This window comes from Bacillus sp. ISL-34, assembly GCF_018613325.1.
Classification (GTDB): Bacteria; Bacillota; Bacilli; order Bacillales; family DSM-1321; genus Peribacillus.
In genome coordinates, this window is the sequence record NZ_JAGGQJ010000003.1 from 1 (window position 1) to 208,497 (window position 208,497).

At 40.7% G+C, this 208,497-nt stretch carries 204 protein-coding genes, 1 tRNA gene, 8 pseudogenes and 2 riboswitches; of the genes and pseudogenes, 66 read left to right on the top strand and 147 right to left on the bottom strand.

The window, feature by feature from the left end; all coding sequences use genetic code 11:
- Nucleotides 1-215: 215 nt before the first annotated feature.
- Nucleotides 216-1,790, bottom strand: coding sequence for a peptide chain release factor 3 (locus J7E52_RS02640; RefSeq protein ID WP_076366909.1), 1,575 nt, complete (start codon nt 1,788-1,790; stop codon nt 216-218).
- An 876-nt stretch (nt 1,791-2,666) separates the two neighbouring features.
- Here J7E52_RS02640 and J7E52_RS02645 point away from each other — a divergent pair.
- The gene (locus J7E52_RS02645) at nt 2,667-2,870 is read left to right on the top strand and encodes a cold-shock protein (RefSeq protein ID WP_061462203.1); all 204 of its coding nucleotides are present in this window, start codon (nt 2,667-2,669) and stop codon (nt 2,868-2,870) included.
- A 100-nt stretch (nt 2,871-2,970) separates the two neighbouring features.
- Here the strand turns inward: J7E52_RS02645 and J7E52_RS02650 are convergent, their stop codons facing one another.
- The 3 genes from J7E52_RS02650 to J7E52_RS02660 are packed head-to-tail and all read right to left on the bottom strand — an operon-like array spanning nt 2,971 to nt 6,192.
- Entirely contained in the window at nt 2,971-4,938 is a 1,968-nt protein-coding gene (locus J7E52_RS02650) for a DUF6449 domain-containing protein (protein WP_214743590.1), read from the bottom strand.
- Nucleotides 4,913-5,812, bottom strand: a complete 900-nt coding sequence (locus J7E52_RS02655) for an ABC transporter ATP-binding protein (RefSeq protein WP_214743591.1) — start codon at nt 5,810-5,812, stop codon at nt 4,913-4,915. Before J7E52_RS02655 ends, J7E52_RS02650 begins: the two co-directional genes overlap by 26 nt.
- The gene (locus tag J7E52_RS02660; protein WP_214743592.1) at nt 5,809-6,192 is read right to left on the bottom strand and encodes a GntR family transcriptional regulator; all 384 of its coding nucleotides are present in this window, start codon (nt 6,190-6,192) and stop codon (nt 5,809-5,811) included. Before J7E52_RS02660 ends, J7E52_RS02655 begins: the two co-directional genes overlap by 4 nt.
- 189 nt (nt 6,193-6,381) lie before the next feature.
- Between J7E52_RS02660 and J7E52_RS02665 the strand changes: the two genes are divergently transcribed.
- Nucleotides 6,382-6,798, top strand: coding sequence for an organic hydroperoxide resistance protein (locus J7E52_RS02665; protein ID WP_286197391.1), 417 nt, complete (start codon nt 6,382-6,384; stop codon nt 6,796-6,798).
- A 54-nt stretch (nt 6,799-6,852) separates the two neighbouring features.
- Here the strand turns inward: J7E52_RS02665 and J7E52_RS02670 are convergent, their stop codons facing one another.
- Nucleotides 6,853-8,169, bottom strand: a complete 1,317-nt coding sequence (locus J7E52_RS02670) for an MFS transporter (RefSeq protein WP_214743594.1) — start codon at nt 8,167-8,169, stop codon at nt 6,853-6,855.
- A gap of 174 nt (nt 8,170-8,343) precedes the next feature.
- Between J7E52_RS02670 and J7E52_RS02675 the strand changes: the two genes are divergently transcribed.
- Complete coding sequence (locus J7E52_RS02675) at nt 8,344-9,165, top strand: glycerophosphodiester phosphodiesterase (RefSeq protein ID WP_214743595.1); 822 nt, start codon at nt 8,344-8,346, stop codon at nt 9,163-9,165.
- 295 nt (nt 9,166-9,460) lie between these two features.
- Here the strand turns inward: J7E52_RS02675 and J7E52_RS02680 are convergent, their stop codons facing one another.
- Nucleotides 9,461-9,928: a hypothetical protein gene (locus J7E52_RS02680; RefSeq protein WP_214743596.1), complete on the bottom strand. Its 468-nt coding sequence runs from the start codon at nt 9,926-9,928 to the stop codon at nt 9,461-9,463.
- Nucleotides 9,929-10,232: 304 nt separating this feature from the next.
- On the opposite strand from J7E52_RS02680, the gene J7E52_RS02685 reads away from it, so the two are divergent.
- Together J7E52_RS02685 and yidC are read left to right on the top strand one after the other, a co-directional pair.
- Nucleotides 10,233-10,520, top strand: a complete 288-nt coding sequence (locus J7E52_RS02685; RefSeq protein WP_048687259.1) for a hypothetical protein — start codon at nt 10,233-10,235, stop codon at nt 10,518-10,520.
- 28 nt (nt 10,521-10,548) lie between these two features.
- Entirely contained in the window at nt 10,549-11,334 is a 786-nt protein-coding gene (gene yidC, locus J7E52_RS02690) for a membrane protein insertase YidC (protein WP_286197393.1), read from the top strand.
- Between the two features lie 93 nt (nt 11,335-11,427).
- Here yidC and cphA read toward each other — a convergent pair whose 3' ends face one another.
- Nucleotides 11,428-14,049, bottom strand: coding sequence for a cyanophycin synthetase (cphA, locus tag J7E52_RS02695; protein WP_214743597.1), 2,622 nt, complete (start codon nt 14,047-14,049; stop codon nt 11,428-11,430).
- The gene (locus J7E52_RS02700; RefSeq protein ID WP_214743598.1) at nt 14,046-14,861 is read right to left on the bottom strand and encodes a cyanophycinase; all 816 of its coding nucleotides are present in this window, start codon (nt 14,859-14,861) and stop codon (nt 14,046-14,048) included. Before J7E52_RS02700 ends, cphA begins: the two co-directional genes overlap by 4 nt.
- Before the next feature lie 185 nt (nt 14,862-15,046).
- On the opposite strand from J7E52_RS02700, the gene J7E52_RS02705 reads away from it, so the two are divergent.
- Nucleotides 15,047-15,469, top strand: coding sequence for a pyridoxamine 5'-phosphate oxidase family protein (locus tag J7E52_RS02705; RefSeq protein ID WP_214743599.1), 423 nt, complete (start codon nt 15,047-15,049; stop codon nt 15,467-15,469).
- Between the two features lie 206 nt (nt 15,470-15,675).
- Here J7E52_RS02705 and J7E52_RS02710 read toward each other — a convergent pair whose 3' ends face one another.
- The 9 genes from J7E52_RS02710 to J7E52_RS02750 all read right to left on the bottom strand — a co-directional run bounded on the left by J7E52_RS02710 (nt 15,676) and on the right by J7E52_RS02750 (nt 23,230).
- Nucleotides 15,676-15,816: a hypothetical protein gene (locus J7E52_RS02710; RefSeq protein WP_214743600.1), complete on the bottom strand. Its 141-nt coding sequence runs from the start codon at nt 15,814-15,816 to the stop codon at nt 15,676-15,678.
- 193 nt (nt 15,817-16,009) lie between these two features.
- Nucleotides 16,010-17,056: a M42 family metallopeptidase gene (locus tag J7E52_RS02715; RefSeq protein WP_214743601.1), complete on the bottom strand. Its 1,047-nt coding sequence runs from the start codon at nt 17,054-17,056 to the stop codon at nt 16,010-16,012.
- 92 nt (nt 17,057-17,148) lie between these two features.
- Nucleotides 17,149-17,286 carry a hypothetical protein gene (locus tag J7E52_RS02720; protein ID WP_214743602.1) on the bottom strand — a complete coding sequence of 46 codons (138 nt, stop codon included), beginning with the start codon at nt 17,284-17,286 and terminating at the stop codon, nt 17,149-17,151.
- A 32-nt stretch (nt 17,287-17,318) separates the two neighbouring features.
- Nucleotides 17,319-17,507: a hypothetical protein gene (locus J7E52_RS02725; protein ID WP_095390035.1), complete on the bottom strand. Its 189-nt coding sequence runs from the start codon at nt 17,505-17,507 to the stop codon at nt 17,319-17,321.
- Between the two features lie 104 nt (nt 17,508-17,611).
- Complete coding sequence (opp4A, locus tag J7E52_RS02730) at nt 17,612-19,378, bottom strand: oligopeptide ABC transporter substrate-binding protein (RefSeq protein ID WP_214743603.1); 1,767 nt, start codon at nt 19,376-19,378, stop codon at nt 17,612-17,614.
- Nucleotides 19,379-19,397: 19 nt separating this feature from the next.
- The gene (locus J7E52_RS02735) at nt 19,398-20,297 is read right to left on the bottom strand and encodes an ABC transporter permease (protein WP_396020236.1); all 900 of its coding nucleotides are present in this window, start codon (nt 20,295-20,297) and stop codon (nt 19,398-19,400) included.
- Nucleotides 20,298-20,319: 22 nt separating this feature from the next.
- Nucleotides 20,320-21,285 (bottom strand): oligopeptide ABC transporter permease, encoded by a 966-nt coding sequence (gene opp4B / locus J7E52_RS02740; RefSeq protein WP_214743605.1) that lies wholly within the window; start codon nt 21,283-21,285, stop codon nt 20,320-20,322.
- 15 nt (nt 21,286-21,300) lie between these two features.
- Nucleotides 21,301-22,227: an ABC transporter ATP-binding protein gene (locus J7E52_RS02745; RefSeq protein WP_137018949.1), complete on the bottom strand. Its 927-nt coding sequence runs from the start codon at nt 22,225-22,227 to the stop codon at nt 21,301-21,303.
- A complete protein-coding gene (locus tag J7E52_RS02750) occupies nt 22,205-23,230 on the bottom strand; it encodes an ABC transporter ATP-binding protein (protein ID WP_214743606.1) in 1,026 nt (341 codons plus the stop codon). Before J7E52_RS02750 ends, J7E52_RS02745 begins: the two co-directional genes overlap by 23 nt.
- Before the next feature lie 493 nt (nt 23,231-23,723).
- Between J7E52_RS02750 and J7E52_RS02755 the strand changes: the two genes are divergently transcribed.
- Nucleotides 23,724-24,359, top strand: coding sequence for a Bax inhibitor-1/YccA family protein (locus J7E52_RS02755; protein ID WP_214743607.1), 636 nt, complete (start codon nt 23,724-23,726; stop codon nt 24,357-24,359).
- 188 nt (nt 24,360-24,547) lie between these two features.
- Here J7E52_RS02755 and J7E52_RS02760 read toward each other — a convergent pair whose 3' ends face one another.
- The 3 genes from J7E52_RS02760 to J7E52_RS02770 all read right to left on the bottom strand — a co-directional run bounded on the left by J7E52_RS02760 (nt 24,548) and on the right by J7E52_RS02770 (nt 26,318).
- Nucleotides 24,548-25,090 carry an acyl-CoA thioesterase gene (locus tag J7E52_RS02760; RefSeq protein WP_214743608.1) on the bottom strand — a complete coding sequence of 181 codons (543 nt, stop codon included), beginning with the start codon at nt 25,088-25,090 and terminating at the stop codon, nt 24,548-24,550.
- A gap of 131 nt (nt 25,091-25,221) precedes the next feature.
- Nucleotides 25,222-25,761, bottom strand: coding sequence for a M15 family metallopeptidase (locus J7E52_RS02765; RefSeq protein WP_396020231.1), 540 nt, complete (start codon nt 25,759-25,761; stop codon nt 25,222-25,224).
- A gap of 74 nt (nt 25,762-25,835) precedes the next feature.
- Nucleotides 25,836-26,318: a DinB family protein gene (locus J7E52_RS02770; protein ID WP_214743609.1), complete on the bottom strand. Its 483-nt coding sequence runs from the start codon at nt 26,316-26,318 to the stop codon at nt 25,836-25,838.
- A gap of 216 nt (nt 26,319-26,534) precedes the next feature.
- Here J7E52_RS02770 and J7E52_RS02775 point away from each other — a divergent pair, with 216 nt between their 5' ends.
- Nucleotides 26,535-28,352, top strand: coding sequence for an ABC transporter ATP-binding protein (locus J7E52_RS02775; RefSeq protein WP_286197395.1), 1,818 nt, complete (start codon nt 26,535-26,537; stop codon nt 28,350-28,352).
- 50 nt (nt 28,353-28,402) lie between these two features.
- On the opposite strand, the gene J7E52_RS02780 is transcribed toward J7E52_RS02775, so the two are convergent.
- A complete protein-coding gene (locus tag J7E52_RS02780; protein ID WP_214743610.1) occupies nt 28,403-29,104 on the bottom strand; it encodes a DUF459 domain-containing protein in 702 nt (233 codons plus the stop codon).
- Nucleotides 29,105-29,324: 220 nt separating this feature from the next.
- Here J7E52_RS02780 and J7E52_RS02785 point away from each other — a divergent pair, with 220 nt between their 5' ends.
- Nucleotides 29,325-29,831, top strand: a complete 507-nt coding sequence (locus tag J7E52_RS02785; protein WP_214743611.1) for a GNAT family N-acetyltransferase — start codon at nt 29,325-29,327, stop codon at nt 29,829-29,831.
- A gap of 68 nt (nt 29,832-29,899) precedes the next feature.
- Here J7E52_RS02785 and J7E52_RS02790 read toward each other — a convergent pair whose 3' ends face one another.
- Nucleotides 29,900-30,094 carry an aspartyl-phosphate phosphatase Spo0E family protein gene (locus J7E52_RS02790; protein WP_214743612.1) on the bottom strand — a complete coding sequence of 65 codons (195 nt, stop codon included), beginning with the start codon at nt 30,092-30,094 and terminating at the stop codon, nt 29,900-29,902.
- Between the two features lie 254 nt (nt 30,095-30,348).
- Nucleotides 30,349-30,537 carry a Fur-regulated basic protein FbpA gene (locus tag J7E52_RS02795; RefSeq protein WP_034314291.1) on the bottom strand — a complete coding sequence of 63 codons (189 nt, stop codon included), beginning with the start codon at nt 30,535-30,537 and terminating at the stop codon, nt 30,349-30,351.
- Nucleotides 30,538-30,712: 175 nt separating this feature from the next.
- A riboswitch (SAM riboswitch) is annotated at nt 30,713-30,817 on the bottom strand.
- 158 nt (nt 30,818-30,975) lie between these two features.
- Nucleotides 30,976-31,079, top strand: a riboswitch (TPP riboswitch).
- An 89-nt stretch (nt 31,080-31,168) separates the two neighbouring features.
- Here J7E52_RS02795 and tenA point away from each other — a divergent pair.
- The 5 genes from tenA to thiE are packed head-to-tail and all read left to right on the top strand — an operon-like array spanning nt 31,169 to nt 34,595.
- Complete coding sequence (gene tenA, locus J7E52_RS02800; protein WP_214743613.1) at nt 31,169-31,858, top strand: thiaminase II; 690 nt, start codon at nt 31,169-31,171, stop codon at nt 31,856-31,858.
- A gap of 15 nt (nt 31,859-31,873) precedes the next feature.
- Nucleotides 31,874-32,395 (top strand): energy coupling factor transporter S component ThiW, encoded by a 522-nt coding sequence (thiW, locus tag J7E52_RS02805; protein WP_063232144.1) that lies wholly within the window; start codon nt 31,874-31,876, stop codon nt 32,393-32,395.
- On the top strand, nt 32,364-33,170 hold the full coding sequence (gene thiD, locus J7E52_RS02810) for a bifunctional hydroxymethylpyrimidine kinase/phosphomethylpyrimidine kinase (RefSeq protein WP_214743614.1): 807 nt from the start codon (nt 32,364-32,366) through the stop codon (nt 33,168-33,170). The genes thiW and thiD overlap by 32 nt, the downstream gene beginning before the upstream one ends.
- Nucleotides 33,167-33,982, top strand: a complete 816-nt coding sequence (gene thiM, locus J7E52_RS02815) for a hydroxyethylthiazole kinase (protein WP_214743615.1) — start codon at nt 33,167-33,169, stop codon at nt 33,980-33,982. Before thiD ends, thiM begins: the two co-directional genes overlap by 4 nt.
- A complete protein-coding gene (thiE, locus tag J7E52_RS02820; protein ID WP_214743616.1) occupies nt 33,963-34,595 on the top strand; it encodes a thiamine phosphate synthase in 633 nt (210 codons plus the stop codon). Before thiM ends, thiE begins: the two co-directional genes overlap by 20 nt.
- Before the next feature lie 38 nt (nt 34,596-34,633).
- Here the strand turns inward: thiE and J7E52_RS02825 are convergent, their stop codons facing one another.
- Nucleotides 34,634-35,839, bottom strand: a complete 1,206-nt coding sequence (locus J7E52_RS02825) for an MFS transporter (RefSeq protein ID WP_214743617.1) — start codon at nt 35,837-35,839, stop codon at nt 34,634-34,636.
- A gap of 271 nt (nt 35,840-36,110) precedes the next feature.
- Between J7E52_RS02825 and J7E52_RS02830 the strand changes: the two genes are divergently transcribed.
- Both J7E52_RS02830 and J7E52_RS02835 read left to right on the top strand, forming a co-directional pair.
- Nucleotides 36,111-37,598 (top strand): aldehyde dehydrogenase family protein, encoded by a 1,488-nt coding sequence (locus tag J7E52_RS02830; protein ID WP_214743618.1) that lies wholly within the window; start codon nt 36,111-36,113, stop codon nt 37,596-37,598.
- Between the two features lie 342 nt (nt 37,599-37,940).
- On the top strand, nt 37,941-39,173 hold the full coding sequence (locus tag J7E52_RS02835) for an aminopeptidase (RefSeq protein ID WP_214743750.1): 1,233 nt from the start codon (nt 37,941-37,943) through the stop codon (nt 39,171-39,173).
- Between the two features lie 60 nt (nt 39,174-39,233).
- On the opposite strand, the pseudogene J7E52_RS02840 reads toward J7E52_RS02835, so the two are convergent.
- From J7E52_RS02840 to J7E52_RS02850, 3 genes and pseudogenes are all read right to left on the bottom strand, one after another.
- Nucleotides 39,234-39,443: pseudogene (locus J7E52_RS02840) on the bottom strand (tyrosine-type recombinase/integrase); the annotation flags it as partial.
- 357 nt (nt 39,444-39,800) lie between these two features.
- Nucleotides 39,801-40,367 (bottom strand): hypothetical protein, encoded by a 567-nt coding sequence (locus J7E52_RS02845; protein WP_214743619.1) that lies wholly within the window; start codon nt 40,365-40,367, stop codon nt 39,801-39,803.
- A 129-nt stretch (nt 40,368-40,496) separates the two neighbouring features.
- Nucleotides 40,497-40,988: a hypothetical protein gene (locus J7E52_RS02850; RefSeq protein WP_214743620.1), complete on the bottom strand. Its 492-nt coding sequence runs from the start codon at nt 40,986-40,988 to the stop codon at nt 40,497-40,499.
- 47 nt (nt 40,989-41,035) lie between these two features.
- Here J7E52_RS02850 and J7E52_RS02855 point away from each other — a divergent pair, with 47 nt between their 5' ends.
- The gene (locus J7E52_RS02855) at nt 41,036-41,203 is read left to right on the top strand and encodes a hypothetical protein (RefSeq protein WP_214743621.1); all 168 of its coding nucleotides are present in this window, start codon (nt 41,036-41,038) and stop codon (nt 41,201-41,203) included.
- Nucleotides 41,204-41,329: 126 nt separating this feature from the next.
- Here the strand turns inward: J7E52_RS02855 and cspC are convergent, their stop codons facing one another.
- Nucleotides 41,330-41,530, bottom strand: coding sequence for a cold shock protein CspC (cspC, locus tag J7E52_RS02860; protein ID WP_034314312.1), 201 nt, complete (start codon nt 41,528-41,530; stop codon nt 41,330-41,332).
- Nucleotides 41,531-41,817: 287 nt separating this feature from the next.
- Here cspC and J7E52_RS02865 point away from each other — a divergent pair, with 287 nt between their 5' ends.
- A complete protein-coding gene (locus J7E52_RS02865) occupies nt 41,818-42,078 on the top strand; it encodes a hypothetical protein (protein WP_101224047.1) in 261 nt (86 codons plus the stop codon).
- 34 nt (nt 42,079-42,112) lie between these two features.
- Here J7E52_RS02865 and J7E52_RS02870 read toward each other — a convergent pair whose 3' ends face one another.
- The 3 genes from J7E52_RS02870 to J7E52_RS02880 form a co-directional block, all read right to left on the bottom strand.
- Nucleotides 42,113-42,700, bottom strand: coding sequence for a YdcF family protein (locus J7E52_RS02870; protein ID WP_214743751.1), 588 nt, complete (start codon nt 42,698-42,700; stop codon nt 42,113-42,115).
- A 111-nt stretch (nt 42,701-42,811) separates the two neighbouring features.
- On the bottom strand, nt 42,812-43,597 hold the full coding sequence (locus J7E52_RS02875) for a serine hydrolase (protein ID WP_214743622.1): 786 nt from the start codon (nt 43,595-43,597) through the stop codon (nt 42,812-42,814).
- Nucleotides 43,598-43,769: 172 nt separating this feature from the next.
- Entirely contained in the window at nt 43,770-43,937 is a 168-nt protein-coding gene (locus tag J7E52_RS02880; protein WP_214743623.1) for a YezD family protein, read from the bottom strand.
- Nucleotides 43,938-44,441: 504 nt separating this feature from the next.
- Here J7E52_RS02880 and J7E52_RS02885 point away from each other — a divergent pair.
- Nucleotides 44,442-45,830 carry an amino acid permease gene (locus J7E52_RS02885; RefSeq protein WP_214743624.1) on the top strand — a complete coding sequence of 463 codons (1,389 nt, stop codon included), beginning with the start codon at nt 44,442-44,444 and terminating at the stop codon, nt 45,828-45,830.
- A gap of 40 nt (nt 45,831-45,870) precedes the next feature.
- On the opposite strand, the gene J7E52_RS02890 is transcribed toward J7E52_RS02885, so the two are convergent.
- From J7E52_RS02890 to J7E52_RS02990, 20 genes and pseudogenes are all read right to left on the bottom strand, one after another.
- Complete coding sequence (locus J7E52_RS02890; RefSeq protein WP_214743625.1) at nt 45,871-46,845, bottom strand: aldose 1-epimerase; 975 nt, start codon at nt 46,843-46,845, stop codon at nt 45,871-45,873.
- Between the two features lie 222 nt (nt 46,846-47,067).
- Nucleotides 47,068-47,367: a YxcD family protein gene (locus J7E52_RS02895; RefSeq protein WP_214743626.1), complete on the bottom strand. Its 300-nt coding sequence runs from the start codon at nt 47,365-47,367 to the stop codon at nt 47,068-47,070.
- A complete protein-coding gene (locus tag J7E52_RS02900; RefSeq protein ID WP_214743752.1) occupies nt 47,355-47,789 on the bottom strand; it encodes a hypothetical protein in 435 nt (144 codons plus the stop codon). Before J7E52_RS02900 ends, J7E52_RS02895 begins: the two co-directional genes overlap by 13 nt.
- A 198-nt stretch (nt 47,790-47,987) precedes the next feature.
- Entirely contained in the window at nt 47,988-49,367 is a 1,380-nt protein-coding gene (locus J7E52_RS02905; RefSeq protein WP_214743627.1) for a C40 family peptidase, read from the bottom strand.
- 514 nt (nt 49,368-49,881) lie between these two features.
- On the bottom strand, nt 49,882-50,946 hold the full coding sequence (locus J7E52_RS02910) for a sulfate/molybdate ABC transporter ATP-binding protein (RefSeq protein WP_214743628.1): 1,065 nt from the start codon (nt 50,944-50,946) through the stop codon (nt 49,882-49,884).
- 10 nt (nt 50,947-50,956) lie between these two features.
- Entirely contained in the window at nt 50,957-51,841 is an 885-nt protein-coding gene (gene cysW, locus J7E52_RS02915) for a sulfate ABC transporter permease subunit CysW (RefSeq protein WP_214743753.1), read from the bottom strand.
- A gap of 10 nt (nt 51,842-51,851) precedes the next feature.
- Nucleotides 51,852-52,691, bottom strand: a complete 840-nt coding sequence (cysT, locus tag J7E52_RS02920) for a sulfate ABC transporter permease subunit CysT (protein ID WP_214743629.1) — start codon at nt 52,689-52,691, stop codon at nt 51,852-51,854.
- A gap of 68 nt (nt 52,692-52,759) precedes the next feature.
- Nucleotides 52,760-53,788, bottom strand: coding sequence for a sulfate ABC transporter substrate-binding protein (locus tag J7E52_RS02925; protein WP_214743630.1), 1,029 nt, complete (start codon nt 53,786-53,788; stop codon nt 52,760-52,762).
- 262 nt (nt 53,789-54,050) lie between these two features.
- Nucleotides 54,051-54,701 carry a nicotinate (nicotinamide) nucleotide adenylyltransferase gene (gene nadD, locus J7E52_RS02930; protein WP_214743631.1) on the bottom strand — a complete coding sequence of 217 codons (651 nt, stop codon included), beginning with the start codon at nt 54,699-54,701 and terminating at the stop codon, nt 54,051-54,053.
- Nucleotides 54,702-54,767: 66 nt separating this feature from the next.
- On the bottom strand, nt 54,768-55,343 hold the full coding sequence (locus tag J7E52_RS02935; RefSeq protein WP_309476846.1) for a cyclase family protein: 576 nt from the start codon (nt 55,341-55,343) through the stop codon (nt 54,768-54,770).
- 23 nt (nt 55,344-55,366) lie between these two features.
- The gene (kynA, locus tag J7E52_RS02940) at nt 55,367-56,212 is read right to left on the bottom strand and encodes a tryptophan 2,3-dioxygenase (protein ID WP_214743632.1); all 846 of its coding nucleotides are present in this window, start codon (nt 56,210-56,212) and stop codon (nt 55,367-55,369) included.
- Between the two features lie 17 nt (nt 56,213-56,229).
- A complete protein-coding gene (locus tag J7E52_RS02945) occupies nt 56,230-57,579 on the bottom strand; it encodes an amino acid permease (RefSeq protein ID WP_214743633.1) in 1,350 nt (449 codons plus the stop codon).
- A gap of 14 nt (nt 57,580-57,593) precedes the next feature.
- Nucleotides 57,594-58,862 carry a kynureninase gene (gene kynU, locus J7E52_RS02950; RefSeq protein ID WP_214743754.1) on the bottom strand — a complete coding sequence of 423 codons (1,269 nt, stop codon included), beginning with the start codon at nt 58,860-58,862 and terminating at the stop codon, nt 57,594-57,596.
- A 50-nt stretch (nt 58,863-58,912) separates the two neighbouring features.
- A pseudogene (locus tag J7E52_RS26790) lies at nt 58,913-60,427 on the bottom strand (carboxylesterase/lipase family protein).
- Between the two features lie 230 nt (nt 60,428-60,657).
- Nucleotides 60,658-61,071, bottom strand: coding sequence for a MerR family transcriptional regulator (locus J7E52_RS02965; protein WP_214743635.1), 414 nt, complete (start codon nt 61,069-61,071; stop codon nt 60,658-60,660).
- Nucleotides 61,072-61,153: 82 nt separating this feature from the next.
- Nucleotides 61,154-62,794 (bottom strand): SulP family inorganic anion transporter, encoded by a 1,641-nt coding sequence (locus J7E52_RS02970; RefSeq protein WP_214743636.1) that lies wholly within the window; start codon nt 62,792-62,794, stop codon nt 61,154-61,156.
- A gap of 511 nt (nt 62,795-63,305) precedes the next feature.
- Nucleotides 63,306-64,715, bottom strand: coding sequence for a GH1 family beta-glucosidase (locus J7E52_RS02975; protein WP_214743637.1), 1,410 nt, complete (start codon nt 64,713-64,715; stop codon nt 63,306-63,308).
- Between the two features lie 259 nt (nt 64,716-64,974).
- On the bottom strand, nt 64,975-66,096 hold the full coding sequence (locus J7E52_RS02980; RefSeq protein ID WP_214743638.1) for an NADH-dependent flavin oxidoreductase: 1,122 nt from the start codon (nt 66,094-66,096) through the stop codon (nt 64,975-64,977).
- Between the two features lie 21 nt (nt 66,097-66,117).
- Complete coding sequence (locus tag J7E52_RS02985; RefSeq protein ID WP_214743639.1) at nt 66,118-66,426, bottom strand: iron-sulfur cluster assembly accessory protein; 309 nt, start codon at nt 66,424-66,426, stop codon at nt 66,118-66,120.
- 81 nt (nt 66,427-66,507) lie between these two features.
- Nucleotides 66,508-67,506 carry a Gfo/Idh/MocA family protein gene (locus J7E52_RS02990; protein ID WP_214743640.1) on the bottom strand — a complete coding sequence of 333 codons (999 nt, stop codon included), beginning with the start codon at nt 67,504-67,506 and terminating at the stop codon, nt 66,508-66,510.
- A 205-nt stretch (nt 67,507-67,711) separates the two neighbouring features.
- On the opposite strand from J7E52_RS02990, the gene J7E52_RS02995 reads away from it, so the two are divergent.
- A complete protein-coding gene (locus J7E52_RS02995; protein WP_214743641.1) occupies nt 67,712-68,497 on the top strand; it encodes an SDR family oxidoreductase in 786 nt (261 codons plus the stop codon).
- Nucleotides 68,498-68,548: 51 nt separating this feature from the next.
- Here J7E52_RS02995 and J7E52_RS03000 read toward each other — a convergent pair whose 3' ends face one another.
- Nucleotides 68,549-69,781 carry a multidrug effflux MFS transporter gene (locus J7E52_RS03000; RefSeq protein WP_396020234.1) on the bottom strand — a complete coding sequence of 411 codons (1,233 nt, stop codon included), beginning with the start codon at nt 69,779-69,781 and terminating at the stop codon, nt 68,549-68,551.
- A gap of 723 nt (nt 69,782-70,504) precedes the next feature.
- Nucleotides 70,505-71,482 (bottom strand): 2-hydroxyacid dehydrogenase, encoded by a 978-nt coding sequence (locus J7E52_RS03005; RefSeq protein ID WP_214743642.1) that lies wholly within the window; start codon nt 71,480-71,482, stop codon nt 70,505-70,507.
- Nucleotides 71,483-71,806: 324 nt separating this feature from the next.
- On the opposite strand from J7E52_RS03005, the gene J7E52_RS03010 reads away from it, so the two are divergent.
- A complete protein-coding gene (locus J7E52_RS03010; RefSeq protein WP_214743643.1) occupies nt 71,807-72,778 on the top strand; it encodes an MBL fold metallo-hydrolase in 972 nt (323 codons plus the stop codon).
- Nucleotides 72,779-73,012: 234 nt separating this feature from the next.
- Nucleotides 73,013-74,215, top strand: coding sequence for a M14 family zinc carboxypeptidase (locus tag J7E52_RS03015; protein WP_214743644.1), 1,203 nt, complete (start codon nt 73,013-73,015; stop codon nt 74,213-74,215).
- Here the strand turns inward: J7E52_RS03015 and J7E52_RS03020 are convergent, their stop codons facing one another.
- The 3 genes from J7E52_RS03020 to J7E52_RS03030 form a co-directional block, all read right to left on the bottom strand.
- Nucleotides 74,216-74,380 carry a hypothetical protein gene (locus J7E52_RS03020; RefSeq protein ID WP_214743645.1) on the bottom strand — a complete coding sequence of 55 codons (165 nt, stop codon included), beginning with the start codon at nt 74,378-74,380 and terminating at the stop codon, nt 74,216-74,218.
- Entirely contained in the window at nt 74,371-75,342 is a 972-nt protein-coding gene (locus J7E52_RS03025) for a TRM11 family SAM-dependent methyltransferase (protein WP_214743646.1), read from the bottom strand. Before J7E52_RS03025 ends, J7E52_RS03020 begins: the two co-directional genes overlap by 10 nt.
- A 143-nt stretch (nt 75,343-75,485) precedes the next feature.
- Nucleotides 75,486-76,580, bottom strand: a complete 1,095-nt coding sequence (locus J7E52_RS03030) for a CotH kinase family protein (protein WP_214743647.1) — start codon at nt 76,578-76,580, stop codon at nt 75,486-75,488.
- A gap of 149 nt (nt 76,581-76,729) precedes the next feature.
- Between J7E52_RS03030 and J7E52_RS27345 the strand changes: the two are divergent.
- Nucleotides 76,730-76,783 (top strand): annotated as a pseudogene (locus tag J7E52_RS27345) (hypothetical protein); the annotation flags it as partial.
- A 22-nt stretch (nt 76,784-76,805) separates the two neighbouring features.
- Nucleotides 76,806-77,219, top strand: a complete 414-nt coding sequence (locus J7E52_RS03035) for a hypothetical protein (RefSeq protein WP_214743648.1) — start codon at nt 76,806-76,808, stop codon at nt 77,217-77,219.
- 843 nt (nt 77,220-78,062) lie between these two features.
- On the opposite strand, the gene J7E52_RS03040 is transcribed toward J7E52_RS03035, so the two are convergent.
- From J7E52_RS03040 to J7E52_RS03050, 3 genes are read right to left on the bottom strand one after another with little or no spacing between them, the layout of a single operon-like run.
- The gene (locus J7E52_RS03040; RefSeq protein WP_048682993.1) at nt 78,063-78,374 is read right to left on the bottom strand and encodes a DUF3870 domain-containing protein; all 312 of its coding nucleotides are present in this window, start codon (nt 78,372-78,374) and stop codon (nt 78,063-78,065) included.
- A 23-nt stretch (nt 78,375-78,397) separates the two neighbouring features.
- The gene (locus J7E52_RS03045) at nt 78,398-79,603 is read right to left on the bottom strand and encodes an acyl-CoA dehydrogenase family protein (RefSeq protein ID WP_214743757.1); all 1,206 of its coding nucleotides are present in this window, start codon (nt 79,601-79,603) and stop codon (nt 78,398-78,400) included.
- 14 nt (nt 79,604-79,617) lie between these two features.
- Nucleotides 79,618-80,805, bottom strand: a complete 1,188-nt coding sequence (locus tag J7E52_RS03050; RefSeq protein WP_214743649.1) for a CaiB/BaiF CoA transferase family protein — start codon at nt 80,803-80,805, stop codon at nt 79,618-79,620.
- Between the two features lie 449 nt (nt 80,806-81,254).
- On the opposite strand from J7E52_RS03050, the gene J7E52_RS03055 reads away from it, so the two are divergent.
- Nucleotides 81,255-82,193: a DHH family phosphoesterase gene (locus tag J7E52_RS03055; RefSeq protein WP_214743650.1), complete on the top strand. Its 939-nt coding sequence runs from the start codon at nt 81,255-81,257 to the stop codon at nt 82,191-82,193.
- Nucleotides 82,194-82,315: 122 nt separating this feature from the next.
- Here the strand turns inward: J7E52_RS03055 and J7E52_RS03060 are convergent, their stop codons facing one another.
- The 4 genes from J7E52_RS03060 to J7E52_RS03075 form a co-directional block, all read right to left on the bottom strand.
- On the bottom strand, nt 82,316-83,332 hold the full coding sequence (locus tag J7E52_RS03060) for an aliphatic sulfonate ABC transporter substrate-binding protein (protein ID WP_214743651.1): 1,017 nt from the start codon (nt 83,330-83,332) through the stop codon (nt 82,316-82,318).
- Nucleotides 83,333-83,373: 41 nt separating this feature from the next.
- Complete coding sequence (locus tag J7E52_RS03065; protein ID WP_214743652.1) at nt 83,374-84,126, bottom strand: ABC transporter permease; 753 nt, start codon at nt 84,124-84,126, stop codon at nt 83,374-83,376.
- Nucleotides 84,059-84,901 (bottom strand): ABC transporter ATP-binding protein, encoded by an 843-nt coding sequence (locus tag J7E52_RS03070; RefSeq protein WP_214743653.1) that lies wholly within the window; start codon nt 84,899-84,901, stop codon nt 84,059-84,061. Before J7E52_RS03070 ends, J7E52_RS03065 begins: the two co-directional genes overlap by 68 nt.
- A 285-nt stretch (nt 84,902-85,186) precedes the next feature.
- Complete coding sequence (locus J7E52_RS03075; protein ID WP_214743654.1) at nt 85,187-87,289, bottom strand: YhgE/Pip domain-containing protein; 2,103 nt, start codon at nt 87,287-87,289, stop codon at nt 85,187-85,189.
- 312 nt (nt 87,290-87,601) lie between these two features.
- Between J7E52_RS03075 and J7E52_RS03080 the strand changes: the two genes are divergently transcribed.
- Nucleotides 87,602-88,291, top strand: coding sequence for a DUF421 domain-containing protein (locus J7E52_RS03080; protein ID WP_214743655.1), 690 nt, complete (start codon nt 87,602-87,604; stop codon nt 88,289-88,291).
- A gap of 268 nt (nt 88,292-88,559) precedes the next feature.
- Here the strand turns inward: J7E52_RS03080 and J7E52_RS03085 are convergent, their stop codons facing one another.
- The 11 genes and pseudogenes from J7E52_RS03085 to J7E52_RS03135 form a co-directional block, all read right to left on the bottom strand.
- Nucleotides 88,560-89,084, bottom strand: a complete 525-nt coding sequence (locus J7E52_RS03085) for a type 1 glutamine amidotransferase domain-containing protein (RefSeq protein ID WP_214743656.1) — start codon at nt 89,082-89,084, stop codon at nt 88,560-88,562.
- A gap of 109 nt (nt 89,085-89,193) precedes the next feature.
- Nucleotides 89,194-89,931: a tRNA pseudouridine(38-40) synthase TruA gene (truA, locus tag J7E52_RS03090; RefSeq protein WP_214743657.1), complete on the bottom strand. Its 738-nt coding sequence runs from the start codon at nt 89,929-89,931 to the stop codon at nt 89,194-89,196.
- Nucleotides 89,932-91,269: 1,338 nt separating this feature from the next.
- On the bottom strand, nt 91,270-91,827 hold the full coding sequence (locus J7E52_RS03095) for a DUF5381 family protein (protein ID WP_214743658.1): 558 nt from the start codon (nt 91,825-91,827) through the stop codon (nt 91,270-91,272).
- Between the two features lie 13 nt (nt 91,828-91,840).
- On the bottom strand, nt 91,841-92,638 hold the full coding sequence (locus J7E52_RS03100; protein ID WP_214743659.1) for a hypothetical protein: 798 nt from the start codon (nt 92,636-92,638) through the stop codon (nt 91,841-91,843).
- A 9-nt stretch (nt 92,639-92,647) separates the two neighbouring features.
- On the bottom strand, nt 92,648-93,895 hold the full coding sequence (locus J7E52_RS03105) for a glycine zipper domain-containing protein (RefSeq protein ID WP_214743660.1): 1,248 nt from the start codon (nt 93,893-93,895) through the stop codon (nt 92,648-92,650).
- 262 nt (nt 93,896-94,157) lie between these two features.
- Entirely contained in the window at nt 94,158-94,325 is a 168-nt protein-coding gene (locus J7E52_RS03110; protein ID WP_214743661.1) for a hypothetical protein, read from the bottom strand.
- 35 nt (nt 94,326-94,360) lie between these two features.
- Entirely contained in the window at nt 94,361-94,663 is a 303-nt protein-coding gene (locus J7E52_RS03115) for a WXG100 family type VII secretion target (protein ID WP_214743662.1), read from the bottom strand.
- A 426-nt stretch (nt 94,664-95,089) separates the two neighbouring features.
- Nucleotides 95,090-95,236: pseudogene (locus J7E52_RS03120) on the bottom strand (MFS transporter); the annotation flags it as partial.
- 41 nt (nt 95,237-95,277) lie between these two features.
- Complete coding sequence (locus J7E52_RS03125) at nt 95,278-95,553, bottom strand: MerR family transcriptional regulator (RefSeq protein ID WP_214743663.1); 276 nt, start codon at nt 95,551-95,553, stop codon at nt 95,278-95,280.
- Nucleotides 95,554-95,676: 123 nt separating this feature from the next.
- Nucleotides 95,677-96,234, bottom strand: coding sequence for a hypothetical protein (locus J7E52_RS03130; RefSeq protein ID WP_214743664.1), 558 nt, complete (start codon nt 96,232-96,234; stop codon nt 95,677-95,679).
- A gap of 687 nt (nt 96,235-96,921) precedes the next feature.
- Nucleotides 96,922-96,993: transfer RNA gene (locus J7E52_RS03135), tRNA-Val, on the bottom strand.
- Between the two features lie 211 nt (nt 96,994-97,204).
- Here J7E52_RS03135 and J7E52_RS03140 point away from each other — a divergent pair.
- Nucleotides 97,205-97,426: a hypothetical protein gene (locus J7E52_RS03140; RefSeq protein WP_076367067.1), complete on the top strand. Its 222-nt coding sequence runs from the start codon at nt 97,205-97,207 to the stop codon at nt 97,424-97,426.
- A 17-nt stretch (nt 97,427-97,443) separates the two neighbouring features.
- Here the strand turns inward: J7E52_RS03140 and J7E52_RS03145 are convergent, their stop codons facing one another.
- A complete protein-coding gene (locus J7E52_RS03145; RefSeq protein WP_101224089.1) occupies nt 97,444-98,001 on the bottom strand; it encodes a phosphatidylglycerophosphatase A family protein in 558 nt (185 codons plus the stop codon).
- 192 nt (nt 98,002-98,193) lie between these two features.
- Here J7E52_RS03145 and J7E52_RS03150 point away from each other — a divergent pair, with 192 nt between their 5' ends.
- From J7E52_RS03150 to J7E52_RS03170, 5 genes are all read left to right on the top strand, one after another.
- On the top strand, nt 98,194-98,916 hold the full coding sequence (locus tag J7E52_RS03150; RefSeq protein WP_101224090.1) for an alpha/beta hydrolase: 723 nt from the start codon (nt 98,194-98,196) through the stop codon (nt 98,914-98,916).
- An 80-nt stretch (nt 98,917-98,996) separates the two neighbouring features.
- Complete coding sequence (locus tag J7E52_RS03155) at nt 98,997-99,512, top strand: YjcG family protein (protein WP_101224091.1); 516 nt, start codon at nt 98,997-98,999, stop codon at nt 99,510-99,512.
- 4 nt (nt 99,513-99,516) lie between these two features.
- Nucleotides 99,517-99,945: a GNAT family N-acetyltransferase gene (locus J7E52_RS03160; protein WP_214743665.1), complete on the top strand. Its 429-nt coding sequence runs from the start codon at nt 99,517-99,519 to the stop codon at nt 99,943-99,945.
- A 159-nt stretch (nt 99,946-100,104) separates the two neighbouring features.
- Nucleotides 100,105-100,368 carry a hypothetical protein gene (locus J7E52_RS03165; protein WP_214743666.1) on the top strand — a complete coding sequence of 88 codons (264 nt, stop codon included), beginning with the start codon at nt 100,105-100,107 and terminating at the stop codon, nt 100,366-100,368.
- A 233-nt stretch (nt 100,369-100,601) separates the two neighbouring features.
- Complete coding sequence (locus J7E52_RS03170) at nt 100,602-101,090, top strand: spore coat protein (RefSeq protein WP_214743667.1); 489 nt, start codon at nt 100,602-100,604, stop codon at nt 101,088-101,090.
- Nucleotides 101,091-101,145: 55 nt separating this feature from the next.
- Here the strand turns inward: J7E52_RS03170 and J7E52_RS03175 are convergent, their stop codons facing one another.
- Nucleotides 101,146-101,433: a hypothetical protein gene (locus J7E52_RS03175; RefSeq protein WP_214743668.1), complete on the bottom strand. Its 288-nt coding sequence runs from the start codon at nt 101,431-101,433 to the stop codon at nt 101,146-101,148.
- 148 nt (nt 101,434-101,581) lie between these two features.
- Between J7E52_RS03175 and J7E52_RS03180 the strand changes: the two genes are divergently transcribed.
- Nucleotides 101,582-103,855: an ATP-dependent helicase gene (locus J7E52_RS03180; RefSeq protein ID WP_214743669.1), complete on the top strand. Its 2,274-nt coding sequence runs from the start codon at nt 101,582-101,584 to the stop codon at nt 103,853-103,855.
- Between the two features lie 360 nt (nt 103,856-104,215).
- On the opposite strand, the gene spoVIF is transcribed toward J7E52_RS03180, so the two are convergent.
- From spoVIF to mgtE, 11 genes and pseudogenes are all read right to left on the bottom strand, one after another.
- Nucleotides 104,216-104,470: a sporulation-specific transcription regulator SpoVIF gene (gene spoVIF, locus J7E52_RS03185; protein WP_034314458.1), complete on the bottom strand. Its 255-nt coding sequence runs from the start codon at nt 104,468-104,470 to the stop codon at nt 104,216-104,218.
- Nucleotides 104,471-104,583: 113 nt separating this feature from the next.
- A pseudogene (locus J7E52_RS03190) lies at nt 104,584-104,688 on the bottom strand (YjcZ family sporulation protein); the annotation flags it as partial.
- A 147-nt stretch (nt 104,689-104,835) separates the two neighbouring features.
- Nucleotides 104,836-105,192, bottom strand: a complete 357-nt coding sequence (spoVAE, locus tag J7E52_RS03195; protein WP_214743670.1) for a stage V sporulation protein AE — start codon at nt 105,190-105,192, stop codon at nt 104,836-104,838.
- 16 nt (nt 105,193-105,208) lie between these two features.
- On the bottom strand, nt 105,209-106,234 hold the full coding sequence (spoVAD, locus tag J7E52_RS03200; RefSeq protein WP_214743671.1) for a stage V sporulation protein AD: 1,026 nt from the start codon (nt 106,232-106,234) through the stop codon (nt 105,209-105,211).
- Nucleotides 106,235-106,237: 3 nt separating this feature from the next.
- Nucleotides 106,238-106,708 (bottom strand): stage V sporulation protein AC, encoded by a 471-nt coding sequence (gene spoVAC / locus J7E52_RS03205; protein WP_214743672.1) that lies wholly within the window; start codon nt 106,706-106,708, stop codon nt 106,238-106,240.
- Nucleotides 106,709-106,725: 17 nt separating this feature from the next.
- Entirely contained in the window at nt 106,726-107,223 is a 498-nt protein-coding gene (locus J7E52_RS03210) for a YhcN/YlaJ family sporulation lipoprotein (RefSeq protein WP_214743673.1), read from the bottom strand.
- 290 nt (nt 107,224-107,513) lie between these two features.
- Complete coding sequence (locus tag J7E52_RS03215; RefSeq protein WP_214743674.1) at nt 107,514-107,879, bottom strand: DUF1360 domain-containing protein; 366 nt, start codon at nt 107,877-107,879, stop codon at nt 107,514-107,516.
- 14 nt (nt 107,880-107,893) lie between these two features.
- The gene (locus J7E52_RS03220; RefSeq protein ID WP_214743675.1) at nt 107,894-108,466 is read right to left on the bottom strand and encodes a hypothetical protein; all 573 of its coding nucleotides are present in this window, start codon (nt 108,464-108,466) and stop codon (nt 107,894-107,896) included.
- 11 nt (nt 108,467-108,477) lie between these two features.
- Entirely contained in the window at nt 108,478-108,792 is a 315-nt protein-coding gene (locus J7E52_RS03225) for a hypothetical protein (RefSeq protein WP_214743676.1), read from the bottom strand.
- Nucleotides 108,793-109,086: 294 nt separating this feature from the next.
- On the bottom strand, nt 109,087-109,860 hold the full coding sequence (gene fabI / locus J7E52_RS03230; RefSeq protein ID WP_214743677.1) for an enoyl-ACP reductase FabI: 774 nt from the start codon (nt 109,858-109,860) through the stop codon (nt 109,087-109,089).
- Between the two features lie 125 nt (nt 109,861-109,985).
- Nucleotides 109,986-111,356, bottom strand: coding sequence for a magnesium transporter (gene mgtE, locus J7E52_RS03235; RefSeq protein WP_214743758.1), 1,371 nt, complete (start codon nt 111,354-111,356; stop codon nt 109,986-109,988).
- 122 nt (nt 111,357-111,478) lie between these two features.
- On the opposite strand from mgtE, the gene prpE reads away from it, so the two are divergent.
- Complete coding sequence (prpE, locus tag J7E52_RS03240; RefSeq protein ID WP_214743678.1) at nt 111,479-112,222, top strand: bis(5'-nucleosyl)-tetraphosphatase PrpE; 744 nt, start codon at nt 111,479-111,481, stop codon at nt 112,220-112,222.
- An 82-nt stretch (nt 112,223-112,304) separates the two neighbouring features.
- On the opposite strand, the gene J7E52_RS03245 is transcribed toward prpE, so the two are convergent.
- From J7E52_RS03245 to yjbM, 3 genes are read right to left on the bottom strand one after another with little or no spacing between them, the layout of a single operon-like run.
- Nucleotides 112,305-113,210 carry an RluA family pseudouridine synthase gene (locus tag J7E52_RS03245; protein ID WP_214743679.1) on the bottom strand — a complete coding sequence of 302 codons (906 nt, stop codon included), beginning with the start codon at nt 113,208-113,210 and terminating at the stop codon, nt 112,305-112,307.
- A gap of 17 nt (nt 113,211-113,227) precedes the next feature.
- Nucleotides 113,228-114,022, bottom strand: coding sequence for an NAD kinase (locus J7E52_RS03250; RefSeq protein ID WP_214743680.1), 795 nt, complete (start codon nt 114,020-114,022; stop codon nt 113,228-113,230).
- Nucleotides 114,023-114,071: 49 nt separating this feature from the next.
- Nucleotides 114,072-114,692, bottom strand: coding sequence for a GTP diphosphokinase (gene yjbM, locus J7E52_RS03255; RefSeq protein ID WP_250648634.1), 621 nt, complete (start codon nt 114,690-114,692; stop codon nt 114,072-114,074).
- Nucleotides 114,693-115,011: 319 nt separating this feature from the next.
- Between yjbM and J7E52_RS03260 the strand changes: the two genes are divergently transcribed.
- The 4 genes from J7E52_RS03260 to J7E52_RS03275 all read left to right on the top strand — a co-directional run bounded on the left by J7E52_RS03260 (nt 115,012) and on the right by J7E52_RS03275 (nt 117,805).
- Nucleotides 115,012-115,590 carry a CYTH domain-containing protein gene (locus J7E52_RS03260; protein WP_214743682.1) on the top strand — a complete coding sequence of 193 codons (579 nt, stop codon included), beginning with the start codon at nt 115,012-115,014 and terminating at the stop codon, nt 115,588-115,590.
- A gap of 22 nt (nt 115,591-115,612) precedes the next feature.
- Entirely contained in the window at nt 115,613-116,278 is a 666-nt protein-coding gene (locus J7E52_RS03265) for a lytic transglycosylase domain-containing protein (protein WP_309476848.1), read from the top strand.
- A gap of 232 nt (nt 116,279-116,510) precedes the next feature.
- Entirely contained in the window at nt 116,511-116,915 is a 405-nt protein-coding gene (locus tag J7E52_RS03270) for a globin domain-containing protein (protein ID WP_048686552.1), read from the top strand.
- Nucleotides 116,912-117,805 carry a ClpXP adapter SpxH family protein gene (locus J7E52_RS03275; protein ID WP_141993150.1) on the top strand — a complete coding sequence of 298 codons (894 nt, stop codon included), beginning with the start codon at nt 116,912-116,914 and terminating at the stop codon, nt 117,803-117,805. Before J7E52_RS03270 ends, J7E52_RS03275 begins: the two co-directional genes overlap by 4 nt.
- Nucleotides 117,806-118,727: 922 nt before the next feature.
- Here J7E52_RS03275 and pepF read toward each other — a convergent pair.
- From pepF to J7E52_RS03305, 6 genes are all read right to left on the bottom strand, one after another.
- Nucleotides 118,728-120,545, bottom strand: a complete 1,818-nt coding sequence (pepF, locus tag J7E52_RS03280) for an oligoendopeptidase F (RefSeq protein WP_214743683.1) — start codon at nt 120,543-120,545, stop codon at nt 118,728-118,730.
- A 187-nt stretch (nt 120,546-120,732) separates the two neighbouring features.
- On the bottom strand, nt 120,733-121,941 hold the full coding sequence (locus J7E52_RS03285) for a competence protein CoiA (RefSeq protein WP_214743684.1): 1,209 nt from the start codon (nt 121,939-121,941) through the stop codon (nt 120,733-120,735).
- Nucleotides 121,942-122,039: 98 nt separating this feature from the next.
- Nucleotides 122,040-123,548: a cardiolipin synthase gene (cls, locus tag J7E52_RS03290; protein ID WP_214743685.1), complete on the bottom strand. Its 1,509-nt coding sequence runs from the start codon at nt 123,546-123,548 to the stop codon at nt 122,040-122,042.
- Nucleotides 123,549-123,661: 113 nt separating this feature from the next.
- Nucleotides 123,662-124,330 carry an adaptor protein MecA gene (gene mecA, locus J7E52_RS03295; protein WP_214743686.1) on the bottom strand — a complete coding sequence of 223 codons (669 nt, stop codon included), beginning with the start codon at nt 124,328-124,330 and terminating at the stop codon, nt 123,662-123,664.
- Between the two features lie 490 nt (nt 124,331-124,820).
- Nucleotides 124,821-125,216 carry a transcriptional regulator SpxA gene (spxA, locus tag J7E52_RS03300; RefSeq protein ID WP_034314502.1) on the bottom strand — a complete coding sequence of 132 codons (396 nt, stop codon included), beginning with the start codon at nt 125,214-125,216 and terminating at the stop codon, nt 124,821-124,823.
- A gap of 1,194 nt (nt 125,217-126,410) precedes the next feature.
- On the bottom strand, nt 126,411-126,992 hold the full coding sequence (locus tag J7E52_RS03305) for a GNAT family N-acetyltransferase (protein WP_214743687.1): 582 nt from the start codon (nt 126,990-126,992) through the stop codon (nt 126,411-126,413).
- Nucleotides 126,993-127,088: 96 nt separating this feature from the next.
- On the opposite strand from J7E52_RS03305, the gene J7E52_RS03310 reads away from it, so the two are divergent.
- Nucleotides 127,089-127,277: a hypothetical protein gene (locus J7E52_RS03310; RefSeq protein WP_101224111.1), complete on the top strand. Its 189-nt coding sequence runs from the start codon at nt 127,089-127,091 to the stop codon at nt 127,275-127,277.
- 51 nt (nt 127,278-127,328) lie between these two features.
- On the opposite strand, the gene J7E52_RS03315 is transcribed toward J7E52_RS03310, so the two are convergent.
- A complete protein-coding gene (locus J7E52_RS03315) occupies nt 127,329-128,474 on the bottom strand; it encodes a putative glycoside hydrolase (protein ID WP_286197420.1) in 1,146 nt (381 codons plus the stop codon).
- Between the two features lie 541 nt (nt 128,475-129,015).
- Between J7E52_RS03315 and trpS the strand changes: the two genes are divergently transcribed.
- A complete protein-coding gene (gene trpS / locus J7E52_RS03320) occupies nt 129,016-130,002 on the top strand; it encodes a tryptophan--tRNA ligase (RefSeq protein ID WP_214743689.1) in 987 nt (328 codons plus the stop codon).
- A 33-nt stretch (nt 130,003-130,035) separates the two neighbouring features.
- Here trpS and J7E52_RS03325 read toward each other — a convergent pair whose 3' ends face one another.
- The 4 genes from J7E52_RS03325 to J7E52_RS03340 form a co-directional block, all read right to left on the bottom strand.
- Complete coding sequence (locus J7E52_RS03325; protein ID WP_034314514.1) at nt 130,036-130,791, bottom strand: YjbA family protein; 756 nt, start codon at nt 130,789-130,791, stop codon at nt 130,036-130,038.
- A 108-nt stretch (nt 130,792-130,899) separates the two neighbouring features.
- Nucleotides 130,900-131,730: a DUF2268 domain-containing putative Zn-dependent protease gene (locus J7E52_RS03330; RefSeq protein ID WP_214743690.1), complete on the bottom strand. Its 831-nt coding sequence runs from the start codon at nt 131,728-131,730 to the stop codon at nt 130,900-130,902.
- Between the two features lie 77 nt (nt 131,731-131,807).
- Complete coding sequence (fabF, locus tag J7E52_RS03335; protein ID WP_214743691.1) at nt 131,808-133,046, bottom strand: beta-ketoacyl-ACP synthase II; 1,239 nt, start codon at nt 133,044-133,046, stop codon at nt 131,808-131,810.
- 51 nt (nt 133,047-133,097) lie between these two features.
- The gene (locus J7E52_RS03340) at nt 133,098-134,033 is read right to left on the bottom strand and encodes a beta-ketoacyl-ACP synthase III (RefSeq protein ID WP_214743692.1); all 936 of its coding nucleotides are present in this window, start codon (nt 134,031-134,033) and stop codon (nt 133,098-133,100) included.
- 200 nt (nt 134,034-134,233) lie between these two features.
- Between J7E52_RS03340 and J7E52_RS03345 the strand changes: the two genes are divergently transcribed.
- Nucleotides 134,234-134,455 (top strand): hypothetical protein, encoded by a 222-nt coding sequence (locus J7E52_RS03345; protein ID WP_214743693.1) that lies wholly within the window; start codon nt 134,234-134,236, stop codon nt 134,453-134,455.
- A gap of 42 nt (nt 134,456-134,497) precedes the next feature.
- Here the strand turns inward: J7E52_RS03345 and J7E52_RS03350 are convergent, their stop codons facing one another.
- The 3 genes from J7E52_RS03350 to J7E52_RS03360 all read right to left on the bottom strand — a co-directional run bounded on the left by J7E52_RS03350 (nt 134,498) and on the right by J7E52_RS03360 (nt 136,558).
- Complete coding sequence (locus tag J7E52_RS03350; protein WP_034314525.1) at nt 134,498-134,680, bottom strand: ComZ family protein; 183 nt, start codon at nt 134,678-134,680, stop codon at nt 134,498-134,500.
- 219 nt (nt 134,681-134,899) lie between these two features.
- The gene (locus J7E52_RS03355; protein WP_214743694.1) at nt 134,900-135,733 is read right to left on the bottom strand and encodes a Rossmann-fold NAD(P)-binding domain-containing protein; all 834 of its coding nucleotides are present in this window, start codon (nt 135,731-135,733) and stop codon (nt 134,900-134,902) included.
- A 102-nt stretch (nt 135,734-135,835) separates the two neighbouring features.
- The gene (locus J7E52_RS03360) at nt 135,836-136,558 is read right to left on the bottom strand and encodes an alpha/beta fold hydrolase (RefSeq protein WP_214743695.1); all 723 of its coding nucleotides are present in this window, start codon (nt 136,556-136,558) and stop codon (nt 135,836-135,838) included.
- Between the two features lie 297 nt (nt 136,559-136,855).
- On the opposite strand from J7E52_RS03360, the gene J7E52_RS03365 reads away from it, so the two are divergent.
- Entirely contained in the window at nt 136,856-137,047 is a 192-nt protein-coding gene (locus J7E52_RS03365) for a YjzD family protein (RefSeq protein WP_048686917.1), read from the top strand.
- 82 nt (nt 137,048-137,129) lie between these two features.
- Here J7E52_RS03365 and clpB read toward each other — a convergent pair whose 3' ends face one another.
- The 5 genes from clpB to J7E52_RS03390 all read right to left on the bottom strand — a co-directional run bounded on the left by clpB (nt 137,130) and on the right by J7E52_RS03390 (nt 143,849).
- The gene (gene clpB, locus J7E52_RS03370; protein ID WP_214743696.1) at nt 137,130-139,724 is read right to left on the bottom strand and encodes an ATP-dependent chaperone ClpB; all 2,595 of its coding nucleotides are present in this window, start codon (nt 139,722-139,724) and stop codon (nt 137,130-137,132) included.
- A gap of 213 nt (nt 139,725-139,937) precedes the next feature.
- Nucleotides 139,938-141,140 carry an FAD-dependent monooxygenase gene (locus tag J7E52_RS03375; protein WP_286197408.1) on the bottom strand — a complete coding sequence of 401 codons (1,203 nt, stop codon included), beginning with the start codon at nt 141,138-141,140 and terminating at the stop codon, nt 139,938-139,940.
- Nucleotides 141,141-141,265: 125 nt separating this feature from the next.
- On the bottom strand, nt 141,266-142,378 hold the full coding sequence (locus J7E52_RS03380; protein WP_214743697.1) for a cupin domain-containing protein: 1,113 nt from the start codon (nt 142,376-142,378) through the stop codon (nt 141,266-141,268).
- Between the two features lie 30 nt (nt 142,379-142,408).
- Nucleotides 142,409-142,900 (bottom strand): DinB family protein, encoded by a 492-nt coding sequence (locus tag J7E52_RS03385; RefSeq protein WP_214743698.1) that lies wholly within the window; start codon nt 142,898-142,900, stop codon nt 142,409-142,411.
- Nucleotide 142,901: 1 nt separating this feature from the next.
- On the bottom strand, nt 142,902-143,849 hold the full coding sequence (locus J7E52_RS03390) for a fumarylacetoacetate hydrolase family protein (protein WP_214743699.1): 948 nt from the start codon (nt 143,847-143,849) through the stop codon (nt 142,902-142,904).
- A gap of 374 nt (nt 143,850-144,223) precedes the next feature.
- Between J7E52_RS03390 and J7E52_RS03395 the strand changes: the two genes are divergently transcribed.
- A complete protein-coding gene (locus tag J7E52_RS03395) occupies nt 144,224-144,982 on the top strand; it encodes an IclR family transcriptional regulator (protein WP_214743700.1) in 759 nt (252 codons plus the stop codon).
- A gap of 54 nt (nt 144,983-145,036) precedes the next feature.
- Here J7E52_RS03395 and J7E52_RS03400 read toward each other — a convergent pair whose 3' ends face one another.
- From J7E52_RS03400 to argC, 8 genes are all read right to left on the bottom strand, one after another.
- Nucleotides 145,037-145,216, bottom strand: coding sequence for a YjzC family protein (locus J7E52_RS03400; RefSeq protein ID WP_034314546.1), 180 nt, complete (start codon nt 145,214-145,216; stop codon nt 145,037-145,039).
- Nucleotides 145,217-145,342: 126 nt separating this feature from the next.
- The gene (gene argF / locus J7E52_RS03405; protein ID WP_214743701.1) at nt 145,343-146,302 is read right to left on the bottom strand and encodes an ornithine carbamoyltransferase; all 960 of its coding nucleotides are present in this window, start codon (nt 146,300-146,302) and stop codon (nt 145,343-145,345) included.
- Nucleotides 146,299-149,418 carry a carbamoyl-phosphate synthase (glutamine-hydrolyzing) large subunit gene (locus J7E52_RS03410; RefSeq protein ID WP_214743702.1) on the bottom strand — a complete coding sequence of 1,040 codons (3,120 nt, stop codon included), beginning with the start codon at nt 149,416-149,418 and terminating at the stop codon, nt 146,299-146,301. The genes argF and J7E52_RS03410 overlap by 4 nt, the downstream gene beginning before the upstream one ends.
- Nucleotides 149,411-150,493 (bottom strand): carbamoyl phosphate synthase small subunit, encoded by a 1,083-nt coding sequence (locus J7E52_RS03415; RefSeq protein WP_214743703.1) that lies wholly within the window; start codon nt 150,491-150,493, stop codon nt 149,411-149,413. The genes J7E52_RS03410 and J7E52_RS03415 overlap by 8 nt, the downstream gene beginning before the upstream one ends.
- Before the next feature lie 81 nt (nt 150,494-150,574).
- Nucleotides 150,575-151,726, bottom strand: coding sequence for an acetylornithine transaminase (locus J7E52_RS03420; protein ID WP_214743704.1), 1,152 nt, complete (start codon nt 151,724-151,726; stop codon nt 150,575-150,577).
- Nucleotides 151,723-152,496, bottom strand: a complete 774-nt coding sequence (argB, locus tag J7E52_RS03425; protein WP_214743705.1) for an acetylglutamate kinase — start codon at nt 152,494-152,496, stop codon at nt 151,723-151,725. The genes J7E52_RS03420 and argB overlap by 4 nt, the downstream gene beginning before the upstream one ends.
- Nucleotides 152,497-152,507: 11 nt before the next feature.
- Nucleotides 152,508-153,740, bottom strand: a complete 1,233-nt coding sequence (argJ, locus tag J7E52_RS03430; protein ID WP_214743706.1) for a bifunctional ornithine acetyltransferase/N-acetylglutamate synthase — start codon at nt 153,738-153,740, stop codon at nt 152,508-152,510.
- Between the two features lie 16 nt (nt 153,741-153,756).
- On the bottom strand, nt 153,757-154,794 hold the full coding sequence (gene argC / locus J7E52_RS03435; protein WP_214743707.1) for an N-acetyl-gamma-glutamyl-phosphate reductase: 1,038 nt from the start codon (nt 154,792-154,794) through the stop codon (nt 153,757-153,759).
- A gap of 232 nt (nt 154,795-155,026) precedes the next feature.
- Between argC and J7E52_RS03440 the strand changes: the two genes are divergently transcribed.
- Nucleotides 155,027-155,716 (top strand): Crp/Fnr family transcriptional regulator, encoded by a 690-nt coding sequence (locus tag J7E52_RS03440; protein ID WP_214743708.1) that lies wholly within the window; start codon nt 155,027-155,029, stop codon nt 155,714-155,716.
- Between the two features lie 244 nt (nt 155,717-155,960).
- Here the strand turns inward: J7E52_RS03440 and moaA are convergent, their stop codons facing one another.
- From moaA to J7E52_RS03455, 3 genes are all read right to left on the bottom strand, one after another.
- Nucleotides 155,961-156,974, bottom strand: a complete 1,014-nt coding sequence (gene moaA, locus J7E52_RS03445; protein WP_214743709.1) for a GTP 3',8-cyclase MoaA — start codon at nt 156,972-156,974, stop codon at nt 155,961-155,963.
- Between the two features lie 109 nt (nt 156,975-157,083).
- Nucleotides 157,084-157,392 (bottom strand): metal-sulfur cluster assembly factor, encoded by a 309-nt coding sequence (locus J7E52_RS03450; protein ID WP_034314562.1) that lies wholly within the window; start codon nt 157,390-157,392, stop codon nt 157,084-157,086.
- A 97-nt stretch (nt 157,393-157,489) separates the two neighbouring features.
- Nucleotides 157,490-158,278: an alpha/beta fold hydrolase gene (locus tag J7E52_RS03455; RefSeq protein ID WP_214743710.1), complete on the bottom strand. Its 789-nt coding sequence runs from the start codon at nt 158,276-158,278 to the stop codon at nt 157,490-157,492.
- A gap of 229 nt (nt 158,279-158,507) precedes the next feature.
- Here J7E52_RS03455 and J7E52_RS03460 point away from each other — a divergent pair, with 229 nt between their 5' ends.
- The 3 genes from J7E52_RS03460 (at nt 158,508) to J7E52_RS03470 (ending at nt 159,770) form a co-directional block, all read left to right on the top strand.
- The gene (locus J7E52_RS03460) at nt 158,508-159,323 is read left to right on the top strand and encodes a Cof-type HAD-IIB family hydrolase (RefSeq protein ID WP_214743711.1); all 816 of its coding nucleotides are present in this window, start codon (nt 158,508-158,510) and stop codon (nt 159,321-159,323) included.
- A 103-nt stretch (nt 159,324-159,426) separates the two neighbouring features.
- A complete protein-coding gene (locus J7E52_RS03465) occupies nt 159,427-159,579 on the top strand; it encodes a hypothetical protein (RefSeq protein ID WP_164468789.1) in 153 nt (50 codons plus the stop codon).
- Nucleotides 159,579-159,770, top strand: a complete 192-nt coding sequence (locus tag J7E52_RS03470; protein ID WP_214743712.1) for a DUF3813 domain-containing protein — start codon at nt 159,579-159,581, stop codon at nt 159,768-159,770. The genes J7E52_RS03465 and J7E52_RS03470 overlap by 1 nt, the downstream gene beginning before the upstream one ends.
- A 47-nt stretch (nt 159,771-159,817) precedes the next feature.
- Here the strand turns inward: J7E52_RS03470 and J7E52_RS03475 are convergent.
- A pseudogene (locus J7E52_RS03475) lies at nt 159,818-160,066 on the bottom strand (KGG domain-containing protein); the annotation flags it as partial.
- 136 nt (nt 160,067-160,202) lie between these two features.
- The gene (locus J7E52_RS03480) at nt 160,203-161,045 is read right to left on the bottom strand and encodes a YitT family protein (RefSeq protein ID WP_214743714.1); all 843 of its coding nucleotides are present in this window, start codon (nt 161,043-161,045) and stop codon (nt 160,203-160,205) included.
- A gap of 157 nt (nt 161,046-161,202) precedes the next feature.
- Here J7E52_RS03480 and J7E52_RS03485 point away from each other — a divergent pair, with 157 nt between their 5' ends.
- The 5 genes and pseudogenes from J7E52_RS03485 to J7E52_RS03505 all read left to right on the top strand — a co-directional run.
- Nucleotides 161,203-162,069 carry a DegV family protein gene (locus tag J7E52_RS03485; RefSeq protein WP_214743715.1) on the top strand — a complete coding sequence of 289 codons (867 nt, stop codon included), beginning with the start codon at nt 161,203-161,205 and terminating at the stop codon, nt 162,067-162,069.
- Nucleotides 162,070-162,137: 68 nt separating this feature from the next.
- Nucleotides 162,138-162,269: a DUF3941 domain-containing protein gene (locus J7E52_RS03490; protein WP_072272565.1), complete on the top strand. Its 132-nt coding sequence runs from the start codon at nt 162,138-162,140 to the stop codon at nt 162,267-162,269.
- A 103-nt stretch (nt 162,270-162,372) separates the two neighbouring features.
- Nucleotides 162,373-162,864 (top strand): YajQ family cyclic di-GMP-binding protein, encoded by a 492-nt coding sequence (locus J7E52_RS03495; RefSeq protein WP_063232211.1) that lies wholly within the window; start codon nt 162,373-162,375, stop codon nt 162,862-162,864.
- 239 nt (nt 162,865-163,103) lie between these two features.
- Nucleotides 163,104-163,979, top strand: coding sequence for an SDR family oxidoreductase (locus J7E52_RS03500; RefSeq protein ID WP_214743716.1), 876 nt, complete (start codon nt 163,104-163,106; stop codon nt 163,977-163,979).
- A gap of 127 nt (nt 163,980-164,106) precedes the next feature.
- A pseudogene (locus tag J7E52_RS03505) lies at nt 164,107-164,596 on the top strand (MBL fold metallo-hydrolase); the annotation flags it as partial.
- A gap of 91 nt (nt 164,597-164,687) precedes the next feature.
- Here J7E52_RS03505 and J7E52_RS03510 read toward each other — a convergent pair.
- The 4 genes from J7E52_RS03510 to J7E52_RS03525 all read right to left on the bottom strand — a co-directional run bounded on the left by J7E52_RS03510 (nt 164,688) and on the right by J7E52_RS03525 (nt 170,718).
- Nucleotides 164,688-165,731, bottom strand: a complete 1,044-nt coding sequence (locus J7E52_RS03510) for a LacI family DNA-binding transcriptional regulator (protein ID WP_214743717.1) — start codon at nt 165,729-165,731, stop codon at nt 164,688-164,690.
- 321 nt (nt 165,732-166,052) lie between these two features.
- A complete protein-coding gene (locus J7E52_RS03515; protein ID WP_214743718.1) occupies nt 166,053-167,702 on the bottom strand; it encodes a glycoside hydrolase family 13 protein in 1,650 nt (549 codons plus the stop codon).
- A gap of 79 nt (nt 167,703-167,781) precedes the next feature.
- Nucleotides 167,782-169,317: an alpha-amylase family glycosyl hydrolase gene (locus J7E52_RS03520; RefSeq protein ID WP_214743719.1), complete on the bottom strand. Its 1,536-nt coding sequence runs from the start codon at nt 169,315-169,317 to the stop codon at nt 167,782-167,784.
- Nucleotides 169,318-169,467: 150 nt separating this feature from the next.
- Nucleotides 169,468-170,718, bottom strand: coding sequence for an extracellular solute-binding protein (locus J7E52_RS03525; protein ID WP_214743720.1), 1,251 nt, complete (start codon nt 170,716-170,718; stop codon nt 169,468-169,470).
- A gap of 364 nt (nt 170,719-171,082) precedes the next feature.
- Between J7E52_RS03525 and J7E52_RS03530 the strand changes: the two genes are divergently transcribed.
- On the top strand, nt 171,083-172,834 hold the full coding sequence (locus J7E52_RS03530) for a glycoside hydrolase family 13 protein (RefSeq protein WP_214743721.1): 1,752 nt from the start codon (nt 171,083-171,085) through the stop codon (nt 172,832-172,834).
- Between the two features lie 43 nt (nt 172,835-172,877).
- Here J7E52_RS03530 and asnB read toward each other — a convergent pair whose 3' ends face one another.
- Nucleotides 172,878-174,725 carry an asparagine synthase (glutamine-hydrolyzing) gene (asnB, locus tag J7E52_RS03535; protein ID WP_214743722.1) on the bottom strand — a complete coding sequence of 616 codons (1,848 nt, stop codon included), beginning with the start codon at nt 174,723-174,725 and terminating at the stop codon, nt 172,878-172,880.
- A 283-nt stretch (nt 174,726-175,008) separates the two neighbouring features.
- Between asnB and J7E52_RS03540 the strand changes: the two genes are divergently transcribed.
- Nucleotides 175,009-175,575, top strand: a complete 567-nt coding sequence (locus J7E52_RS03540) for a DUF2777 domain-containing protein (protein WP_214743723.1) — start codon at nt 175,009-175,011, stop codon at nt 175,573-175,575.
- Between the two features lie 57 nt (nt 175,576-175,632).
- Here the strand turns inward: J7E52_RS03540 and J7E52_RS03545 are convergent, their stop codons facing one another.
- The 4 genes and pseudogenes from J7E52_RS03545 to J7E52_RS03560 form a co-directional block, all read right to left on the bottom strand.
- Complete coding sequence (locus tag J7E52_RS03545; RefSeq protein ID WP_214743724.1) at nt 175,633-175,974, bottom strand: YisL family protein; 342 nt, start codon at nt 175,972-175,974, stop codon at nt 175,633-175,635.
- Nucleotides 175,975-176,108: 134 nt separating this feature from the next.
- The gene (locus J7E52_RS03550) at nt 176,109-177,290 is read right to left on the bottom strand and encodes a DUF418 domain-containing protein (RefSeq protein ID WP_214743725.1); all 1,182 of its coding nucleotides are present in this window, start codon (nt 177,288-177,290) and stop codon (nt 176,109-176,111) included.
- A gap of 40 nt (nt 177,291-177,330) precedes the next feature.
- Entirely contained in the window at nt 177,331-178,605 is a 1,275-nt protein-coding gene (locus J7E52_RS03555) for an MFS transporter (protein ID WP_214743726.1), read from the bottom strand.
- A gap of 302 nt (nt 178,606-178,907) precedes the next feature.
- Nucleotides 178,908-180,500, bottom strand: a pseudogene (locus J7E52_RS03560) (long-chain-fatty-acid--CoA ligase).
- Nucleotides 180,501-180,724: 224 nt separating this feature from the next.
- Here J7E52_RS03560 and J7E52_RS03565 point away from each other — a divergent pair.
- From J7E52_RS03565 to J7E52_RS03590, 6 genes are all read left to right on the top strand, one after another.
- On the top strand, nt 180,725-180,946 hold the full coding sequence (locus J7E52_RS03565; protein WP_034315507.1) for a spore germination protein: 222 nt from the start codon (nt 180,725-180,727) through the stop codon (nt 180,944-180,946).
- Nucleotides 180,947-180,967: 21 nt separating this feature from the next.
- The gene (locus tag J7E52_RS03570) at nt 180,968-181,174 is read left to right on the top strand and encodes a spore germination protein GerPB (protein ID WP_214743727.1); all 207 of its coding nucleotides are present in this window, start codon (nt 180,968-180,970) and stop codon (nt 181,172-181,174) included.
- A gap of 79 nt (nt 181,175-181,253) precedes the next feature.
- Complete coding sequence (gene gerPC / locus J7E52_RS03575) at nt 181,254-181,865, top strand: spore germination protein GerPC (protein ID WP_214743728.1); 612 nt, start codon at nt 181,254-181,256, stop codon at nt 181,863-181,865.
- Nucleotides 181,855-182,034, top strand: a complete 180-nt coding sequence (locus J7E52_RS03580) for a hypothetical protein (RefSeq protein WP_034314611.1) — start codon at nt 181,855-181,857, stop codon at nt 182,032-182,034. Before gerPC ends, J7E52_RS03580 begins: the two co-directional genes overlap by 11 nt.
- A 5-nt stretch (nt 182,035-182,039) precedes the next feature.
- Entirely contained in the window at nt 182,040-182,447 is a 408-nt protein-coding gene (locus J7E52_RS03585) for a spore germination protein GerPE (RefSeq protein WP_214743729.1), read from the top strand.
- 21 nt (nt 182,448-182,468) lie between these two features.
- Nucleotides 182,469-182,687 carry a spore germination protein gene (locus J7E52_RS03590; RefSeq protein WP_095392665.1) on the top strand — a complete coding sequence of 73 codons (219 nt, stop codon included), beginning with the start codon at nt 182,469-182,471 and terminating at the stop codon, nt 182,685-182,687.
- Between the two features lie 45 nt (nt 182,688-182,732).
- Here the strand turns inward: J7E52_RS03590 and trpB are convergent, their stop codons facing one another.
- The 5 genes from trpB to J7E52_RS03615 all read right to left on the bottom strand — a co-directional run bounded on the left by trpB (nt 182,733) and on the right by J7E52_RS03615 (nt 192,650).
- On the bottom strand, nt 182,733-183,896 hold the full coding sequence (gene trpB, locus J7E52_RS03595) for a tryptophan synthase subunit beta (protein ID WP_214743730.1): 1,164 nt from the start codon (nt 183,894-183,896) through the stop codon (nt 182,733-182,735).
- 127 nt (nt 183,897-184,023) lie between these two features.
- A complete protein-coding gene (addA, locus tag J7E52_RS03600; protein WP_214743731.1) occupies nt 184,024-187,758 on the bottom strand; it encodes a helicase-exonuclease AddAB subunit AddA in 3,735 nt (1,244 codons plus the stop codon).
- Nucleotides 187,751-191,248 carry a helicase-exonuclease AddAB subunit AddB gene (gene addB, locus J7E52_RS03605; protein WP_214743732.1) on the bottom strand — a complete coding sequence of 1,166 codons (3,498 nt, stop codon included), beginning with the start codon at nt 191,246-191,248 and terminating at the stop codon, nt 187,751-187,753. Before addB ends, addA begins: the two co-directional genes overlap by 8 nt.
- Before the next feature lie 190 nt (nt 191,249-191,438).
- Nucleotides 191,439-192,002, bottom strand: a complete 564-nt coding sequence (lepB, locus tag J7E52_RS03610) for a signal peptidase I (protein ID WP_214743733.1) — start codon at nt 192,000-192,002, stop codon at nt 191,439-191,441.
- Nucleotides 192,003-192,035: 33 nt separating this feature from the next.
- Nucleotides 192,036-192,650, bottom strand: a complete 615-nt coding sequence (locus J7E52_RS03615) for a TVP38/TMEM64 family protein (RefSeq protein ID WP_048680052.1) — start codon at nt 192,648-192,650, stop codon at nt 192,036-192,038.
- Nucleotides 192,651-192,939: 289 nt separating this feature from the next.
- Here J7E52_RS03615 and J7E52_RS03620 point away from each other — a divergent pair, with 289 nt between their 5' ends.
- The 3 genes from J7E52_RS03620 (at nt 192,940) to J7E52_RS03630 (ending at nt 195,242) form a co-directional block, all read left to right on the top strand.
- On the top strand, nt 192,940-193,311 hold the full coding sequence (locus J7E52_RS03620) for a YhjD family protein (protein ID WP_214743761.1): 372 nt from the start codon (nt 192,940-192,942) through the stop codon (nt 193,309-193,311).
- A 1,254-nt stretch (nt 193,312-194,565) separates the two neighbouring features.
- On the top strand, nt 194,566-194,919 hold the full coding sequence (locus J7E52_RS27265) for a ComEC/Rec2 family competence protein (RefSeq protein WP_396020235.1): 354 nt from the start codon (nt 194,566-194,568) through the stop codon (nt 194,917-194,919).
- 104 nt (nt 194,920-195,023) lie between these two features.
- Nucleotides 195,024-195,242, top strand: a complete 219-nt coding sequence (locus tag J7E52_RS03630; RefSeq protein WP_214743735.1) for a DUF3006 domain-containing protein — start codon at nt 195,024-195,026, stop codon at nt 195,240-195,242.
- Nucleotides 195,243-195,315: 73 nt separating this feature from the next.
- Here the strand turns inward: J7E52_RS03630 and J7E52_RS03635 are convergent, their stop codons facing one another.
- Complete coding sequence (locus J7E52_RS03635; protein WP_214743736.1) at nt 195,316-195,879, bottom strand: competence protein ComK; 564 nt, start codon at nt 195,877-195,879, stop codon at nt 195,316-195,318.
- Between the two features lie 316 nt (nt 195,880-196,195).
- On the opposite strand from J7E52_RS03635, the gene J7E52_RS03640 reads away from it, so the two are divergent.
- Nucleotides 196,196-196,432: an IDEAL domain-containing protein gene (locus J7E52_RS03640; RefSeq protein ID WP_137017118.1), complete on the top strand. Its 237-nt coding sequence runs from the start codon at nt 196,196-196,198 to the stop codon at nt 196,430-196,432.
- A gap of 68 nt (nt 196,433-196,500) precedes the next feature.
- Here the strand turns inward: J7E52_RS03640 and J7E52_RS03645 are convergent, their stop codons facing one another.
- The 7 genes from J7E52_RS03645 to J7E52_RS03675 form a co-directional block, all read right to left on the bottom strand.
- Entirely contained in the window at nt 196,501-197,310 is an 810-nt protein-coding gene (locus tag J7E52_RS03645; RefSeq protein ID WP_214743737.1) for a YitT family protein, read from the bottom strand.
- A 141-nt stretch (nt 197,311-197,451) separates the two neighbouring features.
- Nucleotides 197,452-198,717: a M48 family metallopeptidase gene (locus J7E52_RS03650; RefSeq protein ID WP_214743738.1), complete on the bottom strand. Its 1,266-nt coding sequence runs from the start codon at nt 198,715-198,717 to the stop codon at nt 197,452-197,454.
- 374 nt (nt 198,718-199,091) lie between these two features.
- Nucleotides 199,092-199,760, bottom strand: a complete 669-nt coding sequence (locus J7E52_RS03655) for a LuxR C-terminal-related transcriptional regulator (protein ID WP_214743739.1) — start codon at nt 199,758-199,760, stop codon at nt 199,092-199,094.
- 182 nt (nt 199,761-199,942) lie between these two features.
- Nucleotides 199,943-200,470 (bottom strand): HD domain-containing protein, encoded by a 528-nt coding sequence (locus J7E52_RS03660; protein WP_034314654.1) that lies wholly within the window; start codon nt 200,468-200,470, stop codon nt 199,943-199,945.
- A 175-nt stretch (nt 200,471-200,645) separates the two neighbouring features.
- The gene (locus tag J7E52_RS03665) at nt 200,646-202,190 is read right to left on the bottom strand and encodes a fatty acid--CoA ligase family protein (RefSeq protein WP_214743740.1); all 1,545 of its coding nucleotides are present in this window, start codon (nt 202,188-202,190) and stop codon (nt 200,646-200,648) included.
- Between the two features lie 179 nt (nt 202,191-202,369).
- Nucleotides 202,370-203,359, bottom strand: a complete 990-nt coding sequence (lplA, locus tag J7E52_RS03670) for a lipoate--protein ligase (RefSeq protein ID WP_214743741.1) — start codon at nt 203,357-203,359, stop codon at nt 202,370-202,372.
- A gap of 41 nt (nt 203,360-203,400) precedes the next feature.
- A complete protein-coding gene (locus tag J7E52_RS03675) occupies nt 203,401-204,135 on the bottom strand; it encodes an MBL fold metallo-hydrolase (RefSeq protein WP_214743742.1) in 735 nt (244 codons plus the stop codon).
- Between the two features lie 165 nt (nt 204,136-204,300).
- On the opposite strand from J7E52_RS03675, the gene yhfH reads away from it, so the two are divergent.
- Nucleotides 204,301-204,429: a protein YhfH gene (gene yhfH / locus J7E52_RS03680; RefSeq protein WP_065310849.1), complete on the top strand. Its 129-nt coding sequence runs from the start codon at nt 204,301-204,303 to the stop codon at nt 204,427-204,429.
- 157 nt (nt 204,430-204,586) lie between these two features.
- Here yhfH and J7E52_RS03685 read toward each other — a convergent pair whose 3' ends face one another.
- From J7E52_RS03685 to hemE, 3 genes are all read right to left on the bottom strand, one after another.
- Nucleotides 204,587-205,162 (bottom strand): TetR/AcrR family transcriptional regulator, encoded by a 576-nt coding sequence (locus J7E52_RS03685; RefSeq protein ID WP_214743743.1) that lies wholly within the window; start codon nt 205,160-205,162, stop codon nt 204,587-204,589.
- A gap of 285 nt (nt 205,163-205,447) precedes the next feature.
- Nucleotides 205,448-206,383 (bottom strand): ferrochelatase, encoded by a 936-nt coding sequence (hemH, locus tag J7E52_RS03690; protein ID WP_214743744.1) that lies wholly within the window; start codon nt 206,381-206,383, stop codon nt 205,448-205,450.
- 79 nt (nt 206,384-206,462) lie between these two features.
- Entirely contained in the window at nt 206,463-207,506 is a 1,044-nt protein-coding gene (gene hemE, locus J7E52_RS03695; RefSeq protein ID WP_214743745.1) for a uroporphyrinogen decarboxylase, read from the bottom strand.
- A 271-nt stretch (nt 207,507-207,777) separates the two neighbouring features.
- On the opposite strand from hemE, the gene J7E52_RS03700 reads away from it, so the two are divergent.
- Complete coding sequence (locus J7E52_RS03700) at nt 207,778-208,293, top strand: antibiotic biosynthesis monooxygenase family protein (RefSeq protein ID WP_214743746.1); 516 nt, start codon at nt 207,778-207,780, stop codon at nt 208,291-208,293.
- Nucleotides 208,294-208,497: the final 204 nt, after the last annotated feature.

Sequence of the window (208,497 nt, forward strand, 5' to 3'; positions counted from 1 at the left end):
GGCGATGCTTACTTTCGCTGCATTAATTTAAAGAAGATGGCCAATTGGACATGGCAAGGTCCAAAAATGGCCTAACATAGAGGGCTCGTAGAGCCCTAATCTCTCAACCTTGGGCCAAAATTCAAAGGAAATTTCAAAAGGGGCTCGGAATTTTTTAATTCCGAACCCCTTTTGTCTACAAACTGAAGCCCGTGTATATAACACGGGCTTCTCCATTATTTCAAATCCATTGGATTATATAATTCCACATCAGGATTTTTATCTTGGAACCAACGAAGTGCAAACTCATTTTCAAATAAGAATGCATATTTATCAAACCGGTCTTTAACAAGGATGCTTCTTGAGCTATGAAGATTTTCATCAAGCTTTTCATCTTCAGCCCAGCGTGTAATCTTGCTGCCCATGCGCTCCATCACGACTTCAACATTGTACTCGTTCCTCATTCGATGCTCGAATACTTCGAATTGAAGCTGCCCAACCGCACCAAGCAGATATTCTTCCATCCGAACCGTTTTGAAGAGCTGAATTGCCCCTTCTTGTACAAGTTGGTTAATTCCTTTATGGAAATGTTTCTGTTTCATGACGTTTTTAGCTGTTACCCTCATGAATAGTTCCGGTGTAAACTGAGGCAGCCTTTCAAACTGAAACATGTCTTTGCTTGTTGTAATCGTATCGCCAATTTGGTAGTTACCGGTATCATATAAACCGATGATATCTCCGCTTACCGCTTCATTTACTGTGTTCCGATCATCAGCCATGAATTGAGTAGAAGAAGAAAGGTTGATCGGTTTCCCTGTCCTGCTCAAGTTGACGCTCATTCCGCGCTCGAATTTACCGGAGCAAATGCGAAGGAAAGCGATCCGGTCACGGTGTTTTGGGTTCATATTAGCCTGGATCTTGAAAATGAAACCAGAAAAATCATTACTGACAGGATCCATTTCACCTGATGTTGTCATCCGTGCTTGTGGGGCTGGTGCGAATTTCAGATAAGCATCCAAAAACGTCTGAACACCGAATGTCGTTAAAGCACTCCCGAAAAATACGGGACTAAGTTTTCCATTCGCAATGTTTTCTTCAGAGAATTGGTTACCCGCTTCCGTCAACAGCATGATTTCTTCCAAAGTTTGCTCATATAACTGGGAATCCTTAAGTTTATGATCCACTTCGAGTTCACCTTCGTCATTCAATGGAAGGAAACGCTCTTCCCCTTCAGTTTTGAACTGCTCAATCCGATTATTAAACCTGTCGTAAATTCCCACGAAGTCTTTTCCCATCCCAATCGGCCAGTTCATTGGATATGTTTCTATACCTAATACCTCTTCGAGTTCGGCAAGCAATTCTAGCGGCGTTTTACCTTGTCGGTCCATTTTATTGATAAAAGTGAAAATCGGGATACCCCTCATCCTGCATACTTTGAATAATTTAACCGTCTGATCCTCGATACCTTTTGCCGAGTCGATGATCATCACGGCGCTATCAACAGCCATCAGTGTACGATATGTGTCTTCACTGAAATCTTGGTGACCTGGTGTATCGAGAATATTGACACGGAAATCATCATAATCGAATTGCATGACTGAAGATGTAACGGAAATTCCCCGTTGCTTTTCAATCTCCATCCAGTCACTTGTTGCATACTTCCCTGTTTTTCTAGCTTTAACTGTTCCGGCATCACGGATCGCGCCGCCAAACAGCAATAATTTTTCTGTTAAAGTCGTTTTCCCGGCATCCGGGTGAGAGATGATTGCGAAGGTCCGTCGGGATTGAACCTCGTCTTTTAAAGTAGTCATAAAATGTTCCTTTCATAATTGGAGTCATCAAAAAAAAATTTATTGGGGGTTCATTTGTATTTTTTACATTGGAATGGCAACCTTTCTTTGTATGCAAAAATCATGATCATACACAATATATGTAAGAAGAAATATATCATAAGGCTTAAGCATTGGCTACTCTGCATTCATTTCAATCAACCTTTCTATTTTAACACGATATGAAGGAAAGATGTAGAGGTGAATGAATCACCATGGCAAAACAAAAGACGCTTAATCAGCGCCCCTTATCTTAATCCATATGGTTATCGTTCTTTATTCATGCTTTAAGTTATTTACCTTGCAGTTTTAATCGCATTTTGATTCCGTTTGTTCTTCCAGCGTTTTTTTACTTCCTTGAATATGATTGGAGCAGCAAAAATGAGGGCCCTTTTTAATAATTTCTTCATTCTTCATCAGTCCTTTCTTTCTTATCCTATACCCGATTATTTTCGTGAAAAACTTTAATGCCACATTGTTTTCCTAATCATCAACCATAAAAGCTTTTCCTATTGGACATATCATCCCCGTCAAATTTCAATCCAGGAAACTCCTGTGCGACAATACCGTTATACTTCCCCTTACAAAACCTGTCTAATATTATTTTCCCAAATGGGAATGTATAAATTACTTCCATTTGTTTTATCCTTTATAAAGATGGGTATACACTAAAAAACTGGAAATTTCTCGAGAGGTTAGTGGGTTATTTTTTCCTGTAGGCTTTCACATATTATCAAGCATCTTCGTATGATAATTTTAACTTGAATGTGGGTGCTGGATAATGTGTGAAATTGATTTTTCCATCACGGTAAAATCATCACCATTAATATTTTTTTACTTTTTAGGAGGATTCATCGAATGACAGTAACAGGTAAAGTGAAATGGTTCAATAGTGACAAAGGATTTGGATTCATCGAAGTACCAAACGAAGACGATGTTTTCGTACATTTTTCCGCTATTCAAGGAGAAGGTTTCAAAAGTCTTGATGAAGGTCAAGAGGTTGAATTTGAAATCGAAGAAGGAAACCGCGGACCTCAAGCTAAAAACGTCGTAAAACTCTAAAGCATAGATACACAAACATAATTGATAGAAAATGCAAAAGGATGCCGCCCATATTGGGCGGCATCCTTTCCTTTATATGTGTACAAGCCGCATATTCACGTTATCTTTCATTAAAATGATCGAAAATGAAGCCGGGAACATGTTCGCCAGAAAAACTCTTGATATCCACATCTCTGCTTTCTTTATAATAAAAGGCAGCTGAATACTCCCCGCCCCAATCGATCTGGGCATTATCAATGGCCGTCTCGATTTCCGAAGCGGTCTTAATTTTCAAGCGATTTGGCTGTTGTTCAATCTGCTGTGCAATTTCACTTTCAGAATACGAATGATAAACCTTCGAATCGGTCTTCGCAACTAGGATATAAGAGATATCATCAACCATTAACCGCGCTTTTTCCGATTGTCCGGTACTTTCCATCCATTTTGAAAACTGAGTATATGAAGAGTCCCAATTCATATAAATGGTTTGGTCATTATTCAAGAGAATGTCGATGGAGGCATAATCACCAAAAGAAGATGTCATTTGGTCGAACGATTGATTATTCAAATCCTCCGACAATGCCTTTACAGCAGCTTCCAGCTGTTGAAAGTCCGTGATCGTTATTGATTTGTCCACTTGTCCGCTCGCCGTTATCTTGATTTTAGATACGTCTTCAGCAGAAACATTCAATAACTCATTAACCATTTTTTTATATTCATTCGACTCATAAATTTTCGCCAATAGCGGCTTGTATGAGTCGTAGTTTTGCAAATGATACTCCCTTGCTAACCGTTTTCCATTCTTGAGTTCATACATTAGAAATACGGATTGTCCATCATTCATTTCACCAATGGAAACCTTTTTACCCTTATCGATAATTTCCTGATGCAATAACCTAATCGCTTCTAAATTTTCCTTCTCTTTAAGGTAATTGGAAGCGTTATCCGACGTGTCATCATCTTCAAAAAACAAAGGAGAATTGCCAATATAAATTTGGCTAATCATCTTTTTATCAGGAATCTTGGCCTTATACTGAAGGGGATCTAATTTTATAATGAGTGCCAGCACAATGATAGCCCCTATAAATGCTACATAACCTTTCAGGTTGATCCGTATTCGCCAAGTCTTTTGCAGGACCATTTCCCCTAAATAATATCCAAGCAAAGAACCGACTGTATATCCGAAGAAAATCCACCCAGGTTCGCCTGTCGTTTCGCTAAAATAAAGCCCTGTAAACAGCATCACGCATAATGTCAGGCCGAATTTAAATAACGGCTTAATCTTCGGGTAAACAAATGCCTGCGATACATGCTCTAGTTTTCTCCTCTCATAGAGAAAAAGAGAACTAATCAGAAAAAGAAAGGTAAATATACTATAAATTAAAGTATTAACAGAGAAAAAACTGATTTTTTCCATCTCCGTTGCTGCTAATAAGGGGGAGATGCCCTTCATATTGGCGGTTAGATAATAATCTGCAGAAAATCCTGCTACCAAAAACTTCACATTTGCTGCAAACAAAATAAACAGCCCCACCGGCAAAGCAAGAAAAATATAGGTCAGCAATCCTTGAAAGGCTGATAATCCCGTCACCATTCCAATTAAAACGGCAACAGAAAAGATCAAAGCATCCAAAATAAATGTAGTCCCCATCCAAGACCATATATCCGGCATGGTATATAGCCTTTCTATATCAATTGCCGAGTGGAATAATATCAATATTGAACCTGTAAGTAAAATCGGCAAACCCATGAAGCCAATTCCCGTCCCAATCATATGAATGTAGATGCTGCGTCTAGTAATCGGTAAACTATGAATAAAGTCTGAGGCTTGTTTCATTTGTAAAAAGCGAAAAAGGAAGATGGCAAGTAATACTGGAATAACGATGACCAAGACAAACTGTATCATCTGCTGACAGGAAAAAAGGTTTTCGAATTCCAAATATTCATTGTTCTCATTCAAGACAATCGCTAACATTTCCAGAGGCAGCGCAAATATGAGGCCGACGAGATACAGGAACCCAATCCAGCCAGTGCTTCTGAAAATATAGATGATCAGTTCTCTATTAAACCAGGTTATTCTGGATGACATAACCAATATCCCCCATTTCATAAATGAATATCTCCTCTAGAGTAAGGGGGAGAATGTCTAATATTTCTGGCTGAAACTGATTAAAGTGCGATTTAATGATGGATTCTTTACCTTTAACGATGCAAACGATCACGCTGCCGCGTCTTTCCTTGTTAAGAATTTGAATTCCGCGGTATAAACCGTGGGGAATTTTATGTTTAAAGGCGATTTGCACCTTGTGTACATCCGCTTTTAGGTCATTCAAATCCTTTTGGATCACAAGCTCACCTCTATGCAAAATCCCTACATGATCGGCTAAATCTTCAATTTCCCGGAGATTATGGGACGAAAGTAAAATCGTCATATCCCTCTCCGATACATCCTGAATCAATAACTGCCTCACATTTTTACGCATGACCGGATCTAACCCATCAAACGGTTCATCCAGGATGAGAACTTCCGGCATCGTCGAGAGTGCGAGCCAAAAAGCAACCTGTCTTTGCATCCCCTTCGATAGTTTATGTATTTTATTTTGTACGGGTATCGGGAATACTTCCTGTAATTGATAGAAACGTTCTTGATTCCATTCACTATAAATATGGCTATAAAAACCTGCCATTTGCATGATCGTATAGTTAGCCAGGAAATAAGGCGTATCAGGAAGGAAGAAACAACGATTTTTCACTTCACGGTTTTCAAACACATATGATCGATCAATTAGAACTTCACCTGCATCCTGTATCAGATTGCCTGAAAGCATTTTTAATAAAGTCGTTTTCCCCGCCCCATTTGAACCTAATAACCCGAATATGGAGCCTTTTTGTATGACCAAGGTGACGTTTTTGATCGCTTCTTTCCCTTCATATAATTTACTCACTTGTTTTATTTCAATCATGAATCTCCCCCCTTTGCCAATGGACTGATTTCCTTTATCAATCTATAAATTTCATGTTTATCGATTCCGATATAAAGAGCTTCAGCGAGTACCTTTGAAAGCTCGTTTCTGATCTTTTCTTCTTTCAATGAATTTTTCAAGGATTTAGGAGGTGCCACGAAATTCCCTTTGCCTGGTAATGTATATATAAACCCGTCAGATTCAAGCTGCTTGTACGCTTTCTGGATCGTATTTGGATTGATGGTCAATTCCTGAGCCAATATTCGTATGGATGGGAGCTGATTATGTTCCTGTAAAACTTCATTAATCATGAGTTCCTTTAACTTATCCATCAATTGCTCATATATCGGCTTTCCATTTTGAACATCCAACTCAAACATCAAAAACCCTCCTTGCATGGGTGTATTACATCTCCTAATACAGTACATTATAAAACAATATCTTCCAATTTAAAACCAATTTAAAACCATTTTCAAACTATACTCTCCATAAACTCGCTTTCATTTTGTTTAACAAGACTTACAGGAGGGAACTAATGATAGTAAGAATAGACAAAGGAGTTGTTTTCATTGAAACCATTATATACAGCTACAGTTTCCGTACAGGGTGGTCGTGAAGGACATGTTAAATCAGAGGACGGGATTCTGGATTTCGATGTGAGGTCACCGAAGGAATTAGGAGGTTCCGGTGAGCGCGCTACAAACCCTGAACAGTTATTCGCAGCCGGTTACGCGGCTTGTTTTGACAGCGCCTTGAATCTTGTTCTGCAAAAAGAAAAGAAAAAAGTCGATACATCCGTGACGGCAAATGTCACGATCGGTAAAGATGAGGAAGACGGTGGATTTAAATTGGCTGTAAGATTGGATGTTTCGATTCCCGACCTAAGCAGGGAAGAAGCTGAAGACTTCGCCAAAAAGGCACATATGACCTGCCCCTATTCAAAAGCAACTCGCGGGAACGTCGATGTCACCTTGATTATGGTATAAAGATTATGCAAGGGAATGGATGCGGCATTAAGGCCGGCTCCATTCCCTTTTTGCTTATTTCACTTCTTCCAATCGCTTCATTTTTAATAGAAAGCCCAGACCTATTACCGCCATGATGATCAATGACCCCAATGCCATCCTGCTCGCCAATGTACCGAGGTCATGGAATACCAACGTTATCGTTCCATATAAAAGCGGACCGATTATTGAAGAGACTTTTCCTGAGAATGCAAATAGTCCAAAGAATTGCCCCCTCTTCTCATCTGGGGTCAATTCAATGATATATGTCCGTGATGTCACCCACATCGAACCTAGCGAGATGCCGAACATACTCCCTGCAACCCAGAACCAAAGAGCGGTTTGTGCGAAGACCGCTATAAATAAAGCAACCAAGAGCAGAACTCCCACATATGTCACAGCTAGCCGCGGTCCCTTGGACTGAGTGATGTATCCAAACAGAAACGATCCGGCAATGCTCGATACTGTCGAAACCAAGTAAAGCAAAATGAATCCGCTTGAGGAAAATCCAACAACAGTCTTGGCATATATGGCCATCATGCCGATAGTGGTCGCAATTGCATCATTCAAAAAGAAATAAGCAATCATGAATGTAAAAACCGATCGATAGGATTGCATCTCTTTAAATGTTGATTTAATTTCCTTATAACCGGATAAAAAAGGTTGTTTCGCTTTTTGCTGTTTTGGAGCCTCCTTTAAAAAGAAGAATAAGGGAAGGGAAAAAACCAGAAATAAAATGGCCGTGGGAATAAAGGCTTCATGTGAACTCCCTTTACTTATGAATGGATAGATCGACAGGCCCACTAACGTTCCAAGGTAACCTACCGCCACGCCAAATCCTGATATAAGCGGCAATTGCTGTTTCGTGCCTAAATCACTCATCATCGTATCATAGAAAACAAGACTCGAATGATAGAAAAACTTTGCTATCACAAATAAAAGAATGACGATCGCTAAGGAAATTGGAATGCCAAGAAGCTTCCCATCGAACGGCACCCCTCCAAATACCCCCATTAAAAATGTACATACAACAGAAATGAGTGTGAAAATTATAATGTATTTTTTCATTTTTCCCGTTCGATCGATCATGACACCGAACAGCGGGGAAAACAAAACAAGAAACAAACTGGCAATCGCATTTGCGTAGGAGATGAAGGTACTCGCAATCTGATCAAGAACGGCATTTTCCCCAATCTGTTCCTGGAGGAAGAATGGAAAGAAAATCGTATTGATATTAGAAGAAAAAATCGTATTGGCAAAATCGTAAAACGCCCAAGAGAGAATGGGCAGGGAAAAATATAAACCAAAATTCCCCCTCCATTTTTTAGACTTCGGTTTCACCTGCAATTCCATCTGCTTTCCCCCCTTATTGATACTTAAATTATATGTATTCCATACCTTTCCAATAAATCCTTTAAGTCGGGATTATAACATTGTGTAAAACATGATTTTTTCCTGCCTAACATGTAAAATTGTGAAATGAGGCTGTCCTAATTTTAATTAATGTGCCTAAAAGGAGTGTGTAAAATGATTGCATTTTTTCTTATTATCTTGGTAACCATACTTGTCCTGTTCGCTATCTATTCTAAGCGAACAAAGGGTGTTTTCCCTGAGGACTTCATAATGCAGCATTCCCCCCTTAAAATTGGACATCGCGGTGCATCTGGATATTGCCCCGAAAATACAATGGCATCTTATTATAAAGCAATTGAATTGGGAGCTGATTACCTGGAAGTGGATATCCATCTTAGTAAAGATGATGTACTTGTGGTTCATCATGATCCCACTTTGGATCGAACTACAAACGGCAAAGGAAACATCCGTGATTACACGGCTGCCGAATTAAAGGAACTGGATGCAGGAAGCTGGTATCATTCTCGTTATAAAAACGAAAGGATTCCTTTACTAAGTGAGGTATTGGAGAATTTCGGTTCTGAAGTTGGAATCTTAATCGAATTAAAACATCCTTCTGCTTATCCCGGCATTGAACAGAAACTTGCAGAGGAATTAGGAAAATTCCAAGAATATTCAACAAGTAAAAATAGGATAATGGTTCATTCGTTCGATATGGAATCCATGAAAAGGTTTCATCAATTAATGCCGGACATACAAGTGGGCGTTTTGATAAAACGGCGAATTAATGACCAAAAGTTAAAAGAGATTGCCGAGTTTGCATCATTTTTGAATCCGAAGCAAACGATTTTGACTACGAAGCTGCAAATGCGAATCCAAAAGCACGGGATGAAAGTATATACATGGACCGTCAACAATAAAAAACAAATCCGCATGTTCAAAAAGATGCAGTTAGATGGGATCATTTCCGATTTTCCAGATTATTTCTTTGATTGAAACTTTGAAAGAGTTTGCTTACTATTTTTTCTTTAAAACGCTACAGTTGATTTTAGAAATCCGCTCCCCCTTTCCGCCGACTATCTGCCAAGCCTCATCAAAGCAAGCATCTAGCGGGGTCTCGACTAGCCAGTTATTCGGCAGGAGTGCCGCTAATTTCTTTGAGGCTTACATCCATATAAAACTAGGTCTTCTATTTATAATCATGGTTCGGGGTGATACCATTTTGAACCTCCTTTTTTTTCGGCCCCTTTTTGTCCACAAACTGAACAATCCGCTAATGCGGATTGTTATTTTAATAACAATGAAAGAATTGTATCTCATGCGCGTCCGTTCCATAATAGGCCCATCGCTGTTGACTTCGTCTCCATCGATAACCTGCCACGGAATTATAGCCGACATATGTGGGATAAAACCAAAATGATCGGCCATTTTTAAGCCAAACATACGTATGTTTGTATAAACACCCTTTCATTGAGCCAGTGTCCATTGCCTTATACATTCCATCGTGAAGTTGTGGAGTGAATAATGGCGGAGCTATATGAGGCGGACCTCCTCCGTGCGGCGGCCGTGGCGGCGGCTGGCCCCCTCCGTAGGACGGACCAGGCGGGCCAGGAGGAGTCCTTGCATTCTTTAGCTGGTTTTCAGATGGATATGGCACTGCCAAGAAATCATTATCCATGTTTTGGAGATGTGCATTTTGATATATATTTTCTGTACCGTTATAGTGGTTCTGTTGATCGAATGAATCGTATGGTTTCATACTTTTTCACCTCATAATTGAACTTCCTTTTATCCGTATGTAGACGATCGACCATGTGTGCATCTTCGTTCCGAATTACTGGCCCTTTTCTGGGTTCTACAGAATCTTTAATCGGAAAATAATGCATCAGAAAATATTCCCTGTTTATTTTTTGAAAAAATCCCTATATTTTTTAGCTTTCTTGCACTAGAATTTGATATAGTGTTCTTAATGATTTAAACTCAATAAGATCATAAGTCATTTCTGGCCCTGAATCATTTTTGAAGGCCAAATTTTCTTATCTTAGAAAAAACGAGGGATTCCTATGTGGGAATTATTATTAGAATTCGATTATCAGACCGTTCGCCATGCGGTATGGGCAGGTTACTTATTTACCTTTGTCTTTCCACTGGCTGCGTTTTACTTCTTAAATAAAAAGCAATCGCTCTTGAACGACAAATACCAAGCTTCCGTTCATACAGATAAAAGTAAGTCCCCTGTTCATGCGGGCAGCATTTTTGACTGGCGCGGTGCACAGCGCTTTTTCACATTTATCCGGCAAAAGGATTCACCAGATGATTCCGATGAGCCAAGCCTCCTTCTCGTTGTTTAACCACTAACAATTTGAGGAGGAAATTAAATTGAAGAAGAAAAACATGTTTCTAATTGCCATCCTATTTCTGGCAACGACCCTATTGACAGGATGCTCAGCAGCAACGAGCGGTCCATTTCATACTGCTTTAGTTAACCCGATGACAAAAATGCTGGAATTTAATGCTGATTTATTTAATGGCAACTATGGTTTAAGCATCATCATGATGACATTTTTGATTCGCCTTGTCTTGCTTCCACTGACTGCCAAGCAATACAAAACACAGCTCAGCATGAAAACGAAGATGAATGGGCTGAAACCGGAAATGGCTGCAATCCAGCAGAAAATCAAAGAGACGAAAGATCCAGCTAAACAAAAGGCCCTTCAACAGGAAATGATGCAGCTTTACCAAAAGCATGGAGTCAATCCTTTAAACATGGGGTGTTTGCCGCTCTTAATTCAAATGCCGATTCTAATGGGCTTTTATTATGCGATTCAAGGCTCACATGAAATTGCGACCCATAGTTTCCTTTGGTACAGCCTTGGCCAGCCGAATATTGCCATGGCGATTATTGCTGGTGTCATTTATTACTTCCAATCGGTCATTTCCATGAGACAAATGCCGGAGGAACAGCAGAAACAAATGAAGATGATGAGCCTGCTCTCACCAGCAATGATTTTATTCATTTCTTTCTCCGCACCTGCTGCATTGCCGCTATATTGGTCAATCGGTGGTATATTCATGATTGTTCAGTCCATCGTGCTTCAGCGAATATATAAAAAAGACCATGCCGTTGTCCCTGCTGCAAATGAAACGGTTATGAAAAAAAGCTAATCCATTTGGATTAGCTTTTTTTTACACTTCACTGAATTCGTGATATTTGCTTGCCTTGATGGAAAGTGAATTTTCAGGGCGAAATGCACTTTTTTATTTCTTCGGCAATAGATTTGTTGAAACCTTTTCGAAAAACCTCTCTACATATTCAAAATCCGTGTAAAAGAACAATAATAGGTCACCAGGTTGTGATGTTTCCCAGGCTTTTACGAATGCATCCAATTCATTAGGTTCGATGAATGTCCGATCTTTATGTAACCCTGCTTCAATCGCAGCTTCCTGAAGCAGCCCGGCTACTTCGAGCGGCTCCCTTCCCCGCAAATCATCGTCTTCTTTAATGATGAACAGATCAGAATTCATGGCCGCCACCTTGGAGAGCCTGATAAGCTCTTCATCAATACGGTCCCCAGGTCCTGCCAAAACAGTGATAAGACGATTTTTGTGATAGGCACTGACCGTTTCGAATATGGCCTTCAAACCTGCTTCATTATGGGCATAGTCGATGATGATCGTGCGCTCTTTCAACTTTTTTAAATTGAAACGTCCTTTGGACAAATTCGTATCAGGCATAAATGTGGCAGCCTTCCTTCTTAGTTCTTCCATGGAAATGCCTTGTGTTCCGGCTGCGGCTAACGCCTGAAGTAAATTGGCGATATTATGACGTGCCGTGCCGGAAATCGTTATTGGAATCTTGGTGCAATCCATAAATTGATGGATGACACCATCAGATGAATGACAGATAACACCTTGTTCATTGACGTACCAAACTTTACATCCCCCATTTATCGCAGCCTTTACGTGAGGCTGGGTGGCATCAGTAGAGGTGTAAATGACCTCTCCATCTGTATAAGCGTTCATGGCAGCTACATTCAGATCATCTGCATTCAGCACACAATAGCCTGTCTTCATTACGACTTCGGCTACCAGCCTCTTTAATTTAATGAGATCATCCAAAGTATCGATTCCATCACGGCCAAGGTGATCTTCACTTACATTGGTAATGATCCCCACATCACATTTACGAAAAGCAAGACCTTCACGCAGAATTCCTCCCCGGGCCGTTTCCAATACGGCTACATCAACTTCAGGATGGGCCAATACCATTCTTGCACTGACAGGGCCACTGCAGTCACCTTGATCCAATACCTCATCGCCGATATATACTCCATCGGAATTCGTCATACCCACCTTTGTTTTTTCATTAGAAAGAAAATAATGAACCAACCGGGTCGTTGTCGTCTTTCCATTTGTTCCGGTCACTGCGATGATCGGTATAGCCGCCTCTTCCCGAGACGGAAATAAATAATCGACAATGGCTTTGCCTACATCCCTTTTTTTTCCTTCGCTCGGATAATGATGCATTCGAATTCCCGGTGCAGCATTCACTTCAATAATCGCAGTCCGTGAATGTTCGATTGGTTTTGATATATCCTCACAGATAAAATCGATTCCGGCTATATCCAAACCGATCGCTTTCGCGGCAGCAACCGACATTTTCTTAATGGTGGGATGAACCTGGTCCGTTACATCGATTGCCTTTCCACCAGTCGAAAGATTTGCATTGCCGACAACTTGAACCAATTCCCCTTGATTAGGAATCGTATCGAGCGTCCGGTTCGACTTTTCCAAGTAACACGTCACAGTATGTGTTAGTGGGATTTTTGACATCGGCTTCTCATGTCCTTCTCCCCGCAAATCATTATAATTTTCCTTTTCTATCAATTTGCGTATCGTTTCCTTACCGTTGCCAATAACATAGGGAGGAAGCCTCAAACTAGCGGCGATAAGTTCACCGTTGACTATCAGTAACCGATAATCATGTCCTTCAATATGCCGTTCGACAATGTACTTCTCCACATGCGACTCCAAACAATTGATTACATTGAATAGTTCATCTTTATTTTTGATATGGGTGATGACACCCTGCCCCTGTCTCCCATTATACGGTTTAATGACGAGCGGAAAACCCAGCCTGTCCGCCGAGGCAAAGATATCTTCAATGGAATGGGCAACTTCCCCTTCAGGTACAGGGAGTCCACACCCTCTTAAAATTGATTTGGTCAATGATTTATCACATGAATTCTCAACGGCAATATTCGAAGTCTGGCTAGAAATTGTCGCCTGGACATACTTCTGCCTTGTACCGGTTCCTAAACGCAGTAAGCTTTCATCACCTATTCTCTCGACAGGGATATCTTTTGCTTGTGCAGCCTTAAAAATGGCTTCGGTACTTGGCCCCAGTTTATTTTTATAATATAACTGCTCTATTTGTTTTACATAAGATTGTAGATTTATATGTTTTTCACCATTCAGGATGGCTTCCACGATATCTTTTGCTGCTAAAAAAGCTTGAAGACCTGAGTGAGGCTCCTGATAATCAAAGGTCACATAATAAAAACCCTTCTTTTCCATCATTATCGTTTTTCCACGAATGGCTTCGATTCCGGCCAAGTTTTGAAGCTCTATCGTCATATGCTCCAATATATGTCCCATCCATGTTCCTTTTCTCAGCCTTTCGGCGAAACCGCCTCGATACCCTTTTGAACATGTATGACTTCCCAAGTTCGGGAGCGCATTTAACAATTTTTCATTGAATCCAGGTATTGAATCAGATGGTTTCTGTTCCAGTTCCCCTATATCCAATTCAATGCAAATCGTCGGTGTATAAGCAAAATAATTAGGTCCTTTTAAATAACGGACTCGATTGATTATCATTGTTGGATCCCCTTTTTCATCAACAATTTCCTTGTAAGCAGGTCAAAACGGTATCCCCTGGTTAGTGCATGAAGGTTAAATCCCGAAAGAGTCAACTCTTCACTGCCATTATCAGAAGATGTGATATTGATATAATCACTGGTGCTGCCATCAAGAACCAATACTTGATGTTGGCCAACTACTTCAAAATGACCATCTTTAACTAAAATTGCTGTGTTTTCATCAATGCCAATACCCATAATTTCCTTATTCCCCGCTATCGCACTTAACAGGCGGTCAAAGCGGCCACGCTGGGAAAAATGTTGATCGATTATCAAACCGTCAAGGAAGCCGAAACCTACCCCAATCTCAACCTTTAACTTATTGTCATTCAGCATCGTGTCGGCAGCAATGATCATATGCTTACCTAAAATGGAAGCTCCAGCACTTGTCCCTGCTATCACCATTCCTTTATGCCAGGCTTTAGAAAGGGCATCGTGGAATTTGGTTTTTCCAATAAGTTCAGACAATCGGCTTTGGTTTCCCCCTGAAATGAAGATGGCGGAAAAAGATAGCAGCTGTTCACAAATTGCCGGGTCTTCTGCATCCTGCCTGGAATCCAGCTTGATCACTTCCACCCTGTCCACGCCTAAATCCCTGAAAATCTTGATATACTCTGTACTCACTTCCTCAGGAATTTCACTCGCTGTAGGCAATATCCCTATTCCGCCATTACTATTACGGGTTGCAAGCTCGACAAATTTATTTAATACTTCACCTTCAAGGCACTTATCCTCTGCCCCGCCAATGATAAGTAATTCACCACAGTTCATTCATCATACTCACCTTTACAAATGGATTAACATCATGAAAATGCTCAAAACAGAACACATAATGACTAGTATGGCAACTTCTATCAGTCTTCATTCAAAAAAATGGCAAACTGCAGAATTTTGTTTAACTTAATGAAAAGAGAGGAAAAGTAATAGGTAAAAAAAAATAAAAGGAGTGTGCAAAAATGAGCCAAAACCAAATAAAAGAAAAAGTATTGAACATCATCCGTGATCATAAAATAGGAGTTTTATCTTCAGTTGAAAACAACAAACCACATTCACGCTATATGACATTTTTTAACGATGATTTAACTTTATACACACCAACGAGTGGAAAAACGGAAAAGGTTGATGAAATTGAAAAGAATCCTAATGTCCATATTCTGATCGGCTATGATAATGAAGGATTGGGCGACTCTTACCTGGAAATCTCAGGTACCTCAAAAATAAACGATTCGCAGGAACTGAAGGATAAATTATGGAATGAATCATTTGAAGATTGGTTCGAAGGGCCGAAAGATCCAAATTATTTAATCCTGCAAATTAAGCCGGAAAGCATTCGGTTGATGAACAACAACGGTGAACCTCCACAAGAATTATCATTATAAATCTTTATTTTTTGTTCTTCACGAGTATTATGCCAAATCACGAGTAAAGCACCAAAATTCGAGTATTAAGCTAAATCACGAGTTAAACACCAAAATTTACGAGTAAAACGACCAAATTCACGAGTAAATCACCAAAACTCACTAGTAAATGACTGAAATTCACGAGTAATCCGCCGAAACTTACGAGTATTACGCCAAATCACGAATTAGACACCAAAATTTACGAGTAAAACGACCGAATTCACGAATAAAACGTCCAAATTCACGAATAAAGCACAATAACTCACGAGTAAATGACCGAATTCACGCGTAATTCGCTGAAACTTAAGAGTATTACGCCAAATCACGAGTTAAACACCAAAATTTATGAGTAAAGCATCATAACTCACGAGTATTTGACCAAAATTCACGAGTAAATCACCATAACTCACGAGTATTACACTAAAAACACATGACTATACTAAAAAAATATCGCTAAAAAATATAAAAAACAGTTAAAAGCCCGCACTACTATGATAGGAGTGCGGGCTTTTTTCACGATTATACCAATTCTGATTGGATATAATGCAAAATCAGATTGGCTGTATGCTTTAATGAAGAGACATGTGTACGCTCGAAGGCATGTGAAGCATCGATCCCCGGTCCGATCAGCCCATGAACGACATCATATCCTGCCCGGATCGCAGCGGAAGCGTCCGATCCATAATATGGATATATATCGACGCGGTAGTCGACAGCATTTGCTTGGGCAAGTGAGACTAGATGCTGACGTAATTTATAATGATAAGGACCCGAGGAGTCTTTTGCGCAAATGGAAACGCTGAATTCATCCGTCGATTGTCCATCACCGATCGCGCCCATATCGACAGCTAGATATTCGACTGTTTTCTCAGGGATATTGGAATTACCGCCATAGCCGATTTCTTCATTGTTTGAAATCAGGAAATGGGTCGTATATGCAACTTTTATCTTTCCTGCGGAAATGAGGTCAATGATATGGAGGAGGATGCCAACGCTAGCTTTATCATCCAAATGCCTTGATTTCAAAAAGCCTGTATCCGTCACTTCCACTCTTGGTTCAAAGGAGACAAAATCTCCAACAGAAATGCCTATGGCCTCGGTTTCCGCTTTAGTTTTCACGATAGCATCTATCCGGACCTCAATTGTCTCATCATCACGCTTGGCATCCCCGGCATTTTTATATACATGGACAGAGGTCTGATTGATTAAAATGGTGCCGGTGATAATGGTGCCATCAGCCGTATGGATTTTACAATACTCCCCTTCCACTGAATTCCAGCGGAAACCGCCGATCATTGTCAATTTAAGGCGGCCATTCGATTTGATTTCCTTTACCATGGCCCCCAGAGTATCGACATGGGCAGTCAGCAAACGATGTTTGCCATCATCTTCGCCTTTTAATGAAGCAAGCAATGCCCCTTTATTCGTGATCTTGTAAGGAACCTTCCTCTGCTCCATGAAATCGGCCGCGTATTTAATGGCTTGCTCCGTATAGCCGGAGGGGCTGGGTATGGACACCAATTCTTTTATGTAAGATACGATTTCCTTTTCTTCGATCACACTCATGCATATCTCTCCTTTCCTCTTAGTTCATTATATCTTTTCGTGGCAACTTTTAACATATTAAAAGACCGCCAAAAGGCGGTCCTTTAATCGATTTAACTCATAAAAGCCAGGACAGGCAAGATGGCCATAACTAATGTTGAAATTCCATATAACGCTAAATTCTCCATATTCACTCTTCTTTTCCACTTATCGCGCCATACCTTGTATCTGTCCATATCTTCGTTCCTCATAAAAAAAACCTCCTTCATGATGAAAGTTCAACTTACTTCAACTGTCTTTGTTTGTTGGACATTTCCTTCATATATTCCAAGAAGGCAATTCTCTTTTCGTCTGGATAGGCTGCAATGTCTGCAATGATTTCCTCTTCGAGAGGTTTCAGTAAACGGCCAACCGATTCAGTAAACAATATTTCTAACTCTCTCTTTGTTTCATTAGGATTTCTCACTTCCATCAATATCACCCTTCCAATTACTTACTATTATCTATATAACCTTTATCCACTCCATTGAAACGCAAAAAAAATCGACCGCCATAAAGGCAGCCGATAGTCATCAATTATTTGGTTACCCCGACATTATGCCATTGATATTGGCGGGCTGCAAGAAAATCATAACCTGTAACGCGTTCATTCACTCCTTTCAATTGATAACGGAATAATGTCGGAATGACCGGAACCTCTTCATGGATCAATTCCTGCCACTCATTATACGTATCGATTCGATATTGATCATCGAAGGCTTCCTCTGAAATCCCTTTAGCAAGAAGCTCATCATTTTTTTCATTCACCCAGCGGGTATAGTTAAATTCTGCAGACCTTGACCATATACCTGATGGATCCGGATCGGAAGCGACACCCCATGCAGCTGAATAAACATCAACTTCGTCATTATCCTTTTTCAGGAGGTCGTAGAATGAATTGAACTCATGCAGCTTACCATCCAGTAATTCTACATCTAATCCCACTTGTTCCCACTGTTGGATATAATACCTTGCCAGTGGCTCAGAAACATCGGAACCGCTCATGGAAGCAAAATTGATTTTGAACTCTTTTCCATCTGCATCCTCACGAATGCCATCGTTATTCGTATCTACAAAACCTGCTTCATCCAAAAGTTCCTTAGCTTTTTCAGGATTATATTCATATGGTTTTAGGTCTTTATTGTTATATTTAAAGTTCGGGGTAATGACAGAGTTGGCAGGGAAGCGAAGGCCCTTGAACATCTTTTCGCCAACTTCTTCATTATTGATGGCATATGCCATTGCCTGACGAAGGCGTTTGTCTTCGAATTTTGGATTATCATCCATAACATTTTCTTCTTTTTCCTTATCATAATGACCGAAATTGAAACCAATATAGGAATAAGCCAATTCAACTTTCCCCAATAATTCGACATTGTCCAATTCCTTGGCCTGTTCATATTGTTCAGGCAGGACCTCCGCTACATCGAGGTCACCATTGTCTAGTGATTTAACGACTACAGACGGATTCACGACTTTTAATGTGACACTGTCCAATTTAGGCGCACCGCGGTAATAATCTTTATTCGCTTCGAATTCGACCGCTTCCCCTTGAACGATTTTCTTCACTTTGAATGGTCCAAAGCCAATCGGGTTTTTGCGGATTTTATCCGAAGATTCCAACTCTGCAATCGGAACATCTTTTAAGTATTCTTTATGAAGCGGGTATGACCATAATCCGGTCGTGACGGATGGATTCGCTTTTTTGAAAGTGAAAGTGATTTTCTTGCCATCGACTTTAATGCCTGAAATCTTGTCCGCTTTCCCTTCATGATACTCTTCCATACCCTCGATTAAAGCCATTTGTTCATCATAGCGTACACCTTTGTACTCCTTGTTTCCAATCACAAGATATGCATATTCCAAATCGGCACCTGTCACAGGCTTTCCATCATGCCAATTTACATTATCCTTAATCGTCAGCGTAAACGTTTTATGATCGTCCGAAAGCTCATAGGAAGCGGCGCCTTCATTCGTATAAACATAGTTTTCATCTGTATCCAATAAATCTTCATCATCCAGGAATGTGATGATTTGGTGATCCGGTTCTCCTTGATAGAAAACTTTATTCAAGATTCCTTCAAACGGTGTGTTGGATACCAAACCATATGTCAAATGGCCGCCTTCAATCGGCTCTCCTTGATTCGTCGTCTTTGTCGGGAATTTAGAGGTATCGACCTGTTCGACATCTTTCCCTTTTTTCTCTTTCGTTGACGATTTCTCCGTATCATCCGAACATGCAGCAAGCAGTAGAGACGAAATGGCCAATGCACTTAATACCTTACTGTAGCTTTTGATTTTCATATCATACACTCCCCTTTTTTTATGCTCTTCTTTGTCTTGCATCGGCTGCGCGTTTTAACGCTTGACCAACGAAATTTATACTCAGCATCAACACCAAAATCATGAGTGATGCGGGTACCCATATCCACCACTTGTTTTCCAGAACATCTGGATTACGAGCATAACTGATGAGCGTACCTAAACTCGGTGTGCTCTCCGGAAGACCGAACCCTAAGAAAGTCAAACTGGATTCTAAGCCAATATTGCCAGCAAGGTTCAAAATGAAGTTAACGATGATCAGGGAACTGACATTGGGCAGAAGCTGAAACAGGATGATTTTCCAATGTGGCGTCCCGAGTGTCTGTGAGGCGTGGATATAATCCAGCTCACGCTCTGACAAAGCCTTTGAACGAATCAGCCGGGCCTTTCCTGTCCATAAAAACATCGTCATGATTAAAATGAAAACATATACATTGAAGATCGGTACAATCGTGACTACAACGATGATGAACATCAATTGCGGCAGGGCAATCACGAAATCGATAACGCGCATGATCACATTATCGGTTGCCCCGCCAAAGTAGCCAGCCAGAAGCCCTAATGATAAACCGATGATAGCCGTGAATAATGTAATGAATAAACTGATCGTGAATGAATTTCTGGTACCTATTATCAGTTGTCCGAATACGTCCCGGCCGCCATAATCGGTTCCAAGCCAATAGTCTGAAGATGGTTCCATATAAATGGAGAGAAAATCGACCTTGGCTATTTCCTTGGCATCCATGAAGAAAGACGCACCGTAAACAAAAAGTAATATGGCTGCCAATATAATCAACGAGCCCATGGCAAGCTTGTCTTTCTTGATTTCCTGCCAGATGATTTTGATTCCTGAAGGGCTCACATCTTTAACTTGTATGTTCTTTCCGGTTTCTACTTTCATTTCCATACGACTCACCCCGCTCCTATTCTATCCGTATGCGCGGATCGACCGCACTAAGTATGATGTCCGAAAGAAGAGTGCCAAGCAGAGTGGCAAATCCCGTCATCATGACGATGGCCGTGACAACACTGAAATCCCGCAGACTGACTGAACTAAGGAAAAGCTGCCCAAGTCCCGGATAACTGAAAATGGTCTCGATTATGACCGCGCCGCCGATCAATCCGGTAATTTCATAACCTAAGAATGCTGCTATCGGTAAAAAGGAATTTCTCAGGATATGCCGTGAATATACTTTTGATTCAGGCACTCCCTTTGAACGCGCAGTCCTTACGAAATCCTTGATTTTATTATCGATGATTTCATTTCGCAAATATTGGATCGTACTTGTTGTTGCAATTAAAGCTGTACTTAAAGCTGGTAAAATCAAATGATTGATTTTGCTTACAACATAGGCAAATGTTCCTTCATCCACTTTTGAATCGACACTGCCGCCAGACGGGAACCAATCCAGGGCAAATCCGAAAACGAATAACATGATTAAAGCAAAAATGAAAATCGGCGTGCCAAACCCTACATAGCTATAACCCGTAACGGTTTTATCCACCCAGGTATCGTTATACCTTCCGCTAAGTATGCCTAATGGAATCGCAAGCATATATGTAAAGATCAGCGTGACCAACGCCAGGAACACCGTGTTCCAAAGCCTGTCTTCGATAACATCCATGACGGGCGTCTTATGTGTATAGGAAATACCGAAATCGCCCTGTACTGCATTGGATGCCCACCTTAAATATTGTTGGTACCAAGGGTCATTCAAGCCCAGTTCTTCCCTGATCCTATCAAGCTCGGCTGGATTGGCCCTAGGGTTGATTTCCTGACCTGACAGTGCATCTCCCGGCATTGCTTTTGCCATCATGAAAACGATGATGCTCAATAAAAAGAGCTGCGGGATCATAACTAATAAACGTCTTAGGATAAACTTCCACATATTCCTTCCACCTCCTTATTGTAATGCGACTCTATGTGTCGATGAGATTGGCTTCAAATCGTAAGCACGTCCATTCTCATCGAAATATTTTGAGTAGGTAGACTCATATTCCGAGGTGAGTTTTTTTCTAAGCTGCACTTTATCTTCGCGAACTTCCGGCTCTAAATCCGGAATGGCGGCAATCAGGCGCTTCGTGTATATATGTTGGGGATTTTCATAGATTTCCTCGCTTTTGCCTTCCTCTACCAATCTACCGCGATACATAACGCCCATCCGGTCACACATATGCCGGATTACACCTAAGTCATGACCGACAAATAAATAAGTCAAATTGAACTCCTGTTGGAGATCCTGAAGAAAATTCAATACCTGTGCCTGAACGGAAACATCCAGTGCTGACACCGGTTCATCCGCAATGATCAGTTTAGGTTTCAATGTCAAAGATCTGGCAATCCCAATCCGCTGGCGCTGCCCCCCTGAAAATTCATGAGGATACTTGTGAATCGACTCCGGACTGAGTCCGACTTTGTCCAAGAAGTCCTGGACGATTTTCTTTTCCTCTGAAGGGGATAACCGTTCGAAGTTCCTCAGCGGTTCGGCAATGATGTCCAGTACCCTCTTCTTGGGATTCAATGATGAATACGGGTCTTGGAAAATCATTTGGATATCTTTTCTAAATGGTTTAATTTCTTTTCTACTTAAAGATGCTAAATCCCTGCCTTCAAACAGGATTTGTCCGGATGTGACATCATTCAGCTTGACCACTGCCTTGCCTGTCGTGGACTTGCCGCTTCCGGATTCCCCGACTAAACCATATGTTTCCCCTTGCTGCAACTCAAAGGAAACACCGTCCACGGCCTTTACGTGATCAACCACCCTTCTGAAAAAACCGCCCCTTATTGGAAAATGCACTTTCAGATTATCTAATTTGAGTAATGTCATGGGCCGATGCATCTCCTTCAGCTTGAAAATAAAATTCTTTATGGCAGGTACAGCGCACAAAATGATCGTTGCCCACTTCGTGAAGTCGGGGCGTCTCTTCATGCGCATGTTTAGGTATCCAAGGAATCCTATCTTGGAAGCGACATCCTATCCGATCCATTTTCGCTATCGATGGAACGATTCCTTCGATAACATGCAAACGGTTTTTCTCGTTTGCAGCCGAAGGTATCGAATTTAATAACGACCTCGTATATGGATGCAGCGGATTGTTGAATATCTCTTTAACACTTCCCGTTTCCACTACCTGACCTGCATACATGACAACGATCCTGTCAGCGACCTCTGCTACGACACTAAGATCATGTGTAATTAAGATGATCCCCATTTTTGTCCTGCTTTGGATATCCTTCAGCAGATCAAGTATCTGTGCTTGAATCGTAACATCCAGTGCCGTCGTGGGTTCATCGGCAATGACCAGTGCAGGGTTGCAAGCAATGGCAATCGATATCATTGCCCTTTGCCGCATTCCGCCCGAGAGCTCATGCGGATATTGCTTGTACGTCCGTTCAGGATATGGAATTCCCACTTGTGTTAAAAGTTCGATCGTTCTGTTCTTTTTTTCAGCACTCGAGAGTTCAGTATGATAATCAAGATTCTCCTCGATTTGTTTTCCGATGGTCATGAGCGGGTTCAAAGCCGTTAAAGGTTCCTGGAATATCATACCCAATTCCTTTCCACGGACTTTATTCATTTGCACATCATTCAACTTTAGTAGATTTTGACCTTTATAATTGATGTTTCCTTCGGATTTAGTTCTCTGCTTATTATGTAATTGCATGATAGATAAGGCCAAGGCACTCTTTCCACAACCTGATTCTCCAACAACTGCTACAATTTCATTTTCATTCACAGTAAACGAAACATCATCCACCGCTGCATGATATTTGTTACCGATTCGAAATGAGGTAGTTAGGTTCTCTATTTGTAAAATAGCTTTCTTCATCCTTGCTCCCCCTAAACTATTTTATCGGGAAAATAATTAATCTTCTGATAATTATTTAAAATTTTAATCAATTTTTTACATTTATACAATAGTTTTTATAGAAAATAATCACATTTTTTTCAAATTTTATAACTTTAGGAATAATTTTCTGAAATAAAAAATCGTTTCCTTTATAACTGTTATACAGTAAAGTTTTGAAGTCCGATTAAATATATGGAATCAATAATTTAAAATTTGTTATTTCGAGATAACTATTTTAAAGTTCATGCCTATTTATTGACCTTGTCGTTTTACGTACCGCGGGATGGTTCTGTTTGAAATATTTTAATATTTCAGAAAAATTAGTATATTTGTAAGAATATCATAAAAAAGGTAATTACTTCATATATATTTCAATACTTTAAAAAAAACACCAAATTTTCATGTATTGCAATGAAACCTTTTTAAAACAGATTCGTAGAAAACGGTAGAAAATAAATGATGAGGTGATGGAATGTATTCACAGACTGTACAAACATATATGCCGTCCGTCATGCGGACGTTCGCTTTATCACTTGCCGTTTCCGTTTTAGGGATGGCTCTCGGCACTCTTGTTCCGCCATCGTTGTTTCTTCCCTTAGCGATACTTGAGATCGCCATGTTGATTGGAGCATTCATATTGCGGAGGAAAAAAGCCATTGGATACACATTTTTGTATAGTTTCACGTTGATTTCTGGAATTACGACCTATCCGATCATCGCACACTACCTAGCTGCCGCAGGAGCAAATGTGGTGATCCTGGCAGGTGTTACGACGACTGTCGTATTTGGAGGACTGGCGGTTTATGCCACAACCACCAAAAGGGACCTTTCCTTCTTGGGAGGAATGTTATTTGCGGCCTTGCTAGCTTTAGTGGTCATTAGCATTTTCAACATTTTCTCTCCATTAAGCTCTACAGCCATGCTGGTCTTTTCCTTTATCGGGATTTTAGTTTTCAGTGGTTATATTTTATATGATTTCAATCGAATGAAGCATTACGGGGTAACAGCCGAAGAAGTACCGCTCATGGCCTTGAATCTATATCTTGATTTCATTAACCTATTCATTAACATCTTGCGCTTCTTTGGTATTTTAGCAAGCGATGACTAAAAGGCTGATAGAATCAAACCAAACAATAGAAAAAGACGCTTGGACTTATCCAAGCGTCTTTTCACGTTTCTTTCCCATACGGATAGGCTGTAAGATATTTCCCCAAAACCCCTGGCGATTAATAAAAGACCAAATCACAATGAATTTGGTCTCAATCATTAATAAGAACGGCTGAAGGGATCCGTATCTTATTTATATAATCCTGGATTTGATTGATCGGTCCATGGCAGTTTCACACCGAAAGTACTTGCAATGTACTGTGTATCTTCCCTTCTTTTTTTCCTTATTTGGGCCCGTTGTTTTGCTGATTCATTTAAATTCATTTCCATCTCTGTTTCAGGAACCAAACGCGGAACCGGAATTGGTTTACCTTCTTCATTAATGGCAACAAATGTCAAGAAGGAAATGACGCATAAATTCCGATCTCCTGTAACTAAATCCTCTGCAATCACCTTTACGATGATTTCCATTGATGTTCTGCCCGTATAAGTCACGAAGCTTTCAAGGCAAACTGCATTTCCTTCGTGAATAGGGTGCAGGAAATCGACAGAATCAGTTGATGCCGTAACGACGTTGCTTCGCGCATGACGCATGGCAGATATAGCCGCTACATCATCAATGTATGCCATTAATTTGCCTCCGAACATCGTACCAATATTATTTGTATCCGGCGGGAGGACAAGGCTTGTTTTTATGACCAAAGAGTCCCGGCAATGCTTTGTTTCTTCCATGGTGACTGCACTCCTTTATGTCTGATTTCTCACTAGTCCACTTTATCGAATTCTTACCTGTAAAGCAATTCACATGCTTATTTTCCTGCTTTTAGTCAAAATTATGCGGCTGATAATGAAGCCAACCACTTTCACTGCCCTTTTGGTTGCTTGCCTTGCTGCAGCTCACGCAGGCTCAAGCCAAATGTCATTTGTAAATGCGGATAATCCTTGAACCCTGCCCAATCCCCTCCCCAATCGAAACCTAACCCTTTTGCGATGGTTACGACTTCCATCCAATCCGACTTTCCATTATCGTTGCCGTCATAACTCATATCCCAAATGGCCTCGCCTTGTTTGTTAAGGAGGGCAAAATCTATCGCCAAACCGAAATTATGCAGCGACTCGCCGCCTCTTGCATTCGTTACTATGTTGCCCGAGTCTGATCGGCCCTTTTCATAGAGTTCATTTTGCTCGGCTAAAGACCGGAACCCCGCCGTAATGATAATCGGAATGCCTTTGTCATTAGCCAGTTGAATGAGCTCGTCTTTTTTTTCGGCGACGATCGGATTCAGCTCGTCAGTCAGTTCGATTTCATCTAGATCAGGAGGAAGCATATACTTGAACAAGAGCCCAAGCAACAATCCAAAAAAGCCCAATACCAAACATGTCCTTACCCAAGTGGCTTTCACTGAAAAATCCTTCCTTTACGAATAACTGTCTGAAAGTGAAAAACTCAACCAAAGACGGATGAGTTTTTCTTCTATTATAACTTTGCTTTCAATTCTTCAATTTGCAATAAATGCCGTTTTTCATGTAGTCCCACGAACGGGATCCATTGCTTCAAGCTTAAATCTTTAAACAAAGGGTGTGGAAAAGACTTTTGTTCGAGATCACTTTCCTTTGCATGGTCAACGACCTGTACAAAAGCTTTTCGGGATTCGGACAATTTTTCCTTAACCTCACTCAAAGTTTGGTATGATTCTGACGGAATGACAAATGGCGGGGCCTGGACCTTCACTTCACGATTTAAAGTAAGCTCGATCGGTTTATCCACAGCAGGAATGCTATCGTCGCTTTCCAATTTATCGGAAATGCTCTTTGTTATGGCCCGTTCCATTAAATATAAATGATCCAATACCTGGGTGATGCTCCATCGTCCTGTTTCAGGATGTGCGTTCAGCTGCTCATCCGATAGTCCGTTGACCGCATTTAAAAGCTCTTCCCTGATTTTTTCATTTTCATTCATTTTTAGCATCTCCTCTTATAAGCCTCGCTAATCTCCTTTAATTATTCCATGTCCTATAGGAAAGTGTAAAATAATATTACTTTTTGGCAGAAAAGAACCGATTAAAAGTTGTCTATTTTTTGAAAAGCTCTATGATAGTCATTAAGGTAAAATTCGCCTAATTCAAATGACTTTCAAAAAAATTCATCATGGATAGTCTAAATAGGAGTGATCGCTATGAGTGGAGGACATATTCCATTCAGCCACAAAGGCCGCAGTGCCATGCATGCAATACCCTCAAAAGGAAGCATATGGTTGATGCTCAAACAAATGTTCAATCGGGTACCAGCCAAATGGAAGTTTTGCACTTTGATTTTATGTATTATGCTTTTCATTTCATTGCTTGAGTTCTCCATTCCACAGTTGACGCAGTTTACGATTGATAAAGTCATTCCCGAAAAAAGATATGATTTGTTAATCTGGATTGGCGCAGGAATTCTTTGTGCTGCCATCTTATTGGCTTTACTGAACTACTTTAATAGCTATATCGTTTCCAAGGTCGGTCAAAAGGCTATAATGGATATACGGAATAGCATGTATGACCATATTCAAACATTGGATATGAAATTCTTCGACAAAAACCGTACCGGTGACTTAATGTCCCGGTTGACCAATGATGTCAATCTACTGCAGCAGCTCATCTCTTCGAGCATGCTTCAAGTCTTGACAGACACGGTGACTTTCATTGCCGTGGCGGTATATATGCTTTTCATTAACTGGAAGCTGACCATTGTCCTTCTGTTTACTTTCCCGTTCATGTTCTATATCACAAGGGTATTCGGGAAACGCATCAGGATGTCATTTAGATCTGTGCAAAGTTCCGCAGGAGATGTCAGCAACCAGTTACAGGATTCCATTTCAGGAATGCGGCTCATTCAATCTTTTACAAATGAAGAATTCGAATCAAGGCGGTTTGCCGAGCGTAATCAGGAAAATATGGCTGCAAACATTAAGTCCGTTCGGCTACGTTCCATGTTCGGTCCGATTATTGATTTATTGAACAATATCGGTCTTGTAGCAGTCATTGTGTTCGGTGCTTGGCAAGTGATGGAGGGTGAATTCACAATAGGATTAATCGTGGCCTTCCTCGCCTATTTGAGGTTACTGCAGAGTCCCGTTCGCAATTTTAGCCGGGTCATCAGCATTGTCCAGCAATCAGCCGCCGCCTTTGAGCGGATTACTGAAATATTGGAAACACGACCTGAAATAAGTGACAAGGAAAATGCCATTGAACTCCCTTCCATAAAAAAGAAAATAGAATTTCAATGTGTTGATTTTGCTTATGATGAGAGTGTTCCTGTACTCAGCAATTTAAACCTGACCATGAAAGCCGGTCAAGTAACCGCACTGGTCGGCTCCTCTGGTGCAGGAAAATCGACCATCACAAGCCTTTTGATCCGATTTTATGATCCGCAAGATGGAACAATTAAAATGGATGGCCATGATATCAAAGATGTCTCGTTGAAATCATTACGGGGACAAATGGGAATCGTCTCCCAGGATATCATTTTATTCAACGGTTCAATCCGGGATAACATCGTGTATGGCAAACTTGATGCTACAGATGATGAAATCATCGAATCCGCCAAAGCGGCAAATGCGCATGACTTTATCAGTTCCTTTCCTGATGGTTATGATTCTCAAATTGGAGAGCGCGGAGTCAAGCTTTCGGGCGGTCAAAAACAGCGCATTGCCATTGCCAGGGCACTTTTGAAAAATCCGCAAATCATCATTCTCGATGAAGCAACGGCGGCCTTGGATACAGAATCCGAACATTTGATCCAGGAAGCATTGTCACGTTTATTGATAAACCGGACTTCAATAGTCATTGCACACCGTTTATCGACCATTCATGATGCCGATCAAATTATCGTTCTGGAAAAAGGGCAGGTTCATGAAAAAGGAACACATGAACAGTTATTGCAAAACAACGGCAGATACAAGCAGCTCCATGACTTACAGTTCCCTCAACTAAAAGCGATATCAAATTCCTAGCGGCTTAGCAGGCAAAAATGCACAGAAGGCCTTCCTGTGCATTTTTGCTTTCATTTGAAATCATAACTTTCCAAAACCCGATTCGCTATGAGCTGATACCCTTTTTCATTCGGATGTAATTTATCACTGAAATACTCTGTTTTCTTTTTATCTTCAAAAAGATCATTCGTAGGAATGAATAACATCCTTTTATCTTTATCCGCTATTTCCTTTATTGACTGGTTATAATCGCGAATGTGCTTTTCAAGTTTTTGTTTGTCTTTAATTGGGTTATATAGTCCCACTACCAGAATATCCGCTTTATCGTTTGCCTTTATCAGTGTGGACGTGATCTTTTTCAGATGGCTGATATACTCCCGTTTACCCTCATTGATTTTTCGGTCACTTATTTTCTCCAAGTCCCCTCCATTACTATTGATCAAGTCATTCGTTCCAATATAAACGATGAAAGTATCGGCTTCATCAAGTTTCGTTTTAATGCGGTAATCATCAAGCTGTTTCATCACCCCATCCGTTTCCTGGCCTTTTATGCCGTAATTCCAAAAACTCACTTTTTGTTCCGATTCCGGATTATTCAATTCATCCTCCAGGCCTTCTATATATCCTTCCCCGTCCTTATCCCCTTTTCCATAGGTTAACGAATCTCCAAAAGCCATAACCCTTTGCACATCTTCCGACTCCGAGGCCTGAAATTCATATGCAGCAAAACATATAACTAGTACTATAATCAATAAACCTGCCAATTTTTTCATTTAGTTCTCCTCTGTCTTTTTTACTAGAAGTATTTAATCTTTTACATACCCAAAAAATCTGCAGCCTTAACATAAAAAAAGAATTGTCAGATAAAGAGCAAAGAGTGTATGATAATATAAAACTTTCAATGGATTGGGTGTCATTCACCGTCCCTTAAACAAAAAACGGGATTACCCTTCATTCTGGAGATTGAATAAATGATAGTTAGGAGTTTAAATCATGGAAGAGCACATAGAGTTTAGAGAGGCAGAACTATCTGATCTACCCAGAATTGTTGAAATATATAATTCGACAATTGCTTCAAGAATGGTCACAGCTGATACGGAACCTGTATCCGTCCAATCGAGGGTTAAATGGTTTGAGGAACATCATTCAGAAAGTAGACCGCTATATATCATTACTATAGAAGGAAAAACTGCTGGATGGATGAGCTTTCAATCCTTCTATGGCCGACCTGCATATAATTCCACTGCCGAAATCAGCATTTATATTGATGATTATTTCCGGGGAAAAGGAATTGGACAAATTTCGATTAAAAAGGCCATTGAATTGAGTCCAAAATTAGGTGTTAAGACTTTATTGGGTTTCATTTTCGCCCACAATATACCAAGTCTTAAGCTTTTTTCCAAATTCGGGTTTGAAGAATGGGCACATTTACCTCAAGTTGCCGAGCTGGATGGCATTGAGCGGGATTTGATCATTCTTGGTAAACGTGTCGATATTTAATATAATTCTTTAAAGCTATTGCCTTGAGCAGTAGCTTTTTCAGTTTAATACAGGCCGAATTGGCTAATTTAAAAATACCTGTATGCTTTTTGGAGTGGAAAATATTCAGAATCTCTTTTACTTGCTAACGCATTTAATAGCATATCCAATTCTTGACTGGCTTGAACAGTTAGCAGACTTGTTAAGCCGTAAATCGCTGCCAACTTGATCATTTCCTGTCTCTTCTCTTCTACTTTTTCTATAGTAACCTTACGGTAAGGCATTATATGGCCATCTCCCATTTATTCAATATTTTTACACTTTCATCATAATGAAACTACTAGTTAAAATCAACTATTTTTCAGAAATTAAATGTGTTATTTTAGAGGCAAAATGTGACAAAATACCTATTTTATTCTTTAGTTATGAATATTCTGTGTCATTTTCTCTTAAACGCAAAAAAAGCATCCACTAGTGTTGACTGCGAATGCTTACATCATATCCCTTATCCAGAACCAAAAATATAGTCCATCGCTTACTATGTCATCCATTCAGAAGGTGACTCGTTATTAGGTCTATTTATAACAATCTTATATTCATCTTCAAGCACTTTTAATGGGGCATCATAAAGGTGCCTTTCATCAGAGGTTTTGTATACTCCATTGGCTAATAACTCTTCAATAAGCTTTGCCTTCCTCTGTTCTATCCTCTTAAATAATTCTGCCATGTAAATGGCTCCTTTCCTAGTCATCCTAGAGCCTGCTTCTAGTTAGCTAAACTTTATCAACTTGTTTGATTTTCACCAAATTATATATACCTTTTCTATTATGTCACTAAACTTTATTTCCAAAAATAAAAGCCCCTTCTAATTCAAGAAGAGGCTGACAGTGTCCGTACGGCTCTTCTTATCTTCCAAGCATATGCTTGTTGGATTTAGCACAGTTCCCAAAACGGGTCCGCTGCCGAGGTTTCTTTGGGCCAAGTCCCTCCACCTCTCTGGATAAGAATTCGATATATAAATGATGTAGAAATGATTCTATCCTAATAATCATCAAAAGTCAATTACCTGGTTCTCCCTTTTTTCCTGGACATAAAGTGATGCCTCTTTCAAATACGGGTTGCATTTTCTTGTCTTTCTGATATGATGTCAGTAATTACATACAATTCACACCACTAGGGGAGTCTTTTTAAGACTGAGATGGAATTAGTTCCGGACCCTTTGAACCTGAACCGGCTCATACCGGCGGAGGGAAGTGGATGATATCGTCCATTTACAGACTATATCCATCTACCCCGTTCCGTATTCAGGAACGGGGTTTTTCATTATCGAGGGGAACCATTCTAAAGGAGGATGAACAATGGAGAATACTAAAATAGAAACATTCAGTGATAGACTTCATGCACGGGCAAAAGAGATTTGGAAAAGGAACCATTCACATCCCTTTGTCCAGGCAATTGGAAACGGCACGCTTCCTGAAAAGAAATTTGCCTATTACCTGAAGCAGGACTATATCTATCTCATGGATTATTCCAAGCTCTTTGCTTTAGGCGTCATCAAAGCTCATAACATCGAAACCATGGCAAAGTTTGCGAGTATTTTAAATGAAACCCTTCAAGTGGAAATGGATATCCACCGGCATTATGCTTCCGAATTCGGGATCAGTTCCAAGGAATTGGAAGCCACGGAACCTACTCCAACCACTCTAGCCTATACAGGTTACATGCTAAATGCAGCTCAGCATGGGACTTTGGCAGACTTGATTGCCTGTCTCCTGCCATGCGCATGGGATTATTATGAAATCGGTTTGCTATTAAAAGAACAAAATGGAGCAGCATTGGAAAACAATCGCTACGCAGATTGGATAAGTTCCTATTCATCTCCTGAATTCGGGGAAGCACACAAATGGCTGATCGCTTTGTTGGAAGAATTGACGGAAGGCATGCCTGAAAAGGAACTTCTTAGATTAGAAAAGCACTTTTTGGTTACTTCCCGATATGAATATTTATTCTGGGATATGGTTCAAAATGAGCAGGATTGGCCGCTGTAGGTCGTTGACATGATGATGAATCCTATCAAGAAACTGACGTTGACTGCCATGATCACGGCTATAACCACGCTGACCAGTTCATTTATTTTCATCCCTGCAGGATTTGCAAAGGTCTTTCCTATTCAGCATCTGGCAAATGTCCTGACTGCCGTTCTATTGGGGCCTGCTTATGCTGTGACACAAGCTTTTTTAGTTTCCATCATTAGAAACATGTCTGGTACCGGTTCAATTTTCGCCTTTCCCGGCAGCATGATCGGTGCACTTTTGGCTGCCATCCTTTATCGAAAAACACAAAGCTTAAAATTCGCTTGTTTAGGGGAAGTGATCGGGACAGGCATTCTCGGTTCCCTAGCCTGTTATCCACTTGCAATCCTCCTATTGGGAGAAAAAGCCGCTCTTTTTGGTTTTTTACCGGCTTTTATGCTTAGTTCATTCGCAGGTGCGATTTTAGCTTTCATATTACTTAAAATACTTCTAAAAAATAATTATATGAAGGGGTTTTTTTATGAAAACAGCATTAACCATCGCAGGCTCTGATTCAGGGGGCGGTGCTGGAATACAAGCGGATTTAAAAACATTTTCTGCACATGGGGTCTTTGGAATGTCTGCCATCACAGCCGTAACCGCACAAAATACAATGGAAGTCCGGTCAGTACAGCCAATTGAAACAGCTATCATATCGGATCAAATTGCAGCTATCTTTGAAGATATTCCTGTCGATGCAGTAAAAATAGGCATGCTTGGATCAAAAGAAATCGTGGAAACAGTCGCTGCGTCCCTTAAAACCTTCTTGCCTGCCATCGTCATCCTTGACCCAGTCATGATTTCCAAAAGCGGCCACCATTTGCTCGACGAAAAAGCTGTCTCTGCCTTAAAAATGGATTTGCTTCCGCTTGCAACACTTGTAACACCAAATGTACCTGAAGCGGAAGTACTTACTGGCTTGTCGATTCGGACGAAACAAGATTTCTACAGGGCATGCATTTCGATACAAGAAATGGGTCCCAAAGCCGTTTTACTTAAAGGAGGCCATGCAGCAGGCAATCCAAATGATCTTTTTTATGATGGGACTGACTTCCACTGGATCAAGGGAGAGCGCATTCATACAAAAAACACTCATGGTACGGGCTGTACCCTATCATCCGCCATTACATCAAACCTGGCAAATGGACTGCCATTGCAAGAGTCGATCGAACAGGCCAAGACCTATATTTCTGAGGCGATACGCAATAGTTTTTCAATCGGTAAAGGTCATGGGCCTGTCCATCATTTTCATTCATATTCAAAAAAAGAACGGAGTGACTTAATATGAAGGTTTCTGCAGCCGATTTATTCGTGAAGGTAAGAGAAAGAAAACCACTCGTTCACCAAATCACCAACTTTGTTACGGTCAACGACTGTGCAAATGCCACCCTTGCCATCGGTGGTTCACCAGTGATGACATCGAGCCCAAGAGAAGTGGCGGATATGGTCAAATTAGCAGATGCATTGGTCCTGAATTTCGGTACGATCGATGATAAAGCTTTGGAAGCAATGGAGATTGCCGGCAAGACGGCAAACGCCCTGGATATCCCGGTCATTTTGGACCCGGTGGGAGTTGGTGCCACCTCCTATCGTACAGAGCAGGTCAAAGTGCTCCTAAGTAAGGTTACTTTCCAAATCATTCGCGGAAATGCGAGTGAGATCCTTTCATTGATGGGCGGGGATACCGTTACACGCGGGGTGGATTCAGGGGAGCTTGCGGTTAGCAATGCAGAGCTGGCTGCTCGAGCGGCAAAGAAATTGAATTGTATCGTCGTGGTCAGCGGAGCGAAGGATGCGGTCAGCGATGGAAAACATACGTCCATCATTGATAACGGGAACCTCCTATTAACTAATGTTACAGGTACCGGTTGCATGTCCACTGCTCTTATCGGCACTTTTTCCGGAATCACCGATGATTTCTATTCTGCGGCAATTGCCGGTATCTCAACCATGAGCATTTCAGGGGAACTAGCTGCCGCAAACCTTCAAAAGGATGAAGGAACAGGAACGTTTCGTATACGGTTAATCGATGCAATATCAAGAATTAATAAGGAAATCTGGATGCATGAGGTGAAAATAAATGAAGAATTCCCAAATTGATTTAAGCCTGTATTTAGTTACTGAAGAGTCCATAGCAATAGAAGAATTGACCAAAATCATTGCAGAATCGGTTTCAGGAGGAGTCTCGATCGTACAACTTAGAGAGAAAAACAATTCCTCCCTCTCCTTTTATAATAAAGCTTCTGCATTAAAACAGTTATTGAACGAGCTGTCCATTCCCCTTATCATCAATGACCGGGTGGATATAGCCCTTGCTGTTGCAGCGGACGGAATTCATATTGGGCAAGATGACCTTCCACTGCCTGTCGTCAAAAAAATGGTTCCTGAAGATATGATTGTCGGTGTATCTGTCTCCACTCTTGAAGAAGCTCTCGAAGCCGAACGAAATGGAGCGGATTATATCGGAGTCGGTTCCGTTTTCCCTACAAAGACCAAACAAGATGCCACCCTAATGGCAATTGAGGATCTGGAGGAAATTTGCCGCAGCGTATCAATTCCCGCCGTAGCCATCGGGGGTATCACTGCCGATAACATTTCCGCCCTTTCTGATAGCGGGCTGTCCGGCACCGCAGTCGTATCGGCCATCATGAATGCAGATAGTCCAAAGACTGCCTCCGAATCCCTTTTAAAAATAATAAAAGACTTCAAATAACGAAAAGAGGGGACTGACTACAGTCCCCTTCCTTTTGTTTACGTCAAAACGGTATTCTTTGTTTCCTTCCCAAAAGCTACGGCAACGGCCCCCACTAGAATAGCAATTGTAAATAGGGTGAAAATCGATGAAATCGGGGTGCCGGCAGCAACTAAATACCCTACAAGCAACGGTCCCAGGACACCGCCGATCCTGCCGATCCCTGCGGCTAAACCAGCACCTGTACCGCGAACTGCTGTTGGATACTGCTCAGGAGTATACGCATAAAGCGCACCCCATGCCCCTAGGTTGAAGAAAGATAGGAACATTCCGGAAACTATCAGCAGTGCCAGCCCTTCTGCCGATCCAAAGAAAAAGGCACTGACGGCCGTTCCAATTAAGTATGTGATCAAAACGAATTTTCGTCCCAACTTCTCTATCAGCCATGCAGCTGAAAAATAGCCCGGAAGCTGTGCAAGCGTCATGATCAAAACATATTCAAAGCTTTGAATCATACTGAATCCTTTTAGGACCATCACACTTGGCAGCCATAAAAACATCCCATAATAAGAAAAGACCACACAAAACCATAGAATCCACAATACAAGGGTCTGACGGGAGTATTCCTTTTTCCAGACACTTTTCATATTGCTTAATACAGATGGTCTCTGCTTTTTTTCAAGTTCCGTATACTTCGGTGAATCCGGCAGTTTCAAGCGCAGATAAAGCGCATATAAAGCAGGCACGGCGCTCAATAACAATGCAACCCGCCAACCATAAGCCGGAATGATGAAATAGGATATGAGTGCTGCCAAAATCCAGCCAACCGCCCAAAAACTTTCAAGAAGGACGACCACCCTTCCCCTTTTACTCGCTTCAACACTTTCAGAGACCAATGTCGAGGCAACCGGAAGTTCTCCTCCAAGTCCCATTCCAATCAAAAATCGCAATATCAAGAACAAGCTGAGCGTACTGACTGCTGCAGACAGGCCACTTGCGATTGAAAACAATAATAATGTAATGATAAAGACATTCTTCCGTCCGACCCTGTCGGCCATCGCACCAAAGAATACGGCTCCAACAGCCATTCCTATGGAGTTTATGCTCCCAATCCAGCCAACCTGCTCACTGGTTAAGTTCCAGTCCTGTTTCAAAGCAACTATAATGAAAGAAAGCATACCGACATCAAGTGCATCGAACATCCATCCAAGACCCGCAACACCAAGTAACTTACGCTGCGATATCATTTTTGCATCATTTCCCATATATTCCTCCTGAAGAACTTTAGACCTTCTTGTTATTTTATCCTTATTCATTTTAACTATTAACTTTCATTTTTGCTATAGTAATTACACATGTCATGACAAAAAAATACTTCATTTTTAAAATAATGAAGAAATCTTGGATATTCTGTCGAATGTTATAGATTGAATATTCCCTTTTTTTCATTTATCATAAAAATTGGCATAAATCATAGCGTTAACAATAAGTCATCATGTTTTGCCCAAGATAATCATTTTATTCAGGAGGGTAATTATGACAAATCTAACGTTAGAAGTAAGTGGAAAGCTGCAAAAATTTTTAACAGGACCAAAAAAGCTCTATATTAATGGTCAGTTTGTGGAAAGTGCTTCAAAAAAAACCTTCTCCACTCCTAATCCTGCAACAGGACAAAAACTTGCCGATGTTTATGAAGCTGATAAAGAAGATATCGACTTAGCCGTCAAAGCTGCACGCAAAGCATTCGATGAAGGTCCTTGGTCAAGGATGAGCGCAGCTGCACGCAGCAGACTTATGTATAAACTAGCCGATTTAATGGAAGAAAATAAAACTGAACTTGCTCAATTGGAAACGTTGGATAATGGGAAACCAATCAATGAAACGACCAATGCCGACATTCCTTTAGCCATAGAACATATGAGATATTTTGCTGGCTGGTCCACCAAGATTGTCGGACAGACCATTCCGGTAAGCGGTAATTACTTTAACTACACAAAACACGAGGCTGTTGGTGTTGTCGGCCAAATCATCCCATGGAACTTTCCGCTTCTTATGGCGATGTGGAAGCTCGGAGCGGCACTTGCTACAGGTTGTACGGTCATATTAAAGCCTGCTGAGCAAACACCGCTTTCCGCTCTTTACCTGGCTGAATTATTGGATGAAGCCGGCTTCCCTGATGGAGTCGTCAATATCGTTCCCGGTTTTGGTGAAACCGCCGGACAAGCACTTGTCGACCATCCGCAAGTAAATAAAATTGCATTTACCGGTTCGACCGAAGTTGGAAAATTGATCATGCGCTCCGCTTCATATTCATTGAAACGGGTCACATTGGAACTCGGAGGGAAATCGCCAAACATCATCCTGCCTGATGCTGATTTCTCAAAAGCCATCCCTGGAGCTTTGAATGGGGTCATGTTTAACCAAGGTCAGGTATGCTGTGCCGGTTCAAGGGTTTATATTCAAAAGAAGCATTATGATAATGTTGTTGCCGATATGGCCAGCCATGCAAAAAACATCAAACAAGGGATAGGTCTAGATCCAAGCACACAAATTGGACCGCTTGTTTCCGAGGAGCAGCAGAATCGGGTAATGGGCTATATTGAAAAAGGGAAAAACGAGGGTGCTGAAGTTCTTGTCGGCGGAAATAAGCCGGGTGAACAAGGCTACTTTGTTTCTCCTACTATATTCGCCGGTGTTGAAGAGGATATGACGATTGCCAAAGAAGAGATTTTCGGGCCGGTCATAGCGGCAATGCCATTCGAGGATTTAGATGATGTCATTAACCGTGCAAATGCCAGTGAATATGGATTGGCTGCAGGCTTATGGACAAGCGATATAGCCAATGCCCATTATGTTGCTGGAAAACTCCGTGCCGGTACAGTATGGGTGAACTGTTATAACGCTTTCGACGCAGCTTCCCCGTTCGGCGGCTACAAACAATCCGGAATCGGGCGTGAAATGGGATCTTATGCACTGGACAACTATTCTGAAGTGAAAAGCGTCTGGATTAATTTGGGTAAATGATTTTTTGACTATTAGGAAAGAGGGTCTCAACGAGGCCCTCTTTCTTTCAGTCCATTGATTCACTGTACCAAATAAGTTATTCAACTATTCAAACCTTTTCAATAATCTTTCCTTCTTTAGTTTTGGTAAAATGCAAGATAGACAAAATAGCTGCTGGAGCTTGAGGACTTATGTGTGCAAACGAGATTGCAGGTGTTGATGCAAAACTGATGTGAAGTGAATTCAGCTCCTTGCCGGTTATCATGAAACGATTAGTTTTCAAATTCGGTGTAAAAAGTTTCTTTTTTATATGACAATAAGTACAATTATAAATGTAGAAAATGGAAAAGGAGTTTTAAAATGATGAGTGATTTTCAAACGAATTTAGAAAAATATGCAGAACTTGCCGTAAAAGTCGGCGTAAACATCCAACAAGATCAAACCCTTGTCGTAAACACAACATTAGAGGGCGCTGACCTTGTGCGTCTCATTGTAAAGAAAGCATATGAAAACGGAGCGCGCAATGTCATCGTTAATTGGAATGACGATATCGTTTCACGTACCAAATATGAACTGGCTCCGGATGAGGTGTTCCACGAGTATCCAAAATGGCGCGCAGAAGAAACGATCGAACTTGCCGAAAACGGAGCTGCCTATCTATCCGTCATCTCCTCCAGCCCTGACTTATTGAAAGGTGTAAATCCTGAAAGGATTGCCAACTTCCAAAAAGCATCAGGGACTGCTCTAAAGAAGTGGCGTCAGTATATGCAATCCGATAAAGTGAGCTGGTCCATCGTTGCCGTCCCTTCAAAGGCTTGGGCTGATAAAGTATTCCCAGAAGAGGCAGAAGGAAAACGAGTTGATTTGCTATGGGAAGCCATTTTCAAGGCAGTTCGTGTTGATGTGAAGGATCCTGTAGAAGCCTGGAAAAAACACGATGATACCCTGCATGAAAAGGTTGATTATTTAAATGATAAGCATTACCAAAAATTGCATTATACGGCTCCTGGAACCGACTTGACAATCGAGTTACCCGACAAACACCTTTGGGTCGGAGCAGGAAGCGTTAACGTACAAGGTCATGAATTCATGGCTAACATGCCAACCGAAGAAGTGTTTACAGTTCCATTGAAAACAGGCGTTAACGGTACGGTTTCCAGTACGAAACCACTTAGTTACGGCGGCAACATCATCAATAATTTTTCCGTGACCTTTAAGGAAGGACGGATCATTGAAGTTAAAGCTGAAGAAGGGGAAGAAATCCTAAAGCAATTGGTTGAAACGGATGAAGGTTCACACTATCTTGGTGAAGTGGCACTTGTTCCATTCAACTCACCGATTTCCCAATCGAATGTTTTATTCTTCAATACATTATTCGATGAAAATGCATCAAACCATCTCGCTATCGGCAGCTCCTATGCTTTCTGCATTGAAGGCGGAAAAAACATGAGTCCAGAAGAGCTTGCAGAAAATGGATTGAATGAAAGCCTTACACATGTCGATTTCATGATTGGATCGGAAAAAATGAACATCGACGGCATCAAACAGGACGGCACTTCAGAACCTGTCTTCCGTAATGGGGATTGGGCGTTTTAATTAAAGCGTTGATATAGAGGGGTTTTGAAGGTCTAAAACCTTGAGTGGTCACAGTATTGGTCACAGTTCTTTATGAAACAAATTATCAAGTTCATCAGCCACGTGTTTCTGCATACTAGGAAGCACGTGGCTATACTTGTCTAGCGTAATTTGAATGGATGTATGTCCAACTCGCTCTGAAATAACTTTTACATTCACATTTTGTTTAATTAACATCGTAACATATGTATGCCTTAAATCATGAAAACGGATTGTAGGTAACCCTAGCTTTATCGCCTAAGTTTTCAACATCATCATTTAATCTCTAAACCCTTATCCTGAATTTTGTTAGGGAGACTGTACCACCGAGTATTTCCCTTTTTCATTATTTTCACCTTGACTAATAGAAGTTACCAATTTAAAAAAGACCTTGTCCGCATTACTCTATGACAAGGTCTTCACATTTACTTATGATACGGTTCAAACTATCTCTATTTGAATTCTTTAATGAAAGATATTCTACAAACGACAAATCCTGACTTACTATCTTTTTAAAAAGACTAGGTAATAATATTTCTAGGTAAGTAATCAAGCATTCTCATCATTTTTAGAGCTATTATATTTTACATAGCTTGAATCATCTTAAAATTACTTAGTCGAGTCTTGTTCATAATTGATATTGTATTCTTGGGCAAGATTCTTCATCTCTACATGATACTCAGTTATCACATTTTTATATTCTTGCCCTTTGGCATTTGATTGATTTATAAGTTCCGTATCCTTCTTTTCCAAGCCCTCTTTTTCAAGCATTAAAGCCTCATAATATATACCTGTAGCTTCTTCAATTTTAGCTTTTAACGGCTTTAATTCTTCAACTTCTACAACTAGTGATTTTGCTTTACTTAATGCTTTTTTATAGGTGGGTATAACCTTGTTTGCAAGTACCTCATATAATTCTTCATCGTTATGATAATTTTCACCTGATACAGTTGCTAATACTTGATTTGCTTCTGTTTCATAACTTACTATTTCTTGTATATCCTTGTTTATAAAATTAACAATTTCTTTTTGTTTATCCTCAAAAGATTGCTTGTTTCCATTTGTGGCTTCAGTTTTAGTCTTTTCTTTTTCGGATTGATTTTCCAAAGAAGAGTTCTCACTACAACCTACAAGTAACAAAGAAATTGTAAATATGATTAAAATGAATTTTTTCAAAAGTACCTGTCCTCTCTTAGTTCTAAGATTTTATTAAAGCTGGATCGTTTTTTATAAATGCGTCCCGACGTTTTAAGTATCCCACCTCATTTGTCATTAATAAATAGCTCCTTTCAAACTAATTATTTTTTATTCTTTTTCAAAACTTAATCCCAGCTTAATTCCTATCAATAATCGAAGGTCCAGAATAATTTCTTTCCCAATCTTAGCCTCTCCACCTGCTCTGAATGCTGAAGCACCAGCTGTTCCCTTTATTGTATAGTCAGTAAAAGGCAGCGGAAAGATTCCTGAAACTTCACCTTCAGCCACTGCCGCTTTTGCCCCAAACCCGATAGAACTATTATCTATTCCAGCGTAAGCATTCGCTTTAAGAATTTCCCCTTTAGCTTCTACCCCGGTACTGCCTACGTAATCAATTTCCTTATCAAGCTGCGATTTCACTTTTGCAATATCAACGGCTCCATCAGCTTTTACAACAGGAAGAATACTTTTACCGCCTACACTGGCTTGAGCCTCTGCCATTCCAATATCTTGGTTAAAACTGCTATCAATTAGTGGGATCAGTGCCGTACATAGCCTGATATTTAAACCTAATAAATCATTGGAATATCTTGAACACATTTTTCATTCCCAAATATGTTATACTATTATTAAAGAGGGTGGCTAAATTGAAAAGCAATAAGTTTAATACTGGTGAAACAGTAACCATTCAGGATACTAATGAATCAGTAACCATTAATAAATGGGCATATGTAAAAAACATGAAGAGATATTCTTATACTGTTAAAGAACTTCCAACTACTTTTTTCTTTGAAGAAGAATTAAAAAAAGCTTAATGTCATGTCCCTAAAACCCTACTCAGTTCAGAGTGGGATTTTTTTTCGCCTTCATTTTTTAGCACAGTAAAAAACAGACTCCCATCGAGGAAGTCTGTTCATATCGGTTACGATTTAATTTTAAAATTAAGCTTTTTGAACGTTAGCAGCTTGAGCTCCACGAGCACCTTGCTCAACTTCGAAAGTTACTTTTTGACCTTCGTCTAAAGATTTGAAGCCTTCGCTTTGGATAGCTGAGAAATGTACGAATACGTCGTCTCCGTTTTCACGTTCGATAAATCCAAAACCTTTTTCTGCATTAAACCATTTAACTGTACCTTGTTCCATTTTTGTTGCCTCCTAGTGCATAACACACATTGTATTACTATTTTCAATCATTTGGAAAATAACGAGTATCCTCTTCCACAACCAAAAACAATTCTTTATTAGATTAACATGAAATGATGCAGATAGCAAATTATCCAGTGATATTTTAAAAACGGCTTCACATTCTTTTTGCCTTCCTATTTTCTTGATTTATCCAATTTAATGATTCAGATATTAAATTATGGGTATATCAGAGTAATAAGAAACAGTGCGATTTTCACTTAAGAATTATCAACAAGGAGGTCACAATGAAATATTACAAAGTTTCTAATAGCGGTTTTGACAGTAAAGTTATTGTAGCCTATAGCGGGTATGAGGCACTCGGATATTATTTAATGGAAATCGATGATCAACTTGGTTTTGTTGATGATATAGATGTGGAAGAAGTGGATGCTGATGAACGAGTCGAGATTTCCTATACCGGGTATCCCGTTTATAAAACACTTAAGGAGCTATATCAAGAGAAAGATTTTTGGGAAGTTCCTAATGTTGTCGTGGAAGTCGAATAATGAAAGCATCCCCCATCTTTAGGAGAATTCGAATTCACCTCCCAATCAACTCGGTCAAATAGTATTTGGTAATTGCCAGATATTCACGGGTATATGATTTCAACAGTGACACTTTTGGTGTCTTTGCCGGTATTCCTTTCATGTCCAAGCCTTCTTTTTTTGCTATTTCGACTGCCCGGTAGATATGAAAGTCATTACTAACGATCAATCCTGAAGAGGCTGTATCAGGAATGAGTTCTTTTGAGAAAACAATATTTTCGTGAGTTGTCGTAGATTTGTCTTCCATCATGATGCGTGCTTCTTCAATTCCCTGGGCGATTAGCTCCTGTTGCATTGCTTTTGCTTCCGATATTTCTTCTCCCGGTCCTTTGCCGCCTGATACAATGACCACTGTATGTTTATTCGCCGACAAATATTCTGCAGCTTTGTCAATCCGGTATTGTAAGGATAATGATGGAACCGAACCTTTGACCCTTGCTCCAAGAATTATGAGATAATCGGCATTTTCCGGAATTTGCTGGGTAATGCTATCTTGAATTTTCATGTGTAAAAACCCAAAATACCCCAGTACTGCAATGACGCTAATTACACAAAATTTCTTTAAAGTTTTTCCCCGATTCATTTTCCTTTCATTATATAACATGCCTTCCCACTAACTCCCTCATAACTAAGATCGAAGAGCGGGAAATCATGAAAGACTTCCCTCTCTTCCAAAAATATTGAATTCAACAGTTTATTCTGCAACCATATCATCATATATCAATTTTCCAATTTTACTGATTACTTGACGGCTTTCTTCTTCTGATTTCATATCTTCAGTAAGAACAGCAGCATAAACAGTTTGTGTTTCTGACCGAATGATTGCACAATCATGGGCAACTCCACGAATTCCGCCCGTTTTGCTCGCGACCTTGACCCCTCTGCCCATCAGTGATGGAAGTTTATCCCTTAATTGCTGATTGTCAAATACACGCAAGATTCTTTCCTGGCTTTCTTTCGTTAAAAAGTTGCCTGTATGTATGGCTTTTAAGCAGGTTATCGTATCTTCCGCCGATATGGTATTGTCGTGCCCTTCTTTTAATGCCTTAAAATCCTGCATTTTTCGTTCAAGGACAGTATTTTTTAAACCAAGTTCCTTGATGCATTGATTGATTTCCTCAAAGCCCAGCAGGTTCATCATCATATTCGTGGATGTATTGTCGGAAACGGTTATCATCAATGTCAATAAATCCTCTACGGTTAAAAATACCTTGTTCGATAAGACATGCAAGACTCCGGATCCCCCAGTCACTTCATTAGGCGGAATGGTCACTGGTTGATTCAAATAGATTTTCTTTTGTTCACTTTGACGATAACCTTCGATGATCATTGGTATTTTGATCAAACTCGCTGATTGAAAGGATTCATTCTCGTGATATCCAATCGTGTCCCCAAGACCATTTTCAATTTTATATGCGATTCTCCCATTAAATGTTTCAACTAATGCCAAGATATCATGTTCTATAGTTTGTAAGGTCATCTATCCCCTGTTCCTCCCTTATATATCTTTTAATCCCTATACTAAAACCCCTTATACCCTAACTTATTCTACCATGTTAAAAGCAGTACAATCTTCTTATAAATTCCAAATTGAATAAATTTTTGTATAAAAAATGAGCCTTCATATCGAAGGCCCCCTTAATAACTGTTATTCATCTGGCTTTAACGGCCCGGCCCTTCGCTAATGGGAATCGTTTCTTCTCGGTTGTATCCACCTGTGTGATTTCACCATCATGTACGGTTATTAAAACTGATCCATATTGCAGATCTTCCAAGCTTGAAATGATATGCCTGATTTTCAATTCTTCTTTCTTTTCCATGATATCTCCCCTTCACTACTGGTAATAAAGCTTCGTTTCATGCCTAATATTAAAAAAGCACATGCGCGCTTCCCACTTTCAATGTTTTCTTGAGGAACTTGGTTTACCTATCATATCCTCATCACTTTACTTTCCGAATAAGAATAACCAGTTAATAGGAATTCCATATTCCCCCCCTCACTATAAATAAAAGGCACCCGCCATCTAAGAGATTAGATGTAAGGGTGCCTTTAGTTGACTAATCGGCAATATTCAGGAGTTGCTTTTGTTATAGAAAAATACGATTCAAGTTACAAACCATATTATTCTTACCAATTAACTTGGTATTTACTAATATAATCCAATTTCCTCCTATTGTCAATTGCGTTTTTAAATTTTCTGATTAGTCTGCGTTTTATATTTTACTTATTTACCACTTTACCAAACTAAACTATTTGAGATATACTATTTTAGTATAAGTTATCGGTATAAACACACTTTGTATTTAAGAAAGGTTCGATATAAATGGTAAATAAAAAATGGGGTTTATTGATTTTGACCACATTCGTAATTGGAAATATGGTCGGCGGCGGAATTTTCATGCTCCCTGCTCAATTAGCACAGGTATCCAGTCCATTAGGGGCCACATTGGCATGGATTGTTACTGGACTGGGAGTTTTTCTAATAGCTTTGGTGTTTGGTAACCTGGCAGTCCGGAAACCGGATTTGAAGGCTGGACCGCAAAGTTATGCTCAATCATTATTTAAATCTCCTGCAAAAGGAAGGGTTTCAGGGTATAGCATGGCTTGGGGCTATTGGGCTGCGAATTGGGCTGCGACAGCTTCTGTCATCATTTCATTTGCTGGTTACCTATCAACGTTTTTCCCGGTGATGCATAGTGCGAAAGTGATTTATACAGCGGGTTCGTTTCAACTTGAACTAGGTAAAGCATTAACGTTTGCCGTATGTTCCATTGCACTATGGGGGATTCAGGCAATCTTGGTAAGAAGTTTTAACAGTGCTGGGAAAATGAATCTTTTTGCTACAGTTACCAAAGTGCTTGGATTCTTATTTTTCATCATTATCACGATATTCATCTTCGATACTTCCAATCTAGGAAACGGAGCTGAATTTTATGATAAGGCGGGTTCAGCCGTCTCTTTAGGTGATCAAGTGAATGCTGCTGCAATTTCAACATTATGGGCCTTTATCGGAATTGAAGCTGCCGTCATGCTTTCAAACCGTGCCAAGTCACAAAATGATGTAAAGAAAGCGACGATTCTTGGCTTACTTATCGCTGTTGCCATTTACATCGGCATTACTTTATTGACGATGGGAGCGATATCACAAGATGATTTGAAAATATCGCAAAAACCACTTGTTGACGCACTACAAGCAGTAGTTGGTTCAAGCGGCACGTATATAATGGCTGCTCTTGCCGTCATTTCCTTATTGGGATCGACAATCGGATGGATTGTCGTTGCATCTGAGGTTCCATACCAGGCAGCGAAATCGGATTTGTTTCCGGCCTATTTTGCGAAAGCAAACAAAAATGGCACACCCGTCCGTTCTATGACAATAACAAATATCATGACACAGATATTCTTATTCTCCACTATTTCTGGTACGATTTTGGAGGCTTATAAATTTTCTATGATCGTCGCTACACTCGCTTACTTGATCCCGTATCTTGCATCCGTTCTATATCAATTGAAATTGGTCATGACTGGGGAAACCTATGACATCATGAAAGGCTCAAGGGTACGTGATGGAATCATCACCATCCTGGCGTTAATCTACTCGCTCTGGGTCATCAGGACAGGTACAGCCGATATGAATACATTCATACTTGGCATAGCCTTATATGTATTCGGAATCGTCTTATACCCACTTTGGATGAGAAAAAAAGCATAAACTTAAACACCTTGGCATTAATAAGTGCCAAGGTGTTTTTTTATATATCCTTGATTGCCAATCTAGTTCTCAGCTGAACCGTTTCCCCTGATCTTAACTCCCTCAATCCAGTCAATTTTGGAGACAAATCCAAATTAGGAGCATTCGTTACCCATGTATATGGTTCAGGACAGACGAACCCCTCCTGGTTGAACAATACCCAAAACTTAAAATGTTGATCGCCATGATAGATGACCTGTATGCCAGCCTGTTGGTCAGTGAGAATGCACTCGTTTTCGAGAGATCTTTCCTCATCATAGCCAAATAGATCATCAAACTGCCGGCCCTCCAAGCTAAAGCCGTTTTGGAGTTCCAATGTATTGGCCGTTTCATGAATTGCACCAGTGGGCAATGACCTTTCATTCAACTCCCAATGTTTATTGACGGGAAGAGATATTCTGCAATCCTCCAATTTCCCCCCTGATCCAAATGGAAAATTGAATACAGTATGATAACCTGCTCCCCAAGGAAAGGGTTCAATGTCCTTGTTCGTGATTTCCAATTGTATATCCAATGTTTCAGCCCTTAAAGATAAAGACATATTCACAGTGATATTTTGTGGAAAGCTACCTTTTAAATCAAAATCTCTGCTTGAAAACTCAGTATTAATGACGATTTCTTCCCCATTCACTTCCTTTTTGCAGACTTGCCAAGGCTTGTCATGTAAAAAACCATGAATATGATTGAATTTTTCCGTTTCATTGACCGGAAACCTATACACAGTCCCCTTATATGTAAATTGGCCATCTTCAATTCGATTAGGAGGAAACAGGATTGGCATTCCGTATAAAATGGGAGCTTTTTTATACTCTTCCACACTAACCGGAGTTCGCAGCACCTCAATATCCATATGCTTGTACTTCAACGAAAGCAGATTGCTTCCTAAAGATGGCGCAAGTATCGCTTCCACTTTTTCATTGCCGAACTTTATGGCCTTTTCATTTAAAAAAGTGATATCTTCTATGTAACCTGTCACTTATTCTCCTCCTTTGACTTGAACATATATCCATCCTACTTCCACCGACCATTTTTTGCAACAAATGGAAAATATACTTCATTATAATATATTTGTGTTGGTAATCTAGCATTTTGCTTAGTTTGCTTTACTATTTTTCTCTTTTATCCTTTTCCATAGCACCTAATCGACTTGTACCTTATTAAATAAAAAAAAGGATGCCGTTACGGCATCCTTTTTTACTTATCTATTACTTTCATTTACTAAAGCCACTATGCCTTCTTCATCATCCAGAACAAGTTCAATTCCCGAGTATGGATCTTTATTCATGTATTCATCAAGCCATAAGCGAAGCGCTTCTATCAAGTTGATGGTAATTAACACTTGTTTCCGGCCATCGACGAACGCTTCCGCCGAAAAGCCATAATCATCATCATACATTAACTCCACTTCTACCTCATTAGGTTGTACCTGCTTTTTACGGGCAATGTAAACACAAACCGCATTGATGATATCCTGTTCGGAAATCCTTAGCCTCTCCATGGATTTGTATCCTCTTTCTTCTTCTTATCTTTGAAATATGTGAATATTTTACGGATTACAACGATCAATACCACAACCGCCAACACGTTGATTAATAGACCAAGTATAGAACCAAGCATTCCCATATTGGCGAATAGGCTACCAAAAAGTAAACCTGCCAGTCCACCTAGCATAAGTCCTTTCATTAAGCCGCCTTTTGTGAATGTGTTTCCAGTCTTAGCTTTATTGGCAGTAGTAGCATCGGATTTCTTCGTTTCTTTATTTTGGAAATTCGAATTATTATTGGTGTTGCTGTTAAAGCTTCTTTTTCCGGACTTGTATCCCCTTGCATCGACTGACTCCGTATGATCCTGGAATACATAAGTGCCGACTGGCGAGAATGCTAGTGTAATTGTAAGTAATGCAGCCATAAATTTTTTCATCATGTTTTTTTGCCTCCGTTTAATAGTATGGAATGTTGTTTCATTATATCTTTACCCAGATTACTGAAAGTCCACATCACCTATCCTTGTTTAATCTTATAGTATATACGTTTAATTTCAAAATAAGTTTCATTTTTTTCGATTTTTTTCAAAAAAAAAAGGCAGGGGCATTTACTCCCCTGCCTACTTAAAGAACGATTAGTTTACACGAACTACACGTCCGTTGAATACACCTGCCCAATATCCGCTTTCCATATTGGCGATTGCAACACCTGTTGAACTTTGGGAACCGATAAATTTGCCGCCGCCGACATAAATTCCGACATGCCCATCAGTTTTATAGGTATTGAAGAACACTAAATCTCCAGGTTGTATTTGACTCTTGGATACTTGACGTCCTGCATTTTTCAATGCATCCGTACTGGCTGGAAGGTTCACACCAGCTTGTTTATAAGCCCATGCAACGAACCCTGAACAATCGAATAGACCGTTAGCGATATCGGATGCCGTTCTTCCGCCACCAAATTTATATGTGGAGTTACCGATATATTTATAACCTGCTGTAATGGCAGAGCCTGTATTTGCACTGCTTGGCTTGCTTGATGTTTCAGTTTTACTTGCTGCAGGTTTAGCAGCAGCACTGCTTTTAGATGAATTTGAAGATGATTCACCTTTAGAAGAACCTTTTGCCGACGATTCGCCTTTAGACGAACTTGATGATTCTTCGCTAGAAGAGCTTGATGGTTCTTGGCTAGAAGAATTTGAAGAATTCACTTCTTCAGCAGCACGGTCAAGATCTGCTTTTTCTGATGCCTTACGTTCTTCTTCTTTTTTGATATTTTCACGAATGGATGCTATTTGTGCTTCCAAACCAGCATCTTTATTTTCTAAAGATTGTTTTAGGGCCTCTGTTTCCGATTCTTTCTTTTCGATCTTAGCCTTCATATTGACAGTTTCAGCTTTTTGATCTTTAATTTGAGATTGCATGCCTTTAAGCTCTACTTCCATATCCTTAAGGCTTTGCAATTTTTTCTCAACGGTCGCTTGTTTTTTTTCTAAGTCAGCTTTATCCGCTTCCTGCTCGCTAAGGATTTGTTGGTCAGCTTCCACGATAGTGGCTACCGCGCCAACACGGTTAACGAATTCACCAAAACTTTTAGAACCTAAAACAACTTCTAGGTACTCAACGTCCCCGCCGCTTTCTTGGAATGAAAGCGCGCGCTCTTTCAAGACTTCCTCGCGTTTTGCGATTCTTTCTTCCAAGGCTTTAATTTCTTTCTTTAAAGAATCTATGTCTTTTTCGGTGTCTTTAATTTCTTGTTTAGTATCTTTGATTTTTTGGTCATTTTCTTTCATTGCCGATTCGATCTGGGCAATTTGGGCATTCATTTTCGTTTGTTCTTTTTTCAATTCCTGAATAACTTGTTCTGCCTCTGAAATATCTGATTGTACTCCTGTACGTTGCGATTGAATATTCGTGATAGATTCTTCAGCTTTTACAGACGGTATGGCAAAAGCGCTTCCTAATCCAAGCATAATTGTCGTGTTCAATACGATAAGTTTTTTCTTCAAACTCATTTCCCCTGCTTTCCTCCCCTTGCATTTCCATCGACCCACTTCTTTTTCTCTATGAAAAATACTTAGTCAAAATAAATTGCTGGGAACTCTTCTCTATTTTTTTTACTCTTTATGTAATCTTCTAAGGTTGAGATAATATTAAATACATTTCTTAAACTCTACTATGTTTTCATCTAAGTCGTAGTATATCATCAGATTTTGTCAAATACGTAATAACAATATTACATTTATATTTCAATTTTAACATTAACCATAAAAATTCGACTTTTTCACGTGATAAAACATCCAATATCTTACATAACCACCTTCGTATTTTGATGCAAGACTTTCTATCTAGTGTTTAGCACCAAGGGACCATAGACTATTGGCAGGCAAAAACCAACCACTTGCAAATGCATGGAAGCCCTCTTGTAACAGATTGCAGCCCTTTTACCTTGCATACAGGAAGGTACGCTTGCGTCCCCATTAAAAAAACCGCTCATTAGCGGTTTTTCCGTCAATATTCGACTCACCCTTAAATTCCAGCCATAAAGTCGACAAAAACTTTCAATTCTTTTGGTCGGACGAATACCCTTTCCCCTTTGCTTATTTTCAGATTCAAATATTGTTCTTTCATCAGTTCGATTTCCAGCGGTTCATTTGTATCCTGACGAAAGACTTCTATCCGGACAATAGGGCCAATTGTATGGATGTGGTCAATTATGGATGCGATCGAATCCTTTTCTGATGGTTCTCTTTCTATGATAAAGTTATGATTCCTTACATAACCAGTACCCGCTCCATCTTCACTGCCCTGGGCATTCATTTCTACATTACCAGTAACCAATTTCCCTTGATGGACATTTCCCTTGAAAAGATTGACACTGCCGAGAAAATCATAAACGAATGGATTTTCAGGGTGATCATATACTTCTTCAGGTGTTCCAATCTGTTCAATTTTCCCTTCATTCATGATTACGACCCGATCAGCGACATCCATCGCCTCTTCTTGATCATGCGTCACGAACACACTCGTAACATTGAATTCATCGTGAAGTCTTCTTAGCCAACGCCGAAGTTCTTTGCGAACCTTGGCATCCAATGCCCCGAATGGTTCATCAAGCAAAAGGATATTCGGTTCAACGGCAAGTGCCCTTGCCAATGCGACACGCTGGCGCTGGCCGCCTGATAATTGCGATGGATAACGATCTTTATATCCTTCCAGCTTGACGAGTTGAAGCAATTCGGTAACCTTTTGTGCAATAACTTCTTTACTGGGCCTTATTTTTCTAGGTCGGACCTTTAATCCATAGGCAATATTATCAAAAATGGTCATATTACGAAAAAGGGCATAATGCTGAAAGACGAAACCCACATTTCGATCTTTTACATTTTTATGCGTGTAATTCTCTTCATTAAAAAGGATCTTTCCGTTCTCTGCCTGTTCAAGACCCGCGATGATACGCAGTAATGACGTTTTTCCCGATCCTGAAGGGCCAAGAAGGGCGACAAGTTCACCGCTCTTTATTTCCAAATCGATGTTTTGGAGTGCTTGATAGGCCCCATAATATTTTGTAACATTTTCGATGATGATACTCATTTCATTCCTCCTAACTCGCTTTGGTTGATTTAAAGTCAGTTTTCCATTCTATGAAGCTTTTAATGATCAAGGTTATGATTGCAAAAATGGACATCAGGGATGCAACGGCAAAAGCGGCCGAAAATTGATATTCATTGTATAAAATTTCAATATGAAGCGGCATCGTATTGGTCATGCCCCGTATATGGCCCGATACGACCGATACAGCTCCAAACTCCCCGATTATCCTTGCATTGCAAAGGATGACTCCATATAGAAGTCCCCATTTTATATTAGGAAGCGTCACATACCAAAATGTCTTGAACCCTCCCGCACCCAGCGTGAGTGAGGCCTCTTCTTCAGACGTTCCCTGACTTTGCATGAGCGGGATCAATTCGCGCGCAATGAATGGGAAGGTAATGAAAATGGAGGCGATGACAATCCCTGGTATAGAAAAGATCACTTTAATGTCAAGAAATTGCAGCAGTGGACCAAGTGTTCCATGTAAGCCAAACAGAAGGACAAAAATCAGCCCAGCAATGACGGGTGAAACGGAAAAAGGCAAATCTATCAATGTTATTAAGAAGTTTTTTCCCTTAAAATCATATTTTGTTATGGTCCACGCGGCAACCACTCCAAATATGGCATTGAGTGGCAAGGTGATGAGGACAACGATCAATGTTAACTTAATCGCAGCCACGGCATCAGGATGGGCAATGGCAGCAAAATAAGCTTCGGCACCTTTTTCTAAGGCCTTTACAAAGATTGCGATTAATGGGACAACTAAAAACAAAGTGAGAAATAGCAATACAATGGAAATAAGGACCCACTGTATGGATTTAGGCTCTTTCGTTGCGTTTCCCGTAATAATGACCGGGTGATTCGCTTTTGCAACCACTGAATTATCATGTTCCATCATATCCCTCCTATTTCCCTGAAAATCTTTTGCCGGTCCACCATTGTAAGATATTGATGGTAAACAAAATTATAAATGTAATGATGAGCATGACGGCTGCAACAGCTGTTGCACCTTCATAATCATACTGTTCAAGCTTTGTCATGATGATCAGCGGTGAAATCTCCGTTTTAAACGGCATATTTCCGGCAATGAAGACAACGGATCCATACTCTCCAAGTGCCCTCGCAAAAGAAAGTGCAAAACCCGTCAATATCGCTGGAATCAATTCCGGAAAGATAATTTTAATGAATGTCTGCATTCGATTAGCCCCTAAAGAGGCAGATGCTTCTTCCATCCCTTTTTCAATATTTTCAAGCACCGGTTGAACCATCCGCACTACGAATGGCAGACCGATAAATATAAGGGAGATGATGATCCCTGCGGGAGTGAAAGCGACTTTAAAGCTGAAAAATTGTCCGATCCATCCGTTCGGTGAGTACAAGGTGGTCAACGTAATTCCTGCCACGGCAGTCGGGAGGGCAAAAGGCAAATCAACCAGTCCATCGATGATCCGTTTGCCGGGAAACTCATAACGAGTAAGCACCCAGGCAATTAACACACCAAAAACCGCGTTCACAAAGGCCGCAGTTAACGCTGTCATGAAACTCAATTTATAAGAAGCGAGAACCCTTGGTTCAGTTACGGTCGCCCAAAAATCCTGGAACCCCATTGAAAATGTGTTTAGAAAAACCATCGATAACGGGATCAATACGATGATGGAGAGATACAGCAGCGTAAAACCCATCGTCAACCCGAAACCGGGTATGGTCCTCTTTTTCGTCTGTTTGCCTTCAGTCACTATATTCATCGCTTCTCCTCAGCCCTTTTATCTGATTTATGAAGGAGAAGATGTTAAAGCCATCTTCTCCTTCATGCTTATTGCGGTTGATAAATCTCGTCAAATGTGCCACCATCATTAAAATGTGTTTCCTGTGCTTTTTTCCAACCTCCAAACGTATCATCAACAGTCACCATATCGATATTGGCAAATTGGCCTTCATATTCAGCGAGAACCTTCTCATCCCTTGGGCGATAGAAGTTTTTCGCGGCAATTTCCTGACCGGCATCCGTATAGAGGTATTCCAGGTAGGCTTCAGCCACTTCCTTTGTTCCTTTTTTCTCGACCACCTCATCGACAACAGCTACCGGTGGCTCTGCCAATATACTGATTGAAGGATTGACGATTTCATATTTGTCATTACCGAATTCTTCCAGTGTTAAATAGGCTTCATTCTCCCAAGCGATTAGTACGTCACCAATTCCCCTTTCCACAAAAGTGGTCGTTGCACCGCGGGCCCCTGAATCCAGGACTTCAACATTCTGATAAAGTTTTTTCATGAAATCCTTCACTTTTGTTTCGTCATTATCGAAATTCTTCTCCGCATAAGCCCAGGCAGCCAGGTAATTCCACCTTGCCCCTCCGCTTGTCTTTGGATTTGGCGTAATGACTGACATATCCTTTTTAATCAAATCATCCCAATCTTTAATGCCTTTAGGGTTTTCTTTTTTCACCAAAAACACAATGGTTGATGTGTATGGTGTCGAGTTCTCCGGTAAACGTTTTTGCCAATCCTTCGCTAATAGGTTACTAGCTTCATAAATGGCATCAATATCATAAGCCAATGCCAATGTAACGACATCCGCCTCCAATCCATCAATAACTGCCCTGCCCTGTTTACCAGATCCGCCATGTGATTGTTGAATCGTTACATCCTGACCGGATTCTTCTTTCCAGTGCTTCACGAACGCTTCATTGAATTCCTGGTACAATTCCCTTGTCGGATCATATGACACATTCAAAAGCTCGACTGACTTTGATGTCCCGTCCCCTTTCGTTTTTTCCGAGTTGCATCCCGCAATTACACCGAATGCTAAAATCAAACTTATCAACATTAGCTTTTTCATGAGCTTCCCCCTTTTTTTACAACAAAAAAAGGCATGCTATTTCCCATCTAATATTCAGGAGATAGTATGCCTTCAGTTCTCTGATCAGCAAGTATTGTTTTGTATATCATTACCATAAAACAAAGTTAACCTAGTTGTCAACTAGGTATTGCATGTCCTTTTATTTAAATTCATTCACGTTTTGCAAATCAAAGTATTTACCAAACGAAAAGGGCTCGATCCAACGGTGAGATCGAGCCCTTTTTAACCTGGCTAACGCTTATTAATTTGATGCTTTTTGATACAGCTTATTATCCACGATATACTGATAACACTGATCAGGCAGTAAATATCTTGGTTCCCCGCCCATCGCGAATTCATCCCTTATATATGTAGAACTGATTTCCATGGAAAGACCTTTATCGATAAGGTGAAATGTATTGCCATCATCATAATTCCTTAGCAATGGACTTTTGGATATGATTTTCAGCATATCGATCCCATCCCGTGCCATGACGATGAATTTATGATTCGCAATCAATTTTTCCCTGAATTTCCATCTTAAGTGTACCGGTAACTCCTGATTATCAATATCTTCAAGTAAATCTGCACCCATTATGAAATAAACTTCGTCGTTTGGGAATCGTGATTTAAAATATTCCATCGTATACCAAGTATATTGTTTACTCGTTCCGGCTCGTTCATTAATTTCATAATCACTGACTTCGAATAGCGGGTTCCCCCCTATTGCCAGCTTGAGCATTTCCCAACGGTGATCATTGCTCGTTTTCATCTGTTTATCGATACGGCCATTTGAGCAAGGTAAAAAAATCACCTTATCCAGCTTAGCACGATGCGCAATGGTGGATGCTGTCCATAAATGCACATTCGTGACTGGATCGAAGGAAGATCCATAAACTCCAATTTTGCCCATCCTAATATCCCCCTCATCAGCCTTTCTTTTTCACCACGGCCCTGACCGGGCTCCCGTCCCCGGCTTCTAATGCAAGCGGCAATGCAGCCAAATCGTACAGCCCAGGCTCCAGTCCATCAAGGACCAGCCCTTCGAGGATAGTAATCCCACAGCCTGACAGTGCATTGTGGGCAGGCAATTCTTTGCTGTCGAGACAGTCGACGGAAGGTAAATCAAGCCCAAGGAGCCTAACCCCTTATTTGCAAGGAAGGGGGCTAAATCTGGTTCAATCGGTGGAATCCATTCCGGAAAAAGGCTGAGGTCCTTCCATTGACCTGTTGCCAGCAGCAACCGCCGGACCCCTGTCAATTCGATGCCTTCAAAGGCTTTAATGCCAATGCTTTCAGCTGCATCCACCTTTACTACGGTAGCAGTGCCAATATATAAATCAAGATCAAGTTCGGTGATTTTTTTTCCATTGTCATCAAAATGATAGGGAGCATCAATATGAGTCCCTAAATGGGTACTCATCCGGATTTCCCCCACATTGACAGCTGACCCTTCAGCCATTGATGAATTCAGCTGATAAGAATATTGCGTATCTCCTGGCCAATAAGGCGTATTTTCATTCAGGCGCTGAGAAATATCTAACCATTGATTCATGTATTTCCCCCTCCAGTCAAAGCTTAAAGTTTGGTCCTTAATGTCCAAAGCTCAGGAAAAAATGGCTGTTTGACCACTTTCTTCAGATAACTTACACCGGACGATCCGCCAGTTCCCTTTTTATTACCGATGATCCGTTCTACGGTGCTCATATGATTGAATCTCCAGAATTGTTGTTGACTTCCAATATCAACGAGTTTTTCGGCCAACTCATACAAATCCCAGTAATTATTCACATCACGGTAAACGGTCAGCCATGCATTTTCAACACTTGCATTTTCCTGATAAATTTCTGACCAATCCCTGTTCAAGACCGATTGATCAATGGGAAGCCCTCTTGCAGCCAATGCCCCTATAGCCGCATCATAAATACTAGGTTTATTCAAGGCTGACATCATCGATCCATAAAGATCGGGCTGATGACGGAAAACGGCCAATATGTGCGAATTCTTTTGACCCAACGCAAATTCTATCAACCTATTCTGAAATGATTGAAACCCTGAAGAGTTTCCTAGTTTCTCCCGGAATTCCATATAATCGGATGGCGTCAAGGTCGAAAGCACATTCCAGGATTGAACTAGTTGCTGTTGGATCCTGGCCACTCTGGATAGCATCTTAAAGGAAGGCTCCAAACGTCCTGCCTCAATATGGTCGGTAGCCGCAGTCAATTCATGGAGGATCAATTTCATCCATAATTCACTTGTTTGGTGAATGATGATGAACAGCATTTCATCGTGATGGCCGGAAAGCCGATGCTGACTTGATAATATTTGATTTATATGCAGGTAGTCCCCATAGGACATATCCTTTTCAAAATCAGTTACCATACTTTCTTCCAAACGATGTTCATCTCTTGGACCCTTATCCATACTATCCCTCTTTCCCTTTACTTTCTTTTGATTTTCGACATCAATAAATAAACGATGCAAAGAAAGATCAGCCAAGGAACCCCGAACTGGAGCACGATTTTAAATGGGCCAGTGAACCAGGTAGATACCGTCAAAGCAAACAAAAGAAATGCACCAAGAATCGTCAGGTATGGAAATCCATACATTTTAACCGGTAATTTGCGGCCCCCTGATTTCTCCCACCTCTTCCTGAAATATAAATGGGAAATGAACACCATGAACCAGGTTAAAATGGCTCCGAACATCGATATCCCCATCATGAATGCATATGAAGTCTCCGGAAGCAGGACCTTTACCCCTGCAGCAAGAAATATTCCTAAAGTGGATATGAGAAGTGCCCTTACCGGGACACCTTTCCTGCTCACTTTTTGAAATAGGGCTGGAGCCTGCTGTTGTTCGGATAATGAAAATATCATTCTGGTGGAGGCATATAATTGACTATTCATTGCAGATAAAGCAGCGGTTAAAATAATGAAATTCATTATCCCCGATGCCCCCGGAACATTCAGGATTTCCATTACCTTAACAAATGGGCTTTTATCAATACCGGCAGATTGCCAGGGAACAATCATTAACATGATCCCGATTGTCAGTACATAAAAAGTGGCAAGCCTGAAGACAGTTGCCTTCAAAGCTTTAGGGACGGCTATATCCGGGTCCTTTGCTTCTCCCGCCGTCACCGCAATCAACTCAGTTCCTAAAAAGCTGAAGAGCGAAATGAATATGGCGACCCAGAGCCCCCAAAACCCGAAAGGCATAAAACCTCCATCATTGGCATAGTTCTCTACACCGATCCCGCTTGAAGGTTCGGCGCCAATCACCACATAGGCGCCCAGTAGAATGAATATGACAATGGCGCTTATTTTGATCATTGAAAATACATACTCAAAATTCCCGAATGTATTGACACTTGTCGCATTTACATAAATTAGCAGTGCAGCAAAAAGGAAAATCCAAACGCTTCCAGGTACAGCCGGGAACCAATATTTCATATAAACAGCGATGGCACTCACTTCGACACCAATGGCAAGGACATTCGCTATCCAATATGAATATCTCACAACAAAACCCGCAAATGGACTTATATATTTTTCAGCAATGGTTCCAAAGGATCCCGATGTTGGATAGGCTACAGTCATTTCCGCCAAACAGCCCATCAGCAGAAGGACAATGAATGCACCTATTGCATAGCTGATAAGTACACTTGGACCTGCCGTTGAAATCGCAAGGCCGCTCCCCAAAAATAGCCCGGTGCCAATTGCACATCCCATTGCTATCATAGTGATTTGATTCGATGATAATTCACGATGCAGCTTATTTTTCTCCATATGTTGCTCCCATTCTAGGCAATGATTCCCCTTTTATTTTCATAGTTTTCATATAATCTGCCGTCCATGATCTTCTTAAGCACCTGTACCGTTTCATAGACTTCCTGAAAAGAGGTGTAAAGGGCAACAGGTGCTAAACGAATCATATTCGGTTCACGATAATCGGGTATGACGGCCTCTTGTTTCAATGCTTTACATATTCTCGCAGATTCTGGATGTTCAAGGATGATATGACCGCCCCTTTTCGCTTCATGCCTTGGGCTCCCGATTTCGAATCCATATCCCGTTAATTCCGATTTTAATAAATCCATAAGATATTGAGTCAGCCTCAAGGATTTCTTCCGGACTTGTTCTATCCCCGCTTCCGCAAACATTTCAAGCGAGCCTAAAAGGGGAGCCATGCTTAATATATGGGGAGTTCCAATCTGGAAGGCACCTGCCGAATTTGCCTGGGTAAAGGTATGTTCCATATCGAACTGCTTATCTTTCCTTGAGCCAAACCACCCAGCCAACCCGGGCTTCCTTGCAAAATGCTTACGGTTCACATATAACCCCGCTACACAACCTGGCCCGCCATTCAAATGCTTATAGTTACACCAAAACGCGAAATCCACTTCCCAGTTGTCAAACAAATGCGGAACGGCACCAACGGAATGACAGGCATCGAATCCTATCACGATTCCACGTGCATGCGCTTCCTTTGTTAACCTCTCCATATCAAGGATCTGACCGCTTCGATATAAAACCGTCGGAAGTACAATCAACGCTATTTCCTCGTTCATCTTAGCAATGATGTCATCTTCTTCAAGGAATTTACCATCTCGGCTTTTCACCTGAACCAAGTGTGCCGAAGGATCAAGCCCATGCAAAAGGAGCTGGCTTTGAAGTGCATAGATATCACTCGGGAAGGTTAGTTCATCCGCCAAAATCTTATTCCTGCCAGCTCTCGGTTCAAAAAAAGTGGCCGCAAGCTGATGCAGATTAGCTGTAGTTGACCCTCCCATTATCACTTCATCCCCTGAAGCACCTACCAGCGGGGCACTCAATTCACCCAATCTCTCAGAAAAGTAAAACCAGGGCTCTGTACCCTCCGTCCAGCCGTCTATTCCATACTTTTTCCAATCTTCCAATGACTTCATTAAACTTTTCTCAGCCCGCTTCGATAAAAGTCCCAATGAGTTCCCATCCATATAAATCATCCCGGGGTTCAAGTAGAACTCCTCTCTGTAAGCAACTAATGGATCTTCCTGATCCAAAGTTTTCGCATACTCTTTCGTTGACATGAAATTATTGATATCGTTGTTCTCCCCGTTTTCTTCCAATCCACTATTTTTCACTTGTAAATCCCTACCCCTTTCCATGCCAACCTTATCATTCTGTCAGGATCTTTTTCAATATAATCCTTTTTATCAAAAATCATTGTGTAGTGATTTCTTTCATCATATTTCGGCCAGATTTCGCCTTCCGGGGGATTGGGGTTTCCATGTTTCGCAAAGTTGACCCAATGGCCCTGCATTCTATGGGAAACCTTTAGGGCAGCTGGCCTTGAACCATATGAAGTAATCCGTTTCCCAAATGCCGAGTCGAAAGTCTGAAAGGCAAAAGGAATTTCCATGCCATGCGTCGCCCCTAATTTACTTATGCGCATTGCCGCCGTTTTATAATCAAAACGGTACATCCATGTTTTTTCAAAGCGGCTGTATGCCTCCGCATACCAAACCGAGGGAATATGGAAGGTCGCATCACGGCCAATGCCAAGCACAGCTTTTTTTTCTGGGTAGTTTATATAAGCATTCGTAATTCGCTCTTTCGCCTCTGGATCAGTGTTTTCGAACATTTTATGAATCATCGCCGCATTAGTTGGGATTAATGGGGGATCCATCTGATCGAATAACGTCGCTTCGTCCCTATTGGTTCCGATAAGCAAGGGTATTCCCTTTGCTTTTCCGGATCGAATCGAATCTAATGGATAATCGGGCAGGAAGTCACCATCTACGACAGGTCCAAATGATAGTGAGCCCGGCATGGCCTGTGAATTTTCCTGTAAGAGTTGGTAGGAGGCCGCGACAATCTCTTGAACCGGAAATGTTTTTTAGCGGTGGACTTCCTCCTTTCCAATGCCCAATATATCCAGGAACCTTTCACTGAATTGGCGCGCAAATCCTTTTCCGTAAACAGATGTCGGAGCGGGACTTTCCGCAATGGCCTGTTTAAAAAGACCTCTCGCTGAAGGAACGGTAAGTAAAGTCGTCACCGCATTGCCACCAGCTGATTCACCAAATATCGTAACATTATCAGGGGCGCCGCCAAACGCTTCTATATTCTCTTTAACCCATTTCAGAGCCGTAACTTGATCACGTAAACCTAAATTGGTTTCAAATATTTCCCCATCACCTGCCAACTCGGAAAAATCCAGATATCCCAGCGCCCCCAGCCTATAGTTGATGCTTACTACGACTACATCTCCATTCTTAGCCAGTAAATGTCCATTGTACATATCAAGGGATCCAGCTCCCGTTATATATGCCCCTCCAGGAATCCACACCATGACCGGGCGTTTTTTATCATCGGCTCTAGGCGACCAAATATTCAGGAACAAGCAATCCTCATCCATTTTTTCATTTCCGGCCATTCCTGTCCTTACCGCCCGATCCATCGGCTGCGGGGGAATCGGACCAAAATCCACTGCATCCATGACACCGCTCCACTTATCAACTGGCTCCGGTGAGCGGAAACGCAGACCCCCAATCGGCGCTTTCGCATACCTGACTCCACGCCAAACGCATATATCGTTTTCCATAGCACCTTGAAGATGTCCTTTTACCGTCGTAACTATTGATCCAATCATTCCCTTTCACCTCTTCATATAGTAGTAGATACTTAAGTTCTTCTTTTTCATTCCTTTATATCCTTCATCTTTATTGAAAAAAGATCTACAGAGTCAGTTCATCCAAAATAAAGTACCCTATCGTATATAAAGTTTTCAGGTTATCCTCATGAGTTTGAAGTTTTCATTAAATGACCAGTTAACAAAAAAAGACCCAATCAGGTCTTTTTTTGTTGAACTTGGCAAAAAGCTTAGGCGAGCATGGCAATGATGCTCAATAAAGAGCTGCTCCGAACGGAAAGCTGTTGTGCAGCATATGTTAATTGCTGTTCATCGAGCTGTTCCAGTAACGGCTTTAATTCAAGCAATTCATTCTCCAGCCCTTTAAGATTTGTGGATATCTTGTCCACCATCAAGAGCACTTGCTCAGAATCAACAGTGGTTTCAGAAAAGACTTGTAACCGCTCCTTGATTTCAGTCAACGGCATATTCTGTGCTTTATACCGATTAATCATCTGAAGACGAATTAAAGCATCTTCTGTGTAATATCGATATCTTGACCCAGTTTTTTCATAGTTGAGCATTCCTAATTGTGTGTAATAGTCAATGGTTCTTCTCGAAACATTCGCAACTTCAGCAAGCTGGCCAATCCGATATACATTCACCCAGATAGTCACCTTCTTTTAAAATCTACTGTTAACGATACTATAACATAACTATCCTAAAAGGTGACTTCGAGGATGAATATTAGACTACTTTATCCGAATTGCCCCTCAACTGCTTCTTGGCAAAATACAGGGCATCTTCCTTCGATTTAAAAAAGTGCTGTTTTTCTATCTTATGATACAAACCAGTGCTGAGTAACAATTCCTTTGGTTGCTGCTGAATTCCGGAAATGATTAATTTCCCCTTATATTTTCCGATGCGATTAACAATCGCCAATAGTGCAGCCTCGGCTGAAGTGTCCATATATGTCACCCGGCGCATGCTTAATACCAACACTTTCGTCTTATTATCCAGGTTCTCCAATATCGATGACTCCAGGACATCTATCGAACCAAAGAAGAGGGGACCTTCCAAGTTATACACATTGATCTTTGAATCCGAATTATCAACTGGAACAATCTCAGTAATCTTATGACTTCTTTCCCTAACCTTTAACGTATGGCTCATTTTTGCAATGAAGGTGATGAATGCAATCAATAAGCCGATTCCCACTCCCATGATTAAATCAGTGAAGACCGTGACGAGGAAGGTGACTAGCAAAACCGCAGAATCCGCCGTCTTCGTTTTCAATACGTGAGCGAATTCCTTTCTTTCACTCATATTCCAGGCGACAAACATCAATATGGGCGCCATGCTAGCCAAAGGTATATGTGCTGCATATGGAGAAAGTACCAGCAAAACCAGCAGAACGACAATTCCGTGAATGACTCCGGACATCGGGGAGACTGCCCCGCTTTTTATATTGGTTGCTGTCCTGGCAATGGCACCTGTTGCAGGTATCCCGCCGAAGAATGGGGTCGCGATGTTCGCGATTCCTTGCCCAACCAATTCCTTATTACTATCATGCTTGGTTCCCCCCATGTTATCGGCCACGGTAGCGGATAACAATGACTCGACACCGCCTAACAAGGCAATCGTAAAAGCAACGGGAAGGAGTGTGATGATGACTTCCACTGAAAGCTCCGGCACTTGGAATTCCGGAAAACCTTTCGGAATCGCTCCATACGTGGAACCAATCGTAGCCACCTTATCGGGAAATAAAAAGTAAGCTGCCATTGTGGATATTAGCAGACCCAGAAGCGGTCCTGGCACTCTAGGCAGAAGTCTAGGTGCGAGCAGTATGACGGCAAAACATATAATCGCAACAACCACACTATATATATTGATCGTGTCTGCTTTAATCACCAGTTCCTTCATGTTATCCAAGAACGCTTCATGTTTTTCCACTTTCATACCAAAGAAGTTGGCGATTTGCCCTGAAAAGATTATTATCGCAATTCCTGTTGTAAATCCAATGATGACTGGACGGGGAATGAACTTCATCAAATTGCCTAACTTAAGAAGACCCATCAAGACTAACATTATTCCGGCTAAAAACCCGGCAATAAGCAGACTTTCATACCCATATTGCATGACGATTCCAAATAATAAAGGAACAAACGCCCCGGTTGGCCCTCCAATTTGATATTTGGAGCCACCCAAAATCGATATGAGGATTCCAGCGATGATGGTCGTATATAACCCGTATATCGGTTCCACGCCTGAAGCAATTGCAAAAGCCAATCCTAAAGGAATGGCTACAACACCTACGACCAATCCTGCCGTTACGTCCTTTTGAAAACCCTTCATATTATATCCTTGAAATCTAGAATCTTTTATCATCTTTTAAATCTCACATCCTTAGTCGTTTTTTAAGTCGGGATCTACCATCATCAGGAAAAATGACATTCTTTCATTTTTGAGGGAGTTGCTTGATCGAAATTAATCTAACTATTGTTGGGGATATTTTTCCAACGGGACAAACGATACGGAGGACTTTTCAAAGCTAAGAAATAATCGTCATATGTAATCTCCTTTTGTTAGGTTATCTGACATGGTCTCGACCACGCTTCAACATTATACAGTAAAACGTAAAACTGTACATTGTTAGTAACGTTAACATTTGTTTACAACTTTTTGCATCTTTTTACATTTACATTACAATTTGGGACCATACTTCCAGTCTGGTTAATTTGATGCCGGAGATTCAGACTACGAATCAGGAGGTTTGGACTTTGGACTAATTCCCCATACCGGAAACCTTGATTAATGACCAATAGAAAAAGCATGTTTTGAGAAAGATTGCTCAAAACATGCTCTAAAAAAACTCAAGGCTCCATATACACAAAACCTCTTACAGCTCTTCTCCTCTCGTCTCGATAATATGCTTATACCAATGAAACGACAGCTTCTTTTTCCGGTTTAACTGATCTTGATGATCCACGTAAATAAATCCGTATTGCTTCTTATACCCGTTTAACCAACTTAATAGATCAATGACAGACCAAGCGTAATACCCTTTTAAATGGATGCCTTCTTTGATTGCGCGCTTAATCACTTTTAAGTGTTCCTCAATATATTTAATACGGGGAACATCCACTATTTCACCATCTATAATCGGATCCTCATCACCAAGTCCGTTTTCTGTCACATACATTTTAATATCACCATAACGCTCTTTTAACATATGCAGCCCATCCAAAAATCCTTGAGGCGAGATTTCCCAGCCCCATTTTGTATATGTTTTATCTTCCATTTTCACGGTCCGATAAAAGCCATCAAAAGACGGGTTTCCTGGAGCTAGTGTTGATGTTTCTCTTGAATGCCCCATGTTTGAAATAGCTTCCCGGTTTTTTTCCACGCGAATGGGCTGGTAATAATTGAGTCCAATAAAATCATTTTTCTCCGCATTTCTTTTTAGCGTTGCCAGTTCTTCTTCGGTCCAACTTGGTGTCCAGCCTTTCTCCTTTAATTGCTCAACCACATAAGCTGGATATTCACCTTTTAAAATTGGGTCATAATACCAAAAAGTTTCATATTCATTGGCATGCCGAGCAGCTAATACATTCTCATGTTTTTCATCAATACTATAAGCAGGCAGGAATACATGGGTAATCCCAATTTCACCGTAATGATTCAGTGCCTTGTATACCTCTACCGCCTTGGCATGTGCATAAAAAACGTAATGTGTCGCTTGGAAGTATTTATTTTCATCGTTTTGGACTCCAGGCGGGTGCGCTCCTTTTAAATACCCCAAACCGCAAAACATAACCGTTTCATTAAACGTGATCCAATGTTTGACGCGGTCTCCGAATGCGCGAAAACAAATCTCCGCATACTTGACGAACGCTTCAGCTGTTCGCTTATTCGTCCACCCCCCACCTTGTTCAAGCGTCAGAGGCAAATCCCAATGATACAGCGTAACAAATGGAACAATCCCATATTTTAAGCATTCATTAATAACATTATTATAAAATTCCAAGCCTTTTTCATTGATTTCCCCGTCACCGGTTGGCAAAATACGCGCCCATGAAATGGAAAACCGATATGATTCAAGTCCCATCTCTGCCATTAATTTAATATCTTCTTTGTAACGATGATAATGGTCTATCGCTACATCCCCGTTTGTACCTTCATATGTTTTCCCCGGAATCTTTGCAAAGACATCCCAATTCGTTATGCCTTTACCATCTTCATCCCATGCTCCTTCTATTTGAAAAGAAGCAGAAGCTGCTCCGAATAAAAAATCGTGTGGAAACTTCATTATAACCCTCCATTTTCATACCCGCTTATTAAATTTATAATAATATATTTTATTCATTGGCACAAATATTATTTTTTGATTCACGTAAAACATAAGCCTTAAAGATAGTATTTACTATCATGGAATGATTAAATCCAGAATTCTGCTGAATCACTCTCTCTTTTTCTAGCAAAAGATGATCGATTTTTAGTAGCATATGAACATACAAAAACCCGTCCACCTTTTGGGGACGGGTTACGCATATTAAAGATGTTAGCAATCACTCCACAACCGGGAGCCAACCTTTTATCCCAATCAGCTTTTCCCAAAGCGGATCTGGTATGACCAGTTCATCCTGATCTTTTTTTGAAAGGGTAGTCCGTATTTCCGCTTCTTTTCCAGACCTGATTTTTTCAATCCAATGCGGTTCCATAAGAAGTTCACGGCCAAGCGCGATAAAAGGGACACCCGTTTCCATAGCTTCTGCAACTTCATCGGGTGTATGTAGTGATCCTACACCGACAACCGGAATACGATTGCCTACTTTATCGTAAATTTTAACGATGCGTGACTTTGTCCTATCACTCTCACGGAATGAGCCATTCCAGAAGTGGCCTACCGATATATGTAGATAATCCAGGTTTTGATTCGCTAATCTATCAACGAATTGAATAGTATCATCTAAAGTGATTCCAGGATTGCTGCCTTCTTCAGGAGAAAGGCGGTAACCGATGATAAACGGCTTTTCCGCATGCTCGGCAACCGTTTTCTCGACTTCATTCACAATGGTAAGCGGGAAAATCAATCGTTTTCCCAGTGTTCCACCCCAGTTATCCGTACGACGGTTCGAGTGTGGCGAGAAGAATTGTTGCAGCAAGTACGTATTGGCACCATGGATTTCCACGCCATCGAATCCTGCTTCGATTGCCCTTCTTGTTGCTTCGCCAAATGCCTTAATAACGTCTTGTATTTCATCTTCACTCATTTCCCGCGGTACAGGTGCTTCCTCGCTGGAAGCAATGGCACTTGCAGAAACAGGTTGGTTATCAGGCAATAATTCCGGCGGACTTTGCCGGCCTCCATGATAGATTTGCAGAATCGCTTTTGACCCGTTGGACTGGATCGTTTCGGCCAGTTTTCTCAAGGATGGGATAAAGAAATCGTCATCTGCGCTAAGTTGGCCTGGGAATCCCTTGCCTCCAGCAGATACATAGGCACATGCCGTGACCACCGCACCTACACCAGCAGAGCGTTCAGCGTAATAGGCCAGTTCATCATCGGTTACAACACCTTGGTCATCCGAAGAATAAGTGGTCATAGGAGCCATCAAGATACGATTTTTCACTTCTACCCCTGATGGAAATATATATGGTTGAAAGATCTTTTCGTATTTTTGATTCATGCCAATCCTCCCCCTTTACTCTTAGTGGTGATGATGTCCGTGCGGTTCTTTAGAAGGATTCGTGATTTCAAAGCCTTCTTCAGGTACATAAAAATATTTGATCCAGACACCATCAAGAAAATCTTCACGTGAATCAAGCAAAATATCGATATCTTTATCTGTTTTGACGACTTCATCATGTTCTGCCGGTGAATCCAGCTTCATGTCATAATGGGCATGATCGCCATGCATATGGGTGATATATACACGAATCATTTTCCCTTCGGCTTCTTCAGTGCTCAGCATTTTTTGTAAGACCTTTGCTGCATTGCGATTTATTTTGCAATTCATGTCCATTCCCCCAACAATAAAATTATGCCTGTACTGAATTCTACCCAATTAAGGGTTATCAGTAACATCCATTTTTACCCTTCATGATTGGCCTTGTCCTCGGTCTGAAGGAAAGACGATGCCGATTTGCTTTCTTGCTTCATCCATGATTTCCATAGTCAACAGTGTATTCATATATGAATTTATATCGGATTCCGTTTTCCCCTGCTGTATCAATTCAACAAATTCTTTCGCTTCATAATACATGGTAGGCATATCCTGTTTAACAGAAATATTTTCAGTGGTTCCATCCCGATACTGAATATCCACCGCTTGCGGTCCTGAAATTTTCTGAATGATGATGCTTCCAAGTTCACCTTGAATTTCCGATGGCAAATTGGATTCGGTAATCTTGGAAAACATGACGACTGCCTCCATTTCATCATAGGAAAGCAGGATCGTACCCTGCCCATCAACTCCTGATTCAAGCATCGTTCCTGATGCCTGCACCTTATTCGGTTTACCGAACAGTACAACAAGTGGATAGAGGACGTAAATGCCTAGATCCATTAAAGAGCCACTGGAGAATTCAGGATTGAATGCATTCAGCACAGTGCCTTGTTTATATGAATCATAGCGTGAAGAATATTGGCAAAAGCTTCCCGAGAAACGCCTTATCTTCCCGATTTTATCCAGATTCCCCTTTATGCTTTCGAAATTCGGCATGATGGTCGATTTCATCGCTTCCATCAATAGCACATCATTTTGTTTTGCAGCTGCAATCATTTCCATTACTTCTGCCGCATTCGAGGCCATTGGTTTTTCACATAATACATGTTTTTTATTTTGTAAAAACAACACGGCTTGCCTGCAATGATGAGAGTTAGGGCTTGCTATATATACAGCGTCGATTTCATCGCTGGCAGCCATTGCTTCTAAATTCGTAAAAGTCGTATGTACTTCGTATTTATTGGCAAATTCCTTGGCTTTCTCTTCTGTACGTGAATACACGGCGGTTAAAGATAAATCCTCTACATGCTTTGCAGCCTCCAAAAATCGTTCCGTGATCCAGTTTGTACCTATTACCCCTAATCTTATCAACACACTATCCCCTTTCAAGCTAACTTAATTATGTCCTCAATATACAGACATTTCACTGAAAAACAAAGTATAATGAACACTCGCAATTGTTTAAATTGGATTTTTCAGGCAATATTCGTTTATAATTTTTCTATATTACACTGCCATGATGTTTCTACATACTCCCAAAATGGGAAAGAAAACTAAAAAGGAGCGTGTGAAGTTTATGACAGAATTAATGAAAAACAAAGTTGCCATCATTACCGGTGGAGGATCAGGAATTGGCCGGGGTGCCGCACTGAAACTAGCTGAAAACGGCGCGAACATCATCTTTTTTGATCGTACAGTCGAAAATGCCGAAAAAGTGAAGGAAGAAGTGGAAAACCTTGGTCGAGAGGCTTTAATCATTAAAACTGATGTTTCCAAGGCTGAGCAAGTTGAACATGCCTACAAGACGGCCTATGAACATTTTGGGAAAATTGATTTTGTATTTGCAAACGCAGGCATCAACGGAGTGATTGCCCCTATAGAAGACATTAAGCCAGAAGATTGGGATAAGACACATACCATCAACCTCAAAGGCACCTTTCTCACCATCAAATACGCCATTCCCTACATGAAGGAAACGGGAGGCAGCATCGTAATCAACAGCTCCATCAATGGAAACAGATTTTTCAAGAATTTTGGTTTTTCCGCTTATAGTTCATCCAAAGCCGGTCAAGTCGCTTTCGGTAAAATGGCTGCACTCGAGTTGGCAAGATATAAAATCCGGGTAAATACCATTTGTCCCGGCTCCATCGATACGAGCATTCACGATAACACATTCCCGGAAGATGAAAACTTAAAAAAAATCACGATTCCCATTGAATATCCGGAAGGCTCTCAGCCCCTGGCGAGGAAAGCGGGGACTACCGAACAAGCTGGTGATCTCGTATTGTTTCTAGCATCAGACATGTCCTCCCATATTACGGGCACGGAAGTTTATATCGATGGTGCAGAATCACTATTATGATTCAAAAAGAAAAAGCTGAAATCCACATCAGGATTTCAGCTTTTTACCTTTTTAAGCAACTCGTCTTAACCCGCGACGGGCAAGGAGTAAATAAGCGCACATGGCGATGACATGGCAACTTACCATCACAATTCCCATCGGCAATGGTGACTCACCTGAACCTAATCCCACCAGGGGAGCCATTAATGATCCTAATATGAAGGGAAGCAGGCCAATTAAAGCCGAAGCACTGCCTGCTGTTTTTTTCTGATTTTGCATCGCTAAAGAAAAACTCGTTGTACCGACAATACCGACGCTGGAGACGGAGAAGAATAAAGCGACCAAGATTCCTGCCAACCCCATTTCGAGAAGGACTGAGGCAAGAAGTAATATTCCCCCAAATAAAGCTAGACATAATCCCATTTGAAGCAGTTTTTCTTCTTTAACCTTACCGGCAAGCTTCCCGGCAATTTGTGAAGCGATGATGATCCCAATTCCGTTAATTGCAAAAATCAGGCTGAAGGTCTGTGGGGAAACCCCATAAATGTTCTGGAGAACAAAAGGCGATCCGGAAATATAAGCGAACATTGCGGCACTTATGAACCCTTGTGCAAAAGCATAGCCCATAAACACACGATCCTTCAATAAGTTCCCAAAAGTCCTGATAGTATCATTTACCCCACCGGCACTCCTGAGATTAGACGTTAAAGTTTCCTTTATCCCAAAAAATGCAGCTGCAACCATAATGATACTTAATACTGAAATGACAATGAAAACTCCCCGCCAAGAAGTGAACTGCAAAAGTTGACCGCCAAAAACCGGAGCCAATATCGGTGCCGCCCCATTCACCAGCATTAACATGGAGAAGAACTTGGTCAAATCCGTTCCTGAAAAAAGATCACGAACTATGGCCCTTGAAATGACAATACCTCCCGCTCCCGCAACCCCTTGGATAAAACGTAATAATAAAAGCAATTCAATGGTTGGAGCAAAAGCGCATAACAGAGATGAAATGCAATAAATGGATAAAGATATGATTAACGGTGTCCGTCTTCCTTTTGCATCACTTAGAGGCCCTAAATAAATTTGGCCCAAAGCCAAACCTAACAAGCAGGCCGTCAAGCTCAGCTGCGCTAAAGACGTACTGCTTTTCAGATCCTCTGCCAGTGTGGGAAGACCCGGTAAATACATATCAAGTGACAGTGGTCCAATCGCTGCAAAAGACCCCAGCATAAGAGCCATCAACAGCCTTTTGGATTTAGTCATTTCGTTGCCTGATGATATCGTTTCCTTCATTTCAATCATTATTACCCCTATCCCTTTCAACTAATTATTTCCTAAATAAAACTCGACTTTCTTTATTTTACAAAAGATCGGAACAATTTACGATAAGTATGCTTCACTTCAATTGGTTTCAACCTTTCAGCACTCAATTAAGCCCATGCTTAGGAAATATATTTGAGGATGTAAACTTTTAAAGGTCGAAACAATTCCCCGCCTTCGGATTTAACTCCATTTGAGGGTTATTTTCAGCTTCGGCAAAAAAATTCAATAAAAAATGACCCCATTTTTTTGGAGTCATTATAGACTGTAGACAAACTCAAAGTAAAGTCAGTTTGGCAGCAGTTTTTTTATTTGAACAACGTTGTAGTTGATCAGCCGGAGCACTTTTTACAACCTAAATCGGACTTTTTTTGCTTTCCGGAACTTTTTTTCGGTCGATTACGAAGTTTTTCGACCTACACCGCACTTTATTCGACCGTTCACGAATTTATCCGACCTCCCCCGCACTTTATTCGACCGTTCACGATTTTTTTCGACCTACACCGCACTATTCGGACTCCGAAGCATTTATTTTAAAGTCCTCGGATTAAATCCGCTCCCTTTCCGCCGACCGCTGCCTAGTTCTTCAATCTAGTTCGGTTTTATCCTATATAAAACAGTGGAAACTCACGGAATATAACCAAGTCTCGTTTTAAAATGGTGAAAGGGATTCGGGATGAAACCATCCCGAACCCAATTTTAGGTTCATTTTGATTTATTCAACAATACTAAATTACGGGGAGTATCACCAGATAGCCCCTCCATCAAGTTTTGTACAGCAAGGGCTGCCATTTTCAATCTTGTGGCAATGCTAGCACTCCCGATATGCGGCAATGTAACCACATTGGGCAATGTTAGCAGCGGGTGGTCCACAGGGACGGGCTCCTTTTCGAATACATCCAATCCAGCCGCCCAAATCTCTCGACTTTCCAGCGCATGGTACAACGCCTTTTCATCGATAATCCCGCCTCTTGCTGTATTTATGAGCACAGCCGTCCCTTTCATTAATTCCAATTGCTCCTTGCCAATCATGTAAGTGGTTTCCGGTGTGAGCGGCAGCATGATACAAACGAAATCCGAGATTTGGAGCAATTTTTCAAGAGGCTGATATTGTATTTCTAATTCTTTTTCCTGTTCATATTTACGGCTTCGATTAAAATAAACTATGTTCATATCGAATCCCTTAGCTCTTTTTGCAAGGGCTTCCCCAATCCTGCCTAACCCGATGATACCCAGCGTTGCACCGTGTACATCTTGTCCGGTCAGCTGCATCGGCGACCAGGTTTCCCACTTTCCACTCCTTAAATAATCTTCTGCCTCCATCATCCTTCTCGCCGTTGCAAGCAATAAGCCGAAGGTTAAATCAGCTGTCGTTTCCGTTAAAACCCCCGGTGTGTTCGTGACCATGATGCCCCGTTTTTTTGCACTTTGAACATCAATATTATTATGGCCCACTGCCATATTCGCGATGATTTTCAGATTAGGAGCCTGTTCAATCAGTGACTCATCGATTTGTTCCGTCAATAAGCAAAGCAGCCCCTCGACTTCTTTCATTTCTTCTGCAAGGATTTCTCTAGGGACCGGTATATCCTCTTGATCCCACATCCTGACATCATAATCCAGACTAAGACCTTCGATGATTTGTTCTGGCAATTTCCTTGTAATATAAATTTTTGGCTTCAAACCATTACCTCCTATACCGTTTCGTTCCATGGAACGCATTCTTGTACCTTTTTTCGCCTTCTATTTTCATTACACAAAAAATTAAAAGAATATTGGCTAAATTACTGGCTTGTTTATTCAATTTTAAAATAAACTAGATAAATAGACCATCCATTTCCAATCAAACTTACTATTAAATTTCTCGATTGCCTGGATGCTTCTGCTTGACAGTTTCAGTTCATTCAACTAATCATAGAATAATAACCTTTAAATCTATTCGGTCATTAGTAATATCGCAATTTTCCAGATGAAGTTTATCTCGATTTAGGAGGATATGGGACGTTCATGAAAATGAAAACGAATACAATATTTAAAATTTATCCAATTATAGCTCCAAGCGCTTTATCTTTAAAAAGTATAAACTTTTATTTAGTTAAACAGGATGAATCTTTAACATTAGTCGATGCAGGTATGAATGATGACGTCTGCTGGAATGCACTGCAGCGAACATTAAACGAAAATGGATTTACCGTTGGAGATATCACGGAAATTTTGTTAACCCATCACCATGGAGACCATGTTGGTTTGGTCAACCGGATTACCGAATTCCATCCGATTCCCGTTTATGCCCATTCTAAATCCATTCCCCGTTTAAAAAGGGACCCTGACTTCTTAAGTATGAGAATTGAATTTTATAAGCAGCTTTACCTTGAGATGGGCTGTGGTGAACTTGGAGAAAAACAAGTGGCTTACCTATTCAACGCGGTCGATAATAATAGAGATCAAAAACTGAATGCTGACATCATCGCAATCACGGAAAAACAATGGCTCAATTTTGTAGTGATCGAATTTCCCGGGCATGCCCCGGATCAAATTGCTTTCCTTGACCAAGAAGGGAAACGGCTTCTTGCCGGTGATTTATTGATTGAACATATATCAAGCAATGCCCTGATCGAACCTGATGAAAACGGTAATAGGATGCTGACCCTTGTAGATCATATCGATTCATTAAAACGATGTTTAGCATTACAGGTAGATCTCCTCTTTCCTGGTCATGGTAACATCATTGAACAACCTGGTCATCTGATTGAAAAAAGACTCAACAGTATAGAGAGAAAATCACAAAAAATCCTGGCCTTGATAGAATCCGGAATTTCTACAGGCAATGAACTGGCAAAGGAATTTTACAAACAAAAGTATATAACAGAATTCCCGCTCGTCATGTCAGAAATAATCGGCCATTTGGATTATTTAGAATATCAGGGGAAGGTCACGAAACAACTCGTTGAAAATGTAGTTCATTATCAAGCTAAATGACATCAAAAAAGGCTGAAATTGATCCCCACTAAGTGGAAAATGTAAAAAGCTACTGGTAATCCGTAGATGATACACTCACACTTGGAGGGGATTTTACTATATCTAGAAAAAATATGTAAACCACATTGAATCTGAAATACATAGGCCTATTTGGGTGTTTTAATTAATCGAACAGGAAAAAGAAGAGAAAATGAAGAATAGTTTCTGAATATTAAATATTTTCAGAACAGGAGAATGAATGTGAAAAGGAAATTTTTAAAGGTTTTAAGTTCAACAGTAGTAGCCGCAGCATTACTCGGAACAAATGTCAGCTTAGCTGAACGAGGACCAAATCCGACAAGTGGAACGAATCTTTCCACCGAAGCATTCCTTAATTATGACGAACTTGTAAAAAAATTAAATCAACTTGAGCAAGTGAGTGCAGGGAAAGTCAAGGTAGAAGTGGCTGGACAAACAAATCAGGGTCGTTCCATTCAAAAAGTGACTGTCGGTCATGGTGACAAAGTCGTTCTTATTCAAAGTGAAATTCATGGAAATGAAAAAACAGGAACTGTTGCGTTATTGAACATTCTTGAAAACCTTGGTCAAAGTAACTCACCTGAGGTAAAGAAAGTGCTTGATGAACTAACAATTGTTGCTATTCCAATGATGAACGTAGACGGCTCAGAGCTTGATCGTCGTGGAAATGAGATGACATGGTCTGAGGTTGTAGGGAAATTCCCCCAACTTTCTAATGTGAAACCTACTTGGAACTATTACACTACTCCCAGATCAGGCGACGACTATGCTAGCAAACCGGGATTTGATGTTAATCGTGACTTTAATCCTAATCTTAACTATGTACCGAAGCCTCAAGACTTCCCGGGGGCATCTGAAAAGCCGGGCTGGTTTATTACACCTGAAGCGCAAACGGTACGTGACACATATAAAGGGTTAAAGTCGAAATTCGGGAAAGTGGATGTTTTTATCGACCTTCATCATCAAGGGTTCCCATATATCGAAGGAACTGATGAGCGTGCAACTATGTCAATCTCAGGAAAATTCGTTCCTAACCCAAGCACTCCCGAAGGGGCTAAATATGCAGAGTATGCAGATAATTTTAAATATGATTTCTCCCGTCAGTTGACACTTACTGCGTATAACGCACTACAAGCAAAAGGGAGTTCCGTGTTTACAAATATTTCACTATACGATCAATCTATTGACCTGCCAGGAACTGCTTTAGGGACGTTTGCTTTAAACGGAAGTGGGACGGTTCTATTTGAAGTTAGTGGTCAAACACAAAACTTTGGGCAAAAAGAGAAAGGCCAGCTCGTAAAAACGGTTGAAACGGGGCTAATGGGTATTATCAATGGTGTTACAGATGGATCGGTTCATAATCTTAATCCATCAGACTATGAAAATATTCCTGAAAGTTCATCTACACCGGGAATCTAGTCAAGTTTGAAACTTAATTTTAAAGGGGGCTTGTCCGCCATCCGGCACCGGTTGAATATCGAGCCAGATGGCAGCATAGCCTTTTTTAGTTGTCAACTTGACCGGGTAAAGTCCATATCCATTCAAAGATTTCAGCCTTTTCTTGTAGACGAAGTCTACACGCACACTACAACCTCTCTGGAAAAGATGCCTTTCCTGGCTACACAGCGATCGGCAATCTCAAATCCTGCTTCTTCAATCATATGGTCCATCGTGTCAATCGTTACGACGACGACCTTGTCAGCAAAGCTCCTGGCATGTTTAAGGATAGATAGCTGATCTTCCGGCGTCGCATGTGTATATAAATTGTATGGCATATCGATAATCGCTACATCATATTTACTGGTAACCTCCGAAATCGGACCTGTAGTTACATCACCTTCGAGTCCGAAATAGGCAATGTTCTCCCTGGAACCGTCGGTAACAAGCGGGTTGATATCCCTGCCGACAATATTGATCCCCATCGACAGTGCTTCTACCAATACCGTTCCAATTCCGCAGCATGGATCAATTGCCTTCACTCCATCCGGATGCGGTACGGCTATGTTGGCAATGGCCCTCGCCACTCTTGTGCTAAGCGCTGTTGAATATTCACGGGGCTTCTTCATATGTTTTAACCAAACCGCTTCAGGTTTGACATACTTCCCAAAATACCAACGTCCGCCAAGGGTCACGATTCCAAAGACCTGATCTGGATTACGTACATCGGCATTTCCCTGAATGTGCCAGCCAATCTCACGTTCAATTTCACGCTGTCCATCATAATCTATTTTTGCTTCTTTATTCAAATCGTTAATTTTTACGAATAATACTTTGAACGTCGAATCAGGCAAATGAATACCCTTCACTTGCTCAACGATTTCGGATATGCTTTCCCCTTCAAACATGACGTCGACCCGGCCTTTCATGAAAGGGCTCCTGCTCGGTTCAATTGCTATATCACTTTTCACAATATTCCCTGAAGTCTCAAAGCCAAAGAACGAGCGCATCTCCATTTTAGATAATGAGCGTTCGTCAGGGCTGCATGTAAACGTATATATATATGCCGGTTTGCGGCTATGATTAGTCAATCCATTCCCATCCTTCATTACTTTAGATTATATCTTTCTATCAAACATAGCTGTAATAGGATAGAAAAGCAAATGGAATCGTGCAGAAAAAAGCAGGAATGCTTTTCGTTCAACACTCCTACTGTTATATTTTTCATGGCTCCATCACTAAAGGATAGGAATTATGAATCCAATTTATGCAGTCGGCTTTTTATATACTCTGCACGGGCCTCAATGAATTTCAGGATGAATTCGGGCTCATTATCAAATTTCACAATATTCCCCTTGATATATGGATCTTTTGAAACATAAGGTCTTATTTGTTCATGCATTTCCTGAATGATAGGTTTCATATAGCCCACGTTAAAATGATTGTTCAAAATCTCCTTAAGAAGTTCTTGGTATCGGATACGAAATCCCCTTACATCAAGGATTCTGGCAGTCAATGTATTGAATCCCTCGATTCCCACATAATCCTCTTCCATCACCTTCCCGTTAACATCCCTGCCCCATGTCGCATCATAATCCCATGGAATCATTTCAAAGAGTCCAGTATCTCCATTTCGATACAAGGCATAGTTATGAACGAACCCATCATAGTTTTGTGTGAATATGACACCGGCCAGCCAGCGCAGGTACTTTTCCACGTCGACATATTTTACGATTTCCTTTTCAAAATCCACTCTTGAAATTGTATTGATTTGAAGGATCAACTCTTGTAAATATAATTCATCCTTTGCTGTCCCGCATTTTTTCTGATAGCCCATCTCCAATGATTTTTTGATTCCTTTATCCAAATCGCTCATCAATGAGAAATTGGCATCACCATCCACTGCATAGAAAATGGACCCGTTGGGCAGCCCCCTTTTCTTCAAATAATATTCATCCACCGATTCCAATTCCAGGTATATCCCTTCGTCCTTTCCGTTCAGATTCAGAAAAACGAACTGGGAGTCCGGTGATAAGGTGCCTATATCCGCAAAAAAGTCTAAAGATAATTTATTTCTTAGTAAAGATACATCTTTATATTCGGCATTTAAATGAACTTCCTTGGCATTCTTAAAAGTATTAGGTTTATAAAAGACTACATTATAGGATTTTTTGCGAAAACCGCGGATATGAGAGCCACGGTACACAATATCAATATCAAGTTTTTTTCTGTTAAGTGTTAACTTTGCCGGTAAAGGATCATTGCACCATATATCTCTGCGAAGTTCCATTAAATTGACTGGTGGAATAAAAAGCTGGTACACAGGCAGATTCTTGTCAGAATTCATATAACCCTTCCCTTCACTTTCCTATTAAATTATGGAAAAAAGCGAAGGATGTCACCAAAAAAAACCACTATTTTTAAAAAAATTGAGGGTTATCTTTAGCACATCACGTACAAGCAACATAGTTTAATGTATAGAAAGGGGGAGTATATATGTCAGACATCATTCGTGACATACAGAATGCGGTGGATAGAGCCAATTCCATGGGATTAAGCGATTTCATGTTTAATGACCCACATTCAAAAGGCAGATCTTCACGTACAAGCAACAAAAAAAGATGCTCTACTTGCAGCACCAAACGTTGCACGAGCAGGAATCGGTCCACTTGTGGTACTCAAAGGGGCACGATCAGGTCCACATGCAGCACGCAAAGGCGCACGAGCAGGAATCGGTCCACTTGCGGCACGCAAAGGGGTACTTGCTGGAAACGATCCACTTCCGGCACTCAAAGGGGCTCTTGCTGGAAACGGAGATCGACATGCCGCACACAAAGGCGCACCAGCAGAAAACGGTGTTCTATATGCAGCAGACAAAGGCGGGCCAGCAGAAACCGGTGTTCCTCCAAACACTGCAGGTGGTTCGGCTGCAATAACTTTCGCAATAAACGGAAATGGTGCTTCTAGTTTCATGGTTCCGTTTTAATGTACAGGATATTAAGATTAACATTAAGTCCAATTTATATGTAAAAACACAAACTCGCCGTATAGCGGCGAGTTTTGTGTTTTTAAAATTATCAGGATTGGTTTTATATAATCAAATGTCCTTTCCTTAGTTGATTGGAGCGGGTGTTCGAGACCACTGCGGGAAAAGCGCATCCAAGGGAGGCCCACAGGCGCGAAGAGCGCCCAGGGCGGATGCCCGCGGAAAGCGAGTGCCTAGCGTGGAAATCAACGTTCATATTTTACAAACCCTCAAAAAAAAGTTCTGCTTGATTTCAGAAATCCGCTCCCTTTCCGCCGACTGTCTGCCAAGCCTCCTCGCCGCTAGCGTCTGTGGGGTCTCGGCTAGCCAGTTATTCGGCAGGAGTCAAATTTCTTCAATCCAATAAGGTTTCATCCCATATAAAACAATAAAAAATCATGGAGTATAACCAAGTTTTGTTTTAAAAATATGGTTTGCTAACGATTGAGAAATACTAGCCAATCGGTCGAAAAGATCAAATAATGCTTTAGCCATAAATATTTGAACCACTATTAAATAGTAATAGCAGAAGAATTAATTTAAAATATCTATCCATGAATGATTTAGCACCTCTCTATATTTTGCCTTAGAATGAACATTTGTTTTAGCAGTTAAACTAATATAAATATCAAACTTACCCACAACTGTTAGTCCAACTCTAGCATTACCCTGTTGAAGCCAAACGAGCAGCGGGTTAGAATCAGTTCCACTAATATTTTCATAAAATCAGCAGCTCCATCATTTATTGAACATATTAAAAAGGATCCCACCCTCTTACATACGGTAGGATCCTTCCAGTTTCGCTTATTTAACGGAGACCAATTCGAACTGTGCATACACATCCTTCAGCCCTGCTTGAATGGCTTGACCAGCCTTCCCACGATAATGCATCTGCACACGATCAATCAATTCTTCGATACCATCTTTCAGGCAATACCCCCGCAGCAGCTGACGAATGAATTCCCTGCCATGTTCTGTGGCAAGTGTACAGGAAGCCTCGACTATTACACCATATTTAAAGTCAAGCTCTACCGTGATGGTGATGGAATCATATATATTTCTCGCTGCCATCCCTTGTGGAAGCTTTGCATGCCCTGCAATAAAGTATGTGTTCATCATCTGATCTCCTCTATCTATAGTTAATGTACGGAAACCTGCTCGAAGGGCCATGCAGGCAATTGCTTACGAAGCTCTTTATCTTGTCTGTAGCCAAGTGCGTATTCACCCTGCATTACAGTATGAATCTCACGGGTTCCTTCGTAAATGACCGGAGCTTTTGAATTCCGCAGAAAACGTTCCACTGGATATTCATCTGAGTAGCCATAGGCACCATGAATTTGAACAGCATCATTGGCCGCTTCGTTAGCAGCATTACATGAAATCCACTTGGCAAGTGATGTTTCCTTCGTATTCCTTTTTCCTTGGTTTTTTAAGGAACCCGCTTTAAAGACGAGCAATCTGGAAATCTCTAAATTTGCGGTCATCTTGGCAATCATCTGTTGAACGAGCTGATGCCTGCCAATCTCTTTTCCGAATGTACTTCGTTCATGACAATACTTCAAGCTTGCTTCCAGGCTTGCTTCAATTAACCCTACAGCACCTGCGGCCACCGTAAACCGACCGCTGTCCAATGCCGACATCGAAATTTTAAAGCCCTCACCTTCTTCACCAAGCCTATTCTCCACCGGAACTTTTACATCCGTTAAAAATATTTCGCCTGTATTCCCGGCACGAATTCCCAATTTCCCTTTAATGGCTTTCGACTCCACTCCCTCGAAAGTCCGTTCCACAATAAAAGCAGTGATTCCCCTTGAACCGGCATCATGATCCGTCTTGGCGAAAATGAGGAAATGATCTGCATAATCACAGAGCGAAATCCATGTTTTTGACCCGTTCAAGATATAATGGTCCCCAACACGTTTTGCGGTTGATTTCATTGCAGCAACATCTGACCCTGCATTCGGTTCAGTCAGACCAAAAGCACCAATCTTGATCCCTTTTGCCTGCGGTACTAAATATTTCTGTTTTTGTTCTTCCGTCCCCCATTGCAGCAGGGTCATGCTATTCAACCCTGTATGTACCGATACTGCAGTTCGGTAAGCCGTATCGCCTCGCTCCAGCTCTTCACAAACGATGGCCAGGGTATTATAATCCATTCCGACTCCACCATACTCTTCGGGTATACAAACGCCCATCAACTGCAATTCCGCTAACCTTTTTAAAATATGCGGCTGGAATTGACCTTTCCTATCCCACTCTTGAATGTAAGGGATAATTTCCTTATCGACAAATTTCCTTACCACTTTCTTCACACTTTGCTGCTCTTCTGTTAATTCGAAATTCATCATTAAAATTCCTCCTAAATAATTTTATTTTCCTTGAATTTACTTATTTGGTCTGGACTATATCCAATTTCAGCCAAAATGGAATCGGTATGCTCACCATAGAGCGGCGGATGCTTCCTCATCGTAACCGGCGTTTTTGAAAGGTTCAGGGGCGATCCCGTCACCCTAAGGTCTTCGATTGTGGGATGCTCCATGCTCACCAACATGCCTCTTGCGATGATTTGCGGATCCTCGCACATCTCTGCGATATCATTGATCGGACCATTGGGTATCCCTGCATCATCAAACAGCCTTTTCCATTCCTTCTTTGTCTTTCCTTTCAACAAACCCTCTATTATCGGTATTAATACTTCCTTGTTTTGCAAACGTTTATCATTATGCTTAAATTGTTCCTGCTCGGCTAAATCAGGTCTGCCTATAACGGTTGAAAATCTCCTGAACTGATCATCATTTCCTACAGCCACGACAAGCTCCCCATCCCTTGTCCGGAACGTCTGGTATGGAACGATATTGGGATGCTGGTTTCCCATTCGTTCAGGGGTCAAGCCACTGAATAAATAGTTGCTGGCGACATTCACCAATGAAGAAACCTGACAATCCATTAACGAAATATCAATTTCCTGACCTTCCCCCGCTTTGTCCCTATGATGTAAAGCGGATAAAATGCCAATGCATGTATACAAGCCAGTCAATATGTCAGCTATGGCTACCCCGACCTTCACGGGGCTCCCATCTTTTTCTCCTGTAATGCTCATCAAACCACTCATCGCTTGAATGATATAATCATAGCCAGGCAAATCCTTATAAGGTCCTGTTAAACCAAATCCCGTAATCGATGCCAAGATCAGTTTGGGGTTCATTTCCTTTAAATCCTCATAACCCAGTCCGATTTTTTCCAATGTACCCGTCTTGAAATTTTGAATCACTATATCCCCTGAAGCCACTAACTTCCGGAAAATCTCTTTCCCTTGTTCCGACTTTAAATTCAAGGTCATGCTTTGCTTATTTCGATTGGCACATATGTAGTAAGCGCTTTCTCCTTGGGCGAATGGCGGACCCCATCCTCTCGTTTCATCACCTGATTCATGGTGCTCGATTTTAATAACATCGGCACCCAAATCACCGAGAATCATGGAACAAAACGGCCCCGCCAAAACACGGGATACATCGATAATCCTGACTCCTTCCAAAGCTCCATTCATATCATCACCCCTTTCAAACTGTCGGGATACACAAAAAAGAGCCAGTAAAACCAACAATGTCAATACATTGAATGTTTCACTGACCCTTATCCACGAACTGTCTTCCTGCAAAGGAAGATCAAGTGAACCAAGTCAATTTTTATGGATTCCAGTTTTATGACAAGCCGGCCATGCAACAAGGTAACTTGCTGTCATCGGTTTGGTAAATTAAGTATAGTTCTATTTTTTGAATTTTGCAATAATTTTGTTCGGGTGTTTTTATTACTACCATACTTCCCGTTTAATATAAAAATACTTCCAGGACTCCCTCAATCCATAAATAGAAATCGGAATTGCCTTTATTCGTTTGGCATGTGATGATTGAATATGTATAACTATCAATATATGAAGTTTTCATACTATCAATTATCGTTCGACAGACAAGGAAAGATTAAAAGGGAGATGGCGATATGGACAATAAAAAAACGGAAATAATCGAAGCGATCAAGAAATACCGCACAATTATCATTCATCGCCATGTTAATCCGGATCCGGATGCATTGGGATCACAAATCGGTTTAAAGAAGCTATTGAAGCATTCCTACCCTTCAAAAGAAGTCTATGCGGTAGGCGAGGAAGTTGATAAGCTTCGATTCATTGGTGATATGGATGTCATTTCCGATAAAAGTTACAAAGGTGCCTTAGTGATTGTTTGTGATACGGCCAATATTTCACGGATCAGTGATTCCCGCTATGATCAAGGGAACATGCTCATCAAAATTGACCACCATCCCGAATACGAACAATTCGGTGACCTTTCTTGGGTCGACCCTTCTTATAGCTCTGCAAGTGAAATGCTTGTTGATTTGTTCTTGGAATTTCCAGAAGGCTTTATCATGAATAAAGAAGCGGCTAAATCATTTTATGCAGGAATACTTAGTGATACAGGGAATTTCATGAATGGGAATACCACTCCCAGGACATTAAAGATGGTTTCGCACTTAAGAACTTATAATATTCAGCCAGAAAGAATCCATAACAGCCTTAATGTAAAGGGGAAAAATGCTTCAAGACTACAAAAAGACATTCTCATGAGCTTCAAGGTAACCGATAAAGGGGTGGCTTACTTCATTATTACGGAGGATCTTTTAAATATGTATGGTGTGGATCGACTCGAAGCTTCGAATTTAGTCAATACACTATCAAGTGTAAGGGGCAATAAAATCTGGGCCTTCTTCATCGAATATCCTTCTGAAATCCGTGTCAGGATACGTTCACGGAATATTCCCATCGCTTCAGTCGCACGTCAATTCAATGGAGGAGGACATTCACTGGCTTCAGGTGCTACCATCCATTCCTGGGAAGAGGTTGATCATGTTATCCAAGCATTGGATCAAGTCTGTCCATAACAGGGAGTTCATGACCTGCCGTGTTTAATCATATTCCCAATTAATTAAACGGAATAGGCCTTTACCTGATTACAAAAAAAAACGCCAAAGCCAGGATGGCTGAGGCGCTTGCTTATTTCAATTTATTTGGACACTTCTTCAAGAATTGATAAATCGATCATGCCTTTTATATCATTGCTAGGGATATAACCAGCTTCTTTGCTTATGTCGGCCATTTCCTGAATGACTTGCTCATTAACTTCAGTTGTCACTTCAAGGCGAGAAAATGCTGAAGCCACTTCTTCTTTACTTAATTCTTTTCCAGTCAATTCCTTCAAATGCTTAATAACCAGCTCCTGGCTTTCTTCAGGGTTGTCTTGTATAAACTTCACCGCTTTTTCATGCGCTTTCAAATAGGAAGCAGCGAGCCCCTTTTTATCCAAGAACTTCTGGCTTGCAGCGACTACCGTGTTAGGTGAATCTTTTCCCCATGCAAATTGATCCCAGTCAAGCACTAACTTTCCTTTTGCCTGGTTTTCCAATACGTAACCCCATGGTTCCTGCGTTGCTGCCGCATCGACGGATTTTTGGACAAAAAGGGCGGTTGTGTCAGCAGGTGCTGCTGCATAAAGCTCAACTGTCCCCCCATTTGTAGTCGGTTTTAAATCAACATCTTTAAGGGCTTTCCTAAGCATGACATCCTGTGTGCTCCCAATGACGGGAATCGCTACCTTTTTACCGTCTAAATCTTTTAAATCCGTAACCTTGCTGCCCTCGCTAGCCACTAGTACGGCACCTCCATTTACTGCCCCGGAGATCAAGTGGTATTCAGGGTTTTTCACGTAAAAGTTAAGCAATGGACCAGGCCCGACCGTTCCGACATCAATGGCGTTTGTAGCCATTGCTTCCATGAATAATCCGCCATTGGCCACTGTTTTTGTTTCAATCTTAACATCTTTACCGAACTCTTCTTCAAAAAAGCCTTTTTCAAGTGCAATGATCGTTGCACTGTGAGTTAAGTTAGGAAAATACCCAATTTTCACGGATTTCCCCCCCGCCCCTTCTCCTTCTTCATCATTACTGCTGGATTGAGTGCATCCGCTCACTATTCCGATTAACAATACAGACAGAATTAGGGCAAAAAATGATTTTTTCAGCATATTTTTCTCTCCTTTTGAACTATTATTTTATTAAACTACCGTTACTTCACTCCCCATTTCAGTTGAACATTACGTTCAAGGCGGGAGAAGACGACATTATCCACGATTGTTCCGATGATTGCGATGATGATCATCACGGAGATGACCAGATCCATTTGTCCAAGTGATCTGCCCATTTCCAGCAATTGTCCAAGACCGCCTCCCCCGCCAAGTAATTCACCGGCCATCAATGCACGCCAGGAAAAGGCCCATGCGATTCGCAGACCGGATATTATTTGCGGGACGGATGCTGGTAAAATCACGGTGCGAAGAAAATGAAATCCGGTCGATCCATATGTTTTGGCAACCCGCTGATACAACTGGGGTACATTCCGGAATCCACTGGTTGCATTAACCGTCATCGTCCAAGTTGCGCCGATGGTGACGATAAAGAGGATCGAAAAATCATTCAATCCAAACCAAATGATCGCCAAGGGGAACCACACGATACTCGGGATGGACTGTAATGCCGTCACGAGGAATCCTAAAGTGTCTTCAACCAATTTAAAGCGCCAAATGAAATATCCTAATATCAGACCTACTATAATGGCAATCATAAAGCCGATCAGGATACGGCCAAGGCTTTTTCCGATGGCTTCGGTTATTTGTCCGCTCATCAGTCCATTATACAGAGTTTCCAAAACCTGGGTCAGGCTTGGGAACATGAATTCCGGAAGACTGGAAAGTCTAGATGTGACTTCCCATATCCCCGCTATCATCGCGATGAATATGATTCGTCTTAAAGCTGTAATCATTCCCCATTTCCTCCTTCAGCACTTTTTCAATTTCCTCCTGCAAAATCGATAAAACCCTTTGTTCTGTATGCAAAGTTACACTATCAGGCATAACTCCATCTTTCATGGAAGGGACGGAAATCGTTTCTTTGATTTTCCCGGGACGGGTAGCAAAGACGATGATTTTTTCGGAAAGCTGAACAGCCTCACGAATATTATGGGTAACGAAAAAAATCGTCACTTTAGTTTTTCTCCAGATTTCGAGCAGCTCTTTATGCAAGACCATCCTCGTTTGCTCATCAAGTGCAGAGAATGGCTCATCCATCAACAGGATATCAGGTTCCATCACCAACGCTCTTGCGATGGCTACCCTCTGTTTCATGCCCCCTGAGAGTTGATGTGGATAGGAGTCAACATACCGGCTGAGGTGAACCATCTTTAAAATGTCCAATGCCTTGGCTTTAGCCTGTTCATTGGGAATTTTCTTTAACTTCAATCCGTATGTAACATTTTCAAGTACCGTCAACCAAGGAAATAACCCCGCCTCTTGAAACACTACGACCCGTTCCGGACCTGGCTTCACCACTTTTTTCCCAGCTACACGTATTTCACCTACATCTGCCTTATCAAGGCCGGCAATCAGATAAAGGAGTGTGGATTTACCACATCCTGAAGGGCCGACGATCGAAACGAAGCTTCCTTTCTCGACCTCTATGTTTATCTTATCGAGCACCTTTATGCTTTCTTTCTTTTCATTCTTAAAACTTTTTTCAATGCCATCTATTGTTAAATACATAAAGTCACCCCACTTTTATATCGCATCGATTTACTAAACATTATTTCTTAATAATGATTAATCCAATGGTTTTTGTCAACTATAAAAATGCAAAAATTCTAATTTATCGGTATCTTTCTATTCAACTGTCAATGTATTGATAAATATTCCAAACTTACACAAAAATACATATGAACAAATTCCATTCAGTAAATAAAAAACCTGAGCCCTTTGTAAGGGTTCAGGCTAATTTTAGTATTCATTAAGTTTAGTTAACCGAAGTCACCTGCACTCTTTCAATGGGCCTTAAAAAATCCTGCTTCCATACAATTTATCCTTCATCTTTTGTGTCCTTGCATGCAGAGGCTTTTTCAAAATGATACCTAAGATGAGCGTGATTATTAAAAAGAGAATCAAGATAAAAATGTCCTTGCCAGCTACGCTCCAAGTTATTCCCCCAACAGATTCACGAAGTAAACCTACAGCATAGGTGAATGGCAAGAAGGGATTAATATGTTGAAAAAAGGGCGGTGTGACTTGAATCGGGAAGGTGCCTCCTGAACTTGATATTTGTAGGACCATCAAGACGACGCTTATCCCTTTTCCAACATTTCCAAGAACGGAAACGAAGGTGTAGACTATGAGTGTAAATACTGTACTTATCAGAACAGAAAACAGGATGTACTCAAATTTATCCGCTACATACACACCGATCAGGAGGATATTCCCAATGGAAACACTAAGAGCCTGCATTACCCCAATGATGAAAAATATAAGATACCGCCCGATATAAATTTGATACGGGCTGTAGACTTTTTGTGAAACACCCACGCTAAGCATGGAAATCAATATTGTACCCCCGACCCAAAGGGAAAGTGCCGTAAAGAAAGGAGACATGGCTGATCCATAGTTCGGAATCGGAAAGAGACTGTGTTTATTGAGCAGCACTGGTTCTGAAAAAAATTCACTTTCTTGTTCAATATCATTCCTTAGGAAATCGATCACTTCTTCCATATTGTAAGACTTATCGATTTCCCTCATTTTAGAAGCTAGAGCCTTTATTTTCGTTTCGATTTCCGGAAACTTTTTCTGTAACTTATCGATATCCCCTGTACGTGTTTCCAATGTTCGATTGGTCTCATTCAACAGCGTCCTCACCTCAGGAAGAACCTTGGTGCCCTCCTCCATCGTAAGCTGGACATTATTCAATATTGATTCCGTTTCATTCCAGATTTCAGTGAATTTTGGCCCTGTTTCCTTTGAATAGCTCTCCTGGAATCTCGCCAAGACCTGATCATTGTTCCCGCCAAGTTCGATAAGATTGCCGTAGGCTCGGTCATTCAGCGCTTGAAGTTGGTTTGACGCATTATCCCTTAGTTCATCAACTAGCTGTATTTCTGGCTGAAGCATGTTTTTCTCATTAAATTGATTGACTCTCACCAATAGATTATACATACTGTCCAAAAGGTACAACTCTTTATTTATCCTCGTTATCCCTTGTTCCACTAGCTGATCCGACTCATTGCCAGGCAGACCCTGACCCGTTAACCGGTTCGCCAGCACTAAGATGGACTCATTATCGCTCCTGATGTTCGCAATATCATTTTTCAAAAGGGGATTGATTTCTGCGAATGCCTGCCTTGTTGAATCTACATAACTAGAAACGTCCGATACCAATTTGTCCTTCTGCGATGTTATTCCTTCTATTGAATCAAGGCCATCATTAACCTTCTTAATGATATCTTCGGCCTTTTTGACATGTGTTTGAACGGTTTTGATATTTTGTTCAAGCTCAGGCAATTCACCCTCTAATAAATACACCATATTCTTCATTTTTTGAATCGTCGGCAACTCGTTTTGCAAGGTGATTCCCAGTTCATTAAAGATTGCAAGGATACTGCCACTAGCTGATTTGATAAAGGTTTTGCTCACATTGTCCACAATGCTGTTGGCACCCGCTGCCGTAATTTTAGGAGCTATGGAATTGATCTTTTCATTAACATAGTAATCAATTTCCGCCTTCTTAGGATCATCGGTCATGATCGTCGCAATATGTTCGGAAAAGTTATCCGGAATGATGATGGATGCATAATAATCCCCCTTTTCCACCTTTCTTATCGCTTCTTTTTCCGATGTGAATCTCCAGCCCAGATCCTTATTCTCCTTTAACCCCTCCATGACTTCCTTGCCTATGTTCACGGCTTCGCCATTTAACTCAGCACCTTTATCATTATTGGCAACACCGACAAGGATTCCTTCCGTATTTGCATACGGGTCCCAAGATGCGACAATATTAAACCACGCATAAATGGAAGGGATGAACATGAGAAAAACAACCACAATACAAACAAAGAAATTTTTATAAATGCTTTTTAAATCGTCAATGAAAATTTCCCGAATATTTCTCAAAACATACCCCCGTGCAAAAGTATTTTGATACTATTATTCGAAGAAATTTCCCTATCGATACTAAGTAAACATATCCATGGATTTTTCAGACCAAATAAAAAGAAGCAAGCAACGAACTACTTACTTCCTGAGAATTCACTTATCCTGAATGCCTGGTTTTAAAAATGTAGCTATCAATTTATGTAAGGTGGGTTCCCAATTCAAAGACGGTTTCTTGTCTTTTCTCCTTTTTTAGTTACAGAATAAACGGCAAGGTGTAAGAACATACTATCACAAACAAAATGTCGGGAGTTTTGTATGGGAGAAATAGTCATGTCAGAATCTGTTGAAATCATCTTTCGAACCTTTACCTCTTTTATTTTATTATGGGTATTTGTCCATCTCCTCGGTAAACAGACGATTGCCCAGAGGACCTATCACCTATATATCGCTTCAATAACGATGGGGACAATTGCAGGGAATCTAGCATTCAATATTAAAATTCAATTCCTGTATTTTATCCTTGCAATTATTATTATGGGTACCGTCGTTTTTATGCTGAATCTTCTATCGATTCGAAATCCCCGCTTCGGGAAATGGATCGCTGGAGAACCTGCGACCTTAATTGAAAAAGGACAAATCCTCGAAGAGTCAATGAAACGAATGGGGTATTCACTGGATTCTCTTAAACAGGCTTTGCGAGGAAAAGATATCTTCAACATAGAAGAAGTGGACTGTGCCATTTTAGAGACAAATGGCTCCCTCTCTGTCTTAAAAAAAGAACAATACCAAAATGCCGCCAAGCAGGATTTACCTTTACTCCCCCCAGCAGGAACTGTACCGATTGAACTGGTCCAAGATGGGAAGATTCTATATGACAACTTATCCAAACACACCTACGATCACGAATCGTTAATGGCTGAACTCAAAAAAAGAAATCTTGCTGTTTTTGACATCTCGTATGCTGTCATAGGGACAAAAGGAAATTTGTATATTGATTTGATTAAGGATCAATCAAGGTAATAATCCTTTGTGGTATGCAATACAAATCATTTTAATATTTCATAATTGGATAGTTGGAATAATAAAAAGCGGTTTTTCCAGAAGGAAAAACCACTCCATTCAGACTGTAGACAAATTCGAAGAAAGCGAGTTTACCTACAGTTTTTTTCTTTGAAAAACGTTCCCGTTGATTTCAGAAATCCGCTCTCTTTCCCCATCATGGTTCGGGGTGAGACCATTCCGAACCCCCTTATGCCGACAAACTGATTGGTTTTTCAGCCTATCCTAATTAACTCTTTTCAATCACGTTTATCAATTCCCTTAAATAATCCGGTAGATCAGGCGGACGCCTGCTTGATACCAGGTTTCCATCTACTACGACGGGCTGATCTATCCAAGTTGCCCCCGCATTTTCCATATCATCTTTAATGCCCGGTGTACTCGTTACATTCTTCCCCTGTAAAATTTTAGCGGAGATCAACACCCAACCTGCATGACAAATTTGCCCGATGGGTTTTTTACTTTCTTCCATGCTTTGGATAAGTGATATCACTTCAGGAAACCGGCGAATTTTGTCAGGTGCCCAACCGCCCGGTACAAGAATGGCATCATATTCTTCAGCTTTAATACTGCCATACTCATAATCAGAAATGGCTGGTACACCATACTTTCCAATGTATGTTTCATTCGCGTTTTCTCCAGCGAGGTGAACAATCGCTCCTTCTTCTTTTAATCTTAAAATCGGATACCAGAGCTCTAAATCTTCAAAATCATGGTGCACAAGACTGATTATTTTCTTTCCTGCTAATCTCATGAAAACCTCTCCTTCTTTCGTTCTATTACCCTTTACCATTCTTCCCTATTACTTCCCTTTTTCTACTGCCTGTACACTTTTATGCATTAACCTATCATCAACATTTGGCCTAAAAATCAACCTTCACCAAGTACAACCCAGCTGCCTCCGCCATACGGCCCGTTTGGATTCTTTCTTTTGACTCTATAATACTTGGTATATTTTCAGCATCTATTTCATCCAACCCAACTTCTATCAACGTCCCGACAATCTTTCTGACCATATTATAAAGAAATCCATCGCCTCGCACCGTAATTTGGATGAAGCCGGCATTTTCTTCTATATCAATGGAATATATCTCACGCACCATGGATTTTTTCTTAGACTTTGCATTTGAAAAAGCAGTGAAATCATGTTCACCTATAAAATGTTGACATGCTTTCTTCATTCTTGAGATATCCAGCTTTTCCTCTACATGCATACTGTACTTTCGCATGAAAGGATTAGTATATGGCTCGTTCCAGATCTTATACAAATAGGTTTTATCCTTGGCGTTATAACGGGCATGAAAACGTTCAGGAACTAGACTAACCTCGACAATGCTGATATCTCGGGGTAAATATCTATTCAAATAATTCATGATTTCAGCTTCAGTCAGATTTTCACCGATCTTAAAATTGGCGATTTGTGCAAGGGCATGTACACCGGCATCCGTTCTGCTGCATCCGATGATTTCAATTTTTTCCCCTGCCATTTCCGTTAATACATTTTCTATTTTCCCTTGAATCGTATCATCACTATTACCTAGTCGTTGCCAGCCCTTATAGCGCCCGCCATCATATTGAATGGTCAATTTATAATTGTTCATTGCGTCCTCCTTATTTTATTCCTGTATAGTCATCTAAACAGAAAATTCTTGATAAAATACAAGCCCCCATACAACTCCTGCTGTATGAGGGAACAGATTGTCCTTTCTTAGAAACATATTTAAATTGTTAATGGGTTTTGTAGCTGCTCCACAAGTCTACAGTAAAAGGAGTTCCATTTTCAGGTTTCGTTTAGGATGCCCCCACAGCTTAACTGGACCATGATTTATGTAAAAATCCTGCAGCTCATCCATGCGATTACCTAGTAAATCCTAGCAATCAAACTAAAAAAGCACTTCTGCATAGTGTACCAAAGTGGCTAACGGCATGCAACGAACGAGCCGGCGTCATATATCCAGTTTCTATAAAACTTTGTGCAATGCAGCAACACACAGGATTAATAAGGAAATCAAAAAACAAAAAAAGATCCAAACCCCTGTGATATCAAGGATTTGAGCCTTTGGCAGTTGATGACCTGTGAGGGATTCGAACCCACGACCCCTTCCCTGTCAAGGAAGTGAAAGTAATCGGATTATAACAGATTTAGTAAGAAAACGTTGATATAATGGTCAATTTTTTCTAAACAGATGTAATTGGTGGGAATATGTTTTGTTTTGCCACCAGTCTGCCACCAATTTACCACCAGAAAACCCCTTGTGTTATAAGAGTCCTATTTGATGGTAAATAAAAACTTTATTTCCCATTAAAGTAGAAAACTAAGTCAGCTACTGTTTCTTATATAATTACTTGCTAACCATTCTCCACAAAAGTAATTATAAAAATATATTTGATGTTGCAGTTGTTAAGTTGAAAAGATGGCAAACAAATCAATCCACTCCCTATAATTAAATAAAGAGGATGTTATGCTATCGTGCGAAGTGACTGGTGGGACTGGTTTTGGCTTTTTGAATCATTATATTATGCCGCCCATGTGGTTTCAAAGTGTAATATGTTTAACAACAGTAGAAAGAAACAGCATGAAATCAAAGTATTACTCGTGCTAGCTGTACATCTTTAACTTGGATTTAACATAATTTATTATATTTCGTTAGCAAAATGTTAGCAGATATTCGATATGGAATTACTCACAAATCAACAAAGCGATGCAAATTCTACATGCATCTCTTTGTTGCAATGATTACACACTCTACATGACTTGTAGAGACCGTAAACAAATGGATGTAGAAGTTGTTTTTACCGCTCAATTTTTGTTTAAACTCTTTGACATAAAAGTACTAGCATATGAACAATCCTTTTTACATTGTGTATCATCGATAATGAAAAAGACAATTGGACGCGAATCACCAGCTTTGGACTGAGATCTTTTAATTTGAATGACGTTAATCAATTTTCTGCTCTTGCCGCTCGTATTTGGCTACTCTTTGCAATTTATCTAAATCCACCTTACGATCCCATACTTTTTTTGCATTTTCTGTAATATAGGGATAAAGATATTGATCAACAACCACCTGATAATCCAGGTCATCAAGTAAATTATACGTACGAATTTTTATGGTTTTGTTATCAAGGGTGTCAATGACTATATCATTGATTAAATTCAGTGGATTTCTTACTAAATTGATATTCCGGATATTCTTAATATAAACTGTACCTTTCTTCGACCCAATCGTACCATTTTCACCTTGGACAATCGTTAACAGGACCTTTCCTGGAATAAAACCTGGAAGTGACCAAAGCGTTAGGTAAAGGTAAAAAGGAGTAAAGATGAGACCACCACCAAGGTAAAATAAAGAATACTTGGATTCAAATTTCAAACCGTGTATGATTAAGAAAAAACAAGCAATTAAAAAACCTACAGTCGCAAGAAACATCCACCCGTACATGAACTTGGACCCTTTTATCTGAATGGCGTTATTTTCTTTCTTAACGTTTACCAAATAATGCACCTCCTTAAGCTGGAAGAATCTTGTTGGTTAATAATAGTTGATTAATAGATGCCTCATTTGCTCTCTGAATACTCAGGTCAAGGTTGTTGTCCCTTGTAGCTAGCCAACATTCATTCTTTCCTGGAATCATAAAATAAAGATCTTTTAGGTCAGGGTTATTCTCTGAGTCATACATTAAGCTTACTAAACTATCCATTTTACCGTTTCTATTCGAAATATCATTTAAAAACTCTAAGATACTAGTAGAATCTCCCTTTTTACTTACCCATTTCTCAACAATTGACTCCGGTAAAGAATGAGATTGACTTACATCTTCTAAAAGTTCTTCAAATTCTTCACTTTTTAACTGAAGAATAACTTCACCTTGCTTTTCTAACGTATGGAAATGGAAAAAACCGCTTATAACTGAAAGGATTTCTTCTTCCGGCAGCTTAGAAATAGAGTGAACTTGATGATCGTACAATACTTTATGTAAATAAACCTCTCCATTTTTAAAATGAAAGGAAATACTATCTTCTCCATTTAAGTCTGGCTGATGTTTAGAAGCCTTTACGGTACTTTCTGCATTATTCAATGTATGAATATAGGCAGCAAATTCATCTTTTAACTTATATTGATTATTTACTTCCTTTAACATATCTTTTGCTAACAAAGAGCGAGAGGCAATTTCTAGCATTAATTTCAACTCGGCATCTTGAAGCGTTGGAAAATAGGCTCCCTTAATCGACATTCCTTGTTCAAATAAACCTTCACTATAAAATGAAAAAAGTAACTCTTCAATACTTAATTGAACGGTATTCATATATCCTCCTTAAAAAAATGAAAATTTATCCTCAAAAAAATCTTTTGCTCCATCGGCAAGGGAACTCGCTGTTTCTTTTGCTTTCGATAATCCCTTACCAATTTCCCCCACCTTCCCTATTGGGTCAGCAATAGTATCCTTAATTTGATCATTTACGAAATCAGCACCTTTATTAACACCTTCAACAACTTTACCAGCTTTCTCAAAACCACCTTTAATCAGTTCAAGCCCATCATGTATAGGTTCTTTCATGACAATCGCTGCTTCCTCTGCTATACCTGCCGTAAGTTTAGCCGCTTGCTCTCCAACAAGTCCTCCTACAAATGAACCTGCAGCGGCTCCTACAACCGTACCGACTGGGCCTACTAAACTTCCTAGAGCACCTCCTACGAATGCTCCCGCAATGGAACCTCCAGAAATCGCTACGGTATTATTCACTGCATTTCCTACCGCTTTTGCATTTTCTCGCTTTAAGACCTCTGGATTATTTCCATATTTCGCATAGTTTTCGGAAATTTTCAGTCCCATTCCACCTGCTTCCATTACTCCTGTTACTAGTACTGCACTAACAGCGTTGGTTTTGGCAAATTTCGCTCCCGTCTGAAGAAATGATTTAAACGTTGTAGAGTCCAATGCTCGATGATTAATCCCTTCAAATAATGCCTTTGAACTATCTGTATATTTAACAACATCACCAGGAAGATATTTAGCAACCTTTTTGTGAACTAAATCAGCAAATGGAACATCTCTATATTTTTTCAATAAAAAGGTTGGATTTAAATAGGCTCTCGCTACATTACGAAATTTGGAATTATCGACTACATCTGTTAGTTTATTTAGAGCATTCATATGTTTATACATATAGACATCATCACTATTTTTGATAAATTGCGTAAAACCTAGCCCATAAAATGCCAGCTGTTTTGATACTAAAGCACCCATCACAGTGAGCGCTCCATATTTCTCATGCAGTTTATAAAGTTGACCTACTAAGTTATCAGCATCGGAAAATTTATTGGCGGTCATTCGAAGGTCGATCTCCATTTCACTCAGAAGGTCAACTAATTGATTTCCTGTTCCCCACGGATCTCCTACTTGGTAAAAACAATGACTATACTCTGCTGGAGCACTGCTAATTAGGTTCACTAGTTCCAAATGAAGACTCTTGTATTCTTCTTCAATTTTTGACAAGTGCGAGACAAACTCATTTGCTAAATCTTCTAAACGATCTGGGTCTACTGAAATTTTATTCCCCACTGTATCATCCTCTTTTCTTTTCCTTTATGAACTATTTCATCTATATACTATGAAAAAAGTGATGTCCTAATAGTATAATCTGTAAAGGCAGGATAAATAGGTCGACACAACCCGGTACCCAATTTTCATCCATTCCTTGCTTACCGTCATCTTCTTTTTTCTTTCCTTGCCTCTACTTAATTACGAGCCATTTTAAACCTCTCAAAACAATTATCATTAATGGCAAGTACAGTTGTAAAACTTTAGCGGACATAAGGGAGACTTAAAAAAGAGTGATTATTTGATGCGCCAAAACACCAAATTGAATGAACAAAATAAAAAAACCACCGCAGCCGGGGAGTAAACTACCATCTTTATTTTGCTCATTCTTATCCGGGAGGATCCAGCCTTCCTCTTCCAAACTTTTACGATCCCTATTCTTCGGTTTCATATGACACCTCTTTATATCCTTCATTCATTTTGTTTCTACTCATCCTTCATACAAGCAAGCCGCTCTAATTCTCTTTGTCTTTCAATCTCTTCTCTCACTCTGTCAACATCATTTGCTGCGCTTTCTAATTCTCTACTTATTTGATAAAGATTGTCTGAATGTCTTTGAAATAGGACAGCTGCTTCATGTAGTATTGAATCAAATTTTTTCCGGGCTTCGCCAGCCCATGTCTCCGTATTTGTATGTATACTCTGCATTAATTTTGATTCATCTAATTTTAACTCCTCAGAGGATTCCTGAAACACTTTTGTTAATGCTCTGACTTTATCCGAATTCATCTTTTCACCTCATTATTGAGTCAACGTACTTTTTCTATATTTATTCTCAAATACCATTTTAATACAACAATTCCCTATTTTAGATAAGTAAATGTTACTATAATTACTAAGTCACTTCCATAGGCCCCCAGTATTGAAATAGCAAATAGATATAGGAAGAATGTTTTATTTTATTAACATAACGAGTGTATTGGCAAATATCCCATGAGATAACAAGGAAAACTGGAATTTTCCTCATGCAGAGGAAGAAGGTTTATCCATTTCTCCCGTTAAAAATGGAGGTGGTTGGAAAGCTATAGAAGTATTCGGTTGAGGAACTTTTGAGTAATAGATGAATTGAGACTTGCAGTTTCATTCAGGAGGGGAACAGTTTGGTTCCCACCATTTCACGTGAAAATTCCAAAAGGTAAATTGTGTTTTTTTCTGACTCACTAGCAAACCTGCTTTGGCTACACTGATATCAAAGTGCTCAACAATTGAAGGTAATATCCCGATTACGCCCATCTCAGTAGTTAGGATACCGAAAACTCCTATGGTCAAAATAACTATAAGTAAACTATTCTGTTTAGACATAAGTTTGATCACCCCTGTTTATTACTTATTCTTTTGTTTTTTTAGTTTTTTTCATTCGGAACTACAGACTTTTCATAACTCTCAATTTTCCCGTTCAAAAGCTTCAAGGTTTTTTGTTGATCCTTAATTCTTGAAACCAACTGGTTTCGTTGTTCAATTAATAGTTCCTTTCTTGTTTGCATAGTCTCATCGCCTTGATGAACCATTTTTACATACTCCAGCAACAACTCTATAGACATACCTGCGTTACGCATAAACAAAATTACTGGAATCCAATGACAGTCCTGTAATTTTTCGCTGACTTCTGAAATTATCATAACAATGTCCTACTAACTCTTGAAAGCATAACAGCTGGGAGTGAACTCCAGGTCAAGGGTATTTATAAATTATTCTATCTAAATTCTTATGCAACTATCCTGCCCCGTTGCAAAAGATAAATGTTATCTTCTTAATAAACTTTTATAGGACTTTAAATATTCAAATGGGTCAACTTCATTATCATCATCTGGCTTATAAATCTCTCTATCATGATAAGGAAGCCTTATCCGTTTCCAGTCTTCGTTGTTTTCTGTTTCACCAGGCATACAAGATATGAACAAATTATAACCCTCGCCATCACTAGATAGAGGACCTATTCGTGCCTCACCATATTGAAGAGCATTATCAATAGCATCTCTCAATTCCTTGAGTGCTGTTTTATTACCAACTATCATTGCATCATCATGCCAGTACCTTTGTCCGTATATATGGAAATATGATGGTTCTGTATAACCCTGTCCCTTTTCGGCAATGACTTTTTCAAAGTTTGGGATAAGAATTTCAGGCGTCATATCGGTAACCAATACATCCATTTCTGTTATGCACCCACCAAATATTTCTTCAAATAGTTGAATATAAGGCGTTACTTCTACAAATAAAATAAGGTGTTTCTTAATGAAATAGGTGCGAATTAAGGTATCTTTTTTTTCATAGCAAGTAAATTTGACAGTTGGAAACAATTCTTCTTACTGCATTCTTTTAATACTAAATTGTTTCCTCTTTTCCATATTTACTGATTTAGAAAGACTTGTGTCGATAGCAACAAATAATATTGGGTCAATCATGAACTTCACCCTTTACTTTTTTTAGATAGAGAGAAATATGAGGTATGGTCAACCTATAAACGTCTCTACCCAATAACCCATTTATCATGACATTAATTCAGAATCCTTTATGAACCAACCTTCCCCGTTTGCTCCATAAAAAAAGACTGCAGCAGCAACCTTGAGTCTTTTACAAGAAGTAGAATCCCTTTCATTATTTGAATTTGTCAGGTTGTTCTACATAGAACTCTAAATACCCACATTTAGAACAAACATAAGCAGATACTTTGCTGTAAATCGGACTATCCTTGAAAAAACCTCTTGGTTTTTTGTTTATCTGAAATTCTCCTTGAATTCCAGAAATATAGGCTCTCGTAAGTTCGTTGCCGCATTTGCTACAAGTTTCCATTATTTACCATCCTTTATAGGTTAACGTATACTACCCGTATTACTCTCTTTTATACGATTCCTAAATTTAATCATGTTTCAATCCTTCTCTATCCGCCACCAATTAAGTAAATAATACAAAATGAACTAATTCTTTATAAATAAAAAAAGACCCAAATCCTTGTTATATCAAGGATTTGAGCCTTTGGCAGTTGATGACCTGTGAGGGATTCGAACCCACGACCCCTTCCCTGTCAAGGAAGTGCTCTCCCACTGAGCTAACAAGTCGTATGTAATGACTGACTGGTTACTTAAGTACATAATTTATTATAAGTTTTTTTGTTAAAAAGTCAACGCATTATATTAAAAAAGTTTTAGTTTTATCTCATTTTATTTCCCTCCACCACAAAACACGAACAAACATTCCCTTTGCACTTGCATATAAAACACACGTTCGCATATAATGATAGCAAGCAAGTCAGCAAAGGAGTGACAGGGAATGAAATATATACTTCGTAAACATATGGAAGAAAATGCTCCATTGGAGATAATTTATCTTTCCGAACAAGGTAAGATTACACAGCGGAAAATTCAGGTGCTTGAAATTTATCCTGGCCATATTCACGCATTCTGTTTCCTAAGGCAGACAAAACGGACATTTAAAGTGGCCAATATCCTTTCTGCCCGCCTCATTAAGGCCAGGTTTGATAGGTCTGGCTGAAGATTGTTAATCAAGGGTTAACCGATTAACTCTTCTTCTTCCTGGATGTCCTTTTCCTGTTCAGTTAACGATTCTTCTTCATCTCTCAGACGATGAGCTAACCTTGAGGCGGCACTCGCGGCAATGCTTGCAACGATATCATCCAGGAAGGTATGCACGATTCCTTCTTGCTTCTTATCAAGTTCGTGTATGACGCCTATTTTATTTTTATCCAAATGACCAAAGGTCGTTACAGCAATGCTTCCGTAACCTAATACTGCACCAAAGGCAATCGTTTCATCCACTCCGAACAGCCCTTCATCAGATTCAACAATCGATTGCAGGGGTTCTGATAGCTTTTTTTGCTCGGCCAGTTTATCCAGCTCCACACCGACTAAAATGGCATGTTGAATTTCCCTTTTCAACAGGACACGCTCAACGCTGTGGATGCATTCCTCCAGCTTAAGATCAGCTTTGTACGGGAACTGCAATTCATAAACGATTTTTGCAATTGCCTCCACACTGACACCACGCTCTAATAATGTTCGTTTAGCCGCCTTCGTTACTTCCCTGCTGTGTACCTGTACATCTGCCATTTTATTCGCCACCTTTTTTATTGTATTATTTTTCTATATCCTTTTATTATAGCACCTTATTATTCAAATTTTTAGAAAATACGCTGAAAATTTTCTATTCTAAAATCTTGTCACGGGAAAAAGTCGCAAGGCTATGCTAAAATAATCAAGTAAGTTGTTTTTCATTATTAATTATCATTGAGGTGCGGGAGAATGAGTTTACGCAAAGGCACAATTAAAGAGTACATGTTTAAAAGCGAAGCTTTAGCAGAGGAATTGGAACTGCTTGTTTACTTGCCTGCTAATTTTTCGCCACTGTATAAATATTCGCTTGTGATTGCTCAGGATGGCCGTGATTATTTTCAAATGGGTCGAATTGGTCGGGTAGCAGATGAACTGTTAGGGAACGATGAGATCGAGAATATCATCATTGTCGGCATTCCCTATAAAGACCGCTTTGACCGCAGGCGCAAATATCATCCGGACGGGGAACAGCACATTGCATACATACGTTTTCTTGCCCATGAACTTGTCCCGTTTTTAGATGATGAATTCCCAACCTATCAAATGGGACATGGTCGAACTTTGATCGGTGACTCTCTTGGCGGTACAGTTTCCTTATTGGCCGCACTAAAGTATCCGCATACATTCGGGAAATGCATCATGCAGTCGCCACTTGCCAATGAAGCAGTAATGGATGCTGTACGTAATTTTGAGGATCCGCATCTCCTCGAACTTTACCATGTGATCGGGACTGGTGAAACAGATGTTCCGACGACGGATGGCAAGAAGGCAAACTTCATAGAACCCAACAGGGAATTGCATAAATTAATCAACCAAAAAGGATTTCCGTACTTCTATGAAGAATTTGAAGGTAATCATACCTGGAAATACTGGCAGGCAGATTTAAAACGAGCACTGTTGGAAATGTTCTAACCCTCTCTTTTTGAGATGGTTTCAAGAAAAAACATGTCCAACTATAATACAACAATAAAAAATATCAGGAGGTTTTATTTATGAAATATGGTGTTGCAATTTTCCCTTCAAAAAAACTTCAAGATTTAGCTAACTCCTATCGCAAACGGTATGATACGAAATATGCTTTCATACCACCGCATCTGACGCTTAAACCAACGTTCGAAGCGACGGATATGGAAATTTCAACAATCGCGGATCAATTAAAAGACATTGCTCGTAAGTGCAGGCCTTTTACGATAAGCGTTACGAAAACGAAGTCTTTCCAACCCGTAAGCAATACTATTTATTTCAAAGTGGAATTATCCGAAGGGCTTCAGGAACTGCATGATGCACTTAACAATGAGGACTTCATGAAAAGTGAAAGTGAACATGCATTTGTCCCGCATATTACCATCGCTCAAGATTTATCCGATAATGAGCATTCTGATGTTTTAGGCCAATTAAGCATGCTTGACATCAGCCATGAAGAAGAGGTGAAACGAGTTCACTTGCTGTATCAACTTGAAGATGGGGCATGGACCGTTTATGAAACATTTAGATTAGGAGCTGAATGATTTCGTGTTTGTAAAAATCGCAGAGAACAGCCAAGAGCTTGAAAATGCTTATATGATTAGAAAAAAAGTGTTCGTCCAAGAACAAAACGTCCCTCTTGAAGAAGAGATTGATGAATATGAAGAAGAGTCCACACATTTCGTTTTATATGATGAGCAGCATCAGCCAATCGGTGCCGGCCGTTTCAGGGTCATCGACAACATCGGTAAAGTCCAGCGCATTTGTGTGCTATCATCGGGCCGTAAGAATGGTGCCGGTGCCATGATCATGAATGCTATTGAGGAATACGCCATCCAGCAGGGAGTACCTCAATTGAAGCTTGATTCCCAGGTCCATGCCATCCCTTTTTATTCGAAATTAGGGTATGAGATCGTTTCCGACGAATTCATGGATGCCGGCATTCCTCATAAAACGATGAAGAAAACCATTTTATAATATAAAAAAGCTGTCCTTTCAGTTCTCTGATTGGACAGCTTTTTTTGTTCGTTCATGAATTTAAATTATCGTTTTATAAAAAAAACCATATCCGTTCAATGGCAATCTCCGCAAAAATACATAGTCTATATATAGAAAGCAAGAAGGAGGGAAAATTTTATGGGTAACAATGATTTTAACCTGGAGGAGTCTCAAAAAAGACTGATGGAACTGCTGGTTTCGAGGACTATGAGAAAACATGGTTTCAAAAAGGAAAAGGTCGATCTAACCGAAAGAGAGAAAAACAACCTTAAAGAAACCATTCGCTATTTACAAGAGCAATCACTAAAAATCATAAACCAAGAAAAGAACATCACGGAACATGATGTTAATCCAGTTACAAATTCCATTCACAACAAATTCACGGATTCCAAAGATAAATGACACACCATATCACCTAATCAAACCTTACTTGCTGGCGAGAAATAAGTAAAACGAGACATAGCAGCACTTACATTTCATTCCTAAAGCTCCAGCTTCTTTATTATTCATCCCGATACACTAATACTTTCTCTAAGTATTAAAAAATAGACGAATTAACTGATTTATTCGTCCAACCCGATTACCCATCAAAGCATATTTTAATAGGGAATAAAACCTAAGGAGGAAAAAACAACATGAACCAAAATGTATATCGTAGCAACTGTAACACACATGAAGACTCTGAAAGATCATGGTCGGCTCTAGATTCCGCTTCCAGACATCCCCTGTCAGGATTCTGTAACGACGATGACACACGCATTAACCAAGAGGCAATACAGGATAATAATCAAGTTCAGCTTTCTGAAGAACTTATTTACATTAAAGATTCTTGTAATGTAAATGTCACTTCAACGGATGTTAAAGCGGCCCTTTCTCTTCAAGCTGCTCTACAAGCTGCAATTGCGGTCATCGTAAGCATTTCCATCGCAGATTCTGATAATGCTGAGAAGATCACTCAAGAATTAATCCAATCTTCTAATGTTAAACAAATCACGCGCCAAAAAACAATTGTTGAAAACAGCCGTGATATCGACATTACAACAACTGATGCACAAATCGCTCTAAACATCCAATTATTACTTCAACTATTGTTAGCTCTAATCGTAGAAATTGACATTCTCTAAGGAGTCAACACAAAAAGGACACTTCGCGTGTCCTCTTTTGTTTTTGATGGCGAAACTAGACAACTGCGTTGAAAAAACTTCCTTTCCCTGTCATTTCAGCCGTTAAATCTTCACTGCCCCTCATGCCCATTTGATATTTATATGTGCCTGCCCCATATGTACTTTCCCGATTATCTTTAATTTGATGTAATCCTTCAAAGCTTTCCCTTTCCAGCACCTGATCAAAACGGACAGGTTGAATGGGTGTCGTCCCTTTAACAATTCTTACTTTCTCTGCAGCTTCGATCGTCCGGTTGGCATATTGAATATAATCAAATGGTGTGACAGGTGCAATGTAACCCATAGTTATCCCTCCTTATTACATAGTTGTGTTGTCATTTAATTACCCGGCCGAAACAATATCTAAACACGATTTCCGCATTCTTTTTTCCTAATCTTCTGGTATGATGAGTATTGCCGATATTTTTAATAGATTAGAGGTATCCATTTATATGAATCAAGCAAAATCTGGCAATGAAATCGTACATTTACATACCGTTTCAGCTGGTGAGCTGCAGACACTTTTTGAAAAAGGAAAACGTGATCAGCTTTCTTGTATCATTTGTCATAAACCAGTGAAATTATTTATTGGAATCCATGAAACACCTTACTTTTATCATAGTGACCCATCGCAGGTACCCTGTGAAATGCCAATTTCAGAACCAATAAATGAGGACAAACCAATAGAATATATGGAACAGAATGGATTTAGGATTCCTACATCACGAACCATTACGGAAACAAAAACCATTACAGAACCTTTCCTTAAAAGCCGGCCCATAACCGGCAATCCGAAATATTCAGAGGAACCATCCGGCCTGGCACAAACAGAGGAACCATACTTTCAAGAGTTATCCTCATCAGGGGTTGTTCTCGATGCAGAGCAACTCAAGGCAGTAACGACGATCGATGGACCAATTCTCGTCCTTTCAGGAGCAGGCAGCGGGAAAACCCGCGTATTGACGGTACGTACTGCCTACATGCTTACAGTGAAAAAGATTGATCCAAAAAGTATCATGCTTGTAACATTTACGGCGAAATCCGCAAAGGAAATGCAGCAGCGTCTGCTCGGTTATCCCTATATGACTCCTTCCCTTGTTTCTCAAATCGTTAGCGGAACCTTTCATAGCATCTTTTATAAAATCCTGATTTTCCATGAACCAGCCAAATGGCAGCGTGATTTCCTATTGAAGTGGGGGTGGGAAAAGGAAAAGGTATTGAAACAGGCTGGCAGGGAACTGGAACTTGATGATAAGGAATTTGCATATGATCAAGCCCTTCAACAAATCGGGCTTTGGAAAAACTCATTGGCCTTCCCAGAAGATATCCACCCTAAGGACGATTGGGAGAAATCGTGTTTATTTTTATATAAGAAATATGAAGAATATAAACAGCAAACAGGAAAGTATGATTTTGATGATATGCTTGTAGGCTGTTATGTATTTTTAAAAAATCACCCGGAATTTTTAAAGAAATATCAGCAAAGGTTTAATTATTTTTTGGTAGATGAGTTTCAGGATATCAATAAAGTTCAATATGAATTGATAAAACTCCTCTCTGCTGAATCAAAAAATGTATGTGCAGTTGGAGATGATGATCAATCCATCTATTCATTCCGGGGAAGCGATCCAAAGTATATTTTGAATTTCAATCATGATTTCCCTCGTTCCCAAGTTGTGAAGCTGACGGAGAATTACCGCTCTTCCCATGAAATTGTCGCTACAGCGAACCGTTTGATCAAGCGCAACCAGAACCGGATGGAGAAAAAGATGAGGGCACAGCATGATTCAGGAAATCCCCCTGTTTTATTTTATCCTTATGATGAGGAATTGGAAGCAACGATGATCGTATCCGATATCCAAGAGAAAATATCCAAGGGCGCAAACCCTGGGGATTTTGCCGTATTGTACAGGACACACACGATGTCCAGGGCCATTTTTGAACGGCTAGCCGCTTCCAACCTGCCATTCGTCATTGAAAAGGATGCGGATTCGTTTTATCAGCGCAAGGTCATTCGCGGCATGCTTGCCTTCATGCGTTTGAGTTTGTTCCCGCATGACAGCAAGGCAGCATCCGATGTCCTTTCCTCCTTATTCTTAAAGCAAAGTATATTACAGGAATTAAAAGCAATGACAATATTGCAGGATTGTGATTTCATCGATGCATTTGCTTTTGTTAAGACAGGACATGCTTTTCAAGAACGAAAATTAAAAACGATTCCAGGACAGATCCGCTCTTTAAAAATCATGTCGCCACTCGTAGCTTTAGAAATCATCGAGAAAGATTTAGGATACCAGGAATATGTAAAAAAACGCGGAAATGATGCGAACCTGGAAAAAGGGTCCGATGACATCCGTGACTTAAAGGTGGCGGCAAATCGTTTTCCGACCGTCGCCGCTTTCCTTGAACATGTCGATCATATGACTGCGATGGTCCAAGAGATTAAACAGCTATCGAAACATTTTAAGGATGCCATACAGCTTACGACCATACACCGTTCCAAAGGGCTTGAATATCAAACCGTTTATGTCCTTGCTGCTGTTGATGGCAGCATCCCTCATGATTTTGCACTTGAATCTTACCGAAAAGGGGAACTATCCCCTCTTGAAGAGGAAAGACGATTGCTCTATGTAGCGGCAACCAGGGCCAAAAAGGATCTTTACCTTTCCATCCTGCAAACCAGGAGCGGACGGACCGCCCATCCATCACGTTTCTTGAAGCTTTGATAAAAAATTAAGAATCCTTCTATGGAAATCGAGTGGATAAAACAAAATGCGGTTCGGAAAGGTCTCAGCCCTTTTACCGAAGTCACCATATTTTCAAAACAAATTTGGTTATACTCCATAATTTTTTTATTGTTTTAAATGGGATGAAACCTTATTGGATTGAAGAGATTTGCGTCACTCCTGCCGAATAGCTGGCTAGACGAGACGAGCTTTGATGAGGCTTCGCAGCCAGTCGGCAAAAAGGGAGCGGATCTCTGAAATCAAGCTGGAACGTTTTTAACATAAAAAAACTGCAGGCAAACCCGCTTTTCTTCGAGTCTGTCTGCAGTCTGAAGGCCTGCATGATAGCAGGCCTTTTTGTCACTTTTTATTTATCATATTAGAAATAGTTCCGAAATCCAGTTTATTCCCTTCAGCTACGATGGAATGAACGATTTTATCTTCCGTTTCCTTATTGACCGGTTTATTCGCGATTTTTGAAACACGCTTAATGACGTTTCTAACAGTCGTTTCATCTTTGAAATTGGCTCCTTGGAGCGAGTTTGCCAATTCTAATACATCTTTCATATTTACGCCGGTTTTACCTTCTATGTTTTTAAAAAAGTTATTATCCATAACTAAGCCCCTCCCTTTTCTGTACCTATCCTATGGCATTATCAGAAAAATGGTGCTAGGCCAATACAAAAAAAAATAAATGGAATAGGCTTCTTCTGCCTATTCCATTTACCTTAGCAGAAAGAAGCCCCTACAATGATCAATAGGATAAACAATACAACGATGATCGCGAAAGTAGATCCGCCACCGTATCCTCCGCCATAACCGCCGCCGTATCCATAACCGCTGCCGCCACAACAACCGTAGCCACCGAAACCAAACATACATATCACCTCGCTCTCGCTAAAGCTTACTGATAACATATGTAGGTCTGGACAAATATGTATAGGCCATGTCCTAGTCCAGGCTGCCTATTTCCGCTTGTTTTATCCTTTTGGTCTGAAAACCAAAGCTCCGATGAATCCGAAGATGATTGCTGCGGAGATACCGGAACTCGTAATTTCAAACATACCTGTCAGTACGCCAACGAGACCATGTTTTTCCGATTCCATCATCGCCCCGTTCACCAGCGAGTTCCCGAACGAAACGATCGGTATGGTTGCTCCGGCACCGGCGAAGTCAACAAGCGGCTCATATAAATCAAATCCGCCCAGAACAGCTCCTATTACAACGAATAAGCTTAGCGTATGTGCCGGTGTCAGCTTAGCAATATCGAAAAGAAGCTGGCCGACTACACAGATCAAGCCACCGATGACAAAGGCCCAAAAAAACATTGCTAACATCGAAATCTCTCCTTTTTCATGAATTCATCCCATATTCAATGGCTACCGCATGGGCAATGCACGGAATCGTATCTTTTTGCTGGACGGAAAGTGGTGACAATAATGCTCCTGTTGCGACAAGCAGGATTTTTTTATATTTACCGGAAATCATTTCATTTAGTATATGACCGTATAAAACCACTGCCGAACATCCCGCACCGCTGCCGCCAGCCAAAACAGGCTGGTCCTTTTTGAAAATCATCAAGCCGCAATCCTTGAATTTTTCCTGATTGATTTCACAGCCCTTTTGCTTTAATAAGTCAAGAGCTGTCTCCCTCCCTATTTGACCTAAATCACCAGTAATGATGAAATCATAATCATCCGGGGTCAAACCAGTATCTTTGAAATGAGCAAGTATCGTATCGACGGCCGCCGGTGCCATCGCTCCCCCCATATTGAAAGGATCTTTCAATCCCATGTCAATGACCTTTCCGATAGTGGCCGAGACAATATGGGGAAATTCCCCTTGCTCGCTTCCATTAGGAGCAACCAGCGCCACCCCCGCTCCTGTTATCGTCCATTGAGCTGTAGGTGGTTTTTGCCCGCCATATTCAGTTGGATAGCGAAATTGTTTTTCAACAGCTGCATTGTGGCTCGAGGCGCCTGTCAACACATAGTTAGCCCCGCCATAATTAGTGATGAAGGCTGCTAGGGCAAGTCCTTCCATTGACGTGGAACAGGCTCCAAACAATCCGAAATATGGAATTCCACTGGTTCTTGCTGCAAAGCTTGTAGGTGTAACCTGATTGATTAAATCACCCGCCAAAAAAAATTGTACCTGTTCCTTGCCGATCTTACCTTTTTCCAATGCAAGCTCAACCGCTTTTTCCATCAAATGTCGATGAGCCTTCTCATATGAATCCTGCTCCATCCACAAATCGTCGTATAAGATATCGAAATCACCCGCGATTTGTCCATTTGCTTCAAATGGACCGCCTGTTACCCCTGTTTCCAGGATGACCGGTTTATTGGTGAACATCCATGTTTGTTTTCCCTTTAACACCGCTTAGCCCCCAATCATTTGATAAATCGTTTTTATCAACGCCACGACAAAGGCTGAAAATACTCCAAATAAAATGACCGATCCGGCCAATTTAAACATATTGGATCCAACACCAAGTACAAAACCTTCCGTCCGATGTTCGATTGCTGCCGATATGACTGCGTTACCGAACCCTGTGACAGGGACGGCACTTCCTGCCCCAGCAAACTGGCCAATGCGGTCGTAAAATCCGAAACCGGTCATCAAAAGAGCCAGGAACACCATGGTAGCAGTGGTCGGACCTCCGGCAGTCTGTTCCGTAAAGTTGAAAAAGTAAATATAAAAGTAGGAAATGGCTTGTCCCACTATGCAGAAAATGCCACCTACTAAAAAGGCTTTCAAACAATTCTTCACAATTGGTCTTTTTATTTCATGCTTCCCCTGGAGCTCTTTATACGCATCCTGCTGTGGGGTCGTTTTCTCCTTGCCGCTCATAGTGCTGAACCTCTCTTCTAAATTAATTCTTTTTGAAGTTCTTCAATTTCCTTGAACTTCTTCCTTGCCTTTTTCTCGGGTACATCCTTTTCCTTCAGTAACTCGTTCAATCTTACCGATTCCAAAAAGATTTTATAATCGCTAGATACGATAAAATCATTTTTGGGAAACTTCTCTTCCAGATTTTCAGTCACAGTCTTTTCAATTTTCTTCATATGAAAACGTTGTAAGTGCTTGACTTTATAAGCGACGATAATCTTTTTTTCGTTTTTCACGACGATCACGTCATAGATGGTGTCTTCATTAGCAACTGTTTCCTTGACCTTTGAGATCAGTCCCTTTTCATCCTTCTCATCCATCCCATTAATGATATCCATCGGTTCAGGATTCGTACGTTTAATCATTGCTAAATTCTCCGTTTTTCCATCATTCTTATTGCTGCATGCAGTAAGCACACACAAAACAACTATAAAAACCAGAAAGCTGACCTTTAAATACCTTCCTTGTCTGAACATAGAATCACATCCTAATTTATCGTTCTATTGTTATTTTCTTGTTTAACTGTTTTTTTATGAATGGTAGGATTAGGAAATAAAAAAACCTTTCCGAAATGGAAAGGTTTTTTTACTCAATAGCCTTTATTTTTATTGTTATTATTACAGCCACAGTCTTTCTTGATTTTGACCGGTTGATCTTTTTTAATCGGTTTGGCATAAGCCCATGGATTCTGTTTCTGATTCAATTTATGACTCCTCCTTTAACATCTATACCATACTATATGAACGAAGAGACAAGTTGTTTCCAATCAAAGGTCCATAATTTTGCTGATTATGACTTCAATAATCGCTCCTACTGCTGCTACGGCAAGGATTAATATCAGTACGTCGCCTATAAACCATTGTTGGATATAAAGAAAAACGAGAAAAAGGCTGACCCAGACACCCACGCACCAAAAACAGCTTAGCAATTGTCCAAACCAGCCAAGCAGGCCCTTTTCCTTGGGCATCAAAAAAATTTCCACTTCTCCTTCTTCATTTTTTTCCTCTATCTCTTTAAAAAACGGGCGGCGCAACGGCTCCATGATTTTATCAAAAACGATCAACCGTGTCAGCCTGAAGGAAGCCAAGCCTAATATGATAAATAAGGTAAATTCATTTTGTGGGGGAAACATTTAATATTGCTCCTTCACTTGGATTCTTCAATTACTTTGGCATCGATAATATCCGGCAGACCCACGAAACGGATATGGTTCCCTCTTTTAATCTTCACTGATTCCCCCTTCATTCCCAACACATGAAACTGAAGCGTTTCTCCGTTAATAACAGCCTCACATAATGGCTTTGGAAAACCTTGATGATTGGATAGGCGGGAAATGATGTCCCGGGAAGATTCTTTCTTCTCCACCTTTTTCCTTTTTTTCTTAACCGGCTTTTCTTTTTTCTGTTCTATTTGTTCAGGATGCTCCATTTCTTCAACCGGAGCTTGCTTAGGAACATATTGTTCGGTGATTTTCCTTAATCCCGTAATCTCCTTTTCAATTTCCTTCATGGCATCATAAACACCAAATTCGCGTTTGACTTTTTCGATTTTTTCTTCTTTATTCTCGGCTTCTTCCTGAAGTTCCGGCTCAACGCTGTCTTGAGGTTTAGCTTTTTTCGTTCGAAAATCACTTTGCATATTTCCACGCAGATCTGATATTTTTGCTTGATCGACATATAAAAGTGGCTTGGATTCCTTATCGCCATTTTTCTCTGACATGAAAACCCTCCTTAATATTTCAGAATATCCACGGACTGCAGCTGTTCCATCTGGTATCGGACAACTTTTTTCCCGAATTTATGCCTTATGAACAAACTGGATTCCTTTTTTTGTTCCAATTTCCCGAATAGTGTACGGTCATTGATGATGAACTTACAAACAGGCTTAGGTGCAAAGGCTGGAAGTCGGGACAATAGCTCCACCAATTCCTCGGCGGTATATGAAGTGCTGATATTTTTTTCATGCAAATTAATATGTCTCTTCAGCGTATTGTGTATGGTTTGTTTTCCATCAGCACAAGGCAGACCAACTTTCTTCACGTCCATGATGCCCCTCCTTCTTTTTCACGAATAGGGTTGAAAGCAGGTTTATGCCAATTCTCGCAAACAATGAAAATCAGCTCTATGTATCATTTATATGAGATTCACCCTTCTTTATGCTGGAGATGTGCCACTCCCCCAAAAAAGGACACTAACCAAGCTTAAGGATGTTGGGTATTAGCGGAGAAACTAAAACTTTTGAAGAAAAAAGGTGAAAGGATTCCAATTGAGGATGCAGCATTAAAGCAGCAGAGTGGACAATCAAAAAAAGGGGACCAATATCGGCCCCCTCCTTTACTATTATCCAATTATATGGTAACCAGAATCCACATGGATATTTTCCCCGGTAATCCCGCGGGACATGTCACTTAATAAAAATACTGCCGTATCCCCTACTTCTTCGGGAGTCGTTGTACGACGAAGCGGTGCTTCTTCCTCAATCTTCTTTAAAATGGTATTGAAGTCACGGACACCTTTAGCGGATAAGGTACGGATTGGTCCGGCTGAAATTGCATTGACTCGAATGTTATCTTTGCCAAGATCACTTGACAGGTAACGGACATTGGCTTCAAGTGAGGCCTTGGCCACTCCCATTACATTATAATTCGGCATGACCCGTTCACCGCCAAGATACGTCATTGTGACAATGCTGCCACCTTCCGGCATGATTTCCTTCGCCGCTTTAGCTACCGCCGTTAAAGAAAATGAACTGATATTATGGGCGAGCAAGAACCCTTCACGGCTCGTGTTGACGAACTCACCGTCAAGCTCTTCCTTGTTAGCGAATGCGACACTGTGCACCACGCCATGAATGATACCTGTTTCTTCCTTAATCGTTGCAAAACATTTTTCAATGCTTTCATCCTTCGTTACATCACATTGTAAAATGATGGAAGGCTCCCCTTCCAATGTAGAAGATAGTTCCCTAACGCTTTTTTCCGTACGGTCTTTTCCGTAAGTGAAAATCAGCTTTGCACCTGCTTTATGTAATGAACGGGCAACTCCCCATGCAATACTTCTTTTATTCGCTACACCCATTAAGACAAACGTTTTTCCTTCTAATGAAAAAGTCAACGTATATGACCTCCTATTTTTAATACAAGTTATTAGTACCTGCTACTAATGACAGTATATCAAATTTCCTCTGATAAAAACACCGTTTTCTGAAGCCCCCTGGGAATGACCCTATCTTCATGAGCTTATAGTAAATAACCCATGAATAATGTAGCTAATCCGAAGTAAATCAGGATACTGATAATGTCATTGATGGTCGTGATGAATGGTCCGGAAGCTACCGCCGGGTCGATTTTCATTTTATGCATGAGGAGCGGTACAAGTGACCCCGCAAGCGTGGCGACTATCAATGTAATGAAAATAGATATGCCGACCAATAAACCGAGCATTAAATCCCCTTGCCAAATATATACGATTAAACTGATGGCTATTCCACATGTCAGGCCGGTGATGAGTCCTGTCCCAGCCTCACGCAAAACTAGCTTCCACTTGCTATCCTGCTCCAAGTCCCCTGTTGCGATTCCCCGTACAGCAACAGCCAATGCTTGAGTTCCTGTATTGCCAGCCATTCCGCCTATCAAAGGAATAAATACAGCAAGAATCGCTTTTTGGCTAAGCGTCTCCTCAAAACGGCCAATCAGGCTAGCGGTCAATAAACCTAAAAACAAAAGGATGATCAACCATGGCAACCGTTTCCTGGCAGCAGAAAAGGGACTCTTATCAACATTGTCCAAATTTGATACACCCGCCAATTTGGAATAATCATCAGATGCCTCTTCATCCATGACATCAATGATATCATCTACCGTAATAATCCCTAACAAATGGTTTTGGAAATCGACGACAGGCACGGCAAGGAAGTTATAGTCCCTTATTTTTCGTGCCACCTCTTCCTGGTCTTCAGATACAGGTACGGAAACTACCCTGTCATCCATTAAATCGCCGATTAATGTATCTTCATCAGCTATGATCAATGTCCTGAGCGATAAAACACCAAGCAGCTTCTTATCCTGATCGGTAACGAACACATAATATATCGTTTCGGCTTCCGGAGCTTCCCTTTTTAAGATCTGCATGGCCGATCGAGCCGTTTCGTTTGCTTCAATGGCAATGAACTCTGTCGTCATGATACTTCCTGCCGTAGATTCCTCATAGTTCAGAAGCTCCTGGATTTCACTTGCCGCTTCATCATCCATGATCGTCAAATAGCTGACGGCCTGCTCATCATTGATTTCATTCAGGACGTCAGCCGCATCATCCGCATACATGTTGGAAAGCATATCGGCTGCGTAAGCAGGATTCATTTCAGCCAGCAGGCTTTCGTAATCCTCTTCATCTATTTCTATATTTTCAAAAAGGTCCGCCATTTCTTCCGGTGACAAATATGTGTAAATGACGGATCTGAATTCATCTGACAAGCTTGTATAAAATTGAGCCTGATCATATGGATGCATTTCAAGGAACTCCGTACGAAACTGATCCAGATTTTCCGTTTTAAGTGCTTCAAGCAAAAGCTCGTTATTCATTTGACTGCTCTCCCGCTCCCGGTCCTTCATCTCCTCCATAACCATACACCTCCTAAAACATATTTTTTCATTTCCTCGTTTATATTTTATTTTTTTAAATAATACTATACTAATACCATAAACATAGACAAAACAAACAAAGGATGTGTCAAATGAACATCGATATCATAGGGGACATTCATGGATGTTTCGCTGAATTAAGGCAGCTGACCGAAAAAATGGGCTATACATGGGAGACTGGGTTTCCTGTACATCCCTCTGGAAGGATTCTTGGCTTTGTAGGGGATTTAACCGATCGCGGCCCAAATTCCCTTCAAGTGATCGAGGTTGTCCATGAATTAGTCATTAACCAAAATATAGCAAGGTATGCCCCAGGTAACCACTGCAATAAATTGTATCGTTATTTTTCAGGCAATAAAGTTCAAATATCGCACGGTTTAGAGACTACTGTAGCTGAATATGAATCACTGAACACCCGGGAGCAAAAGAAGATCCGAAAAAAATTCATGGATCTGTATGAACGTTCCCCACTTTATCAACTGATTGATGAAGGGAGATTGATCATTGCCCATGCAGGAATTCGCAGTGACTATATTGGACAATATAGCAGTAAAGTAAAAACCTTTGTTCTCTATGGTGATATCAATGGCTCCAAACATCCCGATGGGTCTCCGGTCAGGAAGGACTGGGCCCAAACATACAAAGGGGAAACATGGATCGTATATGGACATACACCAGTTCCTGAAGCTAGACGAGTCAATCATACATACAATATTGATACAGGCTGCGTCTTCGGTGGAAAACTGACCGCTGTCCGATATCCCGAAATGGAGCTTCAAGAGGTGCCTTCAGCTATGCCATATATTGCGGAAAAATTCAGGACATCTTTTGATTAACCAAAAAAACTCGCCATCTTGGTGAGTTTTTTTGCGTCTATGGATTTTTTCATAAGCTTGAATTCGCTTTAGTGCGGCCCGGTTATAAAGTCAACCCTTCGAGCAAACGGGTCATATCTTCTGGTAACTCTTCTTGAAACAACATCTTCTTCTTGGTGAAAGGATGTAAAAATTTCAGTTCAAAACAATGAAGGGCTTGGCGAGGGATACCTTTCCTATTCCCTCCATATAAATCATCACCAGCGAGCGGGTGACCTATATGCGCCATATGGACCCTGATTTGATGTGTACGCCCAGTTTGGAGTTCCAAATTAAGGTATGTATGGGACTCTGTGTGTGCCAATACCTTAAATAGGGTACAGGCATACCGGCCATCCTCCCTGACTTCCCGTTCAATGATGCTGGTCGATTTTCGCCCGATTGGCGCCACAATCTCTCCTACAGGACCTTCAACGATTCCTTCAGCTATGGCCTGGTATCTCCGTTTAACCTGTCCTGATTTTTGCTGTTCACTTAAGAGGTGATGGATATGCCGGTGCTTGGCAATCAAAACCAGACCAGATGTGTCCCGATCAAGACGTGTAACTATATGGATCGTTGCCTGTATTCCCGTCTTCCTATAATAGCCCGCCAAGCCATTCGCCAGACTGCCGTTCGGATGCTCGCGGGAAGGAATGGTATTCATGGAAGGGGGCTTGGCCACCACCAATACAAACTCATCTTCATACCTGATATTCAGGGGGATGGGTTCCGGCAATAGGCCTTCGCTTGCCTGCTCCGGCGGAAATATGACGGTGACGATGTCGCCTGTTTCTATCCGTTCCCTTACGGTTACTTCCTCGCCGTTCAACTGGATATATCCACCTTTAAACTTAATATCCGTTAATGCTCGTTTTGAAATATCGCATTTGTTGAGAAACTCTCGCAATAAAGAGCCAGAATCCTCTTCAAAAACCGACCAGGTCAAAGAAAAGTTTTGATTTGACATGAGGTGAGTCTATCTCCTTAATTAGCAATAAATGAATCATGCACTCTTTTCCAGAAAGGAAAAGGGCGGAATCTGGCAAATCGGATCTTTTCATCTGCCACTCTGCACTGTATCGACTTTACATTTTCCTGAAGCAGTGACAAATGGTCGACCGTAATTTGAAAATTGACCGCATTGACCGGCCTGAACATACAAGTATGATGTGCCGGCAGCAGAAGTGGCGATCCTACCGTCCTAAATACCCGGTTATTAATGGATGCCAATTCGGTAATCTGGATGGCGTCGATTGATGGATGGACGATGGCCCCGCCAAGCGCCTTATTATACGCCGTGCTTCCAGATGGCGTCGCAATGCATAAACCATCTCCACGGAACGTCTCGAAATGCTGGCCGCGTATTTCAATGTCCATGACGAGCGTTCCTTCAACACTTTTGACTGTCGATTCATTCAAAGCCAAAAATCTGGCTTCCCGTCCTCCGTGCTGATAACGGACGATCGTTTCGAGCAGTGGATATTCCACTATTTGAAATGGGGTTTTTGCTAAAGCAATCACCAATTTTTCAATTTCATCAGGGGTCCAATCTGCATAAAAACCAAGATGACCTGTATGTACACCAACAAAGGCGGTTTTATCCAACCGATTCTTATAACGGTGAAAAGCATATAATAAAGTGCCGTCACCACCGACAGAAATGACAATATCCGGCTGATCTTCGTCATATTCCAAATGAAAGTCCTGAAGATACGTTCGCATCCTTTGCATTAAAGTATTCGATTTCGCATCTCCTTTTGACGTAATCGCAAATTTCATGTAATCCCACCTTCAATTTAGATTTCTTTACGTTTACCCATTTATGCGTTCAAGAATCTTTCTTCCTGGAAAAAAGACGCTGTGCCTCCTGGATTTCAGTACGGATTTGCGACATCTCTGCATCAAGCAGGAAGGCAGCTTCAGCTGCACGTTTGAGTCGCAATTGAATATCTTCCGGGAAAATGCCTTTATATTTATAATTTAAAGAATGTTCAATCGTCGCCCAAAAGTTCATCGCAAGAGTCCTGATTTGAATTTCGGCAAGAATATTTTTTTCGCCATGGATCGTCTGGACCGGATAGCGGATTACAACATGATAAGAACGGTAGCCGCTTGCTTTTTTATGGGAAATATAATTTCTCTCCTCGACTATCTCGAAGTCATTGCGACCTCGTAATAGTTCAACTACCTGTTCGATATCATCCACAAACTGGCACATCATGCGAAGCCCTGCAATATCCTGAATTTCAGTTCCCAATTTATCAATGGAAATATCCTTCAGGCTCGCCTTATCCAAAATGCTGACAATCGGCTTTACCCTGCCTGTTACAAATTCGATCGGTGAGTGAATATTCTCTCTCTCAAACTGTTTCCTTAATCCCTTTAGCTTAACCTTTAATTCTTCGACAGCCTGAGTATAAGGCGCCAAGAAATCGTCCCAACTCTCCATTGCCACACCACCTATATCTATCTAAAAAGCGCCTGTTCAACTCTGGTATGGGCAGAACGCTCTCCTAAATCCAGCAGTAACATGACTTTATGCCAATTCACCACTGGATCCTATTAAATCTTTCTCTAGCAAAAAGTATGTATTAAATTTCTATATATACAATAATCCATTTCTCATGCTCAACGTTTATATTTTATCATATCCTGCAATTGATTCCTAAATATTCAAGTACAATAGCAAAAATTTATTGAATTCAAATTGACAGCTGGAATGGTTCTTATATGATTAACCTAAGAATCAGCCAGAAAGGATGGAACACATGAACCAGCATATAGAAATTGAATTTAAAAACCTCTTAAGCGAAAAAGAATTTCGTCAACTGATCGAACACTTTCATGTCGGGGCATCGAACTTTAAAACACAGAAAAATCATTACTTCGATACACTCGGATTCACTTTGAAAAATCAAGACTCTGCGCTTAGGATCCGCGAGAAAAACGGGCGTTACGAGCTGACTTTAAAACAGCCCGCTACAGAAGGATTATTGGAAACGAATCAAGATATCTCTGAAGATACCGCAAATGCGTTTCTGAATCATAACACATTCCCTGATGGCGTGATCCAGCATCTTATTCTCGAATGCGGAATTGACCCAAAGGACTTTACCTGCTTTGGGACACTAAAGACGGACCGTTTTGAATTTCCTTACAAAGAGGGTTTACTTGTTTTAGATCATAGTTCGTATTTGAATCAGGAAGACTTTGAGCTTGAATATGAAGTGACGGATGCAAAAGCCGGGAAAAAAAATTTCCTGACCCTCCTTGAAACCCTTCAAATTCCGGTAAGGGAAACCGAAAATAAAGTGAAGAGGTTTTATCGCGCCAAATTCCAAAAATAATCCTGTTTGAACCCATTCGGAGGTGGGGAGTTTGAAAATCCAAGATTTCAAAACGTTCATGGAATTGCAGGCAATCCAGCAATTCACAAATGGCAACAACACAAATACAAATTCATCTCGATCCATTTTCCAGGACATGCTCTCGGAACTGGTTTCGGGTGATGCTCTTGAAGGCACTTCGCAAACATTGGGTTCCTTATTATCCAATGTGGAAGCGGAAACGAAGTCCTTCCTTCGACCCGGCGGCCTGACATCCATGAACATCAACCCGATATCCACTGACCATGCTAACAATGTGAGCAGTGCAACCGCAACAAACTATGATCATATCATCAGCCAGGCGGCCAGCTTATATAATCTCCCGGAAAAACTGATTAAGTCCGTCATTAAACAAGAATCGAACTTTAATCCCGAAGCCACCAGTTATGCGGGAGCAACTGGCCTTATGCAATTAATGCCAGCAACTGCAAAAAGCCTTGGGGTGGATGATGCAACCGATCCAGAACAAAACATCATGGGCGGGAGTAAATATTTAAGTCAAATGATGGCACGTTATGACGGGGACATCCAGATTGCCCTTGCTGCTTATAATGCAGGGCCTGGAAACGTAGATAAATATAACGGCATCCCGCCCTTTAAAGAAACTCAGAATTATGTTCAAAAAGTTTTTGGCACTTTTACAAGTTAAAGCAAGCTGACCCTGTTTATTTGGAAGGGTCAGTTTTTTCATGTTCATATATTCTTTTTCCACGAACCGGGAACAAATGTTGAAGCTCCCCAAAAGCTGTCATTTCCGATCATTCCCCTGTGTCATACTACAGATGTAAAATTTTCTTTAAGCTATATATTTGTTATATCAGTACGTCATTGATAAAATATGAATAAATATCAATCATCTTTCTTTAAAAGGAGTAATCAACATGATGCAAGGGAACCCTACACCATATGAATTAATTGGAGAAGGGCAATTACACAAGTTAATTGATGTGTTTTACTCCAACGTTAGCCAACACCCGGATCTGCAGCCAATATTCCCTGACGATTTAACTGAAACGGTCCGTAAGCAAAAACAATTTATGACTCAATATTTAGGCGGTCCCTCTTTATATACCGAAGAGCATGGCCATCCTATGTTGCGGGCTCGACATATACCTTTTGAAATTACGCCAGAACGTGCGAAAGCATGGCTCTCATGCATGTATCAAGCTATGGACGAAGTTGGCCTTGAGGGTGAGATTAGGGAGTTTTTCTATCACCGCCTCTATTTGACGGCACAGCATATGATCAATACATCCGGAACTGACGGGAAAGGAGAAGGCAGTTGAGCGCACAAAAGCCAGTTTTCAATATTTCCGATTGGATCAAGACGCAGCATTGCTATGATATAGGAAAAAAGCCAATTGAAATTTATGTTTTTGTTGATCCGCTTTGTCCCGAATGCTGGGGCTTAGAACCAATTATTAGGAAATTACAGATAGAATATGGCCAATTGTTCAGTTTACGCCATGTTTTAAGCGGTAAAATCGATTCTCTTAATATGGGGAAAAATAAAAATTATGAAAACATTGCTCAAGTTTGGGAAAAGACAGCCAGCCGCTCGGGAATGTCCTGCGACGGGAGCCTTTGGTCTGAAAACCCAATCTCTTCTCCATATACCGCTTCCATTGCAATAAAAGCAGCAGAATTGCAGGGCCGTAAATTAGCCATTCGCTTTTTAAGGCAGCTTCAAGAATATGTATTCATAGGAAAAAAGGATATATCCAATATCGAAGTCTTGACCGAATGTGCCAAAATGGTTGGATTGGATGTGGAGGAATTCCTTTATGACATCAATTCTTCCAGTGCAGCCAAAGGCTTTCAATGTGACATGAAAATCACAAGCGAAATGGAAGTGACTGAAATACCTTCCCTTGTCTTTTTCAATCAAAATATTGAAGAAGAGGGAATAAAAGTTTCAGGTGTCTATTCTTACGAGGTATATGTTCAAATTTTAGAAGATATGTTGAATGGTCTTCCTGCACCTGCAAAACCCCCCTCTCTCGAAGAGTTTTTAAGCTGTTTCAAACTAGTGGCCACAAAGGAAATTGAAACCGTTTATAATATGAATAAGAATAACGTCGAGTTGGAAATGAAAAAGCTTGTTTTAAAACAGTTGGCAGAGAAAATACCTGCTAAATACGGAACGTTTTGGAGATATACAAAGAAGCAGTCATGAATTTGACTGCTTCTTAGTTATATTAAAAAAGGAAAAGCCATGCAATCAAAAGATTGCATGGCTTTTTTATAAGAAATAAGGGGATGGGAGAAATTTTTCACGATCAAACAAAGGGGTATAAGTTTGTTTGTGATTCACTTCACAATAAATAATATAACAGATAACCCATTTATGTTTCAACTATATGTGTAACTTTTCACAAATTGTTCACAATATATATTTTTCATTTTTTTATTATCCCTATCTAATATATAGCTAAATACGAGCCCTTTTTATTTAAAGCTATAAGTGTTTTGGATATCCGCTTTATATCTGGGATTAAATCTAATTGTGAAGTATATCACATTAATAAACCAATTATTTCTTTTTATTGCCTAAGCCTTTTTAAGGTCGGCATCATTAAATTCCTTTTACTTTTCATCAAATGAAAAACCCCGGCAACTCGCTAAAATTGCTGGGGTTTTCATCTATTTATACGAATAAGGGGATGGGAGAAATTTCACGACGAACAAACAAAGGGGTATATGTTTGGGATGTGATAACTTCTATATCTGTACTATATCAGATTATACACCTTAATTGCAAGAACTTTGTGCGCAACTTCACATTATTGTCATATTCTTAGAATACTGCTTATTCTAAAACATACTATCTAATAAAGAGCAGATGAGCTTTTACTGCTGCCAGGTTGGAGGTGACCAAATTGAAAGGCTTTATTTTACTCATACTCTTGATGGGGTCGCTATTTGTCCAGCTACTCGGTATCATGAACCTCATTCCTCTGTATTTTACCTCCCCTATTTTATTTTTTGTTTTCTTCATAATTCTTCATAGCTTAAATCAGAGAAATCGTTTTAAAGGATTATGACGGACATCCATATATGATGAAAAGGACCCGAAGCGCTTGGGTCCTTTTCACATCCTATTTATTCAAAAGCTCTTCCAACTCATTTAATTTTTCTTCGAATACATTCATGGCTTCTTGTACAGGCTCGGCTTTTGTCATATCGACACCGGCCTTTTTGAGTACTTCAATCGGATAATCGGAGCTTCCTGACTTCAAGAACTCCAGATACCTTTCGACAGCAGGCTCTCCTTCTTCAAGGATTTGCTTGCTCAATGCTGTTGCTGCACTGATTCCAGTTGCATATTGATAAACATAATAATTATAGTAGAAGTGTGGAATACGCGCCCATTCCAAACCGATTTCTTCATCAATGGTCACGTTCTCGCCAAAGTATTTCTTGTTCAGCTCATAGTATTCCTTAGTAAGCATATCCGCTGTCAACGCTTCCCCATTTTGAGCCTTTAAATGTATCGTATGCTCAAACTCTGCAAACATCGTTTGTCGGAACAATGTGCCGCGGAAACCTTCCAGGTAATGATTCAATAAATAGATGCGTTTCTTTTCATCTTCGATTGAATTCAGTAAATAATCATTCAACAGGTTTTCATTACAAGTCGACGCAACTTCCGCTACAAATATTGAATAATTCCCGTATGGATATGGCTGATATTTACGTGTATAGTAGCTATGGACCGAATGTCCAAACTCATGAACGAGCGTGAATAAGTTATTGACGTTATTTTGCCAGTTCATTAAAATATAAGGATTCGTCCCGTATGTACCAGAAGAATAGGCACCGCTTCGTTTCCCTTTGTTTTCATGCACATCGACCCAACGGTTTTCAAATCCCTCTTTCAAAACGTTCAAATAGTCCTCCCCAAGCGGAGCAAGTCCTTTAAGGACATAATCCTTGGCCTCCTCATATGTCACTTCCATCTTCACTTCTTTAACAAGAGGAGTGAATAGATCATACATATGAAGTTCATCTAATTGCAGTACTTCTTTACGTAAATCAAGATACCGGTGAAGTAATGGCAAGTTGTCATTGACCGTTTTAACGAGATTATCGTACACAGTCTCCGGAATGTTGTTATTGCTTAACACCGCTTGGCGTGCTGAATCATATTTTCGAACCGTGGCATTGAAGTTGTGGTTTTTCACCTCGCCTGACAGGGTTGAAGCAAATGTATTACGGAACTCCCCATACTTGCTGTATACCCCTTTAAATGCCTCCTCACGTACACGGCGATCTTCACTCTCAAGAAAACTGATATACCTTCCGTGAGTTATTTCCACTTCATTTCCCTCTTCATCCTTTATGGTCGGGAATTTCAAATCGGCATTGTTAAGCATACCGAAAGTATTGCCTGATGCATCGAGTACTTCTGATGCTTGCGCCAATAATTCTTCCTGCTCTGCAGATAAGATATGGGGTCTCTGAAGATTAATTTCCTCTAAAGAATGCTTGTATAATTTCAATTCTTCTTTTTCTTCCAAAAACCCTTCCACTTTGCTTTCCTCAATACTCAATAGTTCAGGAACCATATATGAAAACGCAGCCGCTGCCTGGGCATATAAAGCTTTTGCCCGATCCTCCATCCCTTGATAAAAAGGATTGGTTGTATCTTGATCATTGCGCATATGTGAATAAGAATAAACTTTCCCTAGCTTCTCGAATACTTCATCTTGAAGTTGAAGCGCCGCAAATAATTTTTCTGCGCTTTCGCCCAACGTCCCTTTATGTGCCTCCGCTTTCTTGAGGTCTTCCTTTACCGCTTTGAAGGCAGCTTCCCAATCTTCCTCGGTTGCGAAGATATCTTCCAGTCTCCAAGTATCTTCAGGAGCTATTTCACTTCTTGAGGGTAATGTATTCGCTTTTGTTTCCTGTGCCATAAAAAATTCCTCCTCATTCTATAGAAACTTGCCATTGGGCTAACTCGTTAAACCGGATTGACGCCGCAATGCTTCATTCGGCGTTCATTCTTTTTAAAGTTTTTAATTCCCAGCTCTTATTACTATTTCTCCATTAATAAAAATAATCCTGCCATTTCATCTGAATTCAAGATAAATAGAGATGTTATCACTGATTATACTGGATATTCCCCTTTTCCATCATCAATTTATGCTTATTATAGAAGTTTTTTTCCAAAATTTGAGCTTGTTCACTGGTGAAGGGAAGGGTAAATTCCCTTTTAATTTTAAAAACCCCTTCTTCCAGCTTTGATAGATAACCCAATTGCTCCAAAAGCATGATATATTGACCTACAGGATAATCGATGGGTTTTTCATGAAGCAGCGGCAACGGTCTGAACTTTATATCCCCTTTTTTTGAACGTTTTCTAAAAATGTGGATAATATCAGCCATAGAAATCTTTTCCCCTGTTCTTTTCTCTTGAAACACGTCCATGTATAACCATGCCTGCCATTCGATCGAGGCAGTTTCGATCAACAGCATCCCTCTGACGGGAACACCCACTCCAATGGGAAGTGTCGCAGGTGTAATATGATGTAAATAAAGCTCTTCGAAAAAAGGATCGCTTCTGCGTGCTGTTTTCACTCGATGCAGGGACCAGGCATTTCGTTTATATCTCCACACAGGCAGAAAAGGGAAATGAAAGCAGTTTTGGGGCAATGCTCGACTAGGGGGAAGGATTTTTATAGAAGCTGTCGTCAATTCGGCAAAGACGGTTCTAGGGGCAAAAGGAGTGAGGTTCTTCAATACTGATAAATGATCAGTTTCCGGGCAATACATCCAAAGAAACGGATGATGGAAGCTGCCGGTGACGAATAGCCATTGGAAGCGGGATAAACTGAATTCATACAAGCTTTTCCTTTTTAAGCGTTTTGCAGCGAGGATCCAGATTGGCTTGATGCCTATGCTTTGATAGGCTCTTGTCCTTTCCATGAATTCAACCTCGGGGATAACTGAGCATTGAAATTCTATTGCATAGCGATTACCTCCTATCCTAGCTAAAATATCAGCCCTTTTCTTAATTTCAGGAAGGTAGGCCTCTAGATCCACTTGGTAACCATGTGATAAAAACCACTGAAACAATTTTCTTTTTCCCATTAAATGATAGGCGGATTCCGGTTCTGAAGAAGCACGGCATGAAGAACTATTTTTATGGGCGAAATGAGGGATCCTGACGTTTCCCGCTTTGATGGTCATTTCCATCTTGCAGCATGGACAGTAATACTCTGCTGACTTTCTCCATTCATCAATCACGTTTGCCGGTATCTTTTCAGGAAGGGTAATCCAAGTTCCATCTTTCTTTATCGCAGTTAGCATACATCTCCTCCTCATCAACTACATTCGCCTGCTTCGCTTAGGATTCCTTTTAATCCGCAAAAAAAAAATGCCTGATCGGCATAAAGGGAAGTTACTATCTAAAGAAGGGGTGAAAGCAATCGGCAAGTGGACTCCAATACTTTCAAACCGAAATTCCGTTTGGAAAACGCATCAATCTCCACTTCCTGGGATACCTTTATATCTTCCAAAAAATCATTCACCAGCTGCTGAGTACTTTCCGTCCGGTAGAGAAAAGCATTGACTTCGAAATTCAGGTGAAAGCTTCTCATATCCATATTGGTTGTCCCAATCGACGCCAGTTGGTCATCAACGATGATGATTTTACTATGCATGAAGCCTTCATTATATTGGAATATACGAACTCCGGAAGCAAGCAATTCGGGAAAATAAGTTCTCGAAGCATGAAATACGATACGTTTATCGGGGTTCTTCGGGACGAGCAGCCTGACATCCAAACCACTTAAAGCAGCTACCTTCAATGCTTGAAAGATATCGTCATCAGGAACGAAATACGGGGAGGCAATCCAGACGGACTTTTCTGCCGAAGCGATCATTTTAAAAAAAATGCTTTTAATGATCGTCCACTCACTATCCGGCCCGCCGCCAATCAATTGAACTCCGCCATGTCCATGATGGTTCGGCCGGCCTGCCATGAGATATTCATCACTTAAAAAACTATTATTGGTGCTATAATACCAATCCTGCAGAAATATGAGCTGTAAAGTCCTGACCGCTTCCCCCTTTATGATAAGATGCGTATCCCGCCAAAAACCGAATTTCTGATCTCGTCCCAAATATTCATCCCCAATATTGAGACCGCCGATGAAACCGACAGAGCCATCAATCACAATTATTTTACGATGGTTGCGAAAGTTGAATTTATTATTTAATAAAGGGAGATGCACCGGACCAAAGGCGACCATTTCGGCTCCCGCATTCCTCAGTTCATCGACATAAGAGCGAGCTAACTTCCAAGAACCAACCGCATCATAGAGAAATCGGACCTCTACCCCTTCTTTTACTTTTTGTATCAAGATGTCCTTTAGCATACGGCCAATGCGGTCATCCCTAACAATATAATATTCTAAATGAATATGATGTGTAGCTTTTTTTAATTGTTCGATGATATTGGAAAATGTCTCCTCACCATTCCTTAAAACCCGGGTTTCAGTCGTAAAAGAAATAGGGCTATTCCCCAGCCTATTTGCAAGAGTGATTAACTGCTGAGGGTTCTCGCCCATATCCTTAATTCGTTCATTATATTTCGCCTCGCCGCTAATTTTCACGAAACTCTGTTTACCCAAAAAATACTTCTTGCGAAATAACCTTTCTTTCCGAAAATTACGGCCAAACAAAAAGTAAAAAATGAAACCGATGAATGGGAAAGCGCCAAAAATAACAAGCCATGTTATGGTCTGGATGGGATCTCTGTTTTCCAGGAAAATGTTGAATCCAATTATCATCAAGAAAAGGGTCAATATAAGGCTAGAATAAAAAATCAGCCTGCCATCGACGCCATTTATCAGAAAATACCAAGTGCTGACCAACAAGAGAATAAGCAGACTGATGCCAACTATATTCTTCACCTAGACTACCTCCAATTAACAAACACAGGCACATTTAAAAATCCTCCCTGCTAAGGTAAAACATCTATTCTTGGACGAAAAGGCCGATTTCTACTGAAATCGGCCTCAACAGTCTATGCGAAATATTTATCGACCGTTGTGAATACATCATTTTCGATAACTATCTTCCCGTACTCTTCAAGCATGTGCACCGTTATAGGTGACTCCTGACTATATTCCAATAAAAGACTTAGAACATTATCGATTTCTTCCTCATCAATCTCCGCCTCGGAAAATTCGATGTAAAGATAATATTTATTCTGATAAACATAAAGTTTAGTCGTCCAGTCATCCAAGCCATGACGCTTGCTTAATGAAATGACATCTTCAAAATCCTCGAAAGTCGTGATGAACTCAATCATACCATCTTCGAATGTCATACCGCTTTCTTCATCTTTATCATGAAAATGTTGATCAAGAAGCGTATCCATCTTGTCTGATACATTCAAATCCCTTAACTTTTCATCTGAAAGAGGCAGCTCGAGTTTCTGACCATCCTTGGCAAGCTGGGCTTTTGTGACCAAAACTTCCAAGCCTTTTTCAAGGGCTTGAACTTGAATCCATAAAGGTCCTTCAATCATGAATTCTTCTTCTTGATGCACTTCATCCATCATTTCCCAAAAAAGTTCCTCACTTCGCTCGCGGCTGTACCAAATTTCTTCGCGATCAAAGCCTCTTTCCTCAATATCTATATAGGAAATATAAAATTTTACTGTATCGTCATTAATGCGTTCGATTTCCATGATTCCCCTCTCCCTTCCTTTCTCATTTTGAAGGGATAATAACCCCCAAGCGAAAATTGCTCTTAAAAGCTCTTTACCCGTAAGTGAATACTGTAAATCATGATAGCCATTAAAACAGACTATTTTACATCATTTTATGACAAAACCTTGAAGAAGGGAAATAAAAAACATTACATATCTAAAAAACAATTGTTTGCCTAATATTCCATTCATTCTATAAAAAAATTCATCCGCATGCAACTATCACAATGCTTTCTTCAATTTTAATCTTACTGCCGTCAATGCCTTATTATATACACGGCATGATGGGCTGCATTCACATTTTTTCTTTAAATGATGACGGTTCAAGGGACCTGCTGTAAATCCGAAACGTCTGCTCCCGCCTATGAATACTCTTATGTTCCCCGTCATTAGTTAAAAAAACAGCGGAATATCGTTATGTATAAAGAAAAAGCCCTGCACATTTCCTGGCAGAGCTTGAAAGACCTTATTAGTTGACCATGCGTTGTGCTTCCCGTAACTGGAAGGTACGAACTTTACGTGGTAAAAAGCGTCTTATCTCATCTTCGTTATAACCAACTTGAAGCCGTTTCTCGTCAAGGATAATCGGACGTCTCAACAGACCTGGATTTTCCTTGATCAATTTATATAATTCTTGAAGAGGCAGGCTCTCTAAATTTACGTTTAACTTTTGGAAAGTTTTTGACCGTGTTGAAATGATTTCATCGGTTCCATCTTCAGTCATTCGAAGAATTTCTTTAATCTCATCAATCGTTAACGGTTCTGAAAAAATGTTTCTTTCTTTATATCCAATCTCATGTTCCTCTAACCATGCTTTTGCTTTCCTGCATGAAGTACAACTAGGTGATGTATATAATGTTACCATGTTTACTCACACTCCCTAAATATAGAATCGGTGATCTATGAGGGGAAATCTACTATTAGTATTCATAAGTACCACTCTAATTTGAAATGATTTTAAATAAGTATTTCATTTTCTTTATTATACACTAAATTATTTAAAATGAATACCCTTTTTGATATTTGGAAAAATCCTTATAAACTTCTAGTTTAGCCTGTACTATAGCTTTTTCTGTTTTTTATGTAATACATTAAAACCGCTTTTTCTAATTGAAAATACCTACCTACCATTCTCAGTTAACTCTCAATTCGGCCCTCATGATTTTTTAATTAACTCGTTACTTTTATTTACCCCCAATCTTTGTCAATAAACAAGGTCATGTTAATATATTTTCTTTAATAAAAAGCAAATTCCTCCTTTTACATTAAAAACCATTCTTTTAGCACATATTTTACCAAAAGTAAAAAAAGTAATTCGAAAGAATCAGCGATAAGTGAGTAATCTACCATCCAAGAAGTTATAGATATTCATTTTCCTGCAAAAAATGCACAATAAGAAAAGAAAGTTTGCCTGCAGTCGAAAAAAACGATCCAGTTGATTTCAGAAATCCGCTCCCTTTCCGCCGACTGTCTTCCGAGCCTCATCAAAGCAAGCGCCTCCGGAGTATCGGCAAGCCAGGTTTTCGGCAGAAGTGTCGCAAATTTCTTCAATCTATTGAGGGTTTCATAGAACAGTAAATATCATAAAGGATAACCAAGTCTTCTAATAAAATCATGGTTCGGGCTGAAACCATTTCGAGCCTCCTTTTATGGACAAATTTTAAGAAAAGATAGTTTGCCTCAATTTTCTTTAAAGAACGTTCCAGTTGTTTTCTGCTGGAGCACTTTTTTCAGCCCTTACTGTGCTTTTTCCGACATACGGAGCTGTTTTTTCAGCCGTCCACGCAGTTTTTCGTCCTGCACCGTACTTTTTTTCGACCGTTCGCGAATTTATTTGACCTGCGCCGCACTTTTTTCGACCGTCCGCGAATTTATTCGACCTGCGCCGCACTTTTTCGACCGTCCGCGAATTTATTCGACCTGCGCCGCACCTTTTTCGACCGTCCGAATTTATTCGACCTACTCCGCACTTTTTTCGATCGTCCGCGAATTTATTCGACCTGCACTGCACTTTTTTCGACAAACTAAAAAGGGCCGGTGAAACGACCGGCCCTTTTTCTTAAATTTGCACTTCCTTAAAAATATCCGTTTCCTGACCTGCATTCAAGCTTAGTACATCCTCTACATCTTGATAAGTTTTCCCATAAAGGTCATCATCTTTGTAAGTATGGATTTCAGAATAAATCTCTTTCATGAAATCAAATACGTCTTCTTCTTCAACAGATGGATTTGCCGGCCAATATAAGATTTCCATAGGCGTATTCTCCTTGGTGGCAAGGGATTTTCTGCTGTAGGAAATCGAAGAGGCATGCTTGAATCCTTCCCTTTTATAAAATTTCAGCCTTTTAAATGTATCGTCATCATTATCTTGTACTGGTTCCACTTCAAGCAAGATGGTTTTCTGCTTTTTTTGTAATTTTTGAATCAATTTCCTACCTAGTCCCTGCCCCCTTGAATTCTTTGATACAAAAAGGTAATCAACGAATATAAACTCTTCCCCTTCCACATACAATAAAACATGGTCGGGACCTTCATCCTTTTTATATATTTCCTGCTTATCTTCTAAAAGAACTTCTATATGTTCTTTGGACTTCATTTCTTCAATAGGGAAATACTGGTTCAGCTTATCATACCAATTCATAATTTAATCTCCTCATTTGCTAGTTTATACTTTCCAGATTTTTTCTTATCCACTACAATGGAACTTGAATAGCTTGAAAATATTAGGAGGGTTTAGATGATCAGTTACTTTTTGGACTTTTTTTTAGTCGCTGCTTGCGTTATTGGCATTACAGCTGTGAATGGCGTTGTGACGAATGGCATCGGCGAAAAATGGTTTGGCGGGAAACGTCACTCTCATATTTTCGATCAATCGAAACGAATTCAGTCAGGGTGGAGTAAAGTTGGCGGGAATAAAAAGCGGTAATTCAGAGATAAATTGGATGACCGGAAGAATCTTCCAAGGTCATCCTTTTTTTCATGGGGTATAGTCTACTCCCTTTGTATATCGATTTGCTGCATTCCATAATAAGTATTCATCAATACCATTATCATTCAATGCTTTTATTTGGGCTTCCACTTCCTCCTTACCATACCTTTGGTAATTCCCCTCTCCTAAATATGAGGCAGTAAAATCTTGTAGCCAAGGTCTTGAGGTAGGTGGTGTTTTTAGTTCCTTCAGCTTCCCGTTCTCCAATTTCGCATATTCCTTAACGAGATTATAAGGCTCCAAATCAGGCTTATCGATGCCAAAATATGATGTCCAGTGACTCGGATAAATCATCGAGGAAATTACATCGACATTCTCAGAGATTTTTGTGAAGTTTTGCCCAATTCCCGGAGCTTCAGGCAATGTAGCTGCATATCCAAAAATATCCACTGACACTTCCACATCATATGGCTCCAGTTGTTTCCTCGCATAACTTACGAAATCTGTCACTGCCTGAACCCTTTTGGCTGTATGACTCACTTTCGCTTCATCATATTCACCGACATCATATTTCAAATCATCTTCTTTATTTTCGAATCCTTCGGGAAAACGGACATAGTCAAATTGAATTTCTTTAAAACCCATTTTTGCAGCTTCAATGGCAATACCGACATTATAATCCCATACCTCTTTTAAGAATGGGTTAACGAAGGCTTCCCCCCGGCCATTCTTCCATACCTTTTCGCCATCTAAAAAGGATAATTCAGGCTTCTCTTTGGCCAAAAGGGAGTCTTTAAAGACGACCACCCTTGCAATCGGATAAATCTGCTTATCCTCAAATTTCTTCAGCATTGCCCTTGGATTTTTTATATAGTCTTTACCAATGCCAGCATATGGGGAATCGGGATCTTCGGTTTTAAACGTAACGTTCCCCCTGTCATCCTTAATGTCAATGACCATCGCATTCAAATCGGTTTCATCTACATATTTAATAAGTTCATTCAATTTAGTCCCACCCGCTGCAGGCCCTGTCACATATATTCCGCGCACAGCATCCGGATAGTCGAATTTCAACCCCGAATCAAAAACAAATCGCGGTACGCTCACAGGCAGTTCTTTATTTTCTAATGCTACCTGCCTGGTTTCGTTCATGCCTTGCGCATGAACTGGCTGTTGAATCAGGAATATGCACATGCCTGTCATCAACCATTTACACATTGGTTTCATTTTCTCCACCTCATTCGCCATCAGTCATCAATATTCAACAAATATAATAAACCCCTTTCTTTAATACCACAAACAATTAACTTTACTCCTATATATGATAAATAATTAAAAAAACTGCTATACAAAGATTCAGCCTTAAAAGTATCCTTCCCTAAAAAGGTCTGCTCATTGTGGAATATGTTAAACGGTTTGATTTTCCTTGAACCCTTCATTTCTTCCATATAAAAAAAAGGAGCGGAAAATCCGTTCTATTGGCTTGTTTGCCGTTTCGATTATACATTTAATATGAATAAATGCTAAAATACAGTATAGTGGACATTTCGTATTCTCAAAAATGGCATCGATACAGGACAAAACGGCCCTCCACAAGATTTAAATGAGCGTTTCCCCATCACAGGAATATGCACATTTCTTTCAAAGAAAGTGGATTCATTTTCTATTTATCCTTACAATAATGAAGAGCGAATATCCATTTATCAATAAACGCATTTAGAGGAGTGACTAGCAGTTGAAAAGGATTTTCTCCGGCATTCAGCCATCCGGTTCCGTTACTTTAGGAAATTACATCGGAGCAATGAAACAATTCGTTAACTTACAAAATGAATATGAATGTTTCTTTTGTATTGTTGACCAGCATGCAATTACAGTTCCACAGGATCGCATTAAGTTAAGGAAAAACATTAAAACATTGGCCGCTTTATATTTGGCCATTGGCCTGGATCCCGAAAAGAATACCATCTTCATTCAATCAGAAGTACCAGCGCATGCCCAGGCAGGCTGGATTTTACAAAGTATATCCTATATTGGGGAACTTGAGAGAATGACGCAATTTAAAGACAAATCCGCTGGCAAAGAAGGGGTATCCGCAGCTCTGCTTACTTACCCGCCGTTGATGGCTGCCGATATTCTCCTTTATAGTACAGATGTGGTTCCTGTCGGGGAGGATCAAAGACAGCATCTTGAATTGACGCGCGATTTGGCTGAACGGTTCAATAAAAAGCATAATGATATATTTAAAATCCCGGAAATCAGCCTCCCTACAGAAGGGGCACGTATCATGTCCCTTCAGGAACCAACCAAGAAAATGAGCAAATCCGATCCTAATAAAAAGGCAACGATTGCCTTATTGGATGATCCGAAGCAAATCGAAAAAAACATCAAGAGCGCAGTTACCGATTCGGAAGGAATTGTTCGTTACGATAAGGAAAACAAAGCGGGTGTTTCCAACCTTATGTCCATATACTCCATCTTCAGTGGAAAATCCTATTCAGAAATTGAAGAGATGTATGAGGGCAAAGGTTATGGTGACTTTAAAAGTGATTTGGCTGAGGTGGTTCTTGGAGAAATCCTGCCAATTCAGGAACGCTATAATGAATTGATCGATTCGCCTGAATTGGATGAAATCTTGGACCGCGGTGCAGAAAAGGCGAACATTGAAGCCAATAAAATGATCAGAAAAATGTATAATGGCATGGGACTTGGCAGAAAGAGATAAAAAAAAGACGATCCTCAACGGATCGTCTTTTTTTCATAATATTGATGGGCTATCGCCAGCCTCCACTTGCCAGAGCTTTTCAAAAAATGGCTGCCCCTTCACAAGGTTTTCACAAAGCTGAAGGTGCTTCTCTGACCAGCCTTCCTTCATTTCTTCATATAATTCGAGCCAAGCTATCTGAAAATCCATTTCCTGAATGCTTTCATATTTCTCAGGAGCCCATTCTGTATACCAATAGCGGATTTCAGCAGTATTTTTCGCCGTGAATAATTGGTCCATGGCCATGAATAGCAATTGCTTAAGCTGTCTTTCTTTTCTTGTCAAACCGTTCATGAATAAGGGAGACGGCGACAAAATATGATATTCTTTCTCAGATGTAGGTTTTTCAGTAAAGGTGTAATCCATCTCATCATGGTTTTCTATCATGTCATAAACAATTTGTTCCTGCCGGGGAATTATTCTGCTTTTCCTAATCGGAATATGATAACCGATTGTATCAACAGCCAAAATCCCATTTCCATCAGTCACGATAAAACAATAGTCGAGCTGAATTCGTTCATGATTTTTCCTTGCATATGCTTTTTGATACACATCATTCAGCAGTGGCTTAGGTAATTCTGACAAGTCGTTTTCTATGTAGTGGAACAATGTTGATGAAACTTTCAACAAAGGAACTTGATCTAGTAGTTCGATCCCGTCATCCTTCCTCCATTCATGAAAATGACAAATATTATAGCCGTTTTCTTCTCCTTCAAACCAGTTAACCCATACATCATGAAGATATAGCATCATTCATCCCTCACTTAAACAAATTTCTGTTTGTCAATCAGTATAGGCAGGAACCATACAATTTATTCCTATTCTAGAAAACAGATTAAGAAAAAAAGAACGTATATATTAACTCTTTTTTGATAGGAATTCTTCAGATTGAATAATGAACGATTTTTTCACAGAGAGTTTTTCAGAATTTTTCACCAGGTAATAGCCACTACAGTATCCCAGCATATATGGATATCCTTTTGACCCAAGCAGAAGTACATCATGAAGGGGATCTGTACGTTTTATCGTGTGCTTTTCCTCTAAATGCTTGCTCCAAAATTCCCGTAGTTTATCTTCCTGATATAACTTAGTCCATTTTGCTAAAAATTTTGTTCCTAAATATTTTCCGACCGTTCTTTCCGCCAGTCCTTCCATGACCATCGTATCCAGGAGAGTGAATTCTTTTTGGTCCTTCTCCAAATGATGCAGACGGCAAACATGATGATATTCATGAATCAACAGGGCCTCCATTTCCTTTTCGGCTATCCCCTTACCGTAAAAAAGGAATAGTTTATCTTTAAATGCCAATCCTGACTTCGTTTCAATTTTTTTATTCCATATCCCTGAAGACATGAGCGGAAAAATATATATGGGAACATCAGGCCCTCCCCATAGCTTCTTATAAGCTGTAAACAAGCTTTGTGTTTTTTCCCAGACATTATTTTCGTTTAAGTCTTCCCATGTGATTTTTGTTTTTTGATTCGGCGAATACATGCCATGCCTCAATAAATGATGATAAATCATGTCCGCATCAAGGGTATTGTTGAATGTACTTTTAAGTCTTTCCATCATCTGGACCGGGCGGTTGAAATCCTTCTTCATCCATTCATTGGTTGAAATGACTCCCATTTCCCATACACCTCCGCTTCTATTGACTATCGTATGATTTAAAGAAGGCGGTTGACACATTTTATATCCCTTCCATTTGCAATTTTCCCTTCAACTTAAAAAGAGCAGATCCCTAAAGATCTGCTCTTCGTTCAAACTTATTGATATTTCTTGAAAAGAATAGTTGCGTTATGTCCACCGAATCCAAGTGAATTACTGATGGCTGCTTTTATTTCGCCCTTCCTTGCCTGATTCGGGACATAGTCCAAATCACACTCAGGGTCTGGTGTTTCAATATTGATGGTTGGAGGCAAAATGCTGTCCCTGATTGCCTGAATCGTGAAAATCGCTTCCACACCGCCAGCTGCCCCTAACATATGGCCTGTCATCGATTTAGTGGAACTTATTGCAAGTTTATTAGCATGGTCGCCAAAGACTTCTTTGACTGCCATCGTTTCGTATTTGTCATTGTAAGGCGTACTCGTTCCGTGGGCATTCACATATTGGATGTCTTCCGGATTCAAACCTGCATCCTCGATTGCAATTTTCATCGCTCTTGCCCCGCCTTCTCCACCTGGTGCCGGAGCGGTAATATGGAAGGCATCTCCAGTTGAGCCATAACCAGCGATTTCAGCATAAATCTTGGCTCCTCTATTCAATGCATGTTCAAGATCTTCCAGAACGATGATTCCAGCTCCTTCGCCAATTACGAAACCATCACGATTAAGATCAAAAGGACGGCTAGCCGTTTGCGGATCAGGGTTGGTCGATAAAGCCGTATTTGCACAGAAGCCTGCAACCGACATTTTTGTGATTGGCGCTTCGGCCCCGCCTGTGATCATCACATCGGCATCGCCCCGTTGAATGGCTTTAAACGCATCACCAATTGAATTAGTTCCTGTTGCACAGGCTGTTACCGTACATGAATTGATTCCTTTTGCACCCAGTAAGATAGAAACCTGGCCAGCTGCCATGTCCGGAATCATCATTGGTACGAAAAATGGGCTCACCCGTTTATACCCTCTGTTTAAAAAGTTTTCATGCTGTGTCTCAAGTGTCTCCAGCCCGCCGATACCCGAACCGATCCAGACCCCGACACGTGCAGCATTTTCATCGGTTATTTCCAGCTTGCTATCATTATATGCCATAACGGAAGCTGCAATTGCATAATGGGTAAAACGGTCCATTTTGCGTGCTTCTTTACGATTTATATATGTTTCTATATCAAAATCCTTGATTTCAGCAGCCACTTTAACGGGATATTCTTCAGCATTCAAACGAGTTAAAGGCCCTATCCCCGATTTCCCCTCAATAATATTCTTCCATCCAGTTTCTGCATCATTACCAACTGGAGAGATTGCTCCAATACCTGTTACAACTACACGACGATTAGTCATTTAATAATGGCTCCTTCCTATTTTTAAAACTCTTACGTTTTACTTCTTCTTTTATTTACCCCACCTAAGAGCGATCGCTCCCCATGTAAGGCCACCACCAAAACCGACCATGACGATCAAGTCATTGTCCTTGATTCTTCCTGCTTCCATTTCTTCCACAAGAGCCATTGGAATGGATGCTGAAGAAGTATTTCCATATTTATGAACCGTTTTTGTCATTTTTTCAAGCGGGAGACCCAAGCGTTCCCTTGAGGCTTCCATAATGCGTATGTTTGCTTGATGCGGGACAAGCAGATCCACATCTTCCTTTGTTAAACCAGCTTTGTCCAATACACCTAGGCTGGATTCCCCCATCTGACGGACAGCAAATTTAAATACTTCACGTCCATTCATATGAATGAAATCTCCTTCCTGTAATAAGTGCTTCCCGCCAGTTCCATCTGCGCCTAATTCAAAGGAAAGGACCCCTTTGCCTTCAGATACAGGTCCAAGTACAGCTGCACCAGCTCCGTCACCAAAAAGGACAGCAGTATTGCGGTCTTCCCAATTGGTTACTTTCGAAAGTTTTTCAACACCGACGATCAACACATGCTTATATGCACCTGTCTTAATAAATTGCTGTGCCGTGATCATTGCATACATAAAACCGGCACATGCAGCACTTACATCCATTGCTGCTGCCTTCATCGCGCCCAATTTCTCTTGAATCATGCAAGCGACAGAAGGAAACGGCTGATCAGGTGTAACAGTGGCTACAAGAATTAAATCTATCTCCTCAGCAGAAATTTCCGCATTTTTCAATGCAGCCTTTGCGGCCTCATAAGCCATATCTGATGTATCAATATCATCTTTGGCAATTCTTCTTTCCTCAATACCCGTCCTAGTCCGGATCCACTCGTCAGAAGTGTCCATAATTTTTTCTAAATCCGCATTTGTAACGATTTTGTCGGGTAAGTAGCGGCCAAGCCCTAGTATTCCAGCATTCATCTTGCCATCCCCTTATATTTTAATGAGTTATTATAATCATCTATTATTACCTGGTACTAATTTTATATAAAAAAAGACTTCCTTGCAAGAGTTAACAGTTTGAAAGCTAAGAAATCTCTTTCGGAAGTCGGACAAGCGCCCATGCCAGGGGAAATTGGGGACATACATTATTAATAAAAGGAGAATAGGAGGAATTCATTGTGGACATCTTCAATCGCAACAGGGAGAGAAACCCTGATGATCATTTTTCGAATTTGATGTTTGGCAGGAAAACTGAACCGGAGCAAGAGGAAGCGAAGGTTGATTACATGCAATTGATGGCGAGCGTTGAAACATTGATGGGCTTATACAGCCAATACAAACCGACCATTGATAAAATCAATCTGAGCCCATTGATCGCCAAGTTCTTGAAAAAAGAATAACAAAATTCAAGGCTGCCCTTTTACCGGACAGCCTGCCTTTAATTAACGCTGAGCATCTTGTTTGCCAAGCTCATAAGCTTCTTGCATTACGCTTTTAAAGAGCTCCATGAATGGCTCTGCCATCTCCATTGAGAATGGAATCCCGCTTGCTTCAAGCTTCGCTTTAGCCTCTGGGAAGTACTTCATGGCAATTCCCATAAATTCAAGAGTTTTATCTGAACTCATTCGCGTTTCCCCCTATCTTTTGAATATTCATCATTATTATCATAATTCCACAGAACCCTTTCGTAAAGGGCGCACATATAAAATCATGAATATCTTTTGATGTTAATTCCTATCCTTGACCATTATAGTACAAGACATATAGATTAGAGGCAAATATACAGTTTTGTCCTTTCCAAATAACAAAAATTTTCGATTTAATATTTAATTATCGCTCTCGCGTTAATCACGCTTTCCCCACTTTTTAAGTAAGTTTAATCGTTTATTATGTTTTCTTTGTAAAGCAATGCCTTCTTCTGGTTCCATTTTGCATTGCACTTCAAATATTGTTCCTTTATTGATTTTAGTTGTTGTTTGGGAAGTGAATGAACCCACACTTTCACCAAATATTAACTCGGCACATTTATTCCAATGATCATCAATACTGCTGCACAATTGGATTTCCCTATCTGAAGATGAGGTAAGCACTGCTTCCAAAGCATTAACAAAATCAGTGATGTAGAGAGCATCTCCGGTATATTCCGCAGCAATTGCCGCTTTGATATCAGACTGTCCAAGCTGATTGATTCCAGCTTCAAAGCTCATGCCTTCCGTTTGCCAAGGTCCATAAATCGTCGGTAAATATATGATTTTTGCAGAATCCATTCCACGAATCGAGCTTAATATGGACTGAAATATACTGACATCTTTTTCAATGGGCATGAAAAGAACGAAATTTGGCGTTTCATTCTTGCCATTTTTTTTGCATTTCTCAATGAAGGTCACGATTTCTCCTATTACAAAATCGATTTTGTCCATTTTCCCGCTTTGAATATCGTAACAAGATATGAACACCGTGTCCTGCTGTGAAATATCCAATAATTTAAGTTTATTTATCGGAAAGTATATATAATTTGAATTCCTGCCTATTTCAAGTTCCTTTTCTTCCATAATATATTGATTTGCTTCGGAATCAGCCCAATCGATTCCGATTACTTCTTCACCTTGGTTCAAAAAATATTGAGTCACATAGAATCCCACAAATCGATAAGTGCCAATGACAATGTTTGTTTGCATAAATACAGCCTCCTCGTATGCCATCAAGCCCACTTCACCCGGCACGTCTAGTTTTTTTAGATGCTGTATCGTATGCAAACTATTGTAAAAATATATCTCTTCTCATAAAGTCTCTTCATTCTCATTGAAAAACTTCTGTATTTGATAGGGGATTTTATAACGTTTTTCGGGCAATATATACGTCAGCTGCAAGTCTGCTTTTCTAGCCAGCTGGATTTGCCGATAAAGGGAGGCTTGCTCTTTCCGTAAGCTTCCAAAAACCTGAATCACTTTCATGGGGATATTCTCTGCGATTACTGAATCTTCAGTGTCCAGTATATGCTGTTCACATTCTGCCGGATCGAGCTCATATGCAGCAGCGATCTCGGACAGCCACTTTTTATAGAAGAACTTATTTTCCTTTTCTTTCTCCAGTTGTGCTTTCAGGGAAAAAACCGGATCGATCAATACGACGGACCGTATTTTATTGCCAAGTTCATTCATTAACTTTAAGGCAAGGAGCGCGCCTGTCCCCTCTGCCAATATATGAACCCTTTGATTGACTATTTCTTTTTTCATGAAAAGAATATATAGGTTAAGGGAAAGCTCGAGCGCTTTTGGACTGCCCCAGTTAGCTCCGTGAAAATTGGATGAAAATAGCGTGTATCCGTATTCCTTTAAATATTCCAAAATCTGCAGCCTGCCAGGATGCTGCAGCCAAAAGCTGCTGTCTTTTTCGACAAAATGACTACGGTCTCCAATTACCATTACGGAAAAACCACTGGGCCGCTCTGGATAATAGATGATATTCCATTGGTCATCAATTTGAAAAGTTCGTTGTTCCATCGTTCAAACTCCTTTAAGGAATATTACTACTACTATATTAATTTATGACGAAAAATAGAAAGGGTCAGTGGAAACGCCTAACTTCTTATCTTAAATTAACCAAGCACGGACGATTTTTGTTTTTATTTTTTCCGTATGATTTCCCTTTTGCCGTTTGAAACCAACTAGTCTGCCTGAAAAAGTTCTCTTATGATTTAATGTATTGAATTATTTAAAGGTTATTATTAAAAACACGTTTTAACTGTATATTAATTATGGTAAGATAAAAATGAATGTAGTGGAATGAGGTGAAATTCGATGCGTTATGCTTGGACAATTTTTTGGACATTCTTATTAGTGCATATGACTGTATATGTTGTTTCTTCCATGATCGGAGTTTCATACGATGCTGCGCAGGGAACTATTTTAGGATTAGCTGCTGCTATCCTGATTTGCATCATCCCGGCTATCATGCCTGCAGGGCCAGCTAAAGACTCTCATCAACATTAAGAAGCAAAAGAGGACATCCTATTTAGGATGTCCTTTTTGTTATACCGTACTTTGCTTACGAGTAAACTACATTTCAACGTTTTTATATGACGACCAATTCATTATGATCATGATCATAATCAATCGTTATTCCTTCTTTAAGCTCAACAGTCCCGGCAATGATTTTACGGGCGATTTTCGTTTCCAGATGCTTTTGGATGAATCGCTTCAGCGGCCTTGCCCCATATACCGGATCATATCCTTGGTCCGCAATGAATTCCTTAGCCGCTTCAGTGACGTTCAGGACTATATTTTGTTCAGTTAACCTTACTTGTAATTGATGAACCATTTTATCTACGATTTCAACGATTTCTTGTTTCGTCAGAGGTTTGAATAAAACGATGTCATCAACACGATTCAAAAATTCCGGACGGAAATGCCCTCTTAATTCTTTAAAGACCAGATCTTTTATTTCTTCTTCAATGCCGCCATCCACCCGGTTGGACTGCAATAAGAAATGGGATCCGATATTGGAAGTCATGATGATCACCGTATTTTTACAGTTGATTGTTCTTCCTTGGGAGTCTGTTATCCTTCCATCATCCAGCATTTGCAGCAAAATATTGAAGACTTCTGGATGCGCCTTTTCTATTTCGTCCAATAATATGACTGAGTATGGATTTCTCCTAACAGCCTCCGTAAGTTGGCCGCCTTCCTCAAACCCAACATATCCAGGAGGTGCACCAACAAGGCGGGACACGGAATGTTTCTCCATATATTCCGACATATCGATTCGGATCATATGTTCCTCACTATCGAATAACGTTTCTGCCAATGCTTTTACCAATTCGGTTTTACCGACACCCGTCGGTCCAAGAAAAATGAATGAACCGATTGGCCTGTTTGGATCTTTAATTCCAGCCCTTGCTCTTAAAACAGCATCGGATACGAGTTCCACCGCTTCTCCTTGACCGATTACGCGTTCATGCAGGATATCAGACAGGCGAAGCAGCTTTTCCCTTTCACTTTCCACCAGCTTGCTTACCGGAATCCCCGTCCACCTTGCAACAATCGAGGCAATTTCCTCCTCCGTCACTTCCTGGCGAAGCAATCGTGATTCCTGTTTTTCCTTTTCCAATTCGTCTTCCATTGCTTCCAATTCTTTTTGAAGCTGCGGAATCCTCCCATGCCGAAGTTCAGCTGCCCGATTAAGGTCATAGTCATTCTCTGCTTGTTCCAGTTCATGACGCAGTTTCTCAAGCTCTTCACGTTGATCCTGCACCTTTTGAAGCACTGATTTCTCCATTTGCCACTTGGATTTCATGCTATTCGCTTGATCCTGAAGTTCTGATAGCTCTTTTTGAAGCACTTCCAGCCTTACTCTGCTTTGATGGTCCTCCTCATTTTTCAAGGCCGCTTCCTCAATTTCAAGTTGCATGACTTTTCTCGTGATTTCATCCAACTCGGATGGCATTGAGTCGATTTCCATTCGGATCATCGCACATGCTTCATCCACAAGATCTATCGCTTTATCCGGTAAAAATCGCTCCGTTATATATCGGTTCGAAAGGACAGAGGCCGCAACGATTGCCCGATCATGTATCCTGACGCCATGGTGAATTTCAAACCGTTCCTTTAATCCCCGCAAAATTGAAATCGTATCTTCAACATCCGGTTCAGGAACCAGAACCTGTTGGAAACGGCGTTCCAGTGCCGGATCCTTTTCAATATATTGCCGATATTCATCAAGGGTCGTTGCACCGATACAATGCAGCTCACCGCGTGCAAGCATCGGCTTTAACATATTTCCGGCATCAAGTGCGCCATCCGTTCTTCCTGCACCGACAATTGTGTGCAATTCATCAATGAATAAAAGAATTTTACCGTCACTCTTCTTGATCTCATTCAACACCGCTTTTAGGCGTTCCTCAAATTCACCGCGGAATTTGGCGCCAGCGACAAGCGCACTCATATCCAGTGAAAAAACGGTCTTGTCCTTTAACCCCTCCGGCACATCCTTCCTGACGATCCTTTGTGCCAACCCCTCGACGATGGCTGTTTTACCTACTCCAGGTTCTCCTATTAAAACAGGATTATTTTTCGTTTTACGTGAAAGGATCCGGATGACGTTCCGGATTTCCGTATCTCGGCCGATTACGGGATCGACCTTTCCCGATTTAACCTCAGCAACGAGATCTCTGCCGTATTTTTTCAGTACTTCATAAGTGCTTTCAGGATTTTGACTAGTCACTCGCTGATTCCCCCTTATATCGTTTATAACCTGTTTTGCTTTACCATAATCAATACCATATGATGAAAAAAGCCTATTTACATTCGTTTTATTGACTTGCAGCGACGCAAGCAGTATATGTTCGACAGATAAGTATTCATCCTCCCACATCTGCATTTCCTTTTCGGCAGCCGTCAAAATTTGCTGCAGGGAGGCTGACATGTAAACCTGGGAAACACTCCCGCTCACTTCCGGTAATCGATCCAGTTCCTTATTTAACTCTATATCAAATAGATTCATCGGTTTACCAGATTCCGATAAAATCCTGATTAATAAACTTTCATCCTGTTCCATTAAGGTCTTTAATAAATGAAGCTCCGTCAGCTCGGGATTCCCTCTATCTTTGGCTAGTTCCTGGCCGCCAATGAACGCCTGTTGGGTTCTCTCCGTCATTTTATTAATATCCATCTTAAAACCTCCCATTCATCTATATCATGAACGAATTCCCACTCGGTTTGACCAAATTTGACCTTTATATTTTCATTATACTTCTAATTTAGCCCATGTAAAGGAAAGTTATAAAAAATGCAGGAGGTATGGATGTTAAACGAAAAAAACCTTTCTTCATATAGAAGAAAGGCAGACCCATTTGTAAAATGCATAAGGATGAAACAAAACGGATTATGCTTTAACGGCCGTTTTATTATAACCATGAAATTCATCGACGAATTGGAAATCCTTATCCGTCCGACCTGCAAGGATCGTATCTCGAAGCAGAATGCCTGCATCGGTCGTATTGTGAATGATTTCCCCCCACATTCTTGCGCTCGTTTGAACATTAGCCGTGCGCGGAATGCGTTCCTCTTGATATTCCAAAAATGCCTGTTCAATGTCATTCCCATGCTTATGAAGCATATCCGACAAATAAGCTGCATCTTCTAAAGCCTGGCAAGCGCCTTGTGCCAAGTATTGAAGCATCGGATGTGCCGCATCGCCCATAAGCGTAATTCTTCCTTTTGTCCAATTATCAATTGGTAAACGGTCATACATCGGCCAGCGGCGTTGCCTTTGAATGAATGAAATCGCATTCTGAACAAGCTCGCAAGTTCCGGCAAATACACGGTCCATTTCTTCCGGGGTTCCCCATTGATCTGTTTTTTCGTTTTCTTCCGTATATTGAGAACTTTTGAAGACCACTACTTGGTTGTATAGTTCTCCCCTTCTAACCGGATATTGAACAAGATGAAGGTCTGGCCCAATCCACATGTAAACATCATCTAAATCTCCATGGCTCGTAACCTCTTCCATCGGGATCGCTCCCCTGTATGCAACATATTGAGAGCAGACCGGCTGATCTTCCACAAAAAGTTTCCTTGCCTTGGACCATAATCCATCGGCTCCAATGACAGCAGTTCCTGAATGTTGTGACCCGTTGGCAGAGGTAACCGTCACTTCACCTTCATTTTCTACTGTCTCAATAATGGTTTGATTCGTAACCAGTTCGATATACGTGTTCTTTTCACATGCTTCAGCCAGTACTTTATGCAAATCGGAACGATGCAAAACAACATACGGAGCTCCATATCTTTCTTTATAAACATCACCTAAATCCAAAGCGGAAAGCTCTTTTCCGGTAAAAGCATCCATCAGCACCAATCTTTTTGGAAATACTGCAATTTCATTGATTTTATCCATGACGCCTAAACGCTGCAATACGTTGGTGGCATTTGCTGCAAGCTGAATCCCTGCACCAATTTCACCAAATTCGGGAGCTTGTTCAAGGACTTTTACATACTGTTTTGTTTCTGCGATTCCTAAAGCAGTTGCCAATCCGCCAATTCCCCCACCGATAACGATGAATGGTTTATTTTCTGTGTTCATCATCAATTCCCCCTATATTAGTTGCTTTTAGCCAATGTTGCAGACCACTACCACAGTAAGCGTTTTCATTCGACTGGCATTCCATATATTCATCAGGATTTAAGCTGAAGATTCCATACAGATCATTTTCAAACCAAAACAGGCTTGAATTCACTTTCAACCTTTTGGTAACCATTGTTTGCGTCTAATGCTTGTTGCTGTTCCAATTCGAATCTCTCCATTATTGGTAGGTCGTTTACCGAGAATAAGTAAGAATCCGCTTCTGCAACGTGCTCATGCCATGCCCAATTCGGAACGACGAAATAATCTCCCTTGGACCAGTCAAAACGCACTCCATTAATGACCGTATAGCCTGACCCTTGGTGCACTTGATAAATTGTGGAATGGGTATGGCGATGTGCTTTCGTATGGAAACCTTTCGGAAGTTTCTGCATCCATGCCCCCATCGTCGGATTGGCCGTTTGGCCATTTGATGGATTGATATATTCCACGGCGAAACCATCATATGGGTCCGGTTCAAAATTCATTAATCCTTCTATCGCTGCTTTGGTGCCTTTCCACTTGTAGTTGGCAAGCGGTGCCACTTGTGAATAACGGTCGGATACTGGACGAACCATACCGCCTTGATAACGGAGCTCTGAAAAATTATCCGGCCGTTTAGGCGTTTCAATCCGATCTGGATATGGTTCAAAGAAAGTGCCACCTATGGAATAGATGGTTGGGATATCAAGGGCATCCATCCAAATCATTGGTTTTTCGCCAACATGTCCATGGCCATGCCATAGGTTTTTAGGCGTAATCAAGAAATCTCCTTCTTCCATGAAGATCCTTTCTCCCTGCACGATGGAGTAGGCACCTTCACCATTCGTAATGAAACGAAGGGCACTTTGGGAGTGACGGTGGGAAGGGGCCACTTCACCTGGCAACAATAGCTGAACCGCTGCATATAGCGTTTGTGTTGTCGAAGCCCATCCCCAAGGCTGACGATAAGTGAGTCCAGGGTTCTGGAAATAAATGGCCCTGCGTTCCCCGCCTCGGTCAGGTGTGAAGATTTCAGCTGCTTCCATCAATTTTTTTGTCAAAAGCTCTTCTTTCCATAAATAAGCATGTGCATGAGGTTTAGGTTCATGGTCCATCAGAGCGGGAATGGCTTCCCACAGCGGGCCAAGGTTATACTGCTGAATATCCTTTGTAAAATCTTTTACGATTGTACTATTCATGTATTCCGATTTTTCAGCCATATTAATCCCTACTTTCTTTTTTATCTTTCCTCACTGGACTTTGGAAAGATTTCGCTTAATTTGATCATAGTGTCCTGAAATATGCTCATCGATGAAGTGATCGACTATATACGAAACCGGTTTGTTTCCGAATTTAGCGAAATTCCGGTGTGGCGATTCATTGGATAGTGTTTCTTCATCTAAATTCCCAAGACCGCTCTCCACTTTATATTTAAGCTCCTCCACTTGCCTCATGACATCATCAACAGCGAGTTTGTCTGTATCGGTAACTGCTGCCAATCGGGCTGGATCTTGCAATCCACGCCCCCATTCGGCTCCAGGCATCGCTATTACAGTTTCCACTTCACCTAACCAATAAGGAATGGCTTCAGCTAAATGGGAAAGTATCTGCATGATTGACCATTCATCCTCTCCTGGTTTAAATCGGATCGTTTCTTCCGGTAGGTTTGCCACTGTCTCAAGAATGTGGTCGATTGATTGTTGAACCGATTGGATTGATGTCCCGATTTCCTGATAAGCCATTTTATTTTCCCTCCCCGACACGTCGCACACGGTTTTCAAGATAACCTATTTTGTCGATTTCGATTTTGACAACGTCACCATCTTTTAAGAACACTTGTGGATCACGGGCTACTCCTACCCCGCCCGGTGTTCCTGTGAGTACGATGTCACCTGGTTCAAGAGTCATTAAGTTCGATAAGAATTCAACTAGATACTTCACATCGAATACGAAGTTGGATGTATTCGTTTTTTGACGTTCTTCACCATTTACCGTTAATCGGACATTTAAGCCAGATGGATCGGAAAGTTCATCGGAAGTGACTAACCAGGGCCCCATCGGAGCACTTCCTTCAACCGTTTTCCCTTGAAGCCACTCAAGTGTACGCCGTTGGATATCACGGTAAGTGACATCATTCGCAATTGTATAACCAGCAACATAATCAAGAGCATCTTCTTTTGAAACATTACGTGCCCTTTGTCCGACTACAAAAGCGAATTCCGCTTCATAATCTAGTTGTTCAGAGATTGGGAAAAACGGTATATCATCCTGGGGACCGATTACTGTATTGGCGAACTTAGCGAATACCACAGGGAATGGCGGCAGTTCACGACCCATTTCAGCAATGTGCTCACGGTAGTTATGTCCGACACAAATAATTTTGCCTGGCTTTTGGACAGGAGCCTCAAGCTTTATATTTTCAATTTCATGTACCAATTTATATCTGAAGGAATCACGATTGTTCAATGCATAGTCCGCCGCCTTTTTCGCGATGGAAAGGCTTTCATTCCCTCCCTGTAAAAACTCCTCCATTGTTGCAGGGACATACGCTTCAGCGATTTGTTCACTGCGAAGTTTCCCTTCGCTTTCAAGAAGCGCTTGATAGGCATAGTTCAAGTCAACTACTGCATTATTCGGGTAAATTGCACCAATACGTTTGAATCCTTGACTGCTGAAAGTTACTAATCTCATATTTCATTCTCCTTTATTAATCTGGATTTTTTAAAAACCTCTTTTTGATGCCACCATCCTAATTCTGCTTCACAAACCAGAATTTGAATGACTGTACACCTTATCAATTTCACTTATAGATAACATTGTTCACTATTTATATAAATAATAACTCAATTTTCGGAATATTGTCAAGAAATTATTGCAATATTTTGTGCAAATGTTATCATCTACACCATTATCAGTACTTCGGTATCAATAAAAAATGCGCTAAAGTAAGAGGAAAGTATATTGATAGCTTCAAGAAGACGGCGGTTTTTCTGCTGAATTTCATTTATATTTAACAGATTCTGATATACTAGACCTAAATTAAAACAGATTAGGGAGATTGATTTATGGAAATCGTAAAATCCGGTTCGACGATTCAATCATTACAAATAGGGATGAGCATCATAGATTTACTTGCTTCCCAAAGAACTCCTTTAAGATTCTCTGATATTCAAGAATTAACGGAAATAACGAAAAGTAACCTCTATAAGTATTTGAATACTTTGACTCAACTGGAGTTACTATATCGCGATAAAACAACTGGCATGTATCACCTTGGGAGCAAATTGATTCAATACGGAATGGCAGCGATAGGCAATGAGGATGTCACGAGCAGAATAACTCCTTATTTGCAGGAAATCAGTCACCATACTTCTTGCACGGTCCTTTTTTCCGTTTGGACATATGATGGACCAATCACGGCAAAAATATGGAATTCCAACCAAAACTTGAACATTGGGGCACAGTTAGGTACGCGACTTCCGCCATCATCCTCTTCCGGAAAGGTATTCACTGTATTTCAGGATCCTTCCTTGACGGCGGAATGGATTGAAAAAGATCGTAATGTTACAGGCTCGTTCCTTAAGGAAACAAATGAATATGATGAAATTCGGAAATACAAAATAGCTTTTGCAAAAGAGCCCCTTGTACCATCCGTTTCCTCCATGTCCATTCCGGTTTTTAATTATAATTCGGAATTATTGGGAGCGATCACTGCCGTTGGGTTCACCGAGAGCATTCCTGATCATTATGAAGATCCTTTAAGCCACTATTTAAGGAAGAGCTGTTTGGAAATCTCGAATATATTCGGTTATTCCGCTGAATAGAAAAAAAGCAGGAAAAAGGATGGCGATCATTCCTTTTTCCTGCTTTTAGATGTTTCATGGCTTCCGCTTATATGTCCATATCCGGTTATGATTGGATGTTTCAGGAAAAGAATCCCCTGCATCAAGCTTTACCATTTTCGGATTCACTACCGTGCTGCCCGTTTCACCGATTTCTACGTAGGTCCCATTATTAGGTGCCTTCTGACCTGGCTTAAATTGACGATTTTGCCCCATAGATTTCACCCCTTTACATGCTTTCCCTGTTATTATTACCAGGTTCCTTCCTTTCATGTCAGAAAAATTAGGAAAGCGGCTTGAACCAAAAAAGGCGCCTGCTCAGAGAGCGGACGCCTTTTTTGGTTAAGACATTAAGTCCACCAGGACCGCCTTTTGGGCATGCAGACGATTTCCGGCTTGGTGGAAAACGACGGAATTAGGTCCATCGATGACTTCAGCAGTTACCTCTTCCTCCCGATGTGCAGGCAGGCAATGCATGAATAAATAATCTTCTTTAGCAAGTTTTACTAGCTCACCATTGATTTGATAATCTTTAAAAGCTTCTAAGCGGATACCATTCTCGATTTCCTGCCCCATGGAGGTCCAAACATCGGAATAGACGATATCCGCATTTTTTATGGCTTCCGAAGCTGAAGTTGTCACCAAAATTTCACTGCCTGTCTCTTCTGCCACTTTTTTAGCATAGGCGACGACCTTTTCATCAGGTTTGTAGGCGTCAGGACACCCAATGGAAAAATCCATTCCCATTTTTGCACAGCCTACCATCAATGAATTGGCAACATTATTGCCATCACCGATATAACTCATCTTCAAGCCTTTTAGCTCCCCTTTTATCTCGATGATCGTCAAGAAGTCAGCAAGCACCTGACAAGGATGTGCAAGATCTGTTAACCCATTTATGACTGGGATAGAAGCATTTTCTGACAATTCCAGGATCTTTTCATGCTCGAAGGTACGAATCATGATGCCATCAATATATTCAGAAAGGACTTTTGCAGTATCGGAAATGGTTTCACCACGTCCAATTTGCAAGTCATTGCCACTTAGGAACAATGCGTGTCCGCCAAGCTGCATCATGCCTACTTCAAAAGAAACACGGGTACGGGTAGACGATTTTTCAAAGATCATCCCCAGCGTTTTCCCTTTTAAAGGCGTATATTCTTCACCGGCTTGCAATTTGCCTTTAATGGTCTGCGCCAGTTTTAACAAATCTGCAATTGCCGTTGGTGTAGACTCTTTCATGGTCAAAAAGTCTTTTCCATTTAAAATCTTCGCTTGTGTCGGTGCCGTCATTGAACTCATACGTGTGACACTCCTTTCGAATATGGTACAAGCCATTCCTGAAGCGAGGTAACCCCTGGATCAGCATTTTCTAACGATTGTAGATAGGCCTTGAACGTCTCTTCTTCCGTAAATGCAAGCAGTCGGTATTTCGCTGCAAGTAACCTTAGCTTCTTATCTTCCTCCGTTGTTCCATATGCCAAAACGACCGCCGCATTTCCTTCATTTAACCATTTATCAAAATCTGAATTCCCCAATGTTAAACCGGCTTCTTTGATTTGCACTAACAAATCTTCACTTAATTGGACTGATTCTGATTGATAAACACCTGTAGTATGTTTAGCTTTTTGAGCATGGAACACTTTTGTCAACGCTTCATTTACCGTTTCTCCGATGGCGATTCCTTCACCTGTTGATTTCATTTCCGGACCTACCTTCGAATCAAGTCCGCTTAGTGCAAATGTAGAGAATACAGGATATTTGACGACAGCATATGGAATTTCTTCCATTAAGCCCGTTTTTTCGAACGCATTTGACAATGAATATTTCCCAAGCAATATTTTTGTCGCTATTTGGACCAAGGATACATCGGTCACTTTACTGATGATTGGAATTGTCCGACTTGCACGAGGGTTCACTTCCAATACATATACACCATTTCCCTCAATCACGAATTGGATGTTCATAAGTCCTTTATAACCAAGTTCACTAACTAGTTTTTTAGCATAAAGGGTCATTTTATCTTTGATATCATCCGTTAAGGATTGAGCTGGCAATAATGCCATGCTATCCCCTGAATGGACGCCTGCTTTCTCTATATGTTCGGCAATGATGGGAATGTATACATCATTTCCATCAGCAATCAAATCGATTTCGGCTTCCTTCCCTGGGATATAGGAATCAATCAACACAGGATAGACAAGTGCCGTTCCATTAGCCATTCTATTCAACAAGCTTTCCTTGGAGCGGATGATTTCCATTCCCTGGCCGCCAATTACATAGGATGGGCGTAAGAGCACTGGAAAGCCGATTGCCTCTGCACGGGCAATTAATTGTTCTTCACCATTAGCCATTGAACCCGGTACATGGGGGATATCCAGCTTTTGAAGAAGCTGATAAAAACGATCGCGATCTTCTAATTGATCAAGAGTATCGAAGGAAGTCCCCAACAAATTTACACCGTATTCTTCAAGGCCTTTTGCCAGGTTTATCGCAGTCTGCCCGCCAAATTGGACGATAACATCTTTTATATCTTCCGCTTCTATTACATTAAGAACATATTCAAGAGTTAACGGTTCGAAATAAAGGCGATCTGCCGTCGCAAAATCCGTGCTTACCGTTTCCGGATTATTATTGATCATGATCGTTTCAACATTTTCATCCTGAAGTGCATAAACACCGTGAACCGAACAGTAATCAAATTCTATTCCCTGTCCGATGCGGATCGGACCGCTGCCAATCATCAAGACTTTCTTTTTATCAGTTTTTTTCTGTTCGTTCTCACCAAAATATGTTGAATAGTGATAGTTCGTATGTGATTCGAACTCTGCTGCACATGTATCAACCGTTTTGTAGACAGCCGTAATGCCTAGTGTTTTGCGGTATGCTCTCACTTCCATCTCGCTTACTTTCCATACGGAAGCAAGATAGCGGTCGGAAAAGCCCTTTTCCTTGTATATCTGCAGCTCTTCCTTTGTTACCTGATCGATTGCCTTAGCTTCAATCTCCATTTCGTAACGGATCAATGACGCAAAGGATTTAAGGAAGAAATAATCTATGGCTGTCGCTTCATGGATTTCTTCAATCGTCACACCTTTTCTAAGCATTTCAAAAATGACAAATATTCGTTCATCAGATTTTTCGGCAAGCTTTCCCCAAAGTTCAGGAACCGTTTTATTTTTCAGTGATGATAGCTGCAGTCCAATCGTTTTTAATTCCAAAGAATCGACGGCCTTTTGGACTCCCCCTTCAAAGCTGCGGTGTAAAGCCATCACTTCACCAGTCGCCTTCATCTGTGTTCCCAATTTGCGGTTGGCGGTCGTGAATTTATCGAATGGCCACCTCGGGAACTTCACCGCAACGTAGTCAAGAGCAGGTTCGAAGCTTGAATATGTGCTTTTCGTTACAGGATTGATGAGCTCCGATAAATTATAGCCGACAGCGAGCTTTGCGGCTATGCGTGCTATGGGATAACCTGTTGCTTTGGAAGCCAATGCCGATGAACGGCTGACGCGCGGGTTCACTTCTATTAAATAATATTGCTTGCTATACGGATCAAGTGCAAATTGAATGTTACAGCCGCCTATGATACCTAAAGCAGAAATGATTTTAATGGATGCGGCACGAAGCATCTGAAACTCATCGTCCGATAAAGTCTGTGATGGTGCCACGACGATCGAATCACCTGTATGGATCCCTACCGGATCGATATTTTCCATATTACAGATGGTGATGCACGTATTGTTGCCATCTCGCATAACCTCATATTCGACTTCCTTATAACCAGCTATGCTTCTTTCAATCAAGCATTGTGTAATCGGGCTTTCTTGAAGTCCACCCCGTACAAGTTCCTTAAAGCTGTCCAGTGAATCGGCAATCCCACCGCCAGTTCCGCCGAGTGTATAAGCGGGACGAACGATGATGGGGAAACCGATTTTGTCCGCAAAGGCCAACGCTTCTTCAAGTGTATGGACAATCGTACTGTCGGGAACGGGTTCACCTATTTCAAACATCAATTCACGGAACAGTTCACGATCCTCCCCTTTTTTGATGGAGTCGATCGGAGTTCCCAATAATTTGACTTTATATTTTTCAAGTACTCCAGCATCATCCAATTGATAAGCAAGATTCAATCCTGTTTGACCGCCTAATGTAGCGAGCAGGCCATCCGGCTTTTCTTTGGAAATGATCTTTTCCAGTACATCGACTGTTAATGGTTCGAAATAGACAGCATCCGCATTCATATCATCAGTCATGATCGTTGCAGGATTGTTGTTGACCAGTATGACTTTATATCCTTCTTCCTTTAAAGCAAGGCAGGCCTGTGTACCTGCATAATCGAATTCGGCAGCCTGCCCGATGACAATCGGCCCCGAACCAATCACTAAAATGGTCTGTATCGTGTTGTCCTTAGGCATAAGCTTTTTCTCTCCCGCTATAATCATTTATCATTTGTAAAAAGTCGTTGAATAGTAATGAACTCTCGATAGGCCCTGGATTTGCCTCTGGGTGGTACTGGGTAGTGAAGATTGGCAAGTCTTCATGCATGAGCCCCTCAACCGTGTTATCATTCACGTTTCTGAATCTCACTTGCAGCGATGTTCCTTGAAGGCTCGGTTCATCAACCTCATAACTATGATTCTGCGAACTCATATACACCTTTTTCGTTTTCAAATCGACCACGGGCTGATTCGCACCGCGATGTCCAAACAGCATTTTTTTTGTATTTCCACCTAAGGCAAGGGCCGTTAATTGATGACCCAGGCAGATGCCCATCGTTGGAAAATTCGTAATGATCTTTTTAATGTTTCCTAAGAGGTATTCAAGCTGTTTTGGATCCCCAGGCCCATTTGAAAGCAAAATACCATCTGGCTTCAAGTCCTTGATTTGTTCGAATTCAGTATCGAATGGTACGACAGAGACTCGGCAGCCTTGCTCGACCAATGAATCCAATATGGATTTTTTATAGCCGAAATCCATCATTACCACGTGCTTGTCGCCTTCCCCAAAGCTCTCTACAACCTTTGTGGATACCTCAGCAACGTGGGCTGATAAACCATTCAGGCCAGGCACTACATTGTATTTTTCTTCCGCCGTGATGACTGCCTGCATGGAACCTTCCTGTCTTATATTCTTAACGACCGCTCTTGTGTCAACATGGCTTAAAAGAGGAATGTTCCACTTGTCTAAATATTCACCAAGTGAATATTCAGCTTGATAATGGGAATGGCTCATATTTCCTTCATATACAATCACACCGGCAACATGCGGCTTCTTACTTTCAAAATCATGTTCATTGATTCCATAATTTCCGATCAGTGGGTATGTGAAGATGACAATCTGGTCCTTATATGAAGGATCTGTCAACACTTCTTGATATCCGGTCATTCCTGTGAAAAAGACAATCTCTCCAGTGATTGTTTTTTCAGTCGATTTAGTCAGCAGTTCCCCTTCAAAGACGGAACCATTCTCTAAATATAGATAGCTTTTCATGATCTTCACCTCTTTAGATGATGTATATTTATATATATAATAGCATAATTATTCATTTTATTCTATAAAAATTCATTGAATTTAGACAGTTTGCTTTATTGCCAATACTTTTTTAATTTTACTTATCGCCCTATCGATCTCCGATTCGGTAACTGTCAGGGATGGGAGTAAACGAAGTACTTTAGGACCTGCACTCAATACAAGTAAGCCCTCTTCTTGCAGTTCCATTAAAAACACCTGAACATCTTGTTTACATTCAATTCCGACCATCATTCCCAGACCGCGAATCTCTTTCACTTCTTCTATGTCCTTCAATGCTTTTGCCAATTCGCTCTCAAGGTATTCAGCCTTTTTAACGGTTTCCTCTAAAAACCCTGATTGGAAAATTTCCTTTAACACGGCTTCGGCTGCTGAGACACTAACGGGATTACCTCCAAAAGTGGATCCATGACTTCCAGGATTAAAGAACTCGGACAGCTCTTCCTTCCCAATCATCGCCCCGATTGGTAGGCCATTTCCCAGCCCCTTTGCTGAAGTGATGATGTCCGGTTGGATATTGAAATGCTGGAATGCAAATGGTTTCCCTGTACGTCCTATCCCAGTCTGAATTTCATCTATGATAAGGAGAGCTCCGTGTTCTTGGCATTTAGTTTGAATCGCATCCAGATATGATTGCTCTACAACATGGATGCCGCCTTCTCCTTGAACTATTTCAATCATTACAGCTGCCGTATTTTCATCTATGGCTGCTGTCATTGCATCATTATCATTAAATGGAACATATTCGAACGAAGCTAGCATCGGTCCGAAACCAGTCTTGATTTTATCCTGCCCCGTTGCAGCCATCGTTGCAAACGTACGGCCGTGGAAAGACTGCTGACATGTGACAATTTTGCTTTTCCCGGTAGCTTTACGTGCTAGTTTGATAGCTGCCTCATTCGCCTCAGCACCGCTGTTGGCAAAGAACACCTGACTTAAACCAGAGGCATCAGCCAGCATTTTTGCTGTCCGTTCCTGTATGGAACTTTGAAACATGTTCGATACATGCCAATATTTATTAAGCTGTTCCGTGACCGCCAATTTCACCTTTTCATGACAATGTCCAAGATTCAAAACCCCGATTCCGGATGTGAAATCCAGATACTCTTTACCTGTTGCACTCGTAATCTTCAATCCTGACGCTGTGTCAGGCTCAATGTTCCACCTTGCATAGGTTGGAAATAAAGAACTCATTGAAATACCCCTTCCTCCTGAAGAAATTTCGTACCGATAAATTGTCCGCCTTGATAAAAATGATCTTTCCCACTAACGATCATCACTTCTTCAATCCCTTTATTCAGCACCGACAACGCTGTATTGACTTTCGGGATCATTCCCCCATGGATACTTCCATCCATGATCATATTCTTCGTTTCCGTTTCATTCAATTCCTCAATGATCTGCCCATTCTTCAAGACCCCTTTAACATCGGTCACAAATAAACACATATCGGCCGATAGTGCCTTCGCTACTGACCCGGCAGCCATATCCGCATTCACATTTAATTTAGTGCCTTCTACGGTAGTTGAAATGGGCGTCAATACCGGACAATAACCTTTTTCGAATAAAAGTCCGAATAATTCCGTATTGACTTGTTGTATTTCACCAACAGCTCCAAGTTTCTGTTCATCGATATAATCACCTGTAAGAATCCCGCCATCAGAGCCATTTAAACCGACTGACTTGATGCCATGAGCTTCCAATTTATGAACGAGGCTTCGGTTTGATTTGCCTGCCAGCATAAGTTCCACAATTTCCAACACTTCAGTGGTCGTTTTTCTTAACCCATCTTCAAATACAGGTTCAATTTCAAATTTTTCAAGCATTGAATTTATATCAGGGCCGCCTCCATGCACAAAGACAATATGGTAGCCGCGGTTTTGTAACTCTTTAACACTATTGAAAAACGAGTCCGATAACTCATTAATGATGCTGCCGCCGCACTTTATGACTAATATGTCCATTCTTTTCACCTCTACGAACGATAGCTTCCGTTTATTTTCACATAATCATAGGTTAAATCGCAGCCCCATGCCGTTCCTGATTCATTACCATCTTTCAAATATACATGAATGATGATACTCTCATTTTCTAAGTATGCTTTGGCATCTTCCTCAGAAAACATTATTGGCTCACCATCTTTAAGTACGACGATGTCACCAAAAACGATCGTTGTTTGATCCGGATTGAATACCACTCCGCTTCTTCCCATCGCAGCAATTATTCTTCCCCAGTTTGCATCCGCTCCAAAAGCTGCCGTTTTCACAAGATTTGACCCAACGATCGTTTTCGCCATCATCTGTGAATCTTGCTTCGTATTCATGCCATGAACATTCACTTCTATCAGTTTTGTGGCACCTTCTCCATCCTTCGCAATTTGTTTGGCGAGATTTTCCGAAGTTTGCTTTAATAATTCCAGGAAGATGGACCATTCCGGATGGTCAGGCGTCAAAGGTTCATTGTCCGCTTCTCCATTCGCGAGCACCAACACCATGTCGTTCGTTGAACAGTCGCCATCAACCGTGATTTGATTGAATGTATCATTTGTAATGGAGGATAGTGCTTGCTGTAAATCATCCGGTTCAATTACAGCGTCCGTCGTAATGAAACCGAGCATTGTGGCCATGTTTGGATGAATCATTCCCGAGCCCTTTGCAGCACCGCCCATTTTCACGGTTTTACCGTCAATGATTGTTTCATAACCACAGCTCTTCGTTACAATATCCGTTGTTAAGATGGCTGTACCAAAAGCTTCAGCGGCTTCAGGTGTATTTTCTGGCTGCAATGACTCTATGCCTTTTCTTACTTTTTCCATTTCCATGAATTCCCCTATGACACCCGTTGAAGCAACTGCAAATGAATGGTCCTCCAAACCGAACTTTTGAGCCGCAAGCTCCCTCATTTCCTTTGCATCTTTTAAACCCTGTTCACCTGTACAAGCATTCGCACAAGCACTATTCACTACAATGCCGTGTAGTTTTCCAGTAACGGCAATGCTGTCTTTCGTTACATTGATTGGGGCTGCTTGAACTATATTTTGTGTATAAACCGCCGCGGCTGATGCTGGGACATCGGTAAAAATGATGCCAACGTCCTTTTTAGAATAGCGTAATCCTGCATGGACACCTGATGCTTGGAACCCTTGGGGCATTAAAATGTTTCCTTCTTGAATTTGTTTGATTTCTTCAACTGGCTGTAGTGTATTCATTGTTTCCCTCCAAAGTTTACGGATATAGCGGACTGTTCCATAGTCCTGCCGTTTCTTCTAGTCCCATTAATATATTTGCATTTTGAATGGCCTGCCCTGCAGCACCCTTCACTAAATTATCAATAACTGAAACCACCGTTACCTTACCTGTCCTTTCATCATAATCGACGCCAATGTCGCAAAAGTTCGATCCATATACCTGTTTCGTGGATGGAAAGCGATCAAGGGGCTGTACCCGGACAAATGGGTGGTTCTCGTATACGGTTTCGTATAAATCCTTTAATTCAACATTTGAGGTTTCCCGATTTACCTTTATATACATCGTTGCCATAATCCCTCTTGTCATTGGAACAAGATGTGTATTAAAGGTAATAGGCTGTAAACCTGATGACCATCGCCCAAGCTGTTGTTCGATTTCCGGTATGTGTTGATGTTGATTTACCTTATAGATCTTAAAGTTCTCATTCATTTCACAATAATGGGTGACTGCCGAAGGTGATTTACCCGCCCCTGAAACCCCGGATTTTGCATCGATGATCACATCGGCAGCTGCTCCGGCCAATCCTTCAGTGAATAAAGGGGCAAGACCTAATAGTGAAGCGGTTGGGTAGCACCCAGGATTTGCAATAATCGTTGCTTTTTTTATTGCTTCGGCATTCCATTCAGCCAATCCGTATACGGCCTCTTCAATAATATGCTGAGGCGCCGCCGGCTTTTTATACCAGTGCTCGTATTCACCTGGAGTTTGAAGCCTGAGGTCTCCTGATAGGTCGATCACTTTAATGTCAAGGTCAGAAAATTCCGAAATCAATTGCGAGGAAACACCAGAAGGAGTTGCAAGAAATACAATATCGGATTTTTTTGCAATCGCTTCCGGATCAATTTCTTCTAATGTATCTTTCATATGCATTAAATGTGCATTTTCTTCATATAAACTTCGACCAAATTGGGATGAAGTATGCAATGATTTTATTTTAAATTGCGGATGATTATTCAAAAATCTTATTAGTTCAATTCCTCCATAACCCGTTGCACCTACTATTGATACGTTCATAAAACCATCTCCTATAATTTCAGGTCCCTGTCATTCTTTGATTCTATTATTATAAGACTGAATAAAAATAAAATCAAATGTATTTTTATAAAATTTAAAACATAAATTTTAAATGAAAAATTATCCAACAAAAATCCTAGAATTATCCAAAATTGTTGACTACTAGGGTTTTTTTCGTTTAAATCAAAGGTAGTAATTGAGTAATGACGGTATCTGAAAGGTGGTCATATGCATGAATGAATTATCGTTATCTAATCGGATGCATGCAATTTTAGATAATAAACAACAAGTTAAACATATGGAAAAAGGGCGCTACCTTTTTCAGGAGAGCACCCCAGCAAGTGATTTGTATTACATTATAAAAGGGAAGGTGGAAGTGAGTAAGGTTGTTCCCGACGGTCGGGAATTAACTATACGCATTAGTTCGGAGAATGATTTGGTTGGGGAAACAGTCTTATTTTCTCAAAATCCTAAATATATGATGAATGCAAAAATGATGGAAGATGGAACTGTTGCGGCTATTTCCAAAGAAGCATTAGAAGAAAAAATCGCCTCCGATAGCCAACTTGCAGTCGAGATGATGACATGGTTATCCGCTCAAAACCGTAAAAATCAGGCTAAATTCCGCGATATGCTCCTGCACGGTAAGAAAGGTGCATTTTACTCCACCCTCATCCGTTTATCAAATAGCTATGGCACTGAAGCAGAAGACGGTAAAGTTATCAATCTTCCCTTTACAAACCAAGAACTCGCCAATTTTTGCGGCACATCCCGCGAGGTGGTCAATCGAATGCTCGCTCAATTAAGGAAAAACAATGTCATCTCCATTAAAAAGGGACGCATTACGATTCTTGACTTTGACTATTTGAAACAGGAAATCGACTGTGAAAACTGTCCAATAGAAATCTGTACCATCGATTAAATTCCTCCCATAAAAAGCAGCAATACATAATGCCTTACTGATATTTAAAAGATTGGCGTTTATTTCAGGCTAAATCCACCCCTAGGTCCATTGAATTATTTTCATTACCTTGTGTCCTATATAAAAATGCATAAAAAAAGTATAAAAATCGAATTTCGTCCATGACTGGCATCAATTCCTGTCAACTATATAAAAAAGGGATGGCATAGCTGCCATCCCTTAATTTTTTAATCATTCGGACGGATTACCCGCCAATGAATGACATTTCGATTTTTTCCTGTTTCTTCACCGTTCCCGCTGCCCGCTCATCCGAATAGCGGTCGTCCCTGCGGTTCCAAAGTGAAATGATGAAACCGGTCAATTCTTCATCTGTCATGTCGGAACGGAGCAATGACTTCAAGTCATGTCCCTTTCCATTGAACAGGCATGTATATAAACTTCCATTAGCAGAAAGACGTGCACGTGTACAACTTGAACAAAAAGACTCGGATACCGAGGTTATGAAGCCCACCTCTGCAGTAGTGCCCCTATAACGGAAGCGTTTTGCGACCTCTCCAAAATAATCTTCTTCAACAGGTTCAAGATCGAATTCGGTTTGGAGCATCGCAAGCAGCTCTTTTTTCGTAATGACATTCTTCAACTGCCAGCCATTTGTATGTCCGACATCCATGAATTCTATATACCGTAATTGAATGCCCTCATCTTTACAAAATCGGGCCATCGGCAGGATTTGAGATTCATTGGTTTCTTTTTTCACAACCATATTCACTTTAACGCCAAGCCCTGCTTCCTTGGCAGCAGCGATGCCTTCAATAACAGGCTTTATGCCGATATCCCTGCCGTTCATCTTCTTGAAAAGTTCATCATCGAGGCTGTCTAAGCTGATATTCACCCTCTGCAAACCAGCTTCCCTCAAATTCACGGCATGCTTTTTCAAGAAGACACCATTCGTGGTCAGTCCAATATCTTCAATACCTTCAATTTTAACGAGATTTGAAATCAGAGTGGTAAGATCTCTCCGGAGTAATGGTTCCCCGCCTGTCAACCTTAGTTTTTTTACCCCTAAGCTTGCAAATATTTTAGAAAGCCTGACAATTTCCTCATAAGATAATAGCTCACTTTTAGGCAGGAACTGAAAATTCTCATGAAAAATTTCAGCAGGCATGCAATACTGGCAGCGAAAGTTACAGCGGTCTATGACTGAAATCCTTAAATCCCTTAGTGGCCTGTCCAATGAATCTTTAATTTGACTGTTCAATTAACCACTCCTAGCCGAAAGTATTAGAAAAAAACCAGACCATAAAAAGTGGCTCCATTGAATGGATTCACTTTTTTTGACTGGCTTTTCATTTTCTATTACAGAGTTATTATTTGATTCCTAATGCAATTTTAGCATATCTGGACATTTTGTCTTTCGTCCATGGCGGACTCCAGACAATCTTCACATCCGTTTCCTTGACCTCGGGGATATCTTCCAGCACCAATTTAACTTGATCGACAATTGTCCCAGCCATCGGGCAGCCCATTGCAGTCAATGTCATCGTAACGGTAGTCAGACCTTCCTCATCCATATCCACATCATATACCAAGCCTAAATTAACGATATCTATACCAAGCTCAGGGTCAATGACCTGCTCCAAAGCTCCTAAAATAATGTCTTTTGTATCTTGATCCACTTCGATCACTCCTTTTATGGAAAATCTCTTCGTTTTAGATTATCGGTGTTTCATCATTATGTCCGTATTAGCATCATAACAGATTTTCAGTGAGTACTTAAGCATTTTGCACAGCTGACAGTAAATGTTTCGCGAACCAGTCTGTAGTCTTAAGCACTCCTTCTCTACTGACCTTATGTCCAGCCTTAGGGTCAAGGATAAAATCAATTTTTTCATCTGCCTCATTATACCCTGCTTTGATCCCTTCATAAAAACGGTATGCATGTTGATAAGGCACAACCGGATCTTTGGCACCATGCCAAAAAAGAAGCGGACGGTTGGAAAGCTTATCCTGATTAAGACTCAAATCAAATGGCTTGAGCTGTTCAATCACCTTGGCAACTTCCTCATCAGTAGCTGGGAAATTAACTTTCCTTTTCTTAATCTCTGCCATTTGGAGCTCTGCATACGCGACATATGATGGGTTCCCCATTAAACTGACTCCGGCGGAAATCCATTCATAAGCAGCCAGAGCCCCACTAGTCACTATTCCCCCCATAGAGGTACCTGCTACGCCAATTCTGTCGGGATCAATCAACTTTCGGGATAATAAATCATCCTTCAACAAAGATAAATCCTGGATCGTCTGTAAAACCATTTCCCAAAAACGGGGCATCATTTGAGAAACACTTAAACCGGCTTCCCTTTCCCCATGATGAATCACATCGGGTAGAAGCACACGAAACCCCTTTTCAGCCAATAAATAAGCATAGTGTAGATTATGTTCTTTTGCACTTTGAAAACCATGTATAAAAATAATAAGCGGCAATTCCTGATTGAAAGTGGTTTTTTCACCTAGGTGCAATACAGGAATATGTCCAATTAGTTCTTTTTCAATTATTATCAAGTGAACCCCTCCGAATAATTTGTTCCGGTATTTCCAATACCATAATCAAAATGGGATGGCATTCATCATTCCATTCCATTAAACCTGAGCTTCGCTTTAATTATCATAATCCTGGATATAGTAATATCATACAGGAATGCATAAAGAATGAAAAAGATTTACATTTACTATAAAATAGGCTTAACAATATTTGCATATAATGAAATCAAAAAGAACAGAAGGTGTGTACATGGCTGAGAAACATTTGATCGTATTGGATCTTGATGGTACGTTACTTACAGATAACAAAACAATTTCTTCAAGAACTAAAAAAACACTCCTGAAACTAAAAGAAGATGGACACGAAGTTATGATCGCTACCGGGCGCCCCTTTCGCTCAAGTGAACTTTATTACCGGGAATTGGGGTTGACTACCCCAATCGTTAATTTCAATGGCGCTTTCGTCCATCACCCATTACATACAAGCTGGGGGGTATACCACTCTCCACTGGATATAAATGTTGCGAAAGATATTGTCGAAGCGTGTGATCAGTTTAAATATCACAACATCATCGCAGAAGTCCGGGATGAAGTTTATGTCCATTATCATGATGAAAAGTTGATGAACATGTTCAATGTAGGAAATCCGATCATGAAGACAGGTGACTTGCGCAATTACCTTCAGGATTCCCCAACTTCGATGCTAATTCACACAGATAGTGAATTCGTAGGACAGATTCGCCAGCATTTATCTGATGTCCATGCAGAATTGGTCGATCATCGCCGCTGGGCAGAGCCTTTTCATATCATCGAAATAATAAAAAGCGGGTTAAGTAAAGCCGTAGGTCTTAAACGTGTATCCAACTATCTGGAAATTCCTCAAAACAGGATAATCGCTTTCGGTGATGAAGATAATGATTTGGAAATGCTCGAATACGCGGGAACCGGGGTGGCCATGGGAAATGCGATTTCACCAGTAAAAACGGTAGCAAATACGACTACATTGACGAATGAAGAAGATGGTATAGCCGTCTTCCTCGAAGAAAAATTCAATATAAAAGCCTAATACGTCATTTTTTACCTTCATAATATCGATCTTTCAAGCCAAACTAATATGGACAACAGATCCACTCCGTTGTCGACAACGCTCAGAATCGGAGGAGATAAGAATGGGTAAAAGCAGTAAATCTAAACGATTTGTACAGCAGGGCAAAGAAAGTGTTGCCAGGCATGCCGAAAAAATCCCTTATCACACTACGTTTGAAGAGGCTGAAAAAGACAGGTTAAGAATTATGTCTGAACAAAGCTATGGTGGCTTCTAATGGGAAACAAATTATTCCAGAAGGCTAGGGAATTTGTAGAAGAAGCTCTCCACTCTGAGCATGACGGTGACCAGCATAAGACAGATGAAATCGCTAAAAACGCTCTTTCATCAGCCTTTGCCAATACGACAGAGGCCGAAAAAGAACAACTGCGAGAACTTCAGGAAGAGCTGGAAAACCATTCTAAATAACGTGAAAGCCTCCAGGATTACTGGAGGCTTTCACTTTGTTTTCATCAATTGTTATTTCGTGCCTTACCGCCTTTTTCACCGATCTCTTTATAAAAGTCTTTACCTTGGGAATCAGCTGTAGCTTCTCCGCCCTTTTGTCCAATTTCTTGATAGAATTCCTTATCATGATTATCCGATGTGGCTTCTCCGCCCTTTTGCCCAATTTCCTGGTAAAAATCCTTGTCGTGATTTTTAGAAGTGGCTTCCCCGCCTTTACGGCCTGCTTCCTGTCTGCTCATTTTTTCGTCGTTAGCCATTTTTATCACTCCTTCATAAGATTTTAAATTGGCGCTACAATATAAGAATTAGCCGTTTTGTACAGGCAATAAACTTAAAAGGCCGAAATGCTGCCTTTTGTAATAGAAGTGTAATGGCCTTGATTTCTTGTTAATATCATTCCCTGCGGAAAGTTCCAACAATGCCTGAAGTTTCTATGATGTTTGTGAAAGCGTGCGGATCCACTTCCTTGATGATCCGTTCAAGGTCATACAGTTCATACCTTGTAATGACAATCAATAACATTTCCTTAGTTTCGTTGGTGAACGCCCCTTTTGCAGGAACCCTTGTAATTCCGCGAACTAACTGAGCATGGATTGCCTGTTTAAGTTCTTCGCTTTTCTTTGTAATGATCATGGCGGTAAGCTTTTCATGACGGGTATGTATCGCGTCAACGACACGAGTCGATGTATAAAGGGTAACAAGTGTGTACAAAGCTTTTTCCGGTCCATAAACAGCACCTGCCGTTATAATGATCACGCCATTCAGCAGAAATAAATAAGTACCTACAGGTTTATCTTTCTTCCGTGATAGAAGCATGGCGATAATATCCATTCCGCCAGTCGACGCACCGTATTTCAAGGTAATCCCCACACCTACTGCAGCTATGACTCCGCCAAATACCGCATTCAATAATATGTCAGGTGACCAGCGTGTAATCGGAATGATTTCCATAAAGAAGGACATCAAGACAACGCTGAGGAAACTATAAAAAGTGAAAGACTTTCCAACCTTTCGCCAAGCAATGATCGTTACTGGAATGTTCAATAAAAACAATAGGATACCTGTCGAAACATTAAAAGGAGCAAAAGAACCAATCATCCTGGATAGAAGCTGGGCCACTCCCGTAAAGCCGCTTGCATATACGTTTGCCGGTATTAGAAAAAAGTTCATTGCGATGGCATTAAGCAATGCGCCGACCACAACTATGATAATTTTCTTCATTTCACCACTGTACATCCTAAATACCTCCATTTCACCCTTATTCTATTATCTTTTTACCCTTAATTATTTATTCTACTTACGTAGAGATTGAATTTTTACCGTTACGTGCTACACTAAAAAGTAGAGTGAGCACTCATTTTTCTAAAAATTGTAAAAAGAAAGCAGGTGTATTATGGCTATCACAATTCTTGCAGATAGTGCATGTGATTTGCCGTTGTCTTTCTATAAGGAAAACAATGTTTCATTAATCCCTTTACAAGTCCATCTTGACGGGGAAAATTATGGAGATTTACTTACTATTAATTCTCACGAAGTCTATCAGGCGATGCTTGAAGGAAAAGCCCCGAAAACATCGCAAGCTTCCCCAGAATACTTTATAGAACTTTTCACACAGTTTGCCAAGGAGAAAAAACAAGGAATTTATATAGCCTTTTCCTCTGAGTTATCAGGAACATATCAAACGGCCGTGATGATTCTTAATCAGGTGAAGGAAGAGTACCCTGACCTTGACATTGAAATCGTCAATACGAAATGCGCTTCGATGGGCGTCGGTTTAATTGTAAAGAAAGCAGCCGATCTGGCAGCAAACGGTGCCACTAAAGAAGAAATCCTGGCTGCCATCGAATTCCAAACCCGGCATATGGAGCATCTATTCACTGTAGATAACCTTGAATATTTGGCCCGTGGCGGACGCATCTCCAAAACATCTGCCCTTGTTGGCGGTTTATTAAACATTAAACCCTTATTGCATGTTGAAGATGGGAAGCTTGTTCCGCTTGAAAAGATACGCGGCAAAAAGAAATTGATTAAACGTGTCATCGAATTAATGCACGAAAGAGGCAAAAATTTAACAACCCAAACGATTGCCATCAGTCATGGTGATGATGAAGCAACGGCCCTGGAATGGAAGGAAGCCATCCAAAATGAATTCGGGACAACCGACTTCATGATCCATACAATTGGCTCCGTCATCGGTGCACATGCCGGTCCTGGCACAATTGCCCTCTTCTTCTTAAACGATACCCCTGAGAAATCATAAACATACATACTCCCTTCCATAATTGTGAACAATATATATTGATCAGATAATGGAAGGGAGTTTTCACTATGTCCAAAACAACCGATGACAATAAAAGGCCAAAAGATAACCAAGCGAGAAATGCTGAAAAAAATATCGCATATCAGGAAAACCTTGCTGCTGGCAAGCACTCCTATTCGAAGAAAACAGACCATAAATGATGCGCGGGGCTTGTCCCCTCGCTTTTTTAATATGGTTTATATAGTTGTCTTCCTATCACACTTTCTCTATAATAAAGGAAATAAACCCTGCTGGAGGTAAGTGATGGCAAAGGAAAATTCATTTGATATTGTTTCGAAAGTAGACTTTTCAGAGGTAACGAACGCAGTTACCATGGCTATGAAGGAAATACAGACTCGCTATGATTTTAAAGGGAGTATAAGCAGCATCACCATTGAAAAAGAAGACCTGGTTTTAGTATCCGACGATGAATATAAGCTCGAACAGCTGAAGGATGTTCTCATCAGTAAACTCATTAAACGTGACGTACCCGTCAAGAACCTGGATTATGGCAAATTAGAAGGAGCTTCTGGCGGAACCGTTCGTCAACGGGCTAAGTTAATTCAAGGCATCGATAAGGAACAAGCAAAAAAAATCAATACCATCATTAAAAATAGCGGTCTTAAAGTGAAAAGCCAAATCCAGGATGATCAAATCCGTGTTACCGGTAAGAACCGGGATGATTTACAAGGAATCATTTCCGCGATCCGGGGCGCTGATCTGTCCATTGATGTACAATTCTTAAATTACCGCTAAGTATGAGGCCTCACCTGCTTTGGGTGGGTCTTTTTTTATTTGTTGGAACTGCCTCCATCAGCGGTCATCCCCCCTTTTCCTTTAAATGAATCGCCGACATGGAACATGGAAAGACTAGTCATGTTCCCTTCAGTTAAAACATTAAACAAGATTTATTTTGGTCATTTTTTCCATGTTTTCTTTTTCCAAAAAGAAGGAATAGAAAAAGCGTAGATAAATAAATAGGAGGCGTTTTAATCTTGACTACTCAAAACCAAAATCAGAACAAACAAGGATTTCCCCCTCAACATCAACAGCATCAACCTGGATTGGAAACAAAAATGGAACCGAACCCCGATTCAGTTAAAGCTGCCTACAAAGGAAGCGGCAAATTAAAAGGTAAAACGGCAATCATAACAGGAGGAGACAGCGGAATCGGTAAATCAGTTGCCATTTATTACGCTAAAGAAGGAGCGAATGTGACAGTTGCATACTTGGATGAACACGAGGATGCCAAAGCGACAAAAGAATTGATCGAAAAAGAAGGTCAGAAATGCTTACTCATTTCCGGTGATATCGGTGATGAAGCCTTCTGCCAGGATGTCGTCAAAAAAACGGTTGATGAATTTGGCGGTTTGGACATTCTAGTCAACAACGCCGGAGAACAGCATGTGCAGACAAGTATCCTTGACATTTCAGCTGAACAATTGGAAAAAACGTTCCGCACGAATATTTTCTCGATGTTCCACTTAACTAAAGCTGCATTGAAGCACCTAAAAAAAGGAAGCAGCATCATAAATACAACCTCCATCACAGCCTATCAGGGCAACCCAAAACTAATCGATTACTCTTCAACAAAAGGTGCAATACTGGCATTCACAAGAGCCCTGTCGAACTCCATCTCAAAAGATGGCATCAGAGTGAATGGTGTTGCGCCAGGCCCGATCTGGACACCGCTGATTCCTGCCTCATTCGGTGAAGAAGATGTTGCCAAATTCGGACAGGATACGCCAATGGGCCGCGCAGGGCAGCCAGAGGAATTAGCACCAGCCTATGTATATTTGGCAAGTGATGATTCATCCTATGTCAGCGGACAAGTCATCCATGTGAACGGCGGGACCGTTGTAAACGGATAAGGCTTTACCTTTTCAAAAGCAGTGGATTTCGCATATTGAAATCCACTGCTTTTCTAATTTCAGGCAGGATATTTCAGGTTAACGCGGAATATATGATTGGGAAGGAGTGGGGTCATTTTTGAAAAATATTGCAGTTCCATGGTTCACCGTTCAGGAATTGGACTCGGAAACGTTTGCAATCAGTGAATATGGTCATTGGGAGAAGGTTCATTCCTTTTTATTACTTAGGGAGACCCGAGCTGCGTTAATCGACACAGGGTTAGGCATCGGTTCGATTAAGCGGATTACAGACCAGCTTACAGATCTTCCGATTATCGTCCTGACCACACACGTTCATGCGGATCATATTGGCGGTCACGGGGATTATGATACAATTTATGTTCATGGAGATGATGCCATTTGGCTGATCAACGGAATTGAAGGTTTGTCTTTGGAACAAATAAGAAAGAACATGGCCAGGGATATCACTATACCCATACCCGAATCATTGGATACTTTTACATACAGGCTACCAGGGATACCCTGACAGGCTCTTATCGGATGGGGACAAGATTGATCTTGGGAACCGCAGTTTAAGCATTTATCACACGCCTGGACATTCACCTGGCCACATTAGTGAGACACGGAACGGGTGTACATGCATTCAAAAGTTTCAGCGTACATTTCTAGCAAAAAAGGGGCATTGCTTTTACTCAATGCCCTTTTCGTTCAATAAGTCATCGCCATCGCGCCTTGCTTGATCGATCTGCAGGAATGCCTTTCCACGAAATGATGTGGAATGATGGTCCCAGCAGGAGCATCTCCGGTCTGCAGCATGTGAATGATGCCCTTAGCCGCCTGATATCCCAAATCAAAAATATTGATATCTACGGAAGTCAGGGCTGGTAATGACAGTTCAGAGAAAAGAACGTTATTGAAGCTGACGATTGACATTTCTTCAGGAGTGCGGACTCCCATCTCGCGAAGTGAATGCACGATGCCAAGTGCCATGAGATCATCACTGACCACCAAAGCGGTAGGTGGTTCATCGATGGATAGTAACCTATTTGCAGCTGCTTGTCCCCCTTCATGCAAAAAATCTTCATGCAGGGTATATTCCGTCCTTCGATCTATTCCGGCCCTCTTCAATGCCCGTTCATATCCTGATAAGCGATCAACGGTCATCACAAGGGTTACATCACCTCCGATGAATCCAATCCTTTCATGTCCTAGCTGTATGAGGTAATCCGTTGCCTGTTCGGCAGCCAAGACATTATCATTATCAACATATGTTATCTCCTCGATGTAATCATAGGGCTTCCCAATGATCACAAATGGAAACGCCCTTGCTCTCAAATAGGTCAGAATGTGATCGTTCATCCTTGAATACATCAGGATTATTCCATCAACCATCCCCCCCTGCACCATATTCACTACTCCTTCGTAGATTTCATCTTCGGTTTTTCCCGTGCTTAGCAACAGGGAATAGTGGTTTTCCTGAGCTCCCTCACTTAGTCCCTGGAGGATTGTCGGAAAAAATGGATTTTGATAATAATCATTTGACGAACTTGGCATTACCAAGCCAATGATCCTTGTCGATTGATTGGCAAGACTACGTGCAATGAAGTTTGGATGGTATCCTAATTTAGTCATCGCCTTACGTACCCGTACCTTTGTTTTTTCACTTATCCGAGGATTGTTTGCAATCACTCGAGAAACTGTTGAAGGAGCAACATTCGCTAGCTGTGCCACATCTTTTATTGTGATGGCCATGCATTTCCCCTCTCCCCTCTTAGCCTTTATTGACTTCATTTTTAAAAAAGGTGAATACCAATAAACACTTCTCTAATATTTGTTTTATATTTATACATTTTGTATGTATTCATAATACACTCAGTTCAATAGTTATATCCATACTTTTTTTAATGTTTGTTCAATTTTTCAGAAAATACTTACTTTTCCGTTTTTTTCATCCATGTTTTAAAATTCAAAAAGAAGCTGATGTATGATCAGCTTCTAAATAAAAGACAGGTCTATTTGGAATCAAGAAGTCAGACGACTAACTACATAGGTTTTAAGCTAATTCCCAAGAAATCAATAACGATATATCCTCGTTTCATATGGACGTAAATCAATAAGGGACACCTCAGGACAATCCTCATAATTAGCTAGTAAAAGTTCCATTTCCCCCCAATAAGAAAGGTCAATTTGGTGGTGATTCATACTAAAGTTACATACTACCATCACTGAATTATCATTCATATTTCTTGTATAAATATAAAGTTCAGGATGATCTTCCCATAACAATTCATATTCCCCATAAACGAGGACCTGATGTTTTTTTCGAAGTTCAATCATCTTTTTATAAAAATGATAAATGGATGACGGGTCATTTTTCTGCTGTTCTACATTAATGGCGCGATAATTGGGATTAACCTTCATCCAAGGTGTTCCGTGCGTGAATCCGCCATTTTCAAAATCATTCCATTGCATCGGTGTTCGTGAATTATCACGGCCGCTATGCCATATAATGTTCATGATTTCATCATGAGGACGACCTTTCGAGGTCTCTATCCGGTAAAAGTTTTTCATTCCGACATCATCATAATCATCAATCGAATCAAATTGGACATTCGTCATGCCAATTTCCTGACCTTGATATATAAAAGGTGTCCCTTGCATGAAAAAGTATAGGGCCCCAATCATTTTTGCGCTTTCCAACCAATATTGATGATCATTTCCCCAGGTGGATACACTTCTTGGCTGGTCATGATTTTCAAAAAACAAAGCATTCCATCCTTTGTTTTTCAGCCCCTTTTGCCATTTGGTCATTGTGCGCTTTAACCCTTGAACATCAACATCGTGATTCTGTCCCCTATTCCAAAGTCCGAGATGTTCAAATTGAAAGATCATATTGAACTTCCCATTCGATTCCCCGACCCATTCTTCCGCCTGCTCAATCCTGACGCCATTGGCCTCACCGACCGTCATGATATCATACTTAGAGAAAGTCTCTTCCTTCAACTCCTGAAGGTAATCCAGGATCCCGTCCTGATTGGTATGCATTTCAAACGCAGGTACATACTGATGCCAATAGGGATTGGGCATATCCGGGAGGCCATCACGCTTATGAATATGCGTGATCGCATCAATCCGGAAGCCATCAATTCCCTTATCGAGCCACCAATTGACCATCTCATATAATGCCTTTCGCACATCAGTATTTTTCCAGTTTAAGTCTGGCTGCTTTTCGGCAAATAAATGTAAATAGTATTGATTGGTCCTTTCATCGAATTTCCAGGCACTTCCGGAAAAGATGCTTTCCCAATTATTAGGTTCGCGGCCGTCCTGCCCATCCCTCCATATATACCAATCCCGTTTCGGATTATCGCGGGACGAACGTGACTCGACGAACCAAGGGTGCTCATCACTTGTATGATTCAAAACAAGATCGAGTATAACCTTCATCCCACGTCCGTGAACATCTTTCAATAACAGATCAATATCCTCGATTGAACCGAATTCATCGGAAACTGCTTGATAATCACTAATATCATAGCCATTATCCGCATTGGGTGATTTATAAAATGGACAAATCCAAATGACATCTATCCCCAAATCCTGCAGATAGTCAAGCTTTGAAATCAATCCTTTTATATCTCCGATTCCATCACCATTACTATCCATGAAACTGCGCGGGTATATTTGATAGCAAACCGCTTCTTTCCACCAGGTCTTATTCATGCTGTAACCTCCCGATCCTGTTTTCCACAAAGCCTAAGGGACAATGTTTGGCGGTTACCGACAATCGAGAGGCATATGATTATTTTGATTGGTTCCGTTTTGAACGCTTAATAACCAAAGCAATGAATATACCAAAAATAAGAAGAACCAATCCTATAACTAACAGGTAAGGAATATTAATAATCGACTTAGGTGACAGCGTGTAGACTTCTGTCGTCTCCCTGTCGATTACGATAGAGTAACTGTTGTCCTTACTGCGGACCAGATCCCCATTCAGCATACCTCTCAATTCTTTATTACTTTCAAGTTCTTTATCAGTAAGGTTTATCGTTTGAGTTTCAGTCGTATTGTTCATGGCGACGACAATCGTTTCATCACCATATACACGCTTGAATACCGAAGTTCCTCCTTTTTCATATAAAAGCTCCATATCCCCTTTTACCAATGCCGGGTACATGTCTCTGAGATCAGAAAGCTTTGTTATATATTCCACCAATTCCTGTTCTGTCTTAAAATTCATCAACTTATGATTATCCGGGGCAATATCGCCATTTAAGGCAATTTCAGATCCATAAAATACGATTGGCACCCCTGGCATCGTATATAGATACGACAGCGCCATTCTCCATCTGGAACCTGGATTTTCGTTATGATCGGCTGCATCCTTTGTAAAACGGGGCATTCCCTGTGTATCCATGAACAATGCCTGATGGGCATTGCCCCCTAATTCATCTTCGCTTTTCGCAAACGCATTGAAAACAGGTTTCAATTCTTTATCGGGTGCAGCAAATGCTTCCCGTAGCTCTGTATTTTGCGGATAAGCCATAAAAGCATCGATACCCGTCTCCTTGTAGCTTGAAATCAATTCGGCATCACCTTGTACATCGCCGATTGTATAGAAATTTGATTTTTCAGATTTAACTGCATCCACAAATTCCTTCCAAAAATCTTTTGCTACGTATTGCACTTTATTTATACGGTATCCATCAATATCGGTTTCCGTTATCCACCATTTGGCAGCATCAAGTAAATATTTCCTTGTTTCCTCATTATCTTGATTCAAATCGGGAAGACCATCGACCCAACCTGTTTCCAAATCCGTTTGGCTACCGTCCTTGGAAATCTTTTTTTCTTCATGGAACCAATCTTGTTTTTTTGGATCGGTCAGCCAAGTGGAGTCAGGACCCACATTATTTGCTTGAAAATCAATGATCACCTTCATATCGCGTTCATGTGCCTCATTCACGAGTTTTTTAAACTCTTTCATTGTCCCATAGTGTTTATCCGTTTTATAAAAATCGGCCACCCAATCGCCATGATAGCCATTTTCATCATTAGCGAAAATCGGTGAAAGGATGATAGCGGTATATCCCATATCTTTTAAATAATTAAGTTTCTTCGTGACGCCTTCGAAATCCCCACCATTAAACGTTGAAGGGTCATTCACGTTCGCATCTCCATTATTTTGAGTATTCCCATCGAAAAATCTGTCGACCAATAATGAATATACGATTTCGTCCTTCCAAGTTCGTTGTTCTTTTTCAGCTGCTCCTACTGGAATGGCGTAAAAAAGAAGCAACGGAATTAAAGCGAGTGATAACACTCTTTTTCTCATATCCGCTCTCCTCCTAGCTATCTCTTTACGCCTTTAAGATTAGCCTTTTGACCCCTTAACGTCAAATCCAATTTATAAAAAACTTTACACTAAAGGGACAAACTGGGGATACTGGTCATGGTTACTGAATTGGAAAAAGGCAGAATATGATTAACGTTCTTTTTTTATCGTCTTAACCGCTTTATTCAAGGCCCTTTTTGGTTTTGCTTTTTGAGTGGTCATCTCATCCATGGCTGAATTCATCGGTCCCCATACCTTAATCATTTCCGGAATATTCGGCACTGGTTCGGCGTATTGTAATTGTATGCTTAAGGCTTGTGCCCTTTCATTTTCATTGATTGCAGCATTATGTTTGATTGATTTATTAGGAGGGATTTCCCCTGTTAAATCATAACGCTGCATTGCATTATCATCATTTGTCAAATATTCAACTAACTTCGTAGACCAATAAGGATGTTGTGTGAATGCTGTTACATGCCAGCCTTTGATTTCCATGAACGTTTTCATTGGCTGGCCATTGGGCAATTCGGGCATTGGGGCAATTCCTGTATCCTTTCGCTCTGTAAATGAGTTCCCATCACTCATGATAGAAGCCAAATTCCCTTGTATGAACAACTTCTCGATCGCTGCCTTGTCGCCTTTAGGAATCAAACCCGCCCTATACCATTTTTGGATGTACGCAGCCCCTTTTATGGCACCCTTATTATTCAAACCAATGTCCGAAGGGTCTAGTTTTCCATTCTTATCTTTAAATATATAACCGCCCATTCCAGCCATTACTCCATACGAATCATGGAAATCATTCCATTTGGCATAGTAACCATGCACGTTACCTTTTCTTAATGCCTTCGCCTTTTTATAAAGGTCATTCATCGTCTCAGGGGCCTTCGCCATCAATTTTTTATTATAAAAGAAAACGGATGTATTTACGGATTTTGGCAATCCAAACACCTTATCTTGATACATTTCCCCCCTAATTGAAGGTTCAATGAAGGCATTCAATACCCCGTCTTTCACCTTCATTTCCTGAATCAAGCCTTCCTTCACGATTTGCCCGACTTTTTCATGAGAAAAAGTTACGACATCCGGGGCCTTTCCGTTCCCGATTGGTCCATCACGACGAAGCCGCTCATACATCTCGGTAGCTATTTCAAGCTCTTCATGCTCGACATTGATTTCATATTCTTTTTCAAAAGCTTCAATAACCGGCTTTAGGGCCTCCGCTTTACCTTTTTCCTCCCAAATGATCAATTTTTCCGGCTTCGCTTCATTGCTGGCTTCGTCTTCTTTTTTCTTATTTTCTTTCACTGCTTCATTTTCCAAATCTGAACTGGTACCACAAGCACTTACACTAACGATCAAAAACATGGACATGAACAAATGAAAAATCAGCTTCTTCACTTTTATTCTCCTTTTTAAAATGTTTATTCTATCATGTCCAAAAGCGCCAAATAATACTGTTTTTTCAGTTCAGTCATTCAAATAAAGCCACTTTATGAAAGCGGTACCAAAGCTATTGTTATCATTATATGAACGGCTTTGATTTTTACAACATTTTCCTTGGTGTATTTATTTCCTTGTAGTGATGAACACTTTTTGTTATTTTTTAGTTAATAAGTGCTTCTTTCAATTGAAATAGGGTATATAACCATATTGAAAAAACACTTAACCTGGCTAGTGCAGCATCATAGAGATCCCCCTCATAAACAGCTGGAAGTTTCCTTTTTCACATCCCCAAATACTTATAGAATTGGAGTGGTTTTAAATGGAATTTTCATCCATACACCATAGACCTAATGACAATTACGGCTATCCCATCAACACCGAAACCCTACATATCCGCCTACGTACGAAAAAACAAGATATCTCCTCAGTTGGATTGATTTTTGGGGATCCATACATTTCGGATAATGGTAAATGGCAGTACGAAGAACTTCCCATGAGTTTGTCAGGCAGCGATAACCGTTATGATTACTGGAATATTTATGTGAAGCCTCCCTACCGAAGAATTCGATATGGGTTCAAGGTATCCTCAGAAGCTGAAAGTGCATTTTACACGGAAAAGGGCTTCTTTAAAGAACCCCCGCGAGATCCCGGATGCTTTTTCGCTATTCCCTATCTACATCAAAATGAAGTGTTCGGGGCACCGGAATGGGTCAAAGATACAATTTGGTACCAAATTTTTCCTGAACGGTTCGCGAACGGAAACCCCGACAACGATCCGGAAGGTGTGAAACCCTGGGGAAGTGAAGACCCGGCCGTGGATAATTTTTTTGGCGGGGACTTCGAAGGAATCATTGAACATTTGGATTACCTAGAGAATCTCGGCATCAACGGAATCTATTTCACGCCAATCTTCCATGCCCACTCCAATCATAAATACGATACGATTGATTATCGGAGTATCGATCCTCAATTCGGAACGAGGGAAACATTGAAAACGCTAATAACCGAATGTCACAAACGGAATATCCGGGTCATGCTGGATGCCGTTTTTAACCATAGCGGCTACTATTTCCCCCCTTTTCAGGATTTACTCGAAAAAGGAGAGAAATCGAAATATAAGGATTGGTTCCACCCACACAGCTTCCCTCTTAAGGGAGGGGAAAGGCCCAATTATGAAACATTCGGTTTTTTTGAATCGATGCCAAAATTGAATACGGCAAATCCGGAGGTGAAAGAATATCTTCTCGAAGTCTCGGCTTATTGGATCAAGGAGTTCGATATAGACGCCTGGCGGCTCGATGTGGCAAATGAAGTCGATCAGCCATTCTGGCGTGAATTTCGAACAACGGTGAAAAATATAAAGCCTGATCTTTATATTCTTGGGGAAATATGGCATGACTCAATGCCATGGCTTCGCGGCGATCAGTTCGATGCAGTCATGAATTACCCTTTCACCAACCAAGTTTTTCGCCTGGTCGCCTCACAAACCATCAATGCACGCGAGTTCACAGAAGAAATGACAGCCATCTATCACAGTTATCCGACCAATGTTTTTGATGTGACATTCAATCTTCTTGGAAGCCATGATACACCGCGGATTTTCACGGATTGCGGGGAAGATTTAGCTCGAGCCAAGCTCATCCACGCAATCCTGCTGACATTCAATGGCAGCCCTTGTATATACTATGGTGACGAAATCGGCTTAACCGGTGGTATGGATCCAGGGTGCCGAAAATGCATGGTCTGGGAAGAAGAAAAACAAAACACCGAGCTACTCAATGAAATTAAGGCATTGATCCACTTGCGAAAAGAAGAACGATTACTTGCCAATGACGGGAAGTTCAAATTCCTTGATACAGCCGGAAACGAAAATATCGTGGCCTACCAAAAGTATAATGAAAAACGTTCTGTCGTGATCCTCATCAATCCGACGGATATCCAGCAATCCTTTACACTCCCTTTTGATTTGAAAGGACGTACACTAACGGATTTAAGAACAAAAGAAACCACACAAGTTGGCAAATTTGAATTGGGTGGTTACCAATATAAAATTCTCTCAATCAATCATTGAGGCAATGAAAACGGGGCAATGAAAATCATCCGCCCCGTTTTTTTCATTCGATTATTTGGATATCATATTCTTTGAACCATACATGGGTTTGTGCCAAGTGAGCGAGCAACTGTGGCCCTGACATCAATTGCCCGAACCACGGCACTTTAAAAGCGGCACCCTTGGAATCTACTATATCGGTTAGCTTTTGCTTATCGAAAAACTCATGCAGGACCGAATTTTTATCCGTCAGTAAGTCTTTCAACCACGCCTGCACACGGTCTGTATATATAGGGTTATGGGTTTTTGGATATGGACTTTTTTTACGATACAATACTTCATCCGGTAACAGCCCCTCCAAAGCCTTCCTTAGAATACCCTTTTCACGGTTGCCTTCCATTTTCATTTCCCAAGGAATGTTCCATGCATATTCAACAAGGCGATGATCGGCAAATGGCACGCGCACCTCTAGACTTGCACCCATACTCATCCGGTCCTTCCGGTCAAGGAGCGTCGTCATGAACCATAATAAATTCACATAGAAAAGCTCTCTCCGCTTTGCTGCTACACCGCTTTCCCCTTCCAATTTAGGCGTTTCGGCAAGGGTGGTCAAATAAGCTTCCTGCGCATATTCCTCGAGCTTCAATTTTTCGCGCCATCCTTTTTTCAATAAAGATACCCGCTCCCCGGTCGATCTCATCCATGGAAAACCAGCACGATTCAAATCATCCTCACGATGAAACCAAGGATAACCGCCAAAAATTTCGTCCGCACATTCACCGGAAAGGCCTACGACAAAATCACGCTTGATTTCCTTACAAAACCAAAGTAAAGAAGAATCGACATCCGCCATGCCCGGGAGGTCCCTTACAAGGACAGCTTCCGTTAAATAATTTGTCAACTGCTCTTGAGTGATGATCGATGAATGGTGAACCGTGTTAAAACTATCCGACATCTTTTTAATCCAAAACCCATCAGAGTTAGGCTGAAAATCATTTGCCTTAAAATAGCGCTCATTATCCTCATAATCAATGGAATACGTATGAAGCGGCCCTTTCCCTTCCTTTTGATAGGCGTTTGCTGCAATGGCCGTTATCGCGCTTGAGTCAAGTCCTCCTGATAAGAAGGTACAAAGTGGAACATCTGATACAAGTTGCCGTGTCACTGCATCTTCGACAAGGAAGCGAACCTTCTCGGCCGTCTCATCAAGCGTATCCCGATGTTCTTCACTTTTCACATTCCAATATCGCCAAATCCGGAGGCCATTCCTTGATAACGTAAGCGCATGGGCAGGCCTTAATTCCTGGATATTATGAAATATGCCTGATCCTGGCTTTCGGGATGGACCAACACCAAAAACCTCAGACAACCCTTCGCGGTCAATCTCCGTTTTAACATCCGGATGGGCCAGGATTGCCTTCAACTCCGATCCGAAAATGAACCCGCCGTCCCTTTCCGCGTAAAAGAATGGTTTTACCCCCATGCGATCTCTTCCAACGAATAATTTCTGTTCCTTTTCATCCCAAATCGCAAACGCAAAAATCCCATTGAACAAGTCAATGCATTTTTCTTTCCATTCTATATAAGAAGTTAGCAAAACTTCTGTATCAGAATGACCGTTAAAGGAATATCCTTTTAATAATAGCTGTTTACGAATATCCTCGGTGTTATATAGCTCACCATTATAACAAAGCGTATATCTGCCGTTTTCGTGATTTTTCGTCATCGGCTGTTTTCCGCCTTCCGCATCGACAACCGTTAACCGTTTATGACCAAAGGCAACATGGGCTTCGCTCCAAACATTTCCTTCGTCTGGCCCCCGCTTTGCCAACGTTTTTGTCATGTTTTCCAGCGTTTTCGTTTTTGTCCGTAAATCTTTTTGAAAATGCACCCAGCCTGTTATCCCACACATTTTACACTTCATCCTTTCTATCCGGACTATCAAAAATATATTGGCTCCCTGTCTTAAAAAGATTTACAGTCCCTAAGTATCGATCAGCAATTCCGTAGGACCCCCTGCCCACAACGCCAGGCGTTGTTAATGAATTGTTGAGCAAAGCATCCCGTGTTTAAACATAGCCTATGCAAAGACGGAAAGATGGTTATTTGTCCATAATATTTTAAAATATACAGTTATATTTTCATTGGATTTTGACTAAAAAGTAGGTGAGGATTCCACTATTGGAGGTATATGTATGAGTCAGCAACAACGAACTAAGTTAATGAACAGGCAAACAAGAGCTTTTACCGAAGGAACAGTGGAAAATATCAATCAACAATGGATTTTTTTCGATGATGAAACAGATGAGGCCTGCTCCATTGAAGACCACATTGACAGCATCATTGAAGTGTACAGGGGTGGGCGCTGGCAGCAAGGAGTAGTTGAAGAAGAGGGAAAAATCCTGCTTCACCGGGAAATCACCTTCTTAAGGGAAAATGAGCCCATTCGGATACGCAAAAAACTGCTCTACTCTTTTGAACGTTTATTGGAAGAATTGAACGACGATTCCTTTTTCCAATTTGTAACGACATTGAATTCACTTGATTTTTCTATTTATGATTGTATATATAGCTATAACCAGCTCACTTTCTTAAGGGCCGTCCCTAACCAATCCGGCGTGAATTTCTTCACCTTTGATAACGAGAGCCAAATTTGTCTCGTTCAGCACCACTTTTCTTATGGGAAAAAGGATCATGATCGTTTTGAATTCACCCTGAACACTGGAAAAAGGATCGTCATTGAGAAAGTGAATTCACAATAACGAGTAAAAGAAAACGGGTAAATGAGAATTCCTCATTTACCCGTCTTTAATTCTGCATTAAAAAAAGTCCATTCCTTGTGGCAGCGAAAGTCCTAAATAAAGGACGAATACAAGCGCTACGATGAACAATATCCACATGGCACCTGTGCTTTTTCCTTTTTTCGTACGAACCAACACCATTTCCATCGCCGCAATCACGATGATTCCAACAATCATTTTTACTGCGTAAGCACCAAAATCAGTGATCAGCATGCCGCCAGTAAGGAAAATCAATAGATAGAACAACCGTGTTATCATATGTAGCATTTTCGCTTTCGGGTTTCCGCCTTTAAGCATCGAATATGTGACAAAGAAAAGAATGATTCCGATAACCCAAGCTGTAATATGCATATGTGTCATTTTTTTTGCCCCCTCGTTCAGTTTCCATTTCATCATATCATAGGCTTTTACAAAAAAACAAAACTAAGGAATCACCTGAATGGGTAAAACCAACAATTTAATGAACATCATTTACATTTCTTCTTAACTGGTCCTTACCGCCGCATAACCGGCTTTTTACCATATGTAACGAAACGCCATATATATTCAACCGGTCCGTATTTAAACAGACCCATCCACAATAGGGAAAGCAGAACTTGCAGGCAAAACAGGGCTATTAGGAAAACAAATCCTGTCGTATATGAGACTGATCCATATAAACCAAGGCCATATGAATAAAAAATGGCCGTACATACCATCGATTGGAACAAGTAATTGCTCATCGACATCCTTCCGATATACGAAAGCGGGTGTAACAGGCGGGGAGCCCCTGCCCGTTCCGCCAAAAGCGCGATTGCCGTGATATAAAAAATCGTAAGTAACGGTCCTCCCAAATAATCCTGCACGAATATCGTACCAAAATGGTATACCGTCACATATGGCAGAATCTTAATTGACATGCCCAATAGCAAACTTACAATCGATATCGCTTTCAATTGGCGTTTATATTGGGTTGGATTTTGGAGAAAGCCTTTTTTTGCAACGCCTGCCCCAATTAAAAAAAACGGAAAAATCGATAAAAAAAGGATAATGGCATTAAAGGGGTTGTTCACCATATACCAATCCAGCGCCCTTTGACTCATTATTTCGGAAAATGTACCAGATTGATAAACTTCCAAAGACTGTTTCATCATCGCCGAATCAGTCGTTATTGCCATCGCTTCCCCTTCAAAAATGCCCATTATAAGAAATAGTGAACCCAATATCGCAAAAGGCAGGACATAACAAACTGAGCCTAGCAGAATTAAATTCCTGCCCTTCATTCTATAAAAAAACAAAAAGGCAAACCCAAATACAGCATAATTAATGAGGATGTCCCCATGCCAGATGAAAAAAGCATGAATGCATCCAAGTATCAAAAGGAAACTTAGCCTTTTCATATAGAGCAAAGGAAATGAAATACCCTTTTCTTCACTCCTTTCAGCAAGTATGATCGCACCGAAACCGAACAGAAAGGCAAATAACGGATAAAAGCTGGCCTGTGCGGCAATATCACTGAATCTGTACAAAATCCTGTCCCATCCTCCAGCCCACCGCTCGGCACCGTCTATGTACAAGAGCGGAGAATGGAAAGAAGGCATATTCACAAAAAAAATCCCTAAAATGGCTAATCCACGTAAAATATCGATGCTTACGATCCGTTTACTTTCCTGCAATGGTACTATCGTGCCCTTCATGGGTACACCCCCTTTCATCCATACAGATTTAACATCTTTTCTATAACTCCATTGCATCATCTTTAACTTTCGTGACCGCTTTTTGCTTTTTTATCAGTATGACAAACAAGCTTCCCAATAGGCAAAAGATTCCTGCAAGGAAGAATGCCCATGTATAGGAGTTGAATATCTTGAAGATAAGCCCTCCACCGTACGCCGCCACTGCTGCACCCACCTGATGGGCCGCGAATATCCACCCGTATACGATCCCGCTTTTCTCCATGCCAAAGACTTGCCTTGAAATGCTTATGGTCGGAGGAACGGTGGCTATCCAATCCAAGCCATAAAAAACGGAGAAGATGATCAATAGGCCGATTGAGCCTTCATTTAGCGCAAAAGGAAGTAATACGAGTGAAGCACCCCTTAGAGCGTAATACCAAAACAACAGCCACCGGTTATCAAAACGATCTGATAACCACCCGGATACAGTCGTACCAATCAAATCAAAGATTCCCATGAAAGATAGCAGTGAAGCTGCCGTAACAACCGGTAAACCAAAACTAATGCAGTAAGAAATGAAATGTGTGCCGATCAACCCGCTCGTTGAAAGTCCGCATATAAAAAAGCTTCCTGCCAATAACCAGAATTCCTTCACTCTCACTGCTTCAATCAACGACTGAAAGGCCATGGCGATGGGGTTCTTCTTTTGGACTGTAACAGCCTCCTGATTTTCCTCTTCTAATCCATATGGAAGAGTGCCAACTTCCTTCGGATTGTTTTTCATGAATAAAAGGATGATTGCCAGCATGAGCAAGCTAAGGGCCAAAATTAATCCAATCGCCCATCTCCACGAGTAATTCTCAATGATTATCGCTAAAACCGGAAGTAAAATGAGCTGACCTGTGGCCGTACTTGCCGTTAGTATCCCGACCGCCAGCCCCCGCCTCTTCTCGAACCAACGATTTGCCACATATGGGCTCAATACCGTTAAAAACACTCCTGATCCCAATCCAATGATAATTCCCCAAATTAGGATGAGCTGCCACTCATGCTCCATGAAAAAAGTGAGGAAAATCCCTGCCAATAAAGTGGACATGGCCAATACCATCATTTTCTTCAAACCAAGCACTTCAATTAGAGCGGCCATGAATGGACCCGATAATCCATAAAGAAACAGACTTATGGCGAAGGCTAAGGAAATGACGGACCGGTCCCACCCGAACTCATTTTCAAATGGTACGATTAATACTCCCGATGAAGACCTAACGATTCCGGCTACAATAATCGAGAAGAATGTTATGATTAAAATAACCCAGCTATAATGAATACGTTTCAATGCTCTCCCCCACAGTCCAAGTCTCCTTAAAAAAGAAAAATTATAATAATTAGAAATATTTTATAATAGTAACACTTTCTCGTTAAACAGGAAGCTTTTTATCGAAACAAATTCCAGTACTCTTGAATGTCCATCCTTATCCTACAATTACATGAGTTATTGCGGATTATTTACGAATGGAAACATATCGCCCTCTCAATCTTCATTTCATCATGTCCGATATCTTCATAGCTTAATATGAAATCCATCGAACGGGCAAACAGAAAAAAACGCTGATCATTTCTGAACAGCGTTAGCGAACTTCAATTAACGAATCTGCCTGTTTTCCCCTTAGATTCCCAGTAATCATTACGGAGATGGATTTTTTGTATTTTCCCCGATGCCGTTTTTGGAAGCTCATCGACGAACGACACACTGGTAACTGATTTGAAATGAGCTAGTTTTTCCCGTGTGAAGTTCCTTATATCATCCTCCGTTAATTCCACGCCCCTTTTTGGCACGATGAAGGCATGCGGCGTCTCTCCCCACTTTTCATGGGGAACGGCAATGACTGCCGCTTCAAGAATGTCCGGATGTTAGTAGAGGACTCCTTCCACTTCTATGGAAGAGATATTTTCTCCGCCACTAATGATGATATCCTTTTTGCGGTCAACGATATCAACATTGCCATTTTCATCGATTGTGGCCATATCCCCTGTATGCAGCCATCCATTTCTCAATGTCTGGCTGGTCGCTTCTTCATTTTTCCAATAACCTAACATCACTCCATGACTGCGGACGATGAGCTCCCCGATATCCACGCCATCATGGGCCACTTCCTCACCATTGTCATGGATGACCCGTACCTCACTGCCTATGATGGGATATCCGGCTTTCGCCTTCATTCTGTATTTTTCTTTTTCCGAAAGATCATCGAATTCAGAACGAATCAGCGATACCAGACTAACCGGTGTTGATTCAGTCATTCCGTAAATTTGAATGAATTCCCAGCCTAACTCTTTTTCGACCCTTGTAACGAATGCAGGAGGCGGAGCGGAACCAGCAACGACGATTCGGATATCCTGCTCGATATTCGGAACATTCCGTTCATAATATTGAAAAAGTGAATTCAGAACCGTCGGTGCCATATGCATGATGGAAACCTTATGCTTTTGCAGTGCATCAAATATCATTTCGGGGCTGGTTTTCCTCAAACAAACTTGCGTGGCACCATTTGCCGTATAATAAAATGGGGCACCCCACCCATTCACGTGGAACATCGGCAGTACATGCAAATATGTATCGCGGTCATTGACCCTGAAATGATGCATCGCACCCAGGGCATGCAAATAGTTGTTGCGGTGAGTCAGCATCACCCCTTTGGGATTTCCTGTGGTCCCGCTAGTATAAAGAAGGCTCGAAACATCATTTTCATCCACTGACTCCCTGTTAAAGCACTTGTCATCATAACGTTCCAGCCAATGGTTGTAATCGGTTTCATTTATCTCTTCATCTTTATAGTGAACGATAATGTGCTCAACCGATTCAAGCTCATCCTTGACAGATGAAATCAGATGATACAATTCCTGATCCACGAAAAGGACCTTTGACTCGCTATGGTTCAAAATGAACACATAATCGGCAGGCTTCAAACGGATATTCAAGGGAACGATTACTGCTCCAAGTTGAAATACCCCATAAAAGCCTTCAAGCATTTCAATTGAGTTAGGTGCCAAATATGCCACCTTATCACCCTTTTTGACTCCAAGATCCCTTAAACCATTTGAAAGCTGGTTTACACGGCCGTTCAGCTCTAAGTATGTTAAAACCTTGTCATCTCCAATGATGGCTTTCTTATCGCCATATAGTAAGGCTGCTCGATCTAAGAAATGCGATAATACTAATGGTACATTCATTTCCTCACCTCTAGTTTTATTTAAAAATTCTGAATTAGCATTATATTACCATATCTGTTTATAACATTTCAATAAAATCCCCCGTTGTTATATAACAACATATTGATGGGCAAATGAATCACATCAGTCATGAGTCAACATACAATACATTGAAACTCCCTTCAGTGATAGGCTCATGGCCTGAGATACAAGGGGAAAACCAGAATAAAAAAAGGGTGATTTTCTTGCCGGCCATCGTAGGAATCGTTCAAGTCATCAACGTCGGTAGCAGTGGAATTGTCCATATTGGTGACGTCTTTAAAATTAGTCCATATTCTACCTCAAAAACGTTTGCAGGTGCTGGCTCTTTTAATACAGGTGAATCCATATCCCTCTATAATGCCTATAGCACCACGAATACAAATGATACTGATGGTGTGGATCAGCCACTGGTCTTAAATCTCTAATGTTTTAAGAAAGGAGTCAGCATGATCTTCAATATTCACCAGACCATACAAATCAATATGATAAAAATTGAAAGCATCTCCAATTCATCCGTTTTTCAAATAGGAAGTGCCGGGGTGATTAAACCATATTCCACATTAGCCAATACCGGTGGATTCACTGAACCTGCTCCCGAAATTGAAGCAGATGTTACCCCATTAACCAGTTTCGTCCCATTTACTCCTAGTTAATAGGCATTCACCTACATCCAACTTTTTCATATACTGTCATATATGAAATTAACTTATTGTGAAGGTGGGGTGTTGAATCGTGAATCAAGATCTATATTCATATTCCATACAAATGCAGCGTTTTCTTGAAGCCCAGGATAAGCGGATCATGAAACTTGAACACGAACTCAAACGCCTGACAGATGAACTTGCCGAGCTGAAAAATAAACCGCCAATCCATGTAGATAAAATTGAATATAAATTCGATCAGTTAAAAGTCGAATCTTTAGATGGAACATTGAATATCGGTTTAAATCCAACTGACCTTAACAACATTGATGAATTTGCCGTCAACAACCAACCTGTTCAACCTGCACCTAACCTATTTCCAGGCAGGGAAATCGTTGTCCAGGAAATTCACAACGATATACTATCAGACTTGGAAAATATGATCAACGATGCGGAAAACCAGCTGAAAATATCATTGGAACCCTCTTATCATGACTTCATTAAACAGGATGTCGAACGCCAGCTTCATCAACGAATCAATATGTATTTCGATAATCTTTCTTACGCGGAACGTGCACCGCAGCAACGGGATAATGTCAAGGAAAAGGTCAGGGAAAAGGTAAAATCTGATATTCAAACTGCATTACTCCAATTCATTACCCATTCACAAGCCGAGACAGGAGGAAATCCAAATGGAGTTTAATGTAACCAATCACCAGCTTTGTGTAGGAGATATTAAAATTACCGGTGTAGCAAGCTCTGCTTTATTTCTAATTGGGGATGTCCAAACGGTCCAACTATCTTCCGCATTCGATACCCCGCCGGAATCCCTTATCATCGGGCCATTCGTGCCGCTTTCTCCAGAAGGATAAATAACATGTTTTCTAGAATATCAAAAGTAAAATCTTTATTATCCGACACGGTATCATTCAGCTCCACACTGCAAATCGGGGATACTTCATATATAGATGGAAATGCCCTGGCTATAGCCGTTCAGAAGAAAAGTGAAACTTTCGATTCAGTCGATGTTCATTTCGAAGACTATGACATTTTTAAAAAACCTTTTTATATCCCGAGATTGAATGAACCAGTCATATCAAGTTTTTCAAATCCGAATCCCTTCATACGGGTCGGCAATATCAATATAATCGGGATATCATCCTCATCTGTGGTTGGTGTGGGGAACGTAGGCCATGCACGTATGGAATCAAGAGTGAAACATATTCGGGAGGTTCCTAAAAAAAACGAAGAGACGCCAATCGAGGATTCAATTAACAACACTTAAACTTTTAAAGGAGGAGTTCATATGCCTGCCATTATCGGCCCAGTTCAAGTATTTAATGTCGCGCAAGGAAACCTGTTATTCGGTGATTGCGCCGTCATTTCCCCTAAGTCTTCCTCCAAATCCGTTTACGGATCCGGTTCAGGGAACACAGCTGCAATCACCTTCACGGCTAATGGCCTGAACGGTAGCAATGTCCTTGATGTCAATGGGGTCGACCAGCCCATTACAGGGAATAATTAGTTAAGAAAAAAGCCTCCATTTCCAGGGAGGCTTTTTAAATTCGGCCTATTTTTCTAACATGTTAAATACCTGCTCGACATCTTTGTCTCCCCTGCCTGATAAATTAACGATCAGTATATCGTCTCTTGTTAACTCTTTTGCGAGCTTCATGGCGTGAGCTAGAGCATGTGAGCTTTCGAGAGCTGGAATGATCCCCTCTGTTTTGGATAATACCTGAAAAGCCTCAAGAGCTTCTTCCCCTTTTACCGTCACATACTCCGCCCGTCCGCTATCTTTCAAAAAACTATGCTCAGGTCCCACGCTTGGGTAATCCAAACCTGCCGCTATGGAGAATGTAGGTTTTGGTTCCCCTTGCTCGTCCACTAACGTCAAACTTTTGAATCCGTGCAATACTGCCGGGACACCTTGCGAAATACTTGGGGCTTCAATTGGCTCTACACCAATTAAACGGACATTGTCTTCATCAATATAATGAGCAAAAGCACCGATCGCATTACTTCCCCCTCCTGCACAAGCAATGATGGCAGTTGGCATTTTTCCTTCCTTTTCAAGGATCTGGCGCTTTGATTCTTCACTTATGATTGATTGGAAATGCTTAACGATCGTTGGATATGGGTGTGGTCCCACTGCTGAACCAAGTAAGTAAAAAGTATTTTCATAGTTTTGCACCAAATCATTCAATGCCTCATCAACGGCATCCTTCAATCGCCCCTGTCCCTTTGCGACCGCTACGACTTTTGCCCCCAACAATTCCATCCGAAAGACATTCAACGCCTGCCTCTCCGTATCCAGCTTACCCATATAGATCACACACTCCATGCCAAACATCGCACATGCAGTCGCAGTCGCCACACCATGCTGCCCAGCTCCAGTTTCTGCGATGACGCGTTTAGCACCCATCCGTTTAGCGAGTAGGATTTGGCCGATCGCATTATTGATTTTGTGAGCTCCTGTATGGTTCAGGTCTTCACGCTTCAAGTATATTTTTGCCCCGCCAACCTTTTTCGTTAAATTCTTTGCAAGTGTTAACGGGTTTTCGCGTCCGACATATTCTTTCAAATAATATTGAAACTCCTCAATGAATTCCGGGGCATCCTTATATTTCAGGAATTCCGTTTCTAAAATATCCATAACTTCCTGAAGTTCACCCGGTACAAAGCTTCCACCGAAATCACCAAAGTATCCCTTGCTCTTGATCTCACTCTTCATACTCTTCTCTACTCCTTTAAAAAGGTATTTTTCTCCACTAGTATATAGTAAGCATTTGTACTTTTTCAAACTATTCTGTTTATTTAACCAAAAAGAAGCATCCCATCAATGGGACACTCCTTCTATCTTATACTTCCAATAAATGCGAGCCGTCAAAGAAAAACAAGTAACGGCCGGTTACCTTCTTATTCATTATCCCTTCAACAGCCCGCGTATAAAGCTGAAGCTGCATCCGGTATCTATCGGCAAGAATCTCTTTAGCCCCTTCATATCCGTTGGCAAAACGGCCGGTGATTGTATCCGTTTTATAATCGAGAAGCACAAGACCTTCTTCATCCTCAAAGATACAATCAATTACACCTTGGATTAGGATCTCCTCATCTCCAGCCGCCCAATCGCTGTACGCTTCCTTTGCAGGCAACGACATCGTAAATGGCACTTCACGGCGAATGTTCACGGCCTTCTGCATTCTTTGCCCGATTTCACTGTCATAGAAATCGACGATTGTCTCAGGGTCCACAGCTTCTTTCTGTTCCTCCGTCAACAACTCGCGTTGAATCAAGTCAACCATCAGTTCCTGAATCGATTGAATGGTAATCTCTTTAGATAGATCAATATGCTGCATGACTAAATGTGTAATCGTACCCCTTTCAGCAGGAGTCAGTGACTTTTCCTGCATGAAAGTCGGCCGCTTCGTGATAGGACGCTTAAATTTGCGCAACAACTCTGTGGAGCTTTGCTCGTCCTTTAGTTCATATTGACGTTTTAGTTCCGAAACGGATTGCTTGGAACGATACACCGTCGCCTCATGCTCGGGGTACTCCCACTCGAGCTGTTCCTTGATATCATCATAAAATTCGGAAACGATACCGACCTTCTCCGATTTCTGGACATGTTCAAGCATTTGCTCTTGAACCAGTGCCTCTTCCTCATCCAGTACAGCAAGCTCTTCACTTGGAATGACGGAAATGGACCAAGTCGATGGATGCGACTCCATTTCTAAGCCAAGACCTGCAGCACCAAGGGAATCCCGATGTCGGACAAGGGATGGACCAATCCAATCAAGATAACTTTTTGCACCTGCCCGTACATAGTCCTTCAATAGCCAATCTCCATGTGCCGCATTACTTTCCCAGTTCTGCTGCGTTTTTTCTGCATCATTGATACTGGCAATCAAATAAAGCTTTTCCTTAGCCCTTGTAAGGGCCACGTAGAGGACACGCATCTCCTCGGCAATTAATTCAAGCTGCTTTTTTTTCTTAAAAGCCAATTGAGGGAGGGATGGATAAGTTATCCGTAATTCGGAATTCACATACTTTGCCGCAAAGCCATAATCCTTATCCAGTAAATAGGGCTTGCGTAAATCCATCATATTGAATTGCTTGGAAAGACCGGCAATGAACACGATCGGGAACTCAAGCCCCTTTGACGAGTGAATAGTCATCAGCCGGACTACATCTTCCTGTTCCCCTAAAGCGCGAGCTGCCCCTAAATCATCCCCACGTTCTTGCATCCTTTCTATGAAACGCAAGAAACGGAATAGACCGCGGAAAGAACTTGCTTCATATTGCCTTGCCCTGTCATACAGCGCCCTTAAATTGGCCTGACGCTGTTTGCCGCCAGGCATCCCACCTGCGAAATCATAAAAATGCGTTTCGCGGTACAGAAGCCAGATCAAATCTGATAATGCCTCCTGCCTGGCAAGCTTCCTCCACTTCACCAGTTTTTTATAAAAAGCAGAGGCTTTTTCATAAAGCCCCGGATGCTCTTCCGGGTCACTCTTTCTGTAAAAATCAGCTAGCGCTTCGTAGTAGCTCCCTGTATGGAATAAACGCACCTGTGACATCTCTTCTTCATCCAGCCCGACGATGGGGGAACGGAGAACGGATGCCAATGGGATATCCTGTTGCGGATTATCAATCACCTTCAATAAGGAAATCATGATGGCCACTTCGGTCGCTTCAAAATACCCTGTCGATAAATTGGCATAGACTGGAATTCCCTGTTTTTTTAATTCCTCCATGATTTGCGGTGCCCATGGCATCGAACGAAGAAGAATGACCATGTCCCGATAGGTGGCAGATCGGTACTTTTGGGTTTTTGTATCATATATCTGATGCTTTTCGCTTATAGCCTTTTTAATGAGCTTTGCCATCTGTCTTGCTTCGAACTGCGCTTTTTCAAGCTCCTCGGCCTCGAACCCTCCATCCGATCCTTCCGTTTCCGAATGAGCTTCCGGATCGGCTGTTCCATCAATTAAATGGAGTTCGATCGGGTTTGGATCGTCTTCGGGATATGGGGCACCTTTTTTCAATTGGGCATCTTCATCATAATCAATCTCACCGACAGTAATGCCCATCAACTGTTGAAACAAGAAATTGGTCCCATCGAGAACTTCCTTTCGGCTCCGGAAATTGCGGTTTAAATCAATTTTCAGTCCGGAATCAACACCATCATGGGTAAAACGTGTGTATTTTCCAAGGAAGAGGTTCGGTTCCGCAAGCCTGAACCGGTAAATGGACTGCTTTACATCCCCTACCATGAAAAGATTCCCATCATATTCGCCGTCAGCCGTCACGAGTTTTAAAATGGATTCCTGAACAAGGTTCGTATCCTGATACTCATCTACGAGTACCTCTTTGAACTGGTTCCTGTATTCGTTGGCTGCCGCTGAAGGTTTTCGTTCACCATCCACAGTTTCCCCTGTCAAAATTTGTAGACAATAATGTTCCAAATCGGCGAAATCCACCAAGTTCTTTTCTGCTTTTGCAGCAAAGAATCTTTCGTCAAACCGTTTAACAAGCATTACAAGTGTATCGACATATCCCTTGAGCTCCCTTATATCCCGCAAGTAGCTTTCCGGTTTACGGGAAAATAACTCTTCCTGTAACGATTTGATGATCTTCTTTGCCTTATCCCGGTACTTGGTAGCCTCATCCGTAATCTCTTTGATAAAATCTCCACCAGTAAGGCGTTTTGCCGTACCAAATTTCACGTTTTGGATTTCCTCATAAAGTGCATTCCAGGATTGATCTTTCACTTCCGAAAGTTTAGCAATCATGGCAAGATCGGCTATATAGTTTTCAGCCCTTGGTGCCGGCCCCCCAGGAATTTTTGTCAACGCAAGCGAGCGTTCCAATAAATCCCGGGAAGTGTCCAATTGTAAACCAATATCGAACTTCAATGAATCGATAAACGAAAGATCATCAATCCCATCATCATCTGCCAGCTCATACATGCTGGCGGCACCATCAAGCCATCTGTCCGGGTCTGGATTCGATTGCGAAAAATCATGCAGAGATCGAACGATATTCTGAAGTGCATCATCGTTTCGATCGCTTGTGAAGGCATCAACCAAATTAAAGAACTCTTCATTATCACTTTGGCCATACTGCTCCTCGAAAAGCTCTTCCATCACTTCATCACGAAGAAGCTGGATCTCCGTAGAATCTGCAATCCGGAAGCCCGGGTCGATATCCGTCAGATAATAATACTTCCTGATCACCTCTAAACAAAAGGAATGGAGTGTGGAAATCGAAGCACGATTAATCAAGCTCAACTGCTTACGCAAATGCTGTGAATGCGGATTATCATTAATCGCTTTTTCTAATGCCTCACTTATCCGATGGCGCATCTCGGCAGCCGAGGCATTGGTGAATGTAACGACGAGCAGTTCATCAACATCGATTGGATCTTTTTCTGAAATGACTTTTTGAATGATCCGGTTAACCAGCACCGCTGTTTTCCCTGAGCCTGCTGCGGCCGCAACCAGAATGTCCTGATCTTTAGCCCATATCGCCTTCCATTGATCTTCCGTCCAAGTCACGTCTCCTGGCAGAGCAGGAATTTTCGTTTTACTCATCGCTCTCCCCCTCCCCCCTTAATAGCTCAAGAACGTCATTTTGTTTTTTCTGTGCCAAATTCCTGAATTGGTTCTCCTCCAGTGACTGGTCGAATTGGCATACAGATTTAAAGGAACAGAAGGTACATGGCGTTTTTTCTTTTAATTTGTATGGCGTTATATCCACATCACCATCGACCATTCGATCACCAGCCTCCTGATAAATACGGCGCACATGATGATTCAGAAGCGAAAATTCTTCCCTGCTGGCAACTTTGGAAGCCGCAAGGAGCGATCCGTCCTTTTTAAATCCAGCTGGAATGATATCCGACTTACCAGAATTTTCAATATCAAGTGAGGTATCCATCATTTGAATGACATTTGAATGATCCAGTACAAGTCCATTCATTTTAAAACTTTTATAAATTTCTTCTTCAATTTTATCCAAGCTGAGCATTCCCTTTGATTTGACAACGGGATTATGCACATGAAAATATAAAACGCCGGCTGGAATCGCTTCTTTTCCAATAAGCGACTTGGAATGGGTGACGACGATATCAAGGTATGTCAACATTTGCAGCGCGAGTCCATAATATACTTCACTCATGTTCAGTTCCTTTTCACTCGACTTATAATCGAGCACACGCAAATAGACACCCTCATCTTCTTCCGCTTTATCCACGCGGTCGATCCGCCCGATCAATTCCATCTTCGTACCGTTTTTCAATGTGAAAGAAAGTGGAGGCAGCTCGCCATTTTTTCCGAATCCGAGTTCTAATCCGATTGGAGCAAAACCGCTCACCTTTGCATGTTCACTTAATACGATCGAGGCCCGTCCAATCACGTGTTCCAGTTTCCTGCGTAAATAGTGATGGCGGTTGGTACTTAACAAAATCTGATTTTGGAGTTTAGGAGCAAGTCTCTCCACAGCAATTCTGGCCAGCTCCAAGCATTGTTCCGAGGTCAATGTAGACCAAGGAATAGCATGTTCCTTTAAATAATCGGAAATCATTTTCAATGCACCATGGAACATCTCTCCTATATCCGGTGCATCCAAACGGAAAATTTGCCGTTCCCTCAATTTCAAGCCATGAGCGGCATAATGGGAAAACGGGCAGCTATTGAACATTTCCATCCGGGATACACTCGTAAGAATGCTCTCACCATATAATTGCTTACTTGTTTCCTCTGATAATTTCTTTGTCCTATTTTGATAAAAAAGGCTCGATAAAACCTTAGTTGCAGAATGACCGGCCATTCCATCATCGATAATGGCATTATATACATCCCACCATAGTGAATGGATTGGATAGTTCCTTTTTTTCAGCTGCAATTGGGCAGCCAGGTACGATAGGGCCACATCATGATTCGCAGCATATTTCACCTGTTCCTCAGCAGGCAGATCGGACGGATCGTTCATATAATACACTTCGGAAACGTTAGGCAATACGTCCCTTACCCGTTTCAAATAGGATGAGGGTAAAAGTGCCTTTCCTTCCTCATCGGCAAGCGGATATGATAAATAAAGGGCCTCAGCAGGCGTAGTGAATGCTTTGTACGCTGTAAACTCCTCATCCAGCAGGCGCACTTTTGAACTTGGGGCAACATCAAGTCCACCAGCCAGCAGCACCTCACGATCACTATCTGAAAATATCCCGTCAGATACAGCTTTTCCTGGCAGAACCCCTTCGTTCAGGCCGATAACAAAAGCTGTCTTCACATCATCCAGGCGGGATAAATCTAGATTAGCGACTAATACTTGGTCAATTGCCGGCGGTACCAAAGAAAATTCAAGGGATTCCAGACCAGCTTCAATGATTACCGCAAACTGTTTCATGGAAAGCTCTTCCCCGCTCAGCAGTTCAACGAATTGGTCCAATAGGTCGACAACCGCATTCCATGTTTGCTCATGTTCTCTTGCCGATACCAAATCACCTGCTTCTTCTGCCTCTAGTTTAAGCTTTTCCAACTTTTCCGGTACATGCAATTCTTCAAGATATAGATAAAGGGCTTCACACAATTCCCTGCCATTAGCAGCCTTTTTAACACGTTTTGAGAGCTTCAAGATGGGCTCGGTAAATAATTGCTTCATCTCATTCAACTCTTGCTCAAGCTGCATTTCCTTATCCGTTTGGTTCCGGTCCTCGAGTTCCAGGCCGCGGAAGCGCCGGTAGGTCCAACGATCTTTGGACGTCCACCCGCTTCCTTTAATGCCGCGGGCCAGCACATAGTTCTCCAGCTTATCTACCTGTTCGCGCATCCTATCGTGGTTGTTTTGCAGCGGAAATAGAAGCTCCGTCTTGATTGCACGAAATACCGGCTCATAACGCCAATAGCCATTGATGATCTCCAAAGTGGAACGAATCAGTTCAATCAGAGGGTGATTCAGCATCGTCCGTTTGGAATCGACGAACAAGGGAATTTGATAATCCCGAAAAACGGTTTGTAAAATATCTGCGTATGCTTCCCCATTACGGACTAAAATCGCAATATCACGGAAACGGTGCTGTTTCTCTCTGACCAGTGACAAGATGTCCCGGGCAACTCCTTCAATCTCGGCTCTGCGGTTAACTGCCTGGGCGATCGTCACATCAGGTGACTGCTCAAACGTTCGTGCAGGACGAATGGCAAAATAAGTTTCCAGATGATTCAGCCCCTGACTCTTTCCAAACCTTTCCGTTCCTTTTAAGATTCGATCTTCTGAAATCGGTATGCCATTCCTCAATCCAGCCTGATAAAGGTGATGATAAAGATTTCCCGTTTGCCTGAACAACTGCAAATCATCCGGAGCATATTGCCTGTAGGGCTGATCTAACGTCAGTGAAACAGTTACACTCCTGCACAGCTTCATCATTTCTTCCACAATCAATAATTCCTGTGGAGTCAAGCTATAAAAACCATCGATATATATATCCGCATTCCTTATATATGAAGACTCTGGCATTTTCTCGATCAGCAGTGTGAAATAGTCTTCGGAATCTAAATATTTGTTGACCATTTCATCCTCAAAAGCCTGATAGACCAATTCAAGATCATGCAGTTTATCCTGAATGCCGCTGCCGGCCTGTGAGGTTTCTGCCAAATAGTTTTGAATGTCATCAGGTTGGATGCAATACTGCTTGAACTCAGCCAGCATTACCTCCATCTGTGCAATGAACCCCTGCTTATCAGCAGATCGGCGAAACATCTTTAACTCTTCCTTTTTGTCATCCATGATCTTCCGTATCAACATATTAACGCCAACACTGTCCAAATGCAGCCGGCTCATCCCCCCGGTTTCCTGAAGAACGCGCCATGCAAGCCTGCTAAAACTGAAAACCTGTGTCCGGATCATTCCGGCAAGGCCTGGTGTTTTAATTAATTTATATTCAGATAGAAACGTCATCTGATCAGGAACGAGGTAGATAATTGGATTTCCTTCGGGATCTTCTGCCAATTTGGAGCGAATTTCGTCCAATATATTCGAAGTTTTCCCTGCACCCGATCTTCCCAGTAAAAAACGGAGTGACATCTCTTTTTCCCCCTTACAACATAATCTCTAGACCCATCATACCAGAAATACTTTCGTCTTTATGACTAGGTTTCTGTTTCCAATTAGATTTACTTTCTATTATTTTACCGTTTCCCTTTAAAAAACACCAATCGTACGTTCGCGTTTTTCCCCAAAAGAAAAAGCCCGCATGATTTTCGGGCTTCCACAATCATTCACCTGTAAATTTAAAATTGAATTCTTTGACCGGCCAATATCGAACATCCACTTTACCGACAACATTTTTAACCGGTATATAACCAAAGTGACGGCTGTCAGCACTTTCAAGTCGATTATCACCCATGACAAAAAGCTTGCCCTCCGGAACTTTGGTCATGTCCGTCAATTCTTTTAATGTGAAATCACCCGTAAAATCCTGTCCTGGGAAACCTTCCTTGAATTTCTCAAGATAAGGCTCATCCACTTTCTCACCATTTACGTAAAGCCAATCATCTTTATAACGAATTCGGTCACCTGCAACCCCTATAACTCGCTTAACATAATCTTCTTGTGAATTCGCATGAAAAACAATAATGTCAAAACGGTTGATATCATGAATCTGGTAATTGATTTTATTCACGACAAGTTTATTTCCATCTTCAAGGGTCGGCTGCATCGACTTCCCTTCAACATCATAGCTTGAAAAGAGAAATGTACGGATTAAGATGTAAATAACAAAAGCTATCATCGCTGGTTTTATCCAATCGGATAAAGAATTTCTGTTTGTTTTTTCCATCTAGTTCAACCCCTACTACATTTATATATTAATTTATTGCCCTTCTTCTCTCTTCATGCTTTTATTTAACCGGACTTCCAGTCTTTTCCCCACATACCATAGGATAAAGATGACGATTCCGATAATGATCGTTCGCACAGGTTTATGAATTAAGGATACTAAATCGTAACCTACGAAGCTGATCGTAAAAATCATCACCGCTTTCCCACCCACTACTGCAAGTCCATATTGCAGTGTACTCACTTTTGAAAGTCCTGCCACGATATTAACGATAGCCGAAGGTGTAAAAGGGAAGCAGAGCAATATGAACAAAGGACCAAATCCATGGCTCTCAACCCAAACCATCAACCTCTGCACCTGTTTATGCTTTTGCAAAAATCGGAAAAACCTCATTTGACCATATCTTCTAATAATCCAAAAAATCAAAAAAGATCCCGCTACCGCACCAATCCAAGAAAATAAAAATCCCCACCATAGACCAAAAGCCGTTGCATTAGCAAGCACGAACACCACTAAAGGCAAAAAAGGCAAAAAAGCTTCCAGCATCGGCAGTAAGATCCCAGGAATTGGACCGAATGAGCGATATTGCTGAATAAGTGCCGATATATGATCAAGTGTAAACCACTCACGTATAGTATCCAAATCCATAATTATCTCCCTCGACATGCTGCTATCAAAGCAGCATAAACTTATTAAAAACTGTTTATTTTAGATATATCACTTTCCCCTGAAATTGCAAGAATTATTATCCATATATCTTCATACTTTCCCTATCTCCGGAAAACATAATCTTGTTAACGAATATTTCTTGATTTATCAAAACTGCTTGCATATACACTGAAAATACATTAGGATAAAAACCGGAACATACGTTCTCATTTTTACAGAATATACATACTATTATTAAAAACGTGCTATTTAGAAAGGGGCGGTCATGATGACCCGCATTCCAGAAGATGACCGAAATATGATTGAAAAAGCCATCTACCTCCCTATGGTTATTACAGTCTTAAACCGGGATCTCAAGGTCATCGAAATTAGTCCGTTTAAATTAAAAAGGCCCTATTCGGAGCTAGTCGAACATATTTTAAAAGTGGTTCAAGACGAACTTGCCGAGGTACGGCGCTATTTGCGCAAGGAGAATATTAAGGTTAGTGAAATCAAACGCGATGAATCCTTCACGATGTATTGTTTTTTATATAAAGGATACGAGGAACATCATAATTATTTCAATCCCCGCCTTCGCAACAGAACCGAAGACTTGTTATGTTATTACTTTTTCGAAAAAAACCACCGTTCAAGGAATTAGAGGGCTACAGGCATCCTCCATATATGTTTGTCTGTGAATGGTGAATGTTTGGAGCCTTAGAAAATATCATCCAATATATTATATGAGAAAGTTAAGCTTAATCAGTCTATATAGGAATTATCGTAACGGGATGTTTCGGTTAAGAATAAGCTGATAATGTTTTTTATTTGGAACTTTATCAGCAAATGATATTCCATCGAGTGAATTTGATTTTCCGATTTGAACTTACACTCTGTAAATGCTTCTTGATTAAATTGCTAGACGTGTTTAATTATATCCAATCATAGCAACCTTTTACTAATATATGTTGTACAATCTATTAAATCCCATTGGAATAGCAGGAAGCATTTTGTCAAAACAGAGTATATTGCATCAATTTTGATATTGAAAACTTTTGTTAAAAGATTTATCCAAAAGAAACACATAACAAAGAAGACGGAAAGGACAATGCCTCCCGAAGAGTTAGTGGAAAGAGATACTATGGGTTACATAGAGGATTTACCGCATATCGCTTTAAATAATGATATACGGGTGCTGATGAAGTGCAGTCCAAATAAAGATGGGGAAATTATGAAGAAGAGTAGCCTTATAATAATAGGATATTCGTTATTGTTTATATTAGAAGTATACCGGTATATAACTATACAATTCTAGGTTTTGAAGTAGATTACATTATTCTTACATTAGGAACGTCTTTCATTTTTGGATATATATTTCCTTGAGAAGCAATTAAAGATTCCCAAAAACTCTCTTTTTATTGGGAGAGCATGTTTTTTATCACTTTAATAGGCAGTTTCATTTTAGAAGTGATTTGAAATTTAGCATACTCTCCATTGTAATACTATTTTAAATTGGTCCCCTCTATTTCTGAACCATTTGAGAGAAGAAGGCTGTACTTAAACTGTGTGCAGCTAACTTCTAAAAATCAGAAATCACTGTAAAGACGATGAAGGATTATCTTAAAATGCTCTATCTAAGGAAGCAAAAGAGGGAATGTTTCTATATCGATTGTTTTTCAAAGAAGGCTTTGAAATATAAAAAAAGAAATTTAAGATTTAATGGGTGAGTCATTTGAAGATTAATTCTGAAGCCCTTCTCATATGAGAAGGGCTTTTGTTGTGCCTTTTGCTAAAGCAAACATGAATGATCGTATGAAAGAATCAATCCATTATCCACCTGTAAAATATCATACTAAAAGCTCACGAGAAAGGTACATTCCCCTTTTTCACCATCGACAATTAATCATAAATACCCATGATCTTTTTACCTAACCACGATTCTGACGCCCGCTTCCTTTTTTATCACAAAGAAAATTATGTCCAAATCCCCATTTTTCGAATTACACATGGTAATGACTTAAATAATTGGAGTGCAGTCCTTTTACTTAAACACGACAAAAAAACATTCTTGTTTACAGGTGATGCCGAAGAAAAAGCGGAGACAGATATGCTGGCTAAAAAACTGGTACCAAATGTGGATGTACTTAAAGTCGGCCATCATGGTGCAAAAACATCAACAAGTTCAGCGTTCATTAACAAAACAAAACCGAAATACGCTGTAATCAGTGTAGGAAAAATGGCTATGGGCACCCTACTTCCACTGTTGTAAAACGGTTGAATTCAGTGAAGGCCAAAACTTATCGTACAGATAAATCAGGTAACATTATTTTTACTTCTATAGGTCAGAAAATTACTGTAAAGACGGTGAAATGATTGGTACAAGGAATTATTGATCGCTTCGAAGGAAAGATCGCTGTCGTTGAAATCGATGGTGGTGACATGAAGGATTTTCCTAAAAGTGCTCTTCCCAAGGGAGCAAAAGTAGGAGATATGCTGATTATCGATGGTGATACCATCACCATTTCCAAAGAAGGCACTGAGAAGTTAAGAAAAGAAATTGACGATTTAATCGATGAATTATTTGAAGATTAATTCCCGGGCCCTTCTTTAATAAGAAGGGCTAGCTTTAATTTTGAAGTCTTCTATGATTATTCCTGAAACCCCTCTAACGCGGTATATACTTTGACATTACCTCTGAAGCCTTGACCCCATTTGCTTCGGTGAACAGGTAGAATGATTTCCTCTTTGTTTCCTCAATCCTCTGGATCAATTTCGTTTTTAAAAAAGAAGTCCGGTGCAGCTGGTTTTCGAAAGAACTGCATGATACTGCTATATCGATGGTTTGTCTATTCCTGAAAGTGATGGTAGTATGCTTGGAATCCAGGCGATCATAGGATACAACATGCTCATGTGATAACCAGATACATTGAGGACGCAACGGAGATGTAGTGGGAAAGAAGAAAATCGAACTGGTCGGATCAATCGCAATAGGCGCTTTATGTGTGATGTTTATAAGCTGTTTTGTGCCTTGCTTGCGTCCTTCATAACTTGATCCGAAGAATTCACAGCTTTTCTTTATTATTTCCAAAGGTTTAAACGGGGAGATGAACTCGTCCTCCATTTCAACGATACGGGTATATATTTTACTGCCGTAATTAATCGGCGCTACCATAAGTGTATGTGGCGTGATTTCATATTCCTCGATTATTCCCTGATTGTTTTCCTTCATTTTTCATCCACCTCTTCCTCTTTGCTAAACACCGCTTTTACTTTGCCAAAGCTTATGCCCTTAATTGCTTGTACACTTCCATTCCCTATTACAAAAAGTGAAGGGAAATAGTACATGTATGTTAAATTACTCACTATAATAGCACAACCCTTATACATAAAAAGTAAGTTCACAAAAAATTAAAAATTCTTTTATATAGTGGCTTTTTCGTCATCTAAACGACACATTCTCTATTAAATTTTAAATTTTTTAAATTTTCAGTTGATTTTATCCGCTCAAATCCATATAATAATAAAAAGGGTCAGGGGTGGTAACTTTGAAAAATGAAAAATCTTATTCAGAGTCAGTGAAGTCCTTATCAATGAGCGAAATGAAAAACGATGCCGTGGTTCAGGAAATGTTAATTGATATGATTATTCAGGAAGCCGTCCTTACTACCAAAAAGAATATCCTTGCAAAACAGATCGATGAAGCCTTGGATAAGAAAAACAAACCTTTATTCTTAAAATTAAGTTCTGAAATGAACGTTTTACTAAAACAGTTTGGAAATTAAAATGCATGATTACTAAACAGACTAATAATCAAAAAAGCCTCCCATTTGGGAGGCTTTTCTGATTATCATCACTCTTTATGAAACATCCCCATGACCTCGGATGTTTCGGTTATATTGACAAAAGCATTCGGATCCACTTCTTTTATCATCGTTTTTACATCTGTTAACTGATAACGTGTAATGACTGTCATCATTACTTTACTCTTTTCTCCTGAATATGCACCTTCACCATCCATGACTGTAATTCCACGATATAGGTTGGTCAGGAGCTTCGTTTTCATTTCGTCGCTCTTTTTGGTCACGATCATCAATGTTAATTTAATGTGATTGGAATGGATCGTATCGATCACCTTTCCTGCTGCATAAATGGAAATCAGCGTATATAATGCGGCATCCCAACCGAAGATGAAGCCTGAGATAACCACCACAACTGCATTCATCACCGAAAGCAAAGTACCAAGTGGAAAGTCGCTCTTCTTGGCCAATAGCATGGCAATAATATCAAAGCCGCCCGAAGACCCCGAAGCACGAAAGATGATGCCTATACCGAATCCCGATATGATTCCGCCAAATAAAGAAGACAAAATCGGTTCAGTGGATATTCCGTGAACTGGAATGAGGTATAAACTGAAGGAAATCACGACAACTGATAATATCGTATAGGTGATGAAGCGTCTCCCTAATTTCAGGTATCCAAGAATCAGCAATGGCAGGTTCATCAAAAAATTCAATATCCCTGTGTTGACTGGGGTGATGATTCCGAACATAATCGCAACTCCACTAAGTCCGCTGCTTAAAATTAAATGAGGTATCAAAAATAAGTTGTAGGCTAGAGCAACAAGCACTGAGCCTATAGTGATGAAAAGTACATTATACATATCCGATCTCCTTAAAACGAACTGGGAATTTAATTTATTATAGTAGAGAACCTAAGATTTTCAAAAATAATAGTTTTTTCTGAAAACTACTACAAACTTCCACTTTCCGAAGAAAAAAGCCAGCTGGTTTTCAGCTGGCTTTCAATCACCTTTTGTATCTGCATTTTCAACCGTTGAAATCCGTTCGAGCATGGTTGGATGGGAATACCGCAGCCATTTAACCAGGAATGGCGGGTTGACCTGACTCAAACCCGATCTCGTGAGTTCCTGGAACGTCGTGATTGCTGATTCTTTATCCCCGGTCATTTCAATGGCATAACGGTCAGCCCTTGTTTCTTGATATCTGGAGACATAATTGGACAGCGGACTCGAAGCAAAGAGCAGTACAGACGTTATTAAGAGAAATAATGGAAGAGACGAAATGCTGTCAACCGAACGAACCTTTAACAGGTGGCCCCAGCGTCTAATGATAAAATTCATGATTTTCGATGTCAGCCACAAACCGATTAAAGTCAGTCCTAAATAACCTGCAATCCCTATATAAATGTGTTTTTCCACATAATGGGCCATTTCATGTGCCATGATAAAAAGGATTTCATCTTCCTTCAGCTTGTTCAGGGTCGTATCCCAAAGGACTATTCTTGAGTTGGAACCTATGCCGGTCACGTATGCATTCAAGGCATTTGTCTTTTCTGCCATATTTACTTCATACACGTGTTCAGCCGGAATTTCAGCCTGTGAGGCAAGTGCCAATATTTCCGTTTCCAGCTCTTTATTTTTGAGCGGATAGAATTCATTGTACAGCGGATCAATCAATACAGGCTGAACAAACATCAGGAACAAGGTAAATGGAATGGACAACATCCAAGCATAGAGCCACCACTTCTTCACACTTTTCTTCATTAACCAATATAATACCGAAACGATGATGAACATCATTCCAAAATTCACCCAGAATTCGATGACTCCATCCTTCATCCACGAGGTGAAACTTTGTGTACTTATATGGTAACTCTTGCTCATCCGATATCCAATGAAACTGATTGGAAACAGTGCCAGGTAAGAAATAACGGAAAGCCAGAATAAGTAAATGCCCGTTCTGATCGCTTTCCATCTCGAGACTGCCATTGACGACTTTTCAAATGCGTTTGATAAACCAAATAATAAAATGAAGAAATACAACAGCCATTCATATGGCGTGGATACGAAAAAAATGAAATTCCGCAGTCCTGAATACTCTTCGCTAAGCTTGAGTTCCCTTGCATTCAGGAATGATGCAGGATCTGCTGCAGTTCCACGCAAAGCTTCGGGAATGGAGGTATCAGCTCCATAAAAAATATACCAATACATCGCTGCTGCATAAAGGATATATAATAGAATCGCTCTTCCAGCCCATTTTCTAACCATGATGCCCCTCCTTAAACGAATCTCCCTCTTAATAGTTTAATCCAAAATGGACAGGTTAGAACCGCATTTCCCTTCTATATTATTTATTCCTTTCAATCTCCATCATTTTGTTGATTCTTTACTCTTTATTATCCACCTTAAAATTTCACGGAATACACCTTTACGGGACTACAGGATCATGGACATACGAGGAGGCGGGATGATGCATATGCAGAGGCATAAAAAAACGGAGGGCTGGTAGGTTTAGGCACCGACGATTTTGTCTCTCCGCCGCCACCTAATTGCTTTGATGAAATCGTTTCATCAAAGTCTTTGGAATGTGCATCCGATAAAGAATCCGTGTAAACGATTAAGAGAGCGGCTGGCCTGAGTAGTCATCCCTTCATCCCGCTATTTTGAAAACGATACAAAAGTGCCATAAGCTCAGGTCGATTATTAACATTCAGTTTTCTGTAAATCCGGCTTATATAGTTTTTTACCGTGCCGATGGATAGAAAAAGTTTTTTTGATATTTGCTGATTCGTTTCACCTTGGGTTAGCAGGACAAGCAATTCATACTCGCGTTTGGAAAAGGCTCCCAATTTTTCGATTGCCTTATCCAAAGTTACTGGTGATCTTTCAACATCCTGCTGCAGCTTCTTCATTAATATTGATTTTATTGAGGCAGGATAGACTATCTGACCATTGGCACATTGACGGATTGCCGACAGCAATTGTTTCATTCCGCCATTCTGTAACACATAACCTGTTGCACCATGGCATATCGCTTCGATAAGATAATGATCTTCTGAATAGGCAGTAAAAATGACGATAGGAGTGGATGGGTGTTTTTCCTTTAGGATTGGCATGACTTCCTGTCCATACTTCCCTGATGACCGGGCATCAATAAGAATGACATCTGGCATGACTGATGATGTATGATCAGAATCAAGAAGGTCCATTTCATTTCCGGTTATCCCTATGATCTTAATGTCAGCTTCTTTTTTGATGATTCCCTCAAGTCCTCCCTGACCACCATATATTATTAGCTTAATCGACTTCATAGCTTCACCTGTTCTTTTTCATTATTTGTTATTAACCCGATAGTTTTTATAATTTTCCGCCGCGGAATAGTTCTAATGGTCTATATTTTACATCATTAATTCACCTGATAACAAATTTAAACTGTAAAAATACTTTTAAATGTGCACGTCATGACGTAAAAAGGCTATCAACCCGTTTGCCTTCAGGATGATAGCCTTTTTCTTTGTTCCTCATCTATGAGCGTATCAAGTTTCATGATGCTCTCCTTTGCCCGGGGAAAATCAATTTTGCGATAATGGTGTTTTCCACCTTCTTCTTCATCTTTTTCGTCGGCCCATTTGACGACTTGCTGAAGCGGTGTACGAATAATATCATTTGAAGGTAAGAACGAATCGGTGTGAAATAAAATGGCGAGGGAAATGGTCTTTGCCTTTATCGGGTTTTCTCCCAAGCGGATTAACAGTTTATGTGCTCGTTCTGCACCTTTGATTGGGTGAATATCATTTTGTTTATACAGATCGTAATCCCATTTACCATTGCGATACCAGGTGAAATGACCCATATCATGCAAAAGTCCAGCTTTAGCAGCAATATCAGGGTCGACATTATATTCGTTTGCTAAGTGAAACGCATGGTATGCTACTGCAATCGCATGTGCCAGACCTGAACGGTTCAAGTATTTCTGAGCAATGGGATGTGTAAAAATATCCAAAAGCTTTACATCTCTCATCTAACCCCTCCTTACAATTATGTGGAAATTTTTAATGACAATCATAACTCTTTTCGAAACAAGAATCAAGGTTTTAGGTTCTCCAATATATTTTATGCAGCCTGATACACTTTGGTTGTACAAAAAAAGGACCATTGCCGGTTATAGGCAATGACCTCCTAATGATCAATGAAATTCATTTTTGCAGTACATGGTTTTTCAAAGAGCGCCGTAAAATTTTACCAGTCGCGTTTTTTGGAAGTTCAGCCAAAAACTCAATTTTTGCCGGCACCTTATATTTGGCCAAGTGTTCCATGCAATAGGCAAGCAGTTCTTCCTCGGTCAATGCATTGTTTTTCTTTACCACAAAGCATTTAACCACTTCCCCCTGATTGGGATCGGGAACGCCTATGGCTGCCGCCTCAACTACTTCAGGATGGGCATACAGAACCTCCTCCACTTCACGTGGATAGACATTATAGCCACCGACGATGATAAGCTCCTTTTTACGATCTACAATGAAAAAATAGCCTTCATCATCCATCCTGGCTAAATCGCCTGTATATAACCAGCCATTTTTCAAGACAGCGGCTGATTCTTCAGGCATTTTATAATAACCCTTCATTACATTCGGACCTCTTACAACCAATTCTCCTACCTCATTGATCGGCACTTCTTCTCCAAGCTCATTGACCACTTTGTTTTCCACCCTAAGGATGGAGGTTCCGATGGATCCCGACTTCCTTGGACGATCCAAAGGATTGAAGCAGGTAACTGGGGATGCTTCGGATAAGCCATATCCTTCTGAAACCCTGACATTAAATTTCCGCTCGAATGATTCAAGCAGGGAAACCGGCATGGCGGATCCGCCCGATATGCATATTCGTAACGACTTCAAAGCATCTTCTTTCGCATCTGGATATTGGAAAAGAAAGTTATACATCGTAGGCACTCCAGCAAAAACGGTTGCATCATATTTTTTGATTTGCCTGAATATTTCCTTTGGACTGAATTGCGGGACAATTAAAAGCGTGCCTCCGCTTATCAATGGGGCATTCACAACTACCGTTAAACTGAAAACATGGAACATTGGCAATGTCGTAATGACACGGTCACTTTCCGTGATTTTTAAATATTCACCAATATCATGTGCATTGGAAAATACATTGGTATGTGTGAGCATGGCCCCCTTTGGTTTCCCCGTTGTTCCGGAAGTATAGAGTATGATTGCCGTATCTTCAGGATCCAGTTCTGGACCTTTAAAGCCGTCATCCCCCGATTCGATCATTTTTGTAAACGATTTCATTTTTGGATAGATGTTAAATTCGCTAATTTCCCCATTATCCTGCTGCGTTTCACAAATTACATATTGTTCTACGCTTGAGAGGATCGGGTTCATTTTCTCTAGTAAGGGTAAAAGCTTATCTAATGCCACAACAACCTTTACATCGCCATTATTCAGGATATAACCAATCTCGTCAGGTGTGTAAATTGGATTGACCGGAATTACTGTCGCCCCTGCTCGCATAGCTCCATACAACGAAATGATGAAATGTGGAGAGTTGCCTAATAACAGCGCAATGTTATCACCTTTTGAAACACCAAGCCTATGTAATTCGTCTGCGAACTTCGTAACGGCTTTATCCAATTCCCCATAAGAAGTGGATTGATCCATAAAGTAATATGCTGGCTTATCCGCCTTTTTTAAAGCCATTTGATGAAGCTGTTCAGATAAATTCATCTTTCTCCCTCCCCTGCAAATAGCATGAATGAATAGTCATTCATTTTTATGGTGAACTAAATACATTTTTATTATATTAAAAGAAAGCTATTACAGCAACAATTTTATCCAAATTCAAGTAATTACTGTCATTATTAGGCACAAAAGCCGTCCTATTAAGTCGGGACGGCTTTTGTGCCTTAATATATTAGTGCCAATATTTCTTCTTTCGTTACATTGCCAAAATAATGACGAACATCGGTCTCATCTAGTACCCTGCTGATTGCTTCCTTTTCATAACGTGTTCCAGTAAGCTTTTGTTCAATATCCGCAACCTCTCCGACCCCGAAGAAATCGCCGTAGATTTTACAATTTTCAATGATTCCCCTGTTCACTTCAAGGCGGATATCAACAGATCCCACAGGGAATCTATGTGAGTTTTGCAAGTTGAATTTAGGTGATTTTCCGTAATTCCACTCCCAGTTTTGATACCTATCTTCCGAGATTTTGTGAATTTTCTCCCAATCCGTCTCCGTTAAAATATACTCTGTAACCTTACCGCTATCTTTGAAAATATTTTGCAGGAGGAATGAACGGAATTCTTCAACTGACATCGGTTCTTTTAAGAAATCAGCGATATTACCGACACGGCTTCTTATCGATTTAATCCCTTTGGACTCAATTTTATCTTTTTTCACTTTTAAAGCGGATACAATGTGATCCATTTCTGATTGAAACAGCAATGTCCCATGACTGAACATCCTGCCCTTCGTTGAAAACATTGCATTTCCCGAAATCTTCTTTCCTTCAGCCAAAATATCGTTACGGCCGCTCAATTCAGCATGTATTCCCAGTTTCTCGAGCGTTTCCACGACAGGCTGGGTGAATTTCTTGAAGTTATGGAAACTATCCCCATCATCTCTCGTAATGAAACTGAAATTGAGATTCCCCAGGTCATGATAAACCGCTCCACCCCCGGAAAGGCGGCGAACAACTGTAATGCCATTTCCATCTACATAATCGGAATTGATTTCTTCAATCGTATTTTGATTTCTTCCTATGATGATTGAAGGACGATTAATGTAAAAAAGAAGATAGGTTTCATCTATATTTAAATGTTTAAGCGCATATTCTTCGATGGCAAGGTTTATTCTTGGATCTGTAATTCCCTTATTATCAATAAAAAGCACAGTTGTTCCTCCTTGTAGACTTCATATCCCAGATGTTTCATTTATAGTTGGAATTCAAGATTGGTTTTAGCAACAGCTATTTCCCTTTTGAATACCTCGGATGCTTCTTTTTTCAGTTGATCAAGATTCCCGTAATGAGGGAGATGAGTCAACAGCAAAAGCTGGACGTCAGCCTTTTCTGCCAGCATGCCAGCTTCCCTTGCCGTCATATGCCCCGCCTTTGAACCATCCATATCACTGTAAAAGTTACTTTCACATAATAAAACATTTGCGTCTTTAGCAAAATCCGCAAGCTCATCCATATATGAACTGTCACCTGTGTAAACTATCGAATGATTTTCAGCTTCAATCCTCATTGCAAAACAAGCGACTGGATGTTTTGTTTTCATGAACGTAAATTTACAAGGTCCAATGGTTAAGGGTTGATCAGCAGAGTAGGCGATCCCCTTTGTCACGTCTTTATAAGTTAACTTACCAAATTCGACTTCGTCCAAATCATGACCATAAATAGGAATGGTCCTTTTTTCGCTGCCCAATATCTGCTGTATGAACGCAGCGTGCTGCAGGACACCAATATCCGCTACATGATCCGGATGATAGTGGGATAATACAACTGCACCAAGATCCTCCGGCTTCATATGGTTTTGCAGCTGTGATAGAACACCGCTGCCACAATCAAGCAGAATGCGAAAATCTTCGTATTCAAGCAAATAGCCGGAACTTGCCTCATTTTTAGCTGGATAACCGCCCCAGCAGCCAATTACGGTGATTTTCATGCTTAGGCACTCCTCTCAATGACTTCCCCATTAATATAAACTATTCTTGCCCTTATTTCACCTTTTTTACTTATGTTATAAAACATTCATTGACATTTAAAATCTGTTATAATACAATAAAGCCATAGAAAAGCGAATAATAAAAAAATTCAGGAGATGATGTTCATGATTCAAAGTAGTGTTGAGTTCTTTAAAAACCTGCCACCGAAACAATGCACGGAATGCGGAAAAAAAATTGAAGAACAGCACGAATGTTATGGAAATCACTGTGATCATTGCCTTTCTGGAGAATAGTAGTCTTGTGTTTCACCATCCGCTCCCAAATAGCAGGATGAATTCATATATGTTTCGGTTTCGCAGCTGAAAAACCCCAAATAAAAAGAAGAGGTACTGATCGGTATCTCTTCTTTTTATTCGGGGTTCATTGCATTTCAGCAAAAAAATAGAATTATCACGTAACGGATAATCCTTTGAATAAATATATTTTAAATAGTTCAGCAATTTCCTCTTTCTCTAATGGGGCATGGTTCCTTTCCCAATCGAAAATCAGGGCAAGGTACATCTTTAGCATCAGGAAAGCTGTTATCTCTGGATCGCAAGGCTGTATATAGGACTTATCAATCGCTATTTTTAGTTTTTCCTTAATGTAGGAAACAATGGCTTCTTCCATTTCATTAACCATTTCCTGAACGGCCGGCGTACCAATTTCCCGCTCTTCCTGAAGAAGTTTCAAAGATAATTGATGTTCCTGCCTGAACTCCAGAATTCGATAAACGGCCCGATGCAGGTTTTCAAAAAAGGAGAGTTGGTCATCCAAAGATTGTTCCGCCTCATATTTCATTTCCTCTATCAACCGCTGAACGATTTCTTTAAACAGCTCTTCTTTATTTTTATAAAAGGTATAAATGGTCCCTTTTCCCACATTGGCAATTTTAGCGACTTGATCCATCGTCGTTGCCTTATATCCAAAAAGTGAAAACGACTTGGTCGCAGCTTCTAAAATTAATTTTTTACGATCAACAGACATTTCCCACCTCAATCCTGACCAAACGGACAAAACAGTCATTATGTTCAACGATATCATACCAAAAATTTTCAGTCTTTTCAATTATATTTTCAATTTCTTAGAGAAACAATGGCCATCCTCGTAATTGGACAGCCACTTTTCGAAATTAGGGTATTTATTTAAACCACCAAGGTCAAGTGAAAAGAAGGCACCGCTTTTCCAGGCGTATAACATATCTCAACTTCAAATGAAAATATGTAGAGCACATTGCAAGCATGGTTAAACTGATTTTCTCCTATTGACTGATCACTTTTCCTGTAATCTGTTTAAAATGATTGTGGCCAAAGCATCGATGAATTCAGGTTTAACATTGGGCATATCCGGCCTATAATAGCCTGCACCAATCTCTTCCGTCACAACCTTACATTCATAATCGTTATCATAAAGGACTTCAAGGTGCTCGGCAACAAAGCCAACAGGAATATAAATGAAAGCTTTATAACCTTTTGCTTGATGAAGATCTCTGGTTAAATCCTGTACATCAGGTCCCAACCATGGTTCAGGTGTTTGTCCAGCGCTTTGCCAGCCTACTGCATAATTAGTAACCCCTGCGCCTTCAGCAATCATGTCTGCCGTTTCTTTCAGTTGATTTGGATACGGATCACCTGATTGCAGGATTTTTTCAGGGAGGCTATGTGCCGACACAATCAAAGCGAAATTATCGCGTTCTTCCGAGGTCATTTTCCCGATTACTTCTTTTACTTGGTCTACCCAATATTGAATGAATTTTGGCTCATCATACCAGCTTTCAACGGATGTGATGGTCAGGTCCCCCAATTTAGCGGCTTCATCCTGGGCACGTCCATTATATGACTTCACGCTGAATGTTGAAAAATGCGGTGCCAATACTATACTGACCGCTTCTTTGATTCCATCTTCATGCATTTGTTTCACTGCGTCTTCAACAAAAGGTTCAATATGTTTCAATCCAAGATATACCTTGAATTCAACTTCCTCCTGAACGGAATTCAATTTCTTTTCAAGCGCTTCAGCTTGTCCTGCCGTTATTTTTGCAAGCGGGGATAAACCACCGATCGCTTCATATCTGCCTTTTAGGTCGGCAATCAATTCGTCGCTTGGCCGTCTCCCATGACGAATATGTGTATAATATCTTTCAATATCCTCTTCAGTGTACGGAGTACCATAAGCCATGACTAAAAGGCCCATTTTTTTTCTTGCCATGATGTTACACCTCTTTTAAAGATTTCATTCCTTTTATTGTGCATCCAATTAAGTATTTTTAGCAAATGGTTCGCTCACCTTATTTCATTTTTGATGAATATTCATGAATGAATGCGGTCAGCCTCTTCAGTGTTTCCGGATTTACGGAAGGGAAAACCCCATGTCCAAGATTAAAGATGTAGCCGTCCTGTTCCATGCCCTGATCCAGGATCCTTTTCGTCCGTTCTTCTATGACATCCCATGATGATAATAGCAGGGCAGGATCAAGATTACCTTGTACCGTTTTCTGTATTCCCATTTGTCTTGCTTCTGTAATTGGCAGTCTCCAATCGAGCCCGACTACATCAATAGGAAGATCATTCCACTCAAGTGCCAAGTGACTTGCGCCGACCCCGAACATGATTAGCGGTACATTTTCTTCACGCAATGATGAAAAGATGCGATTCATGATCGGCTTGATGAATACGCGGTAATCTTCAACGTTCAAAGCACCCACCCATGAATCAAAGATTTGGATGGCTTTAACGCCGGCTTTAATTTGTGACTTGACGTAGATGATGATCATATCCGCTAACTTATCCATTAATGCAAACCATGCCTTTGGCTCGGTATACATGAAAGCTTTCGTCTTATTGTAGTTTTTGGAGGGGCCGCCTTCAATCATGTATGAAGCAATGGTGAACGGTGCCCCGGAGAAACCGATCAAAGGGACGGACAATTGCTCGGTGGTCAATAATTTAATCGTGTCCAACACATATGGGATGTCTTTCTCTGGGTTCAATTCACCTAATTTTTCAACATCTGTCACCGATTGGATCGGATTGGAGATGACTGGACCGATTCCGGACTTAATCTCAACATCGACACCAATGGCTGGTAGCGGTGTCATTATATCTTTATATAAAATCGCAGCGTCTACATCATATTGCTCAACTGGCAATCTCGTTACATAAGCGCATAACTCCGGCTGATGAGTTATTTCAAAAAGGGAGTACTTCTCTTTCAATTTACGGTATTCCGGCTGTGAACGGCCGGCCTGACGCATATACCAAACAGGCACATGATCCGTTTTCTCTCCTCTTGCAGCTTTTAAAAATGTATCATTCGTAATTTCCTTAGACATTAATATCCACCTTTCAAGCAGTCACGTTTCTATTTTTATTCATTACCTACATAGAATATCAGAAGGATGTTGAATTTGAAATCGAATCTCCTTAAACTATAGCTTTTTCTATAATAGAAGTATAGCCAACCTATATATTTGTCAGAAAATCGACGTTTTTATAAAAATCTTACCGGTTTACAAGCCTAATGGTTGGTTTGGAAATGGTAAAAGCACTAGTCATTGAGTAAAATGGGTATACAGGTACTAAATAGAAATTGGAGGGGAATTTATGAATGTATTCATCACATCAGGCACTTACGATTTTTTGAAAATCAAAAAAGATAAGCACCCGAATGAAAAAATATTACTTATGCAAAATCCTGACACAGCAGTACTTTTACATGAAACAACAGGTAAAACGATCTTCAGCTCTCCACGTAAGTATGAAGTAGTTGATGGGAAAGGAAACCTTCAGGATCATGGGTATGTTGTCATGAACAACATCCCTGTAAGTGAAGAAGGAAGGCCGGTATTCGAACATCGTTTTAAAAACAGGGCCGGATTCATTGAAAATGAACCTGGTTTCGTCGCACTTCGTGTACTGCGGCCAATCAACTCTGAAACTTATGTAATTCTAACGATTTGGGAGAAACAAGCCGATTTCCTGAACTGGAAGAATTCCAGTTCCTTTAAGATGGCGCATAACAGCGACTCCAAAGCTCCCGTTACGAATTCCAGCCAGAAGATGTTTTCAGGTGAAGCCTATGTAACGCAATATACATTGGTGAAGGATTCCGAAGAATAATCCATTCTTGCTTAATAAAAGGCCCATCCTCTAAAAGGATGGGCCTCAGTTTGTAGACAAAAGGGGTTCGGAATTAAAAAATTCCGAGCCCCTTTTGAAATTCCTTTGAATTTTGGCCCAAGGTTGAGAGATAGGGCTCTACGAGCCCTCTATGTTAGGCCATTTTTGGACCTTGCCATGTCCAATTGGCCATCTTCTTTAAAT

What these genes read in the sequence shown, in the direction of transcription:
- J7E52_RS03015 (WP_214743644.1), top strand. Translation starts at nt 73,013, where the DNA reads ATGAATGTGAAAAGGAAATTTTTAAAGGTTTTAAGTTCAACAGTAGTA.
- J7E52_RS27265 (WP_396020235.1), top strand. Translation starts at nt 194,566, where the DNA reads ATGATCTTTTTACCTAACCACGATTCTGACGCCCGCTTCCTTTTTTAT.
- J7E52_RS02985 (WP_214743639.1), bottom strand. Translation starts at nt 66,426, where the DNA reads ATGAATTGCAAAATAAATCGCAATGCAGCAAAGGTCTTACAAAAAATG.
- argB (WP_214743705.1), bottom strand. Translation starts at nt 152,496, where the DNA reads ATGGACATATTAGTCATAAAGTGCGGCGGCAGCATCATTAATGAGTTA.
- J7E52_RS03530 (WP_214743721.1), top strand. Translation starts at nt 171,083, where the DNA reads ATGGAATTTTCATCCATACACCATAGACCTAATGACAATTACGGCTAT.
- J7E52_RS03225 (WP_214743676.1), bottom strand. Translation starts at nt 108,792, where the DNA reads ATGGACGTGAAGAAAGTTGGTCTGCCTTGTGCTGATGGAAAACAAACC.
- J7E52_RS03550 (WP_214743725.1), bottom strand. Translation starts at nt 177,290, where the DNA reads ATGAAGGGCACGATAGTACCATTGCAGGAAAGTAAACGGATCGTAAGC.
- J7E52_RS03490 (WP_072272565.1), top strand. Translation starts at nt 162,138, where the DNA reads ATGTCCAAAACAACCGATGACAATAAAAGGCCAAAAGATAACCAAGCG.
- J7E52_RS03180 (WP_214743669.1), top strand. Translation starts at nt 101,582, where the DNA reads ATGAATCAAGCAAAATCTGGCAATGAAATCGTACATTTACATACCGTT.
- hemH (WP_214743744.1), bottom strand. Translation starts at nt 206,383, where the DNA reads ATGGCAAGAAAAAAAATGGGCCTTTTAGTCATGGCTTATGGTACTCCG.
- J7E52_RS02680 (WP_214743596.1), bottom strand. Translation starts at nt 9,928, where the DNA reads ATGAAACCATACGATTCATTCGATCAACAGAACCACTATAACGGTACA.
- mecA (WP_214743686.1), bottom strand. Translation starts at nt 124,330, where the DNA reads ATGGAAATCGAACGCATTAATGACGATACAGTAAAATTTTATATTTCC.
- opp4A (WP_214743603.1), bottom strand. Translation starts at nt 19,378, where the DNA reads ATGAAAATCAAAAGCTACAGTAAGGTATTAAGTGCATTGGCCATTTCG.
- thiE (WP_214743616.1), top strand. Translation starts at nt 33,963, where the DNA reads ATGAAGAATTCCCAAATTGATTTAAGCCTGTATTTAGTTACTGAAGAG.
- J7E52_RS03360 (WP_214743695.1), bottom strand. Translation starts at nt 136,558, where the DNA reads ATGGAACAACGAACTTTTCAAATTGATGACCAATGGAATATCATCTAT.
- J7E52_RS03685 (WP_214743743.1), bottom strand. Translation starts at nt 205,162, where the DNA reads ATGTCTGTTGATCGTAAAAAATTAATTTTAGAAGCTGCGACCAAGTCG.
- J7E52_RS03035 (WP_214743648.1), top strand. Translation starts at nt 76,806, where the DNA reads ATGACCCACATTCAAAAGGCAGATCTTCACGTACAAGCAACAAAAAAA.
- J7E52_RS02850 (WP_214743620.1), bottom strand. Translation starts at nt 40,988, where the DNA reads ATGTGTTCAAGATATTCCAATGATTTATTAGGTTTAAATATCAGGCTA.
- J7E52_RS02780 (WP_214743610.1), bottom strand. Translation starts at nt 29,104, where the DNA reads ATGAAAAAATTGGCAGGTTTATTGATTATAGTACTAGTTATATGTTTT.
- J7E52_RS03590 (WP_095392665.1), top strand. Translation starts at nt 182,469, where the DNA reads ATGCCTGCCATTATCGGCCCAGTTCAAGTATTTAATGTCGCGCAAGGA.
- J7E52_RS03395 (WP_214743700.1), top strand. Translation starts at nt 144,224, where the DNA reads ATGGAAATCGTAAAATCCGGTTCGACGATTCAATCATTACAAATAGGG.
- J7E52_RS02750 (WP_214743606.1), bottom strand. Translation starts at nt 23,230, where the DNA reads ATGAAGAAAGCTATTTTACAAATAGAGAACCTAACTACCTCATTTCGA.
- J7E52_RS02870 (WP_214743751.1), bottom strand. Translation starts at nt 42,700, where the DNA reads ATGAATCGGGGAAAAACTTTAAAGAAATTTTGTGTAATTAGCGTCATT.
- trpB (WP_214743730.1), bottom strand. Translation starts at nt 183,896, where the DNA reads ATGAAGAGTGAGATCAAGAGCAAGGGATACTTTGGTGATTTCGGTGGA.
- J7E52_RS02825 (WP_214743617.1), bottom strand. Translation starts at nt 35,839, where the DNA reads ATGGGAAATGATGCAAAAATGATATCGCAGCGTAAGTTACTTGGTGTT.
- J7E52_RS03420 (WP_214743704.1), bottom strand. Translation starts at nt 151,726, where the DNA reads ATGAGTTCTTTATTTCCAACCTATGCAAGGTGGAACATTGAGCCTGAC.
- J7E52_RS02880 (WP_214743623.1), bottom strand. Translation starts at nt 43,937, where the DNA reads ATGGAAAAGAAAGAAGAATTGAAAATCAGGCATATCATTTCAAGCTTG.
- J7E52_RS02945 (WP_214743633.1), bottom strand. Translation starts at nt 57,579, where the DNA reads ATGGAGAAAAATAAGCTGCATCGTGAATTATCATCGAATCAAATCACT.
- J7E52_RS03080 (WP_214743655.1), top strand. Translation starts at nt 87,602, where the DNA reads ATGTCAGAATCTGTTGAAATCATCTTTCGAACCTTTACCTCTTTTATT.
- yhfH (WP_065310849.1), top strand. Translation starts at nt 204,301, where the DNA reads ATGATTCAAAGTAGTGTTGAGTTCTTTAAAAACCTGCCACCGAAACAA.
- J7E52_RS03460 (WP_214743711.1), top strand. Translation starts at nt 158,508, where the DNA reads ATGGCTGAGAAACATTTGATCGTATTGGATCTTGATGGTACGTTACTT.
- yjbM (WP_250648634.1), bottom strand. Translation starts at nt 114,692, where the DNA reads ATGGAGAGTTGGGACGATTTCTTGGCGCCTTATACTCAGGCTGTCGAA.
- lepB (WP_214743733.1), bottom strand. Translation starts at nt 192,002, where the DNA reads ATGGAAAAAACAAACAGAAATTCTTTATCCGATTGGATAAAACCAGCG.
- J7E52_RS02705 (WP_214743599.1), top strand. Translation starts at nt 15,047, where the DNA reads ATGAGCCAAAACCAAATAAAAGAAAAAGTATTGAACATCATCCGTGAT.
- J7E52_RS03350 (WP_034314525.1), bottom strand. Translation starts at nt 134,680, where the DNA reads ATGAGTTCAGATAAAACTCTTGAATTTATGGGAATTGCCATGAAGTAC.
- opp4B (WP_214743605.1), bottom strand. Translation starts at nt 21,285, where the DNA reads ATGTGGAAGTTTATCCTAAGACGTTTATTAGTTATGATCCCGCAGCTC.
- J7E52_RS03125 (WP_214743663.1), bottom strand. Translation starts at nt 95,553, where the DNA reads ATGATAATTTCAGAAGTCAGCGAAAAATTACAGGACTGTCATTGGATT.
- J7E52_RS03585 (WP_214743729.1), top strand. Translation starts at nt 182,040, where the DNA reads ATGTTTTCTAGAATATCAAAAGTAAAATCTTTATTATCCGACACGGTA.
- asnB (WP_214743722.1), bottom strand. Translation starts at nt 174,725, where the DNA reads ATGTGTGGGATAACAGGCTGGGTGCATTTTCAAAAAGATTTACGGACA.
- J7E52_RS03140 (WP_076367067.1), top strand. Translation starts at nt 97,205, where the DNA reads ATGAAATATATACTTCGTAAACATATGGAAGAAAATGCTCCATTGGAG.
- cspC (WP_034314312.1), bottom strand. Translation starts at nt 41,530, where the DNA reads ATGGAACAAGGTACAGTTAAATGGTTTAATGCAGAAAAAGGTTTTGGA.
- J7E52_RS02895 (WP_214743626.1), bottom strand. Translation starts at nt 47,367, where the DNA reads ATGGAGAGGCTAAGGATTTCCGAACAGGATATCATCAATGCGGTTTGT.
- J7E52_RS03665 (WP_214743740.1), bottom strand. Translation starts at nt 202,190, where the DNA reads ATGAATTTATCTGAACAGCTTCATCAAATGGCTTTAAAAAAGGCGGAT.
- thiW (WP_063232144.1), top strand. Translation starts at nt 31,874, where the DNA reads ATGAATCCTATCAAGAAACTGACGTTGACTGCCATGATCACGGCTATA.
- kynU (WP_214743754.1), bottom strand. Translation starts at nt 58,862, where the DNA reads ATGTCAACGAAAGAGTATGCGAAAACTTTGGATCAGGAAGATCCATTA.
- J7E52_RS03375 (WP_286197408.1), bottom strand. Translation starts at nt 141,140, where the DNA reads ATGATGAACACAGAAAATAAACCATTCATCGTTATCGGTGGGGGAATT.
- J7E52_RS03365 (WP_048686917.1), top strand. Translation starts at nt 136,856, where the DNA reads ATGCGTTATGCTTGGACAATTTTTTGGACATTCTTATTAGTGCATATG.
- J7E52_RS03270 (WP_048686552.1), top strand. Translation starts at nt 116,511, where the DNA reads ATGATGCAAGGGAACCCTACACCATATGAATTAATTGGAGAAGGGCAA.
- J7E52_RS03655 (WP_214743739.1), bottom strand. Translation starts at nt 199,760, where the DNA reads ATGAAGTCGATTAAGCTAATAATATATGGTGGTCAGGGAGGACTTGAG.
- J7E52_RS02645 (WP_061462203.1), top strand. Translation starts at nt 2,667, where the DNA reads ATGACAGTAACAGGTAAAGTGAAATGGTTCAATAGTGACAAAGGATTT.
- J7E52_RS03085 (WP_214743656.1), bottom strand. Translation starts at nt 89,084, where the DNA reads ATGAGATTAGCAGGAAAGAAAATAATCAGTCTTGTGCACCATGATTTT.
- J7E52_RS03620 (WP_214743761.1), top strand. Translation starts at nt 192,940, where the DNA reads ATGACCCGCATTCCAGAAGATGACCGAAATATGATTGAAAAAGCCATC.
- J7E52_RS03045 (WP_214743757.1), bottom strand. Translation starts at nt 79,603, where the DNA reads ATGAATTTCGAATTAACAGAAGAGCAGCAAAGTGTGAAGAAAGTGGTA.
- J7E52_RS03410 (WP_214743702.1), bottom strand. Translation starts at nt 149,418, where the DNA reads ATGCCTAAGGACAACACGATACAGACCATTTTAGTGATTGGTTCGGGG.
- J7E52_RS03305 (WP_214743687.1), bottom strand. Translation starts at nt 126,992, where the DNA reads ATGAATTGGTATGATAAGCTGAACCAGTATTTCCCTATTGAAGAAATG.
- J7E52_RS03155 (WP_101224091.1), top strand. Translation starts at nt 98,997, where the DNA reads ATGAAATATGGTGTTGCAATTTTCCCTTCAAAAAAACTTCAAGATTTA.
- J7E52_RS03480 (WP_214743714.1), bottom strand. Translation starts at nt 161,045, where the DNA reads ATGTACAGTGGTGAAATGAAGAAAATTATCATAGTTGTGGTCGGCGCA.
- J7E52_RS03645 (WP_214743737.1), bottom strand. Translation starts at nt 197,310, where the DNA reads ATGTATAATGTACTTTTCATCACTATAGGCTCAGTGCTTGTTGCTCTA.
- J7E52_RS02790 (WP_214743612.1), bottom strand. Translation starts at nt 30,094, where the DNA reads ATGCCTTACCGTAAGGTTACTATAGAAAAAGTAGAAGAGAAGAGACAG.
- J7E52_RS02725 (WP_095390035.1), bottom strand. Translation starts at nt 17,507, where the DNA reads ATGGAAGTGAGAAATCCTAATGAAACAAAGAGAGAGTTAGAAATATTG.
- spxA (WP_034314502.1), bottom strand. Translation starts at nt 125,216, where the DNA reads ATGGTAACATTATATACATCACCTAGTTGTACTTCATGCAGGAAAGCA.
- J7E52_RS03030 (WP_214743647.1), bottom strand. Translation starts at nt 76,580, where the DNA reads ATGAATTCTGACAAGAATCTGCCTGTGTACCAGCTTTTTATTCCACCA.
- J7E52_RS03145 (WP_101224089.1), bottom strand. Translation starts at nt 98,001, where the DNA reads ATGGCAGATGTACAGGTACACAGCAGGGAAGTAACGAAGGCGGCTAAA.
- J7E52_RS02755 (WP_214743607.1), top strand. Translation starts at nt 23,724, where the DNA reads ATGTATTCACAGACTGTACAAACATATATGCCGTCCGTCATGCGGACG.
- J7E52_RS02925 (WP_214743630.1), bottom strand. Translation starts at nt 53,788, where the DNA reads ATGAAAAAGCTAATGTTGATAAGTTTGATTTTAGCATTCGGTGTAATT.
- J7E52_RS02685 (WP_048687259.1), top strand. Translation starts at nt 10,233, where the DNA reads ATGTGGGAATTATTATTAGAATTCGATTATCAGACCGTTCGCCATGCG.
- J7E52_RS03485 (WP_214743715.1), top strand. Translation starts at nt 161,203, where the DNA reads ATGGCTATCACAATTCTTGCAGATAGTGCATGTGATTTGCCGTTGTCT.
- nadD (WP_214743631.1), bottom strand. Translation starts at nt 54,701, where the DNA reads ATGGGCAAAATTGGAGTTTATGGATCTTCCTTCGATCCAGTCACGAAT.
- J7E52_RS03110 (WP_214743661.1), bottom strand. Translation starts at nt 94,325, where the DNA reads ATGAAACCGAAGAATAGGGATCGTAAAAGTTTGGAAGAGGAAGGCTGG.
- J7E52_RS02670 (WP_214743594.1), bottom strand. Translation starts at nt 8,169, where the DNA reads ATGGAATTGCAGGTGAAACCGAAGTCTAAAAAATGGAGGGGGAATTTT.
- J7E52_RS02970 (WP_214743636.1), bottom strand. Translation starts at nt 62,794, where the DNA reads ATGATAAAAGATTCTAGATTTCAAGGATATAATATGAAGGGTTTTCAA.
- J7E52_RS03025 (WP_214743646.1), bottom strand. Translation starts at nt 75,342, where the DNA reads ATGAAGGATGGGAATGGATTGACTAATCATAGCCGCAAACCGGCATAT.
- J7E52_RS03220 (WP_214743675.1), bottom strand. Translation starts at nt 108,466, where the DNA reads ATGTCAGAGAAAAATGGCGATAAGGAATCCAAGCCACTTTTATATGTC.
- J7E52_RS03010 (WP_214743643.1), top strand. Translation starts at nt 71,807, where the DNA reads ATGAAAATGAAAACGAATACAATATTTAAAATTTATCCAATTATAGCT.
- J7E52_RS02660 (WP_214743592.1), bottom strand. Translation starts at nt 6,192, where the DNA reads ATGTTTGAGTTGGATGTTCAAAATGGAAAGCCGATATATGAGCAATTG.
- J7E52_RS03210 (WP_214743673.1), bottom strand. Translation starts at nt 107,223, where the DNA reads ATGTTCAGACAAGGAAGGTATTTAAAGGTCAGCTTTCTGGTTTTTATA.
- argJ (WP_214743706.1), bottom strand. Translation starts at nt 153,740, where the DNA reads ATGAATACACTACAGCCAGTTGAAGAAATCAAACAAATTCAAGAAGGA.
- argC (WP_214743707.1), bottom strand. Translation starts at nt 154,794, where the DNA reads ATGAACGTATCAATAGTAGGTGCAACGGGTTATGGAGGAATTGAACTA.
- thiM (WP_214743615.1), top strand. Translation starts at nt 33,167, where the DNA reads ATGAAGGTTTCTGCAGCCGATTTATTCGTGAAGGTAAGAGAAAGAAAA.
- J7E52_RS03700 (WP_214743746.1), top strand. Translation starts at nt 207,778, where the DNA reads ATGAATGTATTCATCACATCAGGCACTTACGATTTTTTGAAAATCAAA.
- argF (WP_214743701.1), bottom strand. Translation starts at nt 146,302, where the DNA reads ATGAGTTCAATGACGGCACCGACACAAGCGAAGATTTTAAATGGAAAA.
- hemE (WP_214743745.1), bottom strand. Translation starts at nt 207,506, where the DNA reads ATGTCTAAGGAAATTACGAATGATACATTTTTAAAAGCTGCAAGAGGA.
- truA (WP_214743657.1), bottom strand. Translation starts at nt 89,931, where the DNA reads ATGAACAATTATAAATTGACCATTCAATATGATGGCGGGCGCTATAAG.
- J7E52_RS02770 (WP_214743609.1), bottom strand. Translation starts at nt 26,318, where the DNA reads ATGAATGAAAATGAAAAAATCAGGGAAGAGCTTTTAAATGCGGTCAAC.
- J7E52_RS02700 (WP_214743598.1), bottom strand. Translation starts at nt 14,861, where the DNA reads ATGAACTGTGGTGAATTACTTATCATTGGCGGGGCAGAGGATAAGTGC.
- J7E52_RS02905 (WP_214743627.1), bottom strand. Translation starts at nt 49,367, where the DNA reads ATGAGTTTGAAGAAAAAACTTATCGTATTGAACACGACAATTATGCTT.
- J7E52_RS03515 (WP_214743718.1), bottom strand. Translation starts at nt 167,702, where the DNA reads ATGAATAAGACCTGGTGGAAAGAAGCGGTTTGCTATCAAATATACCCG.
- J7E52_RS03400 (WP_034314546.1), bottom strand. Translation starts at nt 145,216, where the DNA reads ATGGGGCAAAATCGTCAATTTAAGCCAGGTCAGAAGGCACCTAATAAT.
- J7E52_RS03215 (WP_214743674.1), bottom strand. Translation starts at nt 107,879, where the DNA reads ATGTTTCCCCCACAAAATGAATTTACCTTATTTATCATATTAGGCTTG.
- J7E52_RS02795 (WP_034314291.1), bottom strand. Translation starts at nt 30,537, where the DNA reads ATGGCAGAATTATTTAAGAGGATAGAACAGAGGAAGGCAAAGCTTATT.
- kynA (WP_214743632.1), bottom strand. Translation starts at nt 56,212, where the DNA reads ATGGATAAGGGTCCAAGAGATGAACATCGTTTGGAAGAAAGTATGGTA.
- J7E52_RS03250 (WP_214743680.1), bottom strand. Translation starts at nt 114,022, where the DNA reads ATGAAATTTGCGATTACGTCAAAAGGAGATGCGAAATCGAATACTTTA.
- J7E52_RS02875 (WP_214743622.1), bottom strand. Translation starts at nt 43,597, where the DNA reads ATGACCTTACAAACTATAGAACATGATATCTTGGCATTAGTTGAAACA.
- J7E52_RS02935 (WP_309476846.1), bottom strand. Translation starts at nt 55,343, where the DNA reads ATGAATCAATGGTTAGATATTTCTCAGCGCCTGAATGAAAATACGCCT.
- J7E52_RS02785 (WP_214743611.1), top strand. Translation starts at nt 29,325, where the DNA reads ATGGAAGAGCACATAGAGTTTAGAGAGGCAGAACTATCTGATCTACCC.
- J7E52_RS03650 (WP_214743738.1), bottom strand. Translation starts at nt 198,717, where the DNA reads ATGGTTAGAAAATGGGCTGGAAGAGCGATTCTATTATATATCCTTTAT.
- J7E52_RS03175 (WP_214743668.1), bottom strand. Translation starts at nt 101,433, where the DNA reads ATGGGTTACATTGCACCTGTCACACCATTTGATTATATTCAATATGCC.
- addB (WP_214743732.1), bottom strand. Translation starts at nt 191,248, where the DNA reads ATGTCACTCCGTTTTTTACTGGGAAGATCGGGTGCAGGGAAAACTTCG.
- J7E52_RS03165 (WP_214743666.1), top strand. Translation starts at nt 100,105, where the DNA reads ATGGGTAACAATGATTTTAACCTGGAGGAGTCTCAAAAAAGACTGATG.
- spoVAE (WP_214743670.1), bottom strand. Translation starts at nt 105,192, where the DNA reads ATGTTAGCAATGTTTTTTTGGGCCTTTGTCATCGGTGGCTTGATCTGT.
- cphA (WP_214743597.1), bottom strand. Translation starts at nt 14,049, where the DNA reads ATGATAATCAATCGAGTCCGTTATTTAAAAGGACCTAATTATTTTGCT.
- J7E52_RS03495 (WP_063232211.1), top strand. Translation starts at nt 162,373, where the DNA reads ATGGCAAAGGAAAATTCATTTGATATTGTTTCGAAAGTAGACTTTTCA.
- J7E52_RS02650 (WP_214743590.1), bottom strand. Translation starts at nt 4,938, where the DNA reads ATGTCATCCAGAATAACCTGGTTTAATAGAGAACTGATCATCTATATT.
- J7E52_RS02995 (WP_214743641.1), top strand. Translation starts at nt 67,712, where the DNA reads ATGACAGAATTAATGAAAAACAAAGTTGCCATCATTACCGGTGGAGGA.
- J7E52_RS03325 (WP_034314514.1), bottom strand. Translation starts at nt 130,791, where the DNA reads ATGCTATATCTTCATGATGTATGGGTTAACTGGTTTGAAGGAGAAGAA.
- fabF (WP_214743691.1), bottom strand. Translation starts at nt 133,046, where the DNA reads ATGACTAATCGTCGTGTAGTTGTAACAGGTATTGGAGCAATCTCTCCA.
- J7E52_RS03340 (WP_214743692.1), bottom strand. Translation starts at nt 134,033, where the DNA reads ATGAATGCTGGAATACTAGGGCTTGGCCGCTACTTACCCGACAAAATC.
- J7E52_RS03070 (WP_214743653.1), bottom strand. Translation starts at nt 84,901, where the DNA reads ATGTATTTAACAATAGATGGCATTGAAAAAAGTTTTAAGAATGAAAAG.
- J7E52_RS03390 (WP_214743699.1), bottom strand. Translation starts at nt 143,849, where the DNA reads ATGAGATTAGTAACTTTCAGCAGTCAAGGATTCAAACGTATTGGTGCA.
- spoVAC (WP_214743672.1), bottom strand. Translation starts at nt 106,708, where the DNA reads ATGAGCGGCAAGGAGAAAACGACCCCACAGCAGGATGCGTATAAAGAG.
- pepF (WP_214743683.1), bottom strand. Translation starts at nt 120,545, where the DNA reads ATGGCACAGGAAACAAAAGCGAATACATTACCCTCAAGAAGTGAAATA.
- J7E52_RS03540 (WP_214743723.1), top strand. Translation starts at nt 175,009, where the DNA reads ATGAGTCAGCAACAACGAACTAAGTTAATGAACAGGCAAACAAGAGCT.
- J7E52_RS03465 (WP_164468789.1), top strand. Translation starts at nt 159,427, where the DNA reads ATGGGTAAAAGCAGTAAATCTAAACGATTTGTACAGCAGGGCAAAGAA.
- J7E52_RS02745 (WP_137018949.1), bottom strand. Translation starts at nt 22,227, where the DNA reads ATGACATTACTCAAATTAGATAATCTGAAAGTGCATTTTCCAATAAGG.
- J7E52_RS03040 (WP_048682993.1), bottom strand. Translation starts at nt 78,374, where the DNA reads ATGAACACATACTTTATTGCAGGGCATGCAAAGCTTCCACAAGGGATG.
- J7E52_RS02640 (WP_076366909.1), bottom strand. Translation starts at nt 1,790, where the DNA reads ATGACTACTTTAAAAGACGAGGTTCAATCCCGACGGACCTTCGCAATC.
- J7E52_RS02655 (WP_214743591.1), bottom strand. Translation starts at nt 5,812, where the DNA reads ATGATTGAAATAAAACAAGTGAGTAAATTATATGAAGGGAAAGAAGCG.
- J7E52_RS02900 (WP_214743752.1), bottom strand. Translation starts at nt 47,789, where the DNA reads ATGAAAAAATTTATGGCTGCATTACTTACAATTACACTAGCATTCTCG.
- J7E52_RS02975 (WP_214743637.1), bottom strand. Translation starts at nt 64,715, where the DNA reads ATGAAGTTTCCACACGATTTTTTATTCGGAGCAGCTTCTGCTTCTTTT.
- J7E52_RS03100 (WP_214743659.1), bottom strand. Translation starts at nt 92,638, where the DNA reads ATGAATACCGTTCAATTAAGTATTGAAGAGTTACTTTTTTCATTTTAT.
- J7E52_RS02735 (WP_396020236.1), bottom strand. Translation starts at nt 20,297, where the DNA reads ATGAAAGTAGAAACCGGAAAGAACATACAAGTTAAAGATGTGAGCCCT.
- J7E52_RS03245 (WP_214743679.1), bottom strand. Translation starts at nt 113,210, where the DNA reads ATGTCAAATCAAAACTTTTCTTTGACCTGGTCGGTTTTTGAAGAGGAT.
- spoVIF (WP_034314458.1), bottom strand. Translation starts at nt 104,470, where the DNA reads ATGGATAATAACTTTTTTAAAAACATAGAAGGTAAAACCGGCGTAAAT.
- J7E52_RS02865 (WP_101224047.1), top strand. Translation starts at nt 41,818, where the DNA reads ATGAAATATTACAAAGTTTCTAATAGCGGTTTTGACAGTAAAGTTATT.
- J7E52_RS03635 (WP_214743736.1), bottom strand. Translation starts at nt 195,879, where the DNA reads ATGAAGGAAAACAATCAGGGAATAATCGAGGAATATGAAATCACGCCA.
- J7E52_RS03285 (WP_214743684.1), bottom strand. Translation starts at nt 121,941, where the DNA reads ATGCTAACTGCGATAAAGAAAGATGGAACTTGGATTACCCTTCCTGAA.
- J7E52_RS03570 (WP_214743727.1), top strand. Translation starts at nt 180,968, where the DNA reads ATGATCTTCAATATTCACCAGACCATACAAATCAATATGATAAAAATT.
- J7E52_RS03415 (WP_214743703.1), bottom strand. Translation starts at nt 150,493, where the DNA reads ATGAAAAGCTATCTATATTTAGAGAATGGTTCCGTCTTTGAAGGGGAA.
- J7E52_RS02715 (WP_214743601.1), bottom strand. Translation starts at nt 17,056, where the DNA reads ATGAGTGTGATCGAAGAAAAGGAAATCGTATCTTACATAAAAGAATTG.
- J7E52_RS03260 (WP_214743682.1), top strand. Translation starts at nt 115,012, where the DNA reads ATGAACCAGCATATAGAAATTGAATTTAAAAACCTCTTAAGCGAAAAA.
- J7E52_RS02830 (WP_214743618.1), top strand. Translation starts at nt 36,111, where the DNA reads ATGACAAATCTAACGTTAGAAGTAAGTGGAAAGCTGCAAAAATTTTTA.
- J7E52_RS03470 (WP_214743712.1), top strand. Translation starts at nt 159,579, where the DNA reads ATGGGAAACAAATTATTCCAGAAGGCTAGGGAATTTGTAGAAGAAGCT.
- J7E52_RS03440 (WP_214743708.1), top strand. Translation starts at nt 155,027, where the DNA reads ATGAATGAATTATCGTTATCTAATCGGATGCATGCAATTTTAGATAAT.
- mgtE (WP_214743758.1), bottom strand. Translation starts at nt 111,356, where the DNA reads ATGAAGGACCGGGAGCGGGAGAGCAGTCAAATGAATAACGAGCTTTTG.
- cysW (WP_214743753.1), bottom strand. Translation starts at nt 51,841, where the DNA reads ATGGAACATGATAATTCAGTGGTTGCAAAAGCGAATCACCCGGTCATT.
- J7E52_RS03385 (WP_214743698.1), bottom strand. Translation starts at nt 142,900, where the DNA reads ATGGCTTATCAGGAAATCGGGACATCAATCCAATCGGTTCAACAATCA.
- J7E52_RS03060 (WP_214743651.1), bottom strand. Translation starts at nt 83,332, where the DNA reads ATGCTGAAAAAATCATTTTTTGCCCTAATTCTGTCTGTATTGTTAATC.
- cysT (WP_214743629.1), bottom strand. Translation starts at nt 52,691, where the DNA reads ATGAATATAGTGACTGAAGGCAAACAGACGAAAAAGAGGACCATACCC.
- J7E52_RS02775 (WP_286197395.1), top strand. Translation starts at nt 26,535, where the DNA reads ATGAGTGGAGGACATATTCCATTCAGCCACAAAGGCCGCAGTGCCATG.
- J7E52_RS03545 (WP_214743724.1), bottom strand. Translation starts at nt 175,974, where the DNA reads ATGACACATATGCATATTACAGCTTGGGTTATCGGAATCATTCTTTTC.
- J7E52_RS03310 (WP_101224111.1), top strand. Translation starts at nt 127,089, where the DNA reads ATGATCAGTTACTTTTTGGACTTTTTTTTAGTCGCTGCTTGCGTTATT.
- J7E52_RS03000 (WP_396020234.1), bottom strand. Translation starts at nt 69,781, where the DNA reads ATGATTGAAATGAAGGAAACGATATCATCAGGCAACGAAATGACTAAA.
- J7E52_RS03660 (WP_034314654.1), bottom strand. Translation starts at nt 200,470, where the DNA reads ATGAGAGATGTAAAGCTTTTGGATATTTTTACACATCCCATTGCTCAG.
- J7E52_RS03380 (WP_214743697.1), bottom strand. Translation starts at nt 142,378, where the DNA reads ATGGCTGAAAAATCGGAATACATGAATAGTACAATCGTAAAAGATTTT.
- tenA (WP_214743613.1), top strand. Translation starts at nt 31,169, where the DNA reads ATGGAGAATACTAAAATAGAAACATTCAGTGATAGACTTCATGCACGG.
- J7E52_RS02675 (WP_214743595.1), top strand. Translation starts at nt 8,344, where the DNA reads ATGATTGCATTTTTTCTTATTATCTTGGTAACCATACTTGTCCTGTTC.
- J7E52_RS03150 (WP_101224090.1), top strand. Translation starts at nt 98,194, where the DNA reads ATGAGTTTACGCAAAGGCACAATTAAAGAGTACATGTTTAAAAGCGAA.
- J7E52_RS02835 (WP_214743750.1), top strand. Translation starts at nt 37,941, where the DNA reads ATGAGTGATTTTCAAACGAATTTAGAAAAATATGCAGAACTTGCCGTA.
- clpB (WP_214743696.1), bottom strand. Translation starts at nt 139,724, where the DNA reads ATGGATATTAATAAAATGACGGAGAGAACCCAACAGGCGTTCATTGGC.
- J7E52_RS03510 (WP_214743717.1), bottom strand. Translation starts at nt 165,731, where the DNA reads ATGGCCATCACAATAAAAGATGTGGCACAGCTAGCGAATGTTGCTCCT.
- J7E52_RS03055 (WP_214743650.1), top strand. Translation starts at nt 81,255, where the DNA reads ATGGACAATAAAAAAACGGAAATAATCGAAGCGATCAAGAAATACCGC.
- J7E52_RS03520 (WP_214743719.1), bottom strand. Translation starts at nt 169,317, where the DNA reads ATGAGAAAAAGAGTGTTATCACTCGCTTTAATTCCGTTGCTTCTTTTT.
- J7E52_RS03330 (WP_214743690.1), bottom strand. Translation starts at nt 131,730, where the DNA reads ATGTGTCAACCGCCTTCTTTAAATCATACGATAGTCAATAGAAGCGGA.
- prpE (WP_214743678.1), top strand. Translation starts at nt 111,479, where the DNA reads ATGAACATCGATATCATAGGGGACATTCATGGATGTTTCGCTGAATTA.
- J7E52_RS03050 (WP_214743649.1), bottom strand. Translation starts at nt 80,805, where the DNA reads ATGAATGGAGCTTTGGAAGGAGTCAGGATTATCGATGTATCCCGTGTT.
- addA (WP_214743731.1), bottom strand. Translation starts at nt 187,758, where the DNA reads ATGAGTAAAACGAAAATTCCTGCTCTGCCAGGAGACGTGACTTGGACG.
- J7E52_RS02885 (WP_214743624.1), top strand. Translation starts at nt 44,442, where the DNA reads ATGGTAAATAAAAAATGGGGTTTATTGATTTTGACCACATTCGTAATT.
- J7E52_RS02720 (WP_214743602.1), bottom strand. Translation starts at nt 17,286, where the DNA reads ATGAGGAACGAAGATATGGACAGATACAAGGTATGGCGCGATAAGTGG.
- J7E52_RS03615 (WP_048680052.1), bottom strand. Translation starts at nt 192,650, where the DNA reads ATGGATTTGGATACTATACGTGAGTGGTTTACACTTGATCATATATCG.
- J7E52_RS02760 (WP_214743608.1), bottom strand. Translation starts at nt 25,090, where the DNA reads ATGGAAGAAACAAAGCATTGCCGGGACTCTTTGGTCATAAAAACAAGC.
- J7E52_RS03580 (WP_034314611.1), top strand. Translation starts at nt 181,855, where the DNA reads ATGGAGTTTAATGTAACCAATCACCAGCTTTGTGTAGGAGATATTAAA.
- J7E52_RS02910 (WP_214743628.1), bottom strand. Translation starts at nt 50,946, where the DNA reads ATGAGTATCATCATCGAAAATGTTACAAAATATTATGGGGCCTATCAA.
- J7E52_RS03115 (WP_214743662.1), bottom strand. Translation starts at nt 94,663, where the DNA reads ATGAATTCGGATAAAGTCAGAGCATTAACAAAAGTGTTTCAGGAATCC.
- J7E52_RS02980 (WP_214743638.1), bottom strand. Translation starts at nt 66,096, where the DNA reads ATGAATCAAAAATACGAAAAGATCTTTCAACCATATATATTTCCATCA.
- J7E52_RS03065 (WP_214743652.1), bottom strand. Translation starts at nt 84,126, where the DNA reads ATGATTACAGCTTTAAGACGAATCATATTCATCGCGATGATAGCGGGG.
- J7E52_RS03170 (WP_214743667.1), top strand. Translation starts at nt 100,602, where the DNA reads ATGAACCAAAATGTATATCGTAGCAACTGTAACACACATGAAGACTCT.
- J7E52_RS03675 (WP_214743742.1), bottom strand. Translation starts at nt 204,135, where the DNA reads ATGAAAATCACCGTAATTGGCTGCTGGGGCGGTTATCCAGCTAAAAAT.
- J7E52_RS03355 (WP_214743694.1), bottom strand. Translation starts at nt 135,733, where the DNA reads ATGCAAACAAACATTGTCATTGGCACTTATCGATTTGTGGGATTCTAT.
- J7E52_RS03315 (WP_286197420.1), bottom strand. Translation starts at nt 128,474, where the DNA reads ATGTGCATATTCCTGATTCAACAGCCAGTTCATGCGCAAGGCATGAAC.
- thiD (WP_214743614.1), top strand. Translation starts at nt 32,364, where the DNA reads ATGAAAACAGCATTAACCATCGCAGGCTCTGATTCAGGGGGCGGTGCT.